The organism is Bradyrhizobium roseum (assembly GCF_030413175.1).
GTDB lineage: Bacteria > Pseudomonadota > Alphaproteobacteria > Rhizobiales > Xanthobacteraceae > Bradyrhizobium > Bradyrhizobium roseum.
Map to the genome: position 1 here is coordinate 2726806 of NZ_CP129212.1, position 226934 is coordinate 2953739.

At 63.6% G+C, this 226934-nt stretch carries 211 protein-coding genes, 14 tRNA genes and 1 pseudogene (2 of these 226 only partly in view); 142 read left to right on the plus strand and 84 right to left on the minus strand.

What is annotated here, in order from left to right; genetic code table 11:
* The 3 genes from QUH67_RS12795 to QUH67_RS12805 form a co-directional block, all read right to left on the minus strand.
* Positions 1 to 36: the 5' portion of an ABC transporter permease gene (locus QUH67_RS12795; RefSeq protein WP_300947052.1), read on the minus strand. 936 nt of this gene lie to the left of the window's left edge; only the first 36 of its 972 coding nucleotides appear in the window; the start codon lies at positions 34 to 36; its stop codon lies off the left edge, out of view.
* A 72-nt stretch (positions 37 to 108) separates the two neighbouring features.
* Positions 109 to 1662, minus strand: a complete 1554-nt coding sequence (locus QUH67_RS12800) for an ABC transporter substrate-binding protein (protein ID WP_300947053.1) — start codon at positions 1660 to 1662, stop codon at positions 109 to 111.
* A gap of 60 nt (positions 1663 to 1722) precedes the next feature.
* Positions 1723 to 2511 carry a class II aldolase/adducin family protein gene (locus tag QUH67_RS12805; RefSeq protein ID WP_300947054.1) on the minus strand — a complete coding sequence of 263 codons (789 nt, stop codon included), beginning with the start codon at positions 2509 to 2511 and terminating at the stop codon, positions 1723 to 1725.
* A gap of 127 nt (positions 2512 to 2638) precedes the next feature.
* On the opposite strand from QUH67_RS12805, the gene QUH67_RS12810 reads away from it, so the two are divergent.
* The gene (locus QUH67_RS12810; protein WP_300947055.1) at positions 2639 to 3379 is read left to right on the plus strand and encodes a GntR family transcriptional regulator; all 741 of its coding nucleotides are present in this window, start codon (positions 2639 to 2641) and stop codon (positions 3377 to 3379) included.
* Positions 3376 to 4401: a histone deacetylase family protein gene (locus tag QUH67_RS12815; protein WP_300947056.1), complete on the plus strand. Its 1026-nt coding sequence runs from the start codon at positions 3376 to 3378 to the stop codon at positions 4399 to 4401. The genes QUH67_RS12810 and QUH67_RS12815 overlap by 4 nt, the downstream gene beginning before the upstream one ends.
* A gap of 56 nt (positions 4402 to 4457) precedes the next feature.
* On the opposite strand, the pseudogene QUH67_RS12820 reads toward QUH67_RS12815, so the two are convergent.
* Positions 4458 to 5315 (minus strand): annotated as a pseudogene (locus QUH67_RS12820) (Mrp/NBP35 family ATP-binding protein); the annotation flags it as partial.
* Between the two features lies 1 nt (position 5316).
* Positions 5317 to 7305 carry a 4Fe-4S binding protein gene (locus QUH67_RS12825; protein ID WP_300947057.1) on the minus strand — a complete coding sequence of 663 codons (1989 nt, stop codon included), beginning with the start codon at positions 7303 to 7305 and terminating at the stop codon, positions 5317 to 5319.
* A gap of 183 nt (positions 7306 to 7488) precedes the next feature.
* On the opposite strand from QUH67_RS12825, the gene QUH67_RS12830 reads away from it, so the two are divergent.
* From QUH67_RS12830 to mmsB, 20 genes are all read left to right on the plus strand, one after another.
* Positions 7489 to 8244 carry a biotin/lipoate--protein ligase family protein gene (locus QUH67_RS12830; protein WP_300947058.1) on the plus strand — a complete coding sequence of 252 codons (756 nt, stop codon included), beginning with the start codon at positions 7489 to 7491 and terminating at the stop codon, positions 8242 to 8244.
* A 7-nt stretch (positions 8245 to 8251) separates the two neighbouring features.
* The gene (locus QUH67_RS12835; protein WP_300948025.1) at positions 8252 to 8827 is read left to right on the plus strand and encodes a DUF6505 family protein; all 576 of its coding nucleotides are present in this window, start codon (positions 8252 to 8254) and stop codon (positions 8825 to 8827) included.
* On the plus strand, positions 8824 to 9843 hold the full coding sequence (locus QUH67_RS12840) for a DUF6352 family protein (RefSeq protein WP_300947059.1): 1020 nt from the start codon (positions 8824 to 8826) through the stop codon (positions 9841 to 9843). Before QUH67_RS12835 ends, QUH67_RS12840 begins: the two co-directional genes overlap by 4 nt.
* Positions 9844 to 9871: 28 nt before the next feature.
* A complete protein-coding gene (locus tag QUH67_RS12845; RefSeq protein WP_300947060.1) occupies positions 9872 to 10384 on the plus strand; it encodes a DUF3305 domain-containing protein in 513 nt (170 codons plus the stop codon).
* Positions 10381 to 11079: a DUF3306 domain-containing protein gene (locus QUH67_RS12850; protein ID WP_300947061.1), complete on the plus strand. Its 699-nt coding sequence runs from the start codon at positions 10381 to 10383 to the stop codon at positions 11077 to 11079. Before QUH67_RS12845 ends, QUH67_RS12850 begins: the two co-directional genes overlap by 4 nt.
* Positions 11080 to 11184: 105 nt before the next feature.
* Positions 11185 to 11973 (plus strand): molecular chaperone TorD family protein, encoded by a 789-nt coding sequence (locus QUH67_RS12855; RefSeq protein WP_300947062.1) that lies wholly within the window; start codon positions 11185 to 11187, stop codon positions 11971 to 11973.
* Between the two features lie 32 nt (positions 11974 to 12005).
* A complete protein-coding gene (locus QUH67_RS12860) occupies positions 12006 to 12221 on the plus strand; it encodes a hypothetical protein (protein ID WP_300947063.1) in 216 nt (71 codons plus the stop codon).
* 13 nt (positions 12222 to 12234) lie between these two features.
* Positions 12235 to 15201, plus strand: coding sequence for a formate dehydrogenase subunit alpha (locus tag QUH67_RS12865; RefSeq protein WP_300947064.1), 2967 nt, complete (start codon positions 12235 to 12237; stop codon positions 15199 to 15201).
* Between the two features lie 14 nt (positions 15202 to 15215).
* The gene (fdh3B, locus tag QUH67_RS12870) at positions 15216 to 15812 is read left to right on the plus strand and encodes a formate dehydrogenase FDH3 subunit beta (protein ID WP_100418683.1); all 597 of its coding nucleotides are present in this window, start codon (positions 15216 to 15218) and stop codon (positions 15810 to 15812) included.
* Positions 15813 to 15881: 69 nt separating this feature from the next.
* Positions 15882 to 16907, plus strand: a complete 1026-nt coding sequence (locus QUH67_RS12875) for a formate dehydrogenase subunit gamma (RefSeq protein ID WP_300947065.1) — start codon at positions 15882 to 15884, stop codon at positions 16905 to 16907.
* Between the two features lie 32 nt (positions 16908 to 16939).
* Positions 16940 to 17095 carry a hypothetical protein gene (locus tag QUH67_RS12880; protein ID WP_300947066.1) on the plus strand — a complete coding sequence of 52 codons (156 nt, stop codon included), beginning with the start codon at positions 16940 to 16942 and terminating at the stop codon, positions 17093 to 17095.
* 23 nt (positions 17096 to 17118) lie between these two features.
* Positions 17119 to 17490 carry a DUF971 domain-containing protein gene (locus QUH67_RS12885; RefSeq protein WP_300948026.1) on the plus strand — a complete coding sequence of 124 codons (372 nt, stop codon included), beginning with the start codon at positions 17119 to 17121 and terminating at the stop codon, positions 17488 to 17490.
* Positions 17491 to 17513: 23 nt separating this feature from the next.
* Positions 17514 to 18836: a c-type cytochrome gene (locus QUH67_RS12890; RefSeq protein WP_300947067.1), complete on the plus strand. Its 1323-nt coding sequence runs from the start codon at positions 17514 to 17516 to the stop codon at positions 18834 to 18836.
* Positions 18837 to 19032: 196 nt separating this feature from the next.
* Positions 19033 to 19812: a FadR/GntR family transcriptional regulator gene (locus QUH67_RS12895; RefSeq protein ID WP_300947068.1), complete on the plus strand. Its 780-nt coding sequence runs from the start codon at positions 19033 to 19035 to the stop codon at positions 19810 to 19812.
* Positions 19809 to 20735 (plus strand): Gfo/Idh/MocA family protein, encoded by a 927-nt coding sequence (locus QUH67_RS12900; protein ID WP_300947069.1) that lies wholly within the window; start codon positions 19809 to 19811, stop codon positions 20733 to 20735. The genes QUH67_RS12895 and QUH67_RS12900 overlap by 4 nt, the downstream gene beginning before the upstream one ends.
* 3 nt (positions 20736 to 20738) lie before the next feature.
* Entirely contained in the window at positions 20739 to 21878 is a 1140-nt protein-coding gene (locus QUH67_RS12905; protein ID WP_300947070.1) for an aldose epimerase family protein, read from the plus strand.
* 14 nt (positions 21879 to 21892) lie between these two features.
* Positions 21893 to 22777 (plus strand): SMP-30/gluconolactonase/LRE family protein, encoded by an 885-nt coding sequence (locus QUH67_RS12910; protein ID WP_300948027.1) that lies wholly within the window; start codon positions 21893 to 21895, stop codon positions 22775 to 22777.
* Positions 22778 to 22888: 111 nt separating this feature from the next.
* Entirely contained in the window at positions 22889 to 23962 is a 1074-nt protein-coding gene (gene chvE, locus QUH67_RS12915) for a multiple monosaccharide ABC transporter substrate-binding protein (RefSeq protein ID WP_300947071.1), read from the plus strand.
* Positions 23963 to 24035: 73 nt separating this feature from the next.
* Positions 24036 to 25598 carry a multiple monosaccharide ABC transporter ATP-binding protein gene (mmsA, locus tag QUH67_RS12920; RefSeq protein ID WP_300947072.1) on the plus strand — a complete coding sequence of 521 codons (1563 nt, stop codon included), beginning with the start codon at positions 24036 to 24038 and terminating at the stop codon, positions 25596 to 25598.
* Positions 25595 to 26776, plus strand: a complete 1182-nt coding sequence (mmsB, locus tag QUH67_RS12925) for a multiple monosaccharide ABC transporter permease (RefSeq protein ID WP_300947073.1) — start codon at positions 25595 to 25597, stop codon at positions 26774 to 26776. Before mmsA ends, mmsB begins: the two co-directional genes overlap by 4 nt.
* A 14-nt stretch (positions 26777 to 26790) precedes the next feature.
* On the opposite strand, the gene QUH67_RS12930 is transcribed toward mmsB, so the two are convergent.
* From QUH67_RS12930 to QUH67_RS12940, 3 genes are read right to left on the minus strand one after another with little or no spacing between them, the layout of a single operon-like run.
* Positions 26791 to 27480, minus strand: a complete 690-nt coding sequence (locus QUH67_RS12930; RefSeq protein WP_300947074.1) for a DUF1045 domain-containing protein — start codon at positions 27478 to 27480, stop codon at positions 26791 to 26793.
* 20 nt (positions 27481 to 27500) lie between these two features.
* Positions 27501 to 28694, minus strand: coding sequence for an alpha-D-ribose 1-methylphosphonate 5-triphosphate diphosphatase (locus tag QUH67_RS12935; protein ID WP_300947075.1), 1194 nt, complete (start codon positions 28692 to 28694; stop codon positions 27501 to 27503).
* Positions 28691 to 29353, minus strand: a complete 663-nt coding sequence (locus QUH67_RS12940; RefSeq protein WP_300947076.1) for a transferase hexapeptide repeat family protein — start codon at positions 29351 to 29353, stop codon at positions 28691 to 28693. The genes QUH67_RS12935 and QUH67_RS12940 overlap by 4 nt, the downstream gene beginning before the upstream one ends.
* Before the next feature lie 179 nt (positions 29354 to 29532).
* Here QUH67_RS12940 and phnC point away from each other — a divergent pair, with 179 nt between their 5' ends.
* The 4 genes from phnC to phnE (QUH67_RS12960) all read left to right on the plus strand — a co-directional run bounded on the left by phnC (position 29533) and on the right by phnE (QUH67_RS12960) (position 33138).
* Entirely contained in the window at positions 29533 to 30348 is an 816-nt protein-coding gene (phnC, locus tag QUH67_RS12945; protein WP_300948028.1) for a phosphonate ABC transporter ATP-binding protein, read from the plus strand.
* 74 nt (positions 30349 to 30422) lie between these two features.
* Positions 30423 to 31331: a phosphonate ABC transporter substrate-binding protein gene (phnD, locus tag QUH67_RS12950; RefSeq protein WP_300947077.1), complete on the plus strand. Its 909-nt coding sequence runs from the start codon at positions 30423 to 30425 to the stop codon at positions 31329 to 31331.
* A gap of 68 nt (positions 31332 to 31399) precedes the next feature.
* The gene (gene phnE, locus QUH67_RS12955; protein ID WP_300947078.1) at positions 31400 to 32287 is read left to right on the plus strand and encodes a phosphonate ABC transporter, permease protein PhnE; all 888 of its coding nucleotides are present in this window, start codon (positions 31400 to 31402) and stop codon (positions 32285 to 32287) included.
* On the plus strand, positions 32284 to 33138 hold the full coding sequence (phnE, locus tag QUH67_RS12960; RefSeq protein ID WP_300947079.1) for a phosphonate ABC transporter, permease protein PhnE: 855 nt from the start codon (positions 32284 to 32286) through the stop codon (positions 33136 to 33138). Before phnE (QUH67_RS12955) ends, phnE (QUH67_RS12960) begins: the two co-directional genes overlap by 4 nt.
* 12 nt (positions 33139 to 33150) lie before the next feature.
* Here the strand turns inward: phnE (QUH67_RS12960) and phnF are convergent, their stop codons facing one another.
* On the minus strand, positions 33151 to 33879 hold the full coding sequence (gene phnF / locus QUH67_RS12965; protein WP_300947080.1) for a phosphonate metabolism transcriptional regulator PhnF: 729 nt from the start codon (positions 33877 to 33879) through the stop codon (positions 33151 to 33153).
* Positions 33880 to 34038: 159 nt separating this feature from the next.
* Between phnF and phnG the strand changes: the two genes are divergently transcribed.
* The 12 genes from phnG (at position 34039) to QUH67_RS13025 (ending at position 42638) form a co-directional block, all read left to right on the plus strand.
* Complete coding sequence (phnG, locus tag QUH67_RS12970; RefSeq protein ID WP_300947081.1) at positions 34039 to 34452, plus strand: phosphonate C-P lyase system protein PhnG; 414 nt, start codon at positions 34039 to 34041, stop codon at positions 34450 to 34452.
* Position 34453: 1 nt separating this feature from the next.
* Positions 34454 to 35059, plus strand: a complete 606-nt coding sequence (gene phnH, locus QUH67_RS12975) for a phosphonate C-P lyase system protein PhnH (protein WP_300947082.1) — start codon at positions 34454 to 34456, stop codon at positions 35057 to 35059.
* A 2-nt stretch (positions 35060 to 35061) separates the two neighbouring features.
* Positions 35062 to 36165 (plus strand): carbon-phosphorus lyase complex subunit PhnI, encoded by a 1104-nt coding sequence (locus QUH67_RS12980; protein ID WP_300947083.1) that lies wholly within the window; start codon positions 35062 to 35064, stop codon positions 36163 to 36165.
* Entirely contained in the window at positions 36162 to 37046 is an 885-nt protein-coding gene (locus tag QUH67_RS12985) for an alpha-D-ribose 1-methylphosphonate 5-phosphate C-P-lyase PhnJ (RefSeq protein ID WP_300947084.1), read from the plus strand. Before QUH67_RS12980 ends, QUH67_RS12985 begins: the two co-directional genes overlap by 4 nt.
* On the plus strand, positions 37039 to 37839 hold the full coding sequence (gene phnK / locus QUH67_RS12990) for a phosphonate C-P lyase system protein PhnK (RefSeq protein ID WP_300947085.1): 801 nt from the start codon (positions 37039 to 37041) through the stop codon (positions 37837 to 37839). The genes QUH67_RS12985 and phnK overlap by 8 nt, the downstream gene beginning before the upstream one ends.
* 8 nt (positions 37840 to 37847) lie before the next feature.
* Entirely contained in the window at positions 37848 to 38546 is a 699-nt protein-coding gene (gene phnL / locus QUH67_RS12995) for a phosphonate C-P lyase system protein PhnL (protein ID WP_300947086.1), read from the plus strand.
* 15 nt (positions 38547 to 38561) lie between these two features.
* The gene (locus QUH67_RS13000) at positions 38562 to 39713 is read left to right on the plus strand and encodes an alpha-D-ribose 1-methylphosphonate 5-triphosphate diphosphatase (RefSeq protein ID WP_300947087.1); all 1152 of its coding nucleotides are present in this window, start codon (positions 38562 to 38564) and stop codon (positions 39711 to 39713) included.
* Positions 39710 to 40309 carry a phosphonate metabolism protein/1,5-bisphosphokinase (PRPP-forming) PhnN gene (gene phnN / locus QUH67_RS13005; RefSeq protein ID WP_300947088.1) on the plus strand — a complete coding sequence of 200 codons (600 nt, stop codon included), beginning with the start codon at positions 39710 to 39712 and terminating at the stop codon, positions 40307 to 40309. The genes QUH67_RS13000 and phnN overlap by 4 nt, the downstream gene beginning before the upstream one ends.
* A 13-nt stretch (positions 40310 to 40322) precedes the next feature.
* Positions 40323 to 40934: a pyridoxamine 5'-phosphate oxidase family protein gene (locus tag QUH67_RS13010; protein WP_300947089.1), complete on the plus strand. Its 612-nt coding sequence runs from the start codon at positions 40323 to 40325 to the stop codon at positions 40932 to 40934.
* 259 nt (positions 40935 to 41193) lie between these two features.
* Complete coding sequence (gene pqqA, locus QUH67_RS13015; RefSeq protein ID WP_108512900.1) at positions 41194 to 41274, plus strand: pyrroloquinoline quinone precursor peptide PqqA; 81 nt, start codon at positions 41194 to 41196, stop codon at positions 41272 to 41274.
* Positions 41275 to 41415: 141 nt separating this feature from the next.
* Complete coding sequence (locus QUH67_RS13020; RefSeq protein WP_300947090.1) at positions 41416 to 42288, plus strand: hypothetical protein; 873 nt, start codon at positions 41416 to 41418, stop codon at positions 42286 to 42288.
* 113 nt (positions 42289 to 42401) lie between these two features.
* Complete coding sequence (locus QUH67_RS13025) at positions 42402 to 42638, plus strand: hypothetical protein (RefSeq protein ID WP_300947091.1); 237 nt, start codon at positions 42402 to 42404, stop codon at positions 42636 to 42638.
* Between the two features lie 19 nt (positions 42639 to 42657).
* On the opposite strand, the gene QUH67_RS13030 is transcribed toward QUH67_RS13025, so the two are convergent.
* Positions 42658 to 43002 (minus strand): hypothetical protein, encoded by a 345-nt coding sequence (locus QUH67_RS13030; protein ID WP_300947092.1) that lies wholly within the window; start codon positions 43000 to 43002, stop codon positions 42658 to 42660.
* Between the two features lie 189 nt (positions 43003 to 43191).
* Between QUH67_RS13030 and QUH67_RS13035 the strand changes: the two genes are divergently transcribed.
* Positions 43192 to 43524 (plus strand): hypothetical protein, encoded by a 333-nt coding sequence (locus QUH67_RS13035; protein ID WP_300948029.1) that lies wholly within the window; start codon positions 43192 to 43194, stop codon positions 43522 to 43524.
* Between the two features lie 9 nt (positions 43525 to 43533).
* On the opposite strand, the gene QUH67_RS13040 is transcribed toward QUH67_RS13035, so the two are convergent.
* Positions 43534 to 44352 (minus strand): quinoprotein dehydrogenase-associated SoxYZ-like carrier, encoded by an 819-nt coding sequence (locus QUH67_RS13040; RefSeq protein ID WP_300947093.1) that lies wholly within the window; start codon positions 44350 to 44352, stop codon positions 43534 to 43536.
* A gap of 53 nt (positions 44353 to 44405) precedes the next feature.
* Positions 44406 to 45329, minus strand: coding sequence for a quinoprotein relay system zinc metallohydrolase 2 (locus tag QUH67_RS13045; protein ID WP_300947094.1), 924 nt, complete (start codon positions 45327 to 45329; stop codon positions 44406 to 44408).
* Positions 45330 to 45565: 236 nt separating this feature from the next.
* Here QUH67_RS13045 and QUH67_RS13050 point away from each other — a divergent pair, with 236 nt between their 5' ends.
* Complete coding sequence (locus tag QUH67_RS13050) at positions 45566 to 46450, plus strand: substrate-binding domain-containing protein (RefSeq protein ID WP_407080427.1); 885 nt, start codon at positions 45566 to 45568, stop codon at positions 46448 to 46450.
* Entirely contained in the window at positions 46447 to 46995 is a 549-nt protein-coding gene (locus tag QUH67_RS13055; protein WP_300947096.1) for a PQQ-dependent catabolism-associated CXXCW motif protein, read from the plus strand. Before QUH67_RS13050 ends, QUH67_RS13055 begins: the two co-directional genes overlap by 4 nt.
* A gap of 93 nt (positions 46996 to 47088) precedes the next feature.
* On the opposite strand, the gene QUH67_RS13060 is transcribed toward QUH67_RS13055, so the two are convergent.
* The 7 genes from QUH67_RS13060 to QUH67_RS13090 all read right to left on the minus strand — a co-directional run bounded on the left by QUH67_RS13060 (position 47089) and on the right by QUH67_RS13090 (position 53454).
* On the minus strand, positions 47089 to 47700 hold the full coding sequence (locus QUH67_RS13060; protein WP_300947097.1) for a hypothetical protein: 612 nt from the start codon (positions 47698 to 47700) through the stop codon (positions 47089 to 47091).
* Complete coding sequence (locus tag QUH67_RS13065) at positions 47697 to 48545, minus strand: ABC transporter permease (protein ID WP_300947098.1); 849 nt, start codon at positions 48543 to 48545, stop codon at positions 47697 to 47699. The genes QUH67_RS13060 and QUH67_RS13065 overlap by 4 nt, the downstream gene beginning before the upstream one ends.
* On the minus strand, positions 48542 to 49363 hold the full coding sequence (locus tag QUH67_RS13070; RefSeq protein WP_300947099.1) for an ABC transporter ATP-binding protein: 822 nt from the start codon (positions 49361 to 49363) through the stop codon (positions 48542 to 48544). Before QUH67_RS13070 ends, QUH67_RS13065 begins: the two co-directional genes overlap by 4 nt.
* Positions 49360 to 50331 (minus strand): YVTN family beta-propeller repeat protein, encoded by a 972-nt coding sequence (locus tag QUH67_RS13075; protein WP_300947100.1) that lies wholly within the window; start codon positions 50329 to 50331, stop codon positions 49360 to 49362. The genes QUH67_RS13070 and QUH67_RS13075 overlap by 4 nt, the downstream gene beginning before the upstream one ends.
* A 338-nt stretch (positions 50332 to 50669) precedes the next feature.
* Entirely contained in the window at positions 50670 to 51851 is a 1182-nt protein-coding gene (locus tag QUH67_RS13080; protein ID WP_300947101.1) for an ABC transporter substrate-binding protein, read from the minus strand.
* 105 nt (positions 51852 to 51956) lie between these two features.
* Positions 51957 to 52802, minus strand: coding sequence for an S-formylglutathione hydrolase (gene fghA, locus QUH67_RS13085; RefSeq protein ID WP_300947102.1), 846 nt, complete (start codon positions 52800 to 52802; stop codon positions 51957 to 51959).
* Positions 52803 to 52833: 31 nt separating this feature from the next.
* Positions 52834 to 53454: a response regulator transcription factor gene (locus QUH67_RS13090; protein ID WP_300947103.1), complete on the minus strand. Its 621-nt coding sequence runs from the start codon at positions 53452 to 53454 to the stop codon at positions 52834 to 52836.
* Positions 53455 to 53682: 228 nt separating this feature from the next.
* Between QUH67_RS13090 and QUH67_RS13095 the strand changes: the two genes are divergently transcribed.
* A complete protein-coding gene (locus tag QUH67_RS13095) occupies positions 53683 to 55050 on the plus strand; it encodes a histidine kinase (RefSeq protein ID WP_300947104.1) in 1368 nt (455 codons plus the stop codon).
* A 126-nt stretch (positions 55051 to 55176) separates the two neighbouring features.
* Positions 55177 to 57603: a TonB-dependent receptor gene (locus QUH67_RS13100; RefSeq protein ID WP_300947105.1), complete on the plus strand. Its 2427-nt coding sequence runs from the start codon at positions 55177 to 55179 to the stop codon at positions 57601 to 57603.
* A gap of 33 nt (positions 57604 to 57636) precedes the next feature.
* On the opposite strand, the gene QUH67_RS13105 is transcribed toward QUH67_RS13100, so the two are convergent.
* A complete protein-coding gene (locus tag QUH67_RS13105) occupies positions 57637 to 58605 on the minus strand; it encodes a helix-turn-helix domain-containing protein (RefSeq protein WP_300947106.1) in 969 nt (322 codons plus the stop codon).
* Positions 58606 to 59018: 413 nt separating this feature from the next.
* Here QUH67_RS13105 and xoxF5 point away from each other — a divergent pair, with 413 nt between their 5' ends.
* From xoxF5 to gfa, 4 genes are all read left to right on the plus strand, one after another.
* Complete coding sequence (gene xoxF5, locus QUH67_RS13110; protein WP_300947107.1) at positions 59019 to 60824, plus strand: lanthanide-dependent methanol dehydrogenase XoxF5; 1806 nt, start codon at positions 59019 to 59021, stop codon at positions 60822 to 60824.
* Between the two features lie 111 nt (positions 60825 to 60935).
* On the plus strand, positions 60936 to 61412 hold the full coding sequence (locus tag QUH67_RS13115; protein WP_300948031.1) for a c-type cytochrome, methanol metabolism-related: 477 nt from the start codon (positions 60936 to 60938) through the stop codon (positions 61410 to 61412).
* A 59-nt stretch (positions 61413 to 61471) separates the two neighbouring features.
* Complete coding sequence (locus QUH67_RS13120) at positions 61472 to 62578, plus strand: S-(hydroxymethyl)glutathione dehydrogenase/class III alcohol dehydrogenase (protein WP_300947108.1); 1107 nt, start codon at positions 61472 to 61474, stop codon at positions 62576 to 62578.
* Between the two features lie 34 nt (positions 62579 to 62612).
* A complete protein-coding gene (gene gfa, locus QUH67_RS13125; RefSeq protein WP_300947109.1) occupies positions 62613 to 63179 on the plus strand; it encodes an S-(hydroxymethyl)glutathione synthase in 567 nt (188 codons plus the stop codon).
* A 258-nt stretch (positions 63180 to 63437) separates the two neighbouring features.
* On the opposite strand, the gene QUH67_RS13130 is transcribed toward gfa, so the two are convergent.
* Together QUH67_RS13130 and QUH67_RS13135 are read right to left on the minus strand one after the other, a co-directional pair.
* Positions 63438 to 64217, minus strand: coding sequence for an SDR family oxidoreductase (locus QUH67_RS13130; RefSeq protein WP_300947110.1), 780 nt, complete (start codon positions 64215 to 64217; stop codon positions 63438 to 63440).
* Positions 64214 to 64543 carry a nuclear transport factor 2 family protein gene (locus QUH67_RS13135; RefSeq protein ID WP_300947111.1) on the minus strand — a complete coding sequence of 110 codons (330 nt, stop codon included), beginning with the start codon at positions 64541 to 64543 and terminating at the stop codon, positions 64214 to 64216. The genes QUH67_RS13130 and QUH67_RS13135 overlap by 4 nt, the downstream gene beginning before the upstream one ends.
* Before the next feature lie 142 nt (positions 64544 to 64685).
* On the opposite strand from QUH67_RS13135, the gene QUH67_RS13140 reads away from it, so the two are divergent.
* Complete coding sequence (locus QUH67_RS13140) at positions 64686 to 65588, plus strand: LysR family transcriptional regulator (protein ID WP_300947112.1); 903 nt, start codon at positions 64686 to 64688, stop codon at positions 65586 to 65588.
* 255 nt (positions 65589 to 65843) lie between these two features.
* Here the strand turns inward: QUH67_RS13140 and QUH67_RS13145 are convergent, their stop codons facing one another.
* Positions 65844 to 66035, minus strand: coding sequence for a hypothetical protein (locus tag QUH67_RS13145; RefSeq protein WP_300947113.1), 192 nt, complete (start codon positions 66033 to 66035; stop codon positions 65844 to 65846).
* Between the two features lie 294 nt (positions 66036 to 66329).
* Between QUH67_RS13145 and QUH67_RS13150 the strand changes: the two genes are divergently transcribed.
* Complete coding sequence (locus QUH67_RS13150) at positions 66330 to 67499, plus strand: fumarylacetoacetate hydrolase family protein (protein ID WP_300947114.1); 1170 nt, start codon at positions 66330 to 66332, stop codon at positions 67497 to 67499.
* A gap of 1 nt (position 67500) precedes the next feature.
* Complete coding sequence (locus QUH67_RS13155; RefSeq protein ID WP_300947115.1) at positions 67501 to 68670, plus strand: Gfo/Idh/MocA family protein; 1170 nt, start codon at positions 67501 to 67503, stop codon at positions 68668 to 68670.
* A gap of 171 nt (positions 68671 to 68841) precedes the next feature.
* On the opposite strand, the gene QUH67_RS13160 is transcribed toward QUH67_RS13155, so the two are convergent.
* Together QUH67_RS13160 and QUH67_RS13165 are read right to left on the minus strand one after the other, a co-directional pair.
* Positions 68842 to 69573: a CPBP family intramembrane glutamic endopeptidase gene (locus tag QUH67_RS13160; protein ID WP_300947116.1), complete on the minus strand. Its 732-nt coding sequence runs from the start codon at positions 69571 to 69573 to the stop codon at positions 68842 to 68844.
* A gap of 501 nt (positions 69574 to 70074) precedes the next feature.
* Positions 70075 to 70371, minus strand: coding sequence for a hypothetical protein (locus tag QUH67_RS13165; protein ID WP_300947117.1), 297 nt, complete (start codon positions 70369 to 70371; stop codon positions 70075 to 70077).
* Between the two features lie 394 nt (positions 70372 to 70765).
* Between QUH67_RS13165 and QUH67_RS13170 the strand changes: the two genes are divergently transcribed.
* Both QUH67_RS13170 and QUH67_RS13175 read left to right on the plus strand, forming a co-directional pair.
* Entirely contained in the window at positions 70766 to 71164 is a 399-nt protein-coding gene (locus QUH67_RS13170; RefSeq protein ID WP_300947118.1) for a hypothetical protein, read from the plus strand.
* A 63-nt stretch (positions 71165 to 71227) separates the two neighbouring features.
* Positions 71228 to 71620, plus strand: coding sequence for a hypothetical protein (locus tag QUH67_RS13175; RefSeq protein WP_300947119.1), 393 nt, complete (start codon positions 71228 to 71230; stop codon positions 71618 to 71620).
* Between the two features lie 375 nt (positions 71621 to 71995).
* On the opposite strand, the gene QUH67_RS13180 is transcribed toward QUH67_RS13175, so the two are convergent.
* The 6 genes from QUH67_RS13180 to QUH67_RS13205 all read right to left on the minus strand — a co-directional run bounded on the left by QUH67_RS13180 (position 71996) and on the right by QUH67_RS13205 (position 78153).
* Positions 71996 to 72343, minus strand: coding sequence for a hypothetical protein (locus tag QUH67_RS13180; protein ID WP_300947120.1), 348 nt, complete (start codon positions 72341 to 72343; stop codon positions 71996 to 71998).
* Positions 72344 to 72639: 296 nt separating this feature from the next.
* Positions 72640 to 73287: an outer membrane protein gene (locus tag QUH67_RS13185; protein WP_300947121.1), complete on the minus strand. Its 648-nt coding sequence runs from the start codon at positions 73285 to 73287 to the stop codon at positions 72640 to 72642.
* Positions 73288 to 73614: 327 nt separating this feature from the next.
* A complete protein-coding gene (locus QUH67_RS13190) occupies positions 73615 to 74925 on the minus strand; it encodes an ABC transporter substrate-binding protein (protein ID WP_300947122.1) in 1311 nt (436 codons plus the stop codon).
* 136 nt (positions 74926 to 75061) lie between these two features.
* A complete protein-coding gene (locus tag QUH67_RS13195; protein WP_300947123.1) occupies positions 75062 to 75325 on the minus strand; it encodes a hypothetical protein in 264 nt (87 codons plus the stop codon).
* Between the two features lie 54 nt (positions 75326 to 75379).
* Entirely contained in the window at positions 75380 to 77698 is a 2319-nt protein-coding gene (locus QUH67_RS13200; RefSeq protein WP_300947124.1) for a xanthine dehydrogenase family protein molybdopterin-binding subunit, read from the minus strand.
* 2 nt (positions 77699 to 77700) lie between these two features.
* Entirely contained in the window at positions 77701 to 78153 is a 453-nt protein-coding gene (locus QUH67_RS13205) for a (2Fe-2S)-binding protein (protein WP_300947125.1), read from the minus strand.
* Positions 78154 to 78671: 518 nt separating this feature from the next.
* Here QUH67_RS13205 and QUH67_RS13210 point away from each other — a divergent pair.
* Both QUH67_RS13210 and QUH67_RS13215 read left to right on the plus strand, forming a co-directional pair.
* Positions 78672 to 79322, plus strand: a complete 651-nt coding sequence (locus QUH67_RS13210; RefSeq protein ID WP_300947126.1) for a QcrA and Rieske domain-containing protein — start codon at positions 78672 to 78674, stop codon at positions 79320 to 79322.
* A gap of 63 nt (positions 79323 to 79385) precedes the next feature.
* Complete coding sequence (locus QUH67_RS13215) at positions 79386 to 81107, plus strand: methanol/ethanol family PQQ-dependent dehydrogenase (RefSeq protein WP_300947127.1); 1722 nt, start codon at positions 79386 to 79388, stop codon at positions 81105 to 81107.
* A 91-nt stretch (positions 81108 to 81198) separates the two neighbouring features.
* Here QUH67_RS13215 and QUH67_RS13220 read toward each other — a convergent pair whose 3' ends face one another.
* The 5 genes from QUH67_RS13220 to QUH67_RS13240 all read right to left on the minus strand — a co-directional run bounded on the left by QUH67_RS13220 (position 81199) and on the right by QUH67_RS13240 (position 86016).
* Positions 81199 to 81984, minus strand: a complete 786-nt coding sequence (locus QUH67_RS13220; RefSeq protein ID WP_300947128.1) for an ABC transporter ATP-binding protein — start codon at positions 81982 to 81984, stop codon at positions 81199 to 81201.
* Positions 81981 to 82754, minus strand: coding sequence for an ABC transporter permease (locus QUH67_RS13225; RefSeq protein ID WP_300948032.1), 774 nt, complete (start codon positions 82752 to 82754; stop codon positions 81981 to 81983). The genes QUH67_RS13220 and QUH67_RS13225 overlap by 4 nt, the downstream gene beginning before the upstream one ends.
* Before the next feature lie 91 nt (positions 82755 to 82845).
* Positions 82846 to 83790 carry an ABC transporter substrate-binding protein gene (locus tag QUH67_RS13230; RefSeq protein ID WP_300947129.1) on the minus strand — a complete coding sequence of 315 codons (945 nt, stop codon included), beginning with the start codon at positions 83788 to 83790 and terminating at the stop codon, positions 82846 to 82848.
* A gap of 130 nt (positions 83791 to 83920) precedes the next feature.
* Entirely contained in the window at positions 83921 to 84661 is a 741-nt protein-coding gene (gene hutC, locus QUH67_RS13235) for a histidine utilization repressor (RefSeq protein ID WP_300947130.1), read from the minus strand.
* Positions 84658 to 86016: a formimidoylglutamate deiminase gene (locus QUH67_RS13240; protein WP_300947131.1), complete on the minus strand. Its 1359-nt coding sequence runs from the start codon at positions 86014 to 86016 to the stop codon at positions 84658 to 84660. Before QUH67_RS13240 ends, hutC begins: the two co-directional genes overlap by 4 nt.
* Before the next feature lie 96 nt (positions 86017 to 86112).
* On the opposite strand from QUH67_RS13240, the gene hutI reads away from it, so the two are divergent.
* The 6 genes from hutI to QUH67_RS13270 all read left to right on the plus strand — a co-directional run bounded on the left by hutI (position 86113) and on the right by QUH67_RS13270 (position 95417).
* Complete coding sequence (gene hutI, locus QUH67_RS13245; RefSeq protein WP_300947132.1) at positions 86113 to 87327, plus strand: imidazolonepropionase; 1215 nt, start codon at positions 86113 to 86115, stop codon at positions 87325 to 87327.
* Entirely contained in the window at positions 87324 to 88901 is a 1578-nt protein-coding gene (gene hutH, locus QUH67_RS13250) for a histidine ammonia-lyase (protein ID WP_300947133.1), read from the plus strand. The genes hutI and hutH overlap by 4 nt, the downstream gene beginning before the upstream one ends.
* Entirely contained in the window at positions 88898 to 90568 is a 1671-nt protein-coding gene (gene hutU / locus QUH67_RS13255) for a urocanate hydratase (RefSeq protein ID WP_300947134.1), read from the plus strand. The genes hutH and hutU overlap by 4 nt, the downstream gene beginning before the upstream one ends.
* Before the next feature lie 171 nt (positions 90569 to 90739).
* A complete protein-coding gene (locus QUH67_RS13260; RefSeq protein ID WP_300947135.1) occupies positions 90740 to 92023 on the plus strand; it encodes a cystathionine gamma-synthase family protein in 1284 nt (427 codons plus the stop codon).
* Positions 92024 to 92252: 229 nt separating this feature from the next.
* Positions 92253 to 93815, plus strand: a complete 1563-nt coding sequence (locus QUH67_RS13265) for an ABC transporter substrate-binding protein (protein WP_300947136.1) — start codon at positions 92253 to 92255, stop codon at positions 93813 to 93815.
* A gap of 18 nt (positions 93816 to 93833) precedes the next feature.
* Positions 93834 to 95417, plus strand: coding sequence for a GMC family oxidoreductase (locus QUH67_RS13270; protein ID WP_300947137.1), 1584 nt, complete (start codon positions 93834 to 93836; stop codon positions 95415 to 95417).
* Between the two features lie 33 nt (positions 95418 to 95450).
* Here the strand turns inward: QUH67_RS13270 and QUH67_RS13275 are convergent, their stop codons facing one another.
* On the minus strand, positions 95451 to 96350 hold the full coding sequence (locus tag QUH67_RS13275) for a LysR family transcriptional regulator (protein ID WP_300947138.1): 900 nt from the start codon (positions 96348 to 96350) through the stop codon (positions 95451 to 95453).
* Positions 96351 to 96499: 149 nt separating this feature from the next.
* Between QUH67_RS13275 and QUH67_RS13280 the strand changes: the two genes are divergently transcribed.
* The 14 genes from QUH67_RS13280 to QUH67_RS13345 all read left to right on the plus strand — a co-directional run bounded on the left by QUH67_RS13280 (position 96500) and on the right by QUH67_RS13345 (position 111570).
* Positions 96500 to 97498, plus strand: coding sequence for an N-carbamoyl-D-amino-acid hydrolase (locus tag QUH67_RS13280; protein ID WP_300947139.1), 999 nt, complete (start codon positions 96500 to 96502; stop codon positions 97496 to 97498).
* Position 97499: 1 nt separating this feature from the next.
* Positions 97500 to 98324: an ABC transporter substrate-binding protein gene (locus QUH67_RS13285; RefSeq protein ID WP_300947140.1), complete on the plus strand. Its 825-nt coding sequence runs from the start codon at positions 97500 to 97502 to the stop codon at positions 98322 to 98324.
* Positions 98321 to 99178: an amino acid ABC transporter permease gene (locus tag QUH67_RS13290; protein WP_300947141.1), complete on the plus strand. Its 858-nt coding sequence runs from the start codon at positions 98321 to 98323 to the stop codon at positions 99176 to 99178. Before QUH67_RS13285 ends, QUH67_RS13290 begins: the two co-directional genes overlap by 4 nt.
* Positions 99175 to 99939 carry an amino acid ABC transporter ATP-binding protein gene (locus QUH67_RS13295; RefSeq protein ID WP_300947142.1) on the plus strand — a complete coding sequence of 255 codons (765 nt, stop codon included), beginning with the start codon at positions 99175 to 99177 and terminating at the stop codon, positions 99937 to 99939. Before QUH67_RS13290 ends, QUH67_RS13295 begins: the two co-directional genes overlap by 4 nt.
* Before the next feature lie 13 nt (positions 99940 to 99952).
* Positions 99953 to 100768, plus strand: coding sequence for an ABC transporter substrate-binding protein (locus tag QUH67_RS13300; RefSeq protein ID WP_300947143.1), 816 nt, complete (start codon positions 99953 to 99955; stop codon positions 100766 to 100768).
* The gene (locus tag QUH67_RS13305; RefSeq protein WP_300947144.1) at positions 100755 to 101639 is read left to right on the plus strand and encodes a polysaccharide deacetylase family protein; all 885 of its coding nucleotides are present in this window, start codon (positions 100755 to 100757) and stop codon (positions 101637 to 101639) included. Before QUH67_RS13300 ends, QUH67_RS13305 begins: the two co-directional genes overlap by 14 nt.
* Before the next feature lie 34 nt (positions 101640 to 101673).
* Entirely contained in the window at positions 101674 to 103257 is a 1584-nt protein-coding gene (locus QUH67_RS13310) for an ABC transporter substrate-binding protein (RefSeq protein WP_300947145.1), read from the plus strand.
* Positions 103254 to 104627, plus strand: a complete 1374-nt coding sequence (locus QUH67_RS13315; protein ID WP_300947146.1) for an amidohydrolase family protein — start codon at positions 103254 to 103256, stop codon at positions 104625 to 104627. The genes QUH67_RS13310 and QUH67_RS13315 overlap by 4 nt, the downstream gene beginning before the upstream one ends.
* A gap of 75 nt (positions 104628 to 104702) precedes the next feature.
* Positions 104703 to 105872 (plus strand): amidohydrolase/deacetylase family metallohydrolase, encoded by a 1170-nt coding sequence (locus QUH67_RS13320; RefSeq protein ID WP_300947147.1) that lies wholly within the window; start codon positions 104703 to 104705, stop codon positions 105870 to 105872.
* Positions 105873 to 106104: 232 nt separating this feature from the next.
* Entirely contained in the window at positions 106105 to 107709 is a 1605-nt protein-coding gene (locus tag QUH67_RS13325; protein ID WP_300947148.1) for an ABC transporter substrate-binding protein, read from the plus strand.
* Positions 107710 to 107724: 15 nt separating this feature from the next.
* Positions 107725 to 108666, plus strand: a complete 942-nt coding sequence (locus tag QUH67_RS13330) for an ABC transporter permease (RefSeq protein ID WP_300947149.1) — start codon at positions 107725 to 107727, stop codon at positions 108664 to 108666.
* Positions 108667 to 108734: 68 nt separating this feature from the next.
* Complete coding sequence (locus QUH67_RS13335) at positions 108735 to 109586, plus strand: ABC transporter permease (RefSeq protein ID WP_407080457.1); 852 nt, start codon at positions 108735 to 108737, stop codon at positions 109584 to 109586.
* Positions 109586 to 110575, plus strand: a complete 990-nt coding sequence (locus QUH67_RS13340; RefSeq protein ID WP_300947150.1) for an ABC transporter ATP-binding protein — start codon at positions 109586 to 109588, stop codon at positions 110573 to 110575. The genes QUH67_RS13335 and QUH67_RS13340 overlap by 1 nt, the downstream gene beginning before the upstream one ends.
* Positions 110572 to 111570 carry an ABC transporter ATP-binding protein gene (locus tag QUH67_RS13345; RefSeq protein ID WP_300947151.1) on the plus strand — a complete coding sequence of 333 codons (999 nt, stop codon included), beginning with the start codon at positions 110572 to 110574 and terminating at the stop codon, positions 111568 to 111570. Before QUH67_RS13340 ends, QUH67_RS13345 begins: the two co-directional genes overlap by 4 nt.
* Positions 111571 to 111592: 22 nt before the next feature.
* Here QUH67_RS13345 and upp read toward each other — a convergent pair whose 3' ends face one another.
* Genes upp through QUH67_RS13360 form a run of 3 tightly spaced genes read right to left on the minus strand, consistent with a single transcriptional unit; the run spans position 111593 to position 114728 of the window.
* Positions 111593 to 112222 (minus strand): uracil phosphoribosyltransferase, encoded by a 630-nt coding sequence (gene upp / locus QUH67_RS13350; protein WP_300947152.1) that lies wholly within the window; start codon positions 112220 to 112222, stop codon positions 111593 to 111595.
* A 15-nt stretch (positions 112223 to 112237) separates the two neighbouring features.
* On the minus strand, positions 112238 to 113470 hold the full coding sequence (locus QUH67_RS13355) for a URC4/urg3 family protein (protein WP_300947153.1): 1233 nt from the start codon (positions 113468 to 113470) through the stop codon (positions 112238 to 112240).
* 7 nt (positions 113471 to 113477) lie between these two features.
* Complete coding sequence (locus QUH67_RS13360; protein WP_300947154.1) at positions 113478 to 114728, minus strand: GTP cyclohydrolase II; 1251 nt, start codon at positions 114726 to 114728, stop codon at positions 113478 to 113480.
* A 527-nt stretch (positions 114729 to 115255) separates the two neighbouring features.
* Here QUH67_RS13360 and QUH67_RS13365 point away from each other — a divergent pair.
* A complete protein-coding gene (locus QUH67_RS13365; protein ID WP_300947155.1) occupies positions 115256 to 116188 on the plus strand; it encodes an N-carbamoyl-D-amino-acid hydrolase in 933 nt (310 codons plus the stop codon).
* 101 nt (positions 116189 to 116289) lie between these two features.
* Here QUH67_RS13365 and QUH67_RS13370 read toward each other — a convergent pair whose 3' ends face one another.
* Positions 116290 to 116952 carry an aspartate/glutamate racemase family protein gene (locus QUH67_RS13370; protein ID WP_300947156.1) on the minus strand — a complete coding sequence of 221 codons (663 nt, stop codon included), beginning with the start codon at positions 116950 to 116952 and terminating at the stop codon, positions 116290 to 116292.
* Between the two features lie 162 nt (positions 116953 to 117114).
* Here QUH67_RS13370 and hydA point away from each other — a divergent pair, with 162 nt between their 5' ends.
* From hydA to QUH67_RS13390, 4 genes are read left to right on the plus strand one after another with little or no spacing between them, the layout of a single operon-like run.
* Positions 117115 to 118584, plus strand: a complete 1470-nt coding sequence (gene hydA, locus QUH67_RS13375; RefSeq protein WP_300947157.1) for a dihydropyrimidinase — start codon at positions 117115 to 117117, stop codon at positions 118582 to 118584.
* Positions 118585 to 118615: 31 nt separating this feature from the next.
* Positions 118616 to 119593: an NAD-dependent epimerase/dehydratase family protein gene (locus tag QUH67_RS13380; protein ID WP_300947158.1), complete on the plus strand. Its 978-nt coding sequence runs from the start codon at positions 118616 to 118618 to the stop codon at positions 119591 to 119593.
* On the plus strand, positions 119590 to 120351 hold the full coding sequence (locus QUH67_RS13385) for an SDR family oxidoreductase (protein WP_300947159.1): 762 nt from the start codon (positions 119590 to 119592) through the stop codon (positions 120349 to 120351). The genes QUH67_RS13380 and QUH67_RS13385 overlap by 4 nt, the downstream gene beginning before the upstream one ends.
* Complete coding sequence (locus tag QUH67_RS13390) at positions 120348 to 121781, plus strand: NAD(P)-binding domain-containing protein (RefSeq protein ID WP_300947160.1); 1434 nt, start codon at positions 120348 to 120350, stop codon at positions 121779 to 121781. Before QUH67_RS13385 ends, QUH67_RS13390 begins: the two co-directional genes overlap by 4 nt.
* On the opposite strand, the gene QUH67_RS13395 is transcribed toward QUH67_RS13390, so the two are convergent.
* The 6 genes from QUH67_RS13395 to QUH67_RS13420 form a co-directional block, all read right to left on the minus strand.
* Positions 121759 to 122700 carry a PDR/VanB family oxidoreductase gene (locus tag QUH67_RS13395; protein WP_300947161.1) on the minus strand — a complete coding sequence of 314 codons (942 nt, stop codon included), beginning with the start codon at positions 122698 to 122700 and terminating at the stop codon, positions 121759 to 121761. The two genes, QUH67_RS13390 and QUH67_RS13395, sit on opposite strands and share 23 nt — an antisense overlap.
* Complete coding sequence (locus tag QUH67_RS13400; RefSeq protein ID WP_300947162.1) at positions 122697 to 123245, minus strand: MOSC domain-containing protein; 549 nt, start codon at positions 123243 to 123245, stop codon at positions 122697 to 122699. Before QUH67_RS13400 ends, QUH67_RS13395 begins: the two co-directional genes overlap by 4 nt.
* A 40-nt stretch (positions 123246 to 123285) precedes the next feature.
* Positions 123286 to 123675: a Rid family detoxifying hydrolase gene (locus QUH67_RS13405; RefSeq protein WP_300947163.1), complete on the minus strand. Its 390-nt coding sequence runs from the start codon at positions 123673 to 123675 to the stop codon at positions 123286 to 123288.
* Positions 123676 to 123703: 28 nt separating this feature from the next.
* Positions 123704 to 124324 carry a DJ-1/PfpI family protein gene (locus QUH67_RS13410; RefSeq protein WP_300947164.1) on the minus strand — a complete coding sequence of 207 codons (621 nt, stop codon included), beginning with the start codon at positions 124322 to 124324 and terminating at the stop codon, positions 123704 to 123706.
* A gap of 17 nt (positions 124325 to 124341) precedes the next feature.
* Positions 124342 to 125601 (minus strand): MFS transporter, encoded by a 1260-nt coding sequence (locus QUH67_RS13415; RefSeq protein ID WP_300947165.1) that lies wholly within the window; start codon positions 125599 to 125601, stop codon positions 124342 to 124344.
* Positions 125602 to 125955: 354 nt separating this feature from the next.
* Entirely contained in the window at positions 125956 to 126543 is a 588-nt protein-coding gene (locus QUH67_RS13420; protein WP_300947166.1) for a helix-turn-helix domain-containing protein, read from the minus strand.
* 246 nt (positions 126544 to 126789) lie between these two features.
* On the opposite strand from QUH67_RS13420, the gene QUH67_RS13425 reads away from it, so the two are divergent.
* The 20 genes from QUH67_RS13425 (at position 126790) to QUH67_RS13520 (ending at position 136371) form a co-directional block, all read left to right on the plus strand.
* Positions 126790 to 128406 (plus strand): ABC transporter substrate-binding protein, encoded by a 1617-nt coding sequence (locus tag QUH67_RS13425; RefSeq protein WP_300947167.1) that lies wholly within the window; start codon positions 126790 to 126792, stop codon positions 128404 to 128406.
* A 12-nt stretch (positions 128407 to 128418) separates the two neighbouring features.
* Positions 128419 to 129450, plus strand: a complete 1032-nt coding sequence (locus QUH67_RS13430) for an ABC transporter permease (protein WP_300947168.1) — start codon at positions 128419 to 128421, stop codon at positions 129448 to 129450.
* Positions 129447 to 130295 (plus strand): ABC transporter permease, encoded by an 849-nt coding sequence (locus tag QUH67_RS13435; protein WP_300947169.1) that lies wholly within the window; start codon positions 129447 to 129449, stop codon positions 130293 to 130295. The genes QUH67_RS13430 and QUH67_RS13435 overlap by 4 nt, the downstream gene beginning before the upstream one ends.
* Positions 130292 to 131959: a nickel ABC transporter ATP-binding protein NikE gene (gene nikE, locus QUH67_RS13440; RefSeq protein WP_300947170.1), complete on the plus strand. Its 1668-nt coding sequence runs from the start codon at positions 130292 to 130294 to the stop codon at positions 131957 to 131959. Before QUH67_RS13435 ends, nikE begins: the two co-directional genes overlap by 4 nt.
* Positions 131960 to 132407: 448 nt before the next feature.
* Positions 132408 to 132608, plus strand: a complete 201-nt coding sequence (locus QUH67_RS13445; protein WP_300947171.1) for a hypothetical protein — start codon at positions 132408 to 132410, stop codon at positions 132606 to 132608.
* Positions 132609 to 132798: 190 nt separating this feature from the next.
* A tRNA-Leu gene (locus QUH67_RS13450) sits at positions 132799 to 132875 on the plus strand.
* Between the two features lie 10 nt (positions 132876 to 132885).
* Positions 132886 to 132960 (plus strand) — tRNA-Val (locus tag QUH67_RS13455).
* Positions 132961 to 132972: 12 nt separating this feature from the next.
* Positions 132973 to 133046: transfer RNA gene (locus tag QUH67_RS13460), tRNA-Ile, on the plus strand.
* A gap of 303 nt (positions 133047 to 133349) precedes the next feature.
* A complete protein-coding gene (locus tag QUH67_RS13465; RefSeq protein ID WP_300947172.1) occupies positions 133350 to 133886 on the plus strand; it encodes an HNH endonuclease in 537 nt (178 codons plus the stop codon).
* Positions 133887 to 133928: 42 nt separating this feature from the next.
* A tRNA-Arg gene (locus tag QUH67_RS13470) sits at positions 133929 to 133999 on the plus strand.
* 6 nt (positions 134000 to 134005) lie between these two features.
* Positions 134006 to 134084 (plus strand) — tRNA-Pro (locus QUH67_RS13475).
* Between the two features lie 83 nt (positions 134085 to 134167).
* The gene (locus QUH67_RS13480) at positions 134168 to 135505 is read left to right on the plus strand and encodes an RtcB family protein (RefSeq protein WP_300947173.1); all 1338 of its coding nucleotides are present in this window, start codon (positions 134168 to 134170) and stop codon (positions 135503 to 135505) included.
* A gap of 112 nt (positions 135506 to 135617) precedes the next feature.
* Positions 135618 to 135691, plus strand: a tRNA-Cys gene (locus QUH67_RS13485).
* 1 nt (position 135692) lies between these two features.
* Positions 135693 to 135768, plus strand: a tRNA-Gly gene (locus QUH67_RS13490).
* Between the two features lie 8 nt (positions 135769 to 135776).
* A tRNA-Ser gene (locus QUH67_RS13495) sits at positions 135777 to 135863 on the plus strand.
* Between the two features lie 112 nt (positions 135864 to 135975).
* Positions 135976 to 136050, plus strand: a tRNA-Gly gene (locus QUH67_RS13500).
* 1 nt (position 136051) lies between these two features.
* Positions 136052 to 136129: transfer RNA gene (locus QUH67_RS13505), tRNA-Glu, on the plus strand.
* A gap of 10 nt (positions 136130 to 136139) precedes the next feature.
* A tRNA-Met gene (locus QUH67_RS13510) sits at positions 136140 to 136214 on the plus strand.
* Positions 136215 to 136218: 4 nt separating this feature from the next.
* A tRNA-His gene (locus tag QUH67_RS13515) sits at positions 136219 to 136293 on the plus strand.
* A 3-nt stretch (positions 136294 to 136296) separates the two neighbouring features.
* Positions 136297 to 136371 (plus strand) — tRNA-Trp (locus tag QUH67_RS13520).
* A 64-nt stretch (positions 136372 to 136435) separates the two neighbouring features.
* Here the strand turns inward: QUH67_RS13520 and QUH67_RS13525 are convergent.
* Positions 136436 to 136846, minus strand: a complete 411-nt coding sequence (locus tag QUH67_RS13525) for a MarR family winged helix-turn-helix transcriptional regulator (RefSeq protein WP_300947174.1) — start codon at positions 136844 to 136846, stop codon at positions 136436 to 136438.
* Between the two features lie 246 nt (positions 136847 to 137092).
* Between QUH67_RS13525 and QUH67_RS13530 the strand changes: the two genes are divergently transcribed.
* From QUH67_RS13530 to QUH67_RS13575, 10 genes are all read left to right on the plus strand, one after another.
* The gene (locus tag QUH67_RS13530) at positions 137093 to 138370 is read left to right on the plus strand and encodes an amidohydrolase/deacetylase family metallohydrolase (RefSeq protein WP_300947175.1); all 1278 of its coding nucleotides are present in this window, start codon (positions 137093 to 137095) and stop codon (positions 138368 to 138370) included.
* A gap of 126 nt (positions 138371 to 138496) precedes the next feature.
* A complete protein-coding gene (locus QUH67_RS13535) occupies positions 138497 to 140788 on the plus strand; it encodes a xanthine dehydrogenase family protein molybdopterin-binding subunit (RefSeq protein ID WP_300948034.1) in 2292 nt (763 codons plus the stop codon).
* On the plus strand, positions 140785 to 141621 hold the full coding sequence (locus QUH67_RS13540) for an FAD binding domain-containing protein (protein WP_300947176.1): 837 nt from the start codon (positions 140785 to 140787) through the stop codon (positions 141619 to 141621). The genes QUH67_RS13535 and QUH67_RS13540 overlap by 4 nt, the downstream gene beginning before the upstream one ends.
* Positions 141618 to 142790, plus strand: a complete 1173-nt coding sequence (locus QUH67_RS13545; protein ID WP_300947177.1) for a xanthine dehydrogenase family Fe-S subunit — start codon at positions 141618 to 141620, stop codon at positions 142788 to 142790. The genes QUH67_RS13540 and QUH67_RS13545 overlap by 4 nt, the downstream gene beginning before the upstream one ends.
* A gap of 48 nt (positions 142791 to 142838) precedes the next feature.
* Positions 142839 to 143993 carry an ABC transporter substrate-binding protein gene (locus tag QUH67_RS13550; protein WP_300947178.1) on the plus strand — a complete coding sequence of 385 codons (1155 nt, stop codon included), beginning with the start codon at positions 142839 to 142841 and terminating at the stop codon, positions 143991 to 143993.
* A gap of 75 nt (positions 143994 to 144068) precedes the next feature.
* Complete coding sequence (locus QUH67_RS13555) at positions 144069 to 144941, plus strand: branched-chain amino acid ABC transporter permease (RefSeq protein ID WP_300947179.1); 873 nt, start codon at positions 144069 to 144071, stop codon at positions 144939 to 144941.
* A complete protein-coding gene (locus QUH67_RS13560) occupies positions 144938 to 145987 on the plus strand; it encodes a branched-chain amino acid ABC transporter permease (protein ID WP_300947180.1) in 1050 nt (349 codons plus the stop codon). The genes QUH67_RS13555 and QUH67_RS13560 overlap by 4 nt, the downstream gene beginning before the upstream one ends.
* Positions 145984 to 146760 carry an ABC transporter ATP-binding protein gene (locus tag QUH67_RS13565; protein ID WP_300947181.1) on the plus strand — a complete coding sequence of 259 codons (777 nt, stop codon included), beginning with the start codon at positions 145984 to 145986 and terminating at the stop codon, positions 146758 to 146760. Before QUH67_RS13560 ends, QUH67_RS13565 begins: the two co-directional genes overlap by 4 nt.
* A complete protein-coding gene (locus tag QUH67_RS13570) occupies positions 146753 to 147457 on the plus strand; it encodes an ABC transporter ATP-binding protein (protein WP_300947182.1) in 705 nt (234 codons plus the stop codon). The genes QUH67_RS13565 and QUH67_RS13570 overlap by 8 nt, the downstream gene beginning before the upstream one ends.
* The gene (locus tag QUH67_RS13575; protein ID WP_300947183.1) at positions 147447 to 147818 is read left to right on the plus strand and encodes a Rieske (2Fe-2S) protein; all 372 of its coding nucleotides are present in this window, start codon (positions 147447 to 147449) and stop codon (positions 147816 to 147818) included. The genes QUH67_RS13570 and QUH67_RS13575 overlap by 11 nt, the downstream gene beginning before the upstream one ends.
* On the opposite strand, the gene QUH67_RS13580 is transcribed toward QUH67_RS13575, so the two are convergent.
* Complete coding sequence (locus QUH67_RS13580; RefSeq protein WP_407080428.1) at positions 147815 to 148666, minus strand: alpha/beta hydrolase; 852 nt, start codon at positions 148664 to 148666, stop codon at positions 147815 to 147817. The genes QUH67_RS13575 and QUH67_RS13580 overlap by 4 nt on opposite strands.
* Before the next feature lie 191 nt (positions 148667 to 148857).
* Between QUH67_RS13580 and QUH67_RS13585 the strand changes: the two genes are divergently transcribed.
* Positions 148858 to 149625: an SDR family oxidoreductase gene (locus QUH67_RS13585; RefSeq protein ID WP_300947184.1), complete on the plus strand. Its 768-nt coding sequence runs from the start codon at positions 148858 to 148860 to the stop codon at positions 149623 to 149625.
* Between the two features lie 12 nt (positions 149626 to 149637).
* On the opposite strand, the gene QUH67_RS13590 is transcribed toward QUH67_RS13585, so the two are convergent.
* From QUH67_RS13590 to QUH67_RS13640, 11 genes are all read right to left on the minus strand, one after another.
* On the minus strand, positions 149638 to 150609 hold the full coding sequence (locus QUH67_RS13590; protein ID WP_300947185.1) for a tripartite tricarboxylate transporter substrate-binding protein: 972 nt from the start codon (positions 150607 to 150609) through the stop codon (positions 149638 to 149640).
* A gap of 59 nt (positions 150610 to 150668) precedes the next feature.
* Positions 150669 to 151385 (minus strand): GntR family transcriptional regulator, encoded by a 717-nt coding sequence (locus QUH67_RS13595; RefSeq protein WP_300947186.1) that lies wholly within the window; start codon positions 151383 to 151385, stop codon positions 150669 to 150671.
* A 132-nt stretch (positions 151386 to 151517) separates the two neighbouring features.
* Positions 151518 to 152291, minus strand: a complete 774-nt coding sequence (locus QUH67_RS13600) for a 3-hydroxybutyrate dehydrogenase (protein ID WP_300947187.1) — start codon at positions 152289 to 152291, stop codon at positions 151518 to 151520.
* Between the two features lie 15 nt (positions 152292 to 152306).
* Positions 152307 to 152687, minus strand: coding sequence for a carboxymuconolactone decarboxylase family protein (locus tag QUH67_RS13605; RefSeq protein ID WP_300947188.1), 381 nt, complete (start codon positions 152685 to 152687; stop codon positions 152307 to 152309).
* Positions 152688 to 152699: 12 nt separating this feature from the next.
* Positions 152700 to 153935, minus strand: coding sequence for an ABC transporter substrate-binding protein (locus QUH67_RS13610; RefSeq protein WP_300947189.1), 1236 nt, complete (start codon positions 153933 to 153935; stop codon positions 152700 to 152702).
* A 39-nt stretch (positions 153936 to 153974) separates the two neighbouring features.
* On the minus strand, positions 153975 to 155231 hold the full coding sequence (locus tag QUH67_RS13615) for an ABC transporter substrate-binding protein (protein WP_300947190.1): 1257 nt from the start codon (positions 155229 to 155231) through the stop codon (positions 153975 to 153977).
* A 34-nt stretch (positions 155232 to 155265) separates the two neighbouring features.
* Positions 155266 to 155973 (minus strand): ABC transporter ATP-binding protein, encoded by a 708-nt coding sequence (locus QUH67_RS13620; protein ID WP_300947191.1) that lies wholly within the window; start codon positions 155971 to 155973, stop codon positions 155266 to 155268.
* Entirely contained in the window at positions 155960 to 157738 is a 1779-nt protein-coding gene (locus QUH67_RS13625) for a branched-chain amino acid ABC transporter ATP-binding protein/permease (RefSeq protein WP_300947192.1), read from the minus strand. Before QUH67_RS13625 ends, QUH67_RS13620 begins: the two co-directional genes overlap by 14 nt.
* Positions 157735 to 158685: a branched-chain amino acid ABC transporter permease gene (locus tag QUH67_RS13630; RefSeq protein WP_300947193.1), complete on the minus strand. Its 951-nt coding sequence runs from the start codon at positions 158683 to 158685 to the stop codon at positions 157735 to 157737. Before QUH67_RS13630 ends, QUH67_RS13625 begins: the two co-directional genes overlap by 4 nt.
* Before the next feature lie 67 nt (positions 158686 to 158752).
* The gene (locus tag QUH67_RS13635; protein WP_300947194.1) at positions 158753 to 160147 is read right to left on the minus strand and encodes an MmgE/PrpD family protein; all 1395 of its coding nucleotides are present in this window, start codon (positions 160145 to 160147) and stop codon (positions 158753 to 158755) included.
* A gap of 32 nt (positions 160148 to 160179) precedes the next feature.
* A complete protein-coding gene (locus QUH67_RS13640; protein WP_300947195.1) occupies positions 160180 to 161109 on the minus strand; it encodes an NAD(P)-dependent oxidoreductase in 930 nt (309 codons plus the stop codon).
* 144 nt (positions 161110 to 161253) lie between these two features.
* Between QUH67_RS13640 and QUH67_RS13645 the strand changes: the two genes are divergently transcribed.
* From QUH67_RS13645 to QUH67_RS13655, 3 genes are read left to right on the plus strand one after another with little or no spacing between them, the layout of a single operon-like run.
* Complete coding sequence (locus QUH67_RS13645; protein ID WP_300947196.1) at positions 161254 to 162597, plus strand: MmgE/PrpD family protein; 1344 nt, start codon at positions 161254 to 161256, stop codon at positions 162595 to 162597.
* 48 nt (positions 162598 to 162645) lie between these two features.
* On the plus strand, positions 162646 to 163023 hold the full coding sequence (locus tag QUH67_RS13650) for a carboxymuconolactone decarboxylase family protein (protein WP_300947197.1): 378 nt from the start codon (positions 162646 to 162648) through the stop codon (positions 163021 to 163023).
* Between the two features lie 17 nt (positions 163024 to 163040).
* The gene (locus QUH67_RS13655; RefSeq protein WP_300947198.1) at positions 163041 to 163874 is read left to right on the plus strand and encodes an N-acyl homoserine lactonase family protein; all 834 of its coding nucleotides are present in this window, start codon (positions 163041 to 163043) and stop codon (positions 163872 to 163874) included.
* A gap of 46 nt (positions 163875 to 163920) precedes the next feature.
* Here QUH67_RS13655 and QUH67_RS13660 read toward each other — a convergent pair whose 3' ends face one another.
* The 7 genes from QUH67_RS13660 to QUH67_RS13690 all read right to left on the minus strand — a co-directional run bounded on the left by QUH67_RS13660 (position 163921) and on the right by QUH67_RS13690 (position 172121).
* A complete protein-coding gene (locus tag QUH67_RS13660; protein WP_300947199.1) occupies positions 163921 to 164898 on the minus strand; it encodes a Bug family tripartite tricarboxylate transporter substrate binding protein in 978 nt (325 codons plus the stop codon).
* A gap of 108 nt (positions 164899 to 165006) precedes the next feature.
* The gene (locus QUH67_RS13665) at positions 165007 to 165642 is read right to left on the minus strand and encodes a pyridoxamine 5'-phosphate oxidase family protein (protein WP_300947200.1); all 636 of its coding nucleotides are present in this window, start codon (positions 165640 to 165642) and stop codon (positions 165007 to 165009) included.
* An 18-nt stretch (positions 165643 to 165660) separates the two neighbouring features.
* Positions 165661 to 166953, minus strand: coding sequence for an ArgE/DapE family deacylase (locus tag QUH67_RS13670; protein WP_300948036.1), 1293 nt, complete (start codon positions 166951 to 166953; stop codon positions 165661 to 165663).
* Positions 166954 to 167045: 92 nt separating this feature from the next.
* A complete protein-coding gene (locus QUH67_RS13675) occupies positions 167046 to 168716 on the minus strand; it encodes a dipeptide ABC transporter ATP-binding protein (RefSeq protein WP_300947201.1) in 1671 nt (556 codons plus the stop codon).
* Entirely contained in the window at positions 168713 to 169546 is an 834-nt protein-coding gene (locus QUH67_RS13680) for an ABC transporter permease (RefSeq protein ID WP_300947202.1), read from the minus strand. The genes QUH67_RS13675 and QUH67_RS13680 overlap by 4 nt, the downstream gene beginning before the upstream one ends.
* Entirely contained in the window at positions 169546 to 170547 is a 1002-nt protein-coding gene (locus QUH67_RS13685; protein WP_300947203.1) for an ABC transporter permease, read from the minus strand. Before QUH67_RS13685 ends, QUH67_RS13680 begins: the two co-directional genes overlap by 1 nt.
* Positions 170544 to 172121, minus strand: a complete 1578-nt coding sequence (locus tag QUH67_RS13690) for an ABC transporter substrate-binding protein (RefSeq protein ID WP_300947204.1) — start codon at positions 172119 to 172121, stop codon at positions 170544 to 170546. Before QUH67_RS13690 ends, QUH67_RS13685 begins: the two co-directional genes overlap by 4 nt.
* A gap of 153 nt (positions 172122 to 172274) precedes the next feature.
* Between QUH67_RS13690 and QUH67_RS13695 the strand changes: the two genes are divergently transcribed.
* The 4 genes from QUH67_RS13695 (at position 172275) to QUH67_RS13710 (ending at position 176019) form a co-directional block, all read left to right on the plus strand.
* The gene (locus QUH67_RS13695; RefSeq protein ID WP_300947205.1) at positions 172275 to 173150 is read left to right on the plus strand and encodes an AraC family transcriptional regulator; all 876 of its coding nucleotides are present in this window, start codon (positions 172275 to 172277) and stop codon (positions 173148 to 173150) included.
* Between the two features lie 362 nt (positions 173151 to 173512).
* Complete coding sequence (locus QUH67_RS13700) at positions 173513 to 174727, plus strand: sigma-70 family RNA polymerase sigma factor (protein ID WP_300947206.1); 1215 nt, start codon at positions 173513 to 173515, stop codon at positions 174725 to 174727.
* A gap of 25 nt (positions 174728 to 174752) precedes the next feature.
* Positions 174753 to 175487, plus strand: a complete 735-nt coding sequence (locus QUH67_RS13705; protein WP_300947207.1) for an anti-sigma factor — start codon at positions 174753 to 174755, stop codon at positions 175485 to 175487.
* 214 nt (positions 175488 to 175701) lie between these two features.
* Entirely contained in the window at positions 175702 to 176019 is a 318-nt protein-coding gene (locus QUH67_RS13710; RefSeq protein ID WP_300947209.1) for a hypothetical protein, read from the plus strand.
* Between the two features lie 117 nt (positions 176020 to 176136).
* Here QUH67_RS13710 and QUH67_RS13715 read toward each other — a convergent pair whose 3' ends face one another.
* From QUH67_RS13715 to QUH67_RS13725, 3 genes are all read right to left on the minus strand, one after another.
* Positions 176137 to 177768 carry a caspase family protein gene (locus tag QUH67_RS13715; protein WP_300947210.1) on the minus strand — a complete coding sequence of 544 codons (1632 nt, stop codon included), beginning with the start codon at positions 177766 to 177768 and terminating at the stop codon, positions 176137 to 176139.
* 183 nt (positions 177769 to 177951) lie between these two features.
* Positions 177952 to 178386, minus strand: a complete 435-nt coding sequence (locus tag QUH67_RS13720) for a hypothetical protein (RefSeq protein ID WP_300947211.1) — start codon at positions 178384 to 178386, stop codon at positions 177952 to 177954.
* Positions 178387 to 178544: 158 nt separating this feature from the next.
* Positions 178545 to 179273 (minus strand): DUF4908 domain-containing protein, encoded by a 729-nt coding sequence (locus tag QUH67_RS13725; protein WP_300947212.1) that lies wholly within the window; start codon positions 179271 to 179273, stop codon positions 178545 to 178547.
* A 256-nt stretch (positions 179274 to 179529) separates the two neighbouring features.
* On the opposite strand from QUH67_RS13725, the gene QUH67_RS13730 reads away from it, so the two are divergent.
* Complete coding sequence (locus tag QUH67_RS13730; protein WP_300947213.1) at positions 179530 to 179961, plus strand: hypothetical protein; 432 nt, start codon at positions 179530 to 179532, stop codon at positions 179959 to 179961.
* A gap of 206 nt (positions 179962 to 180167) precedes the next feature.
* On the opposite strand, the gene QUH67_RS13735 is transcribed toward QUH67_RS13730, so the two are convergent.
* Both QUH67_RS13735 and QUH67_RS13740 read right to left on the minus strand, forming a co-directional pair.
* A complete protein-coding gene (locus tag QUH67_RS13735) occupies positions 180168 to 180350 on the minus strand; it encodes a hypothetical protein (protein WP_300947214.1) in 183 nt (60 codons plus the stop codon).
* 98 nt (positions 180351 to 180448) lie between these two features.
* Positions 180449 to 182512 carry an ATP-dependent helicase gene (locus tag QUH67_RS13740; protein ID WP_300947215.1) on the minus strand — a complete coding sequence of 688 codons (2064 nt, stop codon included), beginning with the start codon at positions 182510 to 182512 and terminating at the stop codon, positions 180449 to 180451.
* A gap of 138 nt (positions 182513 to 182650) precedes the next feature.
* Here QUH67_RS13740 and QUH67_RS13745 point away from each other — a divergent pair, with 138 nt between their 5' ends.
* The 4 genes from QUH67_RS13745 to QUH67_RS13760 all read left to right on the plus strand — a co-directional run bounded on the left by QUH67_RS13745 (position 182651) and on the right by QUH67_RS13760 (position 191938).
* Complete coding sequence (locus tag QUH67_RS13745; RefSeq protein ID WP_300947216.1) at positions 182651 to 183844, plus strand: M20/M25/M40 family metallo-hydrolase; 1194 nt, start codon at positions 182651 to 182653, stop codon at positions 183842 to 183844.
* Positions 183845 to 184213: 369 nt separating this feature from the next.
* Positions 184214 to 186460, plus strand: a complete 2247-nt coding sequence (locus QUH67_RS13750; protein ID WP_320416138.1) for an ABC transporter substrate-binding protein — start codon at positions 184214 to 184216, stop codon at positions 186458 to 186460.
* Between the two features lie 426 nt (positions 186461 to 186886).
* Positions 186887 to 189187, plus strand: coding sequence for an ABC transporter substrate-binding protein (locus QUH67_RS13755; protein ID WP_320416139.1), 2301 nt, complete (start codon positions 186887 to 186889; stop codon positions 189185 to 189187).
* A gap of 465 nt (positions 189188 to 189652) precedes the next feature.
* Positions 189653 to 191938, plus strand: a complete 2286-nt coding sequence (locus QUH67_RS13760; RefSeq protein ID WP_320416140.1) for an ABC transporter substrate-binding protein — start codon at positions 189653 to 189655, stop codon at positions 191936 to 191938.
* A 79-nt stretch (positions 191939 to 192017) separates the two neighbouring features.
* Here the strand turns inward: QUH67_RS13760 and QUH67_RS13765 are convergent, their stop codons facing one another.
* Together QUH67_RS13765 and QUH67_RS13770 are read right to left on the minus strand one after the other, a co-directional pair.
* Positions 192018 to 192956, minus strand: coding sequence for a diacylglycerol kinase catalytic domain-containing protein (locus QUH67_RS13765; protein WP_300947217.1), 939 nt, complete (start codon positions 192954 to 192956; stop codon positions 192018 to 192020).
* Positions 192940 to 193986 carry an SPFH domain-containing protein gene (locus tag QUH67_RS13770; RefSeq protein ID WP_300947218.1) on the minus strand — a complete coding sequence of 349 codons (1047 nt, stop codon included), beginning with the start codon at positions 193984 to 193986 and terminating at the stop codon, positions 192940 to 192942. Before QUH67_RS13770 ends, QUH67_RS13765 begins: the two co-directional genes overlap by 17 nt.
* Before the next feature lie 89 nt (positions 193987 to 194075).
* On the opposite strand from QUH67_RS13770, the gene QUH67_RS13775 reads away from it, so the two are divergent.
* From QUH67_RS13775 to QUH67_RS13785, 3 genes are all read left to right on the plus strand, one after another.
* Positions 194076 to 194813, plus strand: a complete 738-nt coding sequence (locus QUH67_RS13775; RefSeq protein ID WP_407080429.1) for an NUDIX hydrolase — start codon at positions 194076 to 194078, stop codon at positions 194811 to 194813.
* 148 nt (positions 194814 to 194961) lie between these two features.
* On the plus strand, positions 194962 to 196188 hold the full coding sequence (locus QUH67_RS13780) for a CaiB/BaiF CoA transferase family protein (protein WP_300947219.1): 1227 nt from the start codon (positions 194962 to 194964) through the stop codon (positions 196186 to 196188).
* 41 nt (positions 196189 to 196229) lie between these two features.
* Positions 196230 to 196850 (plus strand): hypothetical protein, encoded by a 621-nt coding sequence (locus QUH67_RS13785; protein WP_300947220.1) that lies wholly within the window; start codon positions 196230 to 196232, stop codon positions 196848 to 196850.
* A 330-nt stretch (positions 196851 to 197180) separates the two neighbouring features.
* On the opposite strand, the gene QUH67_RS13790 is transcribed toward QUH67_RS13785, so the two are convergent.
* Positions 197181 to 197873 (minus strand): TetR/AcrR family transcriptional regulator, encoded by a 693-nt coding sequence (locus QUH67_RS13790; protein ID WP_300947222.1) that lies wholly within the window; start codon positions 197871 to 197873, stop codon positions 197181 to 197183.
* Positions 197874 to 198082: 209 nt separating this feature from the next.
* On the opposite strand from QUH67_RS13790, the gene QUH67_RS13795 reads away from it, so the two are divergent.
* The 3 genes from QUH67_RS13795 to QUH67_RS13805 are packed head-to-tail and all read left to right on the plus strand — an operon-like array spanning position 198083 to position 201357.
* Positions 198083 to 199315, plus strand: coding sequence for an acyl-CoA dehydrogenase family protein (locus QUH67_RS13795; protein WP_300947223.1), 1233 nt, complete (start codon positions 198083 to 198085; stop codon positions 199313 to 199315).
* 58 nt (positions 199316 to 199373) lie between these two features.
* Complete coding sequence (locus tag QUH67_RS13800; RefSeq protein ID WP_300947225.1) at positions 199374 to 200432, plus strand: phosphotransferase family protein; 1059 nt, start codon at positions 199374 to 199376, stop codon at positions 200430 to 200432.
* Positions 200433 to 200445: 13 nt separating this feature from the next.
* Complete coding sequence (locus QUH67_RS13805; protein WP_300947227.1) at positions 200446 to 201357, plus strand: DMT family transporter; 912 nt, start codon at positions 200446 to 200448, stop codon at positions 201355 to 201357.
* A gap of 7 nt (positions 201358 to 201364) precedes the next feature.
* Here QUH67_RS13805 and QUH67_RS13810 read toward each other — a convergent pair whose 3' ends face one another.
* Positions 201365 to 202150, minus strand: coding sequence for an SDR family NAD(P)-dependent oxidoreductase (locus QUH67_RS13810; RefSeq protein ID WP_300947228.1), 786 nt, complete (start codon positions 202148 to 202150; stop codon positions 201365 to 201367).
* Positions 202151 to 202318: 168 nt separating this feature from the next.
* On the opposite strand from QUH67_RS13810, the gene QUH67_RS13815 reads away from it, so the two are divergent.
* Together QUH67_RS13815 and QUH67_RS13820 are read left to right on the plus strand one after the other, a co-directional pair.
* On the plus strand, positions 202319 to 203029 hold the full coding sequence (locus QUH67_RS13815) for a histidine phosphatase family protein (RefSeq protein WP_300947229.1): 711 nt from the start codon (positions 202319 to 202321) through the stop codon (positions 203027 to 203029).
* A gap of 89 nt (positions 203030 to 203118) precedes the next feature.
* Complete coding sequence (locus QUH67_RS13820; RefSeq protein WP_300947237.1) at positions 203119 to 203886, plus strand: SDR family NAD(P)-dependent oxidoreductase; 768 nt, start codon at positions 203119 to 203121, stop codon at positions 203884 to 203886.
* 74 nt (positions 203887 to 203960) lie between these two features.
* On the opposite strand, the gene QUH67_RS13825 is transcribed toward QUH67_RS13820, so the two are convergent.
* Positions 203961 to 205184: a serine hydrolase domain-containing protein gene (locus QUH67_RS13825; protein ID WP_300947239.1), complete on the minus strand. Its 1224-nt coding sequence runs from the start codon at positions 205182 to 205184 to the stop codon at positions 203961 to 203963.
* 162 nt (positions 205185 to 205346) lie between these two features.
* Between QUH67_RS13825 and QUH67_RS13830 the strand changes: the two genes are divergently transcribed.
* Positions 205347 to 205422 (plus strand) — tRNA-Trp (locus QUH67_RS13830).
* Between the two features lie 6 nt (positions 205423 to 205428).
* Here QUH67_RS13830 and QUH67_RS13835 read toward each other — a convergent pair.
* The gene (locus tag QUH67_RS13835) at positions 205429 to 206649 is read right to left on the minus strand and encodes an OpgC domain-containing protein (RefSeq protein WP_300947241.1); all 1221 of its coding nucleotides are present in this window, start codon (positions 206647 to 206649) and stop codon (positions 205429 to 205431) included.
* Between the two features lie 210 nt (positions 206650 to 206859).
* Entirely contained in the window at positions 206860 to 207051 is a 192-nt protein-coding gene (locus QUH67_RS13840; protein ID WP_300947242.1) for a hypothetical protein, read from the minus strand.
* 375 nt (positions 207052 to 207426) lie between these two features.
* Between QUH67_RS13840 and secE the strand changes: the two genes are divergently transcribed.
* The 7 genes from secE to QUH67_RS13875 all read left to right on the plus strand — a co-directional run bounded on the left by secE (position 207427) and on the right by QUH67_RS13875 (position 212464).
* Positions 207427 to 207618 (plus strand): preprotein translocase subunit SecE, encoded by a 192-nt coding sequence (gene secE, locus QUH67_RS13845; protein ID WP_300947243.1) that lies wholly within the window; start codon positions 207427 to 207429, stop codon positions 207616 to 207618.
* A gap of 20 nt (positions 207619 to 207638) precedes the next feature.
* The gene (gene nusG / locus QUH67_RS13850) at positions 207639 to 208169 is read left to right on the plus strand and encodes a transcription termination/antitermination protein NusG (RefSeq protein ID WP_300948041.1); all 531 of its coding nucleotides are present in this window, start codon (positions 207639 to 207641) and stop codon (positions 208167 to 208169) included.
* 250 nt (positions 208170 to 208419) lie between these two features.
* Positions 208420 to 208848 carry a 50S ribosomal protein L11 gene (rplK, locus tag QUH67_RS13855; protein WP_300947244.1) on the plus strand — a complete coding sequence of 143 codons (429 nt, stop codon included), beginning with the start codon at positions 208420 to 208422 and terminating at the stop codon, positions 208846 to 208848.
* Between the two features lie 6 nt (positions 208849 to 208854).
* Complete coding sequence (gene rplA, locus QUH67_RS13860; protein ID WP_300947246.1) at positions 208855 to 209547, plus strand: 50S ribosomal protein L1; 693 nt, start codon at positions 208855 to 208857, stop codon at positions 209545 to 209547.
* 115 nt (positions 209548 to 209662) lie between these two features.
* A complete protein-coding gene (locus QUH67_RS13865; protein ID WP_300947247.1) occupies positions 209663 to 210616 on the plus strand; it encodes a 2-hydroxyacid dehydrogenase in 954 nt (317 codons plus the stop codon).
* Positions 210617 to 211004: 388 nt separating this feature from the next.
* Positions 211005 to 211925, plus strand: coding sequence for a 2Fe-2S iron-sulfur cluster-binding protein (locus QUH67_RS13870; protein WP_300947248.1), 921 nt, complete (start codon positions 211005 to 211007; stop codon positions 211923 to 211925).
* A 35-nt stretch (positions 211926 to 211960) separates the two neighbouring features.
* The gene (locus QUH67_RS13875) at positions 211961 to 212464 is read left to right on the plus strand and encodes a ferritin-like domain-containing protein (RefSeq protein WP_300947250.1); all 504 of its coding nucleotides are present in this window, start codon (positions 211961 to 211963) and stop codon (positions 212462 to 212464) included.
* A 110-nt stretch (positions 212465 to 212574) separates the two neighbouring features.
* Here the strand turns inward: QUH67_RS13875 and QUH67_RS13880 are convergent, their stop codons facing one another.
* The 5 genes from QUH67_RS13880 to QUH67_RS13900 form a co-directional block, all read right to left on the minus strand.
* On the minus strand, positions 212575 to 212859 hold the full coding sequence (locus tag QUH67_RS13880) for a DUF433 domain-containing protein (protein ID WP_300947251.1): 285 nt from the start codon (positions 212857 to 212859) through the stop codon (positions 212575 to 212577).
* Positions 212860 to 212950: 91 nt separating this feature from the next.
* Complete coding sequence (locus QUH67_RS13885; protein WP_300947253.1) at positions 212951 to 213931, minus strand: CobW family GTP-binding protein; 981 nt, start codon at positions 213929 to 213931, stop codon at positions 212951 to 212953.
* A gap of 12 nt (positions 213932 to 213943) precedes the next feature.
* Positions 213944 to 215170, minus strand: coding sequence for a CobW family GTP-binding protein (locus tag QUH67_RS13890; RefSeq protein WP_300947254.1), 1227 nt, complete (start codon positions 215168 to 215170; stop codon positions 213944 to 213946).
* A gap of 127 nt (positions 215171 to 215297) precedes the next feature.
* Complete coding sequence (locus QUH67_RS13895; protein ID WP_320416141.1) at positions 215298 to 216725, minus strand: PepSY domain-containing protein; 1428 nt, start codon at positions 216723 to 216725, stop codon at positions 215298 to 215300.
* Between the two features lie 17 nt (positions 216726 to 216742).
* Positions 216743 to 219142 (minus strand): TonB-dependent receptor, encoded by a 2400-nt coding sequence (locus QUH67_RS13900; RefSeq protein ID WP_300947255.1) that lies wholly within the window; start codon positions 219140 to 219142, stop codon positions 216743 to 216745.
* A gap of 739 nt (positions 219143 to 219881) precedes the next feature.
* On the opposite strand from QUH67_RS13900, the gene rplJ reads away from it, so the two are divergent.
* The 4 genes from rplJ to rpoC all read left to right on the plus strand — a co-directional run.
* Positions 219882 to 220400, plus strand: a complete 519-nt coding sequence (gene rplJ, locus QUH67_RS13905) for a 50S ribosomal protein L10 (protein ID WP_300947256.1) — start codon at positions 219882 to 219884, stop codon at positions 220398 to 220400.
* 52 nt (positions 220401 to 220452) lie between these two features.
* Positions 220453 to 220824 (plus strand): 50S ribosomal protein L7/L12, encoded by a 372-nt coding sequence (gene rplL / locus QUH67_RS13910; protein WP_300947257.1) that lies wholly within the window; start codon positions 220453 to 220455, stop codon positions 220822 to 220824.
* 370 nt (positions 220825 to 221194) lie between these two features.
* Entirely contained in the window at positions 221195 to 225313 is a 4119-nt protein-coding gene (gene rpoB, locus QUH67_RS13915) for a DNA-directed RNA polymerase subunit beta (protein WP_300947259.1), read from the plus strand.
* Positions 225314 to 225464: 151 nt separating this feature from the next.
* Positions 225465 to 226934, plus strand: the start of a protein-coding gene (rpoC, locus tag QUH67_RS13920) for a DNA-directed RNA polymerase subunit beta' (RefSeq protein WP_300947260.1). It continues 2733 nt past the right edge of the window; the window shows 1470 of its 4203 coding nt (coding positions 1–1470); it begins with the start codon at positions 225465 to 225467; its stop codon lies off the right edge, out of view.

Sequence of the window (226934 nt, forward strand, 5' to 3'; positions counted from 1 at the left end):
GGCCTTCGCAATCCGCTGGGCGATGAAGGAAATCATGTTCGGCCGATGGTGTTGGAGGCGCGATATCCGGGCGTCAGGCTTGGGGACTGACGCCCGGTGCGTCCGCGATTACTTTTCAATCCAGGCGTCGCGGAAGCCGTCGTTCACGCCAATGCCTGTCGTGATCAGGTTCTTGACGCTGCAACGGGTAATGGTCGGGAACTGCAATTCGAGCATCCACGCCACAGGCACGTCCTCGACGAGAATCTTCTGCGCCTTGGCGTAGATCTCCCCGCGCGCCGCATCGGGGAAGGCGACCGCGCCCTCGGCGAACAGCTTGTCGATTTCGGGATTCGAATAGCCCTCGACGTTGTTGAACGGCGATCCCTTGGCGATCTGGCTGGAGATGTAGTTGCGGCCGACACCGAGCGCGGGATCGCCATACTGATAGAGGTAGGTGAAGGCGATGTCGTAGTCCCACTCGCTGACTTTTTGATTCCAGCCGGGGACGTCGGTCGCGACCATCTCGACGTTGATGCCGACGTCCTGCAGGTTCTGGCGAACCATTTCGGCCCAGCGCTGCCATGTCTCGCCATAGGGCAGAGGCAGCATGCGCAGCTTCTCGCCGTTGTAGCCGGCTTCCTTGAGCAGCGCCTTCGCCTTGGCCGGATCGTAATCGTATGTCGGCACCGCACCCGTGTAGTACTTGATCGTCGAGCCCGACGGGCCGGTGGCGACCTTGCCGAGGCCGTTCCAGACCACGTCCTTGGCCATGTTGCGATCGATCGCAAACATCAGCGCCTGACGGAATTTCTTGTTCGCGGTGGGGCCGGATCGGTTGTTGAGCCAGAGCCAGGAATGCGGGCTGAAGAATTCCCAGCCGGCGCCGGTGACGCAGGTGTTCTTGAGCTTGCTCAGGCGCGGCACGTCGAAATTTTCCACCGAGCCGCCCGGCAGCACGTCCACCTTGCCGGTCTCGTAGGCGACCGAGCGCGCGGCGGCGTCGGGAATCACATGCCAGTAGATCTCGTCGATGTTGGGCTTTCCCTTGACGTGGTAGTTCGGATTCTTGACCAGCTTGATGAACGAGCCCTTCTGCCACTCCTTGAACATGAAGGGGCCGGTGCCGACCGGCGTGTTGTTGGCCGGGTTGGTCTTGAAATCGGTGCCGTCATAGATGTGCTTCGGAACCATCGGCAGCGAGCCGACCTCGAAGATGCCGATGAAGGGACCGAACGGCTGCTTCAGCGTGAAGACCACCGTCGATTCATCCGGCGCCTCGACCTTGTCGAGTTGCACCAGATTGCCGCGGGCGCGTGCGTGGGTCTGCTTGAGGAATTCGATCGAGAACAGGACGTCCGCCGAGGTGAACGGCTTGCCGTCATGCCAGGTCGCGCCCTTGACCAGCTTGAACGTGTAGGTCTTGCCATCCGCGCTGACCGTCCAGCTCTCGGCGAGGCCGGGCAAGGGATCGAGTTTGGGGCTGTAGCGCAGCAGGCCTTCATAGATGTTGCCGGCCACCATCTGGGTCGGGCCGTTCTGGACCAGGCCGACCATCAGGCTCGGTGGTTCCGGCTGAATCACGGCATTGACGACGCCGCCTGCCTTCGGCCCCTCGGCCAAGGCTGCGGTGCTCAAGAGAAACGTCGCCGCGAGGCTCATCAAGATCTTACGCTTGGACATTACATACCTCGTTTAAAGAAAAGGAGCTTTCTGCGCCCTCAAATGTCGAGGGCGCCTCGATCAGTTCGCAAAGTCGGGATCGGTACGCTCGAGCATTCGCTTGAAGGCGGCCCATTCGCTGTCGGGAACGCCACTGGTTTCGATCGCGTCGTAGAAGCTGGCGTATTGGCCGGCCGTCTTGCGGGCGACCGCTGCGGACAGCTCGATGACTTCGGCGCCGGACGACTGCACGGCGAGCTGGGCGCGGCAGGAGCGTTCCAGATTGTGCATCAGCTTGAAGGCCTCGGCGACGGAGCGCCCGCAGGTCAGCATGCCGTGGCTGCGCAGCACCATGACGAACTTGTCGCCGAGATCGGCGACGAGGCGCTCACGTTCGTCGAGATCAAGCGCGATACCTTCGTAGTCGTGATAGGCGAGGCAGTCGGTGAACTGCAGCGACCATTGATTGAGCGGCAACAGGCCCCGCTTCTGGCAGGCAACCGCGATGCCGGCCACGGTGTGCGTGTGCAGGACGCAGATCGCATCATGTCGCGCGGCATGGATCGCGCTGTGAATCGTGAAGCCGGCCGGGTTGATGCCGAGACCCATGGGGTCGTCGATGACGTTTCCGTCCAGATCGACCGTCACCAGGTTGGATGCTGTGACTTCCTCGAAGCGCAGGCCATAGGGATTGATGAGGAAGCGGTCCTGCCGGCCCGGCAGACGGGCGGAGATGTGGGTGTAGATGCTGTCGTCGAGGCCGAGCCGGTGAATCAGCCGGTACGCGGCTGCGAGGTCGATCCTGATCTGGAGAGTCTGGTCGGCCGCCGCCGGCCATGCCTTTGCGGTGGTGTGGGCTGCGCTGGTCATTTTCGCCTAAATCCATTTTCCATTTTTTCAGCTTGCGTGCGACGCAGCATTTGGACAAGATTAAAGTGTCGACAATCGACGATCAAAAAATAGTCAAGAGATGACGCAGGTTTAGCCGATGCGCCCCATGTCGCTTCCTGTTGGATTACCGGCCCTTGCCGACAGCGATCTGGTCGGCCAGATCGCCCGCATGCTGATGCAGGCCATTGTTCAGGGGCGGCTGCCTCCCGGCTCCAAGGTGGTGGAGGCAGGCATTGCCCGCGAACTGGGCGTCAGCCGCGCCCCGGTACGGGAGGCGGCGCGGCTGCTGGAGAAGCAGGGGTTGCTGGTCGCAAGCCCGCGGCGAGGCTTCTTTGTGCGCAAGCTCGAAGTCAGGAACATCGACGAGATCTACGATTTGCGCATTTGCATCGAACGGCACGCCGGCGTGCTGGCGGCGCGCAATCTCACGCCGCAGTCCCGCGACGTGCTGCGACGGCAAATCGACGTTCTGCACAAGACCGCCGATCTCGACGATCCGGCGCGGCAGGTGGAGGAGGATTATCGCTTTCACCGACTGATCTTTGAAATCGCCGATAATCGGCGGCTGCTTCGGCTGTTCGATGATCTCGCGGCGGAGCTGCGCATGGTGATCGGATTGATCGGCCGCCTGTACGACGATCCGCATGAGATCGCGCGCACGCATGAGCCGCTGCTGGCCGCGATCGAGGCCGGTCATCCCGAACGCATCACCGCCTATGTCGATTATCATATCGGTCACGCTTGGCGCGAAGTCGGCAAACTGGTGCGGGAGCTCGCGCCGTCCGCCGGCAATGTCGTCGCACACCCGAGCGGGATCTTGTTTCCAACCAACGGAGTAACCGTGTGAAGGCCGTATATACCGAACTGCATCGCAGCCACGATCCGCAATTCTTCCTGGTGCGCGGCGTCGTCCAGCGCACCACCGAGCAGCCAGAGCGCGCCGACCGGCTGCTGGCGGGGCTGAAGGCCGGCAAGCACGATCTAATCGCGCCGACCGTTTTCGGGCAGGGCCCGCGGTCGCGGGTTCACAGCCCCGAATATCTTCGCTTTCTGGAGGAGGCGTGGGAGGCCTGGCGCGCGCTCGGCGATTCCGGCCCTGAAATGATCGCCAACGTGCATCCGGTTCGCCATGACGCCACTTATCCGACCCACATCGTCGGCCGGCTCGGCTGGCACACGGCCGACACAGGATGTCCGATCGGTCCCGGCACCTGGGCCGCAGCCTGCGCGGCAACCGACGTGGCCGCCACGGCCGCCCAACTCGTCATGGACGGCGAAGACGCGGTTTACGCGCTGTGCCGGCCGCCCGGTCACCATGCCTTTCGTGATGTCGCGGGCGGATTCTGCTTTCTGAACAACAGCGCCGTCGCGGCTTCTCACCTTAAGCTGAAGCATGAGCGGGTCGCGATTCTCGATGTCGACGTGCATCACGGCAACGGCACGCAGGGAATCTTCTACGAACAGGCGGACGTGCTCACGGTGTCGATCCATGCCGATCCCGTGTTCTTCTATCCCTACGTTTGGGGATATGCGCATGAGCGGGGCGCGGGCCCCGGCCTTGGAACCAATCTTAACATTCCCTTGCCGAAGGGCACCGGCGATGACGACTATATGAAGGCTATGGGTGACGCAGAAAAAACCATCCGCGCGTTCGCACCCGGGGCGCTCGTGGTGGCGCTCGGTCTCGATGCTTCGGAACGCGATCCGCTCGCCGGCCTTGCGGTGACGACACCAGGTTTCCGCCGCATCGGTGCTGCGATCGCCCGGCTGGGCCTTCCCACCGTCTTCGTGCAGGAGGGTGGCTATCTGTCCGATATCCTCGGCGCCAACCTCACCGCGGTACTCGGCGGGTTCGAGGAGGCGCGTTAGTGCACGATCCGGAAAAGTGGAAACCGGTTTTCCGATAAGATCATGATCTAGCGCCTCTACTCGATGACGATGCGCGGCGGCGGCCGGTGCGCCGCGCCGGTGACGATCGCGGTCCAGATCTCGCGCGCGATGCCGATATAATGTTGCGCGTGGACGCCGTCGGGTTCGATCGCGACGATCGGACGGCCGTCGTCGGAGGTCTGGCGGATCTGCATGTCGAGCGGGATCTCGCCGAGATAGGGAATGCCGCGGAGCATCGCTTCGCTCCGCGCGCCGCCGTGGCCGAAGATCGGCGTGACGTGATGGCAGGTCGGGCAGCAGAAGCTCGACATGTTTTCGATCAGGCCGAGGATCGGAATGCTCACCTTCTCGAACATCGCAATGCCGCGCCGGGCGTCGATCAGCGCGATGTCCTGCGGCGTCGAGACGATGACGGCGCCGGCCAGCGGCACCTGTTGCGCCATGGTGAGCTGCGCGTCGCCGGTGCCCGGCGGCAGGTCGACGACGAGAATGTCGAGATCGCCCCACGCCACCTCGCGCAGCATCTGCGTGATCGCCGAGATCACCATCGCCCCGCGCCAGATCATGGCGCTGTCTTCCTCGACCAGAAAGCCGATCGACATCACCTTGACGCCGAAGCGCTCCAACGGCTCCAGCATGCGCGGCCCGATCTGCCGCGGTTTGCCGCGCAGGCCGAACAGCCTTGGTTGCGACGGACCGTAGATATCGGCATCGAGAATGCCGGTCTTCAGTCCCAGCGCGGCAAAGCCGAGCGCGAGATTGCAGGAGGTGGTGGACTTGCCGACGCCGCCCTTGCCGGAGGCGACCGCGATGACGTGCTTGACGCCGGGAAGGCCTGAGGCCTTCGACGTCGCGCGGGCTTGGCGACTGGGAGGGGGTGCGGACACGGGTTGCTCACGATCCAAGCGGATCGTCCTTCTTCACATCGCGCGCGCGCAGATAATCCTCCGTCGTCATGACGGGCGGTCGTTGCGGCGCCGCGTGGGGATCGAAACTCTCATTCACCACCGCTTCGACACGGCAGTCCGCGCACATCTTGATGACGTCGAGACGCCTGGCGTTTGCGCCGTGGAACATCCAGTGCTTCTCGCTGAGTTTCGCCAGCACGCGGTCGATTGAGCTTTTGGTGCCGAACGGTTTGCCGCATGCGACGCAGTGGAACGGCTCTTCCTCCTTCAGCACGCGTTGCGGGCTGTTCCAGGCCTGGAAGTCGAGCTGTGGCTCGATGGTGATAACCTTCTCCGGGCAGGTGGATTGGCAGAGCCCGCATTGCACGCAAAGGCTCTCGGTAAAGCGCAGCATGGCGCGGTCGGGATTGTCGGACAGCGCGCCGGTCGGGCAGGCGGTGACGCAGGCGTGGCACAGCGTGCAGCCCTCGACATCCAGTTTCACCGTGCCGAACGGCGCGCCCGGGGCCAGCGGCACAACATCGACCGGCGTGGGCGCGGCGAGGTGAAGCTCGCGAAACGTCGTCTCGAGCACGCCGCGCTTGGCGCCGCGCGGCAAGAGGCCGGCCGGCTTTGCCGTCGCGACGCCGCGAGGCGCCGTATCCAGCCTGGCGCGCAACGCGTCAGGATCGTCGGTCTCGATGATCCGGATGATGCCGTTGCCGAAACCGAGCGCGCTGACGACGCGATCTGCGGTTTCGACCGCGCGTCGCAGCGCCGTGATATCGTGACGCGGTTTTGCGCGCGTCAGCAACGCGACGCCGCTGCCGCCATAGGCAAAGACAGCGGCGATCAGCTCCGGGCTGAGCTGCGTCATCTCGTTGACGCGCAGCGGCAACACGTTGGCCGGCAGGCCGTCACCGAACCGCGCCAGCGCTTCGATGATTTCCTCGCCGTGCTCGCCGTCGTGAAACAGCACGACGCCGTCGTGTCCGCCCGCCTTCCGATAGGTCTGCAGCAGCGTCCGCATCCGCCGCATCAAGGCGTCAGCGCTCGGCAACGCGTAGGATGCCGCGCCGGTTGGGCACACCGATGCGCAGGAGCCGCAACCGGCGCAGACATTGGCGTCGATCGCGACCGCGTTGCCGTCAGGCGTGATCGCGCCGGTCGGACAAAGGTCGAGACAGCGCGTGCATCCGGTGATGGACGAGCGCGAATGGGCGCAGAGCGACGGCTCGAAATCGATAAAGCGCGGCTTGTCGAAGGTGCCGACCAGCGCGCCGGCGTCGGCCATCGCGCGCTCGACGGCCGCCTTGTCGCGGGGATCGGCGCGCAGATAGCCGGGGCGCAGCTCGTGTGCGGGAAACAACGGGAGGCCGCCCGAGAGATCGAGGATCAGATCGCAGGTCGAGGTCGCCCCGTTGCGGGGAGAGCCGAATACGAGTTTGGCGCGCGAGGACGGCGATGGCAGCGCATAATCGTCTATCGCAAGTTCGAACTGCCCGAGATGTCCGCGCGCGTTCCGGATCGTGCCCTTGAGCACCGGAAATTCGTTGGTCCGGCGCGGTGTCACGTCACCCGGCCTGGTCAGAAGAACGGTGATGTCGAGGCGATCGGCGAGACGCTGCGCCGCCTCGATCGCGATCTCGTCGCGGCCATAGATCAACGCGACGCCGCTGCTTTCGAGCGTCACCAGCGAGATCGGCGGCATCTCCTCGTCCGCTGCGGCAATCAGCGCCGCGGCTTTTGGTCCCGCAGCGGCGGCATCCTTCGACCAGCCGCCGGTCTCGCGAATGTTGACGAAGGTGAGGTTCGCTTGCGGGCTATTCTCCGCGACTTCCCGGAATAGCGGCTCTTCCTGGGTGCAGGCCACCGTGATCGGCGCGCCGTCTGCAAGCGCTTGCTTGAAAAGGTCGAGGTCGAGGCCGCAAAGCTGATTCGCTTGCGCGATTCCGGCCGGGCAGCCACGGCCGATCGCTTCCGCGTCGAGCGGCATGGTCTTCTCGCAACTGCAAATCAGGAGGCGAGACGCCGCACTCATTTTTAATGCCCTAAACCCGATTGCCTGATCCCACGGTTCTGCGGTAACCGCTCGGAGAGACATCCGCAAGATACAATGGCCGCTTGGGTGGCGTAGCATATACCTGCGACCCATCAAGCAATGAGGGAATAGTTTTTCGTGATCGCTCGTCCAGCGGATACGGAACAGGTGCTCGATCTGCCCCCCGGTTATACTTTGGTCGCGTTGCGCGAGCTCGGCGATGCCTTTGCGCATGCCTGCGAGATCGCGGCGGAGGCGGGCGCAGGAACATTGGTGTGGGTGCGCCGCTACGATTTGGTCGAGTTTGCGGTGGTGCTCGAACCTGACGAACCGCTGCGCTCGGCGCGCCGGGCGTTGTTTGCCGGCATGAACGCGCTGGCCGACGCAATTGCCGCCCATTGTCCGCCAGAGCGGGAGGTTTTGTTCGACTGGCCGGATGCGGTCCGTTTCGACACCGGATTGCTCGGTGGCGGACGGTTGGGCTGGCCGGCCGAATGCACCGAAGACGGCATACCCGAATGGCTGGTTTTCGGCGTGATCCTGCGTGCTGCCGACATGGCGCATGTTCCGGAGGTGCAGGCGGCTTCCGGGGTGTCGTTGCTGGGTGAAGGTTTCGAGATGGTCGATACCGATGCCATCATCGAGAGTTTTGCCCGCCATCTGATGGCCGCATTTGACCGCTGGAAGGAGCGCGGTTTCGAGGCGGTCGCGCGGGATTATCTGGAGCGGCTTCCCAAGCACAAGGCCGGCGAGATCAGAGGCATCGACGTCAACGGCGACCTCCTGGTCAGCCTGCCGGCCGGTCGCGAAGCGCCGGCGCGAAGCAGTCTTGTGGATGCGCTTCGACGCGCCACTTGGTATGATGCGCAGGCGCGCGGTCCGAAACTCGGATGAGGCGGACATGCTGAAGTTTCCGCGAACCATCAGGCTCGATCCGTCGGATACGTTCGTGTTCGCGCGGGCAGCCGAACCCGGCGAATGGGCGGTTTCCGGTGCCTTTGTGTTCTGGAACCGCGATCCGGCCGCGCTCGAACAGAAGCAGCGCGTGGCGCTGCGTTCGGGCTTTCTCGGCATCGATAGCCTCGGGTGGTCGACGCTTGCCATCGTCACCGAAGCGACGGAAGCGGAGCGGGAGACGATGATCGAACGGTTGGCCAGGCAATTGATGGAGAAGTTCGGCGCGCCCGATGCAAATGCGGGGCGGCTTGCGGCCGAGGAGGAGATCGCTTTCGCAGGCTCGCTGTGTCATCATCCGCTGCAGACGATCCTCGCTGTACAGCGCAGTGTCGAAAACGGTGAAATCCACGAACGCTTTCGTACGCTTAAACCTCGCTCCGATGCGGTAGATGCCGACCGGTTGCACACCCATGCCAGCGCCTTTACCTTCCATGAAGTGGAAGGCGATGTTGAACCTGCCGAAGAGGTCGATCTTCGCGGGCTGATCAGGACCGGCGCCAGCACGACGGATCGCACATGAGAGAATTCTGGGTCGCCTCGGGCCATCATCTCACGCGTCGCGCTGATCACGGCGGCCTGGTTGCGACGCCTGAACTCGTCATGGCCTATCTGGCGCGGCCTGAACTGATGCCGCCGGCGGACGCCTGCGATGCCGAGCGCGATCTGCATGCCAGCCTGATGGCCGACCCGCTGCGCGCCGTGTCGGGCGCGGACATCGAGCGGCTCGCCGACGCTGATGCACGCGAAAACTGGTCCTTCATGATGAGCTTTCGCGATCGGCTGCTGGCGGCGCCGTCGCTCGAGTCGGTTTATGTCGCGCTGGCCCGCAAGGGGGCCGGCGACCTGCCGCCGATCTTCCTGTCGCAACTCTGCCACCTGATCCTGCGCAACGCCCTCGAAGGCTGCGAGGATCCCTATACGCTGCGCGCGGCGGAATTGTTCTATCGCAGCCAGCTGGCGGCCGTTCACGACGGCACGCTGCTGCTGGCCGATGCGGAAGTGATCGAGGCCGAGCAGCTTGCCCGGCACGACCTGCATTCATCGCCGCTGACGGCGATGCTGCAACAGCCGAAGACATTCGGCGAGATGGACGTGATGGACGACGAAAACGCGTGGACCTACTGGTCGCGGTCGGACGCGCACGCGATGGTGATGAATCTCGGTGGTAACGCGAAGGCGCGTGCCGCGCTATGCCGGGTCATCGAGCGCTGGATCGCACATCTGCTCGGCGTCGCCGTCAACGTCGAAACCACGGCGTCGATCGAGGATCGCGACTGGCGCTGGTTTATCGGCCTCGACAGCGAAGCGACGCGGATCGGCAATGCGCTTTGGCGCGGCGAGCGGATGGATGGCGGCGTTGCCGAACGCATCGTGGCGTTGATGCGCCTGAGCTTCGAAGATGCGAGGCTGGTGGATGAGCGGGTTGGCGCCAAGCCGGTCTACCTCATCCTTGCCATGGGCGCGGACAAGGTGGTCAGACTGAAGCCGCAAAATCTGATCGCGGGTCTTCCACTGGCGGCTGCGACCGCCACATGATCCACCGAAGAGAGGGTCGAAAATGGCAATGACAGAGGCATCCCGCGAGGTCGGCGTGGTGGTGCGGCGTCGTTCGGTCGACAATCCCTGGATCGACGAATTGTGGTCGCCGGCGCTGATCCTGGATGAGGTCCCCGCCACCGCGCCCTGGACCGTGTTGTCCACCGAGGCCGATACCACGACCTATTATGCCGGCGCAGCCAGCATCGAGCTGTTCAGCGCGGAAACGGCGAATTATCGCGATAACCTCGCCGATGGCGCGCCGCGCATCTGGGTAGCGCTGCGGCGCCAGGAAGGCGGCGCCGAACTCGAGCTGACGAAAGTGACTGCCGACCCGACCGAAGGAGAGGCGATGTTCGAAAGCGGCTGCGACGTGATCGGCACCGTGCCGATGCCGCCCGAGATCGCATCATGGGTCGCTGCCTATGTCGACCGGTTCCATGTCGAGCGCGTGTTCCACAAGCGCAAGCGGGATCGCGCGACGGGCGAGCGGCCGCGCGTGCCGGACGGGCGGTCGGACGAAGGGACGGGACGCCGATGAGTGGCCCTGACGATTCCGATCGCAGCTTTCTGGCGCGCTGGTCGCAGCGCAAGCAGGAGGCAAAGCAGCCGGAGCCAAAGCCGGACGCGCAAGCGGTCGAAAATGCCGAATCATCGGGCTCACCCGAACCGGAAGGGCAGGATGTCGCGCCGCAATTCGATCTATCGACCTTGCCGAAGCTCGAAGAGCTGACCGGAAGCACCGACATCACGGCATTTCTGCGCAACGGGGTGCCCGAACATTTGCGAAATGCAGCCTTGCGAAAATCATGGGCGCTGGACCCCGCGATTCGCAATTACGTCAGCCCAGCGCTCGAATACGCTTATGACTGGAATGCGCCAGGCGGGGTTCCCGGTGGCGGTGAACTTGATGCGGGCGTCGATGTGGCCCGGCTGGTGTCGCAGATCATGGGTAAACCTGCGGCCGAAACGATCAATTCTGACTCGAATTCTTTGGAAGACGTCGCGGTTTCTCGCTCCGGACCATCTGCATCCGATCTGTCGGAAGAGTCTATCGGGCGCGTGAATGAGACGGATGCGCCGGAAAATAAAGCCATTTCAACGGCCGATGACGATAACGGCGAATCAATGTCGCCCGAACAATCTCCGCAGATGGGAACTGTTGCGCCGCAACAATCGCTGCGACGTCATGGCACCGCAAAACCGATCGTTAGACAAAAGTTTCTGCGGACATAGGCACAGCCTATGTTAGAAACTCTCAGCTTGGAATAATTCCAATTCTAAGTTTGTTTGCCTGGGGACACGGGCGGGCGCGAGTGCGGCAGGAGAATCGGTACCACCATGCGTGATGCCGGGCTGGAACTAGCTATCAAGACAGCGGGTGGCGTGGGGTCGCTGGCGCGTAAACTGGGCATTGCGCAGCCGTCGGTTTCGGCGTGGTCGCGCATTCCGGCGGAGCGCGTTCTTGCCGTCGAGGCTCTGACGCAGGTCGGGCGCTTCGTGCTGCGTCCCGATCTATACGGAACACCCGAGGATCAGGTGAAATCGCACATCGAGGTCGATGAGATCGATCAATTGCGCGCAGCGGAATACGGCCTGCTGTCGTTACTGCTGGGCAAGGCGCCTGACGCCGACACGCTCCGGCGTGTGGCGACGCTGAAGGGCGACGCGTCCGATCTCGGTATGGCGCATATCGAACTCGCTGCAGCAGCTGCGGCGACTGACGATCGCGCCGTCAGCAAGGAATTCTTCGACCTCTTTATCGGCCTCGGTCGCGGCGAACTGCTTCCCTACGCCTCCTACTATCTGACCGGCTTCCTGCACGAGCGACCGCTGGCGCGGGTGCGCGCAGACCTGGATGCGCTCGGAATCGAGCGCGCCGGCACCTCGCGGGAGCCGGAAGATCACATCGCGATCCTGCTTGAGGTGATGGCGGGTCTCGCGCGCAACGACTTCGAAGCCGAGTTCGCCGAACAGATGCGTTTTTTCGAGCGGCATCTCAAGCCGTGGGCGTCACGGATGTTCGCCGATCTCGAAATGTCGCCGACAGCGCGCTTCTACCGCACCGTCGGTCGCGCCGGTCGCGTCTTTATGGAACTGGAATCCGAGGCCTTTACGCTGTCCGAGTGATGGCGACAGGTAACGTGGAAAAGGAGATCGCAATGAGCAAGCCATCTGAAGGCAAGATCAAGCCACCGGCCGCGGTCGTGGATCGGCGCAGCCTGTTCTTGATGGGCGGATCGGCGGTCGCAGCGGCTGCCGTTGTGCCGCTCGCCGGCGGCGAGGCGGTTGCGGACGAGTCGCAGGCCGAGCGCGTCAAGGCGCGCTACAAGGAAACCGATCACGTCAAGAACTACTATCGCGTCAACCGCTATTGATGGGACAACGCTCATGTTGATGAAGCGAAAAGACGGATCCGCGGGCAGGGCGCGTTTGCAGGGCATCGCCGCCGGCCTCGCGTCTGGCGTTCTCGACCGCCGCACGTTCTTGCGACGTTCCGGCCTCGCCGCGGGGGCGGGCGCCGCGATCGGACTGATGCCGCTCGGATCGGTGCGCAAGGCGCAGGCCGGGCCGAAGATCGTCGGAGCGCCGACGGAAATCAAAAAGAACATCTGCACGCATTGCTCGGTCGGCTGCACCGTGATTGCCGAAGTGCAGAACGGCGTCTGGGTCGGCCAGGAGCCGGCATGGGACAGCCCGATCAACCGCGGTTCGCATTGCGCCAAGGGCGCTTCGGTCCGCGAACTCGTTCACGGTGATCGCCGGCTGAAGTACCCGATGAAACTCGTCAACGGCGAGTGGCAGAAGATCGCGTGGGACCAGGCCATCAACGAGATCGGCGACAAGATGCTCGAGATCCGCGCCAAGTCCGGCGCCGACTCGGTCTACCTGCTGGGCTCTGCGAAATTCTCCAACGAAGGCGGCTATCTGTTCCGCAAATTCGCGGCGTTCTGGGGCACCAACTCGATCGACCATCAGGCCCGCATCTGCCACTCCACCACCGTCGCCGGCGTCGCCAATACCTGGGGCTACGGCGCGATGACCAATTCCTACAACGACATCCGGAATTCGAAGACCATCGTCTTCATGGGCTCGAATGCCGCCGAAGCGCATCCTGTTTCACTGCAGCACATTTTGACCGGCAAGGAGACCAACCGCGCCAACGTGTTCGTGCTCGACCCGCGCTTCACCCGTACCGCGGCCCATGCCACCGAATACGTCCGGTTCCGCAGCGGTACCGACATCGCGGTGATCTGGGGCATGCTGCACCACATCTTCAACAATGGCTGGGAAGACAAGGAATTCATCAAGCAGCGCGTCTACGGCATGGACCAGATCCGCGCCGAAGTCGCGAAGTGGACGCCCGAAGAAGTCGAGCGCGTCACCGGGATTCCCGGCGAACAGGTCAAGAAGGTCGCTGAAACCTTCGCCAAGCAAAAGCCCGCGACCTTCATCTGGTGCATGGGCGGCACCCAGCACACCGTCGGCACCGCCAACGTCCGTGCGTATTGCAATCTGCTGCTGGCGACCGGCAATGTCGGCACATTCGGCGGCGGCGCCAACATCTTCCGCGGCCACTGCAACGTGCAGGGCGCGACCGATATCGGCCTCGATATCACGACGCTGCCGCTCTATTACGGCCTGGTCGAAGGCGCCTGGAAGCACTGGGCGCGCGTCTGGGAAGTCGAGTACGACTACTTGCAGGCGCGCTTCGACGAGGTGCCGGCGAAGTCGGGCCGTCCGGCGCGCACCCGCAAGCAGAACATGGAACTGCCGGGTATCCCGTGGACCCGCTGGTTCGACGCCACGCTGGCCAACCCTGACGATGTCGATCAGCGCGACGTCGTGAAGGGCGTGGTCATCATGGGCCACGGCGGCAACACCATCCCGCGCATGACGGAAATGGTGAAGGGCCTCGAAAAGCTCGAATTGCTGGTGGTTGCCGATCCGCATCCAACGACGTTTGCTGCGATTTCGGACCGCAAGAACGGCACGTACCTGTTGCCGGCTTGTACCCAGTTCGAGACTTCGGGCTCGCGCACGGCTTCCAACCGTTCGATCCAGTGGGGCGAACAGGTCGTCAAGCCGATCTTCGAATCGAAGGACGATTACGAGATCATCTACCGGCTTTCGTCGAAGCTCGGCTTTGCCGACCGGATGTTCAAGAACATCAAGGTGGAGAACAACCGTCCGGTACCTGAGGACGTGCTGCGGGAAATCAACCGCGGCGGCTTCTCGACCGGCTATTCCGGCCAGTCGCCGGAGCGGCTGAAGGTGCACATGAACAACCAGGGCAAGTTCGACCTGGTGACGCTGCGCGCCAAGGCCGACGAACCCGAGATCGGCGGTGACTATTACGGCCTGCCGTGGCCGTGCTGGGGCACCCCGCAGATCAAGCATCCGGGCACGCATACGCTCTACAACACAAACCTGCACGCCAAGGACGGCGGCGGCACGTTCCGCGCCCGTTTCGGCGTGGTGTACGAGGAGAAGCAGCCGGACGGCTCGGTGAAGAACGTCAACCTGTTGGCCGAAGGTTCCTACAGCAAGGGCTCCGAACTGACCGACGGCTATCCCGAGTTCACCTACGGTGTGCTCAAGAAACTCGGCTGGGACAAGGAACTTACCGAGGCCGAACTGGCGACGATCCAGAAGATCGGCGGCAACAATCCCGATACCGTCGGCTGGGCGGTCGATCTGTCGGGCGGCATCATCCGCGTCACGCTCGAACATGGCGTGATGGCGTATGGCAACGGCAAGGCGCGCGCGGTGGCGTGGAATCTGCCAGATCCAGTGCCGGTCCATCGCGAGCCGATCTACACGGCGCGGCCCGATCTTGTCGCGAAATACCCGACGCGCCCGGACGGGCGTCAGTTTCGCATGGCCAATCTCGGCTTCTCGGTCCAGAAGGCCGCGGTGGACAAGGGACTTGCCAAGCAATTCCCGATCATCCTCACCTCAGGACGTCTGGTCGAATACGAAGGTGGCGGCGAAGAAACCCGGTCGAACAAGTGGCTTGCCGAGTTGCAGCAGGACATGTTCGTCGAGGTCAACACCTCGGACGCCGCCGAACGCGGCATCAAGGATGGCGGCTGGGTCTGGGTGCTGGGACCGGAAGGCGGCTCGAAGGCCCGCGTCAAGGCGCTGGTAACCGACCGTGTCGGCAAGGGCGTGGCGTTCATGCCGTTCCACTTCTCCGGCTGGTTCCAGGGTGTCGACCAGCGCAGTAAATATCCGAAGGGGGCCGATCCCATCGTGCTCGGCGAAAGCGTCAACACCATCACTTCGTACGGCTACGACCCGGTGACCGGCATGCACGAGGGCAAAGTGACCCTGTGCCAGATCCAAGCGGCGTGAGAGGAGAATAGATCATGGCTCGCGTCAAATTTCTGTGTGATGCCGACCGGTGCATCGAGTGCAATGCCTGCGTGACGGCCTGCAAGAACGAACATGAAGTGCCGTGGGGCATCAACCGGCGCCGCGTCGTCACCATTAACGACGGCAAGCCCGGCGAACGCTCGGTCTCCATGGCCTGCATGCACTGCACGGATGCGCCGTGCGCCGCGGTCTGTCCGGTGTCGTGCTTCTACACCACGGCCGACGGCGTGGTGCTGCACTCCAAGGACCTCTGCATCGGTTGCGGCTATTGCTTCTACGCCTGTCCGTTCGGCGCGCCGCAATATCCGAAGGTCGGCAATTTCGGATCGCGCGGCAAGATGGACAAGTGCACCTATTGCGCGGGCGGCCCGGAAGCCGATTCGACGCCGGCCGAATACGCCAAATACGGCGCCAATCGCCTCGCCGAAGGCAAACTGCCGATCTGCGCCGAGATGTGCTCGACCAAATCGCTGCTCGCGGGTGACGGCGCGATCATCGCCGAGATCTACAAGGAGCGGGTGATGAAGCGCGGTTACGGCTCCGGCATGTGGGGCTGGAAGACGGCTTACGCCGATTCACCGACCGGCTGATCCCAAGGCCGCCACGCCCCGGCGCGGCGGCACTTGCCTAATTCCAATAACCTAAGGGGCGTTGTGCACATGCCAAGCTCATCTTCAATTCTCAATCTCGCCGGTTTCAAGGCGCTGCTCGCCGCATTCGCGCTGCTGGTGGTGGTCGCACAACCTGCCACGGCCCAGCTATCCTTCAAGCCGACCGCCGAGGCGGTGCAGGAGGACAAGCTCCTGAATGCGCTGAAGGAGGGCGACAAGATCACCGGCCGCATTTCGATCCCTGACCGGAACGCCGCCAACCTGATCCAGCCTGCCGGGCGCGACTGGCGCGACTTCCATCGCAGCAAGCTGCCGTGGATCGGCGGCATTGCCATTCTCGGCATGCTGGCCGTGCTGGCGATCTTCCTGATGATGCGCGGCCGGATTCGCGTGCACCAGGGCCTTTCGGGGCGGACGATCCTGCGCTTTGCCAGTTTTGAACGCTTCACCCACTGGCTGACGGCGAGCTGCTTCATCATCCTTGCGCTGTCGGGCCTGAATGTCAGCTTCGGCCGCACGCTGATCCTGCCGTTGTTCGGCGCGGACGCCTTTTCGGCCATGTCGGCCTGGGCCAAGCTCGCGCACAACTATCTGGCGTTCCCGTTCATGCTGGGCCTCGTCGTTATGTTCCTGATCTGGATCAAGGACAACATTCCGGCCAAGGTCGATCTGGAGTGGATCAAGCAGGGCGGCGGCATTCTCGCCAACGGCAAGCATCCGCCAGCGCGGCGCTTCAACGCCGGCCAGAAGGGCATTTTCTGGATCGTGATCATCGGCGGCGCGCTGATGTCGGTGTCCGGCTGGTTCCTGCTGTTTCCCTATCTGCCCGATAACGTCACGGAGCTGCAGTTCTGGACCATCATCCACGCCGTGATCGCGATGCTGTTCATCGCCGCGATGCTGGCGCACATCTATATCGGCTCGATCGGCATGGAGGGCGCGTTCGATGCGATGGGGACCGGCGAGGTCGATCTCAACTGGGCCAAGGAGCATCACGCGCTCTGGGTCGAGGAACAGCACAAGAAGTCTGGCGCGCCGTCCGACCGTACGCCGCACGCCGTGCCGGCCGAGTGATCCGTTGGCCTCGTCAAACCTGAGGAAGTGACATGAAATCCTTTGTTCTGGCTGTGGCATTCGCCATTCTCGCCGCCGTCAGCGTCGCGATGGTGCTCAACAAGATCCAGGAGCCAAGCTCGGTCGCGTTCACGACGTCAGGCGCCAGGGTGGGCGATCCCGGCAACAACCTGATCGGCCCGAGCTGACGCCGGCGGTGCGCGTGCCCGACGTGACGCTGGCGTGGCCGGTCGAAATCCGCCTGCCGAAGGACCGCCGTTCGCTGCACGTTGCCTTTGACGACGGCCGCACTTTTGACTTGTCCGCCGAACTGCTCCGGGTGACAAGCCCGTCGGCCGAGGTGCAGGGGCATTCCGAAGCCGAGCGCAAGACGGTCGGCGGCAAACGCAATGTGACCATTCTTTCCGTCGATCCTGTCGGCAACTACGCCGTCAGACTGGGATTCGACGACATGCATTCGACCGGCATCTATTCATGGGCGTTCCTGCGCGACCTCGGCGAGAACGCCGAGCCACGCTTGCAGGCTTACCTGGACGACCTCCAGGCCAAGGGGCTCGATCGCGACAGGCCGGGCGTGCGCTGAAGGCGATGCGGATGCAGCAACGCATGGCCGCAATCGGCTCATTCGCCAGGGTTATGCTATCGGCGTTTGCGATTGTTGCCGCCTTGTCGGTCGCGCTGGCTGCGGGCACCACGGAGGCCGTCGCGCAACTGCGCGGGCACGGCGGGCCGGTGCGGGCGCTGGCGATAGCGGCCGACGGGCAGACCGCGATCTCCGGCAGTTTTGATTCGACGGCGATCCGCTGGTCGCTGGCGCGCAATGCCGCCGAGCAGGTGCTTCGCTTCCACGCCGACGCCGTCAACGCCGTCGCACTGCTGAGCCCGGGGCGTGCCGCGACCGCCGGCGCGGATGGCCGCATTGCGATCTGGACTCTCGGCAAGACGGAGCCCGATGCGGTGCTCGAAGGCCACACCGCGCCGATCGCCGCGCTGGCGGTATCGCCTGATGGCGCAACGCTCGCGTCGGCCTCATGGGATCACACGGTCAGGCTTTGGCCGCTGGCCGGCGGCGCGCCGCGCGTGCTCGACGGGCACACCCAGAACGTCAACGGCGTCGCGTTCACCGCCGATGGCCGCGCCGTGATCAGCGTCAGTTACGATCTCAGCGTTCGCATCTGGCCACTGTCCGGCGCGCAAGCGCCGGCCGTCGTTCCGATGCCGACCCCGCTGAATGCCGTGGCCACAGGCGCGGACGGTGAAATTGCGGTCGGCGGCGCGGACGGCAAGGTCTATTTCCTGACCGCAGGCGGCGCGCCGGCCGGCGAGGTTGCCGCAGGGCCAAGGCCGGTGATCTCGATTGCGATTTCGCCGGACGGCGCGCTGCTCGCCGCCGCAGGCATCGGCGGCACGGTTGCGGTGATCGACCGCAAGGCGCGCACGCTCGCGCGCACGCTGGTCGGTCCCGGCCTGCCGGTCTGGTCGGTGGCCTTCATGCCGGATAGCCGCACGCTGCTCACGGGCGGCGCTGACAGCATCATCCGGCGCTGGAATGCAGCGACCGGCGAACCGGTCGATCCGATTTTGCTGGAGACGGCAGGCGATCCGCTCGCCGCCTATGCCGGCGATCGCGGCGCGGAGATCTTTCGCGCCTGTGTCGCCTGCCACACGCTGGGCGCTGATCAGGCCAACCGCGCCGGACCCACGCTCTCCGGAATCTTCGGCCGGCGTATCGCCACCGCATCCGGTTACGATTTCTCCGACGCGCTCAAGCGTCTCGACATCGTCTGGACGCCCGAGACGGTCTCAAAACTGTTCGAGGTCGGGCCGCAGGCCTATACGCCCGGCACCAAGATGCCGGAGCAGCGTATCGGTTCCGAACAGGACCGCGCTGCGCTCGTGCAGTTTTTGCAGCGCGCAACGAAGAAATAGCGCGGGCAGGGGTGTAAGCCGCCGCGGTTCGCGACGATCTCGACGTTCCAATTCGCGATTTTCGGAACGACGTGCGCAACCAAATAGTCAAATAATATGACTAGTCATCACCCGCTTTTCATGAAAATGTTGTGGCTCTGATCTACAAAGCACCACCAAAAGGTGCCTCGATACCAAAATTGTTAGGGTGGAAACCATGACGTCCCGGCTTGTCGTCATCCCGACGCGCCGCGCCCATTCCAACCACGCCGAGGTCGCGCGCAGCATCGGCATCGACATCATCGCCGGCCGTTATGCCGAGGGCAGCCGCGTGCCGGGCGATGCCGAACTCACGGCGATGTTCGGCGTATCGCGGCCGGTGTTGCGCGAGAGCGTCAAGACGCTGGTCGCAAAGGGATTGCTCACCACCAAGGCCCGGGTCGGCACCGTGGTGCGCGAGCGCGGCGCCTGGAACATGTTCGACGCCGATGTGCTGGCCTGGCATCTCGATGCCGGCATCGATCGCCGCTTTCTCAATGATCTCGCCGAAATTCGCCTTGCCGTCGAACCGCGCGCCGCCGCGCTCGCGGCCGGCCGCCGCTCCGAGGCAGACATTGCCGAACTGCGCCGTAGCATGGCGCATATGCGGGCGGAGGCCTCCGACTCCACTGGTTTTGCCGACGGCGATCTTGCTTTGCATCTGGCCGTCGCCAATGCCTCCGGCAATCTGTTCATGCGTTCGATCGGCAATGTCATCGAGGCGGCGTTGCGGGCCTCGTTCCTGCTCAGCGCGCCGGTCCAGACGCAGGATCGCGAGACGGTCTTGCTCTGGCACCAGCGCATTGTCGATGCGATCGCTGACGGCAATGCCGACGCGGCTTCATCGGCAATGGCCGAGGTGATTCATAACGGGCTGCGGCGTCATGAGGGAACGCTGGCAACGTCAGGCGCTGCGCGCGCGATCTCGCCGGCATTCGGTTCTGGAGAAAAGTCATGAATCCGTTTCGCGTCGCCATCGTCGGTTTCGGCAAGATCGCGCGCGACCAGCACGTGCCGGCCATTGCTGCGACCGAGGGTGTGGAACTGGTTGCGGTGGCCGATCCCGTTGCCTCGCTGCCGGGCGTGCCGCAGGCGGCGACGCTGGTCGAGTTGTTGCACGGTGGACCCGACATCGATGCCGTGGCGATTTGCACGCCGCCGCAGGTTCGTCAGGCCCAGGCGGCAATCGCATTGGCCGCTGGCAAGCATGTGCTGCTGGAAAAGCCGCCGGGCGCCACCGTGGCCGAGATCACGCCGCTCTCGGCTGCCGCGCGGGCGGCGGGGCGCACGCTGTTCACCGCATGGCATTCCCGTTACGCGCCGGCGGTCGAGCCGGCGCGGCAATGGCTGGCGGGATGCCGGATCAACTCCGTCCGGATCATTTGGAAGGAAGACGTGCGGGTCTGGCATCCCGGGCAGGCCTGGATCTTTGAGCCGGGCGGGCTTGGCGTGTTCGATCCCGGCATCAATGCGCTTTCGATCCTGACGCGGATTCTGCCGCAACCCCTGTTTGTCACCTCGGCCGATCTGGCATTTCCCGCCAATCGCGATGCACCGATCGCCGTCAGCCTCGCGTTGTCAGATGCGCGCGGGCTGCAGATCGCGGCCGAGTTCGATTTTCGCCAGACCGGTCCGCAGAGTTGGGACATCGAGATCGAGACCGATGGCGGCCTGGTCTCGTTTTCGCACGGCGGCAGGAAGTTGAGGGTGGGGGATCGGCAGCACGTCGACGCCGACAAGGCGGAATATCCCGCGCTCTATCGCCGCTTCCGCGAACTCGCGGCGAGCGGCGAGTGCGACGTCGATCTGGCACCGCTCCAGCTTGTCGCCGACGCGTTCCTGCTGGGGCGTCGCCGCACGATCGAGCCGTTTGAGGATTGAGGTATGAGCGTCACAGCCGTCCCCCGCATTACGCGTTCCCGCTTCGGCATGCTGCCCGACGGCGGCGAGGTGGAGCGCGTGGTTCTGCAGGCGGCGAGCGGACTGGAAGCGCGCATCATGACCTATGGCGCGTCGCTGCAGGCTTTGCTGGTGCCGGATGCCGCCGGACGCCGCGACGACATTGTGCTCGGCCATGACGTCCTGGATGGCTATCTCGCCCGGCGACAATTCTTCGGGGCCACCATCGGCCGCTACGCCAACCGCATCGCCGGCGCGCGCTTCATGCTCGACGGCAAGAAGGTCCAGCTCGCGGCGAACAATGGGGTCAATGCGCTGCATGGCGGGCCGGAGGGGTTCGATCGCCGCAACTGGCGGATTGTCGCGATCGAGGATGGCGACCGTCCGGCGGTGACGCTTGCCTACACCAGCGCCGACGGCGAGCAGGGTTATCCCGGTACGCTCGATGTGGAGCTGACCTGGCGATTGACCGGGCCGATGGAACTGTCGCTCGACATGACGGCGCGCACCGATCGGCCGACCGTTGTCAATCTCACCAACCACAGCTTTTTCAATCTGGCCGGTGCGCGCTCGGGCCAGAACATTCTCGATCACCACCTGACCGTGGCGGCGGATCATTTCCTTGCCATCGATGCCGGCGCGATCCCGCTGCGGCAGCCGCCCTGCGCGGTCGCCGATACGCCGTTCGACTTCCGCGCCGGCGCTGCGGTAGGCGCGCGAATTCGCGACGACCACCCGCAGATCCGCGTTGGCCGCGGCTATGATCACAATTTCTGCCTTGGCCCGACGAGCAGCGAACCGCACTTCGCGGCGCGGCTCGCCGAGCCCGCGTCCGGCCGCGTGCTCGAACTCTTCACCAACCAACCGGGCCTGCAGGTCTATTCCGGAAATTTTCTCGATGGGTCGACCGCCGGCAAAGGCGGCCGCCTCTATCGGCAGTCCGATGCCATCTGTCTTGAGCCGCATGCGTGGCCCGATACGCCCAACCGGCCGGATTTCCCGACCGCGCGGCTGGGGCCGGGCGAGGTTTATCGCCACAGCACGCGCTACCGCTTCACGCATGCGCATCCCGGCGCAATCGAGACACAATCCGCGGTAGAGTCGCCTGGGGGAGCGGGGCGATGAGCGGCGACGTCGAAATGGAAGATGTGCCGACCACCGTTCTCTGCAGCGAGCGGTGTCATCTCGGCGAGGGACCGACCTACGATGCTGCGACCGATACAGCATGGTGGTTCGACATCGCCGAACGCAAGTTGTTCGAAGCAAGCCTCGGCACCGGACGGATCGTCATCCATGCGCTGAACGTGATGGGCAGCGCGCTTGGGCGGATCGATGCGCATCGTCAGCTCCTCGTCGCCGACGACGGTCTTTACATACGTGAGACAGCGGACGGCCGGATGACGCTGTATCGTCCGCTCGAAGCGGACAATGCCGCAACGCGTTCGAACGATGCCCGTGTGCATCCATCCGGTACGTTCTGGATCGGCACCATGGGCCGCCAGGCCGAACGCGAATTGGGCGCCATCTATGCGCTGCATCGCGGCGAGCTGTCACGGCTTTATGAGCAGATCACCATCCCGAACGCGATCTGCTTCTCGCCGGATGGCACAATCGGCTATTTCGCGGACACCGGGAAGAATACGCTGTTCCGGGTTGATCTCGATGCATCTACGGGGCTGCCGTGCGGCGAGCCTGCTGCGCTGGTCACCCGGCGGGGCGGTGGCGGCATTGATGGCGCGGTGGTCGATGCCGACGGGTTGATCTGGAATGCGCGCTGGGGCGGCGGGTGTATCGACGTCTATAGTCCGCACGGCGAACACCAGCGCAGCTTGCGCGTTCCTGCACGGCAGTCGAGCTGTCCCGCCTTTATCGGGCAGGATTTCTCGCGCCTGCTGGTCACCTCGGCCTGGCAAGGAATGGACGATGATGCCAAGCGCGCCGATCCCGATCATGGCCGCACTTTCGTGCTTGATGTCGCCGCTCGCGGCCGCCCGGAGCCCGACGTAAGACTTTCAACGGATTGATGGAGGACGACGAGGCGCGCACCACCGCGCGGGACACCGCGTTTCAAGAACCGCATTCAGCGGTCCGACGATCAACGAACCATAGATCCACTGAGATCAAGGGAGTGAAGCATGAGCAGTCTGAAGACCACATTGTCGGCCGTTGCGCTGGCGGTAGCCACGGCCGCGACGGCGGTGACCGGCGCGTTTGCGCAGAGCAAGGGGACCGTCGGCATCGCCATGCCGACAAAATCCTCGGCGCGCTGGATCGACGACGGCAACAACATCGTCAAAATCCTGAAGGAGCGCGGCTACGGCACCGACCTGCAATACGCCGAGGATGATATTCCGAACCAGCTCTCGCAGGTCGAGAATATGGTGACCAAGGGTGCCAAGGTGCTGGTGATCGCGGCAATCGACGGCACCACGCTGTCGGACGTGCTGAAGCAGGCCAAGGCCAAGGGGATCACGGTCATCGCCTATGACCGGCTGATCCGTGACACGCCCAATGTCGACTACTACGCCACGTTCGACAACTTCCAGGTCGGTGTGCTGCAGGCGCAGTCGATCGAGCAGGGGCTCGGGCTGAAGGAAGGCAAGGGGCCGTTCAACATCGAATTGTTCGGCGGCTCGCCGGACGACAACAACGCCTATTTCTTCTACAATGGTTCGATGTCGGTGCTGCAGCCCTATATCGACAGCGGCAAGCTCGTCATCGGCAGCGGCCAGAAGGGCATGGACAAGGTTTCGACCCTGCGCTGGGACGGCGCCACGGCGCAGGCGCGGATGGACAACCTGCTGAGCGCGTTCTACGGCCGCAAGCGGGTCGATGCCGTGCTCTCGCCTTATGACGGTCTTTCGATCGGCATTCTCTCGTCGTTGAAGGGCGTCGGCTATGGCAGCGGCAACATGCCGATGCCGATCGTTTCCGGCCAGGATGCGGAGGTGCCGTCGATCAAGTCGATGCAGCGCGGCGAGCAATATTCGACGATCTTCAAGGATACCCGCGATCTCGCCCGCGTCACTGCCGACATGGTGGACGCCGCGCTCAGCGGCAAGGAAGTGACCGTCAACGACACCAAGACCTATAACAACGGCGTCAAGGTTGTACCGTCCTATCTGCTGAAGCCTGTCGTGGTCGACAAGAGCAACTGGGAAAAAGTGCTGATCGACAGCGGCTACTACAAGCGCTCGCAATTCAATTGACGGACAGCGGCGGCGCCGGCGACAACCGGCGCCGCTGCCGAGGGTAGGGACAGACAATGGACGGGATGGCGCGATGACCGCAATTCTCGAAATGCGCGGCGTGAGCAAGAGCTTTTCCGGCGTCCAGGCCCTGCGCGACGTCAACTTCACGGTGGAGGCGGGGCAGATCCATGCGCTGGTCGGCGAGAACGGCGCCGGCAAGTCGACCCTGATGAAGGTGCTCAGCGGCGTCTATCCCCACGGTGATTATGAAGGCAGCATCATCTTTGACGGTGAGGAACGGCGCTTTCGCGACGTCAACGATTCCGAAGCGCTCGGCATCATCATCATCCATCAGGAGCTGGCGCTGATTCCGCTGATGTCGATTGCGGAGAATATCTTTCTGTCGCATCCGCCGCAGCGTTTTGGCGTGATCGATCGCGACACCGTCTATCGCCGGACCCACGAATTGCTCACCCAGGTCGGCCTCACCGAGACGCCGGATACGCTGGTGACGGACCTCGGCGTCGGCAAGCAGCAACTGGTGGAAATCGCCAAGGCGTTGTCGAAGCGGGTGCGGCTGTTGATCCTCGACGAGCCGACTGCCAGCCTGAACGAGAACGACAGCGCTGCCTTGCTGGATCGCCTGCTGGCGTTCCGGGCTCAGGGCATCGCCTCGATCCTGATCTCGCACAAATTGTCCGAGGTGGCCCGCGTCGCCGACCGGATCACGGTGCTGCGCGACGGGCGCACCGTCGACAGCATCGACTGCCGGGCCGAGCCGGTGGAGGAGGATCGGATCATCCGCAGCATGGTCGATCGCGATCTTGCCCATCGCTTTCCGCAACGCACCGCTGCCATCGGCGAGCCGGTTTTCAAGGTGCGGGATTGGACCGTGTATCACCCGCAGCACCGGGAACGGCGGGTGATCAAAGGCGTGAATTTCGAGGTCCGGCGCGGCGAGGTCGTCGGCATCGCCGGACTGATGGGCGCCGGCCGCACCGAATTCGCCATGAGCCTGTTCGGCCGCGCCTGGGGCGAGAAGATCAGTGGAAAAATCTGGCTCGATGGCCGGGAGGTCGACCTTTCGAGCGTGGCGGCGGCGATCGATGCCGGGCTCGCCTACGTCACGGAGGACCGAAAACAGCTCGGCCTGATCCTGGACAGCGACGTCCGCAAGAACATCACACTGGCCAGCCTTGAGCGCGTGGCGCGGCACGGCGTCATCGATGACATGTCGGAACTGCGCGTCGCGAACGATTACCGTAGCCGGATGCGGATCCGCTGTTCCGACGTCTATCAGGAGACCGGCCAGCTTTCCGGCGGCAACCAGCAGAAGGTGGTGCTGTCGAAATGGCTGATGACCGATCCGAAAGTCTTGATCCTGGACGAGCCCACGCGCGGCATCGACGTCGGAGCAAAATATGAAATCTATTGTATCATCAACGAGCTTGCCGAGGCGGGCAAGGGCGTGGTGATGATCTCCTCGGAGATGCCCGAACTGCTCGGCGTCTGCGACCGAATCTGCGTGATGAATGACGGCGCCTTTGTCGGCGAGTTTTCCGCTGCCGAGGCCACCCAGGAAAGGATCATGCGCGCCATCATGCGTAACAGGACAATGGACAACAAGGTACTTCAGGGGGAGTTGCGACCATGACCGACAAGGCGGTTGCGCTGCCTGGGCAGGCCGGCTTCATTAAGAGCAATCTGCGCAACTACGGCATGCTGCTGTCGCTGTTCGCGATCATGCTGTTCTTCCAGGTCATGACCGACGGCACGCTGCTGCAGCCGTTGAACCTGACCAACCTGGTGCTGCAGAACAGCTACATCGTGATCATGGCGCTCGGCATGCTGCTGGTCATCGTCACCGGCCATATCGACCTGTCGGTGGGCTCGGTCGCGGGCTTCGTCGGCGCGGTCGCCGCAGTGCTGATGGTGCGCTATCACGTGGCCTATCCGCTGGCCTTCGTCGCCTGCCTCCTGGTCGGAGCGCTGATCGGTGCGGCGCAGGGCTACTGGGTGGCCTATTTCAAGATCCCGTCCTTCATCGTGACGCTGGCCGGCATGCTGGTGTTCAAGGGGCTGGCGCTGGCCATCCTGGCCGGGCAGTCGGTCGGGCCGTTCCCGCCGACGTTCCAAAAGCTGTCCTCGGGCTTCATCCCCGAACTGTTTCCCGGCGCCGGCACGCTCTATCCAACCTCGCTGCTGATCGGCGCGGTGCTGGCGGTGGCGATGGTCTATGCCGGCGCGAGGGGCCGGGCGCAGCAGGCCTCGCACGGTATCGAGGTCGAGCCGTTTGCCTTCTTCGTTGCCAAGAGTGCGGTGCTGTTCGCCGTCATCGTGTTCTTTGCCGGCCTGATCGCCTCGCATCGCGGCCTGCCGAACGTGCTCGTCATCATGACGGCGCTGATTGCGCTCTATGCCTTCGTCACCACCCGCACGGTGATCGGCCGCCACATCTACGCCATCGGCGGCAATGCCCGCGCCGCGAGCCTGTCGGGCATCAAGACCGAACGCCTGACGTTTTTCACTTTCGTCAACATGGGCGTGCTGGCGGCACTGGCCGGACTTGTGTTCGCCGCGCGGCTCAACACCGCGACGCCGAAGGCCGGCGCCGGCTTCGAACTCGACGTCATCGCGGCCTGTTTCATCGGCGGCGCGTCAGCCTATGGCGGCGTCGGGCGGGTCGGCGGCGCGGTGATTGGCGCCATGATCATGGGCGTCATGAACAACGGCATGTCGATCCTCGGCATCGGCATCGACTACCAGCAGGTGATCAAGGGGCTGGTGCTGCTCGGCGCCGTCTGCCTCGACGTCTACAACCAGCGGCGCTAGGGCGGGTGCGCCCGTCAGTCGTGCAGTTGCCAGCGGCCAATCACCCTAAAGCGCGTAGTCGCAGTTTCCTGCCTGCATAGCGAAATCGCGTCGATCGGAAGCGGCCCCACGCCCGTTGCCGCGAACCTCTCGCGCAGCATGGCCACGACGGGTTCGCGCCGTTCGGCGGGAAGCCTTGTCGTCAACGTCATGTGAAAACGAAATTCCTCGAACACGTAAGGGTAGCCCCAGCGGTCGAGATAGTCGCGCTGCCGCGGCGTCAGCCTGTCCGGATTTCGTCGCGCGCGATCTTCCGAACTCAGGGGGGCACGGAACGGATCGAACGCCTTGGTCGCTTCGGCGGCGAGCAGTTCGAGTTCCGCCGACGGTTCGGCCGGAACCACCGCGACGAAGCCGCTGATCGCATCGACCACGGGCTGGATCACCGGTACCGGCCGCGCCAGATCGGCGAACAGTTCGCATGCCGCGGCGAGCCGGCTCTCGGCCTTGCCGTCGGCCAGCGCGATCGGCGCCTTCAGCGTGGCATGAAAGCCGTATTTGCGCGGATCCTGCGTCAGGTTGCGCCAGTCCTCGGGCAGCCCGTCCGGAAACGGCAGGTCGTCGCCGCCATAGGCGTCGTAGCCGAGCAGCGCACTGCCGAAGCGGTCGAGTGCGCTGCCTGGCGCGGCGGTGAAGTAGATTGCGTAGCGGGGATAATTTGCCATCGTGCCAGAATAAGGCCGCTTCACGCGGCTGCAATGGCCTTGCGCGGCGCGACCGCGGAACGGATCAGGCGGTTGGCCTCCGTCAGGTATACAAGACGGCCCGCGGCAACCACCGCAACGACCCGTGGCCGCAGCGGCAGCGTGTCGTCGACCAGAATGATGTCGGCGCGCTGGCCTGCCGCGAGCGTGCCGCGATCGGTGAGGCCGGCGGCGCGCGCCGGGGCCGACGAGATCAGTTGCCACGCTTCCGCCAGCGGCCGCACGCCGTCGGCGGCCAGCCGGAACGCCGCCAATAGCGGCGCCGGATAGTAGTAGTCCGATGCCAGCACCGAACACAGGCCCTTGGCGATCATGTCGGCGGCGCTGGTCCAGCCGGTATGGCTGCCGCCGCGCACGACGTTGGGCGCGCCGAACACGATGAAGTCGGAAGCTGCCGCAGCGTCGCGGGCGGTTTCCTCGTTGACCGGAAACTCCGCGATCGTCACGCCCAGCGCGCGATAGGACTGCCGCATCGCCGGGCTCGAATCGTCATGTGACAGCATCCGCACATCAGCTGCGCGCGCCGCCTGTGCCAGTCGTGCAATCGAAGCCGGCACCTCGTGGCTGCGCGTGATCACGCTTTGCACCAGGTGGTCGAACGCCTCATGGGTGAGACCCGTGCGTTCGACCATCCGGCTGCGCTTCACCGGTTTGGCAAGGCTGGCGACGGTGGAATCCATATGGTCGTTGAAGGCGAACAGGTCGACGCGGCCTTGCGCCAGCCAATCGATGATCTCGCTTTCCGCATCGAGATTGTAGGTCTCGTGGCGCAGATGGAAGCGGGTGTCGGCCGCGAGCTGCGGCCGCAACTGCTCGATCGCTTCCAGCAATTTCCGCGCATTGTCGGCGCTGCGCAGGCCGGGCTCCCACGACCAGGTCGTGCCGTGATAGACGGTGGTGATGCCGTTGCTGATCGCCTGGCGGTCGCTGTCCACGAGCGCGACGTCGATCGGGAAATCGACGCCGGGCCGCGGCATCATCTGCCGCTCGAAGGCATCGCCATGCAGATCGACGATGCCCGGCAGCACCAGCAGGCCGCTGGCATCGATCCCGGGCGCGCCATGGCCGTTATCCGTACCCGCAGCAACGATCTCGCGGCCGGCAATCCGCAAGCTGGTTTCGTGGATCTCATGGCCGAGCAGGGCCCGGCCGCCTTCAATGAACAGTTCGGTCACGACGCGGCGCTCCGGTTGGACTGACGTACGGATACCCCGGCCGATTCGTACTTGTCGAGAAAGCCCTCGACGTCGAGTTTTCGGAAATCGGGCAGGGCGCGGCGCAGCGTCTCGTGGTCCCAGTCCCACCAAGCAAGGTTCGTCAGTCGATCGGCGGTGGATTCGGGAAACCGCCGCTTGATCGGCCGCGCCGGGTTGCCGCCGACGATCGTGTAGGCGGAGACGTCCTTGGTGACGATGGCGCCGGCCGCGACCACCGCGCCGGTACCGATTGAACGGCCGGGCAGGATCACCGCGCCGTGGCCGATCCAGACGTCATGGCCGATATGGACGTGGTGCTCGCGCCGCCAGGCGAAGAATTCGGTATCGTCGCTCTCGCCCGGAAAATAGCTGCTGGCGCGGTAGGTGAAATGCGCCTGCGACGCACGGTGCATCGGGTGATTGCCCGGGTTGATCCGCGTCATTGCCGCGATCGAGCAGAACTTTCCGATTGAAGTGTAGGTGATCTGCGAGTCGTTCACGACGTAGGAATAATCGTCCATCGTGACTTCGAGCAAAATGGTCCGGGCGCCGACCTCGGTATAGGCGCCAAACTTGCAGTCGCGCGTCGAGGCGGTCGGGTCGATCGTCGGTTCGTTGGAAAGCATTTTGCCGGCCATGGCAGGTCCATCCATCAAGGGAAAGTCACGCTGGTCTTCGATGCGCTCAGTGACAGTATCATGACGGGCGCATGACGCGAGCGGCGGCTGTGGACGAACGCCGCACCGCAGCAGTCTGTCACACAACTGTTAGATCGAGCGGCTAGCGATGCATGACGACGACAACGCTGGAGCAGTGCATGCTGGTGGTGGAAGGGTTGACGTGCCGGTTCGGCACCAAGGCCGCGGTAGACAACGCGTCATTCTCGATTCAGCCCGGCAGCTTCGTCGGCGTGATCGGACGATCCGGCGCCGGCAAGTCGACTCTGCTGCGGATGATCAACCGCCTCGCCGAGCCCTCCGAAGGCCGCATCCTGTTCGAGGGCGTCGACGTTACCGCGCTGCGCGGCAAGGAACTGCGGCAGTGGCGTGCGCGTTCGGCCATGATATTTCAGCAGTTCAACCTGGTTGGTCGGCTCGACGTCCTGACCAATGTGCTGATGGGGCGGCTTTCAACGGTGCCGACATGGCGGTCGCTGGCGCAGCTCTGGCCCGAAGAAGACAAGGCGATTGCGATGTCGGCGCTAGAACAGTTCGACATGGCCTCGATTGCGGCCCAGCGCGCCGACCAGCTGTCGGGCGGCCAGCAACAGCGTGTCGCAATTGCGCGTGCGCTGGTCCAGCAGCCTGCAATGATACTCGCCGACGAACCGATCGCCTCGCTCGATCCCCGCAACACCCGGATCGTGATGGATGCGCTGCTGCGGATCAACAAGCATTTCGGCATCACGGTGGTCTGTAATCTGCACTCGCTCGATCTGGCGCGCAGCTATTGCGACCGCCTGATCGGCATGGCTTCGGGACGGATTGTATTCGACGGCGCGCCGGTGGCGCTGACCGATCGCATCTCGCGCGAACTCTACGATCTCGAGGCAGATGAAGTGATGGGCGCCGCGCCTGAGCATGTGCCGGAAAGCGTGGCAATTCCTGCTCTCGGCACCGTCGCCGTCGCCTGAGTGCCGATGTTTAAACCAAGAGTTCGCGGGACCGGATTACCGCCAGCTTCATTTTCGCGACAACGGGAGACGTCATGATGGATCGTCGTATGATTTTCGCCGCTGCGGCGGCATTGGCATTCTCAACCTCGGCCGCCACGGCTCAGGATTGGAAGGCAAAATATCCGGAGCTGGTGTTTGCCAAGGTTCCCGATGAGAATGCCTCGGGCACGACCAACCGCTGGACTCCTCTGACGGAGTATCTGTCCCGCGAACTCGGGACCAAAGTCACGCTGCGGATCGCCAACGATTATGCCGCGGTCATCGAAGGCCAGCGGGCAGGCAACATCCACGTCGCGATGTATGGTCCGGCGTCGTATGCACGCGCCTACATCATCGGTGCGAAGGTTGAGCCGTTCGCGATCGAAGTGAATGGCGATGGAACCAAAGGCTACTACTCGGTCCTCTATGTCAAAAGCGATTCGAGCTACAAGGACATCCAGGACCTGAAGGGCAAGAATCTCTGCCTTGTCGATCCCAATTCGACGTCAGGCAACAACGTCCCGCGCTTTGCGATGGACAAGATGGGCATCGACCCGGAAAAATTCTTTTCCAAAGTGGTTTATTCGGGAAGCCACGAAAACGCGGTGATCGGACTCGCGCAGGGTACCTGCGACGCGGCGTTCAACTGGTGGAACGACGAGAAAGAGTCTAACCTGCTCCGGATGGACCGGAAGGGCATGGCGAAGGCTGTCGACTTCAAGATCATCATGAAGTCCGAGCAGATCGTGAATTCGCCGATGGCATATCTCGGCAGTCTACCCGCCGACCTCAAGGCGGCGATCAAGAAAGCCGTGCTTGAAATCGCGGTGAAGGACAAGGCCGCGTTCGACAAGATCTACGAGGGCAAGCAGTTGCCCTTCGTCGAAGTCGATCACAAGGCGTATGAGGCCGTGATCGACCTCACCAAGTTTGTCGACAGCCTTCGCAAGCAGAAATCCTGAGGAAAGCGAAGGGTCCGGATGGAACGGGCGGATCGCGAGATCCGCCTATCCTTCTTCCCGAACATCCCATGCGAACAGCGGTCCCCGAATTCCCGGAAGCCAGGCTGCGCGAACTGGCTGATCGCTATGCGGCTGCGGTTGCGGCCAAGCGCAGGCGCATATGGCTGGGTTGCGCGCTGCTGGTCGCCGCGGCCATCGCTGCGGGGTGGATGGGCGATGTCAACTTCGGCAGTTTCGTCGAGAACTTCTGGAGATTTCCGGCCTATTTTGTCAGCATAGCTCCTAAGTTTTCGTTCGCGACCGCGTGGGTTGATCTTTCGGATTGGCTTTGGGGACTACCGCGCTGGACCCGGCTTCTCGGTGATACGTTACTGATCGCGTATATGGGAACGCTGACGGGAGCGTTGTGCGGTTTCGCTCTCTGCTTCCTCGCGTCGGCCAACCTCGTGAAATCCCGTACGACCGTGTTCGTCACGCGGCGCGTTCTCGAATTCTGCCGGACCGTGCCGGAGATCGTCTTTGCCCTGATTTTTGTACTGGCGTTTGGTCTGGGGCCGCTGCCGGGCGTTCTCGCCATCGCGATCCATACCGCCGGAGCGCTGGGCAAGCAGTTTGCCGAAGTTGTCGAGAACATTGACAGCAAGCCGATCGAAGGGGTCGCGGCAAGCGGTGGAAACTGGCTTCAGATCGTCCGGTTTGGGGCTTTGCCCCAGGTGATCTCGAACTTCGTCAGCTATGCCCTGCTCAGGTTCGAGATCAACGTCCGCGGCGCGGCCGTGATGGGTTTTGTCGGCGCCGGCGGAATCGGCCAGGATCTGATCGAGGCCGTCCGCAAGTTCTATTACAGCGATGTTAGTGCCATCCTTCTGCTGATCGTTGTCACCGTCATGTTGATCGACTTCGTCACTGAGCGGGTGCGGCACCGCCTCCTCGGGCTGGAGGACTCCGCCAGATGAATTCCTTCGACTTCGACAATCGGGCCGGCATCGCTCAACGCTATCCGGAAGTATTCCGTCCGGACTGGTGGCATCGGGCAGGAATCGCGATCGGCATTGGCAGCGCCATAGCGCTTTTTCTGTATGGGATCGTCCAGCTCGACATTCCCTTTCACCGGCTTTCCGATGGATTGAACAGGCTGGGTGAATTCGTTCGGCTGATGGTGCCGCCTAATCCCGGGTCCTGGGCGGAAGTACTCAAATATCTGCATGCGCTCGGCGAGACGGTTTCGATTGCGTTTCTCGGCACGTTGGGCGGGGCGCTGCTCGCGTTGCCGGTATCCCTGCTGGCGGCGCGCAATGTGGTCGCAAACCGGATCGTCCACGTCTTGACGCGCCGCAGCCTCGATACCATTCGCGGTGTCGATACCCTGATATGGGCCCTCATCTGGGTCGGTGTCGTCGGGTTGGGGCCGTTTGCAGGGATGCTCGCCGTGATCTGCAGCGATTTCGGCACGTTCGGCAAGCTGTTCTCGGAAGCGATCGAGGTTGCCGACAAGAACCCCGCCGAGGGGGTTCGATCGTCGGGCGGCAACCATCTCCACAGTGTCCGGTTCGGATTGCTGCCGCAGGTCTTTCCGGTCCTGCTGAGCCAGGTGCTCTATTATTTCGAATCGAATACGCGATCGGCGACGATCATCGGCATCGTCGGGGCCGGTGGGATCGGGCTTCAGCTCGCCGAGCAGATCCGGGTGCTGGAATGGCAAAAAGTGTCGTTTCTGATCCTGCTGATCCTGATCACGGTATCTGCGATCGACTGGATGTCAGGTAAGCTGCGCTTCGCGATCATCGGCAAGCGGGCGATCGCATAAGGTCTTGCCGGCCTAATCATTCTCGACCAGAAACTCCACGCGTTCAGCGGCAAAGCGCGCGCGCTTGGTCACCAGCGGTTTGCCGTCGATGTCGACGTCGGTGGCATCGACCACCAGGATCGGCCGTCCGAGGGCGAGATCCAGCCTTGCGGCGTCGGTCGCATCGACGATGCCGGCGGTGATCCGGGTCGACGCACGGCGAAAATCCCTGACGCCGTAGTGCGCCACCAGCTTGGTCATCGACCGCACATGGGCGAAGACTTTTCCGGCATCGGGAAAACGTTCGGCCGACAGCCAGGAGGTGCTGACACAGATCGGCGTGCGGTCGGCGAGCCGTACCGATTCGATCCGGATCAGCGGTGTCCCCGTCTTCAGTCCGAGCTCCCGCGCCAGCTCGCGCGGGGCGTCTTCCTGCGTCGCATCGATGAACTGGCCGCGCGGCTCATGGCCGCCGGCGCCGACGATTTCGGAAAACCGCGTGCGTGAGCGCAGCGGATAGGCGATGCGCCGGGTCTCGACATAGGTGCCGCTGCCGCGTTCGGCGCGCACCAGGCCGCGTTCGGCCAGCGCGGCGAGCGCGCGGCGAACGGTATGGCGGTTGACCCGATAGGTCTCGGCGATCTCCACCTCGCCCGGCAGCTTTTCCCCGGCAGCAAAGCGGCCCTCGGCGATGCCGCGCTCGATGCCGTCGGCGACCTGTCGCCACAAGGCGACGCCGGAAGCGATGTCCTGAATGCTCATGCGGCGGGTTCGGCCATTGGAGAAAAATTACCTCGGCGTCACGAAATCGTCATGGCGTTTCGGTATCGAGTTGTCTAGTATCATAGACAACTTGATTCAGGCAAGGTCGATGTGATGGCAGGCGAGGAAACTCACGGGCAGGCCCGGCGCAGGGCGACGATGGCGGTGTTGGCCTACGCCGAGGCCGCGGACATCGCCGGCCGGCTCGAAGCGATGGCGTTGCCGGCGCATCAGGACCTGCGCGAGCCCGAAAATGGTCTGGTGATGGTGCGTGGCCGCGTCGGCGGTGACGGCGCGCCGTTCAATCTCGGCGAGGCCACGGTGTCGCGTGCCGCGGTGCGGCTTTCGACCGGCGAAGTCGGCTTCGGCTACACGCTTGGCCGCGACCGTCACAAGGCGAAACTGATCGCGCTGTGCGACGCCATGGTTCAGTCCGGTGAGTTTGCAGCCGCGGTGGAGGCCGAGGTGATCGCGCCGCTGCGTGCCGCAATGGTCGAACAACGAAACCGCAAGTCAGCGGAGGCGGCGGCGACGCGGGTCGATTTCTACACACTCGTGCGGGGTGAGGGCTGACATGACGACAATTGCCGAATTGCCCGCTGGATTTTCCGACAAGGTGTTGTCGGCGCAATCGACGTTCCGCTCCGTGATGGATGCGATGGCGCGACCGGGCAGCATCCAGCGCATTGCTTCGATGGCAGGAACGCCGCCGGCGATGATGCGGGGCGCGGCTGCCATCGCTCTGACGCTGTTCGATCACGATACGCCGATCTGGCTGGATTCGCGGATGGCCGCGACGCCGGACGTTGGAAAATGGCTCAAATTCCACACCAGTGCACCTGTCGTCACGGATCCGTCGATCTCCAGTTTTGCGTTGGTCGGAGATCCCAAAAACCTTCCGGCGCTCGATCGCTTCGCGTTCGGCAGCAATGAATATCCGGATCGTTCGACCACGCTGATCCTGCAAGTCGAAAGCCTGACGGACGGTCCCGTGGTCGAGTTGCGGGGCCCCGGCATCGACGGTACGGCGACATTGCGTGCTTCGATCCAGCCGCGTGACCTGTTCGAGCGGCTGGCCATCAACGCTGCGCTGTTTCCGCGCGGCATCGACGTCGTGCTGGTTCATGACGATTGCATCGTCGCCATCCCGCGCACGGCGCGGCTCGTGAGGAGAGGCTGAGCATGTATGTAGCCGTCAAGGGGGGCGAGCGCGCCATCGAAAACGCCCATCGCCTGCTGGCGCACGAGCGGCGCGGCGATCGTGATGTGCCCGAACTTTCGCTGGCCCAGATCTCCGAGCAGCTTTCGCTCGGCGTCGATCGTGTCATGACCGAAGGCTCGCTGTACGATCGCGAATTGGCGGCGCTCGCCATCAAGCAGGCGCGCGGCGACCTGATCGAGGCGATCTTCCTGGTGCGCGCCTTCCGCGCCACGCTGCCGCGCTTTGGCGCCACCGAGCCGGTCGACACCGGTGCGATGCAGGTTCGCCGCCGGGTTTCAGCGACCTTCAAGGATATTCCGGGCGGTCAGATTTTGGGCCCGACCTTCGACTATACCCATCGGCTGCTCGACCCGCAGCTCGCCGAAGGTTTTGCGCCCGAGATTCCTGCGACCGGTGAAGCGTCCACGGCAGCAACCCCGCGCGTGACCGATATTCTCGGTCGCGACGGCCTGATCGAACCGTCGCCGGCCGCGGATGCTGACGCCCCCGTCGGTGACCTGACGCGCGAGCCGCTTGACTTCCCGGCGGACCGCGACCTGCGCCTGCAGAACCTCGCACGCGCCGACGAGGGGTTCCTGCTGGCGCTGGGCTATTCCTCGCAGCGTGGCTATGGCCGCAACCATCCCTTTGTCGGCGAGATCAGGTTCGGAGAGGTCGAGGTCGAATTCATGGCCGAGGATGCCGGCTTTGCAGTTCCGCTCGGGTCGATCGCGCTGACCGAGTGCCAGATGGTCAACCAGTTCAAGGGGTCGGCGACCGAAGCGCCGTGTTTCACGCGCGGCTATGGTCTCGCCTTCGGTCAGAGTGAGCGCAAGACGATGTCGATGGCGCTGGTCGACCGCAGCCTGCGCGCGCGAGAGCTCGGCGAGGAAGTGATCGCGCCGGGGCAGGACGAGGAATTCGTGATGTCGCACTCGGACAATGTGCAGGCGACCGGTTTTGTGGAGCATCTCAAGCTGCCGCATTACGTCGACTTCCAGTCCGAACTCGGCCTGCTGCGCAAACTGCGCAAGGAATTTGCCGAGGCAAACGAGATGTCGCCAATGCGGGAGGCCGCGGAATGAACGCGCCGACTTACAATTTCGCCTATCTCGACGAACAGACCAAACGAATGATCCGCCGCGCCATCCTGAAGGCGATCGCGATCCCCGGCTATCAGGTGCCGTTTGCCAGCCGCGAGATGCCGATGCCTTATGGCTGGGGCACCGGTGGCGTGCAGGTGACGGCGGCGATCCTCGGGCCCGATGACGTGCTGAAGGTGATCGACCAAGGCTCGGACGATACCACCAACGCGATCTCGATTCGGAAATTCTTCGGCAAGACCGCCGGCGTCGCAACCACGACCGCGACGGCGGATGCCACCGTGATCCAGACAAGGCACCGCATTCCCGAGGCGCCGCTGCATGCCGGGCAGGTGCTGGTCTATCAGGTGCCGATCCCCGAGCCGCTGCGCTTCCTGGAGCCGCGCGAGACCGAGACGCGGCGCATGCATGCGCTTGGCGAGTATGGCCTGATGCACGTCAAGCTGTACGAAGACATCGCGCGCTTCGGCCACATCGCCACCGCCTATGCCTATCCGGTGAAGGTCAACGCGCGCTATGTGATGGACCCGTCGCCGACGCCGAAATTCGACAATCCGAAGATGGACAATTGCCCGGCGCTGCAGCTTTTCGGCGCGGGACGCGAGAAGCGCATCTACGCGATCCCGCCGCATACCGAGGTGGTCTCGCTCGATTTCGAGGATCATCCGTTCACGCGCTACCGGTTCGACGCGCCCTGCGCGCTGTGCGGCGCAACGGATTCCTATCTCGACGAAATCGTCACCGACGACAAGGGCGGGCGAATGTTCGTCTGCTCCGACACCGATTATTGCGAGTCCCGGCAGTTGGCCGGTCATCGCGGCAGCGAGAGTGCCGCGCCGCACAAGGAGGCCGCGCATGGTTGAGCCGCAAAATCCCGTGCCGGACGACGAGCCGCTTCTGGTGGCAGATCATCTCGGCAAGAACTATGGCCGGCTCGCCGCCTGCCGCGATGTATCCTTTTCGCTCTATCCCGGCGAGGTGCTGGCGATCGTCGGCGAGTCCGGATCGGGCAAGTCGACGCTCTTGCAGCTGTTGTCGGCGCAACTCGCTCCGAGCGGCGGCCGCGTGTTCTACCGGATGCGCGATGGCGTGTTGCGCGATCTGGCCGCGCTGGGCGAAGCCGAACGCCGCTTTCTGTTCCGAACCGACTGGGGCTTTGTGCATCAGGACCCCGCGCAGGGACTGCGGATGGCGGTCTCGGCCGGCGCCAATGTCGGGGAGCGGCTGATGGCGGTGGGCTGGAATCATTACGGTCGCATCCGCAATACCGCCTCGTCCTGGCTGGAGCGGGTCGAGATCGACACCGCGCGCATCGACGACGCGCCGCGGACCTATTCAGGCGGCATGCGGCAGCGGTTGCAGATCGCGCGCAACCTCGTTACCGAACCGCGCCTGGTTTTCATGGACGAGCCGACCGGCGGCCTCGACGTGTCGGTACAGGCGCGGCTGCTCGATTTGATGCGTAATCTCGTCAGCGAACTCGGTCTTGCCGCCGTCGTGGTCACCCATGACCTCGCCGTAGCGCGGCTGCTGTCGCATCGCGTCATGGTCATGAAGGGCGGGCGGGTCATCGAAACCGGTCTGACCGACCAGGTGCTCGACGATCCGCGCGAGCCTTACACCCAACTGCTCGTTTCCTCGATTCTGCCGGCATGAGTGCGCCAATGACCGCGATGATCGATATTACCAACGCCGAAAAGACGTTTGTCATGCACCTGCAGGGCGGCGTCGAGCTACCCGTGGTGCGCGGCGTCTCGTTCCAGGTCGAGCCGGGTGAGTGCGTCGTGCTGTCGGGGCCGTCTGGCGCCGGAAAATCCTCGATCCTGAAAATGATCTTTGGCAACTACCGCTGCGATGGCGGCCGGATCGGGATCCGGCATCAGGATACGGTGATCGATCTGGCCACCGCCGAGCCACGGCAGGTGCTCAGCGTGCGCCGCTCGACCATCGGCTATGTCAGCCAGTTCCTCCGTGCCGTGCCGCGGGTTGCCACCATCGATGTGGTGGCCGAACCGCTGATCGCGAATGGAACCGCCCGCGCCGAGGCGCGGGACAGAGCGGGCGCGCTGCTGCGCCGTCTGAATATTCCCGAGCGGCTGTGGGCGCTGCCGCCATCGACATTCTCCGGCGGCGAACAGCAACGGGTCAACATCGCGCGTGGGTTTATTTCCGACCTGCCGATTCTGCTGCTGGACGAGCCGACCGCTTCCCTCGATGCGGCCAATCGCGCCGTGGTGGTCGAGTTGATCGGACAAAAGAAACGGGAACGGGTTGCGATGGTGGCGATCGTCCATGACGACGAAATACGTCATCTGATCGCAGACCGCATTGTCGACGTGACGTCATTTGCCGCCGCCGCTTGAAGGAAGAGATGTGAAATGACAAGGCAACAGACCATCCTCGGTAACGCCCGTATCGTGCTCGCCGATCGCGTGATCGAGCGCGGCTGGGTCGCCTTTGCCGACGCCTGCATCGCCGAATACGGCGAGGGCGATGCCCCGGCGGGCAGCGAGGATGCCGGCGGCGACCTGGTCATGCCCGGCCTGATCGAACTGCACACCGACCATCTCGAAATGCACTATGTGCCGCGCCCAAAGGTGTTTTGGGATCCGATCGCGGCGGTGGTTTCCTATGACGGGCAACTGGCTACTTCGGGAATCACCACCGTGCTGGACTCGCTGCGGGTCTGGCGCGAGGACGGCGCCGAGGAGGTCGACGGCCGCGCCGGCGTGCTGGCGGCGGCGATCACGTCGGCACGCGATGCGAATCTGCTTCGCGCCGATCACTTCCTGCACCTGCGCTGCGAGATCCCGATGCCCAGCGTGGTCGAGGAAGCGAAAGAACTGATCGATCGGCCGGACATCAGACTGATGTCGCTGATGGATCACACCCCGGGCCAGCGCCAGTTCCGCGATGAAGTGAAGCTTCGCGACTATTACCGGGGCAAGGGCGGTGGCAAAACCGATGCCGAGCTCGATGCGCTGTTCGAGAAGCGTTTCCACTATCAGAAGACCTATGCTGCGGCCAACATGCGGGAAATCGTGGCGCTTGCGCACCACTATGAAATCCCGCTGGCCAGCCACGATGATACGACCGAGGAAAATGTCGCCGATGCGATCCAGGATCGGGTTTCGGTGGCTGAATTCCCGACCACGATGGAAGCCGCGCGGGGACTGCACCAGGCGGGCATCGGCATCCTGATGGGCGCGCCGAACGTGGTGCGTGGCGGTTCGCACTCCGGCAATGTCGCCGCCATCGATCTCGCCCGCGAGGGATTGCTGGACATCCTGTCGTCCGACTACATCCCTTCGAGCCTGCTGATGGCCGCGCTGCAACTGCCGCGGCAGGTTCCGGCGATCGACCTGGCGGCCGCCGTCCGCACCGTCACCAAGACGCCGGCCGAAGCCGTGGGCCTTGCCGACCGCGGCGAGATTGCGCCAGGCAAGCGCGCCGATCTCATTCGCGTGCATGTCGCGCGCGATATTCCGGTGGTGCGCAGCGTGTGGCGGGAAGGGCGGCGGGTCGCATGACAGAGGCGCTGCCAACCGCACCAGCGGATCAGGTCGCTGCCATCGGGCCGGGTCGGCTGGTGCTCGTGGTCGGCCCGAGCGGCGCCGGCAAGGATACGCTGCTCGCCCTGGCCAAGGCGGCCTGCGCCGACGATTGCAACATCGTGTTTCCACGCCGTGTGATTACACGTGAAGCGTCGGCATCCGAGGAGAACGAAGAAGTCAGCATCGGCACGTTTCAGGAGGCGTTGACGCGTGGCGACTATGCCATGCACTGGGAGGCGCACGGCCACCACTACGCGCTGAGGCACGCGATCGACGACGACATCCGCGCCGGGCGAACCATCGTGGCCAACGTCTCGCGCACCGTAATTGGCGCCATGCGCCGCGCCTATGCCGACGTGGTGGTGGTTTTGATCACGGCGCCGCCCAACGTTCTGGCTGAACGGATTGCAATGCGCGCACGAAGCAGCGATGGCGTGGTCGAAGACCGCCTGCGCCGCACGGTCGAGGACGACTCGGCTGCGCCGGACGTGACCATCGTCAATATCAGCAGTGCCGAATACCACGCCCGCCAGCTCGTCCGCGTCATCAAGGGCGAGAAATGGCACGAATGAAAGGAAGCCGGAAATGACTGTTGTCGCAACCATCGAGCAGCTCGAGGCCATCTACGGCTCTCCGAATGAAGCCTCGACGGTCAAGGTGGCGGACAGGGTCACGCCGGCCTATCGCGCGCTGATGGACAAGTCGCCGTTCGCGGCGCTGGCGACCTGCGGGCCGGAGGGGCTGGACTGTTCGCCGCGCGGTGACCTGCCGGGCTTCGTTCGTATCCACGACGAGAAGACGCTGATGATGCCGGACCGCCGCGGCAACAACCGCTGCGATTCGCTGCGCAATATCGTGCGGGATCCCCGGGTGGCGCTGTTGTTCCTCATCCCGGGCTCCGGCAGCACGCTACGCATCAATGGCCGCGCCCATGTCTCGGCCGATCCGGACCTGCTGGCATCGTTCAAGATGGAGGGCAAGGCGCCGCGCACCGTCATCGTCATGACGGTGGAGGAGGTCTATTTCCAGTGTGCGCGCGCCATCGTGCGCTCCGATCTCTGGAATCCCGACAAGCGCGTCGATCCCAGGAGCCTGCCGACGCCGGGCCAGATCCTTGCCGAGATGAGCGAGAACACCGTCGGCGGCGAAACATACGACCGCGAATGGCCGGAGCGCGCACGGCAGACGATGTGGTAAAGCGAAATGCTTCGCTTGACGGCGGCGTTTCCTGAAGGCGCATGCGCACAATTCGCCGATGGGAACCTGCAGACGCTGCGTGCTGGCTTATCCGCCTTGTCCAAGAGCGAACTAGCCTTGTCCAAGAGGGAAGTTTGCAACGCCACATGCGGCGCTATGCCGTCAACTCTGCCTGCTCCGTCCTTGCGCTGTGTCGTGCGTCAACCTAGTTTTGATGTCGGCACGAATGTCGTGCCGACACTGCTTGGGAGAAACCCTGATGAGTTGGAAAACTCCGAAGATTGTGGAAGTGCCGGTGGGCATGGAAATCAACATGTACGCCTGCGCGGCGCGTCAATAGACGCGTCGAAACGGTCTGCCCGGCTCCGGCAGCGGTGACGTTGCTACGGGCCGGGCAAGCTGTGCAACTCCCGGCTTAGCGTTATGCTCGGGTGGACTCCAGCTTCCTGCGGATTTGCCCGCCTAAACCCGTGCCCGCTGAATGCGAATCCTGCCGCGTGCAAAAGCGTTCCGGGCGGCGGCGGTATCACTTGCCGCGCTGTTGCCGGCTGGCGCCCGGGCCGAGGGCATCGACACCGAGCATCTGTTCGGCTTCATGATCGGTGCCGATGTCGGCAATGTCGGCGAACGGGAGTTTCAAAGCGAGACGACCGGACGCTTCGGCAAGAACGGCGGTCGCTATCGGGCCCTCGGCCAGGAGTTCGAACTGGAATTCACGCCCGTCCAGAATTTTCGAGTCGAGATTGGAAGCACGTTTGCGTCGCATATGTTCAGCAGCGTACCGGGCCTCGACGATCAGCGCCGGTTTTACTGGCAGGGCGCATCGCTCGATCTGCGCTACCGCTTCCTAGATCGGGAGACCGGGCCATTCGGGCTTACCTTCGCGACCGAGCTGCATGCGAAGCGCGTCGATGAAATGACAGCCGAAGCCGTGCGGGGCTTTGGAACGGAGTTCAGGCTGGCGTTCGATCGCGAACTCGTGCCTGACCGCGTCATCGCGGCGTTCAACCTGATCTATGAGCCGGAATGGACGCGCCTTGTCGGCAGTGGCGTGATGGAACGGGAGTCCATCGCAGGGGTGGCCCTCGGGCTGATGGCGCAGCTGCGCCCCGGTTTCCTGCTGGGTGGCGAGGCGCGCTACCTGCGCAAGTATGAAGGGGCTGCGCTGGAGGAGCTTGCCGGGCAGGCGTTGTTTGTCGGTCCCACGGCCTATTTCCAACTGTCCAACCGTTCGCGCCTGACCGCAAGCTGGAGCGTTCAGGCGTGGGGGCGTCCGGCGGGGACAAAGGCGAGCCTCGACCCCGTCAACTTCGAGCGCCATCAGGCCCGGTTGGTGTTTGGCGTCAGTTTTTAAGGACAGCGTGGGCGACTGGTTCCAAGCGTTTCACGGGGTGGTGAAACCTCGTCCCATCCACTAGCGTAGCTTTTTGCGTTATCAATCCGGAGGCGATTCAAGGGATTTTTGGCATGACCCCCATCGATCTGATCGTGACCGTCTGCGCGGTGCTCTCGCCGGCCACCTGCGAGGAAACCCATCTGGTGTTTTCGTCGAACGTGTCGCTCAAGCAATGCGCCATGGCTGCGCAGCCCTATATCGCGCAGTGGGTCGGCGAGCATCCGAAATGGACTGCGGTGAAGTGGCGCTGCGAATACCCGCGCCACAACCAGAAGGCCTCGAGCGAACCGGTGTGGACGGCGGCCTGACATCTACGGCCGGCAGCGATTACTTGTTGCAGTCCTTCAAATCCTTGTCCGCGATCGAAAACACCGCGTCGGCCTTGATGTCGATTCCGCGCACGAAGCAGTGTTTCGCACCGCGGTAGCCGACCTTGGCGTCATAGCGTCCCGGCTCGACGCCCGTGATGCGCAGGCGTTCGTCGTGGTCGACTTCCTTGTCCCTGTCGTTCAGGGTCTGGTTCGGGCCCCAGTCGTTCTTTCCGGCCGGGGAAAGCTGAAACTCCGAGACGGTCGCGGTGGTCAGATTCCACAGCCGAATGCCTTTTCCCTGCGCGGCCGCTTCACCGGTGCTTGTTAACAGGAGGGCGATCAAGGCAGGGGTCCATCGCATCGGGCTGTCCTTTCGTCACGTACCGCCAATGTAACATGCAGCGCGATACCTGCCCATCCGGCGTCGCGCGACGGCTTGTCGATGGGGGCGACTTTCGCATCGCAAAAGAGCTGCCTTTTCAGAAGCGCAATCATGACATAGCCTTTCACAGCTGTGAGCGGGAGAGCAATGATGGCCTTTGTCGGATTGATGGGGCGAGCGGCTGCTGCATTGGCCGTGCTGGTGACGGCGGCGCATGCCCAGGACGTCAACGACTATCCGACATCGGCGCGCGTCGAATATGTGTTCGGCTGCATGAAGGCCAATGGCGAGACGCGGCAGGCGATCGAGCAGTGCTCCTGCTCGGTCGATGTCGTCGCGTCGCTGGTGCCCTATGCACGCTACGTCACGGCTGAAACCGTGCTCAGCATGGCGCAGGTCCGCGGTGACATGGGCAGTCCGTTTCGTACCTCCGAGATGGCGACGAACGCGCTCAATGAACTGAGACGAGCGCAGGCCGAAGCGGAAGTGCGCTGCTTCTAAAAGCGTGGATCACGTCCCGGAATTATCAATCGGCCATTCGCGCTGGAAGACACGCCCGTCGGTATCCTTGGCCTCGGCACGAAAACGCTTTGCACCGTTCGACACATAGGTGAACCGGATATTGGGATCTTCCGAGATCGAGATGCCGCCTTCCATGCTCAACACGAGACTGTCGTCCTGTGAAAGCCGCAGTTCATTGATGAAGAGGGCCGGGGTGTACAATTGCGTAACCTGGTCCATCTGCAGGCCGGAATTGTTGGGATGTCCAATCATGATCTGCGCCTCGCGCGCGCCACTGATCGGGCCTTCGCCGGTTTTTGCAAACTGCCGGTAGCGCATCTGACCCAGTCGGCTTTTGGCATCGTCGGCGACCTTGGCGGCGGGCGCCGAGCAGCCGCCGGACGCCTTCACATAGGTTTTGACCATGTACAACTGGCCGTCGCTGAGTTCGGCCACCGCATGAACGTCGGTGTAGTTGTTGACGCGAACGCGGGTGGAAATCTCTGACACCTTGGCGTCCGGCCCGAGCCGGAATTTGGCCGCCATCGGCGCTGGGTTCTGGTCGATCACCAGCGTGATGCTCTGCACCTGCCTGCTGTCACCTGCGGGAAGTTTCATTCGCAGCGTCACCGGCACGATCGCGGCATCCTCTGCGCGGACGGGCATTTCGATGGAGACCACGTCGCTGCCGTCGAGCATCGGGCGGTTGTTGAAGATGTCCTGAACCAGGCCGGGCCAGGGATCATTCGCCTCCGCCGCGTGCGATAGCGGTGCGCTCAATAGCAGAAGGCCGGCGACGGCGAACAGGCGGAGAGAATATCCGGGCATGTGTCACCCTCGTAAGGATGGAACGACGCAGCCATCATACGACAATGTGTGCGCTATTCCCATTCAATTTCCGAAAATGCTGCAGTTGCGTTGCGGGTGTTGAAGTCGTCGAACAATTCCCACCGGGATCGCTCGGAGCCTGCCGCGGAGCCTGCCGCCGCGATCGGCTTGCCGCTTTTGACAAGTCCGCGCACGTCCGAGACCAGCGTCTGCAAATACCGTCGCTCTTCGGCCAGCGCCGCCGGCCATTCGCTTACGGGACCGTGACCGGGAACCACGCGTTGCGCGGGCAGGGCGGCAAGTTCGTCGAGCACGCTCAGCCAGCCGCGGATGCTGCCGTCCAGTACGGGGGTGTGGGTCAAAAACACCAGATCGCCGGCAAACAGCGTGTTGGTCGTTTCATCCATTACCGTGAGGTCGTTGTCGCTATGCGCCGCGGGCCACGCCCGCAACGTCAGTGGCCGTCGGCCCAGATCGAGACGGAGCGTGCCGTCGACGAGGAGCGTCGGCGGCACGATGCGTATCTCGTCGATCAGTTCGTTGCCCATGGTCCGGCGAAAGGCATCGAGATAGAATTGTCCGCGCGAGGCCAGCGCACGCGGCAGGTTGGTATGGCCGACAAATATCGTTCCATCCTGCACGAAGGCGGCATTGCCGAAGACGTGATCGGGATGGCCGTGCGTGTTGATGACGTAGCGGATCGGCTTGCCGGTACGGGCGCGAATGGCGGCCAGCAATTGCCGTGCTTCGCGCAGGCTGCCGCCGGTATCGATCACGGCGACCGCGTCGTCGCCGACGATGAAGCCGACATTGGCGATTGCGCCGTCGTTCTCGCGTGTCATCTGCGCGGTCTGTCCGGTGTGCACGAATACACCATCCGCAACGGCGTTGACCGGCAATTCCCGCTGCTGCGCGCCCGCGTCTGTCACCGTAACGAACGTTGCGAATGCAACTGCGATCAATACGACATGCGCCATCTTTCGGCCGCGGTCGAACCACGAAGCACTATCGGAAGTTCCTCGATTCATCGCGGCCCGGTTTGCGTCGCAACACGGACGGTGTGTCCGTAATCGGGATTATTCCTGTTGCAGGCTGCAAATGACAAGCCTAGCATTTTGTTCGTCTTCGGCTTCAACGGAACTTCGTTCGTCGAGGTTGCCGATATTTCTTCGAGGCCGGCAACCATGGTGGACCGACAGTGCTGCAGCATTTGATGACAGGCGCCGCGCCAAAGCGCCGGCTGGCAATCGCGCTACTGGCGGTCTTCGCCATGTTCGTTGGAGGCGACGCTGCGCGCGCGCAGATCAACGAAACCGGCGATCTGTCGATCGAACTCGTCGATCCCAAGGTGCTGCGCGTCTGCGCCGACCCGCACAATCTGCCGTTCTCAAACGAGAAGGGCGAGGGTTTTGAGAACAAGCTCGCCGAGCTGTTCGCCGCCAAGCTGAACAAGAAGCTCGACTACATGTATTTTCCGCAGGCGACTGGTTTCGTCCGGATGACGCTCGGCGCCCATCGCTGCGACGTCATCATGGGCTTTCCGCAAGGCGACGATCTCGTGCAGGGCACCAATCCCTATTACCGCACCGCCTACGCGCTGGTCGCCAAGCCGGGCAGCGGCCTCGAAGACGTCGCGGCGCTGGAAGACGGGCGCCTCAAGGGCAAGCATATCGGCATCGTCGCCGGCACGCCGCCCGCCACCAACATGGCCGTCAACGGGCTGATGATGAACGCCAAACCATATCCGTTGATGGTCGATACCCGCCTCGACTCGTCGGCGGAGGCGATGATCGCCGACCTGGTGTCGGGTAAGATCGATGCGGCCATTCTGTGGGGGCCGATGGCGGGCTTCCATGCCAAGAAGGCGAACCCGCCGCTTCATGTCACGCCGCTGGTGAAGGAAAAGACCGGCCCGCGGCTGGCGTTCCGCATCGGCATGGGCGTGCGCGGCGCCGACCAGAACTGGAAGCGGCTGCTCAACCGCATGATCCAGGAGAACCAGCCCGCCATCAACAAGATCCTGATCGACTTCGGCGTGCCACTGCTCGACGAGAACGATCGCCCGATCGGCGCCGAGACGGCCACGAAGGTGCAATGAAGCGCGCGCCCGCAGGCCTGATCCTGGCGGCGCTCACATTCATTGTCTCGACGTCGGCGCAGGAACGGCCGCCCGAGCCCGACGGCTACCGCATGGAAGACTACCGTACGCCGGTGCCCGCAACGCTTGCCGGCGCGCGCGTGCTTGGTACCGCTGAGGCCGAAACGATATGGCGAAGCAAGGCGGGCGTGTTCATCGACGTGATGCCGCGCGCGCCGAAACCGGCAAACCTGCCGCAGGGCACGGTGTGGCGCGACAAGCCGCGACTCAACATTCCCGGCAGCGTCTGGCTTCCGGATACCGGCTACGGCAGGCTCGCGGCGGTGACGGAAGACTATTTGCAGCGCGGCCTCGGGCGGGCGACGGCGGGGAACGTGTCGACGATGGTCGTGGTGTACTGCCAGGCTGATTGCTGGATGTCCTGGAACGCGGCCAAACGAATCCAGACCTACGGCTACGTCAACGTTGCGTGGTACCCGGAGGGCACGGATGGGTGGGAACGGGCCGGGTTGGAGCTGACGGAGGCGCAGCCGGAGCCGCGGTGACAGCGCTGGACTCAAAACATCGAAAACAACCCCATGCACAGTAGGAAGGGGAGCGGATTTTCATTATCCAAAAGTGATCTTAAGTATATATAATCACTCAAGTTCCTGCTGGATGATGCGGCCGAGCGCGAACAGCCGCTGATCGATCGCGGTCGGCACCTCGCAGACGAACTTGATGACGCGCTGGCGGTCCTCGAAGATGCGGGTCTGCCAGAGCAGCTGATTGCCGAGTTCGTCGACCTTGGCCGGGTCGCGGGAGGTCTCGCCCTGCAGCGCCTGCAGGGCGATCGTATCGGCGCGGATCTTGTCGGCGGCCTCGCGCTGCTTGCGGGTGATGCGCTCCAGCCCATTCATCACCTGAGAGCGCTGGCCATTGAGCGTGTCGAACAGGCCGCTAAACAGCAGCTTGCCGTTTCCGGTCTTGTCGGCGGCGCCCTTCAAATAATCGGTGATCGCCTTCTGCGCCTCCTCCAGCGGGGTCCGCCTGGCCGCCAGCTTTGCGACCAGCGCGCCGATGGTCGCGTCTTCCTTCCACTTGCCGGCGACGTCGTCGAGCGGCGGCCCGGCCCATACCGCGGCAAGCGATATCTCCGGAACCTTGGCCTGCACGCACGGCCAGTCCGGATAGCGCGGGTCGGCGGCCTGGGCGGACCCGAACGTCGCCGTCACGGCAAGGCAGAGCGCGATTATCGTCCGGTATCTCATGCCTCGCCTCCGGCGGGTCCGCGGCGGATCAGGCCGCGCGAGGGATCGTAAGCCGTGATGGCGCCGACCATGAAGGCGATCGTGCAGCCGCCGACGACCGCGAGCGAGATCCAGTTCACCTGCCCATACAGCGCGAAGCGGATCAGTTCCACGGCATGCGTGAACGGATTGAACAGGCAGACATAATAGAGCAGCGGGCTGCTCTCCAGGATGCGCCACAGCGGGTAGAGCGCGGAGGAAGCAAAGAACATCGGGAAGATGACAAAGTTCATCACGCCGGCAAAATTCTCGAGCTGCTTGATGCCGGATGAGATCAGCATGCCCAGCGCGCCGAGCATCAGGCCCGACAGGATCAACGCCGGCAGCACCGTGAGATAGCCGGTTGGCGGCGGCGCGATATCCCAGAACCAGGCGATCAGCAGGAAGGCGTAGACCTGAAGCAGCGAGACCGCGGTTCCGGCCATCAGCTTGCACGACAGCAGAAACCATCGCGGCAGCGGGCTCACCAGCAGCGTGCGCATGTTGCCCATCTCGCGGTCGTAGACCATGGAGAGCGAGGACTGCATGCCGTTGAAGAGCTGAATCATCGCCATCAGGCCCGGCGCGATATAGACCTCGTACAGGATGTAGGTTTCGTAGGGCGGGATGATGGAGAGGCCAAGCACCTGGCGGAAGCCGGCGGCAAAGATGAAAAGCCACACCAGCGGCCGCACCAATGCCGAGATGAAGCGCTCGCGCTGATGCAGGAATCGCAGCGCCTCGCGCCAGACAATGCCGTTCAGGCAGGTGAGATATTCTGCGAACGAAAAGCCGCTGCGGACCGGCGTTGTGACCGTTGTGCTCATGATGCGGCACTCCCGCCCGGTGCGGAGGCGCCGGTCAGCCGCATGAACGCCGTATTGATGTCGCTGCCGCCGGCTTCCGTGATGACATTCGCGACCTTGCCCCGGGAAAGAACCCGGCCCTGATGCAGGACAACCAGATCATCGTTCGGCCCAATCTCGTCGAACAGATGCGTTGCCCACAACACGCTGATGCCCTGTTCGGTGACGAGCTGGCGGACGTGGCTGAGGATACCGGCGCGGGCCTTGACGTCGAGGCCGACGGTGGCCTCGTCGAGCAGCAGCAGGCGCGGCCGGTGCAGCAGCGCGCGGGCGATCTCCAGCCGGCGCATCTGGCCGCCGGAAAGATCCCGCACCTTGCTGGTGGTGCGGTCGGCCAAACCGAGGCGCGTCAGCACCTCGCGGCTGCGCTCGCGCGCATCTCGCCTGGCGATGCCGTGCAGGGCGGCGTGATAGAGCAGGTTCTGCGTCACCGAGAGGTCGAGGTCGAGCGTGCGTGGCTGGAACACCACGCCGAGCAACCGCAACGCCTCGCCCGGCGCGCGCGCAATGTCATGGCCGAAGATGCCGATATGGCCGTCCTGGATCCCGAACAGCCGGGTGATCAGCGAAAAGAGCGTGCTCTTGCCGGCGCCGTTCAGGCCGAGCAGAGCGGTGAAACTTGCCGGTGCGACGGTGAAACCGACATCGATCAGCGCCTGCCGCGGGCCATAGGAATGGCTGACGCCGTCGATCGACAGCGCCGGCAGCTCCGCGGCCTCGGGCCGGGAAGCGACACCTTGAGCGTTCCGATCCGGAGAGAGGGCGTCAGTGGCGGTCATGGTGCTGCAATCGTGATACCCCAGGGCAATTCGCCGACCTGGATCGTCTTGATGACTTTTTGCGCGGCGACGTCGATCACCGAGACGTCGTTCGACACGCCGTTGGTGACCATCAGATGCTTTTCGTCCGGCGTGAAAGCCATGTGCCAGACCCGCTGACCCACCAGCAGATATTTGGTGACTTTGCGGGTGGCGACGTCGACGACCGCGACGCGGTTGGCGGGGCCGAGTGCAACGAAGGCGGTCTTGCCGTCCCTGGTCATGCCGATGCCGACCGGCTGGATGGCTTCGCTGCGCAGGCCCGAAATGTTGAACGTGATCTTGTCGACCACTTCGCGCTTGGCCGGGTCGATGACCGACACCGTGCCGCCGATCTCCGACGACACCCACACCTCGGAATTGTCGTGCTTGAACTCGGCGAAGCGCGGGCGCGCGTCGACCAGGACGTTGGCGACGATCTGGCGCGTCGCGGTGTCGATGAAATGCGCCATGTTGGTGGTTTCGGAGGTGTTGATCAGGATCTTGCCGTCCGGGCTGATCGCCATGCCCTCGGGCTCGACGCCGACCTGGATGTCGCCGAGGCGGGCGCGCTTCTCGACGTCGATGATGGTCACCGTGTTGTCGTTCTCGTTGGCGACGTAGAGAATCTTGCCCTCGGCATCGAGCGCGAACAGCTCCGGGTCCGGGCCCGAGGGCAGGGTATCGACCACTTCCTGCTTGGCGACGTCGATCACCTGGATGCTGTCGTCATCGCCGACGGCGACGAACACGAACTTGCCGTCGCGGGTGAACTCGATGCCGCGCGGCCGCTGCCCGACCTTGATGGTCTTGGTGACGGTCCAGGTACTGGTATCGATCACCGTGACGGTGTTGCTCTTTTCGTTGGACACATACGCGATGAAGGCTGCGGCAGGGTTCGCCATCGCGAGCCACGCCGCCATTCCAGAGAGCAGGCAACGACGCCACATGCGTGATTCATCCGATGCCGGCGGACCAGGCTTCGGAGACGGTGCGGCCAGACCGGCCACCAAAGCTGTGGCTGATGCATCCTCCCCTGGAGGGGGAGGATCGGTTCGCATGCAATGCGAACCGAGGTGGGGTGAAGGTCTCTCCACGTCCAACAGAGCATGCGTGGATAGTCTGTCACCCCGCCCCGGCTCACATGGCGCTGCGCTCCATGTGAGCCGACCCGCCCCCTCAAGGGGCGGGTGAAGCGAGCCAGCCGACAAGCCTCGTAAATGCCACAAGCGATTGCCCTGGAAGAGCCTGCCGATAGGCCTTGTGAAGACCATATGCGATTGTTTCTTCATTGCAGCCTGCATTTGGTTTCAGGGCGATCGACGCCAAGCGTGTCGAGTTCCGAAGCCTGGTGCAGGAATCCTTCCTGCGGCGAAACCGAGACCACCATGCGGCCATCGACCAGCAGGATCGGCTGGCGGAGCTGCAGGTTCCAGTCGCGCAGGGTCAGCCGCCGGCCCTTGAAGGCGGCAATGGAAAAATCGGGCCCTTTGACGAAAGTGGATACCGCCTTGGTATCGCCGGACCTGGTGCGCGACGCGGCTTCGCCGATCATGCGCGCTGCCGTCCAGGCCTGCATGTCCAGCGCCGTCATGGGGCGCAGATTCAGTTTCGCAAACCGGTTCTGGATCTGGATCGCGCCCCACTGGTCCTGCGCGGCGTGCCAACTGGTCGGAACCAGGCCGGCCGAGCCGGCGACGGGACGCGGGTCCCAGGTACGGTAGGGCAGATAGGAAGCGAATACTTCGCTTTCGTCCGCCGCGACCAGAACGTCATAGGCCGGCGCCTGCTGGGTGAAGACCGGGATCTGCCGCTGGATCAGGGTGACGCCGCTGTCGGTGCGGCGTGCGCCGCCGGTATCCTCTAAAACGCGTTCCTGCACGATCTTGGCGCCGAAGCGCGTCGCGGCGCGGCGCAGCGCGTCGGCATACAGCCTGTCCTGCGCGTGCGAGCCCAGGACGAACAGCCAGCGCTTCCATTGCTTCCACACCAGATACTGGGCGAGCGCATCCGCCAGCATCGAGCGCGTCGGTGCGACGTGAATGATGTTGGCGCGGCAATCCTGCTCGCGCAGCCGGTCGTCGATGGCGCCGGCATTCAGAAGCAATGTACCGCGATCGCGAAGCGCGTCGGATGCCTTCAGCAAATCGTCCGCCGCAAGATCGGCAATGATGAAGCCGTTGCGCGCGGCGAGCGCCGTTGCGGCCTTCGCGACGTCGTCATTGTCCTTGAGCCGGACTTCTTCCAGCGTGAAGCGCTGGTTGAGGAATTTGCCGGTGGTGTTGTTGTCCTCGACGGCAAGGCGCGCGCCGGCCATTCCGTCGTTCTCGGCCGGCAGCTCAACGAGCGACAATTTCGGCTTGATGCCGGCGCGCGCGAGATAGCCGATGCCGATCTCGGTCGCGTCGGCCGCAAGCACGGAGGTAGCCGCGATGCAGAAACCGATCGCAGCGACCGACCATCGGATCATGGTTCCTCCCTGATCGGTCGTCTCGATCGTGCGCGCGTCGGAGACCGTTGGCTCGAACCATGACCGAATGGTCCTGGCTTGCAACTCAATTCTGTGGGGACGATTTCATCCCCTCAGACGCTCCGCATGCCAGTGCAGATGGCCGGACATGAAGGTGGAGATGAAATAGTAGCTGTGGTCGTAGCCGGTTTGCTTGCGCAAGGTGAGGGGGATGCCGGCCTTCCCGCACGCCCCTTGCAGCAGTTCCGGGCGGAGCTGTTCGGTCAGGAAGGGATCGGCGTCGCCATAATCGACCAACAGACCCGGCACTTTGGCGCCGTCCTCGATCAACGCCACCGCATCGTGCCGGCGCCATGCCTGCCGGTCGCTGCCGAGATAACCGCCGAGCGCCTTGATGCCCCATGGTACCTGGGAGGGGGCGACGATCGGCGCGAACGCGCTTGCCGCGCGGTAGCGGCCGGGATGGCGGAGCGCGATGGTCAGCGCGCCGTGGCCGCCCATGGAATGGCCGAGAATGGATTGCCGATCGGGATCGACTGGAAAATTTTCGGCGATCAGTTTTGGCAGCTCTTCGGTGACATAGCTCCACATGCGATAATGGCGCGCGAACGGCGGCTGCGTCGCATCGACATAGAAACCGGCGCCCAGCCCGAAATCATAGGCATTGGCGGGATCGCCGGGCACGCCTTCGCCACGCGGGCTGGTATCGGGAGCGACGAAGACCAGTCCAAGCTCGGAACAGGCGCTACGAAACTCGCCCTTTTCCGTCACGTTGGCGTGGGTACAGGTCAGGCCCGAAAGATACCAGGCCACCGGCAGTTTTGCGCCGGCGGCATGCGGCGGGACATAGACAGAGAATGTCATGTCGGTGCCGGTTTCCTGACTCGCGTGACGGTAGACGCCCTGCGTTCCCCCGTAGGCCTTGTTGAGCGAAACGGTTTGCATGGTCATGAGGTTGCTTGTCCCGCGCCGCGCAGCACGATCACGCCACGCCGCTCTCGATGGCGAACCGCACCAGTTCGGCCGAGGTGCGTACACCGAGCTTGTGGCGCATGATTGACGAGGTGTTGGCGACGGTCTTGTAGGAGGAGTGGATCAGCCACGCGATCTCCGAGAGGCTCTTGCCCGCGCTGAGCAGGCGCAGGATCTCCATTTCCCGCGCGGTCAGCCGGGAAAGCGGATTTCGCGCGAAGTCGGGTTTTGCGAACGCAAGGCTGCGCGCCATCGCCGGCGGCAGATAGACCCCGCCCTTGGCGACTTCGTGGACCGCCTCGACCAGATCCTGCGGATCGCCGGCCTTGGAAACGTAGCCCTTGGCGCCGACCTCGATGGCGCGCGCGGCAAAGACCGGATCGTCGTTCATGCTGAACATGATGATGCGGGCAGACGCGTCACGCGCGAGCAGACGCCGTGCCAGCTCGAAGCCGGAGACCGTTGGAAGGTTGATATCGAGGACGCAGATATCAGGCAGGTTCTCGCAGAACACGCGCTCGCCGCTCTCGGCGTCGGAGGCTTCCAGGATATGGATCTCGGGATCGTCCATGAACAAGGCACGGCATCCCGAGGCCACGATGCGATGATCGTCAACGATCAGAACGCGCATTAGCCTTGGTCCCAACACCCGCGTTACTCCCGTTGCTGCACCGCATCACAGAGAACACCAGCATCATTCGCAGGCGAACCTGCCGTCGATGCTCATGCAACCCAAGCGATGTTGCGATACGTTGCGATTAGACAGACGCATGTTTTGTCTGTCAACGCTCCCCGCGGTCGGGAACTGAAGGCGACTTCACTCTCAGACAAACGCGACTTCGCTCTCGGACAAAAAGCCATGTGGCAAAAGTTTTCCTTGCGTACCCGGATCAACTTGCTGCTCGCACTCGTGCTTGCGCTCGGCCTCGCCGCCAATATTGCGCGGCTGGTGCTCGAAGCCGGGCCGCGCGTCCAGGCCGAAGATCGAAGCGTGGTTCGGTTGGCGCGTGAATTCATCGATACGATCGTCGCGGGACTGAACGAGGCGCCGGACGCCGAAGCGCGGCTGAACCGGATGGTCGATGACCTCAACCGGCTTCGCCACATCAGCATCACGCGGCAGGGGGATGGGGCCGGGATGTCGGGGGCGGTGCCCGACACCGGCGATAGTGCCGGTGCACGCTCGCCGCCGGCATGGTTCGTCGCGTTCGTTCATCCCGAGAAGACGACAGTGAGCGTGCCGATCCTGATCAAGGGAAAGCCTGGTTCGCTCTTGATCACCTCGCATCCGAACGACGAGGTGGCCGAAATCTGGGACGGCATCATCACCCAGTTGCAGATCGGAACGGTGATCGCGATCGCTCTGTTCCTCATTACGACGAGGGTCGTCAGCCGGGCGCTGGCGCCGATCCGGACGCTTTCGGACGCCATGACGAAAATCGAGGCGGGCGGCTATGACACGCGCGTGAAGCCGGATGGTCCGCCCGAACTCGTTGCGATCTGCGACAAGTTGAATCACCTCGCGGCGACGCTAGGCGACGCGGTTGACGACAAGCGGCGCCTGGCCGAGCGCGTGGTTTCGCTGCAGGACGTCGAACGCAAGGAAATTGCGCGCGAGCTGCATGACGAGTTCGGGCCCTATCTCTTTGCCTTGCGTGCGCATGCCGGTGCGCTGACGCGGATCGCAGACGCGAACGACCCGGCCGCGGACGTCGTGCGAAAGCACGGCGGCGCCATACTGGAGCAGGTCAACGCCTTGCAGCAGTCCAACCGGCGGGTTCTCGAAAAGCTGCGGCCGGCGGGGCTGTCGGAGCTCGGTCTTCGCGAAGCGCTCGGCGCGCTGCTGCGGTTATGGGGAGAGTCGCATCCCGACGTCGCCATCGAGACAGCGATCTCGCCGTCGCTGGGCGACACGGGGGAGACGGCCGATCTAACCATCTACCGCACCATCCAGGAAGCGCTGACCAATGTGTTTCGTCACGCCGGCGCCACCCGTATCAACGTCACCGTTGAACCCGTCGGCCTGACGTCAGGGTTGACGGGGCGAGGCGGCGCACGGGTGCGGGTGCGCGACAATGGCAGCGGATTGCGGCCGGACCATAAGCTGGGATTTGGACTGACAGGAATGCGGGAGCGTATTCTGGCGCTGGGCGGCTCGCTGACGATTGCGTCGGGAGATCATGGCGTAACTGTGGAGGCGGTGGTTCCGAGCGACGCGCGCTATTGAGCCGGGAATTTTTCCCGTCGTGCCCGGGACGTTTTGAATGGTGCGCAATCCGACTGACATCCTAAGATCATCCGCAACCAACCGGCGGGGAGGCAACGTGACCGGTGGGAATGGGGATGAAACAGTATGGGCGTACGATTCCTGTTTGTGGGGACAATCCCGCTATGTCTCGTTACCGCCGTCGACGGTGCGCACGCTCAATCCGCGTCCCGTGACAGCGAGGTTTTGCCGGCCATCGAAGTCGTTGCGCCGACCACAACAGTCGCCAGACCAGCCCGGAACAGGGCCGCGCCGCAGGCGCCCCGCAACGTGCGCCGGGTTCTGGTCTACCCGACGGCGCCGACGCCGACGGTGCGCTCCGGAATGGATGTCGACAAGGTGCCGGCGGCGATCAATGCCGTCGGAGCGGGGCAGATCGCGCGCACGGGATCGCTGAACATCGGCGACGCGTTGCAGCAACAGGTTCCCGGTATCATCCTCAGCGATACGACCGGCAATCCCTTCATGCCGGACATCCAGTTTCGTGGCTTCACGGCATCGCCGGTCGCCGGCACCCCGCAGGGGTTGGCGGTGTACCAGAACGGGATGCGCATCAACGAGGCGTTCGGCGACACCGTCAACTGGGACCTGATCCCGACGGCCGCGATCCGGTCGGTGACCGTCGTGACCAATAATCCCGCGTTCGGCCTCAACGCGCTCGGCGGCGCGGTCAACGTCCTGATGAAGGACGGCTTCAGTTATCAGGGCGCCGAAACAAACGTCATGGGCGGATCGTTCGGTCGCATCCAGGGCTCGGCACAGGCCGGGAAGCAGGTCGGCAATTACTCGGTCTATGGCGCGCTCGAAGGCGTGCGCGACAACGGCTACCGCAATTTTGGCGAATCGGCGGTCCGGCGCTTTTACGGCGACGTCGGCTACCGCACCGACAGCAGCGAGTTCCACCTCAATGTCGGCCTCGCCAAGAACAATTTTGGTGCGTCGGCGGCGGTGCCGATTGAACTGCTGAATAAATACTGGGGCGCGACCTACACGACGCCGCAGACCACCGACAACCGCGTCGCCTACGCCAACCTGACCGGAAAGGTGGAGGTGACCCCGACCTGGACGCTCGACGGCTCGGTGCGGGTGCGCAGGTTTCAGCAGAAGACGGTGGACGGCAACCCGACCGAGACGGAGCCGTGTGCGGCTCCCAACGACGCGTTTCTCTGCTTCAACGATGACACCAACTTTGCAAATGGGGTCAACGGCGTTCCGATCGTAAATCCGTTCCCCGCCGATGCCGTGCTGGGGCAGATCGACCGCACCACCACGCGTTCGACGACGACAGGGGCGACATTGCAGGCGACCAATACCGACCAACTGTTCGGTCACAACAACCAGTTCATGATCGGCACCAGCTTCGATTCCGGCGTCACGCGTTTCGGGGCCAGCGCCGAACTGGGCACGATCGGTTCAGACTATGTCGTTAACGGCAGCGGCATATTTCTTGGGCCATCAGGCGCGCCGATTTCGATCGGTCCGGTCTCGTTGCGCGCCACCAACCGCTACACCGGTCTCTACGCGATCGACACGTTCGACGTCACCGACCGGTTCTCGGTCTCGGGCGGCGGGCGGTTCAACTACGCTAGTATCAATCTGCAGGACCAGATCGGCACTGATCTCAATGGCAGCCATACGTTCAGCCGCTTCAATCCGATGGTTGGCGGCACCTACAAGGTCACGCCCGAAGTGACCGCCTATGCCGGCTATTCCGAGGCCAACCGCGCGCCGACGCCGCTGGAACTCGCCTGCGCCGACCCCGCGCGCCCCTGCATCGTCGCGGCCTTCCTGATTGCCGATCCGCCGCTGAAGCAGGTGGTGTCGCGCACGATCGAGGCGGGCTTCCGCGGCAGCAAGGAGCTGAACATCGGCACGCTCGGCTGGAAGATCGGCGGGTTCCGCGCCACCAACGCCGACGACATCCTGGCGATCCCAAGTCCGGAGGTGCAGGGCTTTGGCTACTTCCAGAACGTCGGGCGGACGCGGCGGCAAGGCATCGAGGCGCAAGTCAACCTGACATCGAAGGCGCTGCAGCTCTATGCCAGCTATACCCTGGTCGACGCGCGCTTCCTCGATTCCCTGTCACTCAACTCCCGCAGCCCGTTCGCCGTCGATGACATTATTCAGGTCGTGCCGGGCAACCGGATTCCTTCCGTCCCCCGCAACCGGGTCAAGCTCGGCGTCGATTACGCCGTCACCGACGCCTTCAAGGTCGGCGGCGATGCCCTGTTCGTCGCCAGCCAGTACTTTGCCGGCGATGAATCCAACCAGGCGGCGCGGCTGCCGGGCTATTCGGTGTTCAACCTTCACGCCTCGTATCAGATCAACAAGACGTTTCAGCTCTACGGCCGTGTCGATAATGTCTTCGACAAACGCTATGCGACCTTCGGAACGTTTTTCGAGAGAGACGATGTACCGAACTTCAGCAATGGCGGCGCGGAGTTTAGCGACCCTCGCACCGTCACTCCGGCGCGGCCGCGTGCCTTCTATGCGGGTCTGAAGGCGACTTGGTAAAGCGTGATGGCTCAACCCATCCTACGACGGCGTTCACGACGCGTCGGGCAGGGGATCATTCGCGTGCGCCTTGTGGATGGCGGAGGGGACGAAGCCGAAATGTTTCCGGAACACGCGGCTGAAATGCGACGAGCTGGAAAAGCCCCAGGAAAACGCGACGTCGGTGATGGTCTTGCCGTGCTGCGTTTCCAGTTCCTGCCGGCAATGCATCAGCCGCGCCCGCCAGATGTAATCGCTGACGGTTATGCCGCGGTCGCTGAACAGCATGTGCAGGTAGCGCTTGGTGCAGCCCAGGGCGGCCGAGATCCGGTCGATGCAAAGCTCGGGATCGCGCAGATGTTCGCGGATGAAGGCCTGCGCGCGGATATACATCGCTTCGGGGCCGACGCGGTCGAACATGGTATCGGCCTCGCGCAGCGGCAACAGCAGCAAATCGATCAGCGAATCGGCGACGCCGATGGCGTTGTGGGGCGACAGCCTGTTGGCTTCGTCGAACGCGGTGTGCACGAAATCATAGGCGATGCGGCCGGTGCCGTTGCGCGCGGAGAGCTTGCACGGCAACATTTTGGCCGTACGGAAGCCACGTTCGTGCAACAATTCCTTCGGCACGATCACGACCTCATGCCGGGTCAGCGAGGGGCTGACGATGGTGTGCGGGCAGGAGACGTCGTAGGCGAGGCAGTCGCCGGGCATGATGTCGATGCGACGGCCGCCCTGTTCGAAATGCGAGATGCCGTAGGTCTGGAACAGGATCTTGACGTAGGGATGTTCGCTGAGCTTCGTGCCGGAGACCGTGTGTGCGATGCGATGCTGGCTTGCCTCGATCTGGCACAGCTTCAGCTGCGAAACGGTTGTGTAGTTGATCCGCGCCTCCAGCGAGGACGCTTCCAGCGGGTCGATATCGAACTGGCCGCAGAGATCGGTCAGCGCGTCTGACCAAGTCTGGATCTGTTTTTTCGGCGTCAACCCGGAAGTGCTGAGCGAGCGGACTGTATCGGACATGGTCCAACCACCGAATTCGAGAACAGGCCGCGACCTCGGCAAAAGCCTCGGTCACAGGACGCAACATTCATTCAACCTAAGGCAGTCCCAAGGAAATCCCGAAGGAAGTCGCGCAGATTCTTCCTCATATCCCGTTGGCAATCGTCCAACTTAGTTTTGTCCGCGTCAAGGGGAACCTCAGCCGCGGCGTTGCGCCGATGCATGTGGGAACACTCCCCCGAATGATGCTGCGCAACATAAAAAAGCCGACGCAGACGATTCAAATTAAAGTTCGCTCTGTTTCGCTTTTGAGCAAACGCGGTTCGCTCTTGGGCAAGTTTCCCGATTCCGAACGGGATAGGAGTAGGGACCAAGAATGGAAAAATGGGCCGTCTCGGCGGAACCCCAACGCTCTTCATCTGGGAGGAACCACTATGCGCAAGCTGCTATCCGCTGCCTGTGTCGGCGCCATGGCGACATTCGCCACAGGCCTAGCGTACGCCAACGACGATCTGCACAAGATGGCGCAGAACCCGAAAGACTGGGTGATGCCGGCCGGCGACTACGCCAACACGCGCTATTCGAAGCTGAACCAGATCACCGCCGCCAATGTCGGCAAGCTTCAGGTCGCCTGGACCTTCTCGACCGGCGTGCTGCGCGGCCACGAAGGCGGGCCGCTGATCGTCGGCAACATGATGTACGTCCACACGCCGTTCCCCAACAAGGTCTACGCGCTCGACCTTTCGAAGGAAAACAAGATCGTCTGGAAGTACGAGCCGAAGCAGGATCCGAACGTCATTCCCGTGATGTGCTGCGACACCGTCAATCGCGGCGTCGCCTATGGCGACGGCAAGATCTTCCTGCACCAGGCCGACACCACGCTGGTCGCGCTCGATGCCAAGACCGGGCAGGTGGCCTGGAGCGTCAAGAACGGCGACCCCGGCAAGGGCGCCACCGGCACCTCGTCGCCGCTCGTCGTCAAGGACAAGGTCCTGATCGGTATCTCCGGCGGCGAGTTCGGCGTGCAATGCCACGTCACCGCCTACGACCTCAAGACGGGCAAGCAGGCCTGGCGTGCGTTCTCGGAAGGGCCGGACGACCAGATCATGGTCGATCCCGTCAGCACCACCGAACTCGGCAAGCCGGTCGGCAAGGATTCCAGCCTCAAGACCTGGCAGGGCGATCAGTGGAAGATCGGCGGCGGCTGCACATGGGGCTGGCTGTCCTACGACCCCGGTCTGAACCTCGTGTATTACGGTTCGGGCAATCCCTCGACCTGGAATCCGAAGCAGCGCCCGGGCGACAACAAGTGGTCGATGACCGTGTTCGCGCGCAATCCGGATACCGGAATGGCCAAGTGGGTCTATCAGATGACGCCCCACGACGAATGGGACTATGACGGCGTCAACGAAATGATCCTCAGCGACCAGCAGGTCAACGGCCAGGAGCGCAAGCTGCTGACCCATTTCGACCGCAACGGTCTGGCCTATACGATGGACCGCGCCACCGGCGAACTGCTGGTCGCCGAGAAGTACGATCCGAAGGTCAACTGGACCAGCGGCGTCGACATGAACAAGAACTCGCCGACCTACGGTCGTCCCAAAGTGGTCGATGCGTACTCGACCGAGAAGGGCGGCGAGGACAAGAACACCAAGGGCATCTGCCCGGCAGCCCTGGGCACCAAGGACCAGCAGCCGGCAGCCTACTCGCCCGACACGCAGTTGTTCTACGTGCCGACCAACCACGTCTGCATGGACTACGAGCCCTTCAAGGTGAGCTACACCGCAGGTCAGCCCTATGTCGGCGCGACGCTGTCGATGTATCCGCCTCCGGGTGAGAGCCACATGGGCAACTTCATCGCCTGGGACAACAAGACCGGCAAGATCGTCTGGTCGCTCCCCGAGCAGTTCTCGGTGTGGTCCGGCGCGCTCGCGACCGCCGGCGGCGTGGTGTTCTACGGAACGCTGGAAGGCTACCTGAAGGCGGTCGACGCCAAGACGGGCAAGGAACTGTACAAGTTCAAGACCCCGTCCGGCATCATCGGCAACGTCACGACCTACGAGAACGGCGGCAGGCAGTATGTGGCCGTGCTGTCCGGCGTCGGCGGCTGGGCAGGTATCGGCCTTGCCGCGGGTCTGACCGATCCGACCGCGGGTCTCGGTGCGGTCGGCGGCTATGCCGCGCTGAGCAACTACACCGCGCTCGGCGGCACGCTCACGGTGTTCGCGCTGCCGCAGTAACGCAGGACCACCACCTCGTCCGGCGCGTGGCTCGCTCCACGCGCCGGCTGGTCGGAATCGAATACCGAGGATGAGCTCTTGCGTAAAATCTGGTTGATTGCTGCCACGTTCATGCTGGTGGCGTCGGGATCGGTTGCCCACAGCGCGGACGATCCCACCGCCGTCAAGTCCGAGGACGGCAAATATCTCGACAAGGAAGGCAACCCGACCTTCAAGGTCGCCGCCGACGGGACGGTCGATTGGTACACCTACTCCGGCTACCGCCGCTATCACTCGGAATGCCATGTCTGCCATGGCCCTGACGGAATGGGATCGACCTACGCGCCGGCGCTGCAGGATTCACTGAAGACGATGAGCTATCCCGATTTCATGGGGGTCGTCGCCAGCGGCCGCAAGAACGTCAACACCGCGCAGGAAAGCGTGATGCCGGCGTTCGGAGATAATCCGAATGTCGCCTGTTACATGGACGACCTCTACGTCTACCTGCGCGCCCGCGCCTATGACGCCGTCGGCCGCGTCCGCCCCGCCAAGCGGGAGGACAAGCCGGACGCCTATGCCCAGGCGGAGAAGACCTGCATGGGCAAGTGATCGTGCCGCGCACGAGATGTGTCGATGCAGGGCGTGAAAAGAAAATGTGGAGTTGAGGGATGAAGACCCGTGCGGCTGTCGCATTCGAGGCCAAGAAGCCTCTCGAAATCGTCGAGGTCGATCTCGAAGGCCCGAAGGCCGGCGAGGTTCTGGTCGAGATCAAGGCGACCGGAATCTGCCACACCGATGCCTATACGCTCGACGGTTTCGACAGCGAGGGCATCTTCCCCTCGATCCTCGGTCACGAGGGCGCCGGCATCGTCCGCGAGGTCGGGCCGGGCGTGACGTCGGTGAAGGCCGGCGATCACGTGATCCCGCTTTACACGCCGGAATGCCGGCAGTGCAAAAGCTGCCTGAGCCAGAAGACCAATCTGTGCACCGCGATCCGCGCGACTCAAGGCAAGGGCGTGATGCCGGACGGCACCTCGCGCTTCAGCCACAAGGGCAAGCCGATCTTCCACTATATGGGCTGCTCGACGTTCTCGAATTTCACCGTGCTGCCCGAGATCGCGGTGGCGAAGATCCGCGAGGACGCGCCGTTCGACAAGAGCTGCTACATCGGTTGCGGGGTGACGACGGGCGTCGGCGCCGTGGTGAACACCGCCAAGGTGACACCCGGCGCCAACGTCGTCGTGTTCGGCCTCGGTGGCATCGGGCTCAACGTCATCCAGGGCGCCAGGATGGTGGGCGCCGACAAGATCATCGGCGTCGACATCAACGACGGCAAGGAAGACTGGGGCCGCCGCTTCGGCATGACCCATTTCGTCAACCCGACCAAGGTCAGCGACATCGTCCAGCATCTGGTCGGGCTGACCGACGGCGGCGCCGACTACACCTTCGACTGCACCGGCAACACCGGCGTGATGCGGCAGGCGCTGGAAGCCTGCCATCGCGGCTGGGGCGTCTCGGTCATCATCGGCGTCGCGGAATCCGGCAAGGAGATCGCGACCCGGCCGTTCCAGCTCGTCACCGGCCGCGTCTGGAAGGGCACGGCGTTCGGCGGCGCCCGCGGCCGCACCGACGTGCCGAAGATCGTCGACTGGTACATGAACGGAAAGATCGAGATCGACCCGATGATCACCCACGTCCTCAAGCTCGAGGAGATCAACCAGGGATTCGACCTCATGCACCAGGGCAAGTCGATCCGTTCGGTCGTCGTGTTCTGATCTGGAGAACTTCACACACAAGGAGGATAGACCTATGACTGTTCATATCCATCCATCGGTCGATGGCGGCGTGAAGAAGGGGACCGGCAGCTTTGCCGGCGGCACGCTGGTCTGCAAATGCTCGGACCGGCCGGTCAAGGTTGCCATCAAGGGCGACGTCGCCCACAACCACGCCTGCGGCTGCACCAAATGCTGGAAGCCCTCCGGCGCCACCTTCTCCGTCGTCGCGGTGGTGCCGCGCGACAATGTCAAGGTGACCGAGAATGGCGACAAGCTGCAGGTCGTCGACGCCTCGGCCACGATCCAGCGCTATGCCTGCAAGGCCTGCGGCACGCACATGTACGGCCGGATCGAGAACACCGGACACCCCTTCTTCGGCCTCGACTTCATCCATCCCGAATTGTTCCAGGAAGGCGGATGGGCGGCTCCCGGCTTCGCCGCGTTCGTCTCGTCCGTGCTGGAGTCAGGCGTCCAGCCGGCCGAGATGGACGGCATCCGGTCGCGGCTGAAAGAACTCGGGCTCGAACCCTATGATTGCCTGTCGCCGCCCTTGATGGACGCGATCTCGAGCCATGTGGCCAAGGCCAGGAAGGCGGCCTGAAGATTTCCCTCTGGACTACCCACTACGGCCGGCGGGGTCATACCCGCCGGCTTTTTTCCTGCTGCTGCAAAGTAACCGGCCGGGCCGGTGGGCCGGATAAGCGGAGCGATATCGGGGGAGTCTCTCGAGCTGATACGTCCAGGGTATTACGATGGCCCGCTGCCGCCATAAATCGGAGGGCGAGAAGGAACTCGCCTTGGCGAGGTCCTTTTCTCGAAATCGGCACGACGTGAACTGTGATGCGCACACACCCGCTATTCAGGCAGTAGGAATCGTGCCGCCGTCGATCACGTGCTCCGACCCGGTAATGGACTTGGCCCGATCCGAGGCAAGGAAAGCTATCAAGTCGGCGACCTCCTCCGGCGCGGCCGGCCGTCCCAGCGGAATGCCGCCGAGCGACTTCATGATCACCTCCACCGCATCGGCATAGTCAATGCCGGCTTCCTCGGCGATGCGCAGGGCCAGGCCATTGGACCCCGGACTGGCAATCCAGCCGGGAGAAACCCGCACGACCCGTACTCCCTTCGGAGAAATCTCCTTGGAGATGCTTTTGCTGTAGGTGTTGAGGGCTGCTTTGGCCGAAGCGTAGCCGGTCGTCGCCTCCGGGAGCGGAAGGCGGTTCTGAATCGAGGTGACGTGGATGACGACACCACTTCCCTGAGCGATCATGCCAGGAATGAGAGCGCGGTCGAGCCTGACGGCCGGAAAGAAGTTGAGATTGAACTCCTTGTCCCATTCCGTGTCGGTGAGCGCAGCAAAGCCGCCTGAAGGGGCCGAAGAGCCGCCCAGCACGTTAACAAGGATATCGAGACCGCCGAACTCCCGATGCACCGCGTCGACAACGGCTTGCACTCCCGCCTCTGTGGTAAGATCGGCTTCGACGAATGCCGCATCAGAAAAGTCGGCCGGCTTGGTGCGCGCCGTTGTCAGCACACGCGCTCCTAACTCCCGGAAGAGCGCCACGGTTGCGGCGCCGGCACCCAATGTGCCGCCGGTGATCAGGGCTCGACGTCCCTGCAGCGTGAGGAACGCGGTCATACGGTGATCTCCAATTCGGCGATCTTGTCGTCCGCGAGGACAAAGAAGAACCGAAGATCGATCGGGCTTCCCGGGAAATCGCCGACCGCGTGGCCCGTCACTTGGGTCTTCCCGTTTTCGGTCGCGATGAAGAAGGGCTCCACCGTGTAGCTGTATTGCTGGGCGGGGTCAGCCATCCACTTGCGGATGGCTTCCCGGCCCGTGTGGGTTTCGCCCTTATCCTTCACGATGCCGTCTTCGGTGAAAGAAGCAGCAACAGCATCGGGGCCGCCATCCCGGTCGGCGTCAAAATAGGCTTGGATACTGCTCGGTAATTTCAAGGTCATTTTCGTCTCCAGTTATGAAGCCAGCCTTCGCCGACTTTGGGCCTCAACCCCTCAAAGGCTGACAGGGACGATCTAGACGAGAGCAATTGACACGATAACTGGGACAAAGCAGGATGAAGAATTGCGAAAAACAGGATAATTGATGACGCGATCTCTTCTCGCCGACCTGGATGCTGTCCTTAGTATTGCCAGCCTGGGCTCTTTTCGGGCTGCCGCCCTGGAGCTAGGCATGTCCACGACGGCACTGAGCAATGCCATCGCAAAGCTCGAGCAGCGCCTGGGTATTCGTCTGTTCAACCGCACAACGCGAAGCGTATCGCTGACCGATGCGGGAAAGACCTTTGTCGAGCGGGTTGGGCCGGCAATGACCGACATCCACGATGCCATGCTCGCAGCTCAATCGCTTCAGGAGACTCCGACCGGCACATTGCGCATCAATGCATTTGCGTCTGCGGCCCGAGAGGTGATGGCTCCGATTATCCTCTCGTTCCTGCGCCGCTATCCTCAGGTGCATGTCGATCTGGTAACGGAGGGACGGCTCGTCGACATCGTTGCGGCCGGCTTTGACATTGGCCTGAGGCCGGCCGATCTCGTGCCGAGCGATATGATCGCCCTGTCACTCGGCCTGCATCGCAGCAATGCCGTTGTGGCGTCGCCGGAGTTCCTGCGCATTCATGGTAAGCCAATCGTTCCAGCCGACCTCTACCGGTTTCGCTGTATCCGCGCCCGCCTGCCCAATCACGCATTGTTGCGTTGGCGTTTCGAAAAGGCCGGAAGCGCGGTGCAGATCGATGTGCAGGGCCCGATCACCCTCGATGAGCCGAGCCTTGTCAGAATTGCCGCGCAAAACGGGATTGGACTTGGCTATATCATGGAGGCGGATGTGCGCGCCGACCTTGTCGCCGGTCGACTGGTGCGCGTTCTCGAGGATTGGACGCCACCTCTGGCCCCGCTGGCGCTGTACTATCCCGGCAGAAAAAATCCGCCGGCTGCCTTCAAAGCATTTATCCAGGTCGCTCGCGAGTTCGCTGGCAGCACTACATAGCCATGTGCTGATTCAGCAGGCCTGATCAGGGATTGCGCCGGAGAAAGAGATGGCGTAGGCGCCGTTGCGAACATCGATCATCGCATCGTCGGACTGCTCGGTCCCGTCGGTAAGTTGACCGGCAGAAGCAGAAGCTTCTTCTGCGCCTCATCACTGGTCGTTACGGCCTTGTCGATCGTCAGCACGCCAAGCTGGATCACCTTGCGATCATTCAGCGCCGCCGAATAGCGCCGCCTTTCTCAAACCGGCGGATTCTCAAGAGGCGTTGAATTTCCCCTCGGCCACGACGCCCTTGGCGTGATTGGCGCGGAATCCGGCGTGGACACCGAACACCTTGTTCGTCTGATTGACGATCTGCTGCTCAACCGGTGCGTCCTGCGCGCGGGTGATGGCGGGGAAGGTTCGGTTTAAACCGCGACCGGCGGCAACCGGCTTGCTGTTCATCATCAGCGGCTCCTCCTGTCGTGGGCATCGCAGCAGAGCAGCATGAGTTGATGAATGTGACTTTCGTGACGATGACGACGGACGCGCGCAACTGCCCCGCTGATGCCTGTCCCTCGACTGGTTGGCCCAGTCTGCTCATCCTCCGGAAGCGGACGGTTGCGACCGGGACCGGACCCACCCCGGCGTCTAGGCTACCAAGTCACCCCGTCTGGAAAAACTCGGGAGCAGTTGACCGATCACGCGGTTCTATGCACGAGGTAGCCCATAAAAGCAGACGAACCCGTGAGGATCCGCCCGATGCAGACAGAAGCCGCCTTTATCCTGCCCGACGATTTCGCCAACGCCGCGCTGATGGGGAGGGTCTGGCGTCCCGATCTCGCCGGCCCCGCGGTGGTCGCCATCCGCGAGAAGGGCGTCTTTGACATCACCGACGAGTTTCCAACCGCGAGCCAGTTGGCCGCCTCGGATCCGGCCGAGGCCTTGCGCGCCACCAAAGGCGTGCGGATCGGCGCGCTGCAGGATATCCTGAACAACACGCCGCCCGACACCCGCGACCCGACAAAACCGTGGCTACTGGCGCCGATCGACCTGCAGGTGATCAAGGCCGCCGGCGTCACCTTCGCCATCTCGATGCTGGAACGGGTGATCGAGGAGCGGGCGCGCGGCAATCCGGATTCGGCGCAGGCCATCCGCGCCGAGGTGACGCGGATCGTCGGCACGGATCTATCGCAATTGAAGCCGGGCTCGGCCGAAGCGCAGCACATCAAGGACGTGCTGGTCTCGCAAAACGCCTGGAGCCAGTATCTCGAAGTCGGCATCGGGCCGGACGCGGAGGTGTTCACCAAGGCGCCCGTGCTGTCGGCGGTCGGCACCTGCGTGGATGCGGGCCTGCACCCAAAGTCGACCTGGAATAATCCGGAGCCGGAGGTGGTGCTGGTGGTGGCGCGGGACGGAAAAATCGTCGGCGCGACGCTCGGCAACGACGTCAACCTGCGCGACTTCGAGGGCCGTTCGGCGCTGCTGCTGTCGAAAGCCAAGGACAACAACGCCTCCTGCGCCATCGGCCCGTTCGTGCGGTTCTTCGACAGGAATTTTACGCTGGACGACGTCCGGAAGATGGAGATCTCGCTGGAGGTGAAGGGGCCGGAAGGGTTTGTCCTGCACGGCGCGTCGTCGCTGAGCCAGATCAGCCGCGATCCGGCCGATCTCGTCGGCCAGACCATCAACGAGAACCATCAATACCCCGATGGCTTCGTGCTGTTCCTCGGCACCATGTTCGCGCCGATCCAGGACCGCGCCGCGAAGGGGCAGGGGTTCACCCATGTCGAGGGCGACCTGGTGACGGTGGCCACCCCCAAACTCGGCCGGCTGACCAACCGGATGCGCCACAGCGGCGATTGCGAGCCCTGGAATTTCGGCATCACCGAGCTGTTCGAGGCTTTGATGCGCCGCAAGGGCGCTAGCTGAAATGGCGAAAATCAGGGTCGGTCTGGCCGGCTGCGGCTTTGTATCCGAGCTGCACATGCATGCCTACCGCCGTGTGTACGGCGTCGATGTCGAGGTCAAGGCCGTCGCGGCGCGGGGCGAGCAGGTCGTCGAGTTCGCCCGCCGCCACCAGATACCTGTCGCCTATCGCAGCTTTCGCGAGCTGATCGCCGACAGCGAGATCGACGTCGTCGACATCTGCACGCCGCCCAACCTGCACGCCTCGATGATCGTGGACGCCATGCAGGCCGGCAAGCATGTGATCTGCGAAAAACCGTTCAGCGGCTATTTCGGGCGCGAAGGCGACGCGCAGCCGATCGGCAAGCATGTGCGGAAAGCGCAGATGTACGAGCGGGTGATGGAAGAGATGGCCGCGACCCGCGCCGCGATCGAGAAGACCGGCCGGCTGTTCATGTATGCCGAGGACTGGATCTACGCGCCCGCGGTGAGCAAGACCGCGGAGATCCTGAAAGCGACCAAAGACAAGATCCTGTTCATGAAGGGGAACGAGAGCCATTCCGGCTCGCATGCCGCGCACGCCGCGCAATGGGCGATGACCGGCGGCGGCTCGCTGATCCGGATGGGATGCCATCCGCTCTCGACCGTGCTCTATCTCAAGCAGGTCGAGGCCCGTGCGCGCCGCGAGACGATCACGGTCGCCAGCGTTACCTGCGACGTCGGCAACGTCACGGCATGCTTGCGTCCGGATGAACGCGCCGTGCTCAAGGCCAACCCCGTCGACGTCGAGGATTGGGGCATGCTCAACGTCACCTTCTCCGACGGCACCAAGGCGACCGTGTTCTCCGGCGACATGATTTTGGGCGGCGTGCGCAACCTGATCGAAACCCATACCAATAGCGGCGCGCTGTTTGCCAACATCACGCCCAACACGCACATGATGAGCTATCAGACCAGCGAGGAGAAACTCGCCGGCGTCTACATCACCGAAAAGGTCGACCGCAAGACCGGCTGGCAATATGTCTGCATCGAGGAAGAGTGGACGCGCGGCTACATCCAGGAAATCCAGGATTTCATGGAATGCGTCGCGACCGGGCGGCAGCCACTGTCGGATCTGGCGCTGGCGTTCGAGACGATCAAGGTGAACTACGCCGGGTATTGGGCGGCGGAAGAGGGGCGGCGGGTGGTGTTGTGAGGCGCTGGATTGACCGCGGGAAGCTACGCCTTCCCGATCATGCCTCGCGATCGACCTGTTATCGTCGACCTCGCTTCAGCGCGATGGGTTGGAAAGCGGACTTCGGCGAAGGATGGCCGAGAGGTCCGCTATGTGTCAAAAACAGAAGTGCTCACACTGTGCCGCCGGGCATTAGGTCGGCGCGAGGCCGAGCGTCACAACCAAGAATCCCGGCCCATTGACCCCCGCATGGATGATGATGCCGACAGACGTATTCCGCGTGCGCTGTACGGCCCACGGTATGACGAGCACGACCGGCAACAGAAGAAACAAGACGCCAAAGCCAAAGCTGAAGTGAAAGAGGCCATGAAGAAGGCCTTGGACGAGCCATGTGCTCCGACCAAACACCGGCTCCTGGCGCGGCTGGATGAACCCGCGCCACCAGAACTCCTCACCCACAATGTTGAGCACAAAGAACGGCAGCCAGAAGGCAAGAATGTAGTACTGACCAATCATTAGCGGCCTAACCGCCATGAAGGACGGATGAGGCGGCAGTCCCGGCCAGACATTTGCGTTGAAAAGCTGCAAACCAGCCACAGCCGCGAAGGTAAACAGCAGCACAAGTCCGGCTAGGCGCCAATCTTCGCCGCTCAGCGGGCGAACGCGCAAGTGCTCCAAGATCGCGGGCGCGGTTGGCGCTGCCAGCGCCATCCGTGCGCCGAGCAATGCAGCGACGAGAAGGGGTGCCAAGACAAGCCCACCGCTCGCGAACCACGCCAAAAGTGGCTCCCAGCCCCGCCCCACCAGGATGGGCAGCAACTGAGTTGTAGCCAGCCAAAGCAGCAGTGCAGGAACGCCGAATAAGAGAAGCGAGAGCCCAGCGCCAATCCGGCCCAGCAAGGGTTTTTGCTGTTGATCGTCCATCTAGCCTCGCGAATTGGATCGGTGGCTTTGGACATAAAGGGTCCAGAGTTGGACGGTCGCACAGTTCGTATTAGAAGCAAATGATGAGTTGCTTTACCGACATTGGTGTCTGGCTCACTACGCTCGATCGCGACTTTGCGTCTCTTTTGGCGCATCCGTTCTTGGTAGCAGCATTGCGCCAAAAAGTGCCAAACCCTCAATTGACACGTATTCCCCTCACCGTGTCTGACGGATCGCCAATCCTAACTACAAGGGTGGCCAACCCGAGACTTCAAGAGGAACACAGGGCGCCTTTGCCTTTCCGAGTCCGTTCCGGGGTCAGAAGCAGACTTCGGCGGAGGATGGCCGAGAGGTCCGCTATGGGACCATAAGCAGAGTTCGGCTACGCCTTCTCAATATCACAGCCCGAAAGTTTTGTCCGACGCTGCGGACCGGGCGTAGCGCGCCGCAAGCCGGGTGACCCCGGCTTGCGGATGTTTCGGAAACCGCCGGCTCCGACGGTTAGATCCAGCCGCGGCCGCCGCTCAGGTGGCTGAAGCCGTCGGCCTCGTGCTGCCTGGCCGAGGCCAGTTCCGACAGGCCGCCGAACACGTCGCCCCGCGCGAAATCCTGCGCGGCGTCGCGGTAATCCTGCTGAGCCGCGCGGAAGTCCTGAGCGGCTTCACGCAAGTTGTTGTGGCCGTGGCTGTGGTGGTGGTGACCATGGCAGCCGTGGCCACCCTGGTTAGCCAGGCCGCCCAAGATACCGCCGATCATGTTTCCAATGAGAGGTGCTGCAAGACCTGCCAGAGCGAACATAGTGCATTCTCCGTTTTGAAAAGGGTACCGGCGCTGACCCAATGCCAGACGCTCGGGGCCTCGCTGCTGTTTGTGCCAGCGAATCGAGGTGAACTCCGTGCTGCAGATCACGGATGTCATGGTCCATGACGCGCGGGAACGGGCGCGCGAAGGCTGCATTTCACTCGCGAGGATTACCCTCGGCTGATCGCAAGAGCCGGGGGGCTTTTTGCAATCGGGCTCGATCGCCATGGGTCATTCCGTCGGTTTGACCGGGCGACCTTCCGTATAGGAGGGCATGTCTCAAAGGTGCAAACAGCGGACAGTTCGTCGGTCGAAATCTCCCGAATTTCTGCGCAAAAATTAACGCTGCGCCATGCTACATCGCTTCGAACACCGACTGTGGGAATGTCGTTTGAAAAGTCGAACCCGCAAGATCTTACTTGGCATATTCGCACCGATCCTGGCGGCACTCGCGGTTGTGACTTACGCCATCTCGTCGTTCATGGAGGAGTTCGGAAGATGCGAGACCAACGTCATTGGGTCAATTCCTTCTCCAAACAACAAGATGGAGTTGGTGACCTTCAGCCGGGAGTGTAATGCCACCGTGGGCTTTAATACACTGGTGAGCGTCAGTTATGGCACTTTGCCCTTCTCGCCTGATCGCAATCCCTCGTTCCTCAGTGTGTCGCAAAGACGGTCCATCTTACTTCGTTGGGTTTCGGATGGTCTCGTTGAGGTCGTGTTGCCCCCAGATGTGACGATCTATCGTCGCGATACAGAAGTTGGCGACGTCAGGATAGACTATAAATAGCGACGTGTCCGCTCGGAGCCCGATAAACACCGCGCATTTCGACGGGCGAGGAAGGACGTGTGCATGACGAACTACTTGATCAGCGTGAGCTTTGCCTTGGTCTCCGCTTTCGTTGGCATGTTTCTACCAATGGCCTCCACAGTTGGGCCAATTCAAAAGCCAACAAATATTTTTCTTGGACTCGTTTATGGGCTGGGATGGTTTTTTGGGGGATTCATAGCGAATGTAAGATCCCCGAACGTAGAAGCATTCGGCTCGACGATCTGGCCCCTCATAGTCATGCTGATGGTGACGTACTTTCTCGGACAGCTGCTTTCCAGGTATCCCGAAAAACGACTTGCGATTGTTGTCGGCTGCATCTTCCTCTTACTCTTGATCGTGCCGGGACACTGGGTTGCGACCACGTCATTGAAATACATTCCGACATATTCAAGCACTCTGATTGCGGTCTACTGAATTTCACGGGCGCTGCAGATCACGGATGTCATGGCCCATGACGCGCGGGAACGAGCGCGCGAAGGCTGCATTTCGCTCGCGAGGAAGACTCTCGGCTGATCGCAAGAGCCGGGGGTCGTTTTGCAATGAAGAAATAGCTCCGTCATTGCGAAGAGCTCGACGACAAAATTGCAAAGCAATTTTGCGCTGAAGCGAGGCCGCGCCGACAAGTTCTCCTTCGTCCTGAGAGACGCGGCAATGTCACGCGCCTCGCAGGACGAATGCCTCGAGCCCCATTACCAGCGGCGCTTGCACCGATGATCTCGGCAGCGGGAACACCAGGGGAAGCGGCTCCCGGGAGGTTGGAGACGGGCAGCCAGCTCTTTGATCCGCTAGCTAATAGCCATAGTAACCGCCGTAGCCGCTGCCGCCGCCATAACCGCCGTATCCGCCGCCATAACCGGCGCCGTAATAGCCGCCATCGTAGCCACCACGATCCCAGCCGCCGCCATAGACGCAGCAGGGCGGCGGCGTATAGACGCGGCAGCAGGGCGGCGGCGGAGGAGGCGGGACATAGGCTTGGCAGCAGCCGCCTGCGTAATAGCCGCCGCCATATCCGTAACCGCCGCGACCATAGCCGCCGCGGTAGTAGCCATCGGCTTCGGCGCTGGAAGGAACGATGGCGGCAACGAGTGCGAGAACCGTCGCGGACACGACGGCTATCCTGCCGAATTTCAGCATCATGAGACGTCTCCTGTTATTTGTCTGGCGGTGAACCCGCACTTGGATCGCAGTCTGCCAACAAAGACGACGAACAAGGCGCAAGCTGGGACTTTCGGGCGGCGATGCCGCGATATCTCCCGATATGGTTAAGCCGCGGACGTCGGATGGTTCGCCGGCGCCCTTCCGTTCGGATCTTACACGAGCGCGACAGCACGACGTCACGCAGCAACGATGCGTGACGGTTTGATGTGCTCACGCACACCAACCGCAGGCATCGCGCTGCGCTTCCTTGACGCCCTTCTTATCGAGACCGACCTTCAGAAGTGATAGTTCACGCCGACGCGCATCACGTTCGACGGGAAGCCAGATGAGACTGCGGCCGGAAGGACAGACGACTGCGACAGGCCGAGGTAAAGATATTCGACCTTGGCCGACCAGTTCGGACCAAAGCCGATCGGAGCCAATCCGAATTCAGCGCCGGCCCCGATCGTCCAGCCCGCAGTCACACTGGTATCCGACAGCCCACCGAGCGTGACCGTGTTGATGCCGACGGCGAGGCCCGCCGTGCCGTAGAGAAAGACGATGTTGTTGATGAGGTATCCGGCGCGCCCGCGCAGCGTTCCGAACCATGGGTTGGAGAACTGGTAGTCGGCAAACTTCCCGCCGGCGCTCGAGAGGTTGAAATCCGCCTCCACGCCATACACGAACGCGCCGTTCTGCCAGTTGTAGCCACCCTGTATGCCGCCAGTGACTCCGCTCGAACCGAAGCCGCCGACGTTCGAGGTCCACTGGAAACCGGCATTGGCGCCGACATAAGGACCCAGCCAGAGACAGGGAAGCAGCGGTGCCGGTGGCGGTGGCGCGTATGGCGGCGGCCCATATTGCGGAGGGGGCCCGTATTGCGGAGGAGGTGCGCCATAGCGAATAGGCGCATCGGCCGCATTCGCCGAAGCGACTGCGAGCATCGTAACCAAGACTGTCCCACCCGGCGCCAGAAAACTTTGGCGCCGCCAACAAAAATTCATGGCGACCTCTACAAGTGTCGCCCACCGAGCCCGTTCATGAAAATAGAGGAACCGAGTTAATGCAGCGCTAATGCGCGCCGCTCATCCGACTGGGCTCGGCGCGAAATCGACCGAGACTGCCTGTTCGTCAGGGTTGCTCGGCAAGCAACCGAATTCTCAGACGGCGGCTCACTTGGATCTGACAGGCGCTGAGGCCTTGGGAGAGTTTCCGTCTCCCCGCATGCGCGGAGAGACGGAATGTACTTTCGGTGTGGCTACCAATTCGCCTTACGCCGCATACACCGATGATTTCGGCAGCGGGAACACCGGGTCCTGCGTGCGAATGTTGGTCGGCCACACCACCGAAATATGCTCGCCGGCATTCTGCATCACCACCGGAGTCGAGCGTTCGTTCTGGCCGGAGAGCGGCGTGCCGGGCCGGAAGAACTTTACGCCATAGCCCTGGATGGTGCCGCCGGCGGGGATATCGACGTCGAGCGCAGCCTTGCGGATCGCCTCGGGATCGAAGCCGCCATATTTGTCCTTGGCCACGGGCAGCACGTTGTTGAGCAGGATCCAGGTCTGGTTGAAACCCATCGAACAATGCGGCGGCACGTCGGTCGCGGAGGTCTTGGCCTTGTAGCGCTCCATCATGGTCTTGGTGAGGTCGCCGATCCCCGGCGCGAGCTTTGAGGCGTCGAGCAACTGCGCCGGCACCGGATCGATGTTGCAGAAATTATCGATGTCGGCCGCGAACGTCGCCCGCAGCTTGTCGAGCTGGCTGTAGCCCGCGCCGGCGCCGAACAGCATCTTGAACTTGAGGCCGTTCTCGCGCGCCTGGCGCAGGAACAGCGTGATGTCGGGGTTGTATCCCGCGTGCGAAATCACGTCGGCCTTGGCGCGCTTGATTTTTGTGACCAGCACCGAGAGGTCGGGGGCCGACGCCGAATAGCCTTCCTTCAGCACGACCTGCAGGCCGGCTTCCTTGGCATAGGCCTCGTCGGCGGCGGCGACGCCGACGCCATAAGGGCCGTCCTCGTGGATCAGCGCGATCTTGACGTCCTTGGGCTCCATACCGAGCTTGGCCTTGGCGTGCTCGGCGAGGAAGCCGGCAAAGGCCTGGCCATACTGGTCGGAATGGATCTGCGCGCGGAACACGTATTGCAGGTTCTTGTCCTTGAACACGGCGGTCGAGACCGCGGTCGTGATCCAGAGGATCTTCTTCTGCTGCTCGACCTTGGCGGCCAGCGGCACCGCGTGCGAGCTGGCATAGACGCCGTTGATGATATCGATCTTTTCCTGGTCGATCAGCCGGTTGGCCTCGTTGATCGCGACATCGGGCTTGCTCTGGGAATCGGCGGAGACAGCGGCAACCTTGTACTTGCCGCCGACGCCGCCCTTTTCGTTGACGAGGTCGATGGCGATCTGCGCGCCGATCGAGGAAGCCACCGAGCCGCCCGCGGCGAACGGCCCGGTCAGGTCGTAGATCAGCCCGATGCGCACCGTCTCGGCCTGGGCCTGCGCGCGCGTCCAATCAAAGCTGAATGCAGCGGCGGCAGCCGCAGAAGTCTTCAGCAGCGTCCTGCGTGACGTCGGCATCGTGTCCTCCCCCTGGATTTATCGCCCGGTTTTTCCGGTGCTGGGTCAAGTATTTGGAGAATGCGATGAGAAGTCAACCGGCGGCCGGGCCGCAGGGGATGCTTAGCGACTGCGAAACGCGCCCGGTCTGCGCGGGCTACTTGCCCTTGGTGTCGACCTTCTGCTTTTCGTCCTCGTTCATCTTCTTCACCACCGGATCACGCGGGGCTTCGCCGGTGGTCTGGTCTGTCCTGGCCGGCGCCGCGTCGCTGGGAAGCGATGTCTGGCCGGGCGGCGTCGTTGCCGGCCGCGTCGCGGTGGCGCTTGGCGGCGACGAGGTTTGGGCGGTCGCCGCCTGCGCATTCAGAAGTAGCGCGCCCGACAGCAGCGATGCCGCGAGCGCTATTGAATTGGGTTTCATGGGTGTGAACTCCTCTCAGACCCATGAAACGGCCCGTCTTGCCGAACGTTCCCGTCACGCCTCCAATTGCTTGCCGATCGGCATGGCGCGGATGCGCTTGCCGGTCGCGGCGAAGATCGCGTTGATCAGCGCCGGGGCAAAAGGCGGCACGCCGGGTTCGCCGACGCCGCTGGGTGGCGTGTCGGGACCTGGCGGCACGATGTAGACATTCGTGACGCCGGGGGCCTCGTCCATCCGGATCACGGGGAAGTCGTCGAAATTACCCTGCTGCACCTTGCCGTCCTTGAACGTGATCGCGCCATGCTTGGCCAGGCTCATGCCCATGATCGCGGCGCCCTCGATCTGGGACTGGACCCGCTCCGGATTGACGTAAGTGCCGCAATCGATCGCGGTATCGACCCGGGGCACGGTGAGCTTGCCTTTGTCATCGACGGCCACCTCGACGATGGTCGCGACATAACTGACGAAGCTGCGGTGCGCGGCAATGCCGAGCCCGTGGCCCTTGGGCAAGGATCGCCCCCAGCCGCCCTTGTCCGCGACCAGCTCGACAACCTTGCGCAGGCGCGCGGTGTCGATCGGGTAGCTGTCATAGGGCTCGCCGTAGTTCCAGAGGTCCTTCACCGAATCGAGTTTCACGATGCGGGGCGAGCCGATCAGCTCGAGCAGCATGTCCTTCGGATCGCGGTTGGCAGCCTTGGCGATCTCGGCGACCATCGACTGCACCGCGAAGGCGCGCGGGATGTTCGACACCGAGCGGAACCAGCCGATGCGGTGATGCGCGGCCGCTTCCGGGTTTTCGCACTGCACGTTGGCGATCTCGAAGGGCATGTCGACGAGGCCCATGCCGATCTCGAACGGCGCCTGGTTCTTTGCGCCGGCGGCAAAGGTCGAGGCGATGGTCGGCGCGACGCTGCGATGCCGCCACGCCGTCACCTTGCCGCTCTTGTCGAGCCCGGCCTCGATGCGTTCCACCGAGACGGTGTGCAGGAAACCGTTGCGAACGTCGTCTTCGCGGGTCCATTGCACCTTGACGGGGGCGCCGAGCTCCTTCGACAGCAGCGCGGCCTCGATGGCGAAGTCGCATTTCGACTTGCGGCCGAAACCGCCGCCGAGCAGGGTGACGTTGACGGTGACATTCCCCTCGGGAATGCCGAGCGTCTTGGCGACGTCCTCGCGCGTTCCGCCCGAGCTTTGCACCGGCGCCCAGATTTCCACCTTGTCGCCGCTGACGTTCGCGATCGCGACCGGCGGCTCCATGGCGACATGGGCCAGATGGGGCAGATAATATTCGCCTGTTATCACCTTGTCGGCGCCTTTCAGGGCGGCTTCGACGTCGCCTTCCTTGCGCAGCACCAGGCCGGGTTTTCGCGCGGCTTCCTCGAGTTCGGCGCGGTAGGCGACCGACTCATATTTGCCGTTGGGGCCGTCGTCCCAGACGATCTTCAGGGCGTCGCGGCCCTTGATCGCCGCACCGGTGTTGCGCGCGATCACGGCGATGCCGCCGAGCGGCTGGAACTTTGACGGCCACGGCCAGCCCTTCACCTCCATCACCTTCTCGACGCCGGACACCTTCATCGCCGCCGAACCGTCGAACGACGCGACCTTGCCGCCGGTCACGGGCGGACGGGCGATGACGGCGTATTTCATGCCGGGCAGGCGAACGTCGGCGCCATAGCGCGCTGTGCCCACCGTGATGTCGCGCAGGTCGACCATGCTGATCTGGCCCTTGCCCAGGTAGCGGAAGTCCTTCGCCTCCTTCAGCTTGAGGCCTTCCACGCTCGGCACCGACTGCTTGGCGGCGTCGGCCGCCAGATCGCCAAAGCCGATGCGCCGGCTGGTCGCGCTATGGACGACCTCGTGATTGACCGCCTTTACTTCGGCGGCGGGCACGCCCCAGCGTTTCGCCGCGGCGGTTTCCAGCATCGAGCGCGCCGACGCACCGATCTGCCGCATCGGCATCAGATAATGACGCGTGCTGCGCGATCCGTCGGTATCCTGGTTGCCGAACTTGACCTCGTCGCCATGGGCCTGCTGGACGCGGACGCGCGACCAGTCGGCCTCCATCTCCTCGGCGACGATCATCGGCAGGCTGGTGCGGACGCCGGTTCCCATCTCGGCGCGGTGCGCGACGATGGTGACGATGCCATCGGGCGCGATCGCGACGAACACGCGCGGATCCACCACCGTGCCGTGCGGCATCTCGCCCGCACCGGTCTTGTACGCGGCAAAGCCCGGTCGTGACATCACGGGGGCGGCGAGCACGAAGCCGCCGGCGAGGCCAAGGCCTTTCAGCATGCTGCGGCGCGAAACATTGTCGACCCTGACGTAGCGTTCAAAGCCACGGAGTTTTTTGGGGTTGGTTGACATGTTCATGATCAGACCCCCGTCGATGCGAGGTGGACCGCGTTTTCGATGCGCTGATAGCAGCCGCAGCGGCAGATATTGCCCGCCATCGCCTCGCGGATCTGGTCGTGGTTGGGTTTGGGATTGTCGTTCAGCAGCGCGGCGGCCTGCATGATCTGGCCAGCCTGGCAGAAGCCGCATTGCGGGACGTTGAGCTGGCGCCACGCCTTCTGAACCGCATGGTCCCCGGTCGGATGCAGGCCTTCGATCGTCGTGACTTCCCGGCCGACCACGTCGGAAACCGAGGTGATGCAGGCGCGCACCGCCTGCTTGTCGACGATCACGGTGCAGGCGCCGCACAGTGCCTGGCCGCAACCATATTTCGTGCCGGTCAGCCCGGCTTCGTCGCGCAGGAACCAGAGCAGCGGAAGGTCGGGATCGCCATCCCAGTTCTTTTGCTGGCCGTTTATCTTCAAAGTAATCATGATCGATCCTCGCTCTTCATAAGCTGCTGATGGTTGGCGCGGCGTGAGCGAAGAACGTTACGGCTGATCGCTGGAGGCCGGCGCTTCGAAATTCCTTGCTGTCTCGTCTGGCTGGGATTTCTTCGAGCCATCCTCCTGATCGAATTGTTGTTTGCTGTTGTTCAGTCGGTCGCATTTGCGGTTTCGATCGCCGCAACGCGTTCGATATTTGCGTCCGCATGTTGGGCGAAAGCGGGGCGCTGGTAAAGAATTGCATTTGGTCAGCAGCGCTGACGCAGTCGCATGCGCAACAATTCGTGCGCACCGGTATGGCGTACCGCACATCACCAAAAGGCTGAGCTGTTCTGCGAAATAAGCATGATGGGCGCTGCGGCGTTTTGCGAGCGTAAGGAGCGCGGCAAATGCCAATTTTTCCTGAATCTGATTGAGCTTGTCGAATCAACCAGAGGGTGATTCGTCTAAAATGCGAATTGGTCGGCCGCCATCGTTTTGACTGACTCCCTCCATCACTTTGCGTGATGTGCAAATCAGATCAACCGACGACGTCGATCACGCGCACAGACCTGGAACGCGCGACAGCGTCGGGTCCGGATCAAACAAGGCGCGTGCTGATCCTGACTGCTCTCGCCACCGGGGCTTGCCTGGCGTCGGCAGGCTCATCCATCGCCCAGGAAGATTTGCCGGGAAGCAGCGAGCGACCTCAGAAGGCCGACGTGCTGGTCTACTCCGAAGGGGAACGCGCCGGCGACGCGATCAGGCCGGCCGACCTGAAAGCCGGCGGACCGCCGGTGCGGGCGTGGCCGAAGGACCCGAAGACATCGGTCGTCCGCAAGGGCTCGCGCCTCAACGAAATCCTCGTCGTGAAACTCGATCCGGCGGAACTGGATGACGAGACACGGGCGCGTGCCGCGGATGGTGTCGTGGCCTATTCGGTGATCTGCGTCCACACCGGTTGTCCGATCACGGCATGGGTGAAGGCGGCGAGCGGCGACAAGGACGTATTCAAATGCGTCTGTCACAACTCGGAATACGACCCCCGGCAAAGCGCGCAAGTGGTGTTCGGCCCGGCGCCGCGGCGATTGCCGGCGCTGCCGCTGGCGGCAGACGACGGGACGCTGACGGTGGCCGCAGCATTCATTGGAAAGGTAGGTGCCCAGACCGGCCGGTGACGGCGTCGATCCACGACAAGGAAACAGAAATTCGGGAGCTGAAAACAAAGGGGAGGTTGCGTTATGGCCTTGAAGCAATGGCTTTTGGCGGTTTTGCTCGCGTCCACCTGTCTCGTTCCGATCGCGACCGCCGGTCCGATCGAAAACTACAGCCCGGTCACCGCCGACCGGCTCAAGAATCCGGAACCCGGCAACTGGATGCATTATCGCCGGACCTATGACGGCCAGGGCTATAGCCCGCTGGACCAGATCAACACCACGAACGTGAAAAACCTGGCGCCGGTGTGGACGTTCTCGACCGGTGTGGTCGAGGGCCACGAGGCGCCGCCGATCATCAACAACGGCATCATGTTCATCGCAACGCCGTCCGGACAGGTGATCGCGCTCAATGCCAAGACCGGCGACGAGTACTGGCGGTACAAGCGCCAGCTTCCCGAGGATCTCTTTCAACTGCATCCGACCAACCGCGGCGTCGGCCTGTGGCAGGACAAGGTGTACCTCGCCACCACCGACGACCATCTGGTCGCGCTCGACGCCAAGACCGGCAAGGTGGTGTGGGACACCAAGGTGCAGGACTACAAGAAGGGACAGTACCTGACCCTGATGCCGCTGGTCGTCGACGGCAAGGTGATCGTAGGCGGCTCCGGCGGCGAGTTCGGCGTGCGCGGTTACGTCGTGGCGTTCGATGCCGAAACCGGCAAGGAGCTATGGCGGACCTTCACCATTCCCGGCCCCGGCGAGCCCGGCCATGAAACGTGGAGCGGCGACGACTGGAAAACCGGCGGCGCGCCGGCCTGGATGACCGGCACCTACGACACCGAGACCCGGACGATCTATTGGGGCACCGGCAACGCCGCGCCCTGGCCTGGCGAAACCCATCCCGGCGACAATCTCTATTCGACGTCGGTGCTCGCGCTCGACCCCGACAGCGGCAAGCTGAAATCGTACTTCCAGTACCATCCGAATGATTCCTGGGACTGGGACGAGGTCGATGCCCCGATGTTGATCGACCTGCAAAGGGATGGTCGGACCATCAAGAGCCTGATCCATCCGGGCCGCAACGCGATCTTCTGGGTGCTGGAGCGCAAGCCGGAAGGCATCAAATACGTCGCGGGCTGGCCATTCGTTTACACCGACGTGTGGAAGGGCATCGACCCCTCGGGCAAGCCGATCGTCGATCCCGCGCACAAGCCGGGCGTCGGCAAGCGGGTCGAATTCTGCCCGTCGCTGTGGGGCGGCAAGGATTGGCCGTCGGCGGCGTATAGCCAGAGAACCGGCCTGGTCTACGTTCCGGCCAACGAGAATTTCTGCGGCGGCTTCACCGGCGAGAAGGTGCCGCTGAAGCCCGGCCAGCTCTGGCTCGGCACCAAGCCCGAAGACATCGGCCTGACGCCGCGTCCCGGCGCCACGCATTTCGGCGAGTTGCAGGCGTGGGATCCGGTCACCGGCAAGAAGGCGTGGTCGCACAATTTCCCGAAATCGCAGTTGTTCGGTTCGGTGACCGCGACCGCGGGCGATCTCATCCTGGTCGGCGGCACCAACGACCGGATGTTCCGCGCCTTCCATGCCAAGACCGGCGAATTGCTGTGGGAGCAGAAGACCAACTCCGGCATCATGGCCATGCCGATCGCCTATGAGGTGGACGGCACGCAATATATCGCGGTGCAGTCCGGCTGGGGCGTCGACGCGCAGCGCATCCAGGATGCGCTCGCGGGCAAGGTCCCCGGGTTCGAGAACAACGTGCCGCAGGGCGGCGTCGTGTGGGTGTTCGCCGTCAAGAAGTGAAGACGAGAGAATGGACCGCGCCTGGCCGCTGACAACAGTGGCCAGGCGCTGCCAAAGGTAATTTGCTAGTTACCGATGTCTAGGGGACCGACTAGGCATCCACCGCCACCTTCAGTGCCTCGGCGCGGATCTCCTCGACGAGCCGTTCCTTCAGGCGGACGAATTCAGGCGCGGTCTTGATCTTGTAGGATCGCGGGTGGGGCAGATCGATTGCGATCTCGGCCTTGATGCGGCCGGGGCGGGCGCTCATGACGATGACGCGGCTGCCCAGGAAGATCGCCTCCTCGATATCATGGGTGACGAACAGCACGGTCTTCTGCTCGCGCTCCCAGATGCCGAGCAGCATTTCCTGCATCAGCACGCGGGTCTGGTTGTCGAGCGCGCCGAACGGCTCGTCGAGCAGCAGGATCTTTGGATCGTTGGCCAGCGCGCGTGCGATCGCGGTGCGCTGCTGCATGCCGCCGGAGAGTTGCTTGGGCCAGTGGTTCTCGAAGCCGGACAGGCCGACCCGCTGGATGAATCCGTCGGCGATCCTGCCGCGCTCGGCTTCCGATACCCCGCGCTCGCGCAGGCCGAACGCGATGTTCTCGCGCACCGTCAGCCAGGGGAACAGCGTGTAGGACTGGAACACCATGCCGCGGTCGGCGCCGGGGCCTTTGACTTCCTGGCCGTCGAGGATGACGCGGCCGCTGGTCGGCCGGTCGAGCCCGGCGATGATCCGCAGCAGCGTGGATTTTCCGCAGCCGGACGGGCCTAGGATGGTGACGAAGTCGTTGTTGCCGACGTCAAGATTGGTTGGTTCCAGCGCCCGCGTCGGCGCGTTGCCCTGGCGCGCGGGGAAGGTGCGGGAGACCTGGTCGATCTTCAGCGTGGTCACGCCAATCTCCACGGGAACAGCCAGGCGTTGAAGGCCTTGAACAGGAAGTCCGAGACGAGGCCGATCAGGCCGATGACGATGATGCCGAAGATGATCTGGCCGGTGTTGAGCAGCGCCTGGCTGTCGGTGATCATGTGGCCGATGCCCGAGGACGAGCCGATCAGTTCGGCGACGATGACATAGGTCCATGCCCACCCGAGCACGAGTCGAAGGATTTCGGCGATCTCCGGCGCGGAGGAGGGCAGCAGCACGCGGCGGATGATGCCGCTGTCGCCGGCGCCGAGCGTATAGGCGGCTTCGACAAGGTCGCGCCGCGTATTGCCGACGTTGACGGCGATCATCAGGATGATCTGGAACACCGAGCCGATGAAGATGACCAAGAGCTTCTGCAGCTCGCCGATGCCCGCCCACAGGATCAACAGCGGGATGAAGGCCGAGGCGGGCAGGTAACGGGCGAACGACACGAACGGCTCGAGAAAAGCCTCGATCGGTTTGTACGCGCCCATCAGCACGCCGAGCGGCACCGCGATAAGCGCAGCCAGCACGAAGCCGCCGATGACGCGCCAGATCGTCATGCCGATGTCGAACAGGAAGCCGTGCTTGGTCAGGAGTTCAAAGCCCTCCTGCAGCATGGTCAGCGGGTTGGCGAGAAACGTCTTGGAGACATAACCGCCAAAGGTTGCCCATGCCCACAGGGCGACGAACAGGACAAAGAACGCAAAGCCATAGGCTGCGCGCTGCTTCGACGTCACGGGATCCAGGGGACGCATCACGGGGCATCTTCCTCAAAGCGTTGCGCCAATCGCGGACGGCCCCGCATCCACTGGTGTGGAAGCGGAGCCAGCGCGGCGCCGGACGAACCTACTTGATGAAGCTCGTATCAACGAGGTCGTCGATCTTCGGAATCGATTTGATGATGCCGATCTCGAGCAACAGGTCCGCGGCTTCCTTGGTGAAAGCCTGGAATTCGCCCGCGAAGAACTTCTGGTTTGCGGCCTTGTCCTGCCAGCGCAGATATTTTGCCGAATTGCCGAACTGCTCGCCGGACTGTTTCACATCGGAACCCATGATCTCGTAGGATTTGGCCTTGTCCTTCTCGATCAGGGCGACCGCCTCGAAATAGCTGTCGGCTAACGCCTGCGCGGCTTTCGGATTCTCGGTCAGGAACTTTGGTGTGCAACCGAACGTGTCCATGATCATGGGATAGTCGAGCGTGGTGGCGATGATCTTTCCCTTGTCGGGTGCTGCGCGCACGGTCGAGAGATAGGGCTCATAGGTCATGGCCGCATCGTTCTGGCCGGCCACGAAGGCCTGCGCGGCCGCGGCCGGCTCCAGGTTCACCACGGTCACGTCCTTGACCGTGAGTCCGTTCTTCTTGAGCATCCAGGCCAGCGTGAAATAGGGCGCGGTGCCGGGCGCGGACGCCGCGACCGTCTTGCCCTTCAGGTCCTTGATCGCTGCGACGTCGTTTCGCGTCGCCATGCCGTCGGCGCCGTAGCTCTTGTCGAGCTGGAAGATCTGCTTGGTGGCGACGCCGTTTGCGTTCCAGGAAATCCAGGTTTCGACCGTGGTCGCCGCGCACTGGATGTCGCCCGAGGCAACGGCCAGATGCCGGTCCTTCTGCGGGATCTTCTTGATCGTCACGTCGAGGCCGTTCTTCTTGAAGATGCCGGCCTGGTTGGCCAGCGTGAGCGGCGCAAAGCCGGTCCATCCCGAGATACCGATGGCGACTTTCACGTCCTGGGCGAGGGCTGGCGAGGACGCCAGACAAACGGCGGTTGCGGCGAGTATTTTATAAGTACGCATGATGAGCTTCCTTCTGCCTGTTTTATCGATGGGGTCGTGTCGTTCTATTGCTGCATGACACGCTGCTGCATTATCTCCTGCACAATATCTCCTGCACAATTTGTGCCGTACTCGATTTGCATTGACGCTCTCAGCCTCCCTTGAAGCGGGCGATCAGTTTGTGGGATTCGCCGGGATAGACGAGGCGCACGGCCGTCAGCGTCCGCGCGCTGCGCCAGGTGTGGCGGTCGATGACGAGGCAGGGCGCGCCGGCCGCGATGTCCAACGCTTTTGCGGTGGGATTATCGGCGACGATCGCGCTGATCGCATGTTCGGCCTCCGTCCACGGCACGTGGTGCAACAGCCAGGTGCCGGGCGGTTCGCTGGCAAAATCAGCCTTGGCGGCTTCGGGCACGGCGTCGAGATCGATCAGCCGGTCCTCGATCGCGAACGGCACGTTATCGGCGCTGTGGCGGCACGAGATGGCGATCACCTGGCCCGTCTTGCGAACGCCGAGGCGTTCGCGGTCGGCGGCGTTGGCTGTCCGGCGCGTGCGTCGGATCAACTGATAGCCATAGACGCGGCCGAGCGCGGTGATCTCCGCACGGATATCCGGGATGGTCAGCACCGCCGACAGGAATGTGGGGCGGCGCACAAAGGTGCCGGCGCGTCGCCGCCGCTCGATCAGATCGGCCTGCGCCAATTCCGACAGCGCCTTGCTCACGGTCATGCGCGAGCAGCCATAGCGCGTCATCAGCTGGTGCTCGAACGGGATGCGATGGCCCGGTGGCCACTCGCCGGTCAGGATACGGCGCTCGATGTCGAGCCGGATCTGCTTGTAGAGCGTCGGCGTATCGCCCGCCGCTTTGCCGCGATCCGTCGCGAGGCTCATGCCACCAGCCTCCGCACCGCGGCGTTGAATTTGTCGCGTGCGCGCTGACGCAGCCGGTGGCGTCCGCCCTCGACGACCTTGTTGCCGCCTGCCCACACGCAATCGACGGCATCGGAGCGCGCTGCAAAGATCCAGCCGTCGATCACCGCGTCCTTGCTGCGCCCGGCGAGGGAGGGATGCGCGATGTCGAGCGTGACGATGTCGGCGCGTGCCCCCGGCGTGAGGCCGGCGATCGGCTGCGCGAGCGCCTGGGCGCCGCCGGTCAGCGCGGCGTCGAACAGCGCGCGGCCGGTGGATATGCCGGGACCGCCGGACAGCACATTGCGCTCGCGATGCTTCAATCGCTGGCCATATTCCAGCTGACGCAGTTCGTCGGCGATGCCGACCAGGACATTGGAGTCCGTGCCGATACCGAACCGGCCGCCGGCGTCGCGGAATTCACGCGTCGGAAAAACACCGTCGCCGAGGCTCGCCTCGGTGATCGGGCAGAGGCCCGCGACGGCGCCGCTGGCGGCAAGCGCTGATATCTCCGCCGCGGTGGTGTGGGTCGCGTGGATCAGGCACCAACGCCGGTCGACGGGCGCGTGTTCGAGCAGCCACTCGACCGGCCGCCGGCCCGACCAGGCGATGCAGTCCTCGACCTCTTTTGTCTGCTCTGCGGCATGGATGTGAACCGGACCGCCTTCGGCGAGCGGTGCGATCGCCGCCAGTTCGTCCGGCGTCACGGCGCGGAGGCTGTGCGGGGCGACGCCGACATTGGCGCCGGGCAATGCGCGGATGACGCGTTTTGTCGCGTCCATCAGCTTTGCGAACTGGTCGACCGAGCAGATGAACCGGCGCTGGCCGGCATGCGGCGCGGCGCCGCCGAACGAGCCGTGCGCATAGAAGCTCGGCAGCATCGTGAGACCGATGCCGCTGATCTCGGCGGCCCCGGCAATACGCGTGGCCATCTCGGCGGGATTGGCGTAAGGCGCCCCGTCGTGGTCGTGATGCAGATAGTGGAATTCCCCGACCCGCGTAAAACCTTGCTCGAGCATCTCGACATAGAGCAGCGTCGCGACGGCCTCGGTGTCTTCCGGAGTCATTTCCAGCGCGAAACGATACATCGTCTCGCGCCATGTCCAGAACGTGTCCGCGGTATCGCCGCGAGTTTCGGCAAGGCCCGCCATGCCGCGCTGGAAGGCGTGACTGTGCAAGCTGGGTATTCCAGGGATGGCGAGGGGATGGCGTTCGTCGCCGGCAGCAGGCGTCACGCCGGCCGTCACTCCTGCAATGCTTCCATCGGCGATGATCACCTGCACGTCGTCAGCCCACCCGGACGGAAGCAGCGCTGAAGCGAAATGCAGCGTGGACATGTTTTCCAAACCGGATGGACAGACCGTCGAACCGGGAATATGTATAGACATATCGAACCCCCCGTCAAGTTTCCGAACCCTTGAGGGAAATGCTGCATGGCCGAGCGCTTCGATACGATCTGGCATAACGCCCGGCTCGCCACGGTCCGCGCGGATCTGCCCGACCTCGGCGTGATCGAGCACGGCGTGATTGCCGCGCGACAAGGCCGGATTGCCTTTGCAGGCAGCCGTTCCGATTTTCCAACCGACGCAGATGCAAAAGAACGGATCGATTGCGAGGGGCGGTGGATCACGCCCGGGCTGGTCGATTGTCACACCCATCTGGTGTTCGGCGGAAACCGCGCCCACGAGTTCGAACTGCGGTTGAAGGGCGCGAGCTACGAGGAGATCGCGCGCGCCGGCGGCGGCATTGTCTCGACGGTGGCGGCGACGCGGGGCGCCAGCGAGGCTGAGCTCGTTGCGGGCGCGCTGCCGCGGCTCGACGCCCTGATCGGCGAGGGTGTGACGACGATCGAAATCAAGTCCGGCTATGGACTCAATACCGAAACCGAGACGCGTCAATTGTCCGCGGCACGCGCGCTCGGCAACAAGCGGTCCGTCGGCGTCCGGACGTCATTTCTCGGCGCGCATGCGCTGCCGCCAGAAGCCGAGGGCGACAAGGATCGATACATCGATCTGGTTTGCCGCGAGATGCTCCCCGCGGTGGCGAAGGCAGGGCTGGCTGACGCCGTCGACGCCTTCATGGAAGGCATCGCTTTTTCGGGTGAGCAGACAGCGCGGGTGTTTGGTGCGGCGAAGGCGCTGGGCCTGCCGATCAAACTGCACGCGGATCAATTGTCTGACCTCGGCGGTGCGGCGCTCGCGGCGGAATTCTCCGCGCTGTCCGCTGATCACCTCGAGCACACGGATGAGGCCGGCGTTGTCGCGATGGCACGCGCCGGCACAGTCGCGGTGCTTCTGCCGGGCGCGTTCTATTTCATTCGCGAAACGACAAAACCGCCGGTCGAGCTGTTCCGGGCCCACGGCGTCAACATGGCGCTCGCCACCGACTGCAATCCCGGCAGTTCGCCGCTGACGTCGCTGCTGCTCGCCATGAACATGGGCGCGACGCTGTTCCGGATGACCGTCGCCGAGTGCCTCGCCGGCGTGACGCGGGAGGGCGCGCGGGCGCTCGGCATGCTCGATGAAACCGGTACGCTCGAAGCCGGCAAATATTGCGACCTCGCGATCTGGGACATCGAACGGCCGGCCGAGTTGATCTACAGGATGGGTTTCAACCCGCTGCACCGCCGGGTGTGGAGGGGAAAATGAACGGCCCGCGCGCAACCATTGTGGTCTCGCCGGGAGCAGTCAGCCTCGATGATCTGGCGCGGGTGCTTGCCGGCGAAGCGGTGGTGCTCGATCCGTCGTTCTGGCCGCGCGTCGAGGCGGCATCGGCCCTTGTTGCGAAGGCCGCAGGCGCGGACGCGCCGGTTTACGGCATCAATACCGGATTTGGAAAGCTGGCGTCGAAACGCATTCCGCCGGATCAGACCGCGCTGCTGCAGCGAAACCTCATCGTGTCGCATTGCTGCGGGGTAGGGGCACCGACGCCCGAACCGATCGTTCGCCTGATGATGGCGCTGAAGATCGTCTCCTTGGGGAGAGGTGCGTCGGGCGTGCGCCGCGAGATCATCGAGCAGTTGCAGGCGATGCTGGCGCGCGGCGTTTGCCCGCTGGTGCCGCAGCAGGGATCGGTCGGTGCTTCCGGCGATCTGGCGCCGCTGGCGCACATGACCGCCGTGATGATCGGCGAGGGGCAGGCGCTGGTCGACGGCAAGATCATGCCGGGCCGCGATGCGCTGGCCGCGGCCGGTATCGCGCCGATCACGCTGGGGCCGAAGGAAGGTCTTGCCCTGATCAACGGCACGCAGTTCTCGACGGCCTATGCCGTTTCCGGGGTGCTGCGCGCCCATGGCCTGCTTTGCGCGACGCTTGTGACGGGCGCCTTGTCGGTCGACGCCGCAATGGCCTCGACCGCGCCGTTCCGCCCGGAGATTCAGCAATTGCGCGGGCAGGCTGGGCAAATCGCGGCCGGCTTTGCCCTGACGGCGTTGCTGGACGGCAGCGACATCCGCCTGTCGCATCTGGAAGGCGACGAGCGCGTGCAGGATCCCTATTGCCTGCGCTGCCAGCCGCAGGTGGCCGGTGCGGCGCTTGACCTGTTGATGGAGGCGGCCCGCACGCTGACGATCGAGGCCAACGCCGTCACGGACAATCCGCTGGTGCTGGTCGACAGCGGCGAGATCGTCTCGGGCGGAAACTTTCACGCCGAGCCGGTCGCTTTCGCCGCCGATCAGATCGCACTGGCGCTGTCCGAGATCGGCGCGATCAGCGAGCGGCGCATCGCCACGCTGGTCGATCCCGCGCTGAATTTCGGACTGCCGCCGTTCCTGACGCCGGACCCCGGCATCAACTCCGGCTTCATGATTGCGGAGGTGACGGCGGCGGCGCTGTATGCCGAGAACAAGCAGCGCGCCGCGGCCTGCTCGATCGATTCGACGCCGACCAGCGCCAACCAGGAAGACCACGTGTCGATGGCCGCCCATGCCGCGCGACGCCTGTCCGACATGGCCGATAATCTGGCCGCCATTCTCGGCATCGAACTGCTGGTGGCCGCGCAAGGCATCGGGCTGCGCGCGCCGCATACGACCAGCCCCGCGCTTGCCGCGGCCATCGCCCTGCTGCGCGAGCAGGTGCCGGCGCTCGGTGGCGACCGCTACATGGCCGACGATCTCGCGAACGCCGCGGCGCTGGTCGCAGCCGGCGCACTGCCGGCCGCCGTGATGACGGTGCTCAAGAACAACCCATTCCCAATCCTTGCCGGAAGAGGCCATCTGTCATGAACCGCCGACTGGACAACGACCGCACGATCCGGTCGCCGCACGGGTCTCAACTCAGTGCCAAAAGCTGGCTGACCGAAGCGCCGTTGCGGATGCTGATGAACAATCTCGATCCCGATGTCGCCGAACGGCCGAGCGAACTCGTCGTCTATGGCGGCATCGGCCGCGCCGCCCGCGACTGGGACAGTTTTGACCGCATTGTTGCATCGTTGCGCAAGCTCGAGGCTGACCAGACGCTGGTGGTGCAGTCGGGCAAGCCGGTCGGCATTTTCCGTACCCATGCCGATGCGCCCCGCGTGCTGATCGCGAACTCGAACCTGGTGCCGCACTGGGCGACGCTCGATCATTTCAACGAACTGGACCGGCAGGGTCTGATGATGTTCGGCCAGATGACGGCCGGATCCTGGATCTATATCGGCAGCCAGGGCATCGTGCAGGGGACCTACGAAACCTTTGTCGAGGTGGGCCGGCGTCACTACGGCGGCAGCCTTGCCGGCAAGTGGATATTGACCGCGGGGCTCGGCGGCATGGGCGGCGCCCAGCCGCTGGCCGCGACGATGGCCGGCGCGTCGATGCTCGCGATCGAGTGCCAACCAAGCCGTATCGAGATGCGGCTGCGCACCGGCTATCTGGACCGGCAGGCCGGCACGCTGGACGAGGCGCTCGCGATCATGGCGGAAGCGGCGCGGAGCAGGAAGCCGGTCTCGGTCGGCCTGCTCGGCAACGCCGCCGATATTTTTCCCGAGCTGGTGCGTCGTGGCGTCAAGCCGGACATCGTCACCGACCAGACCAGTGCGCATGATCCAATCAACGGCTATTTGCCGAGCGGGTGGACGCTTGCGGACTGGGCGTCGCGCCGCGAAAGCGATCCGAAGGCGGTCGAGGCCGAGGCCAAGATGTCGATGGTCGATCATGTCCAGGCGATGCTGGATTTTCATGCCCAGGGCATTCCGACGCTCGACTATGGCAACAACATCCGCCAGATGGCGAAGGACATGGGCTTGAAGAACGCGTTCGACTTTCCGGGCTTCGTTCCGGCCTATATCCGCCCGCTGTTCTGCCGCGGCGTCGGGCCGTTCCGCTGGGCAGCCCTCTCGGGCGATCCCGAAGATATTTTCCGCACCGACGCCAAGGTCAAGGAGCTGATGCCCGACGACAAGCATCTGCACAACTGGCTCGATATGGCGAAGGCGCGGATCAAGTTCCAGGGCCTGCCAGCGCGGATCTGCTGGGTCGGCCTTGGCGATCGTCACCGGCTGGGCCTGGCGTTCAATGACATGGTGGCGCGCGGCGAGCTGAAGGCGCCGGTCGTGATCGGCCGCGATCATCTCGACAGCGGCTCGGTGGCGAGCCCGAACCGCGAGACCGAAGCGATGCGCGACGGCTCGGACGCAGTGTCCGACTGGCCGCTCCTCAACGCCTTGCTCAACTGTGCGAGCGGGGCGACATGGGTCTCGCTGCATCACGGCGGCGGCGTCGGCATCGGCTATTCGCAGCATGCCGGCATGGTGATCGTCGCCGATGGAACTCCGGAAGCGGCGCGTCGGATCGAGCGGGTGCTATGGAACGATCCGGCGACGGGCGTGATGCGTCATGCCGACGCGGGCTATGAAAGTGCGATAGAGTGTGCCCGCGACAACGGGCTCGATCTGCCGAGTTTGGCGTTGTAACGCCCCGAGGTTTGTTCCGCCGATGGTGCGGGCCGGGCTCGACGCTCCCACTAGAGCCGTATCCGTTCCGATTGAATCGGAACGGGGCTCTAGATTCTTGTTTTGACGCGTTTTCTTGCAGCGAACCGGTGTCCACTTCGCTGGAAAACGCTTTGGACAGCGAGAGAAGCCATGGTGAAACCGTTCCCGTCCAAGACCCACATCGGCAATCACGTGCTGCATCCGGAAACGCTGATGCTGAACTACGGCTACGATCCGCAGCTGTCGGAAGGCGCCGTCAAGCCACCGGTGTTCCTGACGTCGACCTTCGTCTTCAAGACCGCCGAGGACGGGCAGGACTTCTTCAATTACGTATCGGGGCGGCAGGAGCCACCCGAGGGGATGGGCGCGGGGCTGGTCTATTCCCGGTTCAATCATCCCAACAGCGAGATTGTCGAGGACAGGCTCGCCGTCTACGAGCGCGCCGAGTCCTGTGCGCTGTTCTCGTCCGGGATGTCGGCGATATCAACCACGATTCTCGCGTTCGTGCGGCCGGGCGACGTCATCCTGCATTCGCAGCCGCTCTATGGCGGCACCGAAACGCTGCTTGCCAAAACGCTGGCCAACTTCTCGATCGGCGCGGTGGGGTTTGCCGACGGCATTGATGAAAGCGCCGTCGAACTGGCGGGGGATGAGGCGATGCGCAAGGGGCGGGTCGCGATGATCCTGATCGAAACCCCGGCAAACCCCACCAACGGTCTTGTCGATATCGCCATGGTCCGCCGCATCGCCGACAACATCGGCGAGGCGCAGGATCACGTGCCGATCGTCGCCTGCGACAATACGCTGCTAGGGCCGGTGTTTCAGCGGCCGATCGAGCATGGCGCGGATATCTCGCTGTACTCGCTGACCAAATATGTCGGTGGTCATTCCGATCTGATCGCCGGCGCCGCGCTCGGCTCAAAGGCGCTGATGAAGGACATCAAGGCGCTGCGGGGCGCGATCGGCACCCAGCTCGATCCGCATTCCTGCTGGATGCTCGGCCGCTCGCTGGAAACGCTGAGCCTGCGGATGGAAAAAGCGGACCAGAATGCGCGGCGCGTCGCGGATTATTTGCGCGACCACGACAAGGTGGAGAGAGTTCACTACCTCGCGCATCACGACAAGGCCTCCGACGCCGGCCGCCTGTTCGCGCGGCAATGCCTCGGGGCGGGCTCGACGTTTTCGTTCGACATTGTCGGCGGCCAGGGCGCGGCGGAGCGGTTTCTGAACGCGTTGCAGATCTTCAAGCTGGCGGTGAGCCTGGGCGGCACGGAGTCGCTTGCCAGCCTGCCAGCCACCATGACGCACTCGGGCGTTCCCGCCGACATCCGTCAGAAGATCGGCATTCTCGACTCCACGATCCGGCTGTCGATCGGCATCGAGCACCCGTCGGACCTGATCGCGGACATCGCGCAGGCGCTGAATGCGGCATGAACAGGCGATCCGGATAGCCTCGGCGTCGAGCCGCGACATTTTTGAACAATGTCCGCTCAAAATTCACGCACATGGCCGAAGGGCGCTTGTCGAGAGGCGCGGCTGAGGCGGCCTGCTTCGCCACCGGTGCATCGCTTGCGGCATGGACATTGCTTGAAGGGGCAGTGATGGCAAGAGGCTTTCGCTTGCCAGCCCTCGCAGACGTTCTCACGAACCTGAAAAGGCGTTCATGCCCACATTGAGAGTTTTCCTTCCCGCGATGTTTTCGTTTGCGCTCGCCACGGCTCCGGCGATTGCACCCGCCCATGCCGCTGGCAATCTGATCGCGGTGCTGGAAGCGGAAATCGCCACGCTCGATCCGCATTTCACGCCGGCCTATATCTCGCGTACTTTCGGGTTCATGGTGTTCGACACTTTGTTCGCCAAGGATGGCAAGGGCGAAATCAAGCCGCAGATGGTGCAGGACTGGAAGGTCTCGCCGGATGGCCTCGTCTATACGTTCACGCTGCGCGACGGGCTGAAGTGGCATGACGGCCAGCCGGTCACGGCTGCGGACTGCGTCGCATCGCTGCGGCGCTGGGGACAGCGCAACGCGCTCGGCCGGCGGATTTTCGCGGTCACCGCTGCGCTCGAACCCAGTGACGCCAAGACTTTCGTGCTGACGCTGAAGGAACCGTCTGGCCTGGTGATCGACGCGCTGGGCAATCCCGTCAGCCCTGTTGCTTTCATGATGCCCGAGCGCGTGGCCAAGACCCCCGCCGATCAGCGCATCACCGAAATCATCGGCTCCGGCCCCTTTATCTACAGCAAGGCCGACCACCGCACCGGCGATCGCATGATCCTGAAGAAATTCGCCGACTACGCGCCGCGTTCCGAACCCGCCGATTTCCTGGCCGGTGGCAAGCGCGTCAACATCGATACGCTGGAAATTCGCGTCATCCCGGACGGGTCGACGGCTGCATCCGCGCTGCAGGCCGGCGAAGTGGATTACATGCAGTATGCGCCATTCGATCTGCTGCCGGTGCTCGAAAAGAACGCCAAGGTGAAGGTCGTCAATTTCACCGGCGGCAACATGTTTGCCGGCGCCTATCGCCTCAACGCCGCGCAAAAGCCGTTCGACGATCCGGCAATCCGGCGCGTGCTGTGGAAGCTGGTCGACCAGCGCGAGGTGATGGACGGGCTCGGCCTCGATGCCAAATACGCCACGCCTTGCGCCACGTTCTTCACCTGCGGCACCACCTATGACAGCAAGGCCGGTGCCGAGGCCGCAGCCAACCCGTCGGTCGAGGCGGCCCGTGCGGCGCTCAAGGCGACGAAATATGCCGGCGAGCCCGTGATCGTGATGCAGGCCAGCGACCTCGAGGCGCCGCGCGTTTCGGCGCAGGTTCTTGCCGAGAAGCTGAAGCAGGCCGGCTTCACCGTCGATCTGCAGGTGATGGATTGGGCTTCGGTGCTTGCGCGCCGTGTCAAGAAGGAAGGCTGGAGCGTTTACGGCGTTCATGCCGGCGGCTACGATCTGGCGTCGCCGCTCACCAACGTCATGGTGGCGTTCAACTGCGTCGACTTCACCGGCTGGCAATGCGACCCGCGGATCACGCCGCTGCTGGATGCCTTCGCCAAGTCACCCGCCGAGGCGGATCGCAAGAAGATTGCGGCCGAGATCCAGACTGTGATGTACGATCAGGCGCCGGGCATCCCGTGGGGGCAGTTCGCCCAGCCGGCGGCCCATCGCGCCGGTCTGCGCGGTCTGATACCGTCCGCGATACCGATCTTCTGGAACATCGAGAAGTAGCGCCGGGAAAGTAACACCATGTATGACGTCATTGTCGTCGGCGGCGGTTCTGCCGGCGCCGCGATCGCTGCCCGACTCTCCGAGGATTCCACGCGTCGCGTGCTGCTGCTGGAAGCGGGCCTCGACTGGCGCGCCGACGAGGCGCCGTGGGAAGTCCGGACGCCGAATCCCATTCCGATCATCCACCAGCGCGAATACCAGGAGAAGTGGCAGTGGCCGAACCTGCTGACGCGCCGCGTGGCAGGGCAGGAGGCCCGCTTCTATTGGCGCGGCAAGGGCCTTGGCGGCAGTTCGATGATGAACGGCCAGATCGCCATCCGCGGCGTTGCGGATGCATTCGACGAATGGGCCGCCGGCGGCTGCACCGGCTGGTCGGCGAAAGAGGTGATGCCGCTGTTCTCGGCCATCGAGGATGATTTCGAGTTCGGCGACCGCGCAGGCCATGGCCGTGGCGGACCGTTGCCGGTCTATCGCGCGCCGCCGGAGAAATGGGGCCCGATCGATCGCGGGATGCGCGACGCCGCACTGGCATCGGGGTATCCGTGGTGCGCCGACCTCAATGGCCCGGATGGCGAGGGTGTTGCCTGCTACCCGATCAACAGCCGCGATAGCCGCCGCATCACCACCAATGAGGCCTATCTGGAGCCGGCGCGCGGCCGAGCCAATCTGGAAATTCGGGGGCGCGCGCTGGTCGATCGCGTCCTGATGAAGGACGGCCGGGCCACCGGCGTACTGGTTCATTTCGAAGGGCAGGGCACCTCCGAGATCAGCGCGTGCGAGATCGTGCTGTGTGCCGGCGCCATCCATAGCCCGGCGATATTGTTGCGTTCGGGCATCGGCCCCGCCGACGAACTGAAGGCAATGGGCATCGCGGTCGAGCGCGACCTGCCGGTCGGCAAGCACTTCTTCGATCATCCGCTGTTTCGCGCCACCATCAAGTTGCGCGAGGAATTACAGCCGACCGACCCGGATACAAGGCACACCAACTGCTGCGTGACCTATTCGTCCGGGCTTGCGGATGGCGGCAAGCGCGACATGATCCTGATCGCGTTCAACCACCGCGGCGTCGGCAACCCCGGCGCCATCGGGGCCGGGCTGTTCAACGCCTATTCGCGCGGGCATGTGAAACTGGCTTCGACCGACGCGTCGATCGATCCGGTCGTCGAGGAGAACATGCTGGCCGACCACCGCGACCTGTTGCGCATGGTCGATGCGGTGAAGCGGCTGGCTGTGATCACCAGCCAGCCGGCGCTCGTGGATATCAGCGAGTGGATTCGCCTGACCGATACCGAGCTGACGCTGCAGCAGGCAGCGGCACTGCCGAATGGCGAACTCGAGGCGCTGCTCCGACGCGATACCGGCGACATACAGCATGCCGCCGGTTCCTGCCGCATGGCGGGCTTCAACGACGCCAACGGCGTGGTGAACCCGGACGGCACCGTGAAGGGCATCGCCGGCTTGCGCGTGGCGGACGCATCGATCATGCCGTCGGATTGCCGCGCCAACACCCATTTCACCACGGTGGTGATCGGCGAGGCCATCGCGCGGATGATGATGCGCAAGGCTGGCGTGTCGAACAACGCCGCCGCCATGGCACTGTGAGAAACGATGGTGGCCGATCTCAAGCCGCAACGTTCAAGAGGCATCCTGATCGAGGGAGCGGCTCGCCTGCCGGACTTCATTCAGGAACGCCTTGGCCAGGCGCGATAGCGGCTCTGCCTCGGACCACAGCATATAGGCCACCGCCACGGTCCTGGGTGTGAAAGGCCGAACGATCAGGCCCTGGCCGCCGCCCTGGCGCGGTGAAAACGGATCGACAACGGCCGCGCCGACGCCGGCGGCCGCGAGGACGCAGGCCGTATTGCAGTATCGCACCTCGACGGTCGGCTGGAACGGTGCACCGGCCTGGGCAAAACTTTCGCGCACGGCTTCGCCCAATCGCGTGCCGCGCTCCAGCCCGATGAAGGGCAAGCCGACAAGGTCGGACGCGGAAATGACCGGCCGTTCCGCCAGCGGATGGTTCGGCGGCAGGACGCAGACCATTTCACCGGTATGAACCACCTCATGCGCAATGCCGGGATGGTGCGATAGCCCGAGCGCAAAGCCGAGCTCTGCGACCCGGCTCGAGACGCCGTCGATGATCCCTTCGTAGCGCCGTACGTCGAAGAAGACGCGCGTCTGCTGACGGCGGCGCAGGAAGTCCGATAGCGCGCGCGGAATGATGCTGTAGGCCAGCGGCGGCGTCGCCACGATCGACAGAAGCCCCGAGCGGCACTCCCTCAGATCGCGCACGCGATTTTCGAGCTTGGCGTGCAGCGCAAAGATCGCTTCGCTTTCCTTGTAGAGCGCCATCGCCTCCGATGTCGGGAACAACCGGTTGTTGACGCGCTCGAACAAAGCGAAGCCGGCCTGCGCCTCCATCGCTTTCAGCGCGTTGCTGATCGCCGGCTGCGACAGCGCCAGCTCATCGGCTGCCGCGACCGTGGTGCGATGGCGGATCACCGCACGCAGGATCTCCAATTGGCGCAGGTTCATATCACTACCGGTTATGGTCTCACCGAAAATATCATAGCACGCGTGATTGCGTTTAGGGCTGCGCTTGCGCGTAATCACCCCTGCAACGGAGCGCTATCGGAGCGGGATCATCCGCCTCTTGAGTAAGCAGTCCGCTCAGATTGGAGGCAATGTTGGTTCGAGTTCTCCGCGCCGCCGCCGCTCAGATGGGGCCGACGCAAAAAGCGGACTCGCGGGAGCACACGCTTGGCCGGATGCTGGCGTTGCTGGAGGAGGCGGCTGCGCGCGGCGCATCACTGGTGGTTTTTCCCGAACTGGCGTTCACCACCTTCTTCCCGCGATGGCTCATCGAAGGCGATGCGCTCGATGATTACTTCGAGCGCGGGATGCCAAATCCGGCCGTGCAGCCGTTGTTCGATCGCGCCCGGGCGCTCGGCATCGGCTTCTATGTCGGTTATGCGGAGCTGACATCGGATGGACAGCGCTTCAACGGTTCGGTCCTGGTCGATCGCGACGGCGGAATTCTCGGGCGCTATCGCAAGGTGCATTTGCCGGGCTCGGTCGAGCCTCGCGCCGGCGCCGCCTATCAGCAGCTCGAAAAGCGCTATTTCGAATATGGCGATCTGGGATTTCCCGCTTTCAGGGCGGGGCCGGACTGGCGGGATGCGATCATGGGCATGATGATCTGCAATGATCGCCGCTGGCCGGAAGCCTGGCGGGTGCTCGGCCTGCAGGGCGTCGAGCTGGTTTGCGTGGGCTACAATTCGGCCGCTTACGATCCAAACGGCGGTGTCTCCGAAGACGCTGCGCTACGCACCTTTCATTCCAGGCTCGTGACCCAGGCCAACGCCTACATGAACGCCACCTGGGCGATCGCGGTTGCCAAGGCGGGGAATGAGGATGGCTCCGGGCTCATCGGGGGCTCCTGCATCGTGGACCCCAATGGCCGGATCGTTGCTGAGGCGCAAACGCTGGCAGACGAAGTCATCGTCGCCGACCTCGACCTCGATCTCTGCCGCCAGGGCAAGGACAAGATGTTCAATTTTGCCGCGCATCGGCGGCCGCAGCAATATGCAGCCATCACCGAGCGTGCGGGGGTTGTCGAGCCGGCCGCGTTCGATGCGTTCAAACATCAAGCAGCCGGTCGCGGTGCGGGCCGAGGGAGTTGAAATGACGCCTGTCTCGTTCTTCCTTGGGGGAGCTGCGCTCCTCGCCGTTACAACGGCAAAGGCGGCCGAATTGCCGGAAGCGATCAGGCAGGCGGGCGCGTTGCGTCTGACGGTCAACTCGACCTACGCCCCCATGGAATATCGCGATCCCTCGACCAACCAGCTCGTCGGGCTCGATGTCGACCTCGCCAACGAACTCGCCAGGCGCCTCGGCGTGAAGATCATCTGGAGCGAAACGCCGTTCGCCGAGCTGATCCCCGCATTGCAGACCAAGCGCGCGGATTTCATCATCAGCGGCATTTCGGACCGCGCCTCGCGGCGCGAGACCGCTGATTTCATCGACTATCTGGCGACGGGCCCGCAGTTCTTCGTCCTGACCGACAGTGCCGCGAAGTTGCCCATCGATCTTTGCGGCAGGAAGGTCGGGACCACGCGCAGCACCAGCTTCCCGGTCGAGATCGAGAAATGGAGCAAGCAGAATTGCGAGGCGAACGGCAAGCCCGCCGTGCAATACATGCCGGGCGAAAACAGTATCGATGTCCGCAATCAGCTTAAGCAGGGCCGCATCGACGCCGCGGTACAGGGCAGTGAAACACTGCCCTACGCGCAAGGGCAGGAGGCCGGGAAGTACCGCATTGTCGGTGAGCCGTTCTCGACGGGCTATCAGGGCATCATGTTCCGGAAAGACGATGCCGCGCTTCGCGAGGTGGTGACGGAACATCTCGCTGCCATGATATCAGACGGTTCCTACAAGGCGATTCTCGACAAATACGGATTGGGCGCGAACGCGGTGGCCCAGCCGATGATGAATGCGTCGCCGCAATGAGAGCGGCACCCACGCTTGCGGAGGGTTTCCCCGATATTTCGGGGATGACGGTCGCGCGTCAGGTCCATTGGGGACGATGGCTCGCCGCGGCGGCGATTCTCGTCGTACTGGCTGCGATCGGCCGCGCCTTCGTCAACGGCCAGATCGAATGGACCTATGTCGGCCGCTTCCTGACCGCGAAGGTGATCCTCGAGGGCATCGCCAACACCATGGTGATGGCGGTGCTCGCGATGGCGTTCGGCATCGTGTTGGGCGTCGTCGTCGCGGTCATGAGGCTCTCGTCCAATCCAGTCCTGGCGTCCGTCGCCGCCGGCTATACGTGGTTGTTCCGCGGCACGCCGCTGATCCTGCAGCTGCTGTTGTGGTTCAACATCGCGCTGGTGTTCCCGACGATCGGCATTCCCGGCCTGTGGTCGGCCCGGGCGGTCGATGTCATGACGCCGTTCCTGTCCGCGCTGCTCGGCCTCGGCCTCAATCAGGGCGCCTACACGTCCGAGGTGATGCGGGCGGGCATCCTGTCGGTCGACGTCGGACAGTATGAGGCGGCGCAGGCGATCGGCATGGGACGGCTGCGGGCGCTGCGCCGGATCGTCCTGCCGCAGGCCATGCGGGTCGTGATCCCGCCGCTCGGCAACGAATTCATCGGCATGGTGAAGGCGACATCGCTGGCCAGCGTCATCCAGTATCCGGAGGTGCTGCACGCCGCGGAGAATATCTACTACGCGAATTCGCGCGTGATCGAACTCCTGATCGTCGCCGGCTCCTGGTATCTGCTCGTCGTGTCGATTCTGACGCCCCTGCAGATGCTGCTTGAGCGCCGCTTCGCGCGTGGCGCATTGCAGATCACCCGATGACCCAGCCTCTCGTCGCCATTCGCTCGGTCAGCAAGAACTTCGGGGAATTTCAGGCCCTGAACCGTGTCTCGCTCGATGTCCGGGCCGGCGACGTGCTTTGCCTGATCGGGGCGTCGGGATCGGGCAAGACGACGCTGCTGCGCTGCATCAATCAGCTGACGTCGATCGACAGCGGCGGCATCTGGCTGGATGGCGAGTTGCTGGGCGTGCGCGAAGAGGGCGGGCGATTGCACCGCCTCACCGAGCGGCAGATCGCCCGCCAGCGCCTGAAGACCGGGATGGTGTTTCAGCGCTTCAATCTGTTTCCGCACAGGACCGCGCTTGAAAATATCACCGAAGGTCCGGTGCAGGTGCAGGGCCGCAAGCAGGAAGAGGCGCGGGCGGAGGCAATGGAGCTTCTCGCACGCGTCGGGCTGGCGGCGAAAGCCGAGGCCTATCCCTCGCAGCTTTCCGGCGGGCAGCAGCAGCGGGTGGCGATTGCCCGCGCGCTCGCGATGAAGCCGAAGCTGATGCTGTTCGATGAGCCGACCAGCGCACTCGATCCTGAACTGGTCGGCGAAGTACTCACCGTCATGAAGGAGCTGGCGCGCAGCGGCATGACAATGATGGTGGTGACGCACGAACTCGGTTTTGCGCGCGAGGTGGCGGACATGGTCGTCTATATGGACCATGGCGCGATCGTGGAGTCCGGACCTGCGGCGGAGGTTCTCGGCAAGCCCCGTGAAGTGCGTACCCAATCCTTTCTTTCCGCGGTGATCTGATGGGGCTGATGTGATGATGCAATGGGTTCTCGCTGCCGCGCTTACTTGCGCCGTTCTTGCTCCGGTCATGGCGATCGAACTGCCTCCGGAAATCGCCAGGCAGGGCAGCATCAAGGTTGCCATCGTACCGAACTATCCGCCGCTGGAATTCCGCGATCCCGCGACCAACACGCTGACCGGCTTCGACGTCGAACTCGGCGAGGCGCTCAGCAAGAAGCTCGGCATCAAGATCGACTGGCAGCAAACCAGTTTCGACCAGATGATGCCTGCGATTTCGACCGGGAGGGTGGACGCGATCCTGTCCGGCATGACGGACATGGCGAGCCGGCAGGACACGGCAACCTTTGTCGACTACCTGCGCAACGGTCCTCGATTTTTTGTGCAGCAATCGCGCGCCGCCGAGTTCAAGGACATGGCGGCATTTTGCGGGAAAAAGGTCGGCGCCAGCCGGCGCACCTCGTTTCCGAAGCTGATCGCTACCTGGAGCGATGCCCATTGCGGCGGCAACCCGATTCAATTCGTCGGCACGGAGGGCTCGGCCGATGCCCGGACCCAACTCAGGCAGGGACGGATCGACGCGGCCGTCCAGGGCGGCGAAACGCTTCCCTACATCATGGACCTCGAGCCCAACACTTATGTTCCGGTCGGCGATGTGTTCGCCGTCCAGTTCACCGGGCTTGCTGTGAACATCAAAGAGAAGGCACTCCAGCAGGCGTTCGTGGAGGCCCTGAATTCGTTGATCGCGGACGGCACCTATCGTGCGTTGCTGGCGAAGTGGAAATTGACCGACTACGGCGTGGAGAAGGCGACCATCAATGCTGGACAGTAAAGCGCTCGCGAGCATTCCGCTCATTCCCGCCAACACCGCGCCGCCGGCTCCGGACTATCCGTGGCCCAAGCCCTATACATCTGCGATGTTCCTGTCTTTCGATGTGGACGCCGAGAGCGCATGGACCAGCAAGGATGCAGCCCACGCCCAGCGGCTCATCACCATGAGCTATGGCGGCTACGAGGCGCGCGTCGGGACGCCGAAGCTGCTTGAGTTGCTCGATCAGCTTGATCTGAAGGCGACATTCTTCGTCACCGGCTGGTCGGTCGATGCCCATCCCGCGATGGCAGAGGCCATTCTCAAGGCGGGCCACGAGATCGGCCATCATGGCTATCACCATCTGCTGCCGGATCCGGGCGATCCATGGATCGAGGAGGAACTCGAGCGCGGTTTTGAGGCGCTGAAGCGCCGGCTCGGTGTCAGGCCGACCGGCTACCGGGCGCCTTATGGCGAGTTCACCGAGGAACTGCGCGTGGCGTTGGTGCGCCATGGCATCGCGTACACCTCGTCCTTTCGCGACGACGTGCGGCCTTATCGCCATCGTCTCGCGGATGGCAGGCCCGGTACGATCGAGCTGCCGGTAACGGCGAGCTACGACGACTGGATGCACGGTCTCTCCGCCCGGTTCAGCCCGCGGCCGATCTTCCCGAAGGAGCACGTGCTCTCGATCTGGAAGGATGAGCTCGACGAGGTCAGGGATTGGGGCGCGATGGTCACGACCGTGCTGCACCCGCAATGCAGCGGCCGTCCGATGCGGCTCCGGCTGCTGCGGGAATTTCTCACCTACGCCAAATCCTGCCCCGATCTGTGGATCACGACCGGAGAGGCGATCGCGGCGAACTTTAAAAGTCACGAGGCGGCCAACCTCTGAGACCCGCGACCGACCAATATCCCAGGAGTCATCGATGTTCTTTTCCCGTCGTTCACTGCTAAAGGCCGCCGCCGCAACGCCGGCGTTGGCGCTGCCGGGCAAGCTGCGGGCGCAGTCGCAAACCACGCTGCGCTTTATGCCGGTGATCGACCTGACCTTTCTCGATCCGATCTACTCGACCGCGCAGGTTTCCCGAAACCATGGCTTCATGGTCTACGATACGCTCTACGGGATGAATTCGGCGCTCGAAGTCTCGCCTCAGATGGTGTCCGGGCATGTGGTGTCGAACGAGGGACGGCAGTGGGACCTGACGCTGCGCGAGGGCCTGCTGTGGCACGACGGAGAGCGCGTGCTGGCGCGCGATTGCGTCGCGAGCATTCGCCGCTGGGCGGCCCGCGACGGGTTCGGCGCCGAGCTGATGGCCGCGACGGACGAACTGTCGGCGCCGGATGACCGCACTATCCGTTTTCGGTTGAGCAGGCCGTTCCCGCTGCTTCCGGCGGCGCTCGGCAAGGCCGCGATCCAGGCGGCCTTCATGATGCCCGAGCGGCTGGCGAGCCAGGATCCGTTCAAGCCGCTGACCGAGGTCGTGGGCAGCGGTCCCTTCCGCTTCGTGGCGGACGAGCGCGTGCAGGGCGCGCGCAATGTCTATGCGCGTTTTGATCGCTATCAGCCGCGCCAGGACGGCAAGCCTGACTGGACCGCCGGCCCCAAGATCGTTCATTACGACCGCGTGGTCTGGACCACGATGCCGGATGCCGCGACGGGCGTGGCTGCGCTGCAAACGCGCGAGCAGGATTGGCAGGAAACGACGCCGCACGATCTGCTGCCGGTGCTGAAGCGTACCGGCGGCATCACCACGCGGATCCTCGATCCACGCGGCTACACCTGCATGATGCGCGTCAACCATCTGCAGCCGCCGTTCGACAATCCCGCCATTCGCCGGGCGCTGCTAGGGGCGATCGACCAGTCCGCCTTCATGACCGCGGTCGCAGGCGACGATCCGGCCCATCAAACCGCGCCGATCGGCTTCTTTGCGCCGGGTACGCCGATGGCGAGCGATGTCGGCCTCAATGTGTTCCGCGGGCCGCGCGACATGGCGAAAGTCAAGGCCGATCTGAAAGCCGCCGGTTACAATGGCGAGAAGGTGGTGCTGCTCGTCCCCACCAACTCGCTTGCGCAAAAGCCGCTCGGCGACGTCGCGGCCGACATGCTGCAGCAGGCCGGCATGAACGTCGAATATGCCGGGATGGATTTCGGCGTGCTGCTGCAGCGGCAGTTGAAAAAGGATCCGGTCGCGCAGGGCGGCTGGAGCGCCGGCGTCGGCAACTGGCAGGGCATCGACTGGCTGAATCCGGCCGGCAATTCGAACCTGCGCGGCGACAGCAAAGTGGCCGGCTGGTACAAGAGCGAGAAGATGGGAGCGTTGCGTAGCCAGTGGCTCGCGGCCGCCAGCCTCGCGGAGCAGCAGCGCATCTGCCGCGACATCCAGGCGCTGTCGTTCGAGGAAATTCCCTATTTCCCGATCGGTCAGTACAAGCAACCCACCGCGTACCGCTCGAACATTACCGGCATTCTCGACGGCACGGCGGTATTCTGGAATGTGAGGCCGGCATGAGCACGATCGCGATCTTCGGCAGCTACGTGTTGTCGCGCAAGGATGGCGCGCAGGAGGTGTTGCGCGATCACTGGGTATTGCTGGAGGGCAGGCGGATCGCCGCCGTCACCCGCGACCGGCCGGCTGCTGCCGAGATATTCGACAGGCCGGGCCGTTTCGTCCTGCCCGGACTGCTGAACCTGCACAACCACTGCTTCAGCGAAGCCGTCGCCCGGACCCATACCGAGGACGGCAATGGTCGGAAGAACAATCAGAGCATCGTCTATACGGTGCTGCTGCCGCTGACCAAGCGGGGCGCCGAGCTGCTGTCGCCGTCGGAGCGGCTCGCCATCGCGCGGCTCGGGATTCTGCAGTTGCTGAAGGGCGGCGCGACCACGGTGATGGAGCCGTTCCGCAACACCATCCCTGAGATGTTCGACGCGGCCGAGGAAATGGGCATCCGCTTCTACGGCGCGCCGTATCTGTTTTCGACCTCGGACGCCAAGGCCGGTCCAGACGGCGTGGTGCATTACGCGGGCGACGATGGCCAGGCCGATATGGACACCTGGAACGCGCTCTATCAGCGCTGGAATGGACGCGGCGACGGCCGGATTGGCCTGGCGATGAGCCCGCACGCGACCGATACATGCGGTCCGGATCTGCTGCGGGCGTGCGCGGCCCGCGCACGCGAACTCGACATTCCCATCACCACCCACCTCGCGCAAAGCCAGGCCGAAGTCGCGACGATCGGAAGCCGTCACGGCGGGCGCACGCCGGCCGAATTTCTCGACTGGCTCGGCCTTCTGGCGCCCGATCTGATGGCCGCGCACTGCATCGCGAGCACCGATGGCGATTTGAAGCTGATGGCGGCAAGGGGCGCCACGGTGCTGAACTGCCCGCGCGTGTTCGCCCGCTCGGGCTTAACCGCCGCATTCGGCCGCTTTGCGGAGCACGGTGTCCGGACGGTGGTCGGAACCGACGGCTACAACATGGACCTGCTCGGCGAACTCAACGCGGCTTCGATGATCTCGAAGATTGCATCCGCGCGCGCGGATGTCGCCAACGCACCTGAGCTGATCGAGTCGGTCACGGCGACCGCGGCTGATGTCGTCAAGCGGCCGGATCTCGGCGTGATCACGCCGGGCGCGACCGCCGATCTCACCGTCGTCGACCTGACCCATCCCCATCTGCAGCCGCTGTTCGATCCACGGCGCGGGCTGGTCGCGCTCGGCAACCGTGCCAACATCGACCAGGTCATCGTCGACGGGCGTGTGCTGATTGATGCCGGCCGGTACGTTCGCGGCGACGAGGCGGCGATCACGTCGGCGGCGTCAGCGGCAATCGGCAAGATCTGGGATCTGCCGGAAGCCCAGGCGGCCTTCAACGGTTGACGGCTCATCGGTGCACGAGCCTTTGTGGATGGACGAGGCGCCCTCGCGCGGCCTCTCTCACTTCTGGAGATCACGATGCCTTTCGATTTGATCCTGCGCGGTGGCCGGGTGATCGACCCATCCCAGAAGCTCGATGCGGTGACGGATGTCGCCTTTGCCGGCGGCAAGGTGGCCATGGTCGGAAACGAACTCAAGGCCGATACGGTAACCGACCTGCGCGACGTGTCGGGCTACATCGTCACGCCTGGCCTGATCGATCTGCACACCCACGTCTATTGGGGCGGCACGTCGCTCGGCATCGACGCCGAGGAGTTCTGCCGCACCTCCGGCGTCACCACGGCGGTCGATACCGGCAGCGCCGGCCCGGGTAATTTCGCGGGCTTCCGCAAGCACGTCATCGAGCCGAGCCAGGTCCGCATTCTGGCTTATCTGCACGTCTCCCACGCCGGCATCTACGGCTTCTCGCATCGGGTCATGGTCGGCGAGAGCGAGGAGATGCGGCTGATGAACCCGATCGATGCGGTCGCGGTGGCAGAGGCCAACCGCGACCTCATCGTCGGCATCAAGGTGCGGGTCGGTCTCCACGCTTCGGGCACTTCGGGGATCGCGCCGCTCGACATCGCGCTCGAGGTCGCCGAGCAGGTCGGCATGCCTTTGATGGCGCATATCGACCACCCGCCGCCGAGCTACGAGGAGGTGCTCGCGCGCCTGCGGCCGGGCGACGTGCTCACGCATGCATTCCGGCCATTTCCCAACACGCCCGCGACCGCCCAGGGCACGGTGAAGAGGGCGGTGCTGGAAGCACGCGAACGCGGCGTGTTGTTCGACATCGGCCACGGCAAAGGCTCATTCGCCTTCAAGACCGCGCGCGCGATGCTGGCCAACGGCTTCTATCCCGACACCATTTCCTCGGATGTCCATGCCCTGTGCATCGACGGGCCGGCCTTCGATCAGGTAACGACCATGTCCAAGTTTCTATGCATGGGCATGCCGCTCCCTGATGTGGTCGCGGCTTCGACGGTCAATGCAGCGATGGCGCTGCGGCGTCCCGAACTCGGCAGCCTCAAGCCGGGAAGCGCGGGAGATGCCACGCTCATCTCGGTCCAGCAAGGCCAGTTCGACTATACCGACGTCGTCGGCGAGCATCTGACCGGCGACCGCAAGATTGTGTCCGAGGGCGTCGTCATTGGCGGCGCCTGGTGGCACCCGAAACAATCGCCGAAATTCAAGTCGCTCGGCAGGTGAGGCAGGCCGCGAATGGATGTGATCCCGCGAAAATGTGATCGCCCGGACCTGCTTTCGGCAGGGCGAGCCGGGAATTTGCCGCGGCGCGACGAGGCCCTGCTGGCATACCGCTTGCAAGAAAAATGAACTGATAGGCATCGGTTTGACTGGCCGCTTCACCTCACGCGGCGTCGAACCTTCGGCCATCGAACTGGCCGGAATCGCCGTGACAAACCACGACTGGGAGAGCTTGATGGATCGCAGGACTGTGTTGAAGGGATTGGCCGGGGTAGGCACCCTGGCGGCGACGGGCGGCTTGTCGATGCCGGCGCTCTCCCAAGGGGCTGCGGCGCGCACGCTGAAATTCGTACCGCAGGCCAATCTCGCGAATTTCGATCCGATCTGGGGCACCCAATATGTCGTGCGCAACGCGGCGGCGCTGGTGTGGGATACGCTTTATGGCCTCGACGCCACATTGCAGCCGCAACGACAGATGGTCGAATCGGAACAAGTATCGGATGACGGTCTGGTCTGGACCTTCAAGCTGAGATCCGGGCTGAAGTTTCATGACGGCACGCCCGTGCTGGCCAAGGACGTGGTCGCGAGCCTGACGCGATGGTCGTCGCGTGACCCGATGGGCCTGATGCTCAAGGCGATCCAGAACGAGCTGACCGCCGTCGACGACAAAACCTTCAAATGGGCGCTGAAGGCGCCTTATCCGAAGATGCTGCTGGCGTTGGGCAAGAACAGCACGCCCTGCGCCTTCATCATGCCGGAGCGCATCGCGCAGACCGATCCGTTCAAGCAGATTCCCGAATATATCGGCTCGGGCCCGATGAAATTCGCCAAGGGCGAATGGGTGCCCGGCGCCAAGGCGGTGTTCGAGAAATTTGCGGACTACGTGCCGCGGCAGGAAAAATCATCATGGCTTGCCGGCGGCAAGCAGATGCTGGTCGACCGCATCGAATGGGTGGTGATCCCGGATCCGGCGACGGCCGCGGCAGCCCTTCAGAACGGCGAGGTCGATTGGTGGGAGAGCCCGATCACCGATCTGGTGCCGTCGCTCAAGAAGAACAAAAACATTGAGGTCGATATCGCCGACCCGCTCGGCAACATCGGTTCGTTCCGGATGAATCACCTGCATCCGCCATTCAACAACGTCAAGGTACGGCGTGCGGTGCTCGCCGCACTGAACCAGGAAGATTACATGCGCGCGCTGGTCGGCGACGATACCGCGCTGTGGAAGACGCTGCCGGGCTTCTTCACGCCGGGTACGCCGCTGTACACCGAAGAGGGCGGCGAAATACTGAAAGGCAAGCGCGATCTTGCGATGGCCAAGAAGCTTTTGGCCGAGAGCGGCTATGCGGGCCAGCCGGTGACTTGCGTGGTGGCGCAGGACCAGCCGATCACCAAGGCGCAGGGCGATGTCACCGCCGACTTGCTGAAGCAGATCGGCATGAATGTCGACTTCGTCGCGACCGACTGGGGCACGGTTGGTTCCCGCCGGGCGCAGAAAACGCCGCCCGGGCAGGGCGGCTGGGGCATGTTCCACACTTGGCACGCCGGCGCGGACTGCATCAATCCCGCCGCCTACAACGCCATCCGCGCCAATGGCGACAAGGCGTGGTTCGGCTGGCCCACCAGCGAGCCCGTGGAAAAGGAAGTGCTGTCGTGGTTCGAGGCCAAGAATCTCGAGGAGGAGAAGACCGCGGTCAAGCGCCTCAACAAGGCGGCGCTCGACGACGTGGTCTATGCGCCGACCGGCTTCTTCCTGAGCTATACCGCGTGGCGCAAGAACGTCTCCGGCATCGCGAAGGGGCCGCTGCCGTTCTTCTGGGGCGTGTCGAAATCCGCATGACGGTGCATTGACCCCATGCTCTCGTATATTTTTCGGCGAATTCTCTCGACGCTCCCCGTGATGGGGATCGTCGCGCTGTTCGTGTTCAGCCTGCTTTACATCGCGCCCGGCGATCCGGCCGCGGTGATCGCCGGCGACCAGGCGAGCCCCGCCGATGTCGAGCGCATTCGGCAGGGCCTCGGGCTCGACCGGCCGTTTCTGATCCAGTTCGGGTCCTGGGTCTGGAATATCCTGCACGGCGATCTCGGCACCTCGATCTTCACCAACCTGCCGGTCTCGGCGATGATCGTGCAGCGGCTTGAGCCGACATTGTCGCTGATGGCGATCACGCTGGTGTTGACCATTCTGGTCGCGGTCCCGCTTGGCGTAGTGGCGGCGTGGAAGGCGGGAAGCTGGGTCGACCGCAGCATCATGGCGTTCGCCGTGTTCGCTTTCTCGCTGCCCGTTTTCGTGGTCGGCTATGTGCTGGCCTATATCTTTGCGCTGCAGTTCGAATGGCTGCCGGTGCAGGGCTATACGCCGTTGAAATCAGGCGTATGGCCGTGGCTGCAGAACCTTATTCTGCCCGCGCTCGCGCTCGGCAGCGTCTATATCGCGCTGATCGCGCGCATTACCCGCGCTTCCATGCTCGAGGTGCTGCAGCAGGACTATGTCCGCACCGCCCGCGCCAAGGGGCTCGGGCAGCGCGACATCCTGTTCATCCATGCGCTGAAGAACGCCGCGGTGCCGATCGTCACCGTGATCGGCATCGGCATCGCGCTGTTGATCGGCGGCGCGGTGGTGACCGAAAGCGTGTTCGCGATTCCGGGCCTTGGCCGGCTGACGATCGACGCCATCCTGCGGCGCGATTATCCGGTCATTCAAGGCATCGTGCTGCTGTTCAGCTTCCTCTACGTGCTCGTCAACCTGATGGTTGACGTCACCTACACCTTGGTCGATCCGAGGATCCGCTATTGAGTATCTCTGCCTCCAGCACGGCGCCGCTGCCGCCGGGCCTCGTCATCGCGCCGCAACTGCCGGACCTGATGGTGCCGGTGGCGATCCGGCGCGGTGTGCTTGGATTCCTGCGCAATCATCCGACGGTGGCGATCGGCGGCGCCTTGCTGCTGTGTCTTGTCCTGATCGGGATTTTCGCGCCCTGGCTCGGGACCGTCGACCCGACCACGATATCGCCTGCCAAACGGACAAGGTTGCCCTCCGCGGACTACTGGTTCGGCACCGACATCCTCGGCCGCGACGTCTATTCGCGCGTGCTGTACGGGGCGCGGGTCTCGCTCACCGTGGGCCTCTCGGTGGCCATCCTGGCCTCGCTGGCCGGTCTCGCCATCGGACTGGTGTCGGGGTTTGTGCGATGGGCCGACAGTATTCTGATGCGGTTCATGGACGGGTTGATGTCGATCCCGCCGATTTTGCTGGCCGTCGCGCTGATGGCGCTGACTCGGGCGAGCGTCGGCAACGTGATTCTCGCGATTACTATCGCCGAAATCCCGCGCGTCTCCCGGCTGGTGCGCAGCGTCGTGCTGTCGCTGCGCGAACAGCCGTATGTGGACGCCGCCACGGCCTCCGGCACGCGAACACCGATGGTGATCCTGCGCCACATCCTGCCCAACACGCTGGCGCCGATGCTGGTGCAGGCCACCTATATCTGCGCCAGCGCGATGATCGTGGAGTCGATTCTGTCCTTCATCGGCGCCGGCACGCCGCCGACCATTCCGTCCTGGGGCAACATCATGGCTGAGGGCAGGGCGCTGTGGCAGGTCAAACCGTATATCGTGTTCTTTCCCGCCGCGTTCCTCTCCGTCACCGTGCTCGCCGTCAACCTGCTGGGCGACGGCCTGCGCGATGCGCTCGATCCGCGAATGGCGAAGAGTCTCTGATGGCACTGCTCGAAGTCGACAATCTGCAGACCCATTTTCGTACCCCCGAGGGCATCAACCGGGCGGTCGACGGCGTCTCCTTCCATGTCAATGAGGGCGAGACGCTGGCCATCGTCGGTGAGTCCGGCTGCGGCAAGTCGGTCACCTCGATGTCGCTGATGCGGCTGATACCCGAGCCGCCGGGCAAGATCGCGGGCTCGATTCGCTTTCAGGGCAGGGATCTGCTGCAACTGTCCGAACGCGAGATGCGCGCCATTCGCGGCAACGATATTTCGATGATCTTCCAGGAGCCGATGACCAGCCTCAATCCGGTGCTGACGGTCGGCCGCCAGATCGGCGAGACGCTGCGGATGCATCAGGGGCTGGACAAGCAGGCGGCCGAGGCGCGCGCCATCGAGATGCTGACCCTGGTCGGCATTCCCGAGCCGGTGCGGCGGGTGCGCGAATATCCGCATCAGCTCTCGGGGGGCATGCGCCAGCGCGTGATGATCGCCATGGCGCTGGCCTGCAATCCAAAGCTTCTGATCGCGGATGAACCCACCACCGCGCTCGACGTCACGATCCAGGCGCAGATCCTGCAACTGATGCTGGACCTCAAGCGCCGCGTCGGCGCAGCGATCGTTCTGATTACCCATGATCTCGGCGTGGTTGCCGAGATCGCCGAGCGCGTCATGGTGATGTATGCCGGCCGCAAGGTCGAGGAGGCGCCGGTGGCCGAACTGTTCCGCTCGCCCCGCCATCCCTATACGCAGGGCCTGCTCGGCGCGGTGCCGAAACTCGGCTCCTCGCTCACGGGCGCGGCGCGGCGGCTCGCCGAGATCCCCGGGCAGGTGCCGAGCCTGAAGGGGCGGATCGAGGGCTGCGTCTTTGCCGGGCGCTGTGCGCTGGCGACCGATGTCTGCCGGCAGTTTGCGCCGGGCCTGGAAGAGAAGGGGCCGCGCCATATCGCCGCCTGTCATTACGCCCTCAAGCAGGCGGTCGCGGCATGAACGCGCCACTGCTCCAGGTCAACGACCTCAAGAAGCATTTTCCGGTCTCTGGCGGGCTGTTCAGCCGTCAATCGAAATGGGTCTATGCGGTGGACGGCGTGTCCTTTGAGGTCGCGCGCGGCGAGACGCTGTCGCTCGTCGGCGAGTCCGGCTGCGGCAAGTCGACGGTCGGCCGGGCCATCCTGCGGCTGTTCGACATCACCTCCGGCCAGGTCGTGCTGGACGGCCAGCGGATCGACGATCTTTCGCCCGGGAGCTTGCGCAGCATGCGCCGCCGCGTCCAGGTGGTGTTCCAGGATCCGTTTTCCAGCCTCAACCCGCGCATGCGCGTCCGCGATATTTTGGCCGAGCCGATCCGCAATTTCGGCCTCGCCAAATCTTCCGCCGAACTGGAAAAGAAGGTGGCGGCGCTGATGGACACCGTGCGGCTGCCGCGCGACGCGCTGGGCCGCCGGCCGCACGAATTTTCAGGCGGCCAGCGCCAGCGCATCGGCATCGCCCGGGCGCTTGCCGCCGAACCCGAACTGATCGTCTGCGACGAGGCGGTTTCGGCGCTCGACGTGTCGGTCAAGGCGCAGATCGTCAATCTGCTGCAGGACCTGCAGCGGGAGTTCGGTCTCGCGCTGCTGTTCATCAGCCACGATCTGGCGATCGTCGAGCACATGACGCACCGTGTGGCGGTGATGTATCTCGGCAAGATCGTCGAGTTGGCGCCCAGGCGGCAGATCTTTGCGGCGCCGCAGCATCCTTACACCCGCGCGCTGCTGTCAGCCGTGCCGGTGCCGGAGCCCGGCGCGATTCGAAATCCGATCATCCTCAAGGGCGACGTGCCGAGCCCGATCAGTCCGCCGAGCGGCTGCCGCTTCCACACCCGATGCCCCTACGTGTTCGATCGCTGCCGGACCGAGGAGCCGGAACTGCGGTCGACCGAAGACGGGCAGTGGGTGGCGTGTCATCTCAAGGCGCTGCCGGAACGGCCAGGACCTTCGCACTGAGTTTTCTGCGACGCTGTCGAGCCTACTTCGTGCCGTAGGCGCGATCGCCGGCATCGCCGAGGCCCGGCACGATGTAGCCGTTGTCGTCCAGCCCCTCGTCGATCGCCGCGAGCCAGATCGGAACGTCGGGGTGAATGCCGCGCGTCCGCTCGATGCCTTCGGGCGCGCCGATCAGGCAGACCAGCCGGATATCGTTCGCACCGCGTTCCTTCAGCCGGTCGATCGCGGCCACGGCGGAGTTTCCGGTGGCCAGCACCGGCGAGATCACGATCACCAGCCGCTCGTGCAGGTCGCTCGGCGCCTTGAAGAAGTATTCGACGGCGGTGAACGTCTCCGGCTCACGGTAGAGGCCGATATGGGCGATGCGCGCGGTCGGCACCAGGTCGAGCATGCCTTCCGCAAAGGTGACGCCGGCACGCAGCACCGGCGCGAATACCAGTTTCTTGCCCGCGATCTGCGACGACTTCATGTGCGCCAGCGGTGTGTCGATTTCGATATCGGCCAGCGGCAGGTCGCGGGTGACCTCGTAGCAGAGCAGCATTCCGATTTCCTTGAGGAGCTCGCGGAATGATTTTGTCGAAATGTCCTTGTTCCGCAGCAGCGTCAGCTTGTGCTGCACCAGCGGATGACTGACGATCGTAACGCCTTCCATGCTTCTGACCTCGATCTAGAAAACCGTCCCGTCGCTGATGACCTTGATCGGGGGCGACGCATCCGCGCGGCGTTCGCGGGCCAGCCGCCGGCCCGCGGCCCATGTGCCGCCCTCGAGAATCTTTGCCAGCGGCATCGAGGTGGCATCGCGTCCCAGCCGCTGCCGCACGCCATCCGCGACGCGATCGAGCAGCGCCACCGTCAGCGCCCGCCATTCCACGACAAGCGGCGACGATACCTGATGCTCTCGCTCCGCATCGGCCGCGTCGCGACACGTCAGCACGCCGGTATCGACGAACAGTCCGCCGTTGCGGTATTCGGCGAGGCCGGTGAGGCCATCGATGTCGGTCACGTCGATCCCGGACCGCTGCAGCGGTTCGATCAGCGAATAGGCGAGCCATTGCGAGAGCTTGTGCAGCGGTACCAGGCCGCTGGTGGCATCGGCGGTCGTCATCGCCGGATGCCGCCAGCAGTCGCCGAGTGCGATACCGCCGAGCGTCAGCCGCGACGGCCAGATCGGCCCAAGTTGCTGCAGCAGTTCTGCCAGGATCGTCGGTGCGGGCAGCTTGCCGCCGTCCGCCCGCATTGCCAGCCGGTCGTACAGGCCGCCGGGCCGCGGGTTGTCATGACTGCCGAAGATGTCCGGCTTCGAGGTCACGAGTTGGCCGAGGCGGCGCAACAGGTCGGCGCGGCCATCCAGCCCGACCAGCGGATTGTCATCCCTCACCTGCATGCCGCGTGCGAGATCGACGACATCCAAATTCGCCAGCTTGTCGGCATCGGCCCGCAATGGCTCGGATGACGCGGCCGAGAAGGCGCCGCTTGTGAACATCGCCAGGCTCGCCAGCCCCAATCCTTCCGAGCGACCGATGGCCAAGCCCGTGGCGGGATCGCGGTAGCGCCACGATGGGCCGGCGCCGGCATCGAGGAACACGCTGACGATGGCGAGATCGAATTCCGCCCTGGCGCGGGCGGCACGGTCGGGCCAGCCGGCGACGGCCGCCCAGCGGTCGTCGCCATCGATGACGAAGTGCCGCCAGCGCGAATGAAAGGGAACGTCGAACGACGGGTAGGCGGTGCGCGTCGTTTCCAGCACCAGTTCGACCACATCATCCATGCGGCCGAGATCGATACGAAAACTGGGCAGCCTGTCTTCAAGGCCGATGGCGAGCATGCGGTGCGCGCGCTCGCGGACGGCGGCGGCATTCAGCAGCGACACGGCGGCTGAGGTCTCCGGATTGACTGCCACGGCGCGCTCAATATTTTTCGAGCGGGCGGCCGACCGGGTTTTCCGGGTCTTCCTGCGGGTCAGGCGTGTAGTAACCCGCGGCCTTTTTCGCCGCGATCTCCACATGTGCGTCGGCCGGGATCATGTCGTCGGGGATCGGCACGCGCTCGACGATGTCGATTCCCTGGCCGGTCAGCGCGTCGTGCTTCATGTCGCTCATGGAAATGAAACGGTCGATCCGCTTCAGGCCGAGCCAATGCACCACATCGGGCATCAGCTGCTGGAAGCGGGCATCCTGCACGCCGGCGACGCATTCGGTGCGCTCGAAATATTGCGCCGCCGCATCGCCACCTTCCTGGCGCTTGCGGGCGTTATAAACGAGGAATTTCGTGACCTCGCCGAGCGCGCGGCCTTCCTTGCGATTGTAGATGATGATGCCGAGCCCGCCGCTCTGGCCGGCGCGCGCGCATTCCTCGATACCGTGGATCAGATAGGGGCGGCAGGTGCAGATATCGGACCCGAACACGTCGGAGCCGTTGCATTCGTCATGCACGCGGCAGGTGATCTTCGTGGAATGATCCGGCAGCTTGCTGACGTCGCCGAACAGATAGGCCGTGGTGCCGCCGATCGGCGGCAGAAACACCTGCAGGTCGGGCCGGGTCACCAACTCCGGAAACATGCCGGCGGTCTGCTCGAACAGCTGCCGGCGCAGATTATTCTCGGTGGTGGCGAAGCGCGCCGCGAGGCCGGGCAGGTGCCAGACCGGGTCGATCGCAATCTTGACCACGGAGACGCTGCCATTCTTGTGCACGACCTCGCCATCCTGCTTGAGCCGGCCGGCTTCGATCGCGGCCTGCAGCTCGGGCAGATCGAGCCGGGCGCGCGTGATGGCGATGCTCGGACGGATGTCGATACCTTCGGCGATCTCGCTTGCAAAGTTTTCCGCGGCGAGGTGGCCCCATGGATCGAGCGAGACGATACGCTGCGGCTCGGTCCATTGCGGAAAGGGACCGATCGTTTCGGCCGGGTGGGTGTTGGTGAGGTCCGGGCGGCGGACGGGATCGAGCGCACCGGAAGAGACGGCCAGCGCGCGATAGACCGAGTAGGAGCCGCCGTGCGTGCCGATGACGTTGCGGTCTCCCGGGCGCGACACGGTACCGATGACAGGTCCGCGTTCGCGCGCGCTGGCTGCGCCCCAGCTAATGGGAAATTTGAGCTTCGCGCCCGGCGCCGGGTGCGACGTAATGCGAATATGATCAATCCGATTGGAACGAGTCATCGCCACGAACCCTGAAACGGCAACGGCCCGCCTGAATAGACGGGCCTGTCACACCAACGTTAATATCAGCAGCGGTTGCAGCTGAGAGAGTAGTATAATCATTTTTCGGCGGAATTCAACGCCCTCGATCCGGCGACCGTTAGGTGGGCGTTAACGCTTTGGGCGCGGACACGTACCCTGCAGATGCTCGCTGCGCTGCGGTCGTCGACCGAAAACAAGATATGGAATCCTCGCCGGCGTCCTGCTTGAAGCGCTCGATCGCGTGCCGATTGCGTGACCGGCACCACGGCTTGCGGGCTCATTCAAGATGCAATCGTCGCAAGACCAGAACGGACGACGGCGGGTTGCGAGCGATCGGGACGCAGGACTGAAGTGCAGTGCACGAGGCGTTTCCTGAATTGACTCGGCACAAACCAAAACTTTAACTGCGGCTCACGCCGCTTGAACCAGATCGGACTCCGGGCTCCGAAAACTGCTTCATTTGCATGCAAACGCTGCCCGATATGGCAGCATTCAGGAAGTTATTTATGCGCGTCATCAACGTAGCCGCCGCCCAGCTGGGCCCGATCCAGAAAGCCGAGAGCCGTGAGGCCGTCGTCAAGCGCATGATCGCGCTGATGGATGAAGCGAAGGCAAAGGGCGCCGACCTGATCGTCTATCCCGAGCTCGCGCTCACCACGTTCTTTCCGCGCTGGTACATGGAGGATCAGGCCGAAGTCGATACCTGGTTCGAACGCGAGATGCCGAATGCGGCGACAAGACCGTTGTTCGAACGCGCCGCGCAGCATCAGATCGCGATGAATTTCGGCTATGCCGAGCTGACGCCGGACGGACATCATTTCAACACCTGCATCCTCACCGACAAGTCCGCAAAGATCGTCGGCAAGTACCGCAAGGTTCATCTGCCCGGCCACGCCGAGTTCGATACCAAGCGCGCGTTCCAGCATCTGGAGAAGCGCTACTTCGAACCGGGCGATCTCGGCTTCAAGGTCTGGCGCGCGCTCGGCGGTATTTTCGGCATGGCCGTCTGCAACGACCGGCGTTGGCCGGAGACTTATCGCGTGATGGGCCTGCAAGGCGTCGAGATGGTCTTGATCGGCTACAACACGCCATCGATCAATGCCGAGAAGACCGAGGAGGGGGCGGAAAAGCGGCTGTTTCATAACCGGCTTTCCGCACAGGCCGGCGCCTATCAGAACTCGACCTGGGTCGTCAGCGTTGCGAAGGCCGGCGTTGAGGACGGACATCCCCTGATCGGCGGCAGCCTGATCGTCGATCCCGATGGTGAGATCGTCGTCGAGGCCAGGACGGAGGAGGACGAGCTTCTCGTCCACCCCTGCGATCTCGATGCCACGACGTTCGGCAAGGAGACGATCTTCAATTTCGCGCTCCATCGCCGCATCGAGCATTACGGCCTGATCGCCAACCAGACAGGCGTCGTGCTGCCGCCGGAGAACTAGATGTCCCGCGCTGCTTGGAGCGTTTTCGAGCGAAAGCCTGCCCCGGACTTGATCCGGGGTGGATACCGGTTCGCGTGAAGAAAACGCGTCAAGATAAAAATCTAGTGATGTCCGAACTGCACCGTGCCGAACGCCATGGTCACGGCCGCCTGGGTCGGGTCGATCACGGGAATGCCGAGCGCTTGTTCCAGCTGATGGCGGTGACGCGCCATGCCGGCGCAGCCCATCACTATGGCGCCGGACCCGTCCTCGTCCTTGAGAGCGCGCCCGACCTCGATCATCTTCGCCAGCGTTCCTTCGCCCGATGCAGTTTCAGCCACGCTCATGTTGAGCGGCCGCTCATTGGTCAGGCGATCCGTCAGGCCCATCTGCCGGAGATAGCGGACGTGACGGCGGATCGAGCGCTGCGCGATCGCAATCACGCCAAAGGTCTCGGCGCGCGCCAGCGCCGTCAGCACGCCACATTCGGCGATGCCGAATACCGGCCGGTCAGTGGCTTCGCGGCAGACATGCAGGCCCGGATCGCTGTAGCAGGCAATCACGAAAGCGGCCGACTGGTTGTCGCCCTCGACGAGGCGGCGCAGCGGCATCGCCACGCCATCGACGTCGGCCTGGCTCTCGATTCCGAAAGGACCTTCCGCCAGCGTCTCGCAAACGATCTCCGGTCCGCCGTCGAAGTCGAGCGGCTTCAGGGCCTGCTCCAGCCCTTGGGTAACGAGATGGTTGGAGTTGGGATTGATGACGAGGATGCGCGGTCGTGACATGGTGTGTTCCTGCGGGGCGACGCGACGGATGATACAGCAAGAGCGTCGCGCAACAAGGCGACAAAGAAGGCAATGCACCACGAGCGGGGGACGGCACGATCTGTGCTTTCATCCGGCCAGCGCAGGATCTAAGAGTTTAGAATTGATACCGGAGAGTTTGCCATGACCGAGCCCGTCTACGACCTTGTCATCCGCGGCGGACGTGTCGCGACCGTGAGCGACGTGTTCGAGGCCGATGTCGCCATATCGGGCGAGACGATCGTGGCCGTCGGCCGCGGGCTGCCGGGCGCGCGGCGCGAGATCGACGCGCGGGGCAAGCTGGTTCTGCCCGGCGGCGTCGACAGCCATGCCCATATCGAACAGCTCTCGGCCGCAGGCATCGTGAACGCCGATACGTTCGAGAGCGCCACCGTCTCGGCCGCTTTCGGCGGCACCACCACGGTGATCCCGTTTGCGGCCCAGCATGTCGGCATGAAGCTGCCGCAGGTGCTGGAGGAGTATCATGCGCTCGCAAAAAAGGGCGCGGTGATCGATTACGCCTTCCACATGATCATTGCCGATCCGACCAAGGAGACGCTGGAAAAAGATCTGCCTGAGCTGATCAAGCAGGGCCACGGTTCGATCAAGATATTCATGACCTATGATCGTCTGAAGATCGACGACGAACCGCTGCTCGACATTCTGCTTGCCGCGCGCGACGGCGGTGCGATGCTCTGTGCCCACGCCGAAAATCACGGCATCATCGCCTGGATGGTGAAGCGGCTGTTGGCGCGCGGCTACACCGCGCCAAAGTATCACGCCGTCAGCCATGCCCGCTTCTCCGAGGCCGAGGCGTTCAACCGGCTGATCGGCATGGCCGCGCTGATCGACCAGCCGATCATGATTTTTCACGTCTCGACCGCCGAAGGCGCCAAGGTGATCCGCGACGCGCGCGGGCAGGGGCTGAAAGTGTTTGCGGAAACCTGCCCGCAATATCTGTTCCTCACCGCCGCCGATCTCGACAAACCGGGAAATGAAGGCGCCAAATGGATGTGCAGCCCGCCGCCGCGCACCACCGCCGATCAGGAAGCGCTGTGGCAGGCGCTGGCGCTCGGCGATCTGCAGACCGTTTCGTCCGATCATGCGCCGTACCGGTTTGACGAGACCGGCAAGCTGCGTGCCGGCCCCAATCCGAATTTCAAGCAGGTGGCGAACGGTCTGCCGGGCCTTGAGGTCCGCCTGCCGTTGCTGTTCGACGCCATGGTATCGAAGGGCCGATTGGGTCTCGAAAAATTCGTCGAACTGACCGCGACCGCGCCGGCCAAGATCTACAACCTGCATCCGCGCAAGGGCTCGATTGCGGTCGGCGCGGATGCCGATATCGCGATCTGGGACCCGGCGCGCGAGGTCACGCTGAGCGACGCGATGATGCATGACCTGACGGGCTACACGCCGTTTGCCGGGCGCAAACTGCAGGGTTGGCCGACGACCGTGCTGTCGCGCGGGCGCGTCATCGTGGCGGACGGCAAGCGTTCGGTCGAGGCAGGCACGGGCCGCTTCCTGCCGCGCAGCGGCGGCGAGGCGGCGAAGCCGACCGGGCGGCTGGTGCCGGACATGAACCCCGAGCAGAACTTTGGCGCGACTCTGCTGTGATCGATCCGTCGCGACGTTTCTGGATTGAGCGATGAAGGTTCTTGTCTTCGGCGGCGCCGGTTTCGTCGGGCTCAATATCGCCGCGGCGCTGCTGGTGCGCGGTCATAGCGTGACGTCGTTCGACCGCGCGGGCCTACCGCGCGGCGCAACGAATGATTTTGCGCGGTATGGCGATCGGCTGACGGCCGTCCAGGGCGATGTCAGGGATAGCCAGGCCGTGCAAGCCGCAGTCACGGCTGGTTATGACGCCATCATCCTCGGGACGGCGATCACGGCCGGACCGGAACGCGAGGCCAGCGATCCCGAGACCATTTTGCAGGTCAATCTGCTGGCGCAGACGCCGATCCTGATGGCCGCACAAAAGACCGGCGTCAAACGGATCATCAATCTGTCGTCCGCAGCCGCCTATGGCGCGAGCGCATTCCATCATCCGCTGCTCGATGAAGAAACGCCATGTGACCCGGCCTCGCTCTATGCCATCACCAAATTCGCATCCGAGAAGGTGGCGGCGCGGCTGGCCGGTCTCTGGCAGCGGGAAATCGTCAGCGTGCGGCTGAGCGCCGTGTTCGGGCCCTGGGAGCGCAGCAACGACGTGCGCGACACGCCGAGCCCGCAGGCGCAGATCCTGTCGGCGATGCAGGGAGGGTACCAGGCCATCCTGTCGCGCCCGGGCGTCAGGGACTGGATTTATGCGGCCGATGTTGCGGATGCCGTGTCGTTGCTGATCGAGGCGCCGAAGCCGGAGTATCAACTCTATAACATTTCAAGCGGCATGGAATGGTCGGCGTTGCAGTGGGGTGAGGAACTCGCCGCGTTGCATCCGGGCCTTGTTTGCCGGCTGGCCGATGCCGGTGAAGTGGCAACCGTCGACCTGCATAGCGCCGCCGACCGCGCGCCGCTGTCGGTGGCGCGCATGGCGGATGAATTCGGCTGGCGCGCGCGGTTCGGCTGTGCCGACTCGGCCGCTGATCTGAGCGCGTGGTGGAAGCGGCATCGGGAGGACACATGAGACTGGCAGGACGGACGGCGATCGTGACCGGTGCCGGCTCCGGCATCGGCCGGGCCAGCGCGGTGCTGTTTGCGAAGGAGGGTGCGTTTGTCGCGCTGGTCGATCGCGATGGCGCGGGCTTGCAGGAAACGCTGGCGGCAATCGCAGAAGCGAAGGGCGAGGCGTCGCTGCATGTCGGCGATGTCGGCGAGGCCGATTTTGCAAAGGACACGGTGGGCGATGTCATCGCGCGGCGCGGCCAGCTCGACGTTCTGATGACGGCGGCCGGCTTTTCCTGCGGCGGCACCGTGCTGACCACCGATCCGGCCGACTGGGACGCGGTGTTCCGCACCAATGTCGGCGGCACCTGGCTATGGGCGCGCGCGGCGATCCCTGACATGCAGCGGCAGGGCAGCGGCTCGATCATCACGCTGGCGTCGCAGCTTGCAATCGCCGGTGGCCGCGGCAACACGGCCTACATCGCCGCCAAGGGCGCGATCATCAGCCTGACCCGGACAATCGCGCTCGATTTCGCCACCGACGGCATCCGCGTCAACGCGATTGCGCCGGGCGCCATTGATACCCCGATGCTGCGGCGCAGTTTTGCCCGGCACGCCGACCCCGAACCGGTGCGCGAAGCCTCCCGCAACCGCCATGCCATGAAACGGTTTGGCCAGGCCGAGGAGGTGGCGCAGACCGCGCTGCACCTGGCCAGTGATGCATCTTCGTTCACGACCGGCACCGTGATGCCGGTCGACGGCGGCTGGCTCGTGGCATGAACGACGCTCTTGCCGCTCTCGAAGACCGGGTTCGCGCCGATCTTGCCAAGACCGCGCATCCGGATGCCGCGTGGCTGACGCCAAAGCTCGGGCCGGACGACAGGCCGGCACTGGACGTGCTGATCGTGGGCGCCGGGCAATCGGGGCTCGCAACGGCATTCGGGCTGTTGCGCTCACAGGTCAGCAACATCCTCGTGCTCGACAAGTCCGAACAGGGACAGGAGGGACCGTGGCTCACCTACGCCCGCATGCACACGCTGCGCAGCCCAAAGCATTTCACCGGCCCGGATCTCGATATTCCGAGCCTGACCTATCAATCGTGGCACGAGGCGCGGTTTGGTGAAGAAAATTGGCGAAAGCTCGACCTGATCTCGCGTGAACTCTGGGCGGAATATCTGCTCTGGTTCAGGCGGATCGTAGACGTGCCAGTGCGCAATGGCTGTGCGGTCGTCGAGATATCGCCGGCCCCGGGCGGATTGCTCGCGGCCAGGGTGCAAACGGTTGATGGCTTCGATATGCTGTTTGCACGGAAAATTGTGCTGGCGACCGGGCAGGAGGGCATGGGCGACTGGACCGTTCCAGAGCCGCTGCGTCATCTGCCGCCGTCGCTTTGCGCGCATGCGGCGCAGCCGATCGATTTTGCGGCCTTGCGCGGCAAGCGCGTCGCGGTGATCGGCGCCGGCGCGTCGGCCTTCGACAATGCCGCGGTGGCACTGGAATCCGGCGCGGCAGAGGTGAACCTGTTCTGCCGCAGGGCGGAGATTCAGGTCATCCAGCCCTATCGCTGGCTCACCTTTCGCGGTTTCCTGCGGCACTTTTCCGATCTCGACGATGCCTGGCGCTGGCGCTTCATGCGCACCGTCCTGGAGATGCGGGAAGGTTTTCCGCAGGCGACCTATGACCGGTGTGCGCGCCATGCCCATTTTCACCTGCAGGAGGGCGCGCCGGTCGATGCCGCACGGGAGTTGCCTGACGGCGTGGAATTGCAGACGCCGCGTGGCATGTTCGCGGTTGACTTTGTGATCTGCGGTACCGGCATCGACATGAATTTTGCGGGCCGGCCCGAACTGAAGAATTGCGCCGCCAACATCGCGACCTGGGCCGACCGCTACCAGCCGCCGCCGGAGGAGCGCAGCCCGCGGCTCGGACGCTTTCCGTATCTCGCCGACGACTACGCGCTGATGGAACGCACCGAAGGCGACACGCCATGGATAGCTAACATTCATGTGTTCGCGATTGCCTCCACCATGAGCTTTGGCGCCTCGGGCTCGTCGATCAACGCGATGACCACAGCGGTGCCGAAACTGGTGCACGGGCTGACGCGCGGCCTGTTCCGCGCCGATGTCGAGCGACACTGGGCGTCATTCAGGGCCTACGACGTGCCGCAGGCGGCCGTCGCGCGAAAGATCACAGATCGAGCGTCACGCTGACGCGCGCGCGCGACACGCACAGCATCAGCCGGTCCTGCCGCTTCGATGTCGGCAGCACCTTGTCGCGATGCAGCACAATGCCGTCGCGGTAGCCGCATTCGCAGGAACCGCACACGCCCATTTCGCAGGACGACGGCAGGGGAAAATCATTGGCGCGCAACACGTCGAGCAGTGACTTGTCCGCGGGCACCAGCAATCGCTGACCGGTCGATGCGACGGTCGCCTCGAACGGCTCGGGCTTGAAGTTCTCGTCGACCGTCATCTGAAAGACTTCGCCGTGAACCTGTTCTTCGGGCCATGCGCTCAAGGCCGACTGTACGGCATCCAGCAGCCGCTGCGGCCCACAGATGTAGACGTGCGTATTCTCGTCATAGGGTCCGACGGCCGCCGGATCGAAGCGCCGGCGGTCTGCGGAGAACCAGCACTGCAGGTTTTTGCCGCAAACATCCTGGAGTTCGGCGAGCAGCGGCGCCTGCTCTGCCGATCGCGCGCAATAGTGGAGAGTGAAATCCTTGTCCTGGCGCTTCAGCATGCGGGCCATCGACAGGAACGGCGTGATGCCGATGCCACCGGCGATCAGAACGTAATGCTTTCCCTTGTCGCTGAGCGGAAGATTGTTGCGCGGCGTGGAGATGTGCACCTCGCTGCCTTCACGCAGGTTCTCGTGAACCCAGATCGATCCGCCGCGGCCCCCGGCCTCGCGCTTGACGGCGATCTCGTACCTGGAGCGGTCGTCAGGGTCGCCGCATAGCGAATATTGCCGAACCCGGCCATCGGGCATGCGCAGGTCGACATGCGCGCCTGGGGACCATTCCGGAAGCACCGGCCGAAGCGGATGAACCAGTTGCAGGTGCAGAACATCCGGCGTCGTGAGGCGCATCTTTTCGACGCGCAGCTTCATGATGAGACGCGCGGTCATTGATCGAGCAACTCTATCACGTCGCCGGGCCGGATGATTCCGCCGCGCTCGATGCCGCAGTTCAGGCCTGAGCGGTTATAGAGCGGAAGGAATACGGGAAGCCCCAGCAGTTCTTCGAGATATTTGCAGGGAAAGTTCAACCGGCCACCGCGCAGAATCACGTCGCCGACCCTGAACCGGCGTCCGACCAGATGATTGAGCGGCACGCCGATAACGGTCAGATTCCGGCGGTGGTCGCGCGGCTCAAGCGTGATCGGGCCATCCTGCAGCGGCGGATCGTTCCGTGACAGCGCATCGAGCGCTTCCTGTTCGATCAGCGTCACCTCACGCACGTCGGGTTTTGGCGAATAGGTGCCGGTGCCCTCAAAATAGCGGTCGCCGACGATGCCGCGACCAGCGATGCATTCGGCCTCCTGGAGTTCTTCCATCTCATAACTGGCGCTGGGCGCGACATGGATGTGAAGCAGCTTTCCTTGCCATCGGGTGGCGCCGCCGGGCTTGGCGACGGCGATGGACCCCGCGGGATGCGCAAACGCCTCCGTCATTTTGGGCGGCGGTCTTCGAGAGGGTTGGAAATTCACGGGATCATCCTTTCGTGCGCAAGGCGATCGCTTCGACTTCGACCAGCGCATCTTTGGGCAGGCGCGCGACGTCGATGGTCGAGCGGGCCGGCGGCTGATCGCTGAAGAATTCGGCGTAGATTCCGTTCATGACGGCAAAGTCGTCCATGTTCTTCAGGAACACGGTCGTCTTCAGGACGCTCGCGAAAGACGCGCCGCCAGCTTCCAGCACGGCCGACAGATTCGCCAGCGACTGCCGGGTCTGCTGCTCGATGCCGTCCGGAATAGCCCCGGAGGCCGGATCGATCGGCAGTTGCCCGGACGCAAACACCAGCTGTTCAGTGCGGGTTGCCTGCGAGTAGGGGCCGGCTGCCGGTGCGGCGTTGGTGGTGCTGACGATGGATTTCGTGGTCATGGTGTCTCCTGTCGACGGATTGATCTGCTTATCCCGCGAGGAATGCTTTCGCGTTGCTGTTGGCTTCGCGGGCACGCCGGTATTCCAGAATTCGCGCCGTTTCGCCGGCGAGCTGTTCGCCGAGCATGTCTGCCAGGATATGAAGCGTCGTATCGATGCAGAGCGAGACGCCGCCGCCGGTCACGACGGCGCCGCTATGGACGATCGCCGCTTCCCGTGCATCGATGCGGGGATACATGGCGCGCATTCGCGCGAGCGGCGAGACTTCGGGAGGCACGACCGAACGCTTCGTGGTAGCTTCGCCGTCATCGAGAACGCCGCTCGCCGCCAGGATCATGGCACCCGTGCACACCGATGCGATCCGGCCGGAGGCGTGGACCCGCCTGATATACGCAAGCGTCGCGGGAGACCGCGTCTGATCCTCCCACCCTGGGCCTCCCGTCACGATCACAATGTCGCAGCCCGGCGCGTCATCGATGCCGAACTGCGCGATGACGTCGAGCCCGCTGGATAGCCGGACGATGCCTGCTTTTGGCGCGATGGTGCAGACTTCAATCTGCGGCGCGATCCGGCGCGCCATCGAGAGCACGCCGAATGTCGCGAGATCGATCGGTTCGACACCGTCATAGATGAATATTCCGAACCGCATGCCGAACCGATCCTTTGTCAGCCGATCAGGGCTTCGTCTTTTGTTTCCCGCGCGGCAAGGGCCGCCCACAGCGTGATCAGCGCGATCCCGATCATCATGATCGAGACACCCGCCGTTCCGCCGAGATATCCGACCAGCGCCGTTGCGATGATCGGCGAGAAGCCGCCGCCGATCGCGGCCGCGACCTGGAAGCCGAACGACGCGCCGCTATAGCGCACGCGCGGACCGAACAGTTCCGGGAAGTAGGTCGACTCCAGTCCGAACATCATGCCGTGGCCGAAGTTCATGGCGATGATGATCGCCGTCGTCACCAGCGCGACACTCTTGGTCTCCAGCATCCAGAACAGCGGAAATGCGAAGGCCATCGTGAAGATCGCGCCCAATATGAAGAGGGGGCGTCGCCCGATCTTGTCCGATAGCCATCCGAACATCGGCAGCGTCAGCAGCTCGAACAGCGCCGCATACATCACGGCGTCGAGCAGCAACTGCTTGGGCATATCCAGCTTCGTGGTCGCGTAGACGACGACGAACACCGTCAGCATGTAGACCCACGACACTTCCGACAGTTTCAGGCCCACGGCGATCAGGAAGGTTTTGAAGTTCTTGCCGACGACTTCGCCGACCGGGTTGCTCGAGAACGAGTCTGTGGCTTTCATCCGTTCGAACACCGGGGTCTCCGGAACCCTGGACCGGATGAACGTGCCGAGCCCGAGCAGGACGATGCTGGCCAGGAAGGGGATGCGCCAGCCCCAGGACTGGAAATCGGCCTCGGGAAGTTTTGTCGCGAGCGCAAACACCAGCGATGCCAGCACCAGCCCGATCGGGAATCCGATTTGAACGAAACTGCCGTAGAATCCGCGCTTGTCGGCCGGCGAATGCTCGATCACCATCAGCGAAGCGCCGCCCCACTCGCCGCCAAGGCCGATGCCCTGAACGATGCGCAGCAGGATGAGGAGGATGGGAGCGAGCACGCCGATCGACGCGTAGTTCGGCAGCAGGCCGATGCAGAACGTGCTCAGCCCCATGATGAACATGGTCAGCACCAGCATCGATTTGCGGCCGAGCCGGTCGCCGAAATGACCGAACAGCGCGCCGCCGAGCGGACGCGCGAGAAAACCGACGGCATAGGTCCCGAGCGCCGCCAGTGTTCCGGCGAGGGGGTCGACGGTCGGAAAGAATGCCTTGTTGAACACCAGCGCCGCGGCCGTTGCATAGATCAGGAAATCATACCACTCGATGATGGTGCCGACGCTGCTCGCAAACACGATCGATCGCATTTTCGAGCCAGCCGTTCGGGTGTCAGTCATAGTCGCCGCGATGCTCATTTCCCCACTCCCGGTTGAAAGCCAGAGGAACAATTCCTCTTTAGAGGAAGCTTTTCCAATGTAGTGGATGCAAGGGGCGTGCCGGGAATACCCTCTGCGCTTTCGGACTCACGCCGGTTCAATGATGAGTTTTGATGCGCCAGATGCTCAAAATGAACGCATTGCGGCTGAAAAATCGGACGTGGAAGTTCTTAGCCGCTACAGCCGATGATCGGGTGAGACGTGTCCGGGCGGCTTGATCGCCGCGCCGGGCTGTTGGTGTATGGGTGCGCTCATAGGGGAATAATTTCCACTTTGAGTGGAGCGTCAGCGCACTTTCGAGGTGTCGATCACCAGAAAATACTCGCACTGGGTCTTGCCGAGGTTCAGGAAGGAGTGGTCGGCGTCCGCCTGGAAATACAGCGAGTCGCCCTGGCTCAGCGTGACCCGCTGATCGCCGATCGTGGCGCGCATCCGGCCGCGCAGGACGTAAATGTATTCCTCGACGCCGCGGCGATGCGCGACGAAATTGCCGGTCTCGGCCTCGGGCGGCAGCGTATTGAGCACCCAGTCGATGCCGCGTCCCGGCAGTACCGGCGAAATGCATCGGCGCAGGAAACCGGATTCATCGTCCTTCAACACGGGCTGGCGCCCGGCCGGGATGTGAACGATCTCGCGCTCTACCGCAGGCGCCATCAACTGCGAGAAAGTGACGCCCAATGCCTCCGCCAGCTTTGACAGGATCACGGTCGACGGGACCGTCTCGCAGCGCTCGATCTTGGATATCATCGAGCGGCTGACGCCCGACGCATCGGCCAGCATTTCGAGGGAGAAGTGGTTCTTCTTGCGAAAATGGCGGATCTCGTCGGCCAAGACCGAAAGCTGAGAATTATCGGGGATATGTTCAGTACTCAAAGTCGCGAATCCCTTGATCCTTACGCATGCCCTTTTTAGAGGCTTTATAGGCCTCCGAGCAATCTGTGTGGCGATTTGCGATGCACGGCCGTCGCCCGGACAAGATTACCGTTCGGTTTCGGCCGCCAGATCGCAGTTGCAGACCGCGTGGCAACCTGCTGCACTGACGCCTGTCGGGTTGGCATATCCCTTGCTTTTAAGTTGATGTTCTCATTTGGAAAACTTGGCAAAACGAGGAATTGGTCGATGAGCGTTACAGGATCCAGGCGTCTGCTTGCGGTGGTGGCCATCGCCGCGTGTTCACTGGCAGCCGGATCGGCACAGGCGCAAACGCGCGCCGAGACGTTGCGCTACGTGACCGGGGCATCCGTCAACACGCTCGATCCGAACATTCCCGGCTCGACCCGCGAAGCCTTTGCCGTCAGTCTCAGCACCTACGACCGGCTGGTTTCGTTCGGCCGCAAGCAGCTCAACGGCAAATGGGTGTTCGATCTCGGCAAGATCACCGGCGAACTGGCGGAATCCTACGAGGTCAGTCCCGACGGACTAAAGATGACGTTCCGCCTGCGCAAGGACGCCAAATTCCAGGACGGCTCGCCGGTCACGGCTGATGATGTCAAATGGTCGCTGGACCGGGTGGTTACCGCGCCGGTGCTCGGCAAGGCGCAACTGCTGACGGGATCGATGACCTCGGCCGACCAGTTCAAGGTGATTGATCCCCTGACCATCGAGGTGACGCTGCCGAAGCCGGACAAGCTGGCGTTGCCCAATCTCGCCACGGTATATCCGATCATCATCAACTCGAAGGTTGCCAAGGCCCATGCGACGCCAGACGATCCCTGGGCGACGGCGTGGCTGAAGGAGAACACGGCGGGCAGCGGCGCCTACAAGATCGAGACCTTCAAGCCGGGCGAGCAGGTGATCATGGCGCGCAACGAGGCCTGGAATCGCGGCACGCCCGACAAGTCGGCGTTCTTCAAGCGCGTCATCGTGCAGTCGGTGCCGGAGCCGGCGACGCGCGCCAACCTGGTCGAGCGCGGCGACGCCGACATCGTCGTCGATCTGCAGGCGAGTGACGTTCAGTCGCTTGAGGCCAAGGGCAAGTTGAAGGTGATTTCGACTCCCCAATACAACGCCGTCACCTTTATCTCCATGAACAATCAGCTTCCGCCCTTCGACAACGTCAACATCCGTCGTGCCATCGCCTTCGCGTTGCCCTACGACGATATGTTCAAGGCGGCGCTGTTCGGCCGCGGTTCGCCGCTGTTCGGCGCGACATGGGCGGACGGCAAGCCGCCGAACGGCGTTTATCCGATCCCCCAGCCGGTGAAGCTCGATCTCGAGAAGGCCAAGGAGTATCTCAAGGCAGCAGGCATGCCGGATGGTTTCTCGACCACGTTCAGCTTCAATGTCGGGCAGGCCTCAACCGCCGAACCGATGGCGGCCTTGGTAAAGGAATCGCTTGCCAAGATCGGCATCAAGGTCGATATCCAGAAGCTGCCGGACGCCCAGATGTCGACGCAGATCAACGAGAAGAAGCTTCCGTTCTTTACCGAAGGCATCGTCGCGTGGCTGCCGTCGACCGACTATTTCTACCGCAACTTCTACACGGGCAGTCAGCGTTGGAATTATTCGTCGATCAACAATTCGGAATTGGGCGAAATCGCGCAGAAAGCCCGTTTCGAGTCCGATGCGGCCAAGTATGAGGAAGATGGCAAGAAGCTCAACGCCATCCATTTCAGCGAGATGCCGCAGATCCCGCTCTGGCAGCCCAGCCAGGATGCCGTCATGGCGTCCACGGTGGAGGGGTATACGTACCAGTTCCACCGCCAGGTGGATTATCGCGATCTCAATCGCAAGTAACCGGGAGGTCAGATGCCGGCCGTTGGAGCAACGCTGACACGGGCGGGCAAGCGATTCCTGTCCTCGCTGCCGGCCCTGTTTGGCGTGCTGGTGTTCACCTTCCTCCTGATGCGGGTGCTGCCGGGCGATCCGGCAGTGTTCTTTGCCTCCGGGCCGAACGCGGGCAAGGAGGAGATCGAGGTCATTCGCAAGCAGATGGGGCTCAACAAGCCGGTGCCTGAACAGCTGATGCTGTATCTCTACGATGTCGGCCGCGGCAATCTCGGCAGATCGATGATGACCGGCCAGATGGTCACCAAGGATCTGCGCGAGCGGCTGCCGGCTTCGCTGGAGCTGACCTTCACGGCGCTGCTGATCGCGCTGGTGACGGCGGTGCCGCTCGGCGTGCTGGCGGCGTTGCGGCCGGGCTCGGCGATCGACCACGGGGTGCGGTTCTTCTGCGCGCTTGGTGTCTGCGTGCCGACCTTCGTATCGGGCCTGCTGCTGATCTATGTCTTCTATTACCTGCTCGGGCTCGCGCCCGATCCGACCGGCCGCGTCGATATCTTCGCGGCGTTGCCGCCACGGCAGACCGGGTTTCTGTTGATCGACTTCCTGCTCGTCGGCGATTTCGATGGATGGTGGGCGGCCTTCCGGCAACTGATCCTGCCGGCGCTGAGCATGGCGCTGTTCGTAGTGGCACCGCTGGCGCGTATCACGCGGGCCTCGATGCTGGTGTCGCTGGGCAGTGATTTCGTGCGTACCGCGCGTTCGGTCGGGCTGCCCTGGTGGCGGGTCGTCGTCACCTATGCGCTGCGGAATGCCATTCTGCCGGTGATCACCATCGCAGGCATCGTGTTCTCGACCATGCTCGGCGCCAATGTGCTGGTGGAAAAAGTATTCTCCTGGCCGGGCGTCGCGTCCTATGCGCTGGATGCGCTGCTGTCTTCGGATTATGCTCCGGTGCAGGGGTTTGTGCTGCTGATGGCGACCGTGTTCGTGATCGTCAATCTGCTGGTGGATATCCTTTACGGCATTGCCGATCCACGGGTGACCATCGGATGACCTCAGCGACGCTTCGCCATGCCGGCTGGATTCTGCGCGGCAACCCGCTTACCGCGGTCGCCGCGACCGGCGTCGTTCTGCTGACGCTGATCGCCATCTTCGGGCCGTGGATCGTTCCGTATGATCCGATCGTCTCCAACGTGTCGCAGGCGCTGATGCCGCCGAGCGCGGCGCATATCGCCGGCACCGATCAACTTGGCCGCGACGTGTTCAGCCGCCTGATCGTCGCGGCACGGCTCGATCTTGCCATCGCGATCTCGGCGGTCGGGATCTCCTTTGCCATCGGCGCGGTGATCGGCGCGTTCTGCGGCTATACCGGCGGAAAGCTCGACCGCGGCGTCGGCCGCTTCGTCGACGTCGTGATGGCGTTTCCGCTGTTCGTGCTGGCGATGGCGATGGTCGCGGCGCTGGGTAACCGGGTCGAGAATATCGTGATCGCGACCGCGATCATCAACCTGCCGTTCTATATCCGCTTTGCGCGGGCGGAGGTGAACGTTCGCCGCAATGTCGGCTGGGTCGAAGCGGCGCGCGCCTGCGGCGACAGCCATCTTTCGGTGGTGCTGCGCTTCCTGCTTCCGAACGTGCTGCCAGCTATGGCGGTGCAGATATCGCTCAATCTTGGCTGGGCGATCCTCAACGCCGCCGGGCTCTCCTTCATCGGCCTCGGCGTCAAACCGCCGACGCCGGAATGGGGCATTATGGTGGCGGAGGGTGCGCGTTTCATTTCCACCGGCAAATGGTGGCTGGTCGCGTTTCCGGGCCTGGCGTTGATGCTGACGGTGCTGTGTTTCAACCTGCTCGGCGACGGCGTGCGCGACATTCTCGATCCCCGCATGCGAACATGACCAAATTGCTGCTGGAACTGAACGATCTGCATGTCAGCTTCTCGACGCGGCGCGGCCTGGTCGAGGCCGTGCGCGGGGTCACGCTGTCGCTCGGCGAGGGTGAGATGCTCGGCCTCGTCGGCGAAAGCGGCTCGGGAAAATCTGTCACCGGCTTTGCGATCACGCGGCTGCTCGATGCGGCCGGCCGGGTCACCGCAGGCAACATCCGGTTTCGCGGGCAGGACATCACGAAGATTTCCGCGGGCGACTTCCGCCATCTGCACGGCGCGGCGATGGCGATGATCTTCCAGAACCCGCGCGCCGCGCTCAATCCGATCCGCGCCGTCGGTGACCAGATTGCGGATGCGATCACCGCCCACAAGCGCATGCCCCGCGATGAAGCGCGGTCGCAGGCGCTGGAACTCTTGCGCGCCGTGCAGATTCGCGATCCCGAAAAGCGCATGGCGGCGTATCCGCACGAACTCTCCGGCGGCATGTGCCAGCGGGTGATGATCGCGATGGCGATCTCCTGCAATCCGGCGCTGTTGATCGCCGACGAGCCGACCACCGGCCTCGACGTCACGACGCAGAAGGTGGTGATGGACCTTCTGACCGGGATCGCGGCCGAGCGCGGCATGGCGACCATCCTGATCACCCATGATCTCGGTCTTGCGGCGCGCTACTGTCGCCGTGTCGTGGTGATGGAGCAGGGCCGGCTGGTCGAGGAGGCTGAGCCGTTGCGGCTCTTCCACGCCCCGAAACATCCCTACACCAAGCGTCTGGTGGCGGCGTCGCCCACCGCGAGTTCGCGGATCGCGGATCTGGTGCCGGCAGAGGAGGGAGGCCGGGAAATAGCGGTACTCGCCGCGTCGCGGCCGCCGCCCGCGCCGGGTACCCCGCCGCTGCTGGAAGTTCAGAAGCTGGTCAAACGGTTCGATCAGGGCGCGGCGGCGGTCGCGGATTTTTCGATGACGATCAGTGCCGGCGAGAGCGTCGGCCTGGTCGGCGAATCCGGCTCCGGCAAGAGCACGACCTCGCGCATCATCTGCCGGCTGATCGACCCGAGCGAGGGCGACATCGCGTTCGAGGGGCAGTCAATCGGGCATATCCCGGCGCGGGATTTTCACCGCTCGCCGTTCCGCAAGGATATCCAGATCGTCTTTCAGGATCCGAACGATAGCCTCAATCCGCGCTTCACCGCGTTCGACTGCATCGCCCATCCGCTGCTGAGGATTGGCGGCATGCGTCCGGGCGACGCGTTGCGACGGCGGGTGGAGGAGTGCGCACAGCGCGTCGGACTGGGACTGGATTTGCTGACGCGCTTTCCGCATCAGCTTTCCGGCGGCCAGAAGGCCCGCGTCGGCATCGCCCGTGCCATCGCCTGCCGGCCGCGGCTGCTGGTATTGGACGAGCCGACGGCGGCGCTCGACGTCTCGGTGCAGGCGGTGGTGCTGCAACTGCTCGACCGGCTGCGGCGCGAGGACGATCTGGCGTTTCTGTTCGTCAGCCACGACCTCAACGTCGTGCGCATGATGTGCGACCGGACCATCGTGCTGCAAAGCGGCCGTATCGTCGAACAAGGCGAGAGCAGGGCGATGTTCGACAATCCGAAGACCGCTTACACGCGCGAGCTGGTTGACGCCGTGCCGCATATCGAGCCCGAACTGATAGCGCTGGCGACCTGAGGTCGCTGGCGCAAGCGCGCTCGATGGCGAATTTTTTGCGCGCGATTTTCAAGCAGGCGATCGAGCAAATAGCCGTGTTGTCGGAACACATTAGCGGCGTAAAAAGTTTCGTTAACGCTGCCGGTGGCGAAGCGTCCGTTGCAAATAGTTGCTCGCTTGCCCTTGACGGACCTGGAAGTCTCGGTGCATAGGGCTGCCCCACGAAACGCCGTCGAATTCGCCGGCGCTCTTTAAGGACCGAAACCGTGTTGCGATCACGCTCACATATCGTCGCGAAAGCTGCCGCCGCGCTGCCGTTTACTCGGCCGTGCGACTGGTCGCGCATGTCCGCGGCGGAATGCGGTCCGCGCACCCCGACGATGCCCGAATATCTCGGGACCAGCGGAATAGCAGGCAACACGTAACAGGCAGCGGGAATCCAACCTCTGCCAATCAGGCGGAGGGCAACATGGCCCGCAACAACACCACCAGGACAGGACTCGAGAAGCAGACCCGCGAGAGGATTTTTTCCTCGCCGGTCGCGCTTGCCTTCGTTCGCACCGTTGTGGCGCGCCGGGGCATCTCCGAGACCGAAGCCCGCCAGATCTATCTCGACTACATCAACCGGTCATGGTCGGCGGATCATTACCGCTGCAATGACGTGAACTGATTTCGAATACAGGACGTTCGCCCCTGCGAGGACATAAGGCGATCCGCTGACCGGTACCGGTCTCCTTTGGTGGAGCGGCAAACGGTGGTTTCAGGCAGCGATGATCTTTTGGCCGGGTTTTCCGGCCGTTTGTAGATTTCATGCCGGCGAAGCAATACGGACAGGTCCGATCTTCCGCCGGCACCAATTCGCTCCACTGGCCCAATTGGCAGAGGCGACGGACTTAGAATCCGTGCGGTGGCGGTTCGAATCCGTCGTGGAGCACCAGACCCTCAATGCGCGCTTAGCTCAGCGGTAGAGCGCCTGTTTTACACGCAGGATGTCGGCCGTTCGATCCGGTCAGCGCGTACCAAACCATCCATATCCTCTCGTAGCTCAGTGGCAGAGCAATCGCTTGATAAGCGATCGACGGATGTTCGATTCATCGCGGGAGGACCAAAGGCCAGGATGACGGATCCGGAGCGTTAAACCTGAATGGAGATGGAGCGGATTTTTAACCCGTGCGCCAGTGGTTCGAAACCACCCGGATCCTCCAACATGTCCGCGCTCGTGGCGAAACTGGTAGGCGCGCCGTCGCCTTTCGTCATTCCGCGGCGGGAGCGAAGCGAGCGAACCCGGAATCCAACGGGCCGCGAACGTTGTAGTGACATGGATTCCGGGTTCAGCCCTGCGGGCTGCCCCGGAATGACGGAGGATAAACCTTAATTCAGTGGCGCCCACCACCAAGCAGAGGAGAGGACAATGTTTGCCGCAAATCCAGCCCTTGTCCTCAACGCCGACTTCCAGCCGCTGAGCTATTTCCCGTTGTCGCTCTTCCATTGGGAAGACGCCATCAAGGCAGTGGTGAAGGGATCGCATGTCATCGTTGCGGAATACGACCAGGTGGTCCGCAGCCCGTCGACGGCGATGCGACTGCCGTCGGTCATCGCGTTGCGTGAGTACGTGCGGGCGCCGGTTCGCGTCGCCTTCACGCGGTTCAACGTTTTTCTTCGCGACCGCTTCCGTTGCCAGTACTGCGGCGACCAGCAGCTTCGGGGCGAACTGACGTTCGACCATGTCATCCCGCGTGCGGACGGCGGCCAGGCGTGCTGGACCAACATCGTGGCGGCCTGCAGTCCCTGCAACACGCGCAAGGACCGCTTCCACCTCAAGCCGCTGCGCAGGCCGTTCGAGCCGACGCGGCACGACCTGATGGCGGCCCAGCGTCTGTTCCCGCCAAACTTTCTGCACGAGACCTGGCGGGACTATCTGTACTGGGACGTCGAACTCGAGAAGTAACCGTGCCGGCGGCGAGGTTTTGCCGCCGGCGTCCATCACCACGTAGCTCAACCGGATGAGCAGCGCGCTACGAACGCGAAGGTATGCAGGTTCGAGTCCTGCCGGGCAGGCCAATTCATCTGGGTGTAGGGGAGCCTGGTCGTCCCCGCCGGCCTTGGAAGCTGGAGACCGCTGGTTCAAATCCAGCCACCTAGACCAGTTTTGCCGTTGATGGTGCCAGCAGACGCCCGACGGTCGAAGACGAGCGCGTACAAATGTTCTGCGTACCGATGGAGGAACCGATGCGATCAGATCCATATCAGGAGCGAGCCCGTCAACTGGCGATCGAAGCCGGCGTCGATCCGGATTCCCGTGTCGGTGAGGGCCGCGGACAGCCGGCCTGGTGCCTTTACCGCGACGCCGCCCGCAAGGAACATCTGGCGCGCGAAACCGACGCGGCCGCTGCCGATATCGTCAACCTGCGTCCGCAGGACGAGCGGTACAAGAATTCGCCTCTCAAGATCTTTGGCCAGCACGAGGACGTCACCGTGGCGCAGATGCGCAATTGCATGTCGGTCGGCAATGTCGTCGCCGGCGTGATCTGTGCCGATGGTCATCTGGGCTACGCCCAGCCGGTCGGCGGCGTAATCGCCTATGAGAAGCAGGTCAGCATCTCCGGCGTCGGCTTCGATATCGGATGCGGCAATATGGCGGTTCGGCTTGATACGCCCTTCAGCGCGATCGAGGGCCGCGTCGGTGAGATCATCCACGACGTTCAGAAGGTGATCTCGTTTGGTGTCGGCCGCACAAACGACGAGCGCGTCGAGCATGAACTGTTCGATGACGGCGACGCATGGCGGGAATCCGACATGGGCGCTTACCGGCAGAAAGCGGTCAGCCAACTCGGCACGGTCGGATCCGGCAATCACTACGTCGATCTCATGCGTGACGAGGCCGGCCTTGTCTGGATAGGCGTCCACTTCGGCAGCCGCGGGCTGGGTCACACCAGCGCGACTCGCTATCTCAAGGCTGCCGGCGGCAAGGACGGCATGAACGTCCCGCCGGCGGTGGTCGACGAGGATAGCGAGCTTGGCCGGCGATACATCGCTGCGATGGAATTGGCCGGTCGCTACTCCTATGCCGGCCGTAAATGGGTCGTCGAGCGCGTCCGCAAGATCATCGGCGGCGCCGTCACCGACATGGTGCACAACCACCACAACTATGCATGGCGGGAGAACCATGGAGGCCGGGACCTCTGGGTGGTGCGGAAGGGTGCGACCCCCGCATTCCCCGGTCAGCGGGGCTTTGTCGGCGGCTCGATGGGCGATGATGCCGTCATCCTCGAGGGTGTCGATAGCGCGGAAGCGCGGGCGTCGCTTTACTCGACGGTGCATGGCGCGGGCCGCCTGTTCGGCCGAAAGGAGGCCAAGCGCCGCTTCACCCGTGCCGAGATGGATGCGTGGCTCCAGCAGCGCGGAGTCACGCTGGTGGGCGCTGACCTCGACGAAAGTCCGATGGCCTACCGTCGCCTTCCGGAGGTGCTGGCGCAGCATGCCGGCAGCGTGAAGGTGCTGCATACGCTGCGGCCTTTCGCGGTGGCGATGGCCGGCGAGGGTGAGTTCGATCCATTCAAGGACTGAGCGGCGGGGCGCACGCGCCCCGTCTGCCGATGCCTCTTGGCTCAGTTGGTCAGAGCGCCGTCCTCTGAAGGGGGATGTCCCCGGTTCGAGTCCGGGAGAGGCTGCCAATACTGGCGAGAGACCCAGGCGGCCAGGGTACGGTCTGCAAAACCGGACAGGCGGGTTCGACTCCCGTTCTCGCTTCCATGCGTTCGCGGACCAACTGGAGGGTCAGCCGTCTTCCAAACGGCCCCATGCTGGTTCGAGTCCAGACGAGCGCGCCATTTGAACTGGAGAGTTGGCCGAGCGGCAAGGCAACGCGGTGCTAACGCGTCGAGTCCTTCGGGACGCACAGGTTCGATCCCTGTACTCTCCGCCATCGTGCGAAAGCGGGATGATCCGATCGCGATCGATCGGATGCTGCAAGAAGGATAGCGCCGGCCAGCCGCTGGAACGGTGCCTCCGTCTTCCATTGCGGCTGTTCCAATCTTGCGGGCGTGGCGTAGTGGGCTGCGTGCCTGTCTTCCAAAGAGGAGGTGCCGGTTCGATCCCGGCCGCCCGCGCCAGCCTGCCATCGCCTAGAGCCAAAGGGTACGGCGCTTTCAACGCCGGACGTCGCGGGTTGAACTCCCGCTGGCAGGACCAGTTGTTTTTCCGCGGGGCCTCGGCAGGGAAGGGGTCGGCTCTCATAAGGCCGGCGTGGCGGGTTCGACCCCCGCACCCGCGACCAATCTCCTGACTTCGTTCAATGGCAGGACGCCCGGTTGTGGACCGGGAGACGCGGAGTTCGATTCTCCCGGTCAGGACCAGATACCGGCTTAGTTCAGTGGCAGAACGCGGGCCTCCAAAACCCGATGTCGACTGTTCGATTCAGTCAGCCGGTGCCAGGATCAGGTGGTTACAAAATATGCAGGTGGACCCAAAAAGAGAGCAGTTGGCGCTCCGTGGTGCTCAGTCGAACAGGGCTGTGGCGCTGTCGCTGTCCGAATGCGCTGCGACAATCCGCTGCATCATGTCGATGAATGCAGTCTGTTCCCGTTCACTTAGATTATCCAGCGTCGCGCGATGAGCGGCGCGCGCCGACGCCTCGATCTTTGCCAGAAGCGCCGCACCCGCTGGTGTCAATTTGCAAAGCCGCGCGCGGCGATCCGTATCGTCAACGGCTATCTCGACAAAGCTGCGCGCAGCCAGCCGCTTCAGCGCGCCGGTCGTCGTTGTGCGGTCTAGCGCGATATCGGCCGCCAATGTGGTCTGATCAGCGGTTTTTCGCGCCGCCAGCGCGGAAAGCAGGCTGTATTGCAGCGGCGTGATCTCGAAGGCGCCGCAGGCCTGCTGGAATAGTGCGACGTGAATCTGGTGCATTCGCCGGATCAGAAATCCCGGTCGCTGCGATAGCGGCCAGGGGCGGTGCTTGCTCTCACCGCGACGCTTTGTTGCCTTCCGCAACGCACTCTCCAAACCTCGACACATCAGCGCGAATAGCTCGATTCGATCGGTCTCACCATGGCCTGATCATGGCACGAAGTTTGCTTTTGTAAATACGAAGTATACTTCGCATTTTGGCTGGTGGCGCAAGCGCCGCCGGCGAGGATAGAGGAGAGATCGTTCATGTCGATCAGCGCCACCTTCGACCAGCTGCTGCGCGGCGGCCGCGTGATCTGTCCGGCCTCCGGCATCGATGGCATCCGCGATGTTGCAATCCGCAACGGCAAGATCGCGGCCGTGCAGGGCGACATCCTGCCGACGAGCGCGAGGGAGGTGATCGACGTCAGCGGCAAGCTGGTGTTGCCCGGCCTCATCGATACCCATGCGCACGTCTATCAATATGTCAGTGGCCGCTTCGGCATGAATCCCGACATGGTCGGCGTGCAATCCGGCGTGACGACATTGGTCGACCAGGGCGGTCCGTCCTGCATGACGCTGCCCGGCTTCCGGCACTACATCGCCGAGCCGTCGAAGTCGCGCGTCTATGCGTTCCTGTCGGCTTACCTCGTCGGCGGACTGGAGGGCCATTATTATCCGCAACTCTACAGTCCCGATGGCGTCGACATCGATGCCACCGTCAAGTCGGCCACGGCCAATCCCGACCTCGTGCGCGGCATCAAGGCCCATGCCGAGATCGGCGGCTTCGCGCGCTGGGGCATTCGCGTCATCGAAATGGCGGCCGAGATCGGGCGCCGCACCGATCTGCCGGTCTATGTGCATTTCGGCCAGCTCTGGGGCCTGCCCGAAAGCGGCACCAATGGCGAAGACGTCGATACGATCTTGGAGCGCGTGATCCCGTTGCTGCGCGAGGGCGACGTGCTGGCGCATCCGTTCACGCGCCATCCCGGTGGTTTTGTCAATCGCGAGGGCGAGGTGCATCCCGTGATCCGGGCGGCGCTCGATCGCGGCCTGAAGGTCGACGTCGGGCACGGCAGCCATTTCTCCTACCGGCTCGCCAAGAAGGCGATCGCCGCCGGCATCATTCCGACCACGCTCGGCGCCGACATTCACGGTTACAACACCCATGTGCCGGCGCCCGCCGGCACGCCCGACCAGCACGAGGACGAGGAGAACCATCCTTTCGCCGGGCAGGCCAAGTTCAGCCTGGTCCAGGCGATGAGTTCGATGATGGCGCTCGGCCTCACGCTCGAGCAGGTCGTGCCGATGGTCACATCGAACCCGGCCATGATGCTGGGCCGTGCCGATGAAATCGGCGCACTCAAGGTCGGCATGGATGCGGATGTCTCCGTGCTGGGAGAGAAAACCGGCAGGTTCGTCCTTGGCGACAACGAAAAGAACGAAGTCATCGCCGAGCGCCTTCTGCAGCCGGCATTCTGTCTCCGTGCGGGTGTGCGTTACGAGGCGGTGGCGCCCATTCTGCCGCAGGCCGTTGCGGCATAGGGAGGTCAGCGTCAGCTCGATCGGGAGAATGCTACCGTGCGCAACGAGCGCCAATTTCCTTCTGCAGGGGCGGGCGCCGGACAAGGCGTCGGCGTCCGGCTGCCGAGGAAGGAAGACGACCGGCTGATGCGTGGTCGCGGCCAGTTCGTGGCCGACATCCGCCTCGTCGGTCTGCAGGACGTCGCCTTCGTGCGCAGTCCTCTTGCGCATGCGCTGATCCGCGGCATTCTGGTGCCGGAGCGCTATCGCGGCAGCGTCTTCACGGCGGCCGATCTCGCCGGTATCCATCCGATCCGCGCCGTCTCGGGGCTGCCGGGCTTCAAGATTTCCGAGCAGCCGGTGCTTGCCACCGGCAAGGTGCGGCAGGTTGGTGAACTCGTCGCCATGTGCGTGGCGCCGACACGCGCCGAAGCCGAGGACATCGCGGCGGCGGTGACGCTAGATCTGGAGGAACTTCCCGCCGTCTACGACATGCGCAAGGCGCGCAAGCCGGGCTCGGCGCTGGTGCACGAGCATTGGGGCGACAATGTCTTCCTCGAAACCAATTTCGAGGTCGACATCTCCAGCGCGCTGGATGCGCCGATCAAGGTGACGCGCGAGATATCGACGGCGCGGCAGTGCATGTCGCCGCTGGAAGGCCGTGGCGTGGTGGCGACCTTTGATCACCGCCTCGACCAGCTCACGCTCTATTCCTCGGCCCAGATGCCGCATATCACGCGCAGCGGGCTCGCCGAATGCCTCGGCATCGAGCACGGCCGCATCCGCATCGTGTCGCCCGATGTCGGCGGCGGTTTCGGGCACAAGGGCATCCTGCTGCCGGAGGAGGTCTGTCTTTCCTGGCTGACGATGCATCGCGGTCATCCGGTGCGATGGACCGAGGATCGCCGCGAGCATCTCACCGCCAGCTCCAATTGCCGCGAGCACCACTACAGCATCACCGTGTATGCCGATCGCGATGGCCGATTGCGCGGCATCGACTGCGAAGCGACAGTCGATTCCGGCGCGTACTCGTCCTATCCGTTCTCGGCGTGCCTGGAGGCGGCGCAGGTCGCCAGCATCCTGCCGGGACCCTATCTGATGCCGGCCTATCGCTGCCGGACCTTTTCGGTCGCGACCAACAAGTGTCCCATTCTGCCTTACCGCGGCGTTGCCCGCACCGGGGTGTGCTTCGCGCTGGAACTGATGCTCGATCTGGTCGCGGCTGAAGCGGGGCTGGAGCCCGGGGAAGTGCGGCTGCGCAATCTGGTCCGCCCCGAACAGATGCCGTTCGACAACATCACCAACAAGCATTTTGACAGCGGCGACTATCCGGAGGCGATGCGGCGGGCGCTTGCGGCTATCGACGTTGACGGTGTCCGCGCGCGCCAGCGCAAGGGCGAAGCGGACGGTCGCCGGATCGGCGTCGGCGTCTCGATCTATTGCGAGCAGGCCGCGCACGGGACGTCGGTCTATTCTGGCTGGGGCATCCCGATGGTGCCGGGCCATGAACAGGCTTCCGCGCGGCTGACGCCGGATGGCGGCCTTGAGCTTAGGGTCGGCGTGCATTCGCACGGGCAGGGCATGGAGACGACGCTGGCCCAGGTCGCGCACGAAATGCTCGGCGTCGATGTCGCCAAAGTGCGCATCATCCTCGGCGACACCGCGATGACGCCGTACTCCACCGGCACCTGGGGCTCGCGCTCGATGGTGATGGCGGGCGGCGCGGTCGCTACCGCCTGCGGCGAGTTGGGTGAACGCGTCAAGAAAATCGGCGCCAAGCTGCTGCAGCACGATTTTTCGGCGGTGGTGCTGCAGAACGGCGAGGTGCATGGCGTCAACGGCAGCGTCACCTTGCAGGCCATCGCACACACCTGGTATCGCCGTCCGCAGGACCTGCCGCCCGATGTCGATCCCGGTGGGTTGGAGGTGACGTCCGGCTATAAGCCGCAACGCGATACCGGCACCTTCAGCTATGCCGCCCATGCCGCGGTGGTCGCGGTCGATCCTGGCATCGGCGAGATCGAGATCCTCGATTATGTCATCGTCGAGGACGGCGGCGTGCTGGTCAATCCGATGGTGGTGGACGGCCAGATTTATGGCGGCCTCGCGCAGGGTATCGGCACCGCGCTGTACGAGGAGATGCCTTTCGACGCCTCCGGCCAGCCGCTCGCCACGACGCTTGCCGATTATCTGTTGCCGGGGCCGACGGAGGTGCCGTCGCCGCGTCTCGATCACATGGAGACGCCGTCGCCCTATACCCAGTTCGGCGTCAAGGGCATCGGCGAGGGCGGCGCGATCGCGCCGCCGGCCGCGATCGTCAACGCGCTCAACGACGCGCTACGGCCGCTCGGGGTCGAGTTGATGCAATCGCCCGTGACGCCATACCGCGTCGTCGAGGCGATCCTGGCCGCGCGCGATGCAGAAAGGCCTGCTGCATGAAACCGGCGCCGTTCGGCTATGAACGTCCCCGCGATCTGCCGGCCGCGCTCGCTGTGCTGAGCCAGGCGCACGATTCCGCCAAGATCATCGCCGGTGGCCAATCGCTGGGGCCGATGCTCAACCTGCGGCTGGTGGAGCCGCAAGTGATCGTCGACATCACCGCGCTTGCCGAACTCAAGCAGGCCGAGCGCCACGGCGACGAACTCGTGCTAGGGGCCTGCGTCACCCACGCCGATATCGAGGATGGACGTACGCCTGATGTCACGCGCGGCGCGATGCGGGCTGTTGCCGCCAATATCGCGTATCGCGCCGTTCGCAACCGCGGCACGGTTGGTGGATCGCTCAGCCATGCCGATCCAGCGGCAGACTGGGTTTCCGCACTCTCGGCGTTGGATGCAAAATTGACGCTGCGCAGCAGCGCTGGTCCGCGCACGCTCGCGATGGCGGATTTTGTCGTCGGCGCGCTCGAAAGCGCGTTGCGCGCCGGCGAGATTGTCGAGACGGTCCACGTTCCGGCAAGGCCGGCGTCGGCGCATTGGGGCTACGTCAAGAGTTGCCGCAAGACCGGCGAGTTCGCACATGCGATCGGCGCGGTCCTGATCGACCCGAGCGCCGGCACGGCCCGCATCGTGATCGGCGCGATTGATGCCGCGCCGATCGTCATCACCGATGCCGCACAGCTGTTCGGTGGGCGCATCGCCGGTGACTACAAGGATCGCTTCGATGCGCGCGTCGCCGACGGCATTTTGGCCAAGGCCGGCGTCTGCAACGCGGCCCACCGTCATATTCATGTGAGTGTGCTGAAGCGAGCCGTCCGCGAGGCTGTCGCATGAGCATGATTGAACTCAGCGTCAACCGGCGCCCGGTGCGGATAGCGGCGGAGCCGCGCACCAATCTCGCGGATTTCGTCCGCGACAAGCTCGACCTTACCGGGACGCATCTCGGGTGCGAACACGGCGTCTGCGGCGCGTGTACGGTGCTGGTCGACGGCGTGCCGGCGCGCTCGTGCATCACCTATGCCGTGGCCTGCGAAGGCGCAGATATCACCACGATCGAAGGCCTCGACGAGGACGGCGTGACGACGGAGCTTCGCGCGGCCTTCACCCGCGAGCATGCGTTGCAGTGCGGCTATTGCACGCCTGGAATGCTGGTCTCGGCGCGAGATCTCGTGCTGCGCCTGCCGGATGCCGATGAGCGCGCCATCAGGGTCGGATTGAGCGGGAATCTTTGCCGCTGCACCGGTTATGTCGGTATTGTGCGGGCGGTGCAGTCCGTGATCGAAGCGCGGCGTGCGCGCGATATCGCGCCCGAACCGGACGGTGGGCGAAAGATGTTGGGGCCGGTCGGCTCGGGTCGAAGCGTGCATCGCGGTGCGGACGGTGTCGGGCCGGCGCACGAACAGAGCCCGTCCGAGGCGGCCAGTTCGGTCAGCGCAATTGCGGACTTCATCCCGGCCACCGTTCTGGCGGAGCATTTCACCGTCGCGCATCCGCCCGAACGGGTGTTTGCGATGTTCGACGATATCGCCGCCGTCGCCGCCTGCCTTCCCGGCGCGTCGTTGAGGGGACCGCCGACGCCAGCGCGCGTCGAGGGGGCCATTCGCGTGAAGATGGGCCCGATTGCCGCGACGTTCCAGGGGGCTGCGCGCGTCGAGCGCAACGTGGCCGACATGTCGGGCCGCATCGTCGGCATCGGCAACGACCGGCGCAGCCGCTCCTCGACGCAAGGCGAAATCCGCTACCGGCTGGTGCCGGCCGGACAGGGGACGCGCGTCGATCTTTCGATCGGATACACGCTCACGGGCATGCTGGCGCAGGTCGGAAGGCCGGGGCTGGTGCGCGATCTCGCGGCGCGATTGATCGCGGAATTCGCCGGCAATCTCGATCGACGGCTGTCCGGTGCGCCGGCCAATGCCGTGCCGGCCGAACTGAATGGGATGGCGCTGGTGCTTGGCTCGCTGCGCGCGCAGTTCGCACGATGGCTTGGCCGCGAGGCGGGATGACGAGGTTTGGACTGCGGTTGAACTAACAACGTGACAGTGGAGAAGAATATGAAACGGACCTTAAAAATTGTTCCGGCGATCGCGCTGGCGGTTGCCTTCATGGGCGGGGTGGCGGAGGCTCAGACCATCAAGATCGGCGTCAATGAGCCGCTCACCGGCGCATTCGCCGCGTCCGGCACCTACGTCGTCAACGGCGCAAAAATCGCTGCCGACGAGATCAACGCCAAGGGCGGCATCCTCGGCAAGAAGCTCGAACTCGTCATCGAAGACAACAAGAGCAACCCGACGGAGGCCGCCGCCGTCGCGGAAAAGCTGATCACCAGCGACAAGGTGCCGGTGATGATGGGCGCGTGGGGTTCCAGCCTGACGCTGGCCGTGATGCCCAAGTTGATGGAATATGAGGTGCCGATGGTGGTGGAGACCTCCTCGTCGGGCAAGATCACCACGACCGGCAATCCCTTCATCTTCCGCATCTCGCCGCCGTCGGCGATCGAGGCCGCGGCGTTCAAGGGGATCGTCGACAAGCTCGAGCTGAAAAAGGTCGATTTTCTGGTCATCAACAACGACTGGGGTCGCGGCACCGCCGAAGACTTCAGCAAGATGATGAAGGAGAAGGGGATCACGGTCGGGTCCATCGAGACCATGGACCAGGGCGCCCAGGACATGAGCGCGCAGCTTTCGAAGCTGAAGGGCACCGATTCCGAGACCATCATCGTGACGACCGCGGTTGATCAGTTGACGCTGATCTTCAAACAGGCCGCCGCCCTCGGCCTGAAGAAGCGCATCATCACCACGGGCGGCTCGCAGAATCCCGACCAGATCATCGCGCAGGCGGGGGCCGCCGCCAACGGCACCATGCACCTGACGACGTTCCTGCCCTGGTTCCCCGACAAGACCCCGAACCCGGAAGCGACCAACTACTTCATCGCCGAATGGAAGAAGCGCGGCTTCGACTTCGCCGGCTGCACCGAGAGTTTTCGCGGCTATGACGGCATCCGCACGGCGGCGGCAGCGATCGAGAAGGCGGGCAAGGCGGAGCCTGCCGCGATCAAGGCGGCGCTGTGGGACATCAACATCAAGGGCCTGAACGGTGACATCGTGTTCAAGAAATCCGGCCCTGCAGGCAAGGAAAGCGGCCAGAGCCAGCCCAACGTCTACCTGATCGAAATCACCGACGGCAAGATCGGCATGAAGACGCTTTGACGTCACGCGACGTTCGGGCGAGGGCCGCGGAAACCCGCAGACCTCGCCCGATTCCTATGGATTTCGGGAGCCACCTTGAGCCAGTTTCTGCAACATCTGATCAACATGCTGGTGCTCGGCGGCACCTATGCGCTGCTCGGCATCGGGCTGACGTTGATCTTCGGCATCATGAACGTGGTGAATTTCACGCATGGGGTGCTGTACACGTTCGGCGCCTACATCATGTTCATCGTGGTGCACCAGCTGGGCGTCAACTTCTTCCTGGCGCTGCCGCTTGCCGTCGTGGCCGGCTGGCTCCTCGGCGCGGCGATCGAACTGACCTTGTTGCGGCCGCTGCGGGGTTCGGACATCGACACGACTATGCTGGTCATGATCGGCGCCTGGATCGCGATGCAGTCCGGCGCGCTGTGGATTTGGGGCGGCGTGGCTAAATCGGTGGCGACGCCGTTTCCCGAAGCGCCGCTGGTGCTGGGGCCGGTCTCGGTGTCATGGCTGCGGCTGTTCGTGCTTGCTTCGGCGGCGATGCTGATCGTCGTGACCTATCTTTTGATCAACAAGACAAAACTCGGCGGAGCGATGCGGGCGACGTTCCAGGACCGGGACACCGCCTCGCTGATGGGCGTTAACGTCGACCTCATCTACACCTCGACATTCGCAATCGGCTCCAGCCTTGCCGCTGCCGCCGGCGCGCTGCTGGGGCCGGTCTACGTCATCTTCCCGCAGATGGGCGATCTCGCCGCCGTCAAGGCGTTTGCGATCGTGATCCTCGGCGGGCTCGGAAATATCACCGGCGCCGTCATCGGCGGGTTCATCCTGGCGCTCGCTGAGGAACTGGGCGCTGGCTACGTCTCTTCCGGATACCGCGATGCCATGGGTTTCCTCATCATCATTGCGGTCCTGATCTTCAAGCCGACCGGGCTTTTCGCGCGCTCGGAGCGCGTCGGATGAAGACTGCCGTCGGCATTCTCTCCGTCGTCGCGCTGGCTTCCGTGCCGCTGTGGCTGCGCGACCCGTATCTGATGAACGCGCTGATCACGACCGGCATCTTCATCATCGGCGCGATGAGCCTCAATCTGCTGCTCGGGTTCACCGGCCAGCTCAGCCTCGGCCATATCGCGTTCTTCGGCATCGGCGCCTATGTCAGCGCGTTGACCTCGCTCGGCTTCGATGTCGGCCTGCCCTTCGGCCTGCGCATCGTCCACGTTCCCTGGCCGCCGATTGTCGGCTTCGTGCTGGCGATCGTGATCGCCGGATTTTGCGGATATCTCGTTGGCCTGCTGTCGTTCCGCGTGCGTGGCGCCTATTTCGTGATCGTGACGATATCCTTCGCCGAAGTGGTGCGGCTGGTGGCGCTGAACTGGGTCGAACTCACGCAGGGTCCGCTGGCGCTGACCAACATTCCATCCATCACCGTCGGACTGCCTTGGCTGGGAGAACTGACGCTTCGCACCAAGTTGCAGAACTATTACCTCGTTCTGACGGTCGCGGTTGTCACCTATCTCCTGATCTCGCGGCTGGTTCATTCGCATTTCGGGCGTTCCATGCGTGGGCTGATGGAGAACGAGACGCTGGCGGTGTCCGTAGGCATCGACGTGACGAGGACCCTGACGCTGGCGGCGGTGATCTCGGCGGGAATCGCTGGCGCAGCCGGCAGTCTCTATGCGCATTACATCCGCATCATCGATCCCGAGGTGTTCGCCTTCATCAATACCGTGACGATGGTGATCATGGTGATCACCGGGGGCAAGGGCTCGCTGGCCGGTCCGGTCGTCGGCGGTTTGATCTTCGGGCTGCTGCCGGTGTTCCTGCGGCCGATCATGGCGCCGGAGGCGCAATGGATCGCCTATGGCGGCGTGCTGATCGTCATCCTGTTCGTCCTGCCGCGCGGCATCGTGCCGTCGCTGGCGCTGCGGTTTGCAAGGCCGCAGCAGCGGATCGACGTACGTGCCCCGGCCGCTTTCGCGGAAGGCGACGCCAAGGAGCACGCATCATGAGCACAGCTGCCTTGACGGTCGAGAAGGTTGCCGTGCAGTTCGGCGGGCTGGTGGCCCTCTCGGACATGAATTTTACGGTCGGCGAGGGCGAGATCGTCAGCCTGATCGGGCCCAACGGGGCCGGCAAGACCACGGCCTTCAACGTCGTCACGGGCTTTCTGCAGCCGACCCGCGGTGCTGTGAGCTATCGTGGCACGGCGCTCAACGGACTGAAGCCGCACCAGATCGCCGGCCTCGGCCTGGCTCGAACGTTCCAGCGCACCAGCGTCTTTCCCAACGACACCGTCTACGACAATCTGCTGATCGGGCTGCATCGGCAAAGCAGGGTCAATCTTTTCGAAGGCATTCTGGGTCTGCCCCGTGCGCGGTCCACCGAACGCCGCCTGCGGGAACGCGCCGGCGAACTGGTCGAATGGGTCGGCCTCGAACGGCGTGCCTGCGATCTTGCCGGCTCGTTGTCCTATGGCGAGCAGCGACTGGTCGGCGTGGCGCTGGCGCTCGCCGCCGAGCCATCGATGCTGCTGCTCGATGAACCCGTTTCCGGCATGAACGCCTCGGAAACCCACACCTTCGTACAACTGGTCCGCAACATCAGGGATCGTGGCGTCACCATCCTGCTGGTCGAGCACGACATGCCGATGGTGATGAGCGTCTCCGACCGGATCGTCGTGCTGAACTACGGACGGATCATCGCCGAGGGTCCACCGGACGTGATCCGCAGCAACCCGGCCGTCATCGAGGCCTATCTCGGGCAGGGGGCGACACGTGCTTGAGATCCGTGACATGGTATGCGGCTATGGCGGCGTCACCGCGTTGCGCGGCATATCGCTGGAGGTCAAGGCCGGGCAGCTCGTCGCCCTGATCGGCGCCAACGGCGCCGGCAAGAGCACGACGCTGCGCGCGATCTCCGGGCTTGTCGTGCCGCGTTCGGGGTCGATGCGCTTCGAGGGTAAGGACATCGCGGGCGCCAAACCGCCGCGCGTGGTCGCGTCGGGCATCGCGCATTGTCCCGAGGGGCGAAAAGTGTTTCCGCACATGACCGTCGAGGAGAATCTCGACATGGGCGCCTATCTGCGCAGCGGCGCGGCGGAGATCGCCGCCGACCGCGCGCGGATCTATGCCGAGTTTCCGCGCCTGGCCGAGCGGCGAAAGCAGGCGGCGGGCACGCTGTCGGGTGGCGAGCAGCAAATGCTGGCGATCGGCCGGGCGCTGATGTCGCGGCCACGCCTGATCATGTTCGACGAGCCGTCGCTGGGGCTCGCGCCCAACATCGTCGAGCGGACCTTTGCGATCATCCGCGGCATCCGCGAGGCCGGAACGACGGTGCTGCTGGTCGAGCAGAACGCGTTCGCCGCGCTCGAGATGTGCGATTACGCCTATCTGCTGGAGGGCGGCCGCATCGTGCTGTCCGGACCGGGCGCGGACATGATCGAGAATGAGCATGTGCGAAAAGCCTACCTTGGCGGATAAGCGGTCAGAGACGGCGGAGGTGTCCGGCGACGGGCAATGGATTCCGGTCTGCGGTCTCAGCCGGCTGATTTCGCAGACCATCGTCTGCGTCCGCGTCACCGGTATCGATGCGATCCTGATCTGGAGCGAAGGCCGCGTGGTCGCCTGCGAACGGATCTGTCCGCACGAGCAAGCGGATCTCAGCCTTGGCCATTTGGCGGGAGGACGCTTGTTCTGCCCTCGTCACGCGGCCTCGTTTGATCTCCGCAGCGGCCGGATGTCCTATGGCTGGCCGGGCCGGCCGTTGCGGCTGTTCCCGGTCCGGATCAGGGACGATCAGGTCTGGATGGATGCGAACGCGATCAAGCCGCAGGTAAATTAAACCAGCTGTCGAGCGATCTCGACCAGCGCGCCGTCAGGCCGCCGCAGGTGCTCCAGGATGCTGAAATGGTTCGCACCTTCGATCGGGAACAGGCCGCCCGGCGCGTTCGCGGCCGTGCGCGCTTCGTGGAGCCTGATCGAGTCGAAGACCAGCGCCGGCAGTTCGGCCGCGCCGTAGGCGATGGCAAGCCGCTTGTGGACCACAGGCAGGCGCAGCGGCGAAAGCGTTTCGATTTCGCGGTCGGTCAGCTTCAGCGCGTTGTTCAGGCCGGTATCGCGGATCGGCGCCAGGTCGTACACGCCTGAGATCGCCAGCCCCGCGGCGACGCGCGGGTGGTCGAGCGCCATCGCGACGAGGTGGCCGCCGGCCGACCAGCCAGAGAGCACGACCGGCCCCGCGATGCCGTAAGATACGCCGTTCCGGTCCAGCCAGTCGAGCGACTGCGATATCTCCTTCACGATCTCGGTCAATGAAACCTCCGGCGCCAGCGAATATCCGGGAATGGCAACCGACCAGCCATGCGCGGCGACGCCCTCGACCAGCATGGCGAACACGTCGCGCGAGTTGCGCTGCCAGTAGCCGCCATGCAGGAACACCAGGCAGGGTGCGGCCTTGTCGGCGGCCGGATAGAGATCGATTTTCGTCCTGTCGCGGTCGCCATAGGGAATATCGAGAAAGGCCTTGCGGCTGGCGCGCAGCGCTTCGGATCGCTGGTTCCTCTCGGCGATCAGCGCCGCGCTGTTTTTCACTGCCGCATTGTTGTCATAGGCGGCGTCGCGCTCAGCCTGCGAAAGGGCGCCCCAGTTCAGCCGGGGGTCGAGCGTTTTGTCCTTCGAGATATCAGTCACGTCCAGTACTCCCGCGGAAGCCAAAGTGTATCGTTACCAGTGCGCTGCCCAGCGACGATCGCCGGCGTCGCCTGTCCGGATGGCTCCATGCAATTCCGGGGCCTCAACGGCTTGAATCCGGACGCCAGGTTCTATCTTTTCCCGGACTGTTCTGCTTTTGTGGGGGTGGGGACAGCCGGATGAATCGTTAAATGGCATTTGAACTATTCGACTTGACGGGCAAGCGGGTGCTGGTCACCGGATCGTCGCAAGGCATCGGTTTTGCGCTTGCACAAGGGCTCGCTGAACACCGCGCCGAAATCGTCCTCAACGGCCGCGACGCCGACAAGCTCGGCAAGGCCGCGGCCAGACTGACCGACGCCGGGCACAAGGTGTCGGTGGCCGGTTTTGATGTGACGAACGCGCAAGCGGCAAAAGAAGGCGTCGATGGGATCGAGCAGACCATCGGCGCGATCGATATTCTCGTCAACAACGCCGGCATGCAGTTCCGTTCCCCGCTGGAGGATTTTCCGGTCGAGAAGTGGGAGCAATTGCTCGCCACCAATATCTCCAGCGCGTTCTATGTCGGCCAGGCCGTTGCCCGGCACATGATCCCGCGCGGCCGGGGCAAGATCATCAATATCGCTTCCGTGCAAAGCGAACTGGCGCGACCGGGTATCGCGCCTTACACGGCGACCAAAGGTGCGATCAAGAACCTGACCCGCGGCATGTGCACCGACTGGGCGAAATACGGCCTGCAGGTCAACGCCATCGCGCCGGGCTACTTCAAGACGCCGCTCAACCAGGCGCTGGTCGACAACCCGGAGTTCTCGACCTGGCTGGAAAAGCGCACCCCGGCCGCCCGATGGGGCGATGTCGAGGAACTGGTCGGTGCGGCCGTGTTTCTGTCCGGCAAGGCGTCGTCCTTCGTCAACGGCCACACGCTCTATGTCGATGGCGGGATCACCGTCAGTCTTTGACGCCGCGGATCGTTACTGCGGCGTGATGCCGGCGTCCTTGATGATCTTGTCCCACTTCACGATTTCGGCCTTGAGAAAGCTTTCCAGCGCCGCGGGCGTGGCGCGCTCTTCCTCGACCGGCGCCATGCTGAGTTCGGCGAAACGGTTGACCAGCGGAGGGTCCTTCAGCGCCTTCTGCAGGGCGCCGACCAGCGCATCGACGATCGGTTTGGGCGTGTTCTTCGGCGCGTACAGCCCATACCAGGTTGTGACGTCGAACTTGGGAACGCCGGCCTCGGCCGCAGTCGGGAGGTTCGGCAAGGTCGGCACCCGCTTCTTGCTGGTGATGGCGTAACCAGGGATGGTGCCGGCCTGGATATAGGGCGTCGGCCCGGTGGCGGGATCGCAATAGACGTCGATGTGGCCGGCGATGATGTCGTTCAGCGCGGGGCCGCCGCCCTTGTAGTAAATTGGCGTCAGTTTGCTTTCGATCGCGCTCATGAACATCAGGCCGCACAGATGCGACGCCGAGCCGAGCCCGACATTGCCGTAGGTCACCTTGTCGCCTTGCGTGCGCACATAGGAGACCAACTCCTTCAAATCCTTGGCCGGGAAATTGGCGCGCGCGACCAAAATCATCGGCACGTCGGTGACGAGACCGATCGGGGCAAAATCGCCGACCGGATCGAACGGCAGTTTGGCGTAAAGCGCGGGCGCGGTCGCCTGGCCGACATGCATCAGCAGGATGGTGTAGCCGTCGGGCGCCGCCTTGGCGACGCGGTTGGTTCCGAGCGTGCCGCCGGCGCCGACGACGTTTTCGACCACGATGCTTTGCTTCAGCGTCGCGCTCATCGACGTTCCGAGCAGGCGGGCGATGACGTCACCCGGGCCACCGGCGGAGAAGGGGACGACCATCGTGATCGGCCGGCTCGGAAAATCCTGGGCGTGCGCCGGCAGTGCCGGCAAAAGCAACAGCATCAACAAAACGCGTTTTACAAAATTCATGGCCGTTTCCTGTCGCCTCCCTGGCGCTTTTTGTTTAGTTCGACCGAACGGTCGTCGGGTCATTCATCCGCCGTCGCCTTTTCGTTCGACGCGGACGACTGCTCGATCATGCTGAGCGCGGCGACCGCCGCCGCATTGATATGATCGACGCAGCATTTCTCGGCGAGATCGGGATCGCCGCTCTGGATCGCGCGCCAGATCGCGGTGACCTCGCGCAGGCTCTTGTTGATCCGTTTGGGCTGCGACATCGAGGTGATGCGCAGCAGCGTGATCCGGTCGTGCAGTGGCCTGAGCATTCGCTCGATGAAGGCGTTCTGGCAGCCACCGATCAGCGCGGCGTAAAACTCGGTCTTGGCCTCCAGCGCCGTCATCAGGTCGCCGTCGGCAAACGCGGCCTTTAATTTGGTCAGCGCGTCGCCGATCCGGCGTACGACGGCCGGATCGTGCAGCCGTGCGCATTCCCGGCCGGCAAAGCCCTCCAGAACGGCGCGCGCCGCATAGAGCTGCTTGGCTTCCTCGAGGCTGATGGTGCTGACGACGGGGCCGCGGTGGGGGACGGTGTTGACCAGCCCGTCGGCCTCCAGCAGCCGGAGCGCCTCGCGGATCGAGGGGCGGCTGACGCCGGTCATCTCGCAGAGCTCGCGCTCGATCAGTCGCTGGCCCGGCTTCAGGGTACCGGACATGATCGCCTCGCGCAGTTTTTGCGCGACCATCGAGCGGACGGTCGGAACGTCCTCGATCCGGAGCGTGGATTGCAGTTCACCGCGTTTGTCCATTGTCTACCGCCTTGGTCCCGCCATGGGTTCAACAGCGATTTACGGGCAGAATCATCATCCCGGCAATCTGAACATGGGCGACTGGTCCAATGGGAGGCGCTCGACCGCGCCATGTGAGACGGGCGTCGATCTTCATGCGACAGACCAGCCCCCATCGATCGGCAGCGTCGCGCCGGTGATGTCCTGCCCAGCCGGGCTGCACAGGAATACCGCCATCGCGCCGACGGCCTGCAGCGGGATGAACCGCCGGGTCGGCTGGCGGCTGGCCAGATAGTCGCTGGTGGTATCCTCGATGGCGCGGCCTTCGCGGGCGGCGATGTCTGCGATCTTTCCCTGGATGGCCGGGGTCGGCAGCGTGCCCGGGCAGAGCGCGTTGCAGGTGACTCCGGTTCTTGCCGTCTCGATCGCTACCGCGCGGGTGACGCCGAGGATGGCCGTCTTGGTGGTCACGTAATCGATACGGTCGGCGACGGCGCGGGTCGAATAGATCGAGGCCATGTTGATGATGCGGCCCCAGCCTCGCGCCTTCATGCCGGGCACAGCGAGGCGGATCAGGTGGAACGGGGCCGACAGATTGACGGCAAGCGCCTCGTCCCATCGTTCCGGAGGGAAGTCTTCGACCGGTGAGAAATGCCGCACCACCGCATTGTTCACGAGGATATCGACGCCGCCGATGCGGGTGAGCAGGTCCGCCATCATGGTCTCGATGGCGGAGCGCTGCGACAGGTCGGCGGCGACGCTGATCGCCTCGACGCCAAACTGCGCGCGAAGACGATCCCGCGCCGCGGCCGGTTCGACCAGATCGTGCAGGACAATATTGGCGCCCGCGCCGGCAAGGCTTTCGGCCATGGCGAGGCCGAGACCTGCCGTTGCCCCGGTCACGAGCGCCCATCTGTCCTTCAGCATCGGCATGCGTCCCGGTTACTTCTTGTCCAGTTCGGCGAACACTTCCTTGGCATTCCGGAAGGCATCGACGCCGGCCGGGACGCCGCAATAGATCGCAACCTGCATGAACACCTCGCGGATTTCTTCGCGCGTCGCGCCGTTGGTCAGCGCGCCCTTGATATGGGTCTTGAGTTCCTGCGGCCGGTTCAGCGCGCACAGCATCGCGAGGTTGAGGAAGCTGCGGGTCTTGTGCGTGATGCCGTCGCGGCCCCAGACGTAGCCCCAGCAATATTCCGTCGTCAGGTCCTGCATCGGCCGGTTGAAGTCGTCGGCCGAGGCGATCGCCTTGTCGACGAATTCGTTACCGAGCACGCTCTTGCGGATTTCGAGGCCGCGATCGTAAGTCGCCTTGTCCATGCTGCTTTCCTTCTAGTTTTTCGGCCAGAACGGCTGGGACAGCGCCAGTTGCGGCGGGAACACCGTGACTGGAACGCCGGTCTGCCACTGCACGATGGTCATGCCGGCGCCGACGCGGCGGCCTTTTTCGTCGAACTTGATTTCGCCGAGCGGGTAGTATTTCGAGGGACCGGCATCCAAGGTGCGCAGCGCTTCGCCCACCGCGACGCGATCGGCCTTGCCGGCCTTTTCAAGCGCGTCCTTGATCACCCACATGTCGCCATAGGTGGAGATCGCGTTCTGCGTCATCCACGGCTCCTTGTAGCGGGTCTTCAGTTCGGCGATCAGCGCCTCGTGCCCCTTGGCGCCCCAGCTGGCGACGCAGGTGAGAAGTCCCTGCAGCAATTCCGGGCTGACGGTCTGCAGCATGTCGGGCTCGGCGATGGCGATGCCGAACGAGATCGTCGGAATCTTGCCCTGGCCGAGGCCGAACTCGTTCATCTTTTCCAGCAGCAGTTTGGCGTCGGAAATCACGGTCGGCAGGAAGAACAGCAGGTCGGGCCGGGCCGAGCGGACTTTCTGCACCAGCGAGGTGGCGTCGGCGAGCGGCGGGGTGAAGGTTTCGTCGACAATCAGCTGCAGTCCGTTTTCTGCGAGCAGGCCGTCGCGCATCGCCTTGGCCGAGGACACCGAGGCCGCGGTGTTGTCGGTGACGATGGCAACGGTTTTGGGCCGCTTGCCGGAAGCCGTTTCCGCAAGCTTGACAATCTGGGGCAGGGCCTGCCTCGCCTGCGAGCCCGCGGTGGCCGAAGTCTGGAACACGTATTTGAAGCCGCGATCGGTGATCGCGTCCGAGTAGGAGAGGGTGAGCACCGGCAGGTTGGCCCGCTCCGTGACTTCGGTAACCGCCAGTGTGAACGAACTCAGATAGGCGCCGCTGGCGGCGACCATATCGGTTTCCTGCGCCACCATGCGCTGCGCGGCGTTCTTGGCCTTTTCGGTGGTGTCGCCGGAATCCAGCACCACCAGTTTCATCTTGGCGCCGCCGAGCGCCTTGATGCCGCCCTGGGCGTTGATGTGATCGACCGCCATCTCCGCGCCGTGGCGCATCACGGTGCCCGGGCGCGTGTAGAGGCCGGAGACCGGCACCAGCAATCCGACCTTCACTTCTGCCGGCTGTTGCGCCCAGGCGCGGGTCGCGAGCAGGCCGGCGGATGCGCCGGCCAGCAGGCTGCGCCGCGTCAAGGCGGCCTTGGTAATTTTCGTCATGACACTTCCTCCCTTTATGTTTTTTGAGACGATCGGTAGTCAGGACTTCTTCGGCCAAAACGGAGATGCCTGGGCGAGGTCGGACGGATAGACCGTGACCGGCACGCCGTTCTGCCACTGCACGATGACGACGCCGGCGCCGACACGCCGGCCCTTTTCGTCGAACTTCAACTGGCCGCCGGGATAGTATTTGGCGGGGCCGCCATCCATGGTGCGGAACGCCTCGGCGACGGCGAGGCGATCGGCCTTGCCCGCCTTTTCAAGCGCTTCCTTCATCAGCCACATGTCGCCATAGGTCGAGATGACGTTCTGCGTCGCCCACGGCTCTTTGTACTTGGTCTTCAGTTCGGCGATGATGTCCTCATGCCCCTTGCAGCCCCAGTTGGCGACGATGGTCATGATGCCCTGGACGACTTCGGGCGTGACGCTTTGCAGCATGTCCGGCTCGGCAATGGTGATGCTGAAGGACACCGTCGGGATCTTGCCTTGGCCGAGGCCGAACTCGTTGATCTTCTCAAGGCCGAGCTTGGCGTCGGAGACCGCGTTCGGCATGAACAGCAGCAAATCGGGCCTTGCCGACCTGACCTTCTGGATCAGTGGCGTGGCGTCGGCCAGCGGCGGAGTCCAGACTTCCTCGACGACGAGCTGAAGGCCTTCCTGTGCGAGCAGCTTTTCCTTCAGCGCCTTGGCGGTCGCGACCGAAGTCGCGGTGTTGTCCATCAGCATCGCCACCGTCTTCGGCCGCTTGCCGGAAGCCTTTTCCGCAAGCTTCATCAACTCGGGCAGACCGAGCTGGGACTGCACGCTGGCGGGCGCGGCGGTCTGGAAGATGAACTTGAAGCCGCGATCGGTCAGCAGATCCGAATAGGACAGGGTGAGCACCGGCAGTTGCGCGCGTTCCGTCACCTCGGTGACGGCGAGCGTGAACGAGCTCAGATAGGAGCCCGTCGCTGCCACGAGGTCGGTCTCCTGCGCGACCATGCGCTGCGCGGCATTCTTGGCCTTCTCCGTGGTGTCACCGCAGTCGATCACGACCAGCTTCATCTTGGCGCCGCCGAGCGACTTGATGCCGCCCTGCGCGTTGATGTGCTCGATGCCCATCTCGGCGCCCATCTTCATCACCTGGCCGGGGCGGGTGTAGATGCCGGACAGCGGCACGATCAATCCGACCTTGACCTCGGCCGGGGCTTGCGCGCGCGCCACCGTCGACAGTCCCATCGCGGCGGCGCCGGAGAGCACGGTTCGCCGCGTCAGCGACGTCTTCGAGATTTTTCCGGATGAATTATCCTGGCCCATTTTTCGTTCTCCCAATTTTGTTGTTTGTCGTTGGTTACATGCCGAGATAGGCCTTGCGGATGCGGTCGTCCGCCCGCAGGGTCTGGTTATTGCCTTCGAGCGCGACACGGCCGGCTTCGAGCACATAGCCGTGATCGGCGGATTCGAGCGCCTCCGCCACGCGCTGTTCGACCAAGAGGATCGTCAACTTCGATTGGCGGCGGATTTCGATCAGCCGCTCGAAGATGAAATCGGCGGTGGTGGGTGCCAATCCCATCGAGGGTTCATCGAGCATCAGCAGCTTTGGCGACGAGGCGAGGCCGCGGCCGATCGCCAGCATCTGCTGCTGTCCACCCGACAATGTGCCGGCGAACTGGCCGCGGCGTTCGGCCAGGATCGGAAGCCATTCGAAGATGCGCTGAATGTTGTGCTTCCAGTCGCGTCGTCCCGCCTCGGTCATCGCGCCCATTTCGAGGTTTTCCATCACGGTGAGCGACGGAAACACCTGGCGGCCTTCCGGCACGTGGGCGATGCCGAGATGGGCGCGTTGTGCGGGCTGGATCGACAGCAGGTCGTGGTCCCCGAAGGTGATCTTCCCCGCGCTGGGGCGCACGATTCCCGAGATGGTCTTGAACAGCGTGGTCTTGCCGGCGCCGTTCGGGCCGACGATGGCGACGAACTGGCCTTCCTCGACCTTGATCGAAACGCCGTTCAGGACGGGAATGGCCGAGTAGCCGGATGTCAGCCCTTCAATGCGGAGCATGGGCCACCCATTTTTTGCCGAGATACGCCTCGATGACGCGGCTGTCGCGCGTCACCGCTTCGGGCTCGCCCTCGACGATGACGGCGCCGTGGTCGAGCACCAGAAAACTGTCGACCAGGCGGACCATCGCCTGCATCGTGTGTTCGATGATCGCAATCGTTATGCCGTCGCGGGCCAGCCGCTGGATCACCGCTACGACCTCGTTGGCTTCGTCATGCCCGAGGCCCGCGAGCGTTTCGTCGAGCAGCAAAATGCGCGGCTGCCCGGCGAGCGCGCGAGCCAGCTCCATCAGCCGTAGTTCCTTGGTCGTGAGTTCGCCGGCGATACGATCAGCAATTTCCGAGAGGCCGACACGGGCGATCGCATCCGCCGCCAGTCGCTTTGCCTCGTCGTCGGTCCTGGCGCTGACATAGGCCCCGACGACGACATTGTCCGAGATCGACATGCGCAGGAATGGGCGCATGATCTGGAACGTGCGGCCGATGCCGGCCTCGCACAGTTCATGCGGCTTGCGGCCGGACATCTCGCGACCGTCGAGCAGGACTTGCCCGGTGTCGGGCCGCAAAAATCCGTTCAGCAGGTTGAACAGCGTGGTCTTGCCGGCGCCATTGGGGCCGATGATGCCGAGGATCTCGTTCTGCCGTAGTTTGAAGCTGACATCCTGCACGGCCTTGAGCCCGCCGAAGGAGCGCGACAGGTTACGTACTTCGAGGACGACATCGCCTGTCCCGGCGGACCGTGTGGGGCGGAGAGGCACGAGTTCGGCGGAAGCGGCGGGGAGATTCGTCGTGGGCGCGCTGGTGACCGGCGTTGCAGACCGTTTGCGCCAGAAATCGCGAATCTTCCAGTACAGGCCTTCCGGCGCCAGCAGGATGACGCAGATGATGGCGAGTCCGTAGATCACGCCCTGGATGCCGGGAAAGCGTGAGCCCGCTTCGGCATTAAGCGTTTCGGCCAGCGGGATCAGGATGACGGATCCGATCACCGGACCCCAGACCGTTCCGACGCCGCCGAACATCGCGACCGTCAGCGCCTGTGCCGACACCAGCATGCCGAACACGGATTGCGGGGTGACCACCAGCAGCACGACCGCGTAGAATCCGCCGATCGCGCCGGCGATGGCGCCGCTGAGGGTGACGGCGCGCAGTTTCCAGGCCAGCGTGTTGATCCCGGCGGCTTCCGCGGCAGCTTCGTTCTGCTTGATCGCCAGCAGCGCCATGCCGAAGCGCGATCGTTCGACCGCCCGCGTCAAGAGAATGGTGGCAAGCATCATCGCCAGCGCCAGCAGTGTGTAGAGCCGGTGATCGGCGAATTGCATATAGGCGGCGGCATTTTCGCGCTTGATCGGCAGCGTCACTTCCTGCAGGCCGAGCCATTCGAACACGTAGAGAATGGCGAGCGGGTAGGCGAGCATTGCCAGCGCAAAGTAGTGACCCTGCAGGCGGAACGTCGGAAACCCGATCAACAGGCCAGCAATGCCGCCCAGCACGGCCGCGATCGGGATCATGATCCACGGCGAGAGGTCGAAATGGATCTGGCCGAGCACGACGGCATAGGCGCCGACGCCGAAGAACGCGGCGTGGCCGAACGAGATCAGCCCGGTGTAGCCGCTGAGCAGGTTCCACGACAGGCCGAAGATCGCCCAGACCGGGACCAGCGTCATCACGAGTTGGTAGTAGGAATTGGTCACGCTCAGCGACAGCGCGGCATAGAGCGCGGTGAAGACGATGATGGGCAGCAGCGAGCGCCATTCGCGCATGATCATGTCCTCTCGACCATGCGTCCGAAGAAGCCTTGCGGACGGAAGAAGACGATCAGGAGAAACACGACGAATATGGCGGCGTTCTGCAATTGCGTCGGCAGGATCAGCGTCGACATCTGCTGGACCAGCCCGATCGTCATGCCGCCCCAGAAGGCGCCGATGATGCTGCCCATGCCGCCGAGCACGACGCCGGCATACATCACGATGACGTATTCGACGCCGACAAAGGGATGGAAGGGATAGTTGGTGGCGAGCAGGCCGCCCGCAATCGCGGTGATGCCGGTGCCGAGCGCAAACGCGATGCGGTGCGCGCGGTCGACGTCGATTCCCATATAGGTAGCGGCCGTCGGATTGTCGGCAGCGGCGCGCAGCGATTTCCCGAGCCGCGACCGCGTGATCATCAGCGTCAGCAGGATCATCGTCACCAGCGAGAGAATGGCGTCGATGCCACGGGCCTTGTTGACGAAGACGCTGATGTCATTGAACATCGGTCCAAGTTCCCAGGCCGAACTCGACAGCGGGGTGCGGATCGAGGCCAGCACCGAACCGAATACCAGCAGGCCGCCATTCTGCAGGATGAGCGCGATCCCCAGCGTCAGGATGAGCTGGGCATAATGGCCTTCGCCCTCGAGCGAAGAGGTGCGCGTCCCGGATACCCGTGAAATCAGGGTGAGGTGGACGAAGTAGCCGAACACGGCGAGCACCGGGCCGGCCAGCACGATGGCGACGAACGGCCCGATGGTGTTGCCGAACGCGGCCTGCACGCCGAACGCGGTGAAGAAGTAAAATGCCGCGTACATGCCGAGCATCATGAAATCGCCCTGGGCGAAGTTGATGACCCGCATGACGCCGAAGATCAGCCCGAGCCCGACGCACATCAGGCCGTAGACCGCGCCGATCAGGAGACCGGCGGAGAGCGCCTGCAAAAAGCCTTCCAGCGCCTGGGTCACCGCTGACCTCGCCCGGCTGTTTTTGGCTTCAACATTGTTTCCCCCATCTTTGTTTTGTCGTTGTCGGTCATGAAGCCGGCCGCAGCCTTTGTTCGGCCGGTTCAGGCCGGCACCGCGCAGCGATGACACGGCAGTCCGGAAGCGACACGCAATTATCGACCAGCTCTTCCAGATCGCGTGCGCCGTCGCCGATCACGCCGGACGCTGCCTGCCGAAATCGGACGCGGATTTCATCCGGCGTGGCGGCAATGACATCGTCGAGGCGGTGCCGGACCGTCGCGCCATTGCGCAGCCCGACGAGAATTTCGGCACCCTGCCTCGACGGAAAAGCGGCGGTGAGATCGGGGGCGCTCTGCAGGTCGATCCGTTCGATGAGGCCTAGAATGCTGGCTTCGCCGATATCAGCATAGTTCTCTTCTTCGAGCGCACCGAGCGCCAGCACGGCCGCGACGCTGAAGGGAATGCTCATCTTCGCCTGCAGCGCGTTGTGGAACGGTCCCTTGGAATCGCAGCCGGGGTAGCGGGCGGCCGCCTCCGGGACACGGATCGAGATTGTTGCGATGTCTTCTGATGACCTGAGTTCGCGCGCGACCCGCAAGGCTGCCTGCGCGGCGGTCTGCGCGAAATTGCAGGCGGGAGCCGGCTTGTTGTAGACGGCCATGATCTCCGGCCCGGCGCCGGCAAACAGCCGGATATCCGCGGGAGCGGGCCGGCGGCCGAAGGCAGCGAACAATCCGGCCTCGCCTTCCAGAATCGTTTCCGAGGCGCGGGCGCCGGCCTCGGCGAGTTCGATCGCGGCGATCGCGTTGCGAGCAGCAAAACCGGGATGGAAATACATTTCGGAGCCGCCGGCGCGCGGCCATTCGTTCAGGCCCGAGGATGTGTTGGCGGCGATGGCCATCGCGCTGGTGGCGGCATCTTCGCCAAGCCCGAGCGCAAAACTTCCCGCCAGCGCGGCGCCGAGCGGTGCCACCAGGCCGGTCGGTCGGTAGAGGCGGGCGAGGTCGGCGTTGAAGAGTGCGCGTCCGATCTGCGCGCCGGTCTCGTAGCCGATGATGGCGGCGGCCAGGAACGTCGCGCCTGATAGTTGTGTCCGTTCCGACAGCGCGAGCAGCGTCGGCCAGATCACCACGCCATGATGGCAGATGCTGGCGGCGTGCATGTCCTCGCGCACCAGGCCATGGCCCATCACGGCATTGGCAAAGGCCGCATCGCCGGGTGAGGCGAGGGCGCGGTTGCCGATGATGGTCGCGCCGTCCTTGGCCTCGCGCGCAATGGCGGTTGCCTGCCGGCTCCACGGGTGGTTTCGTGCTTCGAAAGCACAGGACAGGAAATCCAGCAGGCAGATTTTCGCCTTGGCGATGACGTCGGCATCGAAGCGGCCGGGATCGACGGAGAGCGCGGAGCGGGCCAACGCCCGCGCCAGCGATGCCTCGCTCGATCCGGTCGATCCGATGATCATGGCGATGTCCCTTGCGTGCCGGTGGGGTCGCGTTAGCCGCGCATTTCCACGCCGGCCCATTCCTCCAGCACTTTCGCGATCGATGTGAAGTCGGATGACGCGCCGAATTTGGCGTTGGTGATTGCGAGCATCTGCCGCACCGCGGCGCCGCAGACCATCGGCACGCCCATCGCTTCGGCTTCATCGACGCAGAGCCGGACGTCCTTGTAGGAAAGGCCGGTGGCGAAGCCGAAATCGAAGGTGCCGGGAAGCACGGCGCGGGGGAATTTGTCTTCCGAGGCGCTGTTGCGCCCGCTGCTGGCGTTGATGATGTCGATCAGGACTTTGGCGTTGACGCCGCCCTTGACCCCCATCGCGACTGCTTCGGATGTGATGACGAGCGCAGCCGCCGCCATCAGGTTGTTGGCGAGCTTGGCCGTTTGCGCCGTGCCCGGCTTGTCGCCGGTATAAAACAGCTTTCCAAAGTGCTTCAGGATCGGCTCGACCTTGTCATAGGTGGCCTTCGGGCAGGAGACCATTACCGCGAGCGTGCCGTTCACCGCGCCCTTGATGCCGCCGCTGACCGGGGCATCGACCAGCGTGATGTTGCGCGGCTCAAATCCTGCTGCGATCAGCTTGGCAGCGCCGGGGCCGGTGGTGGAGAGATCGATCATGACGGTGGCGCGATTTCCGGCAATGACGCCATCGGGCCCCAGCGCGACCGCCTTGACGATGTCCGGCGTCGGCAGGCTGGCGAGCACGATATCCGCGGCGGAAGCAACCTCGGCCGGCGATTTCGCCAGCCGAGCGCCGCGCGCCACCAGCGCCGTGGTCGCGTCGGGCTGCGCATCGTAGATGCACAGCGAATAGCCAGCGTCGAGCAGGCGGCTGGCCATCGGTCCGCCCATGCGGCCCGTTCCGACAAAGCCGATTGTTTCTCCTGCCATGGTTCGCTCCCTGTCGCGCCGCGAGAGCGGGCGCATGTTGTTCTTGCCGCGCCGGGTTCCCAGTCGCGTTTCGCCGAATTTCAAGATTGTCAGTCAATCTGTCAAGCATAAGATTCCTGTCGACAGCCGGTGGCGCGCCGGAATAGGGTCGCCAAAACAGGGTCCCGAGGAATTCGCTCAGTGCGGCAAGTTGAAGCGCAAGGCGCCGGCACGACATTCGCCGATTTCGTCGCCGGCACGGCGTGGGCGGATGTCGCCGCGCAAGAACACGAAGCGAAACGCTCGATCCTGAACTTTTTCGCGACCGCGCTGGGGTCGGCAAACGATCCGGCCGTCACCGCCGCGTTGCGTACGCTGCTGCCGTTCAGCGGCGCCGCGACGTCAGCGGTGATCGGCCGCCCCGAGCGGCTCGATGCGATGGGCGCATCGTTCCTCAACGCGGTATCGGCCAACCTGCTCGATTTCGACGACACCCATCCGGACACCATCATCCATCCGGCGGCCCCGGTCGCCGCACCAGTGCTGGCATTGGCGCAGGCGCGCGGGTTTTCCGGGCGCGCCGTGCTGACGGCATTCATTCTCGGCGTCGAGATCGAATGCCGCGTCGGCAATGCGGTGTCTCCACTGCATTATGCACGCGGCTGGCACATCACCTCGACCTGCGGCGTGTTCGGCGCGGCGGTGGCCTGCGCGAAACTGCTGGAATTGCCGGCGGACCAGATCTCGAATGCGATCGGGATCGCCGCCAGCCAGTCGGCCGGCATCGTCGAAAATCTTCCCAGCGCCGCCAAGAATGTCAGCGTCGGCAACGCGGCGCGCAACGGCCTGTTCGCAGCCTTGCTGGCGGCGGAAGGCTATTCCGCCTCGCCCCGGGCCATTGAAGGGCCGCTCGGCTGGGCCCGCGCCATGGGCGACGAGCCCGACATGGCGCGACTGACGGGAGGCCTCGGCAAGAGCTGGGAGATCGCGAAAAATACCTACAAGCCCTATCCGGCGGGCATCGTGTTTCATGCGGTGATCGACGCCTGCTTCAAGTTGCGGACGAAACTGAAGCGGCGGATCGACGATATCGAATCCATCACGGTGCAGGGCTCAGCGCTGCTGCTGGCGCGGGGCGACCGGCCGGTTCGCAACGAGCGCGACGCCCGGGTCAGCATTCATCACTGCGCGGCTATCGCGCTGCTGCTGGGTGCGGCCGGCGTGCCCGAATTCGCTGAAGCCACCGTGTTTCGGCCCGACATCGTATCCTTGCGCCAGAAGGTGACGGCCGCGCTTGACGCTTCGCTTCCGGATGGCGTCGCGCGGCTCATCGTCCGGCTCCATTCGGGTGAAGCGTTCGAGGAGATCGTGATGGATGCGAAAGGCAGCCTTGCCGATCCGCTGTCGGACCGCGACATCGAGGCGAAACTGCGCGATGGTGCACGGCTGGGTGGAGCCGATTGGGACGCCGACCGTGTCATCGACCATGTCTGGCGGCTTGACACGCTTGCTGACGTATCGAACCTGATGAAGTCGCACGGCTAAAGTTCGCCGTCCTGAAAACACTGCTAAAACAAACGAAAGGAACCGAAGATGAGCGAGTTGTTCGACAAGGGATTGAAGGTCCGCAAGGAAGTGCTCGGTGAAGACTACGTCAACAAGTCGATCGCTGGAGCCGACGAATTCACCCGGACCATGGCGGAGTGGTCCACAGAATTCTGCTGGGGCGCGTTGTGGACCCGGCCGGGCATGGACCGGCGCACCCGCAGCATCGTCAACCTGGCCATGCTCGGCGCACTGAACCGGCCCCACGAATTGAAACTGCACGTCAAGGGCGCGCTGAAGAACGGCGTCACCAAGGAAGAAATCAAGGAGATCCTGCTGCAGGTGGCGGTCTATTGCGGCGTACCGGCCGGCATCGACGCGTTCCGCAACGCGCGCGAGGCGCTCAACGAAGCCGAATCGAAGTAGCGCGAACAGGCAGTCGCATGGCCGAGCCGGAATACGAACTCTTCGCCATCCGCTATGCGACCCGCGAGGCGCGGCGCAGCGATCATTTCATCGGCGGCGACCCGCATGACGGGCCGATGCCGATGGACTATTTTATGTGGGTGGCGAGGGGCGGCGGGCGCACCTTTGTCATCGACACCGGCTTCAATGCGGAAGTCTCAAAGAAGCGAAGCCGCACGTTTCTGCGTTGTCCGGTCGAGACGCTTGGCGCGTTCGACATCGATGTAAATGCGGTCGAGGACGTGATCCTGACCCATCTGCATTACGACCACGCCGGGAATTTCGACCGCTTTCCGAAGGCGCGTTTCCATCTCCAGGAGCGCGAAATGGCCTACGCCACGGGCCGTTACATGCGGTATCCGAGACTGTCGCATTCCTTCGAGGTCGAGGATATCTGCGGACTGGTGCGGCTGAATTATGCGCGCCGCGTGATGTTCTACAACGGCGATGCCGAACTGGCGCCCGGCCTGACGATCCATGCGGCCGGCGGCCATTCGGCCGGACTGCAATTCGTACGCGTCCGGACCCGCCGCGGCTTTGTCGTGCTCGCCTCCGATGTCAGCCATTTCTACGAGAACATGGCGAGCGAACGGCCATTCACGACGGCGCTGCATATCGGGGAGATGCTCGAGGGTTTTGATAAATTAATCGCGCTGGCTCCGGACGAGAGCCATATCGTGCCGGGCCATGACCCGCTGGTGATGAAGCTCTATCCCGCGCCCAGCCCGGCGTTCGAGGGCATCGCGGTCCGCCTTGACGTGCCGCCGTCGGGGTCCGCGCCAGTGCGCGCGGATTTCTCGCGGGGGCATTAGCGAATTGCGGTCCCCGTGCTCGGCGAGGGGACCGCTTCCGCAGCGTCTATTTCTCCTTCTCCGCCGCCGCCTTCAGGATAGGCATCAGCCGTGCGGTCTCGGCCTTGATCAGCTCGGTCAGCGCCTTGGGTCCGCGACGGTCCTGTTCCGCGCTCTCGGCGCCGAGTTCTGCCAGCCGCTTCTTCACCGCGTCCTCGTTGAGGCCTCTGTTCAGCGCGTCGACGAGCTTGTCGACGATCGGCTGCGGCGTGCCGGTCGGCACGAACACGGCGTAGAACGGCGCGATGTCGAATTCGGGCAGGCCTTGCTCGTGGGACGTCGGCACATCAGGTAACAATGGACTGCGCTTCTTGGCGGCGACCGCCAGGGCCTTGATGTTGCCGGCCTGGACCTGGCTCAGCGTGCCCAGCACGGGATCGCATTCATAATCGACCTGGCCCGCCAGCATAGCATTTAGCACCGGGGCGGTGCCGGTGAAGGGAATCATCGTCGGCTTGATGCCGAGCGCCGAATGCAGCAAGAGGCAACCGATATAGGAGACCGAGCCGAGGCCGGCGTGTCCGACATTGAGCTTTTCCGGATTGGCCTTGGCATAGGCGACGAATTCCTTGAGATTGTTGGCCGGGAATTCCTTTCGGACGGCCAGCACTTCCGGATATTCGGCGGTCAGGCCGACCGGCGCAAAATCCTTTTGCGGATCGTAGGCGAGGTTCGGATAGAACGCCGGCGCCAGCGCATTGGTGCCAAGATGTCCGGACAGGATGGTATATCCATCCGCCGGCGCGCGGGCCGCGCGGATCGCCCCTGTGGTTCCGCCGGCGCCGACGACATTCTCCACCACGAACTTCTGGCCGAGGTAGCGGGAGAAGATGTCGGCGACGATCCTCCCGGTAATGTCGGCCGGGCCGCCGGCCGCAAAGGGAACGATGACCGTCGCCGTCCGCGTCGGATAATCCTGCGCATGTACGCCATTCGTTCCGGCCAACGCCAGAAATATGCCTGCCGCGATCCACTGCTTGGCCAACTGCGCTCTCCCTCCCTTTGTTGTTTTCTCCAACCATAGGCAGGTTCGGGCGGCAGACAAGCCGGTTTGGTGCAGAGCTGGCAGGGACTTTCGTCGGGGAAGTGCGGCTCAGTACAGCCGCGTCCGGTAAGCTTCCTCCATGGTCTTTTCGGCGTCGTCTACCGACACCGCCGCGGTCTGCTCGGAGATGATGCGGCCCAGCGTCGGAAAGCTGTGGCGCTCGACCTGCGCCGCGGGATTCCAAAGTTTCGAGCGCATCAACGCCTTGCCGCAATGGAAATAGCATTCGTCGACGGTCACCTTGAGGCCGATGACCGGGGTGACGTTCTGCACCGCGAGCGGCGTCAGCAGCGCCGGATCCTGGGTGATCTCGGCCCGGCCGTTGATACGCAGCGTCTCGTTGATACCCGGCACCAGAAAGATCAGACCAACGCCGGGTGAGGCCAGGATGTTGCCGAACGTATCGACCCGGTTGTTGCCGCGCCGGTCCGGAATCAACAGCGTCTTCTCGTCGAGCACGGCGACGAAGCCCGGCCCGTCACCGCGCGGGCTCGCATCGGCATTGCCCTTGCCGTCGCTCGACGCGAGCACCAGGAACGGGGAGAGGGCGATGAAGTCGCGACAGAACTTGTCGAGATGGTGCAGCACCTTCTTTTCGGCGAGCGGGTTGATCTGTCCGAAATGCGCACGCAGATCGTTCGGCGTCTGCACCAGGGGCTTTCCGCCCGCACCGCTGCCTTCCATCGCAAGCCTCCCTTGTCGTTATTGTGATTGCGTTTCCTCGACCCCGCACCAGCCGGCGATGAACAGCGCCAGCGTCTTGGTGACCTTCTTGACGGATTCGATATCGACGCGCTCATTGAAGCCGTGGGCGCCTTCCATTGTCGCACCGAAGCAGAACGCCGGCACGTCGTAATCGAGCCCGTAGAACCGCGTGTCGGTGAGGCCGGTGAAACTCGCTTCCTCGAGTTGGCTTCCGAAAATCTGCTCATACGCCGCCGCGAGCACCGCCTCGCTGTCCTGCGCGCCGGTCACCTCATAGCCCGGCGACAGGAAGCCGGACCACACGACTTCTGGCGGGTTGTCGGCGAGGAACGGATGGGTTTTGGCGGCCTTCTCGACGCAGGCTGTGATCTCGGCCTGGCAGTCGGGGATCTTCCAGCCCGGCAAAATGCCGATACGGCAATCGACGTCGCACCAGGCTGGAACGCTGGAAGCCCAATCGCCGCCCTTGATGATGCCGGGGTTGAAATTGAGGGGATGGTTGAGCTTGCCGAAATAGCGATGCGATTTGGCGCGCTCGTTCCACTCGGCCTCCAGCCCTTCGATCGCCTGGACCAGATGATAGGCCGCCTTGATCGCATTTGAGCCGGTGCCGGCGCGCGCGACGTGAACCGGCACGCCCTTCACCTTGAGGCGGAACCAGATCACGCCGACCTGGGCGCGCATTAGCTTGCCGTCGGTCGGCTCCGGGATCAGGCAGGCATCGGCGCGATAGCCGCGCTGCAGCGTGGAGAGCGCGCCGACCCCGGTGCTTTCCTCCTCGATCACCGACTGCAGGTGGATACGGCCCTTCGGCTTCAGTCCCGCGGCCTTCAGCGCATCGAGTGCATAAAGTGCGGCGATGGTGCCGGACTTCATGTCGCCGGCGCCGCGGCCATAGAGCCAGCCATCCTCGACGGTGGGCTTGAACGGCGGATATTTCCACATGTCGAGCGGGCCGGCGGGCACGACGTCGCAATGGCCCTGCAGGATCAGCGAGCGCCCGGTTTCCTCGGCGGGCCGATAGGTGCCGACCACGGTGCGGGCGCGCGTAAAATCGGTCTCGACCGGGCCGTAGCCCGGCAGGTCCTTGAGGTCGTCCTGGTTGATGATCCAGTCGTCGACCTCGTAGCCGCGCTCGCGCAGCAGCCGCGCCATCATGTCCTGGCACGGCGCTTCCTGGCTGCGCGTGCTGGGGATTGCCGAGAAGGCGATCGTGGTCGCCAGCTGCGCTTCGAAGGCGGCATCGACCGCGGCTTCGATGCGCTCGCGGGCGCCGGCGGGAAGGGGCATGATGTTGCTTTGCGGCACGGATCAATCCTTGCGGGGTTTTCTAACGGAAGTGCGACCGGCGGAGCGCGCCAAGCTTATGCGGAGCGTCCGCGTCATGCCAGCGCCTCGTGTTTCTGCGCAAAGCCCGGCTGATCGAAGAAACGCCGCCCCGGGATCGCGTCAAGCAGGTCGCGCGTATAGGCCTCACGCGGGTTGGTAAACACGGCCGAGGTCGGGCCTTCTTCGACGATGCGGCCATGCTGCAGCACGATCACGCGGTCGGCGATTTCGGCGGCGATGCGCAGGTCGTGCGTGATGAAGATCATCGCCAGCCGCATCTCGCGCCGCAGCTCGGCGAGCAGTGCCAGCACCTGCGCCTGGACCGACACGTCGAGCGCTGATACCGCCTCGTCGGCGATCAGCACTTTCGGCCGCAGCGCGAGCGCGCGGGCAATACAGATGCGCTGGCGCTGGCCGCCGGAGAATTCGTGCGGATAGCGATCCGCGGCCGAAGGTGTCAGCCCGACACGGGCCAGCAATTGCCGCGCCTGCGCCATCGCCTCCGTGCGCGGGGTGCCGTAGGCCATCGGGCCACGCGCCACGGCATCGCCGACTTTCTGGCGCGGATCGAGGCTGGAAAACGGGTCCTGAAAGATGATCTGCAGCCCGCGACGCGCCAGCCGCAGCGCCTCGCCGTGCAACTGCCGCAGGTCCTCGTTGCCGAGCCGGATCGCGCCGGAATCCGGCTCCGTCAGCCGCATCACCATGCGGCCCAGCGTCGATTTGCCGGAACCGGATTCGCCGACAACAGCCAGCGTTTCGCCCTCGTGCAGCGTCAGCGAGATGCCGTCGGCGGCGACCACTTCGCGCGGCGGCTGAAACCAGCCGCGCTTGACGCGAAAGGTCTTGCGCAGGTCCACGATGTCGAGCAGCGGCGCGGTCTGCGCGGCGGTCTCCCGATGTTTTACCCGCGCTTTAGGTACCGCATCGATCAGTTCGCGCGTATAGGCCTCGCGCGGGTGGCGCAGCACTTCCTCGACGGTGCCGTGCTCGACCACCTTGCCGTGGCGCAGCACGACGACGCGATCGGCGACGTCGGCCACGACGCCGAAATCATGGGTGATCAGCAGCACGCCCATGCCGCGGTCGCGCCGGAGATCGTCGATCAGACGCAGGATCTGGCGCTGGGTGGTGACGTCGAGCGCCGTCGTCGGCTCGTCCGCAATCAGCAGCGCGGGCTGGTTCGACATTGCCATCGCAATCATGACGCGCTGGCGCTGGCCGCCGGAGAGTTCGAACGGATAGCTGTTGGCGAGCTGCGGCGGGTTCGGCAGTCCAACCTGGGTCAGGAGCTCCAGCACCCGGGCCTTGATCTCGGCGGTGGACGGTGCCGGGCTCTGATGCGTGAGGATTGTCTCCTCGATCTGTTCGCCGACGCGCTTCAATGGATTGAGCGACGACAGCGGTTCCTGAAATATCATGGCAGCCTCGCCACCGCGCAGCCGGCGCAGCGCGCGGCGGTCGAGCTTGGCCGTATCATGCCCTGCAACCTTCACGGCGCCGGATACGATGTCGACGCCCTTCGGCAACAGCGAGAGGATCGCATGGGCGATCATCGATTTGCCCGAGCCGGATTCGCCGACCAGGCAGACGACTTCGTTGCGCTGGATCGCGAACGAGACCTGCTCGACCGCGAACGGCCGGTCGCCGCCCTCGGGCAGCGCGATGGAGAGATTTTCGACGGAGAGCACGGATGGGGAGGGCTGCATGCCTTTGTCCGTCATGCCCGCCGCCTTGAGATTCGCGGGTTGAGCACGTCAGACAGTCCTTCACCGAACAAGTTGATCGCAAGCACGGTGAACAGGATCGCGAGGCCGGGAAAGACGCTCATCCACCAGGCCTGCCGTATCACGGTGCGCCCGGCGCCGATCATGAAACCCCAGGACATCAGGTTGGGATCGCCAAGTCCCATGAAGGAGAGGGCGCTTTCCAGCAGGATCGCCGTCGCCACCGTCAGCGATACCACGACCAGAATCGGCGAGATCGCGTTCGGCAGGATGTGACCGAGCACGATGCGGGCCGTGCTCTCACCCTGGCACAAGGCGGCCTCGACGAACTCGCGCCCGCGCAGTTTCAGGAATTCGGCGCGCGTCAGCCGTGCCAGCGGCGGCCAGCTCACTGCGCCGATGGTGAGGATGATGGTGAGCAGCGAAGGGCTGAAGGTCGCAACCAGCAGGATCGCCAGGATGAAGGCGGGAACGGTCTGGAACATCTCCGTCACCCGCATCAGCACCAGATCGACCTTGCCGCCGAAATAGCCGGAGATAGCGCCGATCACGACGCCGATCGTCATGGCGGCCAGTGCGGACGCAACGCCGATCAGCAGCGAGACGCGCGCGCCGTGGGCCACGCCCGCCGCGACGTCGCGGCCGAGCGTATCGCCGCCGAGCCACATGCCGTCCTCGCCGGGCGGCGCAAAGGGCGTGCCGCTCATTTCCCACGGCGAGACCGGGAAGACCCAGGGCGCCGTGATCGCAACGACCAGCACGATGATCAACAGGACGAGTCCCGCCATTCCGCTCGGGTGCCGCAAGAAGGCTCTGAGGGCGTCCATCAGGCGGCTTCCGTCGTCATGCGGGGATCGATCAGGCGGTAGATCAGGTCGGTCACGAGGTTGAGCGCGATGACAATGATCGACAAGATCAGGAAGATGCCGAGCAGCACCGGATAGTCGCGCTGCAGCACGGCCTCGAAGGTGAGCCGGCCGAGGCCCGGCCAGGCGAACACGGTCTCGATCACCACCGCGCCGCCGACGAGCGCGCCCGCCTGCATGCCGGCCACCGTCACCACCGGCACCAGCGCGTTGCGCAGCATGTGGCCGACGACGATCCGAGCCGGGGCGAGCCCCTTGGCCCGCGCCGTCTTGATGAAATCCTGGTGCGATACCTCGATGATCGAGGAGCGCATCAGGCGGGCGTAGATCGCGAGATAGATCGCGGCAAGCGACATGACCGGCATGATCATGTGTTTGGCGATATCGAGTACGCGCTCGATCGACGTCATCTTCGCGTTGATCGTCTCGTATCCGAATGGCGGCAACCAGCCGAGCGTCACCGAGAAGACGAGCACGAGCATCAGCCCCAGCCAGAAGACCGGCGTGGCGTAGAGCAGCAGCGATAGCACGGTGAACAGCGTGTCGACGATGCTGCCGGCTGCCAGCCCCGCCAGCGCGCCGAGCGTCGTGCCGATCAGCAGCGCGAGGCAGAACGCGGTGAGCGTGAGCAGCAGCGTCGCCGGCAGCCGCTCCAGGATGAGGTCGAGGACCGGCCGGCGCTGGCGATAGGAATAGCCGAGGTCCAGCGTAAGCACGCGCCCGAGATGGCTGGCGAGTTGCACCAGATACGGCTTATCGAGCCCGTATTCCTTGCGCAGATCGTCGAGGATCTTCGGGTCAGCGCCGCCCGACTGCCCGGCCATCACCATGGCCGGATCGCCCGGTGCTGCGCGGACCAGCACGAAGTTGAAGGTGGCGATGACAAGGATCACGGCGACGAGCCGCGCCACCCACGTGACGATCAAGAGCGCGATCCGCGCGGCGCTCCTGGTCCCCGTCACGATTTGTAGACCGCGCCGAAGGTCTCGTGTGAGCCGATCCCCGTTGTCACGATGTTCTTGAACGCCTTGTCGTAGATGATCGGGTATTCGAGCTCCAGCGTCCAGGCGACCGGCACGTCCTCGACGAGGATCTGCTGGACCTTGGAATAGAGTTCCTGCCGCTTGGCCTCGTCGAGCGCGACGGCGGCTTCTTCGAACAGCTTGTCGACCTCGGGGTTGGAATAGCCCTGGGTGTTCGAGAACAGAATGCCCTTCTTGATGTTCGACGAGATATAGGTTCGGGCGACGCCGAGCGCGGGATCGCCGAGCTGATAGAGCAGGTTCTGGGTCATCTCGTAGTCCCAGTTGCCGACCTTCTCGGCCCAGCCGGCCATGTCGGTGCCGACCAGAACCAGATCAATGCCGGCCTTGGAAAAACTCTGGCGGAAGAATTCGCCGGCGCGCTGATAGACCTCGCCATAGGGTGGTACCAGGTACTTGATCTCGGCCCGCTTGCCGTTGGCGCCGGGCTTCAGGCCCATCTCGTCGAGCAGCTTGGTGGCCTTTTCAACCGAAAATTCGTAGCGCTTGACCTTGCCGTCATAGAAACGGGTCTTCGACGAGATCGGACCGGTAGCGATCTTGGCGTTGCCGAAATAGATCCGCTTGTTCATCGCTTCGCGGTCGATCAGGTGCATGATCGCCTGCCGGAAGCGCTTGTCATTCATGGGAGCTATGCGGTTGTTCATCTCGAGCCACTGATGCGGCGCGAAATACTCATAACCCTTGGTGGTGAATTCGAGATTCTTCTGTGACTTGAAGCGCTGGACATCGAAGAACTCGATGTCGGACCATTGCACGAGTTGCACGGTACCGTTCTCGAGCGCCAGCGCGCGCGAGGCGCCGTCCGGGATGATACGGTAGACGATCTCGTCGAGATAGGGCTCGTCCTTGCGGTAGTAGCCGTCGTGACGGACGAGATGCACATGCGAGCCGCGCACCCATTCCTTCAGCTTGAACGGGCCGGTGCCGATCGCCTTGTCGTTCATCGGGTTCTTGCGGAATTCCGTGCCCTCGTAGATGTGCTTGGGCACGATCGGCGCCGAGGTGCAGTCGAAGCAGCCGAGGAACGGCGCAAAAGGCTGCTTCAGCTTGAAGACGACCGTCAGCGGGTCGGGCGCCTCGGCCGATGCGACGCGGGCAAAGTTCTGCCGCGCGCGCGGATGGGTTTCCGTCAGCACCTTCATGCAGCTGAACACCACGTCCTCCGACGTCATCGGCTTGCCATCGTGGAAGGTGATCCCCGGGAACAGCTTGAACGTATAGGTCAGGCCGTCGGGCGAAATTTCCCAGGATTGCGCCAGGCCCGGCATCGGCTTCAGGTCGGCGCCGTATTTCAAAAGGCTCTCGTAGATCTTGCCACCGAGCGTCAGCGTCGGCTGCTGCTGGTTGAACGCCGTGACGAGGATCGGCGGTTCGGGCTGGATGATGGTGTTGAGCGTGCCGCCCCTGGTCTGACCGGCCGCCCTGGTGATGCCGAGCGGGATGGCCGCACCCGCAGCCAGCATCGCAGCAGTGAATTCGCGCCTGTTCATGGACCAACCCCTTCGGTTTCGGATGGCGTATCGTGACCGAGGCGCGGGTTCCGTGCTACAGGGAAGGGGACAGCGATCATCGCGATCGGGCCAAGTGGCCCGGAAGATGCATAAGGCCATGAGAAGAACAGGCACCTCCGATCCAGAGTTCAGATGAATATCAACGTAAGAGTACCTGCGACGCCAGCCGCCGACGCCAGTTTCGAACGCCTTTGCCATAAGCGGTGCGGGCCGCAGGCCGCGGCCACCTATGCCGGACATTTGCAGACCCAGAAGCGGCCCGTCGTGGCGATGGCGGCGACTTACCCGTCCGAGAGCATGAGCACGCGGCATGCGCACCGGCGCGGCCAGTTCATCCTGCAGACCACCGGTGTCACCTCGATGATGACCGAGCGCGGCAATTTCGTCATTCCGCCGGGCCATGGCCTGTGGATTCCCGCAGGCGTTGTGCATCAGTCGCGCGCCTGGGGCGACGCTGATGTCCAGACCATCTATGTTGAGCCGGACCGGGTGCCGAGCTACCCGGCGACCTGCCGGCTGATCCGCACGTCGTCGCTGCTTGACGCATTGATGGACGAGACGGTCCGGATGCCGGTAGATTACGACGAGGGGGGGCGCGACGGACGGTTGGTCGATCTCCTGCTCGGCGAGATCGCCCGCATGCCCGAGATATTGCTGCACGTGCCGATCCCGCAGGATCCAAGGCTCGCCAGGATTTGCGAGGCCGTCATCGCCGACACCAGTGCAGACCTTACGCTCGACGATTGGGCCGACCGCAGCGGCATCAGCCGGCGCACGTTGACGCGGATGTTCCGCCGCGAAACCGGCCAAAGCTTTTCGGCCTGGCGCCAGCGCGTCCGGTTGCTGGAAGCGCTCGCCCGCCTCGGTGCAGGCGAGTCCGTCACCAACGTTGCGCTCGATGTCGGCTATGAGAGCCCGAGCGCCTTCACGGCGATGTTCCGCCGCGAACTTGGCGCCGCGCCACGCCGCTATCTGCGCTGGACCGAGACCGAGGTCGTGCTGCGATAACCGTCAGACCGGCAGTTGAGCGAGTATCCGCGCAATTTCAACCGATGCGTAGACTAGGCCATCGATGCAATGCGGCTCGCGGCATTTGCGGGCGCCTGGTTGTGGCGTAATTGTTGCGATGTCAGGGCGGGCACAACGAGAGATATCGCTTGCCGGGCAGAGACTCGCTCAGGCGCTGAATTGCGCATGGTAATGATGCAATTGCGGCGCTCGCTGCATGGCGCAATTCATAATCTCGCCCGATTGGCGCACCAGTTGTTCTGCGACAAAACCGTGTTTGGCGGCGAAAGTGGCCGACTCGGGAAGACCGCAGTCTCTGACCGTTCGACTGTCATGGATCGGCTGTTTGTCAGGGGAAAGTCATGTGGTCGCGCAGCCTGCTGGTCCTGAATCCATTGATTCCGAAAAAGGCCAAGCCGCGCGACAGCGACGCTGATGGCGATGCGGCCGCCGAAAAGCCGGTCGCGTCGGAAACGCAGACGGCGCCGCTGCCCGGTGCTAACTTCGAACGCACGCTCGTCAATGCCGTTCTCTCCGGCGAGGCGGGGGCGGCCAACCGATTTCTCGAACACGTCTCGACGGCCCTGTGGTCGATCGTCGTCAAACTGGTCGGCGATGGTGCGGATGGGGAAGCCGCGTTCCTTCACATCGTCGCTTCGCTGAAGGCTGAAGATTACGCGCGGCTGCGCGGCTTCGACGGCCGCTCCCGGCTTACGACGTATTTGTCGCTCGTCGTTCGCGATGTTCTCGCCGACCAACTGGCGGGACAATTCAGCAGGGCTCCGCATGAGGCATGGCAGCGATTTTCACGTTACTTCGAGACCGACATTCGAAGCCGCATTGGCAGGCAATGGCCGAGCAAACTCGGCAGGGCCAGTCGGGAGGACGCCTATCAAGAGGTATGCCTCAAGCTGATCGAGGATGATTTTCGCCGCATTCGCGCCTACGGAGGCCGCGGCAGCTTCACCGGCTATATCCTGACCGTGGTCGATCGTATCCTAATCGATCTCGTGCGCCGGGAACTGCCGCGACGGCGCCTGCCGGCGTTGGTCGCGAGGTCGGCGCCGCTCGACCAGGCGATCTATGCAGCCGTGGTGTGGGAGGGATGTCCGCAGGACGCCGTTCGCCTTGCCGAAGCCTTGCGCGGCAGGCTGGAACAACATCCCACGATCGCTGAGATCGCCGGATCGGTCGCGCGACTTGCAAATATGGTGAGGCTGGAACGCGCGCCCCCCGCCACCGAGGCCATCTCGCTGGATATGCTGCTTGGGGAAGGCGGCGCCCTTTCAATTTCAGAGTCGTCGCCGACGCCTGAGGACTATTTGCTCCTCTTCGAGGAAGAACAGCGTCGCTCGGCGTTCGTCGCTGCCGTCAACGCGGCGGCGGAGAAGCTCCCGACCGACGAACGATTATACCTTCAGATCCTGTTTTCGGCGAATGAGCCATTGCCGGCACGCGGCGTTGCCAAGCTGATGGGCTGTCCGGTCGAGGAAGTCTATCGTTTGAAGCAGCGTAGCCAAAAGTGGTTGAAAGAAATTACGCTACAAACGCAAAAAAACTCCGATATGTCCGTCTAGACATGGGTACTGGGACCCTCACCCGATGATCGAACGCCTCAGTCAGGAATCGGCGTCTGTGCCGGACGAGGACGACGGCCGTTCGGCCCGGCGCCAGATGCTTGAGCTGCTTCGCGCGCATCTATCGCAGGCCGTTTCGGAGGGCTTGGAGCCTTCTTCCGTTTCAGCTCAATGGAGCGAGATCGACAACGCACAAATCGCCGCGTTTCTCGACGGTTCTCTGCCGCGAGCGGAGTGGGATGCCGTTGTCGCAAGACTGGTGAACGATCCGGCGTCCCGCGCGGAGCTGTCTGCCGCGGTGGCATTGCTCGATGATATCCAGGCGCAGCCGGCGACAGTCCCGGCGGGCTTGATGGGGCGGGCCGCCAGCATGCTTGCCGAGCCGGCGCAGGACCGGCCCTCCGTTTCGGCGGCGACGATTGCGCCCGCCTCCTGGTATCGGCGCACGCTTGTGTGGCCCGGATTTGCGCTCGCGATCCTGGTCGTTACGGCGGTGCCGACGGTCTGGAACGTGGTCGGCGGCCGGACGACCGCGGTCGAGCAGGGCGGATCAGGTGACACATTCGGCCGCGGGATCGCGGTGGCTCCACCCAGTCCGACCCGGAAAAAAGATGCGCAGTCGTGCGTCGACGCGAACGACACACCCACACCGGGAGCCGAGCGTCGGAGCGAAACGTCGGCCGAAAATGATGATCGATGCCGGCCGAAGCCGCCGGGAGCCGGCCAGCCGGAGCGCGCCGCTCCGGCGCGATCGAACTGATCCGCAGTTCAAACGAAAGTGGTTCTTGCCGCAGTGCGTTGCGAGGGCGGTTTGGGCACGAGAGCGGCGGAAGCGACTTCAGATCAGAAATAGTTGGCGACCTGCCAAAACTGAAATCCTGTCCGTCTGCTCCAGTGTGCCACACAAGCACTCACCCTGTAAGGAGCAAGAGATAATGCGTTATACAATGACGAAGGCCGTGGTCGGATCGCGCTTGAGCACGCGTAAGGCGCTGCTTGTCGTGCATCTGACGGCCGCGGCTTTGTTCGTGATCGCCATGACCGGGACTGCGCGCGCGCAGAGCACCGGGGTAGCTGCCTGCGACGATTTCCTGCAGAAATACGATACCTGCGTCACGTCGAAACTTCCCGAGGCGCAGCGTGCGACCTACAAGGCGCAGCTCGACCAGACGCGGAAGATGTGGGTCGATATGGCAAAAAATCCATCCGCGAAGGCGACCATGGAAGGGTCGTGCAAGCAGACGATGGACGCGATCAAGGCCTCGCTGCAAAGTTTCGGCTGCTCGTTCTGAAGTAGCCGCGAAGAACCTGCATTCATTCAGCTGAAGCATGATCCGGAAAAGCCCATCGGACTACGGTCCGGTGGGTGAATGCCGCATTTCAGAAATCGTGCGCCCCGATGGCGCGGCCTATCGTGACGTAATCTCCCGGCAACGCGCCTCACGCAATCCCGTCAAGGCATCGCGCTTCAGCAGTATCGGGCAGGTGTTGCCAAGGTAGTAGCTGTCGCCAGTCTCGCGCGCGACCTGGGCCACGACCGAAGGGCCGAGGGTTTTCCAGCAGGCTTCGGTCAGCGCGCCCGCCGCCTTCGCCTCATTCCAGTCGGGCGGCCTGCCGAGGGCGGCAATGACGGCGGTCGAAAGGTCCGGGTCGGTGCAGACCGCGGCATCCGTGTTGGCCGGTGCTTCGATCGCTATGGCGAAAAACGGCGCGGCGGCCGAGCGGTTGAGCTTGCGTCCGATGAGGCGGGCGGCATCGCGCGCGAGGTCGGCGCGCGCCGTGCCGACGCTATTGGGCGTCGCGCGCACGAAATCCTCTAGTCCCCGGCGGCAGTCGGCGAGCGTTGTTCCGTACGCCTGCTCGAGGCAGTCGCCGAATGCCGACAGGCCGATCGACGCGCGCACGGTCTGGAATTTCGGGTTCTCGCTCAAGACCTGAAACGTCGTGGTATAGTGATCGAGCGCTGCGAGCCGATCGCCGAACGGGCGCGCCGACGTGGCCAGCGGCGTCAGTTCGCCGATCGCGGCCTGTTCGGCCAGTGAAGCCCAGTGTGCGTCGCGCGCCGTCGGTTTTACATTCGTCAGCTGGCCGCGGAGTTCGCTCCAGCTCTTTGCAGCTGCCAACGCGTCTAGCTCCGCGAACACGGGATCGGTCGAAGGCGCCGGCAGGGCCTCCGTGGCGCGCTTGTCGACATCGCCGAGCAGGGCCGCGGTTGCCGCTGGCGCTGGGTCCACGGGCTTGATGCGTCCGCTCGGGTTGAGAACGATCTCGCCGACAACCTGGTCGTAATAGGCCGGCGTCTGGTCGCTGCCGGCGCTCGCCGCCATTTGCCGCACGTCGATTTGCATACGCTTGGCGATCTGCACCAGCGTCAGGTCCGGCTCGGCCAGCCGGCGGATGAAGTTTCGCGTGAACACGGAGTTCGAGGCTTTGTCCGCGTTGGAGAGCCGGTCGAGCGCGACCTGCTTGGAGCCGGCGGAGAACATGATGAACACGCCCTCGGCGGGCGTCATCGCGGCGAGTCCGCCGCTGCCCCTGATGCCGCGCCCGCCCGCCCGGTCGAACGGGTTGTTGCGGCAGGCGTCGAGCACGAGCACGGCGGTGCGGGCGCCGCGTTCCTGCAGCCGGTCGATGACCCGACTGGCTGGAAATGCGGAATCGCGGATCAATTCCTCCTGCCCCTCGCGCACCTCCGGGATGTCGGTCGGCAGCAAATAGTTCTGTCCGCGGATCTCAAAACCGTGGCCGGCGAAGAAGAACAGCGCGATATCGCCCGGCTCGATCGCCTTGTCGAAGGCGAGCAGGGCCTCGCTCATGGCGCGCCGCGACTGGTTCTCGGCGATGATCACCGAGAAGCCCAGCCCGCGCAGCGCAGCGCCGACCGCGCGCGCGTCGTTGACGGCGGTCTGCAGCCGCCCGACGTTCTGATAGGCGTTGTTGCCGATCAGGAGGGCGACGCGCTTTTCCGCGTGGGCGGCCGTGGCGAAGCCTAACGTGACGCCCAGCGCCAGGATCGCGAGGCATGAACTTATTCTCAACATGGATGCTCTCGTCGATCCGCTGGGGGAAATCATGGAGGGGCCGGCTTTTCAGCAAGCGGCAGGGGCAGGGTGCGTCCGCAATGGCGCGTCATCGCGCTCCAGTCTGCTGTCGAATATGGCTTTTCTGAAACATCGGTGTACCCATCGGGGCAGGGCCCGATGGGTGTGGTTTCCGATCTCGCCCTAGGCGATGCGATAGAGAAACGTGGCAACGATCGTCCATACGCCGAGAACGATCGCGGCATAGCCGAGCATGGTCTGATAAGGGACGATGGCGACCCTGATCTGCTCGCCGCGCTGCGCGGCGCTGTCATTGTGGCTGAATATGAACTTCGTCAGCAGGGCATAGCCGAGTAGCAGGCCGAGCGTCGCATTGATGACGCCTGTCGCGAGGTAGGTCAGCCACCAGACCGGCACATAGGTGAACCAGTTCAGGTTGATGATCGCATTGATGATGATCCAGGCGCCCCACAGGCAGGTGATGAATCCGAACCATCCCTGGTAAGGCACCATCTTGTCGATATACGCCTGCGCGTCCGGACGCCTCGCAACGATGCTCGAAGCGGCCGCCAGCGCGCCGAGTGCGAGCAAAATCAGACCAGTGATCAGACCTGACATGGGAATCCTCTCTTTCTTGACAACATATTGCACCGTGTTGCTGTGATACTTCGAGACGGCCCGCGGCCGCCGACACCACATCACGATAGAAGGACGGACGGCCGGGCAGTTTTCTGCGCGCCGGCCTGCAATCAAAACGCGCTTCGGAATTGAGTTGGTTACAAAAGATCTCCGATGGCGGATTTCAGCCGCGTCGAGGACGGCCGGCCGGTGATGGCCTCGCCGGCGTCGATCTCCACGATCAGCCTGTCGCCGTCGAGGCGGATGCCGGACTGGTCGGCGGCGCGGATGACGACGTGCCGCAGTTTCGCCGCGATGACCTCGCGGGCGATCGGCGAGGTGAGCATTTCGGTCAGCGTTATCCCGGTGACGGCGACCGCGTCCGCCAGGCCGGACCATTCGGCAGCCTCGGCCGCCAGGCCGGGCGCTTCGAGCGAGACCTTGAGGTCAGGCGCGCCCGCGCGCTCCAGCTTGCGCCCGAGCGAATCGGCCGCGCTCTCGGCCTGCTCTTTGGTCGCCTTCTTGACGGCGAGCGGCGCGGCGTCCTGGTCGCGAATGGCATCCGCCGAGCCGCCAGATAACTTGTCGCTGAATATCAGGATGCGGCCAGTTTCGTAGATCCTGAGAACCGAGACGCCGTCGTCGCGCTTGAGCGTCACCGAATTGTAGGGCGCGGGCTCCGTGGTCAGGGCCAGGATTTCGTCGGAGCCGTCGAAGCGCAGCTTGATCGGCGTGCCCATGCGGTCGATCACAAAGCCGACCAGTCCGTTGCCGGTGCTGTAGTGCCCGATGCGAAGCGGGGGGCCGGTCTCGGCGGCAAGGGCGGCATGGTTGACGATCAAACCGAGAATGGCGCCGCCGACGATCGCGCGGAAACGTCCGGACATTGCAGACCTCACGGCATCGCGACAAGCCGCGGAATGCGGTGTCCTGATGGGCGCGGCGAGAAATGGGAAGCAAATGCGGAGGTTTTGCGGCCTGCGCGCATGCTGAACGCGGCGCATTGTTGTCGAGAATATTTTCGGAAGGCGGCCGCGGGAAAATGGCCGCCGCTGTCCGTCTATCCCTAGGTTCGCCACAGTGGCCGGACACGTCAGTGCATGCGGGATGTGCATACGAACATCCAATTCGGAGTCATTCGCCATGAATTTTCACGTCGGCGGCGCCCTTGTCGCGCTCTTGATCATCTCCTCGGTCGCGGTCGCGCAAACGCTGAAGGACAAGGAATATTTCGCGGAGCAGGAGAAGCATCTCGCGGGAGAGGTGACCTTCACCAACGAGCGCTGCGGCAACGCTCTCACAGCGAAGTTCGACTGGTCGAGACCGCCGGCGCCTGAGGACCGGAAGACCTACAGCGCCTATGGCTATTGCAGCGCGGCGCTCGAAGCCATGCGACGCGTCTGTGAGTCCAAGGCCGGGAAAGAGGCCGTCCAGCAGAAGATCAAGAGCCTGACCTGCAGCTTCGGACCGCAGCGCACGGTCATCTTGAAGGACAGCGCGGTCGAGTACGAGGTCAATTTCAATTCGAGCAACGACGCCGATTACGTATTCGAGTATCTGCAGAATAATTTGTAAGCGCCTGGAGTCTGCCTGGTAGCGAAGCAGTTCGTCTCACAACCTTTGACGCATTGACGAGCATGAGGTTCGCGATGTCGTCCGGCGACGCGCGGGCGCGGCGGCAGCTTCCGAGGCATGGAGGATGGGCTTCGCATAAAGATATCGCCGGCTAGTTCCGGATGATGCCGAGTATATGGACGCCCACCTCGGCAACGGCCTGCCGCTCAGCGCTCGTTTCGCATATACGGACTTCGCTCGGACGCAATTTTCAATGCGGGATCATCGGCGAGGAGACGCAGGGTTTCTGTTGTCTGCGGGCTCGCGCCAGGCGGATGGCCGCGCAGGCCCCACATCCCGACGCCGATCGTGAGCGTGGCGGCGCAAATTGCGATGAAGTCTTTTGTCATTGCCGGCCTCCATGAAGGCAGCCGTGCTGATAAGATGCCAATGTTGCGGTTCCCGCCACAGGCAAATGCCGATGGCAGGGGTGCCCGGGGCGAATGCGCTATCGCCACATCCCGCGCATGCGGGCGCCGATATCGAGCTTCGGTCCCTGGCTGGCGGCACGTGCCGCGGCACCGACCGGTGCCAGAGGCCAGGCCGTGCGCTCGAACAGTCCGAGCAGTTTTTCGGGGATGAAGCGCGTCCTGGAGGCATAGAGGTGGCGATCGCCGTTGGCGTGCTGGCCGTGGACGAAGAAGCGCTGTGGAACGATCAGGTGCAAGTCGTCCTTGGCGCGGGTCATGGCGACGTAGAGCAGGCGGCGTTCCTCCTCGATCTCGGCGGAGGTGCCGGCGCCGAGATCGGACGGCATGCAGCCGTCGACGGCGTTGAGCAGATAGACCGACTTCCACTCCTGGCCCTTGGCGGAGTGGATCGTCGACAGGATCAGGTAATCCTCGTCGAGCAGCGGCACGCCGGCCTGGTCGCTGGTGGCGTCCGGCGGATCGAGCGTCAATTCGGTGAGGAAGCGTTCGCGCGAGGGATAGCCGGACGCGATCATTTCGAGCTGGATCAGGTCGGCCCGCCGCGTCTCGGCGTCCTCGTGGATGCGGTCGAGATGCGGTTCGTACCAGAGGCGGGCGCGCTCGAGATCGACCGGCCATTCCGAATAACGCAGATTGCCCAAGGCTTCGACGAAGTTTTTCCAGCTTTCGCCGGTGCGCGCGGGGGTTGCCAGCGCTGCGAGGGCGCCGATCGGATCGGCCGCCTCGGCCATATGGTCGAGCACGCGCTGCGCGGTGGCCGACCCGATGCCGGGCAGCAGGTGCAACAACCGGAAACCCGCGACGCGGTCGCGCGGATTTTCGACGAAGCGCAGCAAGGCCAGCATGTCCTTGATATGGGCGGCATCGAGAAATTTCAGCCCGCCGAATTTGACGAACGGAATGTTCCGGCGCGTCAGTTCGATTTCGAGCGGGCCGGAGTGGCTCGAGGTCCGGAACAGCACCGCCTGTTCCTTGAAGCGCGTGCCCGACTCGCGGTTCTCCAGAATGCGCTCGACGATGAAGCGCGCCTGGTCGGCCTCGTCGCGCACGGTGACGAGTTGCGGTTTTGCGGCGGACGTCCGTTCGGTCCAGAGGTTTTTGGTAAAGCGCTCTCTGGCCAGGCCGATGACGCCGTTGGCAGCGGCGAGAATGGTTTGCGTCGAGCGATAATTGCGGTCCAGCGTGATGATGCTGGCGGGCGGCGAAAACTGACCGGGAAAGTCCAGAATGTTGCGCACGGTCGCGGCGCGGAACGAATAGATCGATTGGGCATCGTCGCCCACGACGGTGAGGCCACGGCCTCCGGGCTTCAGCGCCAAGAGGATTGAGGATTGCAGGCGGTTGGTGTCCTGATATTCGTCGACCAGGACGTGGTCGAAGCGGCCGCCGATATCATCGGCCAAAGCGGCGTCGCCGACCATCTGCGCCCAATAGAGCAGCAGGTCGTCGTAATCGAGCACGTTCTGCTTCAGCTTGGCCTCGACATAGCAAGCGAACAGCTCCTTGAGTTCGGCGGCCCAGCCGGAACACCATGGATAGGATGCGCCGATGACCTGCTCGATCGGCATCTCGGCGTTGACGCAGCGCGAGTAGATCGAGAGGCAGGTGCCTTTGGTCGGGAACCGGCTCTCGGTTTTCGAAAAACCTTTCTCATGCCTGACCAGGTTCATCAGGTCGGCGGAGTCTTCGCGGTCGTGAATCGTAAACGCAGGGTCGATGCCGATCTGCTCGGCATATTCGCGCAGCAGCCGGGCGCCGATGCCGTGATAGGTGCCGGCCCAGCTCAGCGCGTCGGTCATCACGCCGGCATTGTCGCCCATCACCTTGCGCGCGATGCGTTCGACGCGCCGCGTCATCTCGGAAGCGGCGCGGCGGGAAAACGTCATCAGCAGGATCCGCCTGGGATCGGCGCCCTGAACGATTAGATGGGCGACCCGATGGGCGAGGGTGTTGGTTTTGCCCGATCCCGCGCCCGCAATCACCAGCAGCGGCGCCGCCGCCAATCCGCCCGCAGCGCCGTGTTCGACGGCGCGGCGCTGCTCGGGATTGAGCGTGTCGAGGTAGGTGGCTGCTGTTAGCACCGTGCGCGTCCGTTCATGATCCGAATCGGAGAGACGGTCGGTGATTCCCGCCTTGGTCGCAACCTGCGAAATGCCGTTTGAAATCAATAGCGACCGTTGGCTATGATTGGCGGAACCAATTTTGAAGAAAGTGCCATCATGCCCGTCGATACCTCCGCCGCCACCGACCGTCTCATGCGTTTCCTCGCCGTCGAAGGCGTCACCGGCAAGGAGGCGACGATCGGGCAGGACCTCCGCGCGACGCTACAGGAGGTCGGTGTACCGGCGGAGGCGATCCGGCTCGACGACGCCAACACCCGGATCCCGGTGCCGACCGAGACCGGCAACCTGATCGTCGATCTGCCGGGGAAGGGGGCCATGCACAACCAGCCGCGTATCATGTTCATGACCCACATGGACACCGTGCCGCTGTGCGCCGGCGCCAGGCCGAAGGTAAAGGGCCGCAAGATCGTCAACGAGGCCAAGACCGCGCTCGGCGGCGACAACCGCTGCGGCTGCGGTGTGCTGGTCACGCTGGCGGCGGAACTGGCGAAGCAGAACCTCGATCATCCGCCGATCACCCTGCTGTTCTGCGTACGCGAGGAGAGCGGGCTCTATGGGGCACGGTACGTCAAGACCGAAGAACTCGGCTCGCCGACCATGGCGTTCAACTACGACGGCGGCGCCGCCTCCAACGTCACGATCGGCGCCGTCGGCGCGGACCGCTGGGAGGTCGAGATCTTCGGCCGCGCCTCGCATGCCGGCGTCGCGCCGGAGCGCGGCATCAGTTCGACGATGATTCTGGCGCTGGCGCTGGCTGATGTGAAGGCGGGCGGCTGGTTCGGCAAAGTGGTCAAGCGCAAGCTGCAGGGCACCAGCAATGTCGGTCCCGTCACCGGCGGCGAGGGAAGGCCGGCTGGCGACGCCACCAATGTCGTGACCGACTATGTCCATGTCCGCGGCGAAAGCCGCAGTCATGACAGCAAGTTCTTCAGGGAAATCACCAAAGCCTACAAGGCGGCGTTCGAGAAGGCAGCCAAGCGCGTCACCAACAGCGACGGCAAGCCGGGCAAGGTCAAGTTCAAGGCCGAGACCGACTATCATCCGTTCCGCATGAAGGAGAACCTGCCGGTGGTCAAACGCGCGGTCGCGGCGGTGTCCGAAATCGGGGCCAGGCCGAACATCCGCGCCGCCAATGGCGGGCTGGACGCCAACTGGATGGTCCGCCATGGCGTTCCCACGGTGACGTTCGGTGCGGGGCAGAATGAGCCGCACACGATCGACGAGTGGATCAATCTCGATGAGTACGACCGTGCCTGCGCGCTGGCGGTCCAACTCGCGACGATGCGATAGGCGCGCCGCGCGAGTCGGCTCGCGCCGCAACAGGATGGGAAGCGATCGACGTCGCTGCACTCAATGATTGCAGAGGGATAAATTTCGCGCAGATTTTTCGGAAGAAGACGTCGTTGGTAACCATGTTGCGACGTGCGCGCGGATTCGCCACAAAAAGACTCAGATTAAAGCGCAATATCGGCGAGCAGGGTTGAAACCCTGCGCGTCTGCGCGCATAGCGCACAAAAAAATCAAAAAAATGGGCATGGACACACAAGGGGGACCGCAATGCGGGCAATCAACGATTCACGTCGGTACTTCATAGAAGAAGCACGTTCCCGTTCGGGAGAAGCCGTACGCCGGCTTTTGGGCGCGCCTAGTGCGGCAACCGTGCTGCTGCTTGCCGCGATGGCAGGACCGGCTTTCGCGCAGGGCGCTCCGGCGTCGAGTGCCAACGAGATCCGGATCGGCAACACCGTGCCCTATACCGGCCCGGCTTCTGCCTATGGCGTGATCGGCAAGGTGCTGGCGGCCTATTTCGACAAGGTCAACGCCGAGGGTGGCATCAACGGCCGCAAGATCAACTTCATTTCCTATGACGACGCCTACAATCCCACCAAGACGATGGAGCTGACGCGAAAGCTCGTCGAGGAAGACAATGTTCTCTTTATTCTCGCGAGCCTCGGCACCAACACCAGCCAGGCCGTCCATCCCTATCTGAACGCGAAGAAGGTGCCGCAGCTTTTCGTCGCTTCGGGAGCGACGATGTGGGACCAGCCGCGCGAGTTTCCCTGGACCATGGGCTTCCTGCCCAGCTACCAGACCGAAGCGCACATCTATTCGCAATACATCCTGGAGAACCATCCGCGCGGCAAGATCGCGGTGCTCTATCAGGACGACGGCTTCGGCAAGGACTATCTGAAAGGTCTCAGGGACGGCCTCGGCGGCAAGGTGCCGATCGTGGCGGAGGCGCCCTACAAGGTGACCGACGCCAGCATCGACGCCCAGATCGCCAAGCTGAAGGCCTCGGGCGCCGACATCTTCATGCAGTTCACGACGCCGAAATTCGCCACCATGGCGATCAAGCGGAATGCCGAAATCGGCTGGAAGCCGGTGCATTTCCTGGCCTCGGTGTCGGAATCGGTTTCGTCTGTCATGGCGCCGGCCGGCATCGAGAACGCCGAAGGCATCATGTCGGCGATGTACCGTCTCGAAGGCGAGGATGCGCAGGCCGCAGGGCCCGCGGTGTTCCGCGAGTGGAGCGCCTTCATGGAGCGCTACGTGCCGAGCGTCAGCAAGGCGAACGGCCAGGCGGTCTACGCCTATCTCAACGCCCGGCTGGTCATGGAGGTGCTGAAGATGTGCGGCGACGACCTGTCGCGCGAGAACATCATGAAGCAGGCCCGCTCGATCAAGGGTCTGCAGATTCCGATGATGGTGCCGGGCATCCTGATCAACACCAGCCCTTCCGACCACGCGACCATCGAGCAGATGCGCATGATGCGCTTCACCAACGGCCACTGGCAGTTCTTCGGGCCGGTGCGCAGCGGCATCGATCCGGGGACGGTCAGCGATTCCTTCAAGACGCTGTTCAAGTACGGCACGGCCACCAAGCGCGATCTGGCCAACCAGCTCAACGCCAACACGGTGAGCCTGATGACCGGCTCGTTCGGCTCGACCTACGCGCAGGTCGGCGCCGATCTGGCCTCGGTGCTCGACAACGGGACGGCGCTGCGAATCCTGCCGGTGATGGGCCGCGGCTCGGTGCAGGCGGTGTCCGACATCCTGCTGCTGCGCGGCGTCGACGCCGGCATCGTGCGCAAGGACACGCTGTCCTATCTGGACCGCAAGGACTTTGCCAAGGACATCCGCAACCAGTTCGTCTATGTCGCCAAGATGTTCAACGAGGAGATGCACGTTCTCGCGCCGAGGACGATCAAGAGCGTGCGCGATCTCGACGGCAAGACCGTGGTGGTCGATCTGCCCGACAGTTCGACCTTCGTGACGGCGATCAACGTGTTCGAGCAACTCGGCATCCGTCCGCACCTCGTCTATCAGGAGCCGCGGCTGGCGATCGACCAATTGCGCAAGGGGGAGGTCGACGCGATCGTGGCGATCGAAGGCAAGCCGGTGCAATGGCTGAACCAGATCACGGACCGCAATCTGCATCTGGTGCCGGTCGAGTACGCCAAGAACCTGCAGGAGGAATATCTGCCCTCCAAGCTCTCGTCGCAGGACTATCCGAACCTGGTGGCGGATGGCGCCTTGATCGAGACGATTGCGGCCGAAGCCGTACTGGCGTCGTATAACTGGGCGCCGAACAGCGACCGCTATCGCCGGCTCGCGCTGCTGGTGGACACCATGTTCGATAAGGTGACGCAGCTGCAGCGTCCGCCGTTCCATCCGAAGTGGAAGGAAATGGCGCCGCGCGCCACGGTATCGGGGTGGACACGCTTCAAAGCGGCGCAGGAATGGCTCGATCGCAACATGCCCGCGAGCGCGTCGGTGTCGGCCGCATCCGGCGCCGTATCGCAACAGCCGCCAGCTGCCATCCTCGCCCCGCAGGACCGCGATCCGCTGTACCGCGAATTCCTGGAGTGGCGCGCCAGCCGCGCCAAGGCGGCTGGCAGCCGCTAACCACAGGTATCTTCCACGCGCGACGGCCCGCCGCATGGCGGGCCGTTTTGCTGGTGCGGAGGCGCGATTTGCTTGTCTGTGGTGCGACCGCATTGTCGGATTTGCCTGACCCAGGGAAAAATTGCATTGGTGAAAAAATGCAATTAGGCCGTGTCTCAATGTTCGTGCCTTCCACGCAAATGTCGTAAAATTGTCGCGGTTGGGCACATGTTCGAATAACCGGGCAAAACACTTGGCCTTGACACAAAATCAATCCAATTGAGACACATTGTCAGCGACTAGTGCTGAAACGGTGGCGGCTCGCTGCTAAAAATCTCACAAACGTATCTTTAAAAAAGGGGCAAGCGGATGCGGCTTCTCGTCGATACTCATTGGGCAAAGGCGCCATATTTCGGGCTTGCCGCCCGTCGCGGTCTGAGCCGGTTATTGACTGCGCCTCTGCGCAGCACCGCGCTGGCGCTGGCGGCGATGGCCGGTCTGGCAATGGGTGACCGCGCGCATGCAGCTCCGCCGGCTGCCAACGAAATCCGCATCGGCATTACGTCGCCTCTCACCGGGCCGGCGACGGCCTACGGCGTCATCGGCAAGGTCATCGCGGCCTATTTCGACAAGATCAACGCCGAAGGCGGCATCAACGGCCGCAGGGTCAACGCGATCATCTATGACGATGCCTATGACCCGATCAAGGTCATGGAGGTGACCCGCAAGCTGGTCGAGGACGACCAGGTTCTGTTCACCATGGGCACCGTGGGCACCAACACCAATGCGGCGATCCAGCCTTATCTGAACTCGAAGAAGGTACCGCAGCTCTTTGCCTTGACGGGCGCAGCGGCGTGGGACCAGCCGCAGGAGTTTCCCTGGACCATGGGCTTCCTGCCGACCTACATCGCCGAAGCCACGATCTATGCGCAATATATTCTCGAGAACCACCCCCGCAGCCGGATCGCTGTCCTCTACCAGGACGACGGCATGGGCAAGGAATATCTCAAGGGCCTGAAGGACGGTCTTGGCGGCAAGGTGCCGATCATCGCCGAAGCCGCCTACAAGGTGAGCGACCCCAACATCGAGACTCAGCTGGCCAAGCTGAAGGCCTCGGGCGCCGATGTCTTCGTCCAGTTCACCACGCCGAAATTCGCCACCATGGCGATCAAGCGAAACGCCGAACTCGGCTGGCGGCCGAACCATTTCGTCGCCTCGGTCTCCAATTCCTATACCGCCGTGATGCAGCCGGCCGGTCCGCAAAACGCGGAAGGCGTGATGTCGGCGGCCTACCGGCTCGAGGGCGAGGACGCGGCCGGTGCCGGCGAGGCGGCGTTCCGGGAATGGAACGCCTTTATGCAGCGCTACGTGCCGAGCATCAGCAAGACCAACGGCCAGGCCGTGCTCGGCTACCTCGTCAGTCGGACGGTCGTCGAGGTGCTGAAGAACTGCGGCGACGACCTGTCGCGCGAGAACATCATGAAGCAGGCCCGTCTGCTCAAGGGCCTCCAGCTGCCGATGATGGTGCAGGGCATTTTGCTCAACACCAGCCCGTCGGACCATGCCCCGATCGAGCAGATGCGGATGATGCGCTTCACCAACGGCCAGTGGCAGCATTTCGGCCCGGTGCGCAGCGGCATCGATCCAGGCGCGGTCAGCGATTCCTTCAAGACCATCTTCAAATACGGCACCGCCACCAAGAAGGACCTCGCCAACCAGCTCAACGCCAACACGGTCAGCCTGGTGACCGGCTCGTTCGGCTCGACCTACGCCCAGGTCGGGGCCGATCTGGCCTCGGTGCTCGACAACGGCACCAACCTGCGGATCCTGCCGGTGATGGGCCGCGGCTCGGTGCAGGCGGTGTCGGACATCCTGCTGCTGCGCGGCGTCGACGCCGGCATCGTGCGCAAGGACACGCTGTCCTATCTGGACCGCAAGGACTTTGCCAAGGACATCCGCAACCAGTTCGTCTATGTCGCCAAGATGTTCAACGAGGAGATGCACGTTCTCGCGCCGAGGACGATCCAGAGCATCCGCGATCTCGACGGCAAGACCGTGGTGGTGGACTTGCCCGACAGCTCGACCTTCGTGACGGCGATCAACGTGTTCGAGCGGCTCGGCATCCGTCCGCACCTCGTCTACCAGGAGCCGCGGCTCGCCGTGGACCAGCTTCGCAAGGGCGAGGTCGACGCGATCGTGGCGATCGAGGGCAAGCCGCTGCAATGGCTGAGCCAGATCAACGATCGCAATCTGCATCTGGTGCCGGTCGAATACGCCAAGAACCTGCAGGACGAATATCTGCCCTCCAAGCTGTCGTCGCAGGACTATCCGAACCTGGTGGCGGACGGCAGCTCGGTCGAGACGATTGCTGCCGAAGCGGTGCTTGCCGCCTACAACTGGCCTGCGAACAGCGACCGCTATCGCCGGCTCGCGCTCCTGGTGGACACCATGTTCGACAAGGTCGCGCAGCTGCAGCGTCCGCCGTTCCATCCCAAGTGGAAGGAAATGGCGTTGCGGGCAACCGTCACCGGCTGGACCCGCTTCGCAGCGGCGCAGCAATGGCTCGACCGCAACATGCCGATGCCGGGGAGCCCGGCCATATCGGCGGCGTCTGGCGCTGTACTGTCGCCTCAGCCGTCGGCGGCGCCGGCTCCCACCGCCTTCCAATCACAGGAGCGCAGCGATCCGCTGTATCGCGAATTCCTGGAGTGGCGGGCCGGCCGCGCCAAGGCCAGCCCCAACCGCTGATCGGAACGGCCGATACCAAGGCTTAATGCTAGAGACGGCCCGCTTCGGCGGGCCGTTTGCTTTTGGGACAAAGGCGCGGCAACCCTGGCGAGGGCCGTCGTGAAGCGAGCGAGTGCTGCGCGGCGCAAGCATGGACGACCGAGTCATGCGGCCAGGACTCGCCGACTTCTCCCATGGGTTGCATATGCAATCAGGGGGTGTGCAACTATTCGCCGGTACGACTGAGCTCTCGTCGACGGGATGTGCTGTATTGTCGCGGCATAAACACACAATCGACCGATACAGCGCTGTGTAACAGATCGCCTTGACACAAAATCAATCCAAAGGGGACACAATCTCAGCGAGTAGCGCTGAGACGCTATACGTCACGGTGCACAAGACATCGCAGATAAATCGCTCTAGGGGGGCAGGCAGATGCGGGCTTTGATCGACACTCGCTGGGCGGTGACACGATCTTCTGAACTCGTGACCCAATCTTCCGCGCCGCGGCGCAGCGTTGCAACGGCGCTGGTTCTTGTCGCGATGACGGGGCCGGCTTTCGGGCAGGGCCTTCCGGCGCCAAGCGCCACCGAAATCCGGATCGGCAACACAGCGCCCTACACCGGTCCGGCGTCCGCCTATGGCATCATTGCCAAGGGCTTCATCGCGTACCTGGAAAAGACCAACGCCGAAGGCGGCATCAACGGTCGCAAGGTCAATGTGATCACCTACGACGACGCCTATGAGCCGACCAAGACCATGGCGATGACCCGCAAGCTGGTCGAGGAAGACAATGTTCTTCTCACGCTCGGGACCATCGGCACCAACACCAATGCGGCGATCCAGCCTTATCTCAACTCGAAGAAGGTGCCGCACCTTTTCGCCCTGTCGGGTGCGGCGGCCTGGGATCAGCCGCAGGAGTTTCCCTGGACCATCGGCTTCCTGCCGACCTACACGGCCGAGGCGCAAATCTTTGCGCAATATCTTCTGGAGAACCATCCGCGCAGCAAGATCGCCGTCCTCTACCAGGATGACGGCATGGGCAAGGAATATCTCAAGGGCCTGAAGGACGGCCTCGGCGGCAAGATGCCGATCGTGGCGGAAGCCACCTACAAGGTGAGCGACACCAACATCGACGCCCAGATGGTCAAGCTCAAGGCCTCGGGTGCCGACGTCCTCATGGAGTTCACCACGCCGAAATTCGCGGTCATGGCGATCAAGCGAAGCGCCGAACTTGGCTGGAGGCCGCTGCAGTTCGCCGCCTCGATCTCCAATTCGTACACGGCCGTGATTCAGCCGGCGGGCCCGCAAAATGCGGAAGGCCTGCTGTCGGCGGCCTACCGGCTCGAAGGCGAAGACGTGGCGTCGGCCGGCGAGGCGGTGTTCCGGGACTGGAGCAACTTCATGCAGCGCTATATGCCGGGCATCAGCAAGACCAACGGCCAGGCGGTGCTCGGCTATCTCGTCGGCAAGCTGACGGTCGAGGTGCTGAAGAACTGCGGCGACGACCTGTCGCGCGAGAATATCATGCGGCAGGCCCGCCTGCTCAAGGGCATCCAGCTCCCGATGATGGTGCAGGGCATTTTGATCAACACCAGCCCGTCCGACCATGCGCCGATCGAGCAGATGCGGATGATGCGCTTCACCAACGGCCAGTGGCAGCACTTCGGCCCGGTGCGCAGCGGCGTCGACGCTGGCGCGGTCAGCGAGTCCTTCAAGACCATCTTCAAATACGGCACGGCCACCAAGCGCGATCTGGCCAACCAGCTCAACGCCAACACGGTGAGCCTGATGACCGGCTCGTTCGGCTCAACCTACGCGCAGGTCGGCGCCGATCTGGCCTCGGTGCTCGACAACGGGACGGCGCTGCGAATCCTGCCGGTGATGGGCCGCGGCTCGGTGCAGGCGGTGTCCGACATCCTGCTGCTGCGCGGCGTCGACGCCGGCATCGTGCGCAAGGATACGCTGTCCTATCTGGACCGCAAGGACTTTGCCAAGGACATCCGCAACCAGTTCGTCTATGTCGCCAAGATGTTCAACGAGGAGATGCACGTTCTCGCGCCGAGGACGATCAAGAGCGTGCGCGATCTCGACGGCAAGACCGTGGTGGTCGATCTGCCCGACAGTTCGACCTTCGTGACGGCAATCAACGTGTTCGAGCAGCTCGGCATCCGTCCGCACCTCGTCTATCAGGAGCCGCGGCTGGCGATCGACCAATTGCGCAAGGGGGAGGTCGACGCGATCGTGGCGATCGAAGGCAAGCCGGTGCAATGGCTGAACCAGATCACGGACCGCAATCTGCATCTGGTGCCGGTCGAGTACGCCAAGAACCTGCAGGAGGAATATCTGCCCTCCAAGCTCTCGTCGCAGGACTATCCGAACCTGGTGGCGGATGGCGCCTTGGTCGAGACGATTGCGGCCGAAGCCGTACTGGCGTCGTACAATTGGGCGCCGAACAGCGACCGCTATCGCCGGCTCGCGCTGCTGGTGGACACCATGTTCGACAAGGTGACGCAGCTGCAGCGTCCGCCGTTCCATCCAAAGTGGAAGGAAATGGCGCCGCGCGCCACGGTATCGGGGTGGACACGCTTCAGGGCGGCGCAGGAATGGCTCGATCGCAACATGCCGCTGTCCTCGGGGACGGCGGCGGTGTCAGGCGCCGTGCCACCGCCGCCGCGAGGTTCCGTAGGCTCCGCCGCACTTGCCCCGCAGGACCCGCTCTATCGCGAATTCCTGGAATGGCGGGCCAACCGCGCCAAGTCTGCCCGATAATAGTGGCAACACTCGATAGACATCGGGGCGCGCCGTTCAATTCGGCGCGCTCTTCTTCGAAAGCCGCCTGAATATTCGATCAGACGACCAACCGGCCCTGGCGCTCGGCGACCGCGATCTGCACTTCGGTTCCCGAATTGAAGTCAAGGCGATCGGCTTCGATGCCGTCGCTGAAGATGACGCCGTTTTCCGGCATCAGCGACCGGACGCTGAGCTGTTCGGATCGCGCCAGCCGGCCATAGACGAGCTTCACCTGCGATGTCCGGCTTGGAAACGGCTCGCGTACCGCAAATCGCAATTCCTCGCAGTCCCACGGTTGCGGCGCGTAAGCTGGCGCGTCCTCGTTCGCGCTGCCGAGCGCGGCGGCGATGGCGAGTGAACCAGTGACGATGCTCTTGAACCACGCGGTCGAGCCGAGGCCGGTCGAGACGATCAGCCCGCTCGACGACTGCGTTTCTTTCTGCTCGCCTGCGGCGATCTGGTAGATCGCTGAGGTATGGGAGCGGGTCCCGATGAAGATGTCGTTGACGGCGTGGAGCACCTGGCCATTGGCCAGCGTCGCCTTGGCCATCGTGACGGACTTGAAGTCGCGCCGTCCAGCCGCGACCTCCCGCAGCAGCGCGGGGAGGTCGACGGGTTCGAACGGCAGCAGAATGCCGTCGTAGCGACCGGCGTCGGGGTTGAGGCCGATCAGCGGGTGGCCGTCGAGATATTTCATGGTGTTGGCGACCAACCCATCCTGGCCGAGGGCGACCACGATGTCGGCCGGACCGAACATGAAGTTCGGCAGAAAGCTCCGTTCGATGATCTGGTAGCGGCCCCATTGCTCCAGGGTCTGCACCGTGCGGCGCTGCTGCGCGAGATAGATGTCATGCTCGCGCTGATAGTCGGAGAAGTCGGCGCCGAGGTGCTCGACGTAGAACCGCGCCTGCGCCGGCGTCAGGTATTTGGCGATCAGGTCCTCCAGCCGGGTCTTGCGGGTGACCAGGATCACCTTGCGATCATTGTTGGCGGGCATGGACAGCCCCCGTGGACTTCGGCTTTTCCATCAGCGCCTGCAACAGTTCCGGCGACACGTTGAGCTGCCCGATCCGCTCGGCCTTTTCGGCAATTCCGGCGAAGGCCTGGGCGATCAATTGGCCGGGCTGCATGCCCGCGGCGGCAAGCGCCTGCACCACCCTGGTGTCGATGCCCTCGAATATCTTCATCAGCGCGCCAACCCGGTAGGCTTCCGCGTCGGCCAGCGTTCGGGTGTTTTCGGCGTTGAGCGCGACGAAGTCCTTGCGCTTGCCTTCGAGCGAGATGTCTGCGGTCATTCCGGACTCGCGCAGCTCGTTCTGCTTGGCCACCACGCTGGCCTCGGCGTCCATCTGGGTCTCGCGGATGGAGCGCTTCTTCTGCTCGACGGCGATCTCGGTATCGAGCTCGCTCTCGCGGATGGCGCGTTCCTGCTCGACGGCAAAGTTGCGCCGCGCGAAGATCGCCTCGTCCGCGCTCTTGAGGATGGCCTCACGCGCTTCCGCTTCGAGCGCCTTGGCGGTGTCGGGCGTCGGCTTCACGCCGCGGATCGAAACGCCGAGGATTTCAAGTCCCAGGGAGGCGATGTCCGCGCGGTTCCTCAGTCCTGATGCGATGATGTCGGCGATACGGTCGGAGGCCTGCAGCGCTTCCTTGAGCGTCAGTTCCTTCACCGCCTGCTGGGCCAGCACTTCCACCGTACCCAGGATCCGCTGTGGCAGCTTCTCCGGATCATCGGATTCGTAGGTCTTGCCGTCGGCCTTCAGCGTGAAGTTGAGCATCGAGGCGGCCCGCTTCGGCTCGCCAATACGATAGGTGACGTGGCCCTGGATGGTGAGGGCCTGAAAGTCGCGGGCGATGTGCTGGAAGATGAAAGCCGCGTCCCGGCTTCCAATCGGAACTGCGACCAGCGAGCTGACGGGCGCGTAGTACAGCGTGGAGAGCCCGGCACCTTCGCGGGTAACCTCGCCGGCCCGGTATTTCATCAGATAGGTGGTGGGCTGGGCTTTGACGAAGCGAATTCCGAACATGACGCTCTCCATAAGTGGGTCTGGACAACTAAGTAAGTTGGACTGTACAACTAAGTATGTTACTGTCAAGCAGGTAATCGAGAAGGTTCATGGTGATGGCAGACGACCGCGAAAAAGCTCTCGACGGGCCGGGGAGGCTGGACTTTCCGAGGCCGCTGACGACGGTCGACGTCGTCATCTTCACCGTCAGGGAGGGTGTGCTTCAGGTTCTGCTGATTCAGCGGCCGGCGGATGAAGACGAGCCGTTTCCTGCGGCCTGGGCGCTGCCGGGCGGCTTTGTCGACACCGGCCGAGACGCCGACCTGCAAAGCTGCGCGGTTCGCAAGCTGAAGGATAAGACCGGGGTGGTCAGTCCTTATCTCGAGCAATTGGGAAGCTGGGGCAGTGCTACCCGCGATCCGCGTGGCTGGTCCGCCACGCATGCGTACTTCGCGCTGTTGCCCGCGGCGCCCCTTGCGGGCGCGGGAGCTGCCGACGCGCGGTGGTTTCCGGTGGGCACCAGCAAGGGCAAGCTGAAACTAGCCTTCGATCACGCCGAAATTCTGGAAACCGCGATCCAGCGGCTGCGCAGCAAGGTCGAATATACGTCGTTGCCAGCCTATCTGATGCCGCCGGAGTTCACGCTGCCGGACCTGCAGCGGGTGTATGAGATCGTACTTGACCGCCCGCTGGAAAAGAGCGCGTTCCGGACCCGCATGCTGGCGGCCGATCTGATCGAGCCGGTAGCGAGGATGCGCAAAGGTCCCAACCGGCCTGCGCAGCTGTATCGCCTGAAGAAGACCAAATCACCGATCTATTTTGCCCGGACCTTCAACCCGCCGGGCTGATCCGACTTCCACGGCCGCACGCGCGGCAGGTGGATAGCGTCATGCCGGCAATGCAGGGCTCATTGACACAAAATAGTGTATCGCCTTGGTATCGCAGCGGCGGGGGATGATCCCCGCGCCACCACGCCAAAAAATTCGGAGGAAGTTCATGTCGGCTCTGCCACTTTCGGGCATCAAGATTCTCGACCTGACGCGGGTGCTCGCGGGTCCCTTGTCGGCGCAGATGCTGGCTGATCTCGGCGCCGAAGTGATCAAGATCGAACGCCCCGCCGGCGGCGACGACGCCCGGGCCTTCGGCCCGCCCTACCTGAAAGACCCCGAGGGCAAGGCGAACAACAACAACTCGTTCTACCTCTGCGCCAACCGCAACAAGAAATCGGTCACCGTCAATATCGCCACGCCGGAAGGACAGGACATCGTCCGCGAACTGGCCAAGTCCTGCGACGTGATGATGGAGAACTACAAGGTCGGCGATCTCAAGCGCTACCGGCTGGATTATGCGTCGATCAAGGCCCTCAACCCCGGCATCATCTATTGCTCGGTAACCGGCTTCGGCCAGACCGGGCCTTATGCACCGCGTGCCGGCTACGACGCGATCCTGCAGGCGATGGGCGGGTTGATGAGCGTCACCGGGCATCCCGACGGCGAGCCAGGCGCAGGCCCGATGAAGGTCGGCCCTTCCATCGTCGACTACATGACCGGCATGAACTCATCGATCGGCATCCTGTCGGCGCTCTACCACCGCAGGGCCAATGGCGGGGAGGGGCAGCATGTCGACGTCTGCCTGTTCGACACCGTGATCGCCTCGCTGTCGCATTACGCGCAGATATTTCTCGTCAACGGCCAGACCCCGCCGCGGCGCGGCACCTGGGGCAATGGCGGCATGCCGGCCGGCGTGTTCCGCTGCACCGACGGCGAGTTGATGCTGGTGGTGGGCAATGACGGCCAGTTCCAGCGCACCTGCGCGGTGCTGGGCAGTCCCGAACTCGCGACCGACCCGCGCTTCGTCAAGAACAACGACCGCGTCGCCCACAGCAAGGAGATCATGGCGATCTTCGCCGGGCTGTTCCTGAAGAAGCCGGTGGCCCATTGGCTGGACGAGCTGGAAAAGGCCGGCGTGCCCTCAGGGCCGATCAACAATTTCGAGCAGGTGTTCGCCGACCCCCACGTCCAGTCGCGCGGCATGAGGGTCAAGGTCAACCACCCCTTGGAGCCTGACCTGTCGCTGATCCGCAACGCCATCACCTTCTCCGGTACCCCGGTAAAAGATTATCGCGCGCCGCCGCTGCTCGGCGCCGATACCGCGGACGTGCTGGCGACGATCGGCTACGATGCAGCGAAGCTGGAAGCGCTGCGGGAGAAGAAGATCGTCTAGCACGGGAACCGAGCTGTCCCGCCAACACATCGAGAAATGAAATGCGCCGCTTCCTCGCCGCGGCCCTTTTGTTTGGTGCGTTCGTCTGCCCCACGGAGGCGGATGCGTTCGATTGCCCCGTTCTGGGGAGCCATCTATTTCAGGCCGCTGATGGCGTCGAGGCTCCGGCAGAACGGCAACGTCAGGATTTAGAGGCCCGCGCTGTGCTTGCTCGGCTGGAGCGGACACCCATCATATTTCGTGGGCGCCTCGCCTCGGCGCGCTATCTATCCGACCCTCGCAAGACGAATACTCCGTTCAGCATGCTTGTCTTCGATCATGTCGAAGTCTGGAAAGGTCGTTTGCCCAACGCTTCCGTTGATAGGAAGGCTTTCATTGTGCTGCGGGAATGGTGCGATGGCAGCTGCGGCGACCGTCCGGCGGCGCATTGGTGGCCTCGCGGCAAGTCCACCGTCGTTGGTGCCGATCCGAATGAATCGGCCGATCCATCGAAGGTACTGGACTCCGAAAACAGGCGGGTGATCCACAAAGGGCGCGTCGATGCCGTCATGGGAATGTGCGGTGGTGGCCCGCTGACCCCGGCTGCATTGGAGCTCTTGAATGCTTCTGACGAAGAAGTTGCCCGCCTGAAGCGTGAATATCCGCCGCGACGCCGGGATTAGAGGCATGCTCGCTGGGAAAAGAAGGTCGTCTGATCTTTCTCTTCCGGTCATTCCGGGTTCGCGCTTCGCGCGCCCCGGAATGACGAGGAGAGGGCGCGGCGTCTGGTTCAGGTCCGCACTTGGGCGGCATACCAATGCCAATCCAGAAATTGGCGATGCTGGTTGGCATGACCGACGGAACTGATCTGGTTAGAGGACTTTCTGGCGCTCGCCGATACGCTGAACCTTCGCCTGTTACTGACTTCCGGAAAGACTTCAACGATGATCGGTCATGATGTGCCTGAAGTGTGCCAGCGCGTTCGTTGCTTTCCCGGGGACACGAACTTGGCTTCAGAGATCCTGCCGCGTCAGCCTGCCCTGCGGCGAGGGCGACCGGGCGACCGCCTTCTTCGCCGGCGCCTCGCCGCCGGATAGCGCCATCACCGAGACGGAAACCACGCGGTCTATGATCGCCTGAACGTCGTTGAGGTCGCATTGTCCTTCGGACAATTTCGTCAGCCGTTCTTTTTCGCGGATCGTGTGGTGCGACATCGCCAGCGCGAAATGCAGACCCCAGTACAGATCGGCGTCGTCGCGGCCCGGCATCGCGCGGCGCATCGCCGCGATGAATTTGCGCAGATGGTCGACCTCGCGGTTCTTGATGCGGCGGATCGGCGCCACCGACTCGATCGAGGCGCGGATCATGAAGCGCGCCGCGGTCGAGCCCTCGCGGTCGGGGCCAAGGCAGCCGCGCAGCGTGGGGCCGACCAGCGCGCGCAATATGGCGTCGATCGGCGCGTGACCGCCGCCGCTCTCTTCGGCCTGCTTCAATTCATTCAGCCGTTCGCGGTTGGTGGCGAGGCTGCGGCTGACGAACAGTTCGGCGATCAGTTCGTCCTTCGAGCCGAAATGATAGTTGACCGCGGCGAGGTTGACGTTCGCTTCGGCGACGATGTCGCGCAGCGTCACGTCGCCGAAACCGCGATCGGCATAAAGCCGTTCGGCGGCGGCAAGGATGGCGGACCGGGTCTGATCGCTCGGCATATCTGGCCCCCGCTCAGGTAGTTGCAATTCAAACACTTGTATGAAACTATCGTTTGAAGAGGCGAGAATGTCAATTCACGTTTGCGAACGTGTCGCAATTTCCACCGGGCCGGACTGTCGCAGTCCCTGCCAAATGGCTTGCGGGCCGGCGGCGACGGGCAGACAGTGCGAACAAAATCTTAGAAATCCCACGAGCCGAGGAGCGTCCCATGAACTTCGATATGTCAGAGAAGCAGACGGAATGGCTGAACCGCGTGCGAGCGTTCATGAAGACGCATGTCCGTCCCGCGGTACCGATCTACGACCAGCAGGATGCCGAGGGCCCGCGCTGGAAGGTGATCCCGATCCTCGAGGAACTGAAGAAGAAGGCGAAAGCCGAGGGCCTCTGGAACATGTTCATGCCGCCGAACGCGCATGAGGACGACGAGTTCCGCGGAGCGGGACTGACCAACCTGGAATACGCGCCGCTGGCGGAAGAAATGGGCCGCATTTCCTGGGCCTCGGAAGTGTTCAACTGCTCGGCGCCCGATACCGGCAACATGGAAGTGTTCATCCGCTACGGCAGCAAGGAGCAGAAGCGGAAATGGCTGAAGCCGCTGATGGAAGGCGAGATCCGCTCCGCCTTCCTGATGACCGAGCCGGCGGTGGCCTCATCGGATGCGACCAATATCGAAACCCGCATCGAAAAGGACGGCGATCATTACGTCATCAACGGCCGCAAATGGTGGTCGTCGGGCGTCGGTGATCCCCGCTGTAAGATCGCGATCCTGATGGGCAAGACCGATTTCAAGGCGGCCAAGCACCAGCAGCAGTCGCAGATCCTCGTGCCGCTCGACACCCCCGGCATCAAGGTGGAAAAGATGCTGCCGGTGTTCGGCTTCGACGACGCGCCGCACGGCCACGCCCAGGTGCTGCTGGAGAACGTCCGCGTGCCGAAGGAGAACATCCTGCTCGGCGAAGGTCGAGGGTTCGAGATCGCGCAGGGCCGGCTCGGTCCGGGCCGCATCCACCACTGCATGCGCACCATCGGCAAGGCCGAGGAGGCGCTGGAGAAGATGGTCAAGCGGCTGGCGTCACGCTCCGCGTTCGGCAAGAAGATCATCGAGCACTCGGTATGGGAGCAGCGCATCGGCGAAGCCCGCGCCGATATCGAGATGAACCGCCTGTTGTGCCTCAAGGCCGCCGACATGATGGACAAGGTCGGCAACAAGACGGCGCAGGCCGAGATCGCGATGATCAAGGTCACGGCGCCGAACATGGCGCTGAAGATCATCGACAACGCCATCCAGGCCTATGGCGGCGGCGGCGTTTCCGACGATGCCGGGTTGGCAAAGGATTACGCCCATATCAGGACGCTTCGCCTCGCCGACGGTCCGGACGAGGTGCACAATCGCGCCATTGCCAGACTTGAACTTCGGAAGTATGCAAACGCTACCCATTAGCGGGAGGCCGGAGATGGCGCTCCCCAAGGTTCAAGAAGAAATGTAAGGGAGCGTCATCGTGGCCGACGGCGTCAGGAAAGACGAAGAGTTCTCGGGCACCAAGGAAGTCGAGGAGCGCCATCGCATCAACGAGGCGAACCTCGACGGCTGGATGCGCGAGCATGTCGAGGGCTATCAGGGGCCGCTGAAGGTCCTGCAGTTCAAGGGCGGCCAGTCCAACCCGACCTACAAGATCGAAACCCCCGGCCGATCCTACGTGATGCGGCGAAAGCCGTTCGGAAAACTGCTGCCGTCGGCGCATGCGGTGGATCGCGAGTTCCGCGTCATCGCCGCGCTGGGCAAGCAGGGCTTTCCGGTCGCCAAAGCCTATGCGCTGTGCACCGACGACGCCGTGATCGGTTCCGCCTTCTACATCATGTCGATGGAAGAGGGCCGGGTGTTCTGGGATCCGACGCTGCCCAGCCAGACGCCGGACGCGCGTCGCAAGATTTTCACCAGCAAGATCGAGACGCTGGCCAACCTCCATGTCTTCGACCCCGAGAAAATCGGGCTCGGCGATTTCGGCAAGCCCGGCAATTATTTTGCCCGCCAGGTTGACCGCTGGACCAAGCAGTACCGCGCCTCTGAAACCCAGCACATTCCGGAATTCGAAAAGCTCGCCGAATGGCTGCCCAAGACCGTACCGGCGCAGGCGCGCGCGTCGGTGGTGCATGGCGACTACCGTCTCGACAACATGATTTTCCATGCGACGGAACCGCGCGTGCAGGCGGTGCTGGACTGGGAACTGTCGACGCTCGGCGATCCCATGGCCGACTTCACCTATCTCCTGATGCAGTGGACCATGCCGGGCCTCGTCAATGCCGATCTCAAGGCACTCAACATTCCGAGCCTGGAAGAGGCCGCGCAGATTTACTGCAACGTCACCGGCAGCGCCGTGCCTGACCTGAACTGGTATTTTGCCTACAATCTGTTCCGCCTCGCCGGCATCACGCAGGGCATTGCCGGGCGCGTGCGCGACGGCACCGCAGCCAACGCCAAGGCGCTGGAGTCGGCGGCGCGCACCGTGCCGCTGTCGAAAGCCTCCTGGGAATACGCGCAGAAGGCCGGCGCGACCTGACGCGCGCCGTTCCTTGGCTCTCTCCCCGAATATCCGCGGCAGCCTGCTGATGGCCGTCGCCATGGCGGCCTTCACGACGAACGACAGCATCACCAAGTCTGTGACGTCGGAAATGAATTTTGGCCAGGTGATGCTGGTTCGCGGCATTTTCGCGATCCTGCTGGTCGCGGCCTTTGCCTGGTATCAGGGGGCGTTGCGTCCGCTGCGCACGCTGATGCTCAAGCCCGTTGCGCTGCGCGTCTGCGGCGAGATCGGCGGCACCATCTCATTTATGGCGGCGCTGGTTCACCTGCCGCTCGCCAATACTTCCGCGATTTTTCAGGCGCTGCCGCTTGCGATCACGCTCGGCGCCGCGCTGATCTTTGGCGAGCCGGTCGGCTGGCGCCGCTGGTCTGCGATCGGCGCCGGCTTCGTCGGCGTACTCATCATCGTGCGGCCGGGGCTTGTCGGCTTCAACCAGTTTGCTTTGCTCGCGCTTCTATCCGTGGCGTTCTGCGCGTTGCGCGATCTCGCGACGCGAAGGATTCCCGCGCACATTCCATCGCTGTTCATCACCTTGCTGACGACGATTACCGTGACCTCGGCGGGCGGTCTCATCTTCATTCCGCTCGGTGGCTGGACGCCGCCCTCGACGCACGCGCTCGGCCTGCTGGCGTTCACCTCGGTGCTGCTCCTGATCGGATACCAGTGCATCATCAGCGCGCTGCGCACCGGCGACATCTCGGCGGTCGCGCCGTTCCGCTATTCCGCGCTGCTTTGGGCAATGCTGCTGGGCTATCTCGTGTTCGGCGACGTGCCCGACGCGATGATGGTGCTGGGCGCGTCCATCATCGTAGCCTCCGGCCTCTATGCGTTCTACCGCGAGCGCATCCGCCACCGCGCGCTGGCAGCGGAGAGCTCTGGCCTGCCGCCCGACGGGTTGTGATCGTCGATCAAATAGGCTTGCCAGCATACGGCATCGAGGCGGTGAGGCCACCGTCGACCGGAATCGCCTGGCCGTTGACATAGGACGCGTCGTCGCTCGCAAGGAACAATCCCATCGCCGCCAGTTCATGCGGCTGGCCGGCGCGCTTCAGCGGATTGAGCTGGCCGATCTTGTCGGCGGTGCCGCGCTCCTTGGCGCGGTCGAACACCGGCTTGGTCATGCCGGTCTCGATCAGGCCCGGGCACACCGCGTTGATACGCACGCCGGTGCCGGACAGCGAGTAGGCGGTGGTCTGCACCAGGCTGATGACGCCGGCCTTGCTGGCGCCATAGGGATGGCCGCTGGCGCCGGCCTTCAGGCCCGCGACGGAAGCGGTGCAGACGATCGAGCCGGATTTTTGTTTGATCATGTGCGGCATCGAGTGCTTGATGGCGAGGAACGGCCCGATCAAATTGACGCGCAACACTTCCTGCCAGTGTTCGACGGTCTGCTCGGCGAGCGGCACCAGCCCGCCGCTGACGCCGGCATTGGCCCAGATCGCATCGAGCCGGCCGTATTTCGCAACCGCCTTGTCGATGAAGGCCTTGACGTCGCTCTCGGAACCCGCATCCGCCATTACGGCCTCGACGGTGCCGCCGGCATCGCTGACGAGTTTGGCGGTTTCCTTCACGCCATCGGTCTTGTCGACGATGATCAGTTTCGCGCCCTCTTTGGCGAACAGCACCGATGCGGCTCGCCCAATGCCGCTGCCGGCTCCGGTGATGACGACGGATTTGCCTTCGAGGCGGCCCATGGGTTTCTCCCTCTGATATTTTGCGCGTCGGCGTCTGCCGCCTTGCGGAATTCAAACAAGATTTCAAACGCCCGAGAACAACGCCCAAATCTTTGGCTGGCAAAGTGGCTTGAGACGTTGCTTGCTCTGACGTACAGCGACAATGAACAGTATTGAAGGGTTTTGCCGATGTCCAATGCAGACAAACCGCAGGTGGTGACGACGCGATGGTGGTGGATCCGCCACGCGCCGGTCCGCGAAGACGCCGGTTGCATCTACGGACAGAAGGATCTGGCCTGCGACACCAGCGACCGTGTGGTGTTCGATGCGGTCGGAAAAATTCTGCCGCGCAACGCGGTCTGGTACGCAAGCAACCTGCAGCGCACGCATCAGACCGCGCAGGCAATCTGGGCCGCCGGCTATCCCAAACCGTCCGATATGCCGCATGTCAACGCGTTCGCCGAACAGCATCTCGGTGAATTGCAGGGCATGAACCGCGCGGCGTTTTACGCCAGCCTGCCGGTCGGCACCCACTGGCTCACCGGGATCGACGAACCCGCGCCCGGCGGCGAGAGTTTCATGGACCTCTATCGCCGCGTCTGCGGCGCCATCGAACAGATCACCACCGCGCAGGCGGGCAGGGAGATCATCGCCGTCGCGCATGGCGGCACCATCAGGGCTGCCATCGCGCTCGCGCTCGGCGGCCAGCCGGACAAGGGCCTCGCCTTCGACATCGACAATTGCTCGGTGACGCGGCTCGATCACATCGCGAGCGCCAGCTATACCGGATGGCGGCTGCCGATGGTCAACCAGCAGCCCTGGATCGCGGACGCTTCGCACAACGCGATGCATCAGCCGGCCGGACCGGAGGTTTCGCCGCCGGAAACGAAACTCGCGTAAGCCGCGAGTTGTCGACGGCCGCAAAGGCTGCTTAGCTCCATTCAAAGACAAAGCCGGCATCGCGCCGGATCAACATCGGGGAGAGAGACATGAGCTTGTTCGACATGACCGGAAAAGTCGCCGTCATCACCGGCTCCACGCGCGGCATCGGCCGCGCCATCGCCGAGCGGATGGCCGAGCACGGCGCCAAGGTCGTGATCTCTTCGCGCAAGCAGGACGTCTGCGATGAGGTCACCAAGGAGATCAACGACAAGTTCGGCAAGGGCACCGCAGTCTCGATCGCCGCGAATATCTCGAGCAAGGAAAACCTGCAGCACCTGGTTGACGAATCCAACCGCGCCTTCGGCAAGATCGACGTGCTGGTCTGCAATGCCGCGTCCAATCCCTATTACGGCCCGCTCGGCGGCATTTCGGACGATCAGTTCCGCAAGATTCTCGACAACAACATCGTCGCCAACAACTGGCTGATCAACATGGTGGTGCCGCAGATGATCGAGCGCAAGGACGGCTCGATCGTGATCGTGTCCTCGATCGGCGGCCTCAAGGGCTCGACGGTGCTCGGTGCTTACGCGATCTCCAAGGCCGCCGACATGCAGCTCGCGCGCAATCTGGCCTGCGAATATGGCAAGCACAACATCCGCGTGAATTGCATCGCGCCCGGCCTGATCAAGACCGACTTTGCGAAGGCGCTGTGGGACAATCCGGAGACGCTGAAGGCCTCCACGGCGCGCTCGCCGTTGCTGCGCATCGGTATTCCCGATGAGATCGCCGGCGCCGCGGTGCTGATGGGATCGAAGGCCGGCGATTTCATGACCGGTCAGACGATTGTGATCGATGGCGGGGCGACGATCAGCTGAGGCGTCGCAGTTAGATCGTCGTCATGCCCGGGACAAGCCCGGGCATGACGAGGAGAGAGGCGTGTGGCGTCGGCTCACTCCACCGCCGCGTAGACCAGGTCCCGCAGCAAATTCCGGATGTATTCGCGCTGGCCGGGACCCTGCATCATGAACACGGTGAACAGGTCTTCCGCAGGATCGATGAAGAAGAACGTGCCGGCCATGCCGCTCCAGAAGAACTGGCCGGGCGAGCCCGGGAAAGGTGCCACGCCGCGGTGGGTGCGAACGGCAAAGCCGAGGCCAAACCCGTGGCCGGGCGGCATCAGCGGCGAGTCGACCTTGACGCCGGCGGTGAGATGATCCGAGGCCATCAGTTCCAGCGTCTTGCGGCCGATGATCCTGTTGCCGTCGAGCGTGCCGCCGTTGAGCAGCATCTGCGAGAAGCGCGCATAGTCCATGGTGGTCGAGACCAGTCCGCCGCCGCCGGATTCCATCGCGGGTTTTTCCAGCATATTGAAGAGTTGCACCTTGTCGCCGTTCCACGGATCAGTCGCGAACGGTTCGGCGAGACGGCCCGCATTGGTTTCCGGGGTGTGGAAGGCGGTTTCGGCCATCTGTAGCGGCGCCAAAATGCGTTCGGTCAGGAAGGCGCCGAGCGATTGGCCGGACACAACCTCGATGATGCGGCCGAGCACGTCGGTCGAGCGGCTGTAGTTCCATTCCGCACCGGGCTGGCACATCAGCGGCATGCCGGCGATCAGGGTGGCGTGCTCGGCATTGGTGATCTTGCGGCTGCGCAGCCGCGACTCCTGATAGATTTTCTGCACCGGGCCGTTGCCGGTGTGGTCGTAGGTGAGCCCCGAGGTGTGCCGCAGCAGGTCCTGAACGGTCATGGGCCGCTTGATGGGGACGAGGTCGAGCTTGCCGTCGTTCTCGACGCCGACCTTCTGGTCGGCGAACTCCGGAATGAATTTGGCGACGGGATCGCCGAGCACGAAGTGACCGTCCTCGACCAGCATCATGATGCCGACCGAGACGATCGGCTTGGTCATCGAAAAAATGCGAAAAAGGCTGTCATGCGCCATCGGCGCGCTGGCGGCCGGGCTTTGCCGGCCGATGGCGTCGAACCAGCCGATCTGGCCGCGCCGCGCCACCAGCACGGTGGCGCCGGGCAGGGTGCCCTTGTCGACCTCGCGCTTGAAGGCGTCCGACATAAGCTGCAGGCGGGCGCCCGAAAGCCCGATCGATTCGGGCTTGGCCGTGGGGAGAGAGGGGGTCTGGGGGGCGGACGTCTGCCGGGCGGCGGTCTGGGCGTTCATGGTCTCTCCCGATGCTCTTGTTGTTCTGGTCGTGTTGTTCGTGAAACCCAAGTCTGGCGCAGAAGGCGTGCTTTGGATAGGCCGCAAGCTGCTTCGCCCTTGCAATCGGGGTATGCCCTATGCTTGAAACGGCGCGAACCGACGCATGCGCCGGTTCCCTGCAGGAGTGTAGCTCAATTGGTAGAGCACCGGTCTCCAAAACCGGGGGTCGCAGGTTCGAGCCCTGCCACTCCTGCCAGCTAAATCAAGCACTTAAGTTCAATTTCGACGATGGCCGGCGGTCTTGCTGGACGCCGGGCTGCGATCCGTCGGATTGGTCCGCGGCCGGCGGACCGGCGTGGGCATGCGGCTGCTTTTCGACCCGCTTCGACCAGGACCGATAGTAGGCGACGGCCGTCATGATGGTGATGCCGGTGATTCCAGCGAGCAATTGTGCGGCGATGCTGTTGGAGGTCGTCGTCAGGATAAAATAGCCAATGAATGCGAGGTAGATGCCGACGGTAAACACCTCGAGCGATTGCTGGCCGCATTTGATCAGCGGCTTCCAGACGGCGGCCCGCAGCCCCGGGGCATCGATCGGGATGAATCGCGCGCCCAAAATGATGACGATGGCGAGGTGCAGGAAGCGGTAGGGGGCCAGGTTGGTCTTGTCGTTTGGGTTGAAGGCTTCAAACAGGGCGCGCGGCAGTGCGGTCTGAAGCTGCGGCAACTGCCCGGCCAGCGTCATGACGGCGGCGAACAGCAAATAGACCAGCCCGATAACGAGGACCGTCCTTGAGCGCACCAGGAAATGCATCGTCGTCGCTCCACCGAGCGCCAGCCACGCGCCGAGCATGAACAGAAGCTGCCAGGTGAACGGATTGAAGTACCAGACGCCCGACGGATAAGAGGGCAGGTTCCAGCCGAATTGCCGGGCGTTGAGATACAGCAAGGCGGATCCCAGCATGACCCAGTTGGGGTATCTCAGCATCAGCCAGAGCACCGGCGCAAAAGCGCCCATCAGCACGACATAGAGCGGCAGCACGTCGAGGTTCAGCGGCTTGTAGCGGAGCAACAGCCCCTGGATGATGGTTTCGACCGGTGCGTTCAACAGCGGCGCGACATTGAAACGGTCGATGAGGCCGGGCGCGTTGAAGCGGCCGGCCAGGAAATGGACGGAAGCCAGATAGATCACGAACAGCAGGATGTGGGCGCAATAGATCTGCCAGACCCGGCGCAGCAGCCGCGTCGTTCCGAACACAAAACCGCGCTCGAGCATGCGCCGGCCGAACACCAGGGCCGAGGTGTAGCCGGAAATGAACACAAACAGATCGGCGCCATCGCTGAAACCGTAGTTCCGGAACGAGAACCAGGCCAGGACGCTGGTGGAGACATGGCCAAGGAACATCAGCCAGTTGGCGAGGCCCCGGAACAGGTCCAGCCGCAAATCCCGCGTCGACGGTGGCAGTGCAAGCGCGACCCGCATTCATCCCAGCCCGGATTCGACGTGCCACCAAGGCACGCTGGGGAACGTTAGGGGGCGGGCGACCCGGCCATTTGAGCGAGGTCAATTTCGTGAACGGCTTTGGAAATCCAGGGGGGCGGCGTGGCCCGCAAACGCGTTTGGCTGGGCCGGCGTGCAAAATGACCGCCTGGTCAATGGCTTGGGCTGGCTTTTTGGCGTTTTGCCGGAGCCCTATGCGAAGAATGCGTTGAGGACGGCAACGTCCGACCGGGCGGGGGCTTCGCCCCGCAGATCGGCGTCGATCACCCGCCGGCACGCATCGACCGTCATGCTGTCGCCGAGGTCGTTCGCCGCGTCGAGAACGGTCCAGGCCGTCTCGCCCGAAAATCTTTCCTGGTCTTGGCCTGAATGCAGCCGGGCCATGGTTCTCTTGCTCCCTATGGTGCCCCCAGACTAGCCAACAGCTTTTAAGATCGGGATCGTGGGGATACGAACATTTGAGTAATGGGACTACCGGGGATTAACCAATGGCGGGGGGCGTTTCGGGCAGGGGCGTCGGCAAAAGGGTCCGGATCGGGCGGCCGCGGCACCCCGTACCTTGACCTTTTGCCCGCCGGGCAGTAGATACCCGCCCACCTGCAGCCGGCCCGCTTATCGCGGATATCCGGCGCGGCTTTGAATTCCCCCGAACAATCGAGCCCGCTTGGCGCTCAACCTTCGAGAGAGGGCTGGGCGCGAGAGGGCTTGTTCGGTTTAGCTTAAATCACAATCGTCTCACCAAGGACGCGGTAACCAACGATGGCTTTCAGCCCGTTCAAATTCCTTCAGGAAGTGCGCTCGGAGACCGCCAAGGTCACCTGGCCGACGCGCCGCGAGACGACGATCACCACGATCATGGTGTTCGTGATGGTCGCACTGGCCTCGATCTTCTTTTTCATCTCGGATCTGATCATCCGCTACATCGTCACCTTCCTGCTGGGCGTCCACTGATGAGCATCGGAACCCAATCCATGGACAAGCGCTGGTATATCGTTCACGCCTATTCGAATTTCGAAAAGAAGGTTTCGGAATCGATCAAGGAACAGGCGAAGCAGCGCGGTCTCGAGGACCTGTTCGAGCAGGTGCTGGTGCCGACGGAGAAGGTCACCGAGGTGCGCCGCGGCCGCAAGATCGATGCGGAGCGCAAGTTCTTCCCGGGCTACGTGCTGGTGAAGATGAAGCTGACCGACGAGGCGTTTCACCTCATCAAGAACACGCCCAAGGTGACGGGCTTCCTCGGCGCTGAAAACAAGCCGATGCCGATCTCCGAATCCGAGGCGATGCGGATCCTGCACCAGGTGCAGGAAGGCGTTGAACGTCCGAAGGCCTCGGTGTCGTTCGAGATCGGTGAGAACGTCCGCGTGGCCGATGGCCCGTTCGCGTCGTTCTCCGGCGTGGTGGAAGAAATCGACGAGGCGCGTTCGCGCGTGAAGGTCGCGGTGTCGATCTTCGGCCGCGCCACGCCTGTCGAACTGGAATTCGGTCAGGTCGAGAAGGTCTGATCGATGCTGTCATTGCCGGGCCAAAGCGCGAAGCGCGTCTTCGCGCTAGATGACCCGGCAATCCATCTGCTTCGTAACAAAGCACTTTACGAGGAGGGATGGATGCCCGGGTCAAGCCCGGGCATGACGAGAGTGGAGGCGGCGACGCCTTTGAGAGGCCGTGGGAGGAAGAGGGCGGTCGCCAACCGCTCTTGAACCGAACCACGGACCCTGAAACCGCCGGCCCCGGCCGGCACAACAGGAGTGATAAATGGCAAAGAAAGTGACCGGATACCTGAAATTGCAGGTGCCGGCGGGCGCGGCGAATCCGTCGCCCCCGATCGGTCCCGCGCTTGGTCAGCGCGGTCTCAACATCATGGAATTCTGCAAGGCGTTCAACGCGCAGACGCAGAAGGAAGAAAAGAACACCCCGATCCCGGTGATCATCACCATCTATGCGGACCGTTCCTTCACCTTCGAATTGAAGACGCCGCCGATGTCCCACTTCCTGAAGCAGGCCGCAAAAATCCAGTCCGGTTCGAAAGCGCCGGGCCGTGACAAGGCCGGGCAGGTGACCCGCGCGCAGGTGCGCGAGATCGCCGAGAAGAAGATGAAGGATCTCAATTGCGATTCCATCGATTCGGCCATGAAGATGGTCGAGGGCTCCGCCCGTTCGATGGGTCTGGAAGTTGCGGGGTAACGGGTCATGGCAATCGGAAAACGTTTGAGCAAGGCCCGCGAGGGTGTCGACCGCGAGAAGCTCTACACGCTCGATGAGGCCATCAAGATGGTCAAGGAGCGCGCCAAGTCGAAATTCGACGAGACGATCGAGATCGCGATCAATCTCGGCGTCGATCCGCGCCACGCCGACCAGATGGTCCGCGGCGTGGTCAACCTGCCGAACGGCACCGGCCGCACGCTGCGCGTCGGCGTGTTCGCCCGCGGCGCCAAAGCGGAAGAAGCCAAGGCGGCAGGGGCTGACGTCGTCGGGGCCGAAGACCTGGTCGAGAAGGTGCAGGGCGGCAACATCGATTTCGATCGTTGTATCGCCACCCCGGACATGATGCCGCTGGTCGGCCGCCTCGGTAAGGTGCTCGGCCCGCGCGGCATGATGCCGAACCCGAAGATCGGCACCGTGACGATGGACGTCGCCACCGCCGTGAAGGGCGCCAAGGGCGGCTCGGTCGAGTTCCGCGTCGAAAAGGCCGGTATCGTGCAGGCCGGCGTCGGCAAGGCCTCGTTCTCGGAAGAGAAGCTGGTGCAGAACGTCAAGGCGCTCGCGGATGCGGTGTCGAAGGCCAAGCCTGCCGGCGCCAAGGGCACCTACATCCAGCGCGTGGCGGTCTCCTCCACCATGGGTCCGGGCGTCAAGGTCGAGCCGGGCACGCTGCTCGGCTAGCTGCTGGCACGTTACGTGAATATTGCAGGGCGGAATCGGGCGACCGGTTCCGCCCTTTGCGTTTGACGGTTGGTTGCGTAATCGTCGCTGCGCCGGTTGAGAAGAAAGAAGAACAATGCCCGAGAAGGTCCTGGTCTATTCGCGTTTCCCGAAGGCCCAGCTGGAACGTTTTGGCGAGCGGTTCGAAATCCTGAACGCCGCCGGCAAGCCGCCCAACGACGTCTTTTCCGCCGAACAGCTTGCGGATGTGCGCGCGATGATCGCAGCCGGCGGCAGGTCGCTTGGCGGCGAGATGATGGACCTGCTGCCGAAACTCGGCGCGATCGTCTGTTACGGCACCGGCTATGATGGCGTCGACCTGGCGGCTGCGGCAACACGCAACATCGCTGTCGGCCACAGTCCGGGGGCGAATGCGGCTTCCGTTGCCGACATTGCGGTGACCCTGATGCTGGCGGCGACGCGGCGGCTGCTTCCGGCCGACGATTACGTTCGGAGCGGCAGCTGGGCCGCCGCAAAGCCCTCGCCGATGATGCGCACCCCGGCGGGCATGCTGGGCCGCAAGATCGGCGTCTACGGCATGGGCGAGATCGGTCGCAAGATCGCGGCGCGCGTCGCGGCGTTCGAGACCGAGGTCGGCTATTTCAGCCGCAGCCGGCACGACGTTCCCTATCGCTATTTTCCGACGCTCGGTGCGCTCGCTGAATGGTGCAGCGTCCTGATGGTGGCGGTGCGCGCGGGAGACGATACCAACCACGCCGTCGACGCCGATATCTTGAACAGGCTCGGCAAGGACGGCTACGTCGTCAACATTTCGCGCGGCTCGGTGATCGACCAGCAGGCGCTGGTCAAGGCGCTGACCGACCAGACCATCGCCGGCGCCGGCCTCGACGTGTTCGCGAAGGAGCCGCAGGCGCCCGACGCGCTGACCGCGCTGCCCAACGTCGTCCTGTCGCCGCACATCGGCGGCCATACGTTGGAATCGCACGTCGCGATGCAGGACTGCGTGATCGCCAATCTCGACGCGTTCTTTGCCGGCAAGAAGCTGCCTTACGCGGTGCCGCTCGGCTGATCCGCGCCGCGGCCCTTCAGCGGTTTACTGCAGCCCCCGACACAAATCGCTAAACAAGGGATGGCTTGACGTGCTGGATCGCGGGCGGGCCGCACGGCTTGCCGACTTGCCGGTTCATTTGATCGACAAGCGAAACACGGCAGATCCAGCTGTTGCAAGTCCGACAAAGTCGCACACGGTCCATATCCGTTTTTATCGGCGGGCGACCCTCCGAACGGTTAACCGCCTAGCCCAACAGGCTTTTCCAGATTGGCACACGAGTTGCTGAGATGTTGGCGGGCGACCCTGACGGTGGCCTGATGGGCGTTTCTGCGAACCAACTTGCCGTGGCGTTATTCGCCGCAACTTCGAGAAACAGCCACAGGCCGCGTCAACACAGGAGGATGCGATGAGTAACGTTACATTTTCTTCGCCCGTCATGGCGCGGGACATCACCGTCTATGCGATAGCCGGCGACCGCGGCACCATTCTGGCTGTTGCCAAGGCTCACAAGATTCCCATTCCGTTCGACTGCCAGGACGGCGAATGCGGCTCCTGCCTTGTCGAGGTCAAGCATCTGGCCTCCGGAAACCGCAAGCACGGCATCGCACTGACCGAAAAAGAAAAGGAAATGCTGCGCCAGCTTGGCAAGATCACGAAGGAGGAAATCGTCGCGGCCGAGGTCAACGACATGCCGCCGCGTTATCGACTCGCATGCCAGTGCTTCGTACGAAACGAAGACATCATCGTGTCTTTCGAAGGTGACAAGACGCTGCCGGCGCAGGCGCCCTATCTCACGCCCGCCGCCAAGATCTACAAGGGCGGCGTGCAAATTGCTTCGCTGGAAGAATTCCACGGCTTTGCCGTCAAGGTCGAGGAGGACGCCGCGCTGCATTTCGATAAACTGTCGAAGTCGATGGAAGCCTGCGGGAATCACGAGGTGGCGAAGCTGTTCGAGCAGCTGGCGGGCTTCTCACGGCTCCATCTCGCCGAAGCCCGAAAGCGCGCCGCGTCGACCGACATCGCAAAATTCATTCCGCCCGACTACGCATGGCCCGACCATGAGACGCCCGAGCGCACGGCCTTGTGGGCTGGCGATCCGTCGCTCTCCCGTCTGGATGCGCTGCGGGCGGCACTGGTCGGCGAGCGGCGCGGATATGAATTCTATTATTCGATCGCCGGCACCACCCGGGATCAGGACATTCGCGCGGCGGCCAAGGAATTTTTCCAGGAAGAAGCAGAGCATGTGCAGGTGCTCGAGGCCTGGATCACACGCGAGGAGTGGCTGCAGAAGAACCCGCTGCCGACAGGCGAGGCTTCCATCTCCTGAAACCGCGACATGTCATCGTAAAGGGGAGCCGGTCCATGAATTCCGTCGAGGAGTTTCTCGCCTACGCCATCAAACTGGAGGAAGAGGCGATGTTGCGCTTCGACCAGCTCGCTGACGCCATGCAGAGCTACGGCAACAAGGACGTTGGCTCGCTGTTCCGGCGATTGTCGGACTATTCGCGGATGCATCTGGGCGACGCCCGTGCACGGGCCGGGTTTCGCAACATTCCCGTGATGCTTCCCGACGCCTACAAGTGGCCGGATCTTGAAAGCCCGGAAACCGCCGCGATCTGGGCGGCCGATCCGTTTCTGGCCAAGAACGAAGCGCTCGAGGTCGCGCTCGCCAGCGAAACCGCCGGATACGAGTTTTACAAATCGGTTCACGACGGCACCGATGATCCCGAGATCCGGGTGCTGGCAGCAGAGTTCTTCGCCGAAGAGGCCGAGCACGTGGCCTGGATCAATCAATGGATCGAGGAGGAGCGCACCAACGGTGGCCCGACTGAGGCGACGCTGCGCGGGATCGTCATGTCGAACTAAGGGCTGCTTCCAGGCGAGATCGCGGACTCAAAATCGCGAAAACAACCCCATGCAAAGTAGAAAAATGCCGGGGAACTCAAGCCGGATCCAACCCTCGCTCGGAAAGCGGTTCAGGTACCAGGCTTCAGATCAAGCGCTGCCTTGAGGTCATCGAGCGTGACGTCCGGAATTGATCGATGAACTCTTGCAATTCTTGGGGTCTCACCCGCTCTCAAGATCGCGATGACGGTTTCCACATCGGGACATCCCGGCTCTCGACAGCTCAACTCGCTGACCGAGACGGTCACGTCATCCGACAGGCCCAAAAGCCTCCGCGCTTGCAGCTTCAATTGCTGGACTGCCTGAAAATAACCGGCCTTTTGGATCCGGCCCAAAGGTTGAGCGATCTTTGGCATGCGTTTGGCGTCCGAATGGATCTGAGATGGCTGGCGGCACGACGTGGCAACGGATCAACTCCGGTGATCCGATGCCTGCCGGTTCCTGCAATCAGTGACTTGGAGCCTGACACTGCTCAAAGCCTGCCTTCAAGACATCGTGCGGCAAGTCGCGCCCAATAAAGACCAGACGGCTCGTTCTCGGCTCGTCGGACCTCCATGGTCGTTGATGGTCTCCTTCGAGCAACATGTGGACGCCCTGGATCACGAAGCGATCGGGATCGTCCTGGAATTGGATGATTCCCTTCAACCGCAAAATATCGGTTCCGAACTGGCGAACGATCTCCTGCATCCAGGGAAAGAACTTCTCGGGAATGAGCGGCGTATTCGTCGTCAATGAAAGGCTGTTGACGTGGCTATCGTGCTCATGGTCGTGAGCTTCCGTCAGAAAGCCGGGCTCGAACTCAAGGACCCTGTTGAGATCGAACGCGTTCCGATCCAGGACTTTTTCGAGATCGAGCGCGCAGCGCTCGGTGCGATGGATCGTTGCATAGGGATTGATTGAGCGAATCCGTGCTTCGACGCGCTTGAGGTCCGCCTCCGATGCCAGATCGGTCTTGTTGAGCAGGACGACGTCGGCGAATGCGATCTGCTCCTGCGCTTCGTGGGCCTGGTCGATCTCTCCGAGCAGGTGCTTTGCGTCGATGACCGTGACGATGGCATCCAGCTTCGTGTTGCGGCGGACATCATCATCAACGAGAAAGGTTTGCGCCACGGGGGCCGGATCGGCAAGCCCGGTGGTCTCCACGATGATTCCGTCGAACTTGCCGCGACGCTTCATGAGCCCTTCCAGAATCCTGATGAGGTCGCCTCTCACGGTGCAGCAAATGCACCCGTTGTTCATCTCGAAGATTTCTTCGTCCGCATTGACGATCAGATCGTTGTCGATGCCAACCTCGCCGAATTCATTGACGATGACCGCGTAGCGCTTGCCGTGTGTTTCCGTCAGGATCCGGTTCAGCAACGTGGTCTTTCCCGCACCGAGATATCCGGTGAGGACGGTAACGGGCGTTTGAGCGATGACGCTGGTCATACTTTGTCCTTTTCAGCGCTTGTGGTTCGTTGGGTTCTGAATGGCAGGGGTTGATTGGAATTGCGCGGTGGCATGGTCGTGCAACGTGAGCAGGAGCCCTGCGACAAGCGCCGCGCCGAGAAGGCTGAGGCCTGCGATAGTCAGCACCAATTGCGCCTTTGCGCGCAGGGAAATGCCGGTTATCGCCGCGAACAGATTCCTGACGACCGCTTCGTCAAGTCCGTGAGCGATGACGACCATTCGTGTGCGACGATCGTCCGAGGGCCAGGCCTGAAGCCGGTACTGGTGGATCGCATGCTGAACGCCGTGCACGACGAGCGGCCGCTCCGGATCGTCCTCAAGTCCGACAAGGCCCTTGAGACGGAGCAATTGCGGACCGCCCACGACCTTCAGAAGGTCAATGAAGGTGGCGAGATTTCGCTCCGATACCGGCCGGCTTTCGAGCAACGCCAGGCTCTGGATGCCGGTCGCCGCATGGCGGCTTTTGCCTGAAGCATTGTTGTGCGTCTGCCCTTGTTGGGCCAGCGCCTGCTCCAGGGCCAACCACCCCTCAACATCGGCCCCTTGCTCGGAGGGAACGTAGCGGCGCGGCGCAAAGAGCGATCCGAGATCGAAGTTGGTCCCGTGACGATCCACGATCGCTGCGGCCGCGTTGATCTGTTGGATCTTCGGCAGCAGGCCGGAGAGATCGGCCGCCGCGGCGGCTCCTGCGGCAATATCCGTCTTGGTCAGCACCACAATATCCGCAAACGCCACCTGCTTCATGCATTCGAAGTGCCGCTCCATGGTCTCTTCGATGGTGCTCACGTCGATGGCGCAGACGACGCCGGACAGTCGAAAGCATCTTGCCACGACATGATCCCGAAATCCGACAGCGGGAAGCCCGCCTGGCGTGATCTGGTTGATGATGGGGGCCGGATCGGCAAGGCCCGTCGTCTCGACAATCACACGCTTGAACGGCGGGACCGCGCGATCCTCCAGAGCGTCGTAAAGTTCGTACAGGGAGGATCTGATGTCGCTGCCAGCTGTGCAGCAGAGGCATCCCGTGGTGGTCACCATCAGTTCGCGCTTGTTCACGCGAACCAGGTCGTGATCGATGGAGATGTCGCCAAACTCGTTGATGATGACCGCGGTGTCCGCGAAATCCTCGCTCGCCAGAAGCTCGTTGAGCAGCGTGGATTTCCCCGCGCCCAGGAAGCCCGTGAGGATCGTCACAGGAATAGGCTGGTCTATCTTCATCGTTCGCCCAAATCGCGCTGATACGTAATGTTATAACGTAACGTTTTCGCGCGCAATGGCCTTGGGAGCTCCATCACGATGGTTTGTGGTCGCCGCCTTGCTCGGGCAGGTGGCCAATCCAGTACGGTCAACGAAATGCGAGTCTTAGCCGCCGCCAGGCGATCACGATTCCGGTGATGCTGAACGCAACCCCGAACCCGCAAAGAAGAACAATGACCGCCGTTCGTAAGCTTGGGCGCGCCATCAAGGCGGGAAGATCGAACGTGTGCAGCGCGCGGTACAGCCAGCGATAGGTTCGACGCTGCGCGTCAAGCTTTTCCAGATTGGCGCCGTTCGCCCCGTCGATCTGGTACCACACGTCCCCGCAGATGGAGCGATATACGGGCGCGGACGCAATTTCGGATGCAGTGAGGTATTTGTCATCTCGCGCGACAACCTCGGTGCTTGAGCAGCCGCCGACGGCGCGGGAGATGACGGCGTTGACCTGATCGGCTTGCAAGAACGACGAAAAAGGAGCGGCAGGTCCTGGAACGACGACCGAAAGCTGCTGCGCATCAACGCCCGTTCGACGACGTTGAAAGATGCGACCGCCGAAAGCGAACCACTCGATCTCGCGGGCGGCCGGCGAAACGGCTTCGGATGCCCTCGACGTCAATTCGCCCCATGCCGGCATGCCGGCGATCCGGTCTGCCTCGGACCTCGTGAGCGCACCGGTGGAGAAGAGGCGGCCATGGTCCATCGATAGCCAGCCGCTGACAATCCAGGTTGTGACGAATGCTGCGCACGCCAATCCAAACCAGTGATGCCAGGCATGCCATTTTCGAAAAGGAGACACGATTCGGCCCCGCATGCGCCTGAAGCGAAGCAGGCCTACGATCAGACCGGACAATGCCACGATGACAGCGGCGAGGGACAACCACCAGACCGCAACGTGCCAGGCCATCCAGTTCTTGCGCAGCGCGGTTGGGTAAATCCAATGCGCGACGCTTCCAACGTAGTTCCATGCGCGCTCACGGTACGTCGTGTCTCTCGCGACCTCGCCGGTGCGTGAAGAGACATACAGCTCCGTACCGGCATGATCGTTCAGAGCGATGCGATAGAGAGGTCGATGCCGGTCGAGGCCGTTCGGGACCGTCCATTGATCATGATCCGCCAGATCCACAAGGGAAACCGCGGCAGGATTCAGGCCGCGCAAGCGCGCATGCTCGGTCGCGATGGCGAGTGCCACCTGGTCGGTGCCAATATCGGCCGCGCGCAAATCGTCAGCATGCAGCGCCTTTGTCCCGGACGCAGCCGACACCAGGTACACGGGACCGTCGCTGCGCTGCCACAGACGTACCCGCGTGACGCCCTTGAGCATGCTCGCCGCGACAGCTTCGGCCGGACTGTGCCTCACCTTGGAAACGTCGATGATCGGCAATCCTTCGAAGCGCTCGGCTTCGGTAAGTGCCGGAAACGGCACAAAGTGCATCACGATGCCGGATGCAAACCACATCGCGAACAAGAGGCAGACCGGAATACTCAGCCAGCGATGGACCAGAATCAGGGCACGCAACAGGCGCGGACCTCTTCTCAAAACTTGAATGAAGCCTCCAGCTCGTAGGTCCGCGGCGCGCCGAGGAAAACCTGATCTGGATAGAAGGGGTCGCCCCATGCCGCATATTTGGTATCAGTGAGGTTACGCACCCGGAAGGCGACGCGCGTGTTGTTGAAGGTCGGGAACGTCGGTGACTTGGGGATGTCGATGAACGCAAAAGCGTCCACCGTTGTGTAGGCGCGCATGGTGACCGTGTTGGCATCGGTGGTGTAGCGATCGCCGACATGGCGGACCGATACACCCAGTTCGACCGGGAGCCAGCCGGGGTTGAGAAAACGATACGAGCCTCCGCCGTTCACGACGACCGCGGGTATGTTCGGCGGCGTATTGCCGGAGAACGAGCCACCGGCGAAATCATAGTCGGCATAGCGCGTGTGAAGGTAGGTGACGTTGCCCCAGAGCTTGACCTCCGGTATCGGGCGCACCGCTGCTGCGAATTCAACGCCCTGCGACTTTACCTTGCCGGCGAGGTTGAGGAGTTGCCCGGCTTGTGCCGTGTACACGTTGCTGCGTTCGATATCGAAGGCCGAGAAAGTCCATTCGGCCTTACCGTTCCACAACAGGTTCTTGATGCCGGTCTCGTAGCTACGGGCGGGCGATAACGAAAGCGGCTGCGTCGGGCTCAGCAAGAAAATCATGCCGGCCGACACGTCGCTGGCGGTTGCATACTGGCTGTAGAATGTCATTCCCGGAATGGCTTCCCAAGTGTAGCCGATACGACCGGTGACTGGCTGAAAGTTTACGGTGTACGGGAACCCGACCTTGCTCACACCCGCGACGTTTGTCGAAGTTCTTTCGAGCGAAAAAGGGTTGAAGCGGAGACCGCCGATCAGCGCGAAGGTCGGCGTAATCTTCAGGCGGTCCTCGAGATTGAAAGCCACGCTATCGATGGTCGCGGTCTGTCGTTGCGTCGTCAGCTGGCCGTAGTATCCACGGGAGGGATCAACCAGCGGGACCTGATCGCCCGGAAAGTTCGCCGCGCCTGGTCGCGTAAAATCCAGGTGATAGAACTCGAGCGCCGTCACCAGACGGTTTTCCATTCCCAGTATATTGGAATTCCACGTGATATCCGTATTACTGCCGACCAGGTTCTGATTGTGGTGGACGAAGAACCGTTCACGGTCGACCAGATTGCTGGCGGCGTTGAAGGCGCTGACCTCGTTGTTGTACCAGTCCCGGCTGGCATTGTAGTTGTAGACCTGACTTATCAACGTGACGTCGTTGGTCAGATTCCACTCGAACCCGCCACGCGCCCATGACTCCTTGATGGTCTTGTGGTTGTCGAGCACGTTGTAGTTCGTTTTCAGGGTACGGCCGTCGATGGTGACGGCGCCTAGATTGGTGCCGTTGTAATCAGACACTTTTGTTCCGGATACGATGCCCGTGGTCGCAAAAGGGCCGCTGAAAGCGATCGGGACCAGCGGCGTGCCTTCGTAGACTCGCGCGTTGTAGTCCTTGTATTCGGTCGCGACGAAAACCTTGAACGCCTCCGTCAGGCGATAGTCCAGTTGCCCGGAGAAGTGCAGGTTCCTCGTGTAGGTGTCGTCGATGAAGCCGTTCTGCTTGGCCCCGCTGATGTCGAACCGATAGTCGAGTCCCCGGATGTTGGTGCTGCCTCCGGAGCCGTATCCAGTTCGGATGCTGCCGAGCGAATCGAAGCCGACGAATGCTTCATTCGTGATCGGACCGGCATGGGGCGCCTTGGTGACGTAGTTGACGGCGCCGCCAACCGCACCCTGTCCCGACATCAGCGAGGACGGACCCTTGAGGAACTCAACCCGATCGAGATTGAACGTCTCCATGGTCAGCGCGGTGAAGGCCGTGGGGCCGGTATTGATGCCGTTATAGGTCACGTTGACCTGGCTGCCCTGGAAGCCGCGCATGGCGAACGACACGTCGTTCGGCGCGTCTCCGGCCGTGACGCCTGTGGCGCCTTTCACCGTATCGATCGTCGTGTGGTAGCCTTGCTCCCGGATCGTGTCCGCACCGACCACTTCGACGGCCGCGGGAGTCTCCCGCGGGGTCAGCCCCAGGCGGCTCGCGCCGGGCGTCACCACATTGGTGTTGAGCGGCGTCGCCGGCATTTGCTGTTGCCCTTGCGACTGCGGGGACGCTTCGGCCGTGGTCGAGGGGCGCGGATTTCTGTTGGTCCGGGCGTTGCGGCCTCTTTGCGAATTCGACGGCCTCGTTTGTCCCACCATCGATTGCCGCTGCGGTGCGTCAACGGTTACCGGGGGCAACGAATTTGCTGACAGGGATGATGACGAAGGCGACTGAGCCTGCGCGTCGACCAAACCAAAACCAAGAACATCTGTCGCTATCAGCAGAGCTGACAGAGAAACCGAACCCAATTGAAGACGCACGCTGAGCCCCATCTGCAAACCACCTCGCGCCCCGCAAGGTTTGTATAGAGATGTAATGTTATAACATTACACTCGTCAAGCCGAGGGACTGCTGGTGGACCGTCGCTGTGACCTGTCCCGGACACGCGCTCGTGGTGATTGGCCGGCGCGGAGAGGGCGTACAAGGAAGCCATGGTGGTGAGGCGGTAACGAACCAGTTTTGCGCGAGCGCTGGGCGGGGTAGCCATCTGGTCTGATTTTTGCTCTTGGCAAGCCGGACAAGACTCGTTAAAGAACCGCCTCCGGGCGTGCTGGCGGTTGCTGGCACGTCCGTGCTCGCATTCCGAAAACCCGATACGGTAGGAGATCATTCCTTTCAGGACATCCGCATGGATTGCTCGAAAGGAAGGAAGACCCATCGGTTCGGTGGATTGCGGCAGGGGCCCCGGCTTGCCGGACGGCCTCGATCCTGTCCGAGACTGCAGGCGCTCGCGAAGAAACGCAAGTTTCCTCAACAGCTTAATCTTACAGCCTGCATAGACGGGTGAAGACCGGATTTCGCTTCAACGCCGCTTTGTCGCGGCGCCATGGCTGATTTGGTTCGAACCTCGACACCCCGCGCCATCTGGTTCGGGAGGGCAGGCTATCAATATCGTCTTGCCCGACGTGTCCTTGGGACTGGTGTCCAGAGGTCAGGTTTTGGGCGGGGCGATGGGTGTAACCCGGCGGTCCCGCTGCTAAAGCGAAGGCCGCCAACCGGAGAGAGCTTGCTGTGGAAAGAGCGGCAAAAAAGGACGCGGTTGAAGCGCTGAACGGGGTCTTCAAGACCACCAGCGTCGCAGTCGTCGCCCACTATTCCGGCCTCACCGTGGCCCAGATGCAGAAGCTGCGCATGCAGATGAAGCAGGCGGGCGCGTCGGTGAAGGTCTCGAAGAACCGTCTCGCCAAAATTGCTCTTGAAGGCACGGATGTCGTTGCCATCGGTTCCCTGTTGAAGGGGCCGACCGTGATCGCCACGTCGGACGATCCGGTAGCGGCGCCGAAGGTTGCCATCGAATTCGCCAAGGCGAACGAGAAGTTCGTCATTCTCGGCGGCTCGATGGGTAAAACCGTCCTGGATGTGAACGGCGTGAAGGCTCTTGCCTCGCTGCCGTCGCTGGACGAGCTGCGCGGCAAGATTGTCGGCCTCCTGGTGGCGCCGGCGACCAAGATCGCTCAGCTCTCGACTGCGCCCGCGGCCAAGCTCGCGCGCGTCGTCCAGGCCTATGCCTCAAAGAGCGAAGCGGCCTGACCCTTCGCAACATCAACCTGGTTCGAACCAATACGTTTAAGGAAACTGATCAATGGCTGACCTACAGAAAATCGTCGACGACCTCTCGAGCCTGACCGTGCTCGAAGCGGCCGAACTCGCCAAGCTCCTGGAAGAAAAGTGGGGCGTTTCCGCCGCTGCCGCCGTTGCGGTCGCCGGTCCCGCCGCCGCCGCCGCGGCTCCGGCCGAAGAGAAGACCGAGTTCACGGTCGTTCTGGCCGCCGCCGGCGACAAGAAGATCGAAGTCATCAAGGAAGTCCGCGCCATCACCGGCCTGGGCCTCAAGGAAGCCAAGGACCTCGTCGAAGGCGCGCCCAAGCCTGTCAAGGAAGGCGTGAACAAGGAAGAGGCCGACAAGCTCAAGGCTCAGCTCGAAAAGGCTGGCGCCAAGATCGAATTGAAGTAAGCGTACTACACAGAAAAGTGTGGGGATTCGCGGGGTTAGCCCCTCGAATCTCCACGTTTCCGCCCCATATCGGGACGGCAGCAGGAAAACGCGGTAGGCGAATGGGAACGGCAGGGTTCCCGGCGTAAGCCGTTGGGAGACAGCAGATTTCGGGCTTTTTCAGTCCGTGAAGCAGTGAGTTGAGACGGGCGGGTGCAGTCAAGCGCCCCGCGCGTCGTTTTGCGTTTTGAAGGCCTGGAGCTCGGGTTTGGGACTTAATTCCTGAAACCAAGCTTTGTTCCTTTCGAGCGATTCGAAATTCAACCCGGGGGCGGCGGCAGCCGCGCTTCGGAAGGTTCGCCCACAAGGGCGACGAAAATGAGAGGCCACGATGGCGCAGCAGACATTCACCGGTCGCAAACGCGTTCGAAAGTTTTTCGGACACATCAAGGAAGTCGCCGAGATGCCGAACCTCATCGAGGTTCAGAAGGCGTCGTACGACCAGTTCCTGATGGTTGAGGAGCCGCAGGGCGGCCGGCTGGACGAAGGACTGCAGGCGGTGTTCCGCTCGGTGTTCCCGATCTCGGATTTCTCGGGCACCTCGATGCTGGAATTCGTCCGCTACGAATTCGAGCCGCCGAAATACGACGTCGACGAGTGCCGCCAGCGCGGCATGACCTATGCTGCGCCGCTGAAGGTGACGCTGCGCCTGATCGTGTTCGATATCGATGAGGAAACCGGCGCCAAGTCGGTCAAGGACATCAAGGAGCAGGACGTCTACATGGGCGACATCCCGCTCATGACCATGAACGGCACCTTCGTCGTCAACGGCACCGAGCGCGTCATCGTCTCGCAGATGCACCGTTCGCCCGGCGTGTTCTTCGACCACGACAAGGGCAAGACCCATTCGTCCGGCAAGCTGTTGTTTGCCGCGCGCGTGATTCCGTATCGCGGTTCCTGGCTCGACATCGAGTTCGACGCCAAGGACATCGTGTTCGCGCGTATCGACCGCCGCCGCAAGATCCCCGTGACCTCGCTGATGTACGCGCTCGGTCTCGACGGCGAGACGATCCTGTCCACCTTCTACAAGAAGATCAGCTTCAAGCGCGCCAAGGAAGGCTGGCGCGTGCCGTTCGACGCCGCCCGTTTCCGCGGCTATTCGACCATCAACGACCTGATCGACGCCGATACCGGCAAGGTCGTGCTCGAGGCCGGCAAGAAGCTGACGGTGCGCGCCGCGCGCCAGCTGCAGGAAAAGGGCCTCAAGGCGCTGCGCCTCTCGGACGAGGAGCTGATCGGCAACTACCTTGCCGAGGATCTCGTCAATCCGAAGACCGGTGAAATCTACGCCGAAGCCGGCGAGGAGCTCACCGAGAAGTCGCTGAAGGCGCTCAACGAGCAGGGCTACAAGGAGCTGCCGCTGCTCGACATCGACCACGTCAATGTCGGCGCCTACATCCGCAACACGCTGCATGCCGACAAGAACATGACGCGTGAAGACGCGCTGTTCGACATCTACCGCGTGATGCGTCCGGGCGAGCCGCCGACCGTCGATTCGGCGCAGACCATGTTCCAGTCGCTGTTCTTCGACTCGGAGCGCTACGACCTGTCCGCGGTCGGCCGCGTCAAGATGAACATGCGCCTCGAACTCGATGCGCCCGATACCCACCGCACGCTGCGCAAGGAAGACATCCTGGCCGTCATCAAGACGCTGGTCGACCTGCGCGACGGCAAGGGCGAGATCGACGACATCGACCATCTCGGTAACCGCCGTGTCCGTTCGGTCGGCGAACTGATGGAGAACCAGTACCGCATCGGCCTGTTGCGCATGGAGCGCGCGATCAAGGAGCGCATGTCCTCGGTCGACATCGACACCGTGATGCCGCAGGACCTGATCAACGCGAAGCCTGCCGCGGCAGCGGTGCGTGAATTCTTCGGCTCCTCGCAGCTCTCGCAGTTCATGGACCAGACCAACCCGCTCAGCGAGATCACCCACAAGCGCCGTCTCTCGGCGCTTGGACCGGGCGGTCTGACCCGCGAGCGCGCCGGCTTCGAAGTCCGCGACGTGCATCCGACGCATTACGGCCGCATCTGCCCGATCGAAACGCCGGAAGGTCCGAACATCGGCCTGATCAACTCGCTGGCGACGTTCGCGCGCGTCAACAAGTACGGCTTCGTCGAGACGCCCTACCGCAAGGTCAAGGACGGCCGCGTCACCGAGGAGGTCGTGTATCTCTCGGCGATGGAGGAGGGCCGTTATCGCGTGGCGCAGGCCAACGTGCCGCTCGATGCCAAGGGCCGCTTCACTGAGGACCTGATCATCTGCCGCCACGCCGGCGAAGTGCTGCCGATCACGCCCGACAAGGTCGACTACATGGACGTGTCGCCGAAGCAGCTGGTTTCGGTCGCCGCGGCGCTGATCCCGTTCCTCGAGAACGACGACGCCAACCGCGCGCTGATGGGCTCGAACATGCAGCGCCAGGCGGTGCCGCTGGTTCGCGCCGAGGCGCCGTTCGTCGGCACCGGCATGGAAGGCGTGGTCGCCCGCGACTCGGGGGCTGCGATCGCCGCCCGGCGTTCGGGCGTGATCGACCAGATCGACGCCACCCGCGTCGTGATCCGCGCCACCGAAGATCTCGATCCGACCAAGTCCGGCGTCGATATCTACCGGCTGATGAAGTACCAGCGCTCCAACCAGTCGACCTGCATCAACCAGCGTCCGCTGGTGAAGGTCGGCGACGTCGTCCGCAAGGGCGACATCATCGCCGACGGTCCGTCGACCGATCTCGGCGAGCTCGCGCTCGGCCGCAACGTGCTGGTCGCGTTCATGCCGTGGAACGGCTACAACTTCGAAGACTCGATCCTGCTCTCGGAGCGGATCGTGAAGGACGACGTCTTCACCTCGATCCACATCGAGGAATTCGAGGTGATGGCCCGCGACACCAAGCTCGGCCCTGAGGAAATCACCCGCGACATTCCGAACGTCTCGGAAGAAGCGCTGAAGAACCTCGATGAAGCCGGCATCGTCTATATCGGCGCGGAAGTGCGCGCCGGCGACATCCTGGTCGGCAAGATCACGCCAAAGGGCGAAAGCCCGATGACGCCGGAAGAAAAGCTGCTGCGCGCTATCTTCGGCGAAAAGGCTTCCGACGTCCGCGATACTTCGCTCCGCGTGCCCCCGGGCGTGCAGGGCACCATCGTGGAAGTGCGCGTGTTCAACCGGCACGGCGTCGACAAGGACGAGCGTGCGCTGGCGATCGAGCGGGAAGAGATCGAACGTCTGGCCAAGGACCGCGACGACGAACAGGCGATTCTGGACCGCAACGTCTACGGCCGCCTCGCGGAGCTTCTGGAAAACCGCCAGGGCATCGCCGGTCCCAAGGGCTTCAAGAAGGACACCAAGATCACGCGCGCCGTGCTCGAGGAGTATCCGAAGTCGCAGTGGTGGATGTTCGCCTCGCCGAACGACAAGCTGATGAGCGAAATCGAGGCGATGCGGAAGCAGTACGACGAATCGAAGAAGGGCCTAGAACAGCGCTTCCTCGACAAGGTCGAAAAGCTGCAGCGTGGCGACGAACTGCCGCCCGGCGTGATGAAGATGGTCAAGGTCTTCGTCGCGGTGAAGCGCAAGATCCAGCCCGGCGACAAGATGGCCGGCCGTCACGGCAACAAGGGCGTGGTGTCCAAGATCGTTCCGATCGAGGACATGCCGTTCCTCGAGGACGGCACGCATGCCGACATCGTGCTCAATCCGCTCGGCGTGCCCTCGCGCATGAACGTCGGCCAGATTCTGGAGACGCATCTCGGTTGGGCCTGCGCGGGCCTCGGCAAGCGCATCGGCCAGACCATCGACGCCTATTATCAGAAGCAGGATCTCAAGCCGCTGCGCGAGACCCTGAAGAAGATCTATGGCGACGATGAAACCATCAAGACGCTGAACGACACCGAACTGATGGAGCTTGGCAAGAATCTAAGCCACGGCGTGCCGATCGCGACGCCGGTGTTCGACGGCGCCAAGGAAGCCGACATCGAGGAGATGCTGAAGCTCGCGGGCTTCGACGCCTCCGGCCAGTCGACCGTCTATGACGGCCGCACCGGCGATGCCTTCGACCGCAAGGTGACGGTGGGCTACATCTACATGCTGAAGCTGCACCATCTGGTCGACGACAAGATCCATGCGCGTTCGATCGGTCCGTACTCGCTCGTCACCCAGCAGCCGCTGGGCGGCAAGGCGCAGTTCGGCGGTCAGCGTTTCGGCGAAATGGAGGTGTGGGCGCTGGAAGCCTACGGTGCAGCCTACACGCTGCAGGAAATGCTGACCGTGAAGTCGGACGACGTCGCCGGCCGTACCAAGGTGTACGAGGCGATCGTGCGCGGCGACGACACGTTCGAGGCGGGTATCCCGGAATCGTTCAACGTGCTGGTCAAGGAAATGCGCTCGCTCGGCCTCAACGTCGACCTGCACAATTCCAAGGTGGGTCCGGCGCCGACGTCCGAGGCGGCTGAGTAACGCTTGAGATTGCATGTCCGGCCGAAGCGCGAAGCGAACCTTCGCGCGGATCGGCCGGGCATTCGCGCTCCGCTCGGACGTTGAGCGGGGCGCGCGCTAAAAAGAGTTTCGAAATTGCTGCCGGTGACGATCGGCACGCGAGGAGAAGACGATGAACCAAGAAATTATGAATCTCTTCAATCCGACGACCCCGGCCCAGGTCTTCGACCAGATCCGGATCTCGATTGCGTCTCCGGAGAAGATTCTGTCGTGGTCCTACGGTGAGATCAAGAAGCCGGAGACCATCAACTACCGCACCTTCAAGCCGGAGCGCGACGGCCTGTTCTGCGCCCGCATCTTCGGGCCGATCAAGGACTACGAGTGCCTGTGCGGCAAGTACAAGCGGATGAAGTACAAGGGCATCATCTGCGAAAAGTGCTCGGTCGAGGTGACGCTGTCGCGCGTCCGTCGCGAGCGCATGGGCCATATCGAACTGGCCGCGCCCGTTGCCCATATCTGGTTTTTGAAGTCGCTGCCGTCGCGCATCGGCCTGCTGCTCGACATGACGCTGAAGGATCTCGAGCGGATCCTGTACTTTGAATATTACGTCGTGCTGGAGCCCGGCCTGACCGCGCTCAAGGACCGTCAGCTGCTGTCGGAAGACGAGTACCTGAAGGCGCAGGACGAATACGGCCAGGATTCGTTCACCGCCATGATCGGCGCCGAGGCGATCCGCGAGCTGCTCAAGGGGCTGGAGCTTGAAAAGCTCGAGCAGACCCTGCGCGCGGAAATGCAGGAGACCGAGTCTGACATCAAGCACAAGAAGCTCGCCAAGCGGCTGAAGATCGTCGAGGCCTTCCGCTATTCCGGCAACAAGCCGGAGTGGATGATCCTGACCGTGGTGCCGGTGATTCCGCCGGACCTGCGTCCGCTGGTGCCGCTCGACGGCGGCCGTTTCGCGACGTCCGACCTCAACGACCTCTACCGCCGCGTCATCAACCGCAACAACCGCCTGAAGCGGCTGATGGAGCTGCGCGCGCCCGACATCATCATCCGCAACGAAAAGCGCATGCTGCAGGAGGCCGTCGACGCGCTGTTCGACAACGGCCGCCGTGGTCGCGTCATCACCGGCGCCAACAAGCGTCCGTTGAAGTCGCTGGCCGACATGCTCAAGGGCAAGCAGGGCCGCTTCCGGCAGAACCTGCTCGGCAAGCGCGTCGACTATTCGGGCCGCTCGGTGATCGTGGTCGGTCCCGAACTGCGCCTGCATCAGTGCGGCCTGCCGAAGAAGATGGCGCTCGAACTGTTCAAGCCGTTCATCTACTCGCGGCTCGACGCCAAGGGCCTGTCCACCACCGTGAAGCAGGCGAAGAAGCTGGTCGAGAAGGAGCGTCCCGAGGTCTGGGATATCCTCGACGAGGTGATCCGCGAGCATCCGGTGCTGCTCAACCGCGCGCCGACGCTGCATCGCCTCGGCATCCAGGCGTTCGAGCCGGTCCTGATCGAGGGCAAGGCGATCCAGCTCCATCCGCTGGTTTGCGCCGCGTTCAACGCCGACTTCGACGGCGACCAGATGGCCGTGCACGTTCCGCTGTCGCTGGAAGCGCAGCTCGAAGCGCGCGTGCTGATGATGTCGACCAAC

What these genes read in the sequence shown, in the direction of transcription:
- QUH67_RS12800 (WP_300947053.1), bottom strand. Translation starts at nt 1,662, where the DNA reads ATGTCCAAGCGTAAGATCTTGATGAGCCTCGCGGCGACGTTTCTCTTG.
- QUH67_RS12805 (WP_300947054.1), bottom strand. Translation starts at nt 2,511, where the DNA reads ATGACCAGCGCAGCCCACACCACCGCAAAGGCATGGCCGGCGGCGGCC.
- QUH67_RS12810 (WP_300947055.1), top strand. Translation starts at nt 2,639, where the DNA reads ATGTCGCTTCCTGTTGGATTACCGGCCCTTGCCGACAGCGATCTGGTC.
- QUH67_RS12825 (WP_300947057.1), bottom strand. Translation starts at nt 7,305, where the DNA reads ATGCCGCTCGACGCGGAAGCGATCGGCCGTGGCTGCCCGGCCGGAATC.
- QUH67_RS12835 (WP_300948025.1), top strand. Translation starts at nt 8,252, where the DNA reads ATGCTGAAGTTTCCGCGAACCATCAGGCTCGATCCGTCGGATACGTTC.
- QUH67_RS12840 (WP_300947059.1), top strand. Translation starts at nt 8,824, where the DNA reads ATGAGAGAATTCTGGGTCGCCTCGGGCCATCATCTCACGCGTCGCGCT.
- QUH67_RS12845 (WP_300947060.1), top strand. Translation starts at nt 9,872, where the DNA reads ATGACAGAGGCATCCCGCGAGGTCGGCGTGGTGGTGCGGCGTCGTTCG.
- QUH67_RS12850 (WP_300947061.1), top strand. Translation starts at nt 10,381, where the DNA reads ATGAGTGGCCCTGACGATTCCGATCGCAGCTTTCTGGCGCGCTGGTCG.
- QUH67_RS12855 (WP_300947062.1), top strand. Translation starts at nt 11,185, where the DNA reads ATGCGTGATGCCGGGCTGGAACTAGCTATCAAGACAGCGGGTGGCGTG.
- QUH67_RS12860 (WP_300947063.1), top strand. Translation starts at nt 12,006, where the DNA reads ATGAGCAAGCCATCTGAAGGCAAGATCAAGCCACCGGCCGCGGTCGTG.
- QUH67_RS12865 (WP_300947064.1), top strand. Translation starts at nt 12,235, where the DNA reads ATGTTGATGAAGCGAAAAGACGGATCCGCGGGCAGGGCGCGTTTGCAG.
- fdh3B (WP_100418683.1), top strand. Translation starts at nt 15,216, where the DNA reads ATGGCTCGCGTCAAATTTCTGTGTGATGCCGACCGGTGCATCGAGTGC.
- QUH67_RS12875 (WP_300947065.1), top strand. Translation starts at nt 15,882, where the DNA reads ATGCCAAGCTCATCTTCAATTCTCAATCTCGCCGGTTTCAAGGCGCTG.
- QUH67_RS12880 (WP_300947066.1), top strand. Translation starts at nt 16,940, where the DNA reads ATGAAATCCTTTGTTCTGGCTGTGGCATTCGCCATTCTCGCCGCCGTC.
- QUH67_RS12890 (WP_300947067.1), top strand. Translation starts at nt 17,514, where the DNA reads ATGGCCGCAATCGGCTCATTCGCCAGGGTTATGCTATCGGCGTTTGCG.
- QUH67_RS12895 (WP_300947068.1), top strand. Translation starts at nt 19,033, where the DNA reads ATGACGTCCCGGCTTGTCGTCATCCCGACGCGCCGCGCCCATTCCAAC.
- QUH67_RS12900 (WP_300947069.1), top strand. Translation starts at nt 19,809, where the DNA reads ATGAATCCGTTTCGCGTCGCCATCGTCGGTTTCGGCAAGATCGCGCGC.
- QUH67_RS12905 (WP_300947070.1), top strand. Translation starts at nt 20,739, where the DNA reads ATGAGCGTCACAGCCGTCCCCCGCATTACGCGTTCCCGCTTCGGCATG.
- QUH67_RS12910 (WP_300948027.1), top strand. Translation starts at nt 21,893, where the DNA reads ATGGAAGATGTGCCGACCACCGTTCTCTGCAGCGAGCGGTGTCATCTC.
- chvE (WP_300947071.1), top strand. Translation starts at nt 22,889, where the DNA reads ATGAGCAGTCTGAAGACCACATTGTCGGCCGTTGCGCTGGCGGTAGCC.
- mmsA (WP_300947072.1), top strand. Translation starts at nt 24,036, where the DNA reads ATGACCGCAATTCTCGAAATGCGCGGCGTGAGCAAGAGCTTTTCCGGC.
- mmsB (WP_300947073.1), top strand. Translation starts at nt 25,595, where the DNA reads ATGACCGACAAGGCGGTTGCGCTGCCTGGGCAGGCCGGCTTCATTAAG.
- QUH67_RS12930 (WP_300947074.1), bottom strand. Translation starts at nt 27,480, where the DNA reads ATGGCAAATTATCCCCGCTACGCAATCTACTTCACCGCCGCGCCAGGC.
- QUH67_RS12940 (WP_300947076.1), bottom strand. Translation starts at nt 29,353, where the DNA reads ATGGCCGGCAAAATGCTTTCCAACGAACCGACGATCGACCCGACCGCC.
- phnC (WP_300948028.1), top strand. Translation starts at nt 29,533, where the DNA reads ATGCTGGTGGTGGAAGGGTTGACGTGCCGGTTCGGCACCAAGGCCGCG.
- phnD (WP_300947077.1), top strand. Translation starts at nt 30,423, where the DNA reads ATGATGGATCGTCGTATGATTTTCGCCGCTGCGGCGGCATTGGCATTC.
- phnE (WP_300947078.1), top strand. Translation starts at nt 31,400, where the DNA reads ATGCGAACAGCGGTCCCCGAATTCCCGGAAGCCAGGCTGCGCGAACTG.
- phnE (WP_300947079.1), top strand. Translation starts at nt 32,284, where the DNA reads ATGAATTCCTTCGACTTCGACAATCGGGCCGGCATCGCTCAACGCTAT.
- phnF (WP_300947080.1), bottom strand. Translation starts at nt 33,879, where the DNA reads ATGAGCATTCAGGACATCGCTTCCGGCGTCGCCTTGTGGCGACAGGTC.
- phnG (WP_300947081.1), top strand. Translation starts at nt 34,039, where the DNA reads ATGGCGGTGTTGGCCTACGCCGAGGCCGCGGACATCGCCGGCCGGCTC.
- phnH (WP_300947082.1), top strand. Translation starts at nt 34,454, where the DNA reads ATGACGACAATTGCCGAATTGCCCGCTGGATTTTCCGACAAGGTGTTG.
- QUH67_RS12980 (WP_300947083.1), top strand. Translation starts at nt 35,062, where the DNA reads ATGTATGTAGCCGTCAAGGGGGGCGAGCGCGCCATCGAAAACGCCCAT.
- QUH67_RS12985 (WP_300947084.1), top strand. Translation starts at nt 36,162, where the DNA reads ATGAACGCGCCGACTTACAATTTCGCCTATCTCGACGAACAGACCAAA.
- phnK (WP_300947085.1), top strand. Translation starts at nt 37,039, where the DNA reads ATGGTTGAGCCGCAAAATCCCGTGCCGGACGACGAGCCGCTTCTGGTG.
- phnL (WP_300947086.1), top strand. Translation starts at nt 37,848, where the DNA reads ATGACCGCGATGATCGATATTACCAACGCCGAAAAGACGTTTGTCATG.
- QUH67_RS13000 (WP_300947087.1), top strand. Translation starts at nt 38,562, where the DNA reads ATGACAAGGCAACAGACCATCCTCGGTAACGCCCGTATCGTGCTCGCC.
- phnN (WP_300947088.1), top strand. Translation starts at nt 39,710, where the DNA reads ATGACAGAGGCGCTGCCAACCGCACCAGCGGATCAGGTCGCTGCCATC.
- QUH67_RS13010 (WP_300947089.1), top strand. Translation starts at nt 40,323, where the DNA reads ATGACTGTTGTCGCAACCATCGAGCAGCTCGAGGCCATCTACGGCTCT.
- pqqA (WP_108512900.1), top strand. Translation starts at nt 41,194, where the DNA reads ATGAGTTGGAAAACTCCGAAGATTGTGGAAGTGCCGGTGGGCATGGAA.
- QUH67_RS13020 (WP_300947090.1), top strand. Translation starts at nt 41,416, where the DNA reads ATGCGAATCCTGCCGCGTGCAAAAGCGTTCCGGGCGGCGGCGGTATCA.
- QUH67_RS13025 (WP_300947091.1), top strand. Translation starts at nt 42,402, where the DNA reads ATGACCCCCATCGATCTGATCGTGACCGTCTGCGCGGTGCTCTCGCCG.
- QUH67_RS13030 (WP_300947092.1), bottom strand. Translation starts at nt 43,002, where the DNA reads ATGCGATGGACCCCTGCCTTGATCGCCCTCCTGTTAACAAGCACCGGT.
- QUH67_RS13035 (WP_300948029.1), top strand. Translation starts at nt 43,192, where the DNA reads ATGGGGCGAGCGGCTGCTGCATTGGCCGTGCTGGTGACGGCGGCGCAT.
- QUH67_RS13040 (WP_300947093.1), bottom strand. Translation starts at nt 44,352, where the DNA reads ATGCCCGGATATTCTCTCCGCCTGTTCGCCGTCGCCGGCCTTCTGCTA.
- QUH67_RS13045 (WP_300947094.1), bottom strand. Translation starts at nt 45,329, where the DNA reads ATGGCGCATGTCGTATTGATCGCAGTTGCATTCGCAACGTTCGTTACG.
- QUH67_RS13050 (WP_407080427.1), top strand. Translation starts at nt 45,566, where the DNA reads ATGACAGGCGCCGCGCCAAAGCGCCGGCTGGCAATCGCGCTACTGGCG.
- QUH67_RS13055 (WP_300947096.1), top strand. Translation starts at nt 46,447, where the DNA reads ATGAAGCGCGCGCCCGCAGGCCTGATCCTGGCGGCGCTCACATTCATT.
- QUH67_RS13060 (WP_300947097.1), bottom strand. Translation starts at nt 47,700, where the DNA reads ATGAGATACCGGACGATAATCGCGCTCTGCCTTGCCGTGACGGCGACG.
- QUH67_RS13065 (WP_300947098.1), bottom strand. Translation starts at nt 48,545, where the DNA reads ATGAGCACAACGGTCACAACGCCGGTCCGCAGCGGCTTTTCGTTCGCA.
- QUH67_RS13070 (WP_300947099.1), bottom strand. Translation starts at nt 49,363, where the DNA reads ATGACCGCCACTGACGCCCTCTCTCCGGATCGGAACGCTCAAGGTGTC.
- QUH67_RS13075 (WP_300947100.1), bottom strand. Translation starts at nt 50,331, where the DNA reads ATGTGGCGTCGTTGCCTGCTCTCTGGAATGGCGGCGTGGCTCGCGATG.
- QUH67_RS13080 (WP_300947101.1), bottom strand. Translation starts at nt 51,851, where the DNA reads ATGATCCGATGGTCGGTCGCTGCGATCGGTTTCTGCATCGCGGCTACC.
- fghA (WP_300947102.1), bottom strand. Translation starts at nt 52,802, where the DNA reads ATGACCATGCAAACCGTTTCGCTCAACAAGGCCTACGGGGGAACGCAG.
- QUH67_RS13090 (WP_300947103.1), bottom strand. Translation starts at nt 53,454, where the DNA reads ATGCGCGTTCTGATCGTTGACGATCATCGCATCGTGGCCTCGGGATGC.
- QUH67_RS13095 (WP_300947104.1), top strand. Translation starts at nt 53,683, where the DNA reads ATGTGGCAAAAGTTTTCCTTGCGTACCCGGATCAACTTGCTGCTCGCA.
- QUH67_RS13100 (WP_300947105.1), top strand. Translation starts at nt 55,177, where the DNA reads ATGGGCGTACGATTCCTGTTTGTGGGGACAATCCCGCTATGTCTCGTT.
- QUH67_RS13105 (WP_300947106.1), bottom strand. Translation starts at nt 58,605, where the DNA reads ATGTCCGATACAGTCCGCTCGCTCAGCACTTCCGGGTTGACGCCGAAA.
- xoxF5 (WP_300947107.1), top strand. Translation starts at nt 59,019, where the DNA reads ATGCGCAAGCTGCTATCCGCTGCCTGTGTCGGCGCCATGGCGACATTC.
- QUH67_RS13115 (WP_300948031.1), top strand. Translation starts at nt 60,936, where the DNA reads ATGCTGGTGGCGTCGGGATCGGTTGCCCACAGCGCGGACGATCCCACC.
- QUH67_RS13120 (WP_300947108.1), top strand. Translation starts at nt 61,472, where the DNA reads ATGAAGACCCGTGCGGCTGTCGCATTCGAGGCCAAGAAGCCTCTCGAA.
- gfa (WP_300947109.1), top strand. Translation starts at nt 62,613, where the DNA reads ATGACTGTTCATATCCATCCATCGGTCGATGGCGGCGTGAAGAAGGGG.
- QUH67_RS13130 (WP_300947110.1), bottom strand. Translation starts at nt 64,217, where the DNA reads ATGACCGCGTTCCTCACGCTGCAGGGACGTCGAGCCCTGATCACCGGC.
- QUH67_RS13135 (WP_300947111.1), bottom strand. Translation starts at nt 64,543, where the DNA reads ATGACCTTGAAATTACCGAGCAGTATCCAAGCCTATTTTGACGCCGAC.
- QUH67_RS13140 (WP_300947112.1), top strand. Translation starts at nt 64,686, where the DNA reads ATGACGCGATCTCTTCTCGCCGACCTGGATGCTGTCCTTAGTATTGCC.
- QUH67_RS13145 (WP_300947113.1), bottom strand. Translation starts at nt 66,035, where the DNA reads ATGATGAACAGCAAGCCGGTTGCCGCCGGTCGCGGTTTAAACCGAACC.
- QUH67_RS13150 (WP_300947114.1), top strand. Translation starts at nt 66,330, where the DNA reads ATGCAGACAGAAGCCGCCTTTATCCTGCCCGACGATTTCGCCAACGCC.
- QUH67_RS13155 (WP_300947115.1), top strand. Translation starts at nt 67,501, where the DNA reads ATGGCGAAAATCAGGGTCGGTCTGGCCGGCTGCGGCTTTGTATCCGAG.
- QUH67_RS13160 (WP_300947116.1), bottom strand. Translation starts at nt 69,573, where the DNA reads ATGGACGATCAACAGCAAAAACCCTTGCTGGGCCGGATTGGCGCTGGG.
- QUH67_RS13165 (WP_300947117.1), bottom strand. Translation starts at nt 70,371, where the DNA reads ATGTTCGCTCTGGCAGGTCTTGCAGCACCTCTCATTGGAAACATGATC.
- QUH67_RS13175 (WP_300947119.1), top strand. Translation starts at nt 71,228, where the DNA reads ATGACGAACTACTTGATCAGCGTGAGCTTTGCCTTGGTCTCCGCTTTC.
- QUH67_RS13180 (WP_300947120.1), bottom strand. Translation starts at nt 72,343, where the DNA reads ATGATGCTGAAATTCGGCAGGATAGCCGTCGTGTCCGCGACGGTTCTC.
- QUH67_RS13185 (WP_300947121.1), bottom strand. Translation starts at nt 73,287, where the DNA reads ATGCTCGCAGTCGCTTCGGCGAATGCGGCCGATGCGCCTATTCGCTAT.
- QUH67_RS13190 (WP_300947122.1), bottom strand. Translation starts at nt 74,925, where the DNA reads ATGCCGACGTCACGCAGGACGCTGCTGAAGACTTCTGCGGCTGCCGCC.
- QUH67_RS13195 (WP_300947123.1), bottom strand. Translation starts at nt 75,325, where the DNA reads ATGAAACCCAATTCAATAGCGCTCGCGGCATCGCTGCTGTCGGGCGCG.
- QUH67_RS13200 (WP_300947124.1), bottom strand. Translation starts at nt 77,698, where the DNA reads ATGAACATGTCAACCAACCCCAAAAAACTCCGTGGCTTTGAACGCTAC.
- QUH67_RS13205 (WP_300947125.1), bottom strand. Translation starts at nt 78,153, where the DNA reads ATGATTACTTTGAAGATAAACGGCCAGCAAAAGAACTGGGATGGCGAT.
- QUH67_RS13210 (WP_300947126.1), top strand. Translation starts at nt 78,672, where the DNA reads ATGTGCAAATCAGATCAACCGACGACGTCGATCACGCGCACAGACCTG.
- QUH67_RS13215 (WP_300947127.1), top strand. Translation starts at nt 79,386, where the DNA reads ATGGCCTTGAAGCAATGGCTTTTGGCGGTTTTGCTCGCGTCCACCTGT.
- QUH67_RS13225 (WP_300948032.1), bottom strand. Translation starts at nt 82,754, where the DNA reads ATGCGTCCCCTGGATCCCGTGACGTCGAAGCAGCGCGCAGCCTATGGC.
- QUH67_RS13230 (WP_300947129.1), bottom strand. Translation starts at nt 83,790, where the DNA reads ATGCGTACTTATAAAATACTCGCCGCAACCGCCGTTTGTCTGGCGTCC.
- hutC (WP_300947130.1), bottom strand. Translation starts at nt 84,661, where the DNA reads ATGAGCCTCGCGACGGATCGCGGCAAAGCGGCGGGCGATACGCCGACG.
- QUH67_RS13240 (WP_300947131.1), bottom strand. Translation starts at nt 86,016, where the DNA reads ATGTCCACGCTGCATTTCGCTTCAGCGCTGCTTCCGTCCGGGTGGGCT.
- hutI (WP_300947132.1), top strand. Translation starts at nt 86,113, where the DNA reads ATGGCCGAGCGCTTCGATACGATCTGGCATAACGCCCGGCTCGCCACG.
- hutH (WP_300947133.1), top strand. Translation starts at nt 87,324, where the DNA reads ATGAACGGCCCGCGCGCAACCATTGTGGTCTCGCCGGGAGCAGTCAGC.
- hutU (WP_300947134.1), top strand. Translation starts at nt 88,898, where the DNA reads ATGAACCGCCGACTGGACAACGACCGCACGATCCGGTCGCCGCACGGG.
- QUH67_RS13260 (WP_300947135.1), top strand. Translation starts at nt 90,740, where the DNA reads ATGGTGAAACCGTTCCCGTCCAAGACCCACATCGGCAATCACGTGCTG.
- QUH67_RS13265 (WP_300947136.1), top strand. Translation starts at nt 92,253, where the DNA reads ATGCCCACATTGAGAGTTTTCCTTCCCGCGATGTTTTCGTTTGCGCTC.
- QUH67_RS13270 (WP_300947137.1), top strand. Translation starts at nt 93,834, where the DNA reads ATGTATGACGTCATTGTCGTCGGCGGCGGTTCTGCCGGCGCCGCGATC.
- QUH67_RS13275 (WP_300947138.1), bottom strand. Translation starts at nt 96,350, where the DNA reads ATGAACCTGCGCCAATTGGAGATCCTGCGTGCGGTGATCCGCCATCGC.
- QUH67_RS13280 (WP_300947139.1), top strand. Translation starts at nt 96,500, where the DNA reads ATGTTGGTTCGAGTTCTCCGCGCCGCCGCCGCTCAGATGGGGCCGACG.
- QUH67_RS13285 (WP_300947140.1), top strand. Translation starts at nt 97,500, where the DNA reads ATGACGCCTGTCTCGTTCTTCCTTGGGGGAGCTGCGCTCCTCGCCGTT.
- QUH67_RS13290 (WP_300947141.1), top strand. Translation starts at nt 98,321, where the DNA reads ATGAGAGCGGCACCCACGCTTGCGGAGGGTTTCCCCGATATTTCGGGG.
- QUH67_RS13295 (WP_300947142.1), top strand. Translation starts at nt 99,175, where the DNA reads ATGACCCAGCCTCTCGTCGCCATTCGCTCGGTCAGCAAGAACTTCGGG.
- QUH67_RS13300 (WP_300947143.1), top strand. Translation starts at nt 99,953, where the DNA reads ATGATGCAATGGGTTCTCGCTGCCGCGCTTACTTGCGCCGTTCTTGCT.
- QUH67_RS13305 (WP_300947144.1), top strand. Translation starts at nt 100,755, where the DNA reads ATGCTGGACAGTAAAGCGCTCGCGAGCATTCCGCTCATTCCCGCCAAC.
- QUH67_RS13310 (WP_300947145.1), top strand. Translation starts at nt 101,674, where the DNA reads ATGTTCTTTTCCCGTCGTTCACTGCTAAAGGCCGCCGCCGCAACGCCG.
- QUH67_RS13315 (WP_300947146.1), top strand. Translation starts at nt 103,254, where the DNA reads ATGAGCACGATCGCGATCTTCGGCAGCTACGTGTTGTCGCGCAAGGAT.
- QUH67_RS13320 (WP_300947147.1), top strand. Translation starts at nt 104,703, where the DNA reads ATGCCTTTCGATTTGATCCTGCGCGGTGGCCGGGTGATCGACCCATCC.
- QUH67_RS13325 (WP_300947148.1), top strand. Translation starts at nt 106,105, where the DNA reads ATGGATCGCAGGACTGTGTTGAAGGGATTGGCCGGGGTAGGCACCCTG.
- QUH67_RS13330 (WP_300947149.1), top strand. Translation starts at nt 107,725, where the DNA reads ATGCTCTCGTATATTTTTCGGCGAATTCTCTCGACGCTCCCCGTGATG.
- QUH67_RS13335 (WP_407080457.1), top strand. Translation starts at nt 108,735, where the DNA reads ATGGTGCCGGTGGCGATCCGGCGCGGTGTGCTTGGATTCCTGCGCAAT.
- QUH67_RS13340 (WP_300947150.1), top strand. Translation starts at nt 109,586, where the DNA reads ATGGCACTGCTCGAAGTCGACAATCTGCAGACCCATTTTCGTACCCCC.
- QUH67_RS13345 (WP_300947151.1), top strand. Translation starts at nt 110,572, where the DNA reads ATGAACGCGCCACTGCTCCAGGTCAACGACCTCAAGAAGCATTTTCCG.
- upp (WP_300947152.1), bottom strand. Translation starts at nt 112,222, where the DNA reads ATGGAAGGCGTTACGATCGTCAGTCATCCGCTGGTGCAGCACAAGCTG.
- QUH67_RS13360 (WP_300947154.1), bottom strand. Translation starts at nt 114,728, where the DNA reads ATGACTCGTTCCAATCGGATTGATCATATTCGCATTACGTCGCACCCG.
- QUH67_RS13365 (WP_300947155.1), top strand. Translation starts at nt 115,256, where the DNA reads ATGCGCGTCATCAACGTAGCCGCCGCCCAGCTGGGCCCGATCCAGAAA.
- QUH67_RS13370 (WP_300947156.1), bottom strand. Translation starts at nt 116,952, where the DNA reads ATGTCACGACCGCGCATCCTCGTCATCAATCCCAACTCCAACCATCTC.
- hydA (WP_300947157.1), top strand. Translation starts at nt 117,115, where the DNA reads ATGACCGAGCCCGTCTACGACCTTGTCATCCGCGGCGGACGTGTCGCG.
- QUH67_RS13380 (WP_300947158.1), top strand. Translation starts at nt 118,616, where the DNA reads ATGAAGGTTCTTGTCTTCGGCGGCGCCGGTTTCGTCGGGCTCAATATC.
- QUH67_RS13385 (WP_300947159.1), top strand. Translation starts at nt 119,590, where the DNA reads ATGAGACTGGCAGGACGGACGGCGATCGTGACCGGTGCCGGCTCCGGC.
- QUH67_RS13390 (WP_300947160.1), top strand. Translation starts at nt 120,348, where the DNA reads ATGAACGACGCTCTTGCCGCTCTCGAAGACCGGGTTCGCGCCGATCTT.
- QUH67_RS13395 (WP_300947161.1), bottom strand. Translation starts at nt 122,700, where the DNA reads ATGACCGCGCGTCTCATCATGAAGCTGCGCGTCGAAAAGATGCGCCTC.
- QUH67_RS13400 (WP_300947162.1), bottom strand. Translation starts at nt 123,245, where the DNA reads ATGACGGAGGCGTTTGCGCATCCCGCGGGGTCCATCGCCGTCGCCAAG.
- QUH67_RS13405 (WP_300947163.1), bottom strand. Translation starts at nt 123,675, where the DNA reads ATGACCACGAAATCCATCGTCAGCACCACCAACGCCGCACCGGCAGCC.
- QUH67_RS13410 (WP_300947164.1), bottom strand. Translation starts at nt 124,324, where the DNA reads ATGCGGTTCGGAATATTCATCTATGACGGTGTCGAACCGATCGATCTC.
- QUH67_RS13415 (WP_300947165.1), bottom strand. Translation starts at nt 125,601, where the DNA reads ATGCGATCGATCGTGTTTGCGAGCAGCGTCGGCACCATCATCGAGTGG.
- QUH67_RS13425 (WP_300947167.1), top strand. Translation starts at nt 126,790, where the DNA reads ATGAGCGTTACAGGATCCAGGCGTCTGCTTGCGGTGGTGGCCATCGCC.
- QUH67_RS13430 (WP_300947168.1), top strand. Translation starts at nt 128,419, where the DNA reads ATGCCGGCCGTTGGAGCAACGCTGACACGGGCGGGCAAGCGATTCCTG.
- QUH67_RS13435 (WP_300947169.1), top strand. Translation starts at nt 129,447, where the DNA reads ATGACCTCAGCGACGCTTCGCCATGCCGGCTGGATTCTGCGCGGCAAC.
- nikE (WP_300947170.1), top strand. Translation starts at nt 130,292, where the DNA reads ATGACCAAATTGCTGCTGGAACTGAACGATCTGCATGTCAGCTTCTCG.
- QUH67_RS13445 (WP_300947171.1), top strand. Translation starts at nt 132,408, where the DNA reads ATGGCCCGCAACAACACCACCAGGACAGGACTCGAGAAGCAGACCCGC.
- QUH67_RS13465 (WP_300947172.1), top strand. Translation starts at nt 133,350, where the DNA reads ATGTTTGCCGCAAATCCAGCCCTTGTCCTCAACGCCGACTTCCAGCCG.
- QUH67_RS13480 (WP_300947173.1), top strand. Translation starts at nt 134,168, where the DNA reads ATGCGATCAGATCCATATCAGGAGCGAGCCCGTCAACTGGCGATCGAA.
- QUH67_RS13525 (WP_300947174.1), bottom strand. Translation starts at nt 136,846, where the DNA reads ATGCACCAGATTCACGTCGCACTATTCCAGCAGGCCTGCGGCGCCTTC.
- QUH67_RS13530 (WP_300947175.1), top strand. Translation starts at nt 137,093, where the DNA reads ATGTCGATCAGCGCCACCTTCGACCAGCTGCTGCGCGGCGGCCGCGTG.
- QUH67_RS13535 (WP_300948034.1), top strand. Translation starts at nt 138,497, where the DNA reads ATGCGTGGTCGCGGCCAGTTCGTGGCCGACATCCGCCTCGTCGGTCTG.
- QUH67_RS13540 (WP_300947176.1), top strand. Translation starts at nt 140,785, where the DNA reads ATGAAACCGGCGCCGTTCGGCTATGAACGTCCCCGCGATCTGCCGGCC.
- QUH67_RS13545 (WP_300947177.1), top strand. Translation starts at nt 141,618, where the DNA reads ATGAGCATGATTGAACTCAGCGTCAACCGGCGCCCGGTGCGGATAGCG.
- QUH67_RS13550 (WP_300947178.1), top strand. Translation starts at nt 142,839, where the DNA reads ATGAAACGGACCTTAAAAATTGTTCCGGCGATCGCGCTGGCGGTTGCC.
- QUH67_RS13560 (WP_300947180.1), top strand. Translation starts at nt 144,938, where the DNA reads ATGAAGACTGCCGTCGGCATTCTCTCCGTCGTCGCGCTGGCTTCCGTG.
- QUH67_RS13565 (WP_300947181.1), top strand. Translation starts at nt 145,984, where the DNA reads ATGAGCACAGCTGCCTTGACGGTCGAGAAGGTTGCCGTGCAGTTCGGC.
- QUH67_RS13585 (WP_300947184.1), top strand. Translation starts at nt 148,858, where the DNA reads ATGGCATTTGAACTATTCGACTTGACGGGCAAGCGGGTGCTGGTCACC.
- QUH67_RS13590 (WP_300947185.1), bottom strand. Translation starts at nt 150,609, where the DNA reads ATGAATTTTGTAAAACGCGTTTTGTTGATGCTGTTGCTTTTGCCGGCA.
- QUH67_RS13595 (WP_300947186.1), bottom strand. Translation starts at nt 151,385, where the DNA reads ATGGACAAACGCGGTGAACTGCAATCCACGCTCCGGATCGAGGACGTT.
- QUH67_RS13600 (WP_300947187.1), bottom strand. Translation starts at nt 152,291, where the DNA reads ATGCTGAAGGACAGATGGGCGCTCGTGACCGGGGCAACGGCAGGTCTC.
- QUH67_RS13605 (WP_300947188.1), bottom strand. Translation starts at nt 152,687, where the DNA reads ATGGACAAGGCGACTTACGATCGCGGCCTCGAAATCCGCAAGAGCGTG.
- QUH67_RS13610 (WP_300947189.1), bottom strand. Translation starts at nt 153,935, where the DNA reads ATGACGAAAATTACCAAGGCCGCCTTGACGCGGCGCAGCCTGCTGGCC.
- QUH67_RS13615 (WP_300947190.1), bottom strand. Translation starts at nt 155,231, where the DNA reads ATGGGCCAGGATAATTCATCCGGAAAAATCTCGAAGACGTCGCTGACG.
- QUH67_RS13620 (WP_300947191.1), bottom strand. Translation starts at nt 155,973, where the DNA reads ATGCTCCGCATTGAAGGGCTGACATCCGGCTACTCGGCCATTCCCGTC.
- QUH67_RS13625 (WP_300947192.1), bottom strand. Translation starts at nt 157,738, where the DNA reads ATGATCATGCGCGAATGGCGCTCGCTGCTGCCCATCATCGTCTTCACC.
- QUH67_RS13635 (WP_300947194.1), bottom strand. Translation starts at nt 160,147, where the DNA reads ATGATCATCGGATCGACCGGATCGAGCGAGGCATCGCTGGCGCGGGCG.
- QUH67_RS13640 (WP_300947195.1), bottom strand. Translation starts at nt 161,109, where the DNA reads ATGCGCCCGCTCTCGCGGCGCGACAGGGAGCGAACCATGGCAGGAGAA.
- QUH67_RS13650 (WP_300947197.1), top strand. Translation starts at nt 162,646, where the DNA reads ATGAGCGAGTTGTTCGACAAGGGATTGAAGGTCCGCAAGGAAGTGCTC.
- QUH67_RS13655 (WP_300947198.1), top strand. Translation starts at nt 163,041, where the DNA reads ATGGCCGAGCCGGAATACGAACTCTTCGCCATCCGCTATGCGACCCGC.
- QUH67_RS13665 (WP_300947200.1), bottom strand. Translation starts at nt 165,642, where the DNA reads ATGGAAGGCAGCGGTGCGGGCGGAAAGCCCCTGGTGCAGACGCCGAAC.
- QUH67_RS13670 (WP_300948036.1), bottom strand. Translation starts at nt 166,953, where the DNA reads ATGCCCCTTCCCGCCGGCGCCCGCGAGCGCATCGAAGCCGCGGTCGAT.
- QUH67_RS13675 (WP_300947201.1), bottom strand. Translation starts at nt 168,716, where the DNA reads ATGACGGACAAAGGCATGCAGCCCTCCCCATCCGTGCTCTCCGTCGAA.
- QUH67_RS13680 (WP_300947202.1), bottom strand. Translation starts at nt 169,546, where the DNA reads ATGGACGCCCTCAGAGCCTTCTTGCGGCACCCGAGCGGAATGGCGGGA.
- QUH67_RS13690 (WP_300947204.1), bottom strand. Translation starts at nt 172,121, where the DNA reads ATGAACAGGCGCGAATTCACTGCTGCGATGCTGGCTGCGGGTGCGGCC.
- QUH67_RS13695 (WP_300947205.1), top strand. Translation starts at nt 172,275, where the DNA reads ATGAATATCAACGTAAGAGTACCTGCGACGCCAGCCGCCGACGCCAGT.
- QUH67_RS13700 (WP_300947206.1), top strand. Translation starts at nt 173,513, where the DNA reads ATGTGGTCGCGCAGCCTGCTGGTCCTGAATCCATTGATTCCGAAAAAG.
- QUH67_RS13705 (WP_300947207.1), top strand. Translation starts at nt 174,753, where the DNA reads ATGATCGAACGCCTCAGTCAGGAATCGGCGTCTGTGCCGGACGAGGAC.
- QUH67_RS13715 (WP_300947210.1), bottom strand. Translation starts at nt 177,768, where the DNA reads ATGTTGAGAATAAGTTCATGCCTCGCGATCCTGGCGCTGGGCGTCACG.
- QUH67_RS13720 (WP_300947211.1), bottom strand. Translation starts at nt 178,386, where the DNA reads ATGTCAGGTCTGATCACTGGTCTGATTTTGCTCGCACTCGGCGCGCTG.
- QUH67_RS13725 (WP_300947212.1), bottom strand. Translation starts at nt 179,273, where the DNA reads ATGTCCGGACGTTTCCGCGCGATCGTCGGCGGCGCCATTCTCGGTTTG.
- QUH67_RS13730 (WP_300947213.1), top strand. Translation starts at nt 179,530, where the DNA reads ATGAATTTTCACGTCGGCGGCGCCCTTGTCGCGCTCTTGATCATCTCC.
- QUH67_RS13735 (WP_300947214.1), bottom strand. Translation starts at nt 180,350, where the DNA reads ATGACAAAAGACTTCATCGCAATTTGCGCCGCCACGCTCACGATCGGC.
- QUH67_RS13745 (WP_300947216.1), top strand. Translation starts at nt 182,651, where the DNA reads ATGCCCGTCGATACCTCCGCCGCCACCGACCGTCTCATGCGTTTCCTC.
- QUH67_RS13765 (WP_300947217.1), bottom strand. Translation starts at nt 192,956, where the DNA reads ATGCCCGCCAACAATGATCGCAAGGTGATCCTGGTCACCCGCAAGACC.
- QUH67_RS13770 (WP_300947218.1), bottom strand. Translation starts at nt 193,986, where the DNA reads ATGTTCGGAATTCGCTTCGTCAAAGCCCAGCCCACCACCTATCTGATG.
- QUH67_RS13775 (WP_407080429.1), top strand. Translation starts at nt 194,076, where the DNA reads ATGGTGATGGCAGACGACCGCGAAAAAGCTCTCGACGGGCCGGGGAGG.
- QUH67_RS13780 (WP_300947219.1), top strand. Translation starts at nt 194,962, where the DNA reads ATGTCGGCTCTGCCACTTTCGGGCATCAAGATTCTCGACCTGACGCGG.
- QUH67_RS13785 (WP_300947220.1), top strand. Translation starts at nt 196,230, where the DNA reads ATGCGCCGCTTCCTCGCCGCGGCCCTTTTGTTTGGTGCGTTCGTCTGC.
- QUH67_RS13790 (WP_300947222.1), bottom strand. Translation starts at nt 197,873, where the DNA reads ATGCCGAGCGATCAGACCCGGTCCGCCATCCTTGCCGCCGCCGAACGG.
- QUH67_RS13795 (WP_300947223.1), top strand. Translation starts at nt 198,083, where the DNA reads ATGAACTTCGATATGTCAGAGAAGCAGACGGAATGGCTGAACCGCGTG.
- QUH67_RS13810 (WP_300947228.1), bottom strand. Translation starts at nt 202,150, where the DNA reads ATGGGCCGCCTCGAAGGCAAATCCGTCGTCATCACCGGAGCCGGCAGC.
- QUH67_RS13815 (WP_300947229.1), top strand. Translation starts at nt 202,319, where the DNA reads ATGTCCAATGCAGACAAACCGCAGGTGGTGACGACGCGATGGTGGTGG.
- QUH67_RS13820 (WP_300947237.1), top strand. Translation starts at nt 203,119, where the DNA reads ATGAGCTTGTTCGACATGACCGGAAAAGTCGCCGTCATCACCGGCTCC.
- QUH67_RS13825 (WP_300947239.1), bottom strand. Translation starts at nt 205,184, where the DNA reads ATGAACGCCCAGACCGCCGCCCGGCAGACGTCCGCCCCCCAGACCCCC.
- QUH67_RS13835 (WP_300947241.1), bottom strand. Translation starts at nt 206,649, where the DNA reads ATGCGGGTCGCGCTTGCACTGCCACCGTCGACGCGGGATTTGCGGCTG.
- QUH67_RS13840 (WP_300947242.1), bottom strand. Translation starts at nt 207,051, where the DNA reads ATGGCCCGGCTGCATTCAGGCCAAGACCAGGAAAGATTTTCGGGCGAG.
- secE (WP_300947243.1), top strand. Translation starts at nt 207,427, where the DNA reads ATGGCTTTCAGCCCGTTCAAATTCCTTCAGGAAGTGCGCTCGGAGACC.
- nusG (WP_300948041.1), top strand. Translation starts at nt 207,639, where the DNA reads ATGGACAAGCGCTGGTATATCGTTCACGCCTATTCGAATTTCGAAAAG.
- rplK (WP_300947244.1), top strand. Translation starts at nt 208,420, where the DNA reads ATGGCAAAGAAAGTGACCGGATACCTGAAATTGCAGGTGCCGGCGGGC.
- rplA (WP_300947246.1), top strand. Translation starts at nt 208,855, where the DNA reads ATGGCAATCGGAAAACGTTTGAGCAAGGCCCGCGAGGGTGTCGACCGC.
- QUH67_RS13865 (WP_300947247.1), top strand. Translation starts at nt 209,663, where the DNA reads ATGCCCGAGAAGGTCCTGGTCTATTCGCGTTTCCCGAAGGCCCAGCTG.
- QUH67_RS13870 (WP_300947248.1), top strand. Translation starts at nt 211,005, where the DNA reads ATGAGTAACGTTACATTTTCTTCGCCCGTCATGGCGCGGGACATCACC.
- QUH67_RS13875 (WP_300947250.1), top strand. Translation starts at nt 211,961, where the DNA reads ATGAATTCCGTCGAGGAGTTTCTCGCCTACGCCATCAAACTGGAGGAA.
- QUH67_RS13880 (WP_300947251.1), bottom strand. Translation starts at nt 212,859, where the DNA reads ATGCCAAAGATCGCTCAACCTTTGGGCCGGATCCAAAAGGCCGGTTAT.
- QUH67_RS13885 (WP_300947253.1), bottom strand. Translation starts at nt 213,931, where the DNA reads ATGACCAGCGTCATCGCTCAAACGCCCGTTACCGTCCTCACCGGATAT.
- QUH67_RS13890 (WP_300947254.1), bottom strand. Translation starts at nt 215,170, where the DNA reads ATGAAGATAGACCAGCCTATTCCTGTGACGATCCTCACGGGCTTCCTG.
- QUH67_RS13900 (WP_300947255.1), bottom strand. Translation starts at nt 219,142, where the DNA reads ATGGGGCTCAGCGTGCGTCTTCAATTGGGTTCGGTTTCTCTGTCAGCT.
- rplL (WP_300947257.1), top strand. Translation starts at nt 220,453, where the DNA reads ATGGCTGACCTACAGAAAATCGTCGACGACCTCTCGAGCCTGACCGTG.
- rpoB (WP_300947259.1), top strand. Translation starts at nt 221,195, where the DNA reads ATGGCGCAGCAGACATTCACCGGTCGCAAACGCGTTCGAAAGTTTTTC.